The organism is Micromonospora sp. CNZ297, assembly GCF_007827625.1.
Genome location: NZ_VISU01000011.1, coordinates 1 through 197,883, shown reverse-complemented (window position 1 = coordinate 197,883; position 197,883 = coordinate 1). Strand labels below are relative to the sequence as shown.

Here is a 197,883-nt window from a genome sequence, read left to right as displayed (position 1 = left end):
TTGGTCGATTGCTGTCTTACCGGGAGCCTCGTCCTACCTGGACACCGGCCTCCCACACCGCCCGTGACCTGCGCCGTCACGATGAAAATGGCTCATTTCGTTAGGAGCTCTAAGAGACGGAGCGGCGCGACGGGCGTCGGCGGGAGCAGAGCGAGGTGCAGTGGAAGACATCAGCTGGGGGTGGATCGCCACGGCGGTCATCGTCAACCTCACCGGGCTGGCTGGCCTGTGGATCCGCGCTCGGTGGCGTGCCCGCGCCGAGAAAGCCCGCGGTGACTCTCTCATCGCGATCGCCGAGGCACTGCCCGGCGGCGGCCGGCTGCGCGACCAGCGTGCCGACGGGTCGTGCACCACACTGACGGTGCCCGTTGCCGCTGGCCAGGGAGCCCGTCGTGGATGAACGAACTGCCGACCAGGCGAACCGCCCAGAAGCCAAGCAGCTCCTCGGGATCGTGAATCAGTTCAGGGGTCTCAACAGCGACGTTCCCCCGGCGCTCACCGAAGCGGTAGCGGTCGTCGACCGGCGCCAGATCGTCGAGGAGTTCAGCGCCTTCTACCGCGACTATGCAACCCGCCTGGCGGCCTTCCTGATCAGCATCGGCGTGCCCCAGTCCGACGCTCTGGACATCATGCAGGAGACGATGCACAAGGCGTACCAGCGTTGGTGCAGGATCGAGCACCCGAAGGCATGGGTGAAAGCGACCGCGTCCAAGGCCTATGCCGAGCGCCTCGCCAAGCTGGACCCGGTGCCAGTCGAGGACATCGCCGATCGGCTGCCAGCCGTCCCAAGCGGCGCCGACGTCGCCGACACCAAACACGCCATCCTCACGGCGCTGCGGCAGCTGCCGATGCGGCAGCGGCAGGTGCTCGCCTGGTCGTTCGAGGGCCACACGCCAGCAGAGATCGCCGACCAGTTGCGCATGACCGCCGAGGCGGTCCGCAGCAGTCTCTACAAGGGCCGCAAAAAGCTCGACGAGCTTCTGGGCGGCGACCAGTGAGCGAGGGGGCGATCATGAACGACAACGCCACGGAGGCCCTGGACCAGCTCACTGCGGCTGCTCGCGCCGAGCTGGACGACATTCAGCGCCGGATCAAGGCGACATGGGACGTTGAGGCGGGTCTCCGGGAAATCCTTCTTGATGAGCACTACCACCGATTCACCGAACAGCCCGTGAGCGGATTCGACGTTGAGACTGGCTTGGCCGCCGTGCTCGCCGGCGACGCCCACCACGACACCCCGGATAATGTCGACAGCACCCCCTTTGTTCGGCACGATGCTCTGATCAATCAGCTCTTCGCCCACGCCCACGCTGATGTCCTGAGGCCTCCGCAGGAGACCACCTTCGACCGGGTACGCCGCATCGGGCACGAGGTGAAGCAAACCGCAGCGATCCTCGTCCTGCAGGCGATCGAGGGGCTCCTACCCGACGACGACGGTCTCAAGGGACAGCTGGCACAGGCGATGATTCATGGAAACTTGCTCACCGCGCTGGCCGACGACCTCGCGGACGGGCTGGTAGGACTGAAGGACGCCCTCCAGGTGGTAACCGAGGCGGCCGACGTGCTGATGGCGACCTACGAGACTCTGATTGACCTGCGGACCACGCGCAGGACGAAGGGCGGGGGCGCAGTTCAGCCACCGGCGACCAGAGCCAAGGTCCTTGATCTGGCGATCGCCGTGAGCAGGCTGCAGCAGCCGATCAGGCGCCTGTTCGATCCGTCGGAGGAAACGGTGGGTTCGCTGCTCTGACCGGCCGGAGCGGGAAGGCATGCCCCGCTCCGGCCGATCCCGGCTACCCGACCTCGAAGCCCTTGCTGGCGTCCCTGTCAGGGGCGCTACATAGGTGTCGCCGTCCTCCCAATCGGCGGCCCAGTCGTCCATGCTGCTGGTGTGGTCCTGCACCGCCTCCAGGGCGCTCCGCGTCCTCGACGAGTGCTGTGCTCGATCGAGCCATTCGAAGAGCTCACCGAAAAGCGCGGTGCCTCTTGATTCTCCGTGGCCCAGCGAGAACCATGACCTACTCGGGCTCCGGCGGCGGCGGGTCGGCGAGGTCAGGGGAATCCATGGCGCGCCCACGGGATCCGGGCTGTCCGACGAGAACTGGCCCATACCACACAGAGCAGCTGCTAGTTCCTGCTTGAGGGCTTGTCGCCGGCGGTACCGCCGGTCTGCCGGGCACCAGGCTTGCCCGGGACGGGCGGTGTGGTCGCGGGTGAACGCAGCGGCGACCGAGAGCACCTTCCTGCCGGTGGCGGGGTCGATGCGGGCTTCTCGCTCCTGCCGCGCCCGTGCGGCGCGGGCGACCAACTGCTGGTGCTCGTCGCGCGGCAGTAGCAGTTCGGAATCGTGGCGGCGGCCACGCAGGCGCTTGACCTCAGCGCGCTGGGCGAGGGTTTAGCGAGCGGCATGGCCGGCCGATAAGGCCCCGCCCGTCTGGTTGCGGCATGGCCTGCCGGGGCCCGCCAGGCACCTGGACACGTCAGAGCCCGGACCTGCTCGATGGTGACCCTCACGTCCGGGGTATAGCGCCCTCGCCACTCGGTCGGCTTGGCCTTGCGCACCCCGCCCCGGTTCGCCCCGGCGCCGCCGGCCGCGCCACCCGAGCCCCCCGGCTTCGGTACCTTCCCGCCGGCCGGGATACCCAGCACCTCGCGCCACACCGCAACGGTCCCGCCGCGGCTCGCCGCCCGCTGCTTCTTCCCCTTGCTCACCCCGCGCAGCGTACGGCTCGACCAGCCCGTGACGGTGCTACGACGCGTCAGCCGCGCACCTGCAGCGTGCCGGGCTTCCATCGGCGGCAGCAAAGGTTGCGGAACCGTGCATCCAGCCCCACTCGGATGGCCTGACCGGCAGAGTTCTAGCCTGCCGGAGTGGTGGACGAGGAGGCGCGACCGGAGTTCAGGCAGTGGTACGACCGGGTGCTCGACGTTGGCCTGGCCGGCAACCAGGCATTCTTCGGCCGTGACGTGCTGGCAGGCCTGGTGCAGGGAATCCGGGACTTCCGGGAACACCGCCAGCAGCGGTGGCAGCAGTACCGCGGGCACGGGACCACGCTGCTGGGCTGCGCGATGTGGATGGACGACCCAGAGCTGCTCGACGAGCTCGATGCGTTGGAGGCGGCCTGCGTGGTGGTCAGCAAGCAGTCCCGTGACAAGCACGTGCAGCCGCCGGACCTGCCGTACAAGCTGCGCCGCCTGGACGACCTCAACGCCCGCACGCCCGGCCTCCCGGTCTGTTACTTCCCTCCGCTGGAGCAGCTGACCTCCCTGGTGGACGGCAAGGCCCCGGTGATCGGGCCCGGGTGGTCACTGCCGGACCGGGATGAGGTGATCCCCACCGTACGGACGATCGGCTTCCGCAAGGGCGCGGGCACCAACGGCTCGATGCCGCCGATCCTGCACGCCAAGCTCGCGCTGCTCGGCCGCCTCTGGGAGCACGACGAGGACGACTTCGGGCCGGCCGACGTCACCGCGTTCACGCCGAAGCGGCTGTGGATCGGATCGGCAAACTTCACTGCATCGTCACGGCGCAGCCTCGAGTTCGGCTTCTGGACCGAGGACCCGGTGCTGCTGCGCGGCGCCGAGGAGTTCCTGCTGGACCTGATCGGCAACTCCGAGGGCATCGACCCGGACGCCGACGTGCACATGCCAGAGCGGGTGCTGCCAGACTACGACGACGCGGCCATGGCGGAGGCGGCGGCCGAGCTACGGTTCGCCGACCTCGACGACGACTGACGGATCCGCGCACGACGGGCCTCAAGCGGGGCACGAGCCCGGGAGCCACCCAGGACCAGCATCGTCCTGGCCATACCAGAGCCGGCGCGTTGGGCCGGAACAGAGGGACGAGGACGAGATCCCACCAGCGGCGCGTCTGGTCGAACAGCCCGTCGAGGTCGTCGTGGCGGGCGGGTAAGAGCTGCTGCATCTCGCGGATCACGTCCCCGGAGATCCGGTCGAATCCGCCGGTAGCCTCGTCGAGCCGTCGACGGGCAGCGGCGATCTTGTCGACGGCGCCGTCCTTGTAGCCCGTGTCAGCCGGCCGCGGTCGGCTGACACCCGGACGTCCGACCGCCGGCGGCAGAGCACGCTGCTCCTGCCGGGCGGCGGCAACCGCGCCCTTCGCCTGGCTGACGGCGACGCGGCCGTGCAGATCGGCGGCCTCGGAGTCGCGGGTTGTGACCAGCGCGTCGAGGTCCGGCCGGGTCGTGGTGACAGAGGGCCACACGACCCCGTCGTCACCGATCCCGGTGTCGGCTGGTTGGACGTGCTCAGCTTCGTACAGCCCGAACGAGCTCAAGTCAGGCGGAGAGGCATGGGTGGACCGCTGCACAGGTATCGGCCTTACTTCGGTCGATTCCGTCCTCCCTCAGGCACGGCCCTGACCCCAGGGCACACAGGTCGCTCACATCGACCCGCATAAGGCTGTGTGGTGGCACATGGGTCGCTGCGCTTTCGATCTCTGGTGCCCGCCGCTGGAAATCATCTGCCTTCTGCAACGTCGTCGAACTCGTCTCGCCGGCCGAGCGTACTGAGATCTGAGATTGAGCGTTCTGCAAGTCGCGAGGACGCCTGCGGCTCGAAATCACTTTCGGCCATGTCGATTCGTTCCGCCAAGTATCGTTCTGCGTCGTCGAGCAACGAACCAATCCGCGGGTCGCCCGAAAACTCCCGCCTGTAGGCGGCGATTGCGTCCTTGGCTTTTGAGTACCGGTGTTCTGGTTCGACATCATCCGAGTAACCGTCGCCCGACATGTCAATTTCGTATTCAAGGTTTGGCAGGACCTCGTCACGAATGCGTTCAAGCAGATCTTCACGCTCAGTGTCGGTGAAAAGCCGACAGACCGGCTCTTTCACCCACCCACTGTCGAGCATATCGAGGGCCAGCTCCTCAAGTCGCTCGACCGCCTTCCTGCGGACCGATTCAGGTAGCGCCCCTGCCTCCTGCATCCGGCCAAGGACCCGTGGCTCCCAGTGGGCGTCGATATATCCACCGAATCGCGTCAGGTGATCGAGATCCTGCTCGTGCTGTGCTGCCCACGCGCGCAAGAAGGCCGGTGAGCACCTGTTCAACAAGAACTCAGCAAATGGGTTAGTGAAGGACACTGTAGTTGCAGCCGGGACAGTCACTCGAGGGATAACACGCGCGTACAGGCTGGCGGGCACACGGACGAGCGTGCCCCGTGTGGGTGCGCCGCCGCAGTCGACCTGCTGCAACAACTCGTCGTTATCAAGGCCATCAAGAAATACGCTTACGGCGTTAACATCTTCGGCGATGACAGCGGCGAACCCCTCACGGATTGTCGGGTGACGAAATCGCCAGACCGGGTCGCCGTGCGTGTCGGCAGCCTGTCGTAGGAACGTGGTGTCCAGTGTTGGGAAAGCGCGCAAGACGTCGTGTTCAGTTGCGCCGAGCCGAGTCACGGCCTCCGCAAGCGCTGGTGTGAAGTGGACCGGCGCTGGGAGTTGGTTACCTGAGAGGTAGACGCACGCGAGTGCCGCACGGGGGCCGGGCTCCAGCTGGCGGAGGACATCACTCAGGAACGCAACCGGACGCTCGACGTACCGGACAAGGTCGTCTTCGGTGGTCAGACGTATACGGCGGGTGAAGGCACGCCACGCGAGGCGGCGGGCGACTTCTGGCTGGAACCGCGCGACCGCTGCGGCGCGACGCAAATGAGGACGCCACTGTTCGAGGATCTGCCGGGGTTGGTCACCCGCACGAAGGTGGTTATAGAGAATCTGCCGTTTCTCCGCGGCCGTAAGGTCCGTGACGTCGATGACCACCTTGCGTTCCCGAAGCCGTGGGTAAGAGTACTCCTTTAGGTAGGGTCGAGCGTCGCGATAGATGTAGTCGCGGCTGGTCAGAATCACGCGAGCACCCTGACCCACGGCCGTCATCACCTGATCCATCCGGCGCGACCAACCGTCGGTGAGGGCCGCATCGTGGCGAATGCCACCGAAGGCGTCATCGACCCAGAACAGTTGGCGAGGTTCGTCCGGATCCCACGCGGCGACAAGTTCATCCGCTGAGTCGACCCGGCGGACGCTGCACCCCCAGTTGTCAAGAGCGGCCATCGCAAGCGTCGCCGCGATTGTCGACTTGCCGCACGCCGGCTCGCCCAGTAATAGAACAAACCCGTGTTCGGCCACCGCGTCTGCGGCACGTCGGTACGCCTCCGTCGGCACGAATGTCGCGAGGTCCGCCTCCAGCCGACTCAATAAGGCGCGAGCTTGGCGCAGGCGCCGGTCGTCCAGGATCTTGCCGAGATCGCCCAGCCCATAAACGCGCGGCACATACCGTCGAAGGTCTGGACGCTGACTGATTTGCTGGCAAACCCATCGACCGTCGAGGACAAGGCACTGCTGCACACCATAGGTGTGGAGTTGTTCCTTCAGCCATGCCTCTGTCTGCCCCGTAACCGCGAGGTTAGTAAGGAGTAGATAGGCGTCACACAGGCCCCGTGCTCGCAGCTTCCTGACCTTGGCGATCTCGTCTTTGAGCATCGACGGCGTGAGCGTCCCGGAACCGTGAACGCTGAACTTGCACTGCGCGACTGTCGCGGTGCTCGCGCCGATCCCCGACAGCCCGATCGTCGCCTGAGTTGCCCAATGACCATGGAAAGCGCCGTCACGGCCGGCATCGTTGCTATCGGCGAATGTGTGGAATGTCTGCCCGAGAACGTGCTGCAAGATCACCGCACACAGATCCTGGAAGGCGCGCCAACCCAGCTTGTGCAAGTCGTAGTCGAGGAGGGCCACGTCGCCATCATCCCGTACCGGCTTGCGTCGCACCGCTTCGCGTAGCCATGCGCCCGCAGCGTCACCAGCATCGGCCGCGCCAGGCCCGGTCGAGACCTGTGGGCGAAGTCTGTGGAACTCCCGGCCGTGGTTGAGTCCCGGCGCTCGTCGATGCGCGACGTTGGGGCACGTTCGGTGTCGTCGCACCCACCTGCGCACGCCGATCTGAGCACGACAGCCAGCGCGATGCCGTCGACCTCGCTCATCGTCTGCAGTATGAGAAGGCGGTGGGCTCAACCGCGGTGGGACCCAGCCTTACGGACGGACTGAGCCCCACCCACCCAAAGATCAGCTCAAAGGATGGGGCTCGTTGGTAAGCGCCGACAGAGCCGTGGCAATCTCCTGCAATGTCGCTCGCACGTAGGTAGCCGTAGTACCAGCATCACCGCCACCTTCCGAATGACCGGCGTAGGCTCGTGCGATAGCATAGCCGAAGTTTCTTTCGACCCACGTCAACGTTGTGTGACGCAACCAGTGCGTGCTGATCTGTTGCACATAAACCCAGGGCAGATGCTCGCCGATGCGTACCCATAGATAGTCGTATCGCCGGTACGTGATGCGCTGGCCATTCCGGTAGCGCAGCAGCTGCCCTGTCTGTGTCGCCCCCCGCTCCTCAGCATGCCGCTGCAGATAACGCATTAGTGTCGGCGAAACTGGCTGCCAACGCATTGTGTCCGCCTTCTCCCGAAGCAAGATCAAGCATTGGTCGGGGTCCAGATCAGCTGGACGAAGCGCCAGCGCCCCACCGCGCCGACACGCTGTCTCGGTGTGCAGCCGCAAGAGCAAGGTGTCGAGCGCCGGATCGTCGCCTGTGCTGGCTGCGACCTCGTTGATCTCGGCCAGGCGCGTATCCGCCACCGCCCGTCGTGTACTCGGGAGGCGCCGTGGCTTTGCCACTTTCGACGCAGGGTTGTCCGCAGCGGCGATCAACCCATCGGCGACCGCTCTCTTATACAGGCAGCGCAAGGCGGCAATCAGGTGCTCCGCCGCGCTCCGACCTCCACGGGCATTCCGTCGAGATACGACATGCGCCTTGACGTACTCCGCTAACTGCTCGATCTCCGACGGCGTGGGCTCATCGAGCCTTCGCTGCCCCCAGTGCTCCACCACGCGCTTCCAGTAAGAGCCGTAGGCACGCCGAGTACCTGCCGTAACCGCTGCAGCCACCACGGGGACGTACTCTGCGAAGGTCGGCGCCGGAGGCCGAGCCACGGCAGCTTCCAAGAGATCAGCAGGCGATATACCCATCCGAGCAAGAAGCAGCCGAGCAGCGTCCACCTCAGCACGATTCGCTGCGCCATCACTCATGACCGCTCCCGAACGCCGCGCCATGGGCCTGCGTGATCATCTCGTCGAGCTTCGCTGGCGGGTGTACAACCAATCGACGGTAAGCCGGCTCAGCCACGATAAGAACCCGGTCGCCGGCGGCAAGGCCACACCACTGGCGAACCACTGCGGGCAACCGAAGGTGTCCTTCTTTTGTGACACTGAAGACGCCCTGCTCATCAGCTGACACGACGATCAGCCCATGGCGCTCCCGGATACTCACTCGTAGCCCGGGAGCCCAATCGAGAACCTTCATCGTGGCCTGATCGGCGATCCGACCCCGCGAATTGAGGGTCACGAGGCCATAGACGTCTGCACGGCTGCGTGCGACGGCAAGAGTCGGAAGTGGCAGCGGAGGCCGCCTCATGGCCGCTGCGGGAGAGTCAGGCGTGCTGCGTACGCGAGCCGCTTGGCCGGGCATCACAACGGCGGGGATCACTAACGAGGTACGGCGCGTCGCCGTACCTCGCGACCCGTCACTGGGAGTAACGCCGGAGGCGGCGTAGGAGGGATTTGACAGGTGGTCAAGCATGCTTGACCACCGCTACGTTGTTGTGCCACACATGACACGTACTGGTGTCCGAGGGGGGAGCTGAACACTCCTATGTAGCATCCGTTATACAAACGGGTGCTCATGCGTTAAGTCTAGCACTTCACGATGCGTAACACTACAGGCGTGAGCTGCCCGCGAGCACGCCAGGGCGCAACTAATGCAATCAATTCTGCTGCCTGCGCTGGCACCAATACGGCCGAAGAATCCGGAGTTCTTGAAATTGCCGTTCGGCGCGATGCGGAGCCATTCCCCAGCACGCCGCCCGGGTGGGTCACATAGGCTAATCAGGGCAGGGTGTCTGTCGCCGGGCCGTTCGGGGTCTCGCTCGTTTTTGCGAATGGGTGTGGCTGTCCGGTCATCGCCGACAGCGCGTCGGCCACGTCGTGGAGATCGGCTTTGATGTAGGTAATGGTGGACGATGCTGGGCTGTCGGTGTGACCCGCGTAGGCGCGGGCTACCCCGTAGCCGAAGTGGCGTTCCACCCAGGTGAGCGTGGTGTGCCGCAGCCAGTGGGTGGAGATGCCGTGCACGACGACCCAGGGCAGGCGTTCCCCGATGCGTTTCCACAGGTGGTCGTAGCGGCGGCTGCTGATCGGCAGGCCGTTGCGGTAGCGCAACAGTTGGTCGGTGGGCAGAACTGCGCCGCGGACGCGGGCGTGTTCGTGCAGGTGCTCGGCGAGGCCGAGGCTGATCGGCTGCCACCGTACGGTGCCGCTCTTCTCGTTCAGGCGCACGAGGCCGTTGGAGCGGTCCAGATCAACAAGCCGCAGGGCGAGGGCGCCGCCGCGCCGGCAGGCGCTTTCGGTGTGCAGGCGTAGCAGGAGGGCGTCGAGGATGACGTCATTGCCGCTGGTCCGTGCCACCGCATTGATCTCCTCCAACTCGTAGGACGTCAGGGCACGGCGGGTGCTAGGGAGGCGGCGGGGTTTGGCGACACGATGGGCGGGACTGGCCGACGCGTCGATCAGACCATCAGCAACAGCCCGGGAGTAGAAAGCGCGAGCGGCGGCGATGACATGCTCGCCCGCGTGCCGGCCGTTGCGGCTGTTACGCCGCGACCGGGCAGTGATGGTCATCTGCTGTCATGGCCTCGACGTCGCTGGCCGCGACGGCGTCCAGCGGTCGGTCGCGCCAGACGGCGGCCATGCGCTGCCAGTAGGTGCCGTAGGTGCGTTGGGCGCCGGGGCCTGCTGCGGCGATGACGCGGGGTAGGTACTCGGCGATCGTCGGCAGGGGGGCTGGGCCGTCGGTGTGGGATTGGAGGTCGGTCAGGGTAACGCCGAGGTGAGCCAAGACCTGCCGCGCTGCGGCGTCGGCGGTGGCGTCAGCGGGCATGTCCAGCTCCCGCAAGTCGAGTGTGTAGGTCGGCGAGGACGCCGATGACGGTGCTGGCGGGGTGCACGACGAGCAGGTCGTGGATGACGAGAGCAGCGAGCAGCACCGGCCAGCCGGGCTCGATCCCGCACATCCGCCGCGCAGGTGCCGGTAGAGGCAGCTCACCGCGGCTGCCTATCTGGTGCCGTCCGTCGTGGGCCGAGCCGACGACGAGCATCCCCTGAGGTGGCTGGATGTCGAGGCGGCGGCCCGGCTCCCAGCCCAACGGGTGCAGGAGCTGTTGTGCGGTCACCCGGCCGCAGCTCGACGGGACAGCCATCCCCAGCAGCACGTCCTGCGCGGCGGCGAACACCCGCGGAGGAACGTGAACGGGCAGTGCCGGCATCGGCCTCGGGCACGGGCGGGGCCAGGTGGGCATGGCGGCAGGAACGAGCGGCCGGACGAGCTGTTCGCCGTACAGGCGGGAAGCTTGTGTCATGCCGGCGACAACGGCAGATGCGGTCCCGCGTCGACGTGCTCGACGAGCTTGACGGCAGCGGGCTCTGGAGGCCGGACCAAGCCTCGCGTGTGGCCGCCCGGCATCAAACGGGGGCGGGCATACTGCTGGCATGCGTGACGGCCTGCACGGACCGAACGTCATCACCGCCGGGGAGGCCGTGCTGCTTCTCGTGGCGGTCGCCGGCGGTGAGGCCGTGCACCTCGCGCGCCGGCAGGGGCCGTTGGAGCAGGGCCGCAGCGCCGTACCCGACCACTACCTCACGGGCGGGGACAGTGAGCGTGAGGCAGTCCAGCGGCGTTATGACGTCGAGGCGCTGCGGGAGCCGATCTGGGAGCACACGACGATGTGCGGGCGGGTCTGGGCGCTGATGGTCGGCGGTGACGGCGGGACGCTGAGCAGGTACCGGGAGCCGGCGTTCGCGCCGACGTGCCGACGGTGTCTGACGCTGATGGACCGCCTGTTCCCCGCGCCGGCGGTCGACCGCAGAGTCCCGGTCGTCGCGCAGGTGGTCTGCGACGTGGTGCGTGAGCACGGGCACGCGGAGGTCCGGCAGGTCCCCGGTGACCAGCTTGCCGTCCTTCGGAAGGAGATTCGGTCGCTGATCAGGCAGCAGACGGGCCACCACGCCCAGACACTCGTTCACGGCGATCTCCTGCTGGTGGTGTGTGATCCGCTGCGGGACGCGGAGGCGGAGATGCAGGCAGCCGCCGAGGCGGTAGGAGCAGTTCTCTTCGGGGATCAGCCGCTTCCGGCCGCGCGACCCGGGCGGCCATGGGTCGTCACGTGGACCGCGTGGGACCTGGGGTAGACGTCGGGCTGTCGTTGTGTCGGCCTTCTGCACGCTCGCCATCTGCCGGTGCTTGAGCTGAATCTGGCCCTGGCACGGCAGCCACGCGGGTTCCTGGACGCGGTAAGTCCGGCTGGTTGCGGTACTCGCCGCTGTCGGTCCTGGCCTCCCCCACGGTGCGCATGCTGATGGCGGCGAGGAGGCATGCGGTGCTGACGGCGGCGAGTAAGAGGTGGTAGCCGCCGTGCGGTAGGAGCGTGGCGGCAAGCAGGGGTGCGGCGGCTTTGGCGGTGGTGACGGGGGCGGCGAGTCGTCCCGCGATGGTGGCGTAGGCGGTGGTGCCGTAGCGGTCGACGAGGAGTGCTGGGGTGGCGAGGCTGGCGATGCCGAAGCCGAGCCCGAATCCGGTGACGGTGACGATGGCTCCGACGCGGGTTCCGGCGGCGAGGGGCATAGCGAGGACGGCGACTGCTTGGATGGCGAAGACGCCAGCGACGATGGTGGTGACGGGGAGTCGGCGTCGGGCGGCGGTGAGGACGAGTCTTCCGGTGACGGACAGGACGCCGAGGAGGCCGGCGGCGGTGGCGGCGTAAGTAGCCGGGTGGCCGCGGCTGGTCAGGTAGCTGACCAGGTGGACGCCGATGGTGCTGGTGGCGGCGCCGTGGGCGATGAGGGCGGCGGCGAGGATCCAGAACCGGGGATCGCGCATCGCGGCGCGCGCCGCCGTCCGCCGCGAGGCGTGGGCCGTTCGCAGCGTGGGGTTGGACGCTGTGACGTGCGGCGGTTTGCGAACGGTGAGGGCGTGCAGCGGCACGGTCACTACGCCGTGGACGGCGGCGAGCGTGAGGAGCGCGCCGCGCCAGCCGAGGTGGGCGACCAGGTAGCCGGTGAGTGGCATGAAGATCGTGCTGGCGAACCCGGCGACGACGGTGACCGCAAGCAGGGCGGTGGGGCGTCGGTCGGGGGTGAACCAGGAGACGATGACGGCGAAGGCGGGTTCGTAGAGGACCATCGCGCCGGTGATCCCGACACCGATCATGACGGCGTAGAGCTGCCCGATGGTCTGGACCTGGGACCAGGCGATCAGCAGCGCGGTGGCGGTGATCGAGCCGAGGGTCATGAGGGCCCGTCCGCCGTGCCGGTCGAGCCACCTGCCGACCGCGATGGCCATCAACGCGCCGGCGAGGACGCTGACGGTCAGCGCCCCGGTGACGGCGGTGATCGAGGCGCCGAGGCTGGTCGCCATCGGGCCGAGCAGCACGGCGTAGGCGTAGTAGATGGTGCCGTAGCCGACGGTCGAGGTGATCGCGAGGGCGGCGACGATGCGCCACCGGTGGTGCCCGCCGACGGTGGGGTCGGCGGGCGCCATCGTGGTGGTGGTCATCAGCTGGCGCAGCAGCCGCCGGTCTGGCCGCTGGTCGAGGTGTCGAGGCTGATGAGGCTCAGCGGGGCGGACAGCAGCCCACCGGCGATGCCCGTGGCAAGCCCCTTCCCGGCCGGCTGCGGGGCGGGGCCGCAGCTGCTGTCGGTGCCGGTCGCCTCGGCGGGGTTGCTGTTGCAGACGCCGGTTTCGGGCAGGTCGAGCTGGACGTCCCGGGCCGCCTGCCAGTCGCCGGCGAGGGCGGCGACGACGGAGCGGACCTGCTCGTAGCCGGTGGCCATGAGGAACGTCGGCGCGCGCCCGTAGCTCTTCATGCCGACGGCGTAGTAGCCGGACTCCGGGTGTCCGAGCTCGTGGACGCCGTGCGGGGGGACGGTGCCGCAGGAGTGCTCGTTCGGATCGATCAGCGGGGCGAGAGCCCGGGTGGCGCCCATGACCGGGTCCAGGTCCAGGCGCAGTTCGGCGGCGATCGAGTGGTCCGGGCGGAAGCCGGTCGCGGCAACGATCCGGTCGACGATCACCTCCTCCTCGCTACCGTCGGCGTGCCGGACAACGACGGCGACCCGGCCGTCGGCCGGGGTGAGCGCGTGCACGCAGAAGCCGGTGAGCAGCCGGATCCGGCCGGCGTCCACGTGTTCGCGCAGCCGGGAGCCGAGCGCGCCGCGGGCGGGCAGCGCGTCGGCGTCGCCGCCGCCGTAGGTGCGGGCGGGGCTGGCCGAGCGGATCGCCCAGGTCACCTCCGTGCCCGGCTCGGCGGCGGCCAGCTCGGCCAGGGAGAGCAGCGTGTTCGCGGCGGAGTGGCCGGCGCCGACGACCAGGGTGTGCCGGCCGGCGAACCGGTCCCGGTCGGCGCCGAGTACGTCGGGCAGGGCGTGCTCCAGGTACGCGGCCACGTCCTTCTCTCCACGGGCGGGCAGGCCGGAGGCGCCGAGGACGTTGGGGGTGCCCCAGGTGCCGGAGGCGTCAATGACCGCGCGGGCCAGCAGTTCGTCACCGTCGGCGAGGCGGATCAGGAACGGCGTCTGCTCGCGGCCGGCGGTGCGCAGCCGGTCCAGGCCGAGGCGGCTGATCGCCTCCACCCGCGCGCCGTAGCGCAGGTGCGGCTTGAGCTGCGGCAGCTCCGCGAGGGGCTGGAGGTAGTCGGCGACCAGCTCCGCGCCGGTGGGCAGCGCGTCCTCGGCCGGGGCGACCCAGCCGGCGTCGTCGAGCAGGCGGCGGGCGGCCGGGTCGACGTTGTACCGCCACGGGGAGAACACCCGCACGTGCCCCCACTGCCGCACCGCCGCGCCGGCGGTGTCACCGGCCTCCAGAACAAGGAAGGGCAGGCCACGCTCGTGCAGGTGGGCGGCGGCGGCCAGACCCACCGGGCCCGCGCCGATCACCACGACGGGCAGCTCGTTCGGGATGCTCATCGGAAAACTCCTCTGTGTTGAAAACTGTCGAATCAAGAAGGTGCAGTTGTGCTGGGGCGGGCGGAGCCGAAGGGGTTCAGATGACGGGGCTGCGCCGCTCGAGCAGGACGACGTCGCGCCACCGGCCGTGGTGCCGGCCGACCCGCTCGCGGGTGCCGATGACGCGGAAGCCGGCCCGCTGGTGCAGGGTGAGACTGGCGGTGTTCTCGGGGAAGATTCCGGACTGGATGGTCCAGATGCCGGCGGCCTCGGTGGAGGCGATCAGCGCGTCCAGCAGCAGCCGGGCTACGCCACGGCCTTGGGCGGCGGGGTCGACGTAGACGGAGTGCTCGACCACCCCGGCGTAGACCGCGCGGCTCGATGTCGGCGAGACCGCCACCCACCCGAGGACGGTGTCGTCCGCGTCGACGGCCACGAGGCGGTGGTCCGGCAGCTTGGCCGCGTCGAATGCTGTCCAGGTCGGGGCGGTGGTCTCGAAGCTGGCGTTGCCGGCGTCGAGGCCAGCCTGGTAGATGGCGAGGACACGATCGGCGTCGTCCGAGGTCATCGGGCGGACGGTGATGTCGGCCATCAGCAGGCTCCTTTCACGGTGGGGGCGGGTCGGCCCATGACGACGTCGGCGGCGGAGGGGAAGCAGCCGACGCATGCGTCGTTGATGCGGTAGTGGCGGGCGGTGCCGACCGGCTCGACGAGCACGAACCGCACCTCGGTCAGGATCTTCAGGTGTTGGGAGACGGTGGACTGGGCGAGCCCGACAGCTGCGACGATCTCCCCCACGCTCATCGGCCGGGCATGCCGGGCCAGGTACTCCACGATCTGCACCCGGGTCGGGTCCGCCAGGGCCCGGAACCACGAGGCGTAGGTCTGCGCGGTATCCCGGTCGAGGAGTTCGCCCACCACCACTCCCTCTATCGTTTATCGCCGATTGGCGATGAAAGCCTAGCAGGCGCCGTCCCGGTGAGGTGGGCGGTTGCGACGACGAGGCGGGCGATCGCGGCCAGGGTGGCCGGGTCGACCTTGTCAGGGGTGTCGGCGGGGCTGTGGTAGCCGCCCATCCCGGCACCGATGCCGACCGCGGCGAGGCCTGCTGCGCCGTAGCGGCGGTTGTCCGAGGCCATCGGCCCCGCAGCGAGTGGGACGCCGGTGTGCCGGCCGGCCTGGTCCAGCAGCGCCAGGAGGCGGTGGGCGGGCCCGCCGGCCTCGACCGCCGCCGCCCCATCCAGGCGGCCGGCTCCGTCGACGTTGACCACCAGGGGCGCGGCGCCCTGGTCGCGCAGCTGCGCGGCGTGGTGGGCCGAGCCGAGCGCGCCAACCTCCTCACCGTCGAGCAGCGCGACGCAGAGCCCGACGCCGTCGGGAAGTCCGCGGCCGAGGACGCGGGCGGCTTCGAGGACCACCGCGACGCCGGTGGCGTTGTCCGACGCTCCGGGCTGGCGGAGCCCGGGGTGGTCGCCGACGCCGTCGTAGTGGGCGGTCAGGAGCAGCTCCGCCCCGCCGGGGACGGTCTGCCGGAGTCGGGCGTGGATGTTGGTGCCGGTGACGTCGTCGCGGCGAACCGGCGTGGCGCCGGCGAACCAGCTGGCGCTGTCGGTTGCCGCAGCGAGGACGGTGCGGTGGGTGTCCGGGTCGAGGGTCAGGACGGGCAGCGGTCCCGGGTCCGGTCCGGCGAGGGTGGTGAACTGCCAGCCGTCGGCGTCGACGGCTCGGCGGATCAGCAGCCCGGCCGCGCCGCGGGTGTCCCGGTAGGCGTCGAACAGGCTCATCTCCGCCGGCACCACGAGCCACCGCCCGGCCGGGTCGTCGGCACCGGCGACGCCGAGCGGGCCGCGGCGGGTCTCGGCGGCGTCGGCGGAGGCGGAATGGATCGCGACCTGGCGACCGAATACCAGCGGCATGGGGCTGCTCCCGCCGCCCCAGGTGACCGTCGGCGCCTCGTGCACCTGCGGCACCGCCCGGACCGGGAACTCCTCAGTCCGGACCGTGGCGCCGAGAGCGGTGAGCTCGTCGACGAGCCACGCCCGGGCTGCCGCGCCGCCGGGTGATCCGACTCGCCGTCCTGCCATGCGGTCGGAGGCGAGGGTGGCGACGGTCGCGGACATCCGGTCGGCGCTGACTACCCGGAGCAGGCCCGCGAGGTCGTCTGGGGTGGTCATCCGCAGCACCCCTGTCCCGCGGCCACCGCGTCGGCCTTGGCCTGCGTGCCGCAGCACGAGCCGGCCGCTTGCGCGGCTTCCTGGGTGCCGCAGCACGGGCCGGCGCTCGCGGCCTCGCCGATTGGCGGCAGGATGGACCCCACGGCCTGGGCGGGGCTGCCGCAGCAGGCGCCGGAGCCGGTGACCTGCAGGGCGGCGGCCGGGTCGCCCGCGAAACCGCCGGTGGTCTGGGTGTTGTCGCTCATGACAGGTCCTCTCGTCAGCGGGGGCTGATCAGCGTGTAGACGGTGGTGCGGGCACGGTCGTAGCGGCGCTGCGCACGCTGGTCGGCGGTGGACACCTGAGCGCAGGAGTCGCAGAACCGGACTCCAGCGCGAAGAGCGGATGAGCGGCGGGTGGAGCCGAACATGGTGGGTCCCCTTCCTCCAGACGCCTGTCTTGACGTCCGTCTAAGCAGAGAGTTGCACGTTGATTAGAGAGATGTCAACCTAGAGACATGTCAAAGCAACAGGCGCCCCTCGCCGTCATCGATCTCAACGCCGACACGCCGTGCTGCCCCCCGCTGGCGCAGCGTCGGATTCCGGCCGAGACGGCCGCGGTGCTCGCTCCCGCGTTCAAGGCCCTCGGCGACCCGGTGCGGCTGCAGCTGATGTCGATGATCGCCTCCGCCGAGGGCGGGGAGGCGTGCGTGTGCGACCTGACGCCGGCGTTCGACCTGACCGGGCCAACGATCTCGCACCACCTCAAGACGCTGCGCGAAGCGGGCCTGGTGGATGCCGAACGGCGGGGCACGTGGGTCTACTACCGCGCCCGCCCGGGAATCCTGCGCCAGCTCGCCGCCCTGCTGTCGGTCGAGCCCGCCCCCTCGTCGCAGGCGTAAGCCGCGGGCAAACCCGTACCTACCAGCGCCGACCGCGCAACGCGATCAGCGTTGAGCGCCGGATCCCGTGTGCGAGGCGACGTCCGCTGTCCGCTGCCGGCCTTGCCGTCCGGACACGTGAGCGGCGAGGGCAGTCATGACGTGCGCGGCGTCGGGACCGACGCCACGCAGGGTGTTCGAGGCGAAGGATCGCTGGAACTCCAACCCGAGATAGATCAGCCCTGGATGGGTGGTGGAGATCCCGCCCACGTGCCGGGGCGCGCCATGGTCGAGGGCGCCCAGGGGCTTGAGGTACGCGAGGTCCGGGCGGTAGCCGGTGGCGAAGATGACCGCGTCGACCGGCTCGGGCGTGCCGTCGGCCCAGATGACGCCCTCAGGGGTGAAGGCGGTGAACATGTCCCGCCGGGAGAGCAGCCCGGAGGCGAGAGCGTCGCGGTATACGCCGGTGTCGAGCACGGTGGCGTGTCGGACAAGTCGGGTGAGGACGCGGCGTGGCAGGCGGTCCGCGCCGGTGACCCGCAGCCAGTGGTGGAGGTCCCGCCCGCCGAGGCGTTGGGGCAGGAAGCGCACGGGTTCCCGGGTGGCGAGCGTGACCCGGGCGTGGCCGGCGATCTCGTAGGCGACCTGGACGGCGGAGTTGCCGGCACCCACGACGATGACCCGCTTGCCCGCGTACACCTCCGGCCGGCGGTAGTGAGCGACGTGCCGGAGATCGCCGGCGTAGTCGTCCTGGCCGGGCAGCGTCGGCAGGTACGGGTTGCCGAACGATCCGCTGGCGGCGACGACGCCGACCGCAGCCATCTCGTCCCCGGTGTCAGTGCGGACGAGGTACCCCCCGTCGCGGCGAGGGTGCACGGCCGTGACGCGGGTGCGGGTGCGGATGTCGACGTCCACGGTCTGCGCGTACCGGCGCAGGTACGCCGTGACCTCGTCGCGCCGGGGGTAGCGGTCCGGGTCGCCGTCGAAGCGCATGCCAGGCAGGGCGCTGTAAAGGGCGGGCGAGAAGAGGGTGAGGCTGTCGTAGTAGTCAGGCCAGGAGCCAACCGGCTCGCTGCCCGCCTGCAGGACAACGGGCCGCAGGCCCGCGGTCAGGGCGGCTCGGGCGGCGGCCAGGCCTGACTGGCCGCCGCCGACGATGATCACTGGCTGGGATGGGGTGGTCATGTCACATCATATCGTCGTTTTGTTGAATGACAATATGACGATGGTGGGGAAAGGTAGGGCCATGAGCGACGCCACCGGACAGCCCGCAGGGGCATCCCCGCCCGCGCGCGCGGCCGGAGTCCCGGAGGGCCTGGCGCCGCAGACGCAGGAGTTCCTCAAGGCCTTGGGCAGCCCCACCAGGCAGCGGATCATGATGCTGTTCGCGCAGGGCGCCGAGCTGTCGGTGGGCGAGGTGGCCGAGCGGACGGGCATCAGCCAGGCCACGGCGTCGCAGCAGTTGACCCTGCTGCGACGCGGACGGGTGGTCACCTCCCGTCGCGACGGGAAGACCGTGTACTACCGGGCCGATCGGGACGGCGCGCTCGCCGCCCTCGCGGAGTTGCAGTCTTACCTGGCGACCTGCTGCTGACCAGGTCGCCCACCGGCGACCCGGCGGTCTCCAGCACCCTCCGCCCGGACGCCGCGCACCCCCTCCGACATGCATGCCGCACCTGCAGGCATGACAGGTTAGGTGTGGAGTGTGATGGTTCCGGCTGTTCCGTCGACGGTTACGAGCTGCCCGGGGCGCAGTCGTTGGGTGGCGTCGCCGGTGCCGACGACGGCGGGGATGCCGTACTCACGGGCCACCAGGGAGGCGTGTGCGGCTAGGGTGCCGCCGTCGGTGACCACTGCGGCGGCGCGGGAGAACAGCGGTGTCCATGCCGGGGCGGTGGCCTTCGCGACGAGCACTTGACCATCGGCGAAGCCGTCGAAGTCCTCAGGTCCGTGCACGATGGCGACTTCGCCGGTGGCCCGGCCGGCCGAGGCGGGATGCCCGACGAGGGCGCCCTCGGCGGTCTCCGTGGTGCCGCGGGCCTGTTGAACCGCGTGTTCGATGACGTCGCCGATCAGTCGCGCGGGACGGCCCAGGGTCAACGGCGCGGTCAGGCGGCGTTGGCGCTGCCAGAGGGCGCGCCGCTCGGCAACCCTGGCGCTCAGCTGTCCGGGGTCGCCTTCGATCCCGCTGTTCACTTCATCCCGCGTGCAGAAGTAGATGTCTCCGGGCTGCTCGATAGCTCCCAGGTTGACCAGGTGCCGCCCGAGGCGGGCGGTGCAGGCCCGCAGGACCGGCCAGGCGAGGGTGAACTCCCGCGCCTGCTCCTCCCGGATGACGGCGTAGCGCTGGTTGACCTTCAGCAGCCGGTCGAAGTCAGCCAGCAACCGCGGGCGGTCGGCCAGCGTCGCTCGGCAGCGTTGTTCGGCAACCATCCGCTGTTCGGCAAGCGAGCGGTAGCGGTCCCCGGCTCGGGGTGGTCGGCCCGTTGCCAGTTCTCCGGCGACCGGGTGATACCAGTCGACGCTCTGTACGGCGTGCGCGCCGGCCACCGGCTGGGCGCCGGGGAGCCCGCGCAACAGCACCTGCGCACCGCCCTCATCGTCGGGGAGCACGTCGATGAGATGCCGGCGGACGAAGCGAGTCAGGCAGGCTTCCATCTTCCACGCCGACCCGCCGACGATCGCCAGATACCAGAGGTAGATCCCGGCTTCCCGCCCGAGTGCGTCGACGAGCTCGGCCAATCGCCGAGGCGATGCCGTGTCGACCTCCGCCTCCGCGGCGGCCACGAGGCGTCGATAGCCGGGCAGTTGTTGTTCACGCCAGGCCCGCTCCAGTTCGGACAGGACGGCGCGGTCGGCGGCATCCGGGTCATGGCTGACCCGGATCAACGCGTTGAAGAGGATCTTCGCGGCCCGCCAGCGTCCCTGCCACAGCACCCCAGCGAGGAGTTTTGGTGACGGGATTGGTGTGGCGTTGTAGTACCAGCCGTTGACCAGCGCGTACCGGAACGGCACTCGCACCCCGACGCTGCCGTACATCCCATCGAGATACCCGTCTTCGAGCACCGGCAGCAGCCAGCTGGCGAACAGCGGAGTGACGGCCTCGGGGAGCCATTCCCCGAGCCGGAAGTTGCGCATCCACAACCCCGGTCCCGGCGCCGTCCACGACACCGGCTCCGGCACCGCAGTCATCGGCCGGGCCTGCAGCAGCCACAGACGGCCCGCCCGGTCGATGGCCCACTCCACGTCCTGCGGGCGGCCGTCGTACCGGTCGGCGATCCGACGCGACAGCTCCGCGACCGCGTCGGCCTGGACGTCGGTGAGGACCCGTCCACCGCCGGGGCCGGACCGGGTCATCGCGGTGCGACTCGCGGTGACCGTCCACTCTTCGCCGGTCGTCACACCCGACACCAGCGGATCACCCAACCCCGCGACGGCGGCCACCAACGTCTGATCGCGGTCGCCGGTGACCGGATGCGCGGTGAACGCCACCCCGGCCACAATCGGGTCGACCATCACCTGCACCAGCACCGCCATCGCCGCCGTCGCCCCGCCACGCCGCTGGTGGTAGGCGGTGACCCGCTCGCTGGCCGCCGCGGCGAAGCATCGCCGCACCGCCGCACCCAGCCCGTCGGCGGGCACGTTCAGGTACGTCTCGTACAGGCCTGCGTACGAGGCATCCGGTAGATCCTCGGCCGCTCCCGACGAACGCACCGCGAACCGCTCCCCGCCCAGGCCCTCGACACTGGCCGCGAGCCGTCGGTCAAGCTGCGGATCATCGAGGACGCCGGTGGTGACCACAATCCCGGGCGGCACCGAGAACCGGGCTGCGGTCAGGTCCGCCAGCACGGCCGCCTTTCCACCGATCAGCGCCCGGTCGACCGCGCTCGCCTCGGCCAGGTCCACCACCGTGAGGTTGGAGCTCATCACCCACCACCATGTGTAGCACCGCAAAGTATTGTGACGCTACAGTAGAACCGCTGGGCCGCCATCAGCAAGAACGAGGAGCCACAGGTGTTGCCGATGCGACCGGAACTGCTCAAAGGCCATCTCGATGCGTTGCTGCTCGCGGTCCTGGAACCCGGGCCACAGCACGGCTACGCCGTCATCGAAGCCCTGCGAGACAGCAGCGGCGGGGCACTGGACCTGCCGACCGGCACCGTCTACCCGGCGCTGCACCGCCTCGAACGCGCAGGCCTGATCGCCAGTGACTGGCAGACCGTCGGCGGCCGCCGCCGCCGCGCCTACCACCTCACCCCGGCCGGACAGGCCGCGCTCGGTGAGCAGCGGGCAGTCTGGGACCACTTCTCCACCGCCGTCACTGCAGTTCTGGGCGGGCGGGCATGGCCAACGACCGCCTGACCAGCCGAGCAGGCGAAGCACCTCTCGACGCCTACCTGGGCGACCTCGCCGCACGACTGCGTGGACCACGGCGGCGTCGGGAGCAGATCCTCGCCGAACTACGCGACGGACTCCACCACGCCGTCGCCGACCGCACCGCCGCCGGCCTACCCCAAGGTGAGGCGGTCGCCGCCGCGATCGCCCAGTTCGGCACCCCGCAAGCGGTCGCCGAGGCCTTCGCCGGGGAGCTGGCCACCGCCTACGCCCGGCGCACCATCGCCTGGTACATCGCCACCGGACCTGTCGTGGGCATCTGGTGGCTGCTGCTCCTGCAGCCCCACCCCTGGCGCACCGGCCTGGTCGCCCTATTGGCCGCGATCCCCGTCATCCCACTGATCATCATCGCGATCGCCACCGCCGCTGGGACGGTGGCCACGACCGGTCGCCTCATGCGCTGGCTACCCGAAGCAAGCCCACAACACGCACTCGCCGCGACCATCACCATCGCCGCCCTTGCGCTCGCCGGGGATCTCACGGTGATCGCGAGCCACCTCCGGTCAGAGATTCCGGCGAAGTCACTGGCCACGTTCGCCGTCGCCGCTAGCCTCACTCGGATCGTCTGCAGCCTGGTCACGATGCGCCACGCCACCGCGATGCGCACCTCGCCGCCCTCCTGATCATCGAACCCGCCCGTCGACTGAGCGCCGCCAAGCCCCCGACGGGCTTATCCCTCACTCCCATTTGACGAACGACAGATCACTCAGCGATAGTTGACTCAATGAACGCTGAGCTTGCTTCCCTGGCCGGGCGCGCACGGGTCCACGCCGCACTCGGCGACCCTGCGCGCCTGGCGATCGTGGACGCGCTCAGCCAGGGCGACGCCTCGCCCGGGGAGATCGCCCACACCCTCGAGATGCCGACCAATCTCGTCGCCCACCACGTCAAGGTGCTCACCGAAGCCGGCCTCGTCCAGCGCGGCCGGTCCGAGGGCGACCGGCGGCGCACCTACCTGCGACTTCAGCCGGCAGCCTTGGCCGCCCTCACCCCTCCCCCGCTGGCCGATGTGGGACGGGTGGTCTTTGTCTGCACCCACAACTCCGCCCGCTCCCAGCTGGCCGCGGCGCTGTGGAAGCGGCGCACCCATGGGGAAGCCGCCTCGGCCGGCACCAAGCCTGCGACCCGAGTGCATCCCCGCGCGCTTGCCGTGGCCCACCGCCACGCCCTCGACCTCGATGCAACCGGCACCGCCCACGTCAAGGACGTCGTCCGCGACGACGACCTGGTCATCGCCGTCTGCGACAACGCCCACGAAGAGCTCACCGGACCGGTCCGCCCCCGCCTGCACTGGTCCGTGCCGGACCCGGTCCGCATCGACACCGACGAAGCGTTCGAGGCGGCCTACGCCGACCTCGCCGACCGCGTCGACCGCCTCGCCCCCACCACCATGTTGAGAGGCACCCGATGACCGACATCAGCGCCCGCATTCAACAGGAGATCACTCTCGACCAGCAGCTCGCCCTGCACACCGCAGCAACCCGGCTGGCCGCCGAGTTCGACGGCATCTACGGCACCGAGACCATCAAGCGGTTCCTGCACAGCAGCTACGACCAGTTCGCCACCGCCGCCAGCATCCCGAACTACCTGCCCCTGCTCGCCGAGCGCTTCGCCCGCCAGCGGTTGCGGGCCCTGGCACGGGTCGAGGGACACCACCGCGACGGCCGTCCCGTCGTGCTGTTCCTGTGCACCCACAACGCCGGCCGCTCCCAGATGGCCCTGGGCTTCTTCGTCCACCTCGCCGGCGACCACGCCGTCGCCTGGTCCGGCGGTAGCGAACCCGGCATCGAGATCAACCCCTCGGCGATCGCCGCGATGGCCGAACGCGGCATCGACATCTCCGAGGAGTTCCCCAAGCCCTGGACCGACGAAGTGGTCCGCGCCGCCGACGTGGTCGTCACGATGGGGTGCGGCGACGCGTGCCCAGTCTTCCCCGGTACCCGTTACGAGAACTGGGACATCGACGACCCAGCGGGCCTCAGCGTCGCCGATGTGCGGCCGATCCGGGACGAGATCGAGCGCCGGGTCCGGCGGCTCCTCGACGAACTGGACGTTCCCGCCACCCGATAACCCGCTGTGCCCCGATTGTCGGGGACAGTCAGATCATGGGAGAGAAAACACTGATGACCATCGCACTCCGGCGGCGTCTGCTGGCCGAGTTCATCGGCACTGCCCTGCTCGTCACCGCCGTCGTGGGCTCCGGCATCATGGCCGCCACGCTCTCTCCCGGCGACGTCGGGCTCCAGTTGCTGGAGAACTCGGTCGCCACCGCTCTTGCCCTCGGCGCGCTGATCCTGATCTTCGGTCCGGTCTCCGGCGCCCACTTCAACCCCGTGGTGTCCGCCGCCGACTGGTTCCTCGGCCGCCGCGTCGGAACCGGACTGACCCTGCGCGAACTCGGCGGGTATGTCATCGCCCAGGTCCTCGGGGCGATCGGCGGGTCGATCCTGGCGAACCTGATGTTCGACCTGTCCGCCGTGGCCTGGTCGAGCAAGGACCGGGCCGCCGGGCATCTCTGGCTCGGGGAGGTCGTCGCCACCACCGGCCTGATCCTGCTGATCTTCGCCCTCGCCCGCTCCGGCCGCGCGCCGGTCGCTCCCGCCGCCGTCGGCGCCTACATCGGGGCGGCGTACTGGTTCACCTCGTCGACCTCGTTCGCCAACCCTGCGGTGACGATCGGCCGTGCGTTCACCGACACGTTCGCCGGCATCGCCCCCGCTTCCGTCCCAGGGTTCGTCGTCGCCCAACTGGTCGGGCTGGCGGTCGGCGTCGGCCTACTCGCCGCGCTCTACCCCGACGCCGGGCGGGCCGCCGACCAGGTCGTCGTCCCTGCCGAGGAACGCGACCCGGCACTGGACCACCGCCGATGACCAACCACGACCCGGAGCACGGCGAGGCAGAGGTGCGTTACCGCCGCCTGCTCAACCCGCCGCGTCCCGCCGGCCGCTACCGCCTGCTCGACCGCAGCAGCGCCCCAGACCGGTCCCTGCCTGCACCCCGCGCCGAGACGCCCGTGAATCGGCCCTATGACCACGTGTACTCCAAGGAAGGCATCTGATGTCCAAGCCCAGCGTCCTGTTCGTCTGCGTGCACAACGCCGGCCGTTCCCAGATGGCCGCCGGCTGGCTGCGCCACCTCGGCGGCGACGCCGTCGAGGTCCGCTCCGCCGGCTCCGAGCCCGCCGACCAGATCAACCCGGTGGCCGTCGAGGCGATGCGGGAGGTCGGCATCGACATCACCGCCAACAAGCCGAAGATCCTCGACTACGCCACCGCCGAAGCCTCCGACGTGATCATCACGATGGGCTGCGGCGACGTCTGCCCGGCCTTCCCCGGCAAGCGGTACGAGGACTGGAAGCTCGAGGACCCGGCCGGCCAGGGCCTGGACATGGTCCGTCGCGTCCGTGACGAGATCCGCACCCGGGTGGAGGACCTCCTCGCCGACCTCACCCCCACCACCTGACGAGTCCACCCCACCGCCCGCCGCCCCTACAGGGGTGGCGGGCGGACCGATCGAGGAGCCCCTCGTGCCCGACCCCCACCGTTTGATCATCATCGGTTCCGGACCCGCCGGATATACCGCCGCCCTCTACGCCGCCCGCGCCAACCTCGCCCCCCTGGTCATTGAGGGCGTCCAGTCCGGCGGCGCGCTGATGACCACCACCGAGGTGGAGAACTTCCCCGGCTTCCCCGACGGCATCATGGGCCCCGAGTTGATGGACAATCTTCGCAAGCAGGCCGACCGCTTCGGCGCCCAGTTCATCACCGACGACGTCACCCGCGTCGAACTCACCGGCCCTGGCCTGAAGACCGTGTACGTGGGCGAGCAGGCCTATCGAGCCGACGCTGTCATCCTCGCCACCGGGTCCGCCTGGCGACCCCTCGGCGTCCCCGGCGAACAGGAACTCCTCGGGCATGGCGTCTCCTCCTGCGCCACCTGCGACGGGTTCTTCTTCCGCGACCAGGACATCGCGGTCATCGGCGGCGGCGACTCGGCCATGGAAGAAGCCACCTTCCTCACCCGCTTCGCCCGCAGCGTCACCATCGTGCACCGCCGCGACACCTTCCGCGCCAGCAGCATCATGGCCGAACGCGCCCTCACCAACGACAAGGTCCGCATCGTGTGGAACAGCGTCGTCGAGGAGATCATCGGCAACGACGGTGTCGTCGTCGGAGCGCGCCTGCGCAACGTCCACACCGGCGAGATCACGGTCCTTGACGTCACCGGCGTGTTCGTGGCCATCGGCCACGACCCTCGCAGCGAACTGTTCCGAGGCCAGGTCGACCTGGACGACGAGGGATACGTCCGCGTGCAGTCCCCCGGCACCCGCACCAACATTCCCGGCGTCTTCGCCGCCGGGGACCTCGTCGACCACACCTACCGGCAAGCCATCACCGCCGCTGGCACCGGCTGCGCCGCCGCCCTCGACGCCGAGCGGTACCTCGCCGCCACGTCCTGAACTCGGTCAGTCCTGCCGGTCGGATGTCCGGCAGGACTGACCCGGCAGAGTCAACCCCCAGCGCCCCCGACCCGCTGGCTGCTGTTGGGCAGCGTGGCCAAGCAGGCAACCTAAGCGGTGAGATGCCCGTCCAGGGCCGCCGATGGGAGAGGCATCATGACCCACATTCTGATCATCGGTGGCAGCGATGCCGGCGTCAGCGCCGGGCTACGCGCCCGACATGTCGACCCGTCCGTCGAGACCACTGTGGTCGCCGCCGACGCCTTCCCCAACTACTCGATCTGCGGCATCCCGTACCACATCTCCGGCGACGTGCCCGACTGGCGGAACCTTGCCCACCGCACACGCGACGACCTCGAACACGCCGGATTGCGACTACTCCTGGACACCCGCGCCCGGCACATCGATCCCACGTCCCGCACCGTCACGGTCAGTGGGCCAGGCGGGCGTGACGAAGAGCTCCGCTACGACCGGCTCATCATCGGAACCGGCGCCGTCCCGGTCCGCCCGCCGATCGCCGGCCTGCACGAGCTCACACCGGCCGACGGGGTGCATCTGCTGCACACCATGGACGACACCCTCTCCCTTGCCGAGACGCTGCAGCGGGGCCCGGAATCCGCGCTGATCGTGGGAGCGGGCTACATCGGGCTGGAGATGGCCGAAGCCCTGCACGCCCGAGGCCTGCAGGTCACCGTGGTCGAGCAGATCCCGCAGGTGCTGGGAACCGTCGACCCGCAGCTGGCGACGCTGGTCGCCGACGAACTGACACGCCACGGCGTGCGCGTCGTCACCGACACCACCGTCACTGAGGTGGCACGCGAGGGCGGCCGGCTGAAGGTCACCGGCCATTCCACCAACCAGCTCGGCGATAGCGGCAGCTTCAGCCAGATCACCGACGTGGTGCTTGTCGTCGTCGGAGTCCGGCCCGACACCGCGCTCGCGCAGACCGCCGGCGTCCGGCTCCGAGTGCGCGGGGCGATTGCGGTGGACCGGCACATGCGCACGGGGGTGCCGGACGTCTACGCCGCCGGGGACTGCGTGCACACCTACCACCGGCTCCTGGACACGAACACGTACCTGCCGCTCGGCAGCACCTCGCACAAGCAGGGCCGCGTGGCGGGAGAAAATGCCACCGGCGGCGACCGGCAGTTCGCCGGCTCGCTGGGCACCCAGGCGGTCAAAGTCTTCGACCTCGTAGCCGCCCGGACCGGTCTGCGCGACGCCGATGCCCGAGAGCACGGATTCGATCCCGCCACGCACGTGGCCCGCGTCGACGATCACAAGGCCTACTACCCGCGCGCCAAACCGGTCACGATCGCGATCACCGGCGACCAGCGCAGCGGACAGCTGCTCGGCGCCCAGCTCGTCGGCCACCGCGACACCGCAGTCGCCACCCGCGTGGACATCTACGCCGGCGCCCTGCACCACCGCATGACTGTCGACGCCCTCACTGACCTCGACCTGTCCTACACCCCGCCGCTGGGCAGCCCCTGGGACGCCGTGCAAACGGCCGCGCAGCGATGGGTCAGCGCCCGCACCGCCGACCTCCCCTGACGGCTGCAGGCCCTCGTCTGGTTCCGCGTCGCCGTCGTTGTCGCTCGCCTGCACTCCCGCTTGCCGCGTCGCCACCTCGGCCGGCGGGCAGCCGACCTGTCAAGAGGCACGCTAAGCTGCGCGCAGTCGAGTGGCGATGTCGGCGACCGTCGCTTTCGCTGTGCGGCCGGCACCCACCAGCGTGGCTGACGCCGGCCCCGTCCAATCGCCGTAGCCAAGCAGGTAAAGGCGGGCCTCGTCCATTGACCGGGTGCCCTCGACCGCCACCTTCCCCTGCCGCCATCCGGGCAGCAGCGGCGCGAGGTGGGCGAGGTCGGGCTGGAAACCTGTACACCAGATGACGGCCTCGCAGGGCTGCTCTGCGCCATCCGCCCAACGCACGCCGCGGTCGGTGAGCCGCACGAACATCGGACGGGAGTGCAGGACCGCGCGCTCCCGCGCGTCGCGGATGCTGGGCACCATCACGATGTCCCCAAGGTCGCTGACGCCGCCACCGGCACCACCGGCGGCCTTACGGGTGGCCACACCGAACAGCACCCGACCATCGACGGTGTCCGGCATGAACCGCGCCGGCCGCAAGGTGACCCAGGTGGTTTCAGCGACCCGGGACACCTCCGCCAGGATCTGCGCCGCGGAGTTACCTCCGCCGACGATCACGACCCGCTGCCCCCGGAACTCCTCCGGCGAGGCGTAGTTCACCGTGTGCAGCTGCCGGCCGGCGAACTCCTCACGGCCCGGGATGTCGGGCACGTACGGGCACTCCCACGTACCGGTGGCGGAGATGACGTACCGGGCCAGCCATCTCCCAGCGTCGGTCTCCACCGCCAGGCGCTCCCCGGCTCGCCGCACCTCATGTGCCCGGACCGGCCGGCGCACCCGCAGGTCGTACCGCTGCTCGTACGCCCGCAGATAGTCCACGACGTGCCCGGCGGTCGGGAAGTCTTCGCCCTCCTGCCGAGGCATCCCCCACCCCGGCAGCGGGCTGTACTCGGCCGGCGAGAACAACCGCAACGAGTCCCAGCCATGCCCCCACGCGCCACCCGGCTGAGACTGGGCGTCGAGGATGACGTAATCCAGACCGGCACGGCGCAGGTAGTAGCCCGCCGCCAGGCCACCCTGCCCGCCCCCGACGACCACCACGTCACACGATCCGGGCACGCCCGGCACCTCCTTCGTCCGCGGATCATCATGCCGAGTGGCCCAAGTTCCACGTCACGCTGGGCCGACGCCGGCACCGCCCATCCGGCCCCTGACACGGCCGGGACGAGCCGACAGGGCTCCCTACCCGCAACCTGACGGTGACCGGGTCCTGGTTCCAGCGGCCTATCGATGGTGTTGGTGCAACGATGGAAGACGTGCCAACTGCGAAAACAGCTACGCCTGCCGTCTCGCCGCTTGCCGGCGAGCCGATCAAGCGTGCCGATGCCGAGCGGCTCGCGGGAGTGCTGAAGGCATTCGCCGACCCGGCCCGGCTGCGACTGCTCAGTCTGATCCAGTCCGCTCCCGACGGCGAGGCGTCCGTGAGTGACCTCACCGCGCCGCTTGGTCTGTCCCAGCCGGCCGTGAGTCATCACCTGCGGATCCTCACCGAGGCCGGCCTGATCGAGCGCGAGAAGCGCGGCGTCTGGGCGTACTACCGACTGGTGCCGTCCGCGATCGCGGCGATCGCCGACCTGCTGACGCCGCCCCGCAAGCGGACGACGAAGAAGGCCCGCTGACCGGCACCCTCGAAGGCCGGCTTTCGCTCCTGCGGGTGCCGACAATGGCGTCCGTTCTGGTCACGGCCGCGTCGACCACGCCGACAAGGCCTTGCCTCATCAAATGATGCCCGGGCTGATCGGATCTGTGGCGACACCGTGGTCGAGGAGCAGGGACACTGGTATGCACCCGTGGGCGCCCAGCCGGCGTCGCTGCCCGGTAAGCCGCTTCTCAACCGTGGCAATTGCCGACCCAATGGTCATCGTTGGTTGGCCGTGTCCGACGGCCTGCCGGCAGCCTGGTCCTTCTCCTGAACCAGGGCTTGCATCTGATACCTAGGTACAGGCTTACCGTCGTTGCATGAGCGACCAACATGTCACGACGGATGACTCCTGGGTGCCAGATGCCTGCACCCTGCCGACCGCCGAACGGCCGCTGCGGCTCGCCGAGTTCGATCAGTTCTTCCGGGACGCGGTGCGGGGTGCCGAGCGGTTGTCGGCACAGCATCTGCGGTTGCACCTCGACGGCGCGGAGCAGGTCGAAAAGACGGCGCGGGATCTGGCAGCCCGTGAATCGTCTTGCTGCTCGTTCTTCACGTTCGACATCGCGCGACCCGACTTGAACTCACTGACGCTGGACGTTCGAGTACCGGCAGCACACGTCGACGTGCTTGATGCCCTAGCCCAGCGGGCTGTCCGGGTTCAGCGATGAGCGGATCAGGGCTGCGCAGCGGCCAGCTGGCCGACGCGGCCGGGGTCAACCTGCAAACCCTGCGCTACTACGAGCGCCGAGGGCTGCTCGCCTCCCCGCAGCGGTCGCCCGGCGGGCATCGGCTCTACCCGTCCGACACGGTCACCCTGCTGCGGATCATCAAGACCGCGCAACGCCTAGGCTTCACCCTCAACGAGGTCGCCGACCTCCTCGCCGCCGGCCAACACCAGCACAACGGTCGACCCGACACCGGCCTCCAGGCACGAGCCAAGGACAAGCTCGCCGAGGTGGAACAGAAGTTGGCCGACCTATCCGTCATCCGCGACACCCTGCGCGCCGCCATCTCGGCCGGCTGCGACGACCTGGTCGCCTGCGCCGGCAGCGCCTGCTGCCCCCTGCCGTTTGCTGAACTCGCCGAAAGGAACGACCGTGCCGACACCTGCTAACCGGCTGCGCCGCCTGCTCCCCTCCGGCATGACCGGACTCGCGGGAGCCGCCTGCGCCGCCTGCTGCGTGCTGCCGCCACTGCTGGCCGCCGGAATCCTCGGTGGTGCCGGCTGGGCCGCGGCCAACCGTTTCCTGCCCGGCGTCGCCCTCGCCCTGGCCGTGCTCGCCGGCCTGTCCTGGTGGTGGGCCAGCAAACGCCGCCACACCACCGGCTGCGCCGGCCGCAACTGCTCCTGCGGGCAGAGTGACCAGCGCGAGCGCGAGGTAGTCACGCTACGGTCGGACGCGTGACGGTAGCCCGCTCGATCCTGCTGTTCCTGCTCGCCGCGCTCGCCGAGATCGGCGGCGCCTGGCTGGTGTGGCAGGGCTGGCGGGAAAACCGGGGCCTGCTCTCGGTCGCGGCCGGCGTCATCGCACTCGGGGTCTACGGCTTCGTCGCCACCTTCCAACCCGACGCGAACTTCGGCCGCATCCTGGCCGCCTACGGCGGCATCTTCGTCGCCGGCTCTCTCGCCTGGGGCATGGTCGTCGACAAGTTCCACCCCGACCGCTACGACATCATCGGCGCAGCCATCTGCCTTGTCGGAGTCGCCGTCATCATGTACGCCCCACGGGCCAGCTAGCCGCCTGGCCGGAGCTTCTGCCCACCTGGTCACTCAGCTCGGTGCGACAGGATGGCCGCCAAGTCATCTGGCACCCGCATCAGCTGGGTGAGGGGGACGCGGGCCCGTCCCGTGTTGCCTTCCGGGTAGCGGCCGACGGCTGATCCTGGGCCGGCCACCGCGAGCCGGACCGCCTGGCCCACCGCTTCGACCACGTCGCGCTCGCGTGGTGCTCGTTTGAGCATCACGGCGTGGGTGACGGTGTGCCGCCACGGCCAGGGCTGGGACAGGATGTGAGCGCGTTCGGCTGCGCGCCAGGCGGCAGCGGAATCGGTCGCGGTGCGCGCGGTGAACAGCTCGGCGTCGAACACGACGCCTACCGGTTCGGGCATGCGCTGGAAGATCACTTGGCCTCGCTCGTGCAGCAGGCACAGCCGGGCTTGCACCCGCAGGCGCCGGCGCCCTCAGCCTGGAAAGTAAGCGAGTTCGCTCCGCTGACCGGCACCGCACAGCAGGCGTCCCCACGTCATGCCTCTCGCCCCTCCTTGATCGCAACGGCGGCGATGACCAGCGCGGCCAGGGGATCAGCCCATGACCAGCCGAACAGGCTGTTGAAGCCCAGGCCGACGAGCAGTACCGCCGACAGGTAGGTACAGAGCAGGGTCTGCTTGGAGTCGGCCACCGCCGACCGGGAACCCAACTCGCGCCCGGCCCGCCGCTGCGCATGAGACAGCACGGGCATGATGAGCAGCGACAGGCCGGCCAGGACCAAACCCACGGTGGAGTGCTCGGCTTCCCCGCCACCGGCGAGCGCGCGCACCGACTCGACCGTGACGTAGGCGGCCAGCGCGAAGAACGACACGGCTGTCGATGCCGGGGATCCGCGAAAGATCCATGCCAGCATCACGTGGATACGATGTGATCGCGATCGCGCGATGCCAACCCGAATAATGCGCTAGCATCGCCGCATGGCGATGAGACAACAGGTGGAGCGAGAGACTCTCGCCCCCGCTGCGGCACTGTTCCGCGGGCTTGCGGATCCGACCCGCCTGGCGATCGTTCGCCGGCTGGCCGACGGTGAGGCGCGGGTGGTGGATCTCGTCCGGGAGCTGGGTTGGGCGCAGTCAACGGTGTCGGCGCATCTGGCCTGCCTGCGTGACTGCGGCCTGGTGGACTATCGGGCGGTCGGTCGCCAGTCCTTCTACTTCCTGACGCGCGTGGAGCTGATGGCCGTACTGTCGGCCGCCGAGTCGCTGCTGGCCGCGACCGGGGAGACGGTGGCGCTGTGCCCCACCTACGGCGACGGCGCCCAGTGACCGCTGTGCAGGCCCCGCCGCAGCGGGTGGCGTGGCTGGCAGGGGCAGCGATGACCGCGCTGGCGGTGGACGTGGCGTCCAAGAGCGCGGCCGCGGCGTGGCTGCCGGGCCGCAGCGTCGATCTGTTCGCCGGGTTGGCGCTGCGGCTGACCCGCAACCCGGGCGCGGCGTTCTCGGTCGGTACCGGTATCACTCCGGTCTTCACCGTCGTCACGGTGGCCGTCATCGCGGGCATCGCCTGGTATGGGCGCAGAGTTACCCACCGTGGGTGGGCGGTGGCGCTCGGCCTGGTGGCAGGCGGAGCGGCCGGGAATCTGGTCGACCGGCTGTTCCGGTCTCCGGGTCTGGGCCGAGGACATGTGGTCGATTTCCTGTACCTGGACTGGTGGCCGACGTTCAACCTGGCCGACACCTTCCTGATCTGCGGCGTTGCGGTCGCGGTGTGGCTAAGCCTGCGCAACGTGCCCGTCACTGTCCGGGCAGCCGACGACATCCAGGGCTCGAGGATCGCCGGGGGGAGCGGTGAGCGCTGAGATCGAAATGACCGTCAGCGGACGGGGCGCCGCCGCCCGTATCGGGATCGCCCTGGCCGTCGCCGCCCCGGCGGTGGTTGTGCGGCTGGCCGGCGTGCAATTGGCGCCGGTGGCGGCAATGGTGGTGTTCGGCGCGGCGGTGCTGGCCGCGGTGGCGCTGCTGATGTGGGCGTCGGAGGCCGCCCGGGTGGACATCTCCGGCAGCCTCGCGCTGGCCATCCTGGCGCTGGTGGCGATCCTGCCCGAGTACGCGGTGGACATCTTCTTCGCCTACACCGCCGGCCACGACCCCGCCTACGCCGCCTACGCCACGGCGAACATGACCGGGGCGAACCGGCTGCTGATCGGGGTGGCGTGGCCGCTGCTGGTCGCCTTCGCGATCTTCGCGGTGCGCCGCCGCCGGGTGCGCGGCGAGCGCGACAGGGTCACCTTGGCGCCGCATCGGCGCACCGAGATCGTGTTCCTCGCCGCCGCCACCGTCTACGCCCTGGTCATTCCGCTGACCGGCCGGCTGGCCTGGTACGACACCCTGGTGCTCGGTGGCCTGTTCGCCGCCTACCTGTGGCGCATCCGCGGCAACGAGGAAGGCGTGGAGGAACTCGCCGGTGTCGCGGCCACCGTCGCGGCGCAGCCTGCCGCCCGCCGCCGTGGCCTGGTCGCCGCGCTGTTCGTCGCCGCCGGCGCGATCATCCTCGCCGCGGCGGAGCCGTTCGGTGACTCGCTGGTCGCCGCCGGCGCCGATTTGGGCATCGACGAGTTCCTGCTGGTGCAGTGGCTGGCCCCGATCGCCTCCGAAGCGCCGGAGGTCATCGTCGCGATCACGTTCGCGCTGCGCGGCCGGGCCGACGACGGCATGGGCGCCCTGCTGGCCGCCAAGCTCAACCAGTGGACCCTCCTGATCGCCTGCCTTCCCATCGCGTATTACCTGGGTGGCGGCGAGTTCGCCGGGCTTCCGCTGGACGCCCGGCAGACCGAGGAGCTGGTGCTCACCACCGCCCAGACCCTGCTCGGCGTGGCCGTGCTGGCCGACCTGCGGCTGACCCGCGGTGAGGCGCTGCTGTTGTTCGGCCTGTTCGCCGTGCAGTTCGTGCTGCCCGCACCCAACATCCGCTACGTGATCGCCGCCGTCTACACCGTGCTGGCCGTCGCGCTGCTGATCCGGCAGCGCCGGCACGTCCCCGCCCTCATCAAATCCCTGTAACCCCAGTTCAGAGAGGACCCGTGACCATGACTGCCACCCCTCGACCCGGCAGCGCCCCTGCCGCCGTCGCACGACGAGCAGGTGCCCGATGAGCGACGCGTGCGGCTGCGGCGACGACAAGCCCACCGGCGCAGGCGAAGCCGAGGAGCGGGAACCGGAACGGCTGTGGGACGTCTCCGAGATCCGCGCGGCCGCCGTAGCCGGGGTCCTGCTGCTGGCCGGCTACGGCGCCGGGTGGACCGGCGCGCCGCGGCCGGTGGAGATCGGCCTGCAGGCCCTGGCTCTCGCCGTCGGCGCGTGGACGTTCGTGCCGTCCACGCTGCGCCGCCTGGCCAAGGGCAAGATCGGCGTCGGCACGCTGATGACCATCGCCGCCGTCGGCGCCGTCATCCTCGGTGAGGTCGGCGAAGCCGCCATGCTGGCGTTCCTGTACTCCATCAGCGAAGGGCTGGAGGAGTACTCGCTGGCCCGCACCCGCCGCGGTCTGCGCGCCCTGCTCGCCCTCGTGCCCGCCCAGGCCACCGTCCGTCGCGACAGCATCGAACAGGCCATCTCCCCGGCCGAGCTGCGCGTCGGCGACCTGATGATCGTGCGGCCCGGCGAGCGCATCGCCACCGACGGCATCATCCGCACCGGCCGCAGCGCCCTCGACGTCTCCGCCATCACCGGCGAATCCGTACCGGTCGAAGCCACCACCGGCAGCGACGTGTACGCCGGGTCCATCAACGGCACCGGCGTGCTCGAGGTCGAGGTCACCACCACCGCCGAGGACAACTCCCTCGCCAAGATCGTGCGGATCGTCGAGGCCGAACAGGCCCGCAAGGGCGCCAGCCAGCGCCTCGCTGACCGCATCGCCAAACCCCTCGTTCCCGGGGTGATGATCGCCGCCGCGCTCATCGCGGTCGTCGGAAGCCTGCTCGGTGACCCCGCCACCTGGATCGAACGGGCCCTCGTCGTGCTCGTCGCCGCGTCGCCGTGCGCGCTGGCGATCTCCGTGCCGGTCACCGTGGTCGCCGCCGTCGGCGCGGCCAGCAAACTCGGCGTACTGGTCAAGGGCGGCGCCGCCCTCGAAGCGCTCGGCGCCGTGCGGGGTGTGGCGTTGGACAAGACCGGCACGCTGACCCGCAACCGGCCGACGGTCATCGACGTCGCCGCCACCGGTGCCGCCACCCGCGAGCAGGTCCTCGACCTGGCCGCCGCGTTGGAGGCCCGCAGCGAACATCCCCTCGCCCGGGCGATCCTCGCCGCCGTCGACACCCCCCGACCGGCCACCGACGTCGAAGCCATCACCGGCGCCGGCCTCACCGGCGTCGTCGACGGCCGGACCGTCCGGCTCGGCCGACCCGGCTGGCTAAACCCGGGAGAGCTCGCCGACACCATCACCGGCATGCAGCAGGCCGGCGCCACCGCCGTCCTCGTCGAGGACGGCGGCCGACTGATCGGCGCGATCGCCGTGCGCGACGAGCTTCGACCGGAAGCCGTCGAGGTGATTGACCGGCTACGCCGCAGCGGCTACCACGTCTCCATGCTCACCGGCGACAACCACGCCACCGCCACCGCCCTCGCGGAACAGGCCGGCATCACCGAGGTGCACGCCGACCTGCGCCCAGAAGACAAGGCCCGCATCGTGGCGCAACTCCGCGATCAGCGGCCCACGGCGATGGTCGGTGACGGTGTCAATGACGCGCCCGCCCTGGCCACCGCCGACCTCGGCGTCGCGATGGGCGCCATGGGCACCGACGTGGCCATCGAAACGGCCGATGTCGCGCTCATGGGCGAGGACCTGCGCCACCTGCCCCAGGCCCTCGACCACGCCCGCCGGGCACGGTCGATCATGCTGCAGAACGTCGGCCTGTCCCTCGCCGTCGTCGTCGGCCTGATGCCCTTGGCCCTGCTCGGGGTGCTCGGCTTGGCCGCCGTCGTCCTCGTGCACGAGATCGCCGAGGTGATCATCATCGCCAACGGTGTCCGCGCCGGCCGCGCCCGCCCGCTCCCACCCCTCACCACCACCACCGACGCCGACACCACCCCAGCCCCTGAGACGGTGAGCGTCGGATGACCGGCCGGGAGGAGGCGCTGCGCCGACGGGGGCAGCGCCTCGCCTGGCTCATCGTCGTCTGGGACATCATCGAAGGAGCCATCGCCGTCACCGCCGGCCTGGCCGCCGGCTCCATCGCACTCCTCGGCTTCGGCATCGACTCGGTCATCGAGGTCTTCGCCGCCGCCGTCGTCATCTGGCAGCTACGCGCCGGACCCCGCGCCCGACAACGACCGGCGCTGCAGCTGATCGCCGTCAGCTTCCTCGCCCTGGCCGGATACGTCACCTACAAGTCCATCTCTGACCTGATCGGAGCCGAACGCCCCGACACGTCGCTGGTCGGCATCGGACTCAACGTCGTCGCCCTCGCCGTCATGATCCCCGTCGCGGTCGCCCAGCGCCGCGCCGTCCTACCGGGACGCGCGGCCGCAGAGGGGCGCCGTCCGTGCCTTCCGTCGCAAACGCGACGGAAGGCACGGACGTCGGGGAAGCAGGAGCTGGGCGGTCGGACGGTTCCGAGCAGCGCCATGTGTTGGTTGCCGCTCCCGGTAGGTCCGCCAAGGCTCAGGACCGGCTGGTTCAGCGGACGTGGACGAAGACCGGGTTCGAGTAGAACCACAGGTCTTCCCACGGGCTCTCGAGCCCGTCGGCGAGCGGCTCGGCCTCGTCGGTGTTGGTGCCGCGGACGCGGGCGTACATGTCACCGTCCACGTTGCGCAGCGTGTGCTTGACGACGTAGTCGTTGCCCTGCTTGCGCCAGTCGCGGGGACCGAACCGGGCCACGACCTTGGTGGTGGGGTTGGTGTCGGCGTCGAGGTTGGCGGACGGGCCGGTGATCTGCCCGACGATCAGGTCGACCCGCCGGACCTCGGGCCGGTCGCCGTTGTGGTTCTGGCCGTTAAGCGGCCGGAACTTGATCTCGATCTCGACGTCGGTGCGGTCGCGGCGGGTCACGGTGACGGTCTCACCCATCGCCGCGTCCTTGCCCTGGCTCCTCGCGGTGAGGTCGAGGCTGGTGATCAGGTCGCCGGTGGTGACCCAGATCCGGCCGTTACGCAGGCCGTCCATGATGTCGCCGTAGTCCTGCCGCGCCAGCACGTACGTCTTGCTGTACTCGCCCGGCCAGAAGTCGGAACCACCGCGGGTCCAGTGCACGTGCGAGTCCGACGTCGCGGTGATCCACCAGCGCCGCCCTTCACCGAGCAGCGAGTCCCACAGCCCACCAACCCGAGCGGTCATCTGATCGTAGCCGCCGTGGGTCGGGTGGTTGCCGTAGCCGCCCCGGGCGCCGCCGTTGAGCGGGCCCGCCTGGTGGCCGGGAGCGCCCTCGAAGCCGACATAGATGTCCGGCGCGGCGTTGTTGCCGTTGCGGAACTCGTGCGGCGTGTCCTGCCCCCACACGCCCCAACCGGGAGCCGACCGGGAAGCGTGGTGCGCGATGACCAACGGCTTCTGCCGCAGGGTCTTGGCGTATTTAAGAAACTCGACCATCTTGGCCTCGGTGTCCCCGCCCGGGACGGCGGGGAACGGGTCGCGTTTGGCGAACTTGCTCTCCAGGTCGAAGAGCATCTGCGCCTCGTCGTCGTGGCGTGGGATCATCAGGGTGTGGTGGTCCATCGCCGGGGCGTCGAACTCCATGCCCCAGAACTGCAGCACGTCGGGCACGAGCTTGCGGGACAGCAACAGGTCGGGGTAGGCCTGTTCCAGGTTGACCTTCGAGTGGGTCGGCCCGCCGTGGTCGGTGACCATCGCCCAGGTCAGGCCGAAGTTCTTCGCCATGATCGCGTTGGTGACGATCGGGTACACCGCGTCGGCGCCCTTGTGGAACGTCGGCGGGTTCGTCGAGGTGTCGAACTCGCCGCTGTACTCCGAGTGGATGTGGTGGTCGCCGGCCCGCCACACCCGGTTACGGGACTCCCCGCCCTTGTCGCGCTTGTCGTCCTCGCGGTCGTCGTTGGCCCAGGCCGCACCGCCACCCACCAGCGGGCTCGCCGCCGCCAGGGTCGCCCCGACACCGGCGTACTTCACCAATTGACGGCGCGAAAGCTGCGAACGCTCGGCGCCTTCGAGATCCTTGTCCTTCAAGACGGAACCTCTCCTCGTCCAGCTATTTGCCGTGTCAGTCAAGGAGCCTTGAAGAAGCCGATGAACGATGACTGCCTGGGACGCGGGCAGGGGGCTAACAGCGAGGCCCGACCTGATAAAGGCAGCCTGTGTGACGCGCAGCTGCCGCTGTTCGTATGACTCCTCGCCGTGACGTATCAGGCCGGGCTACGGGTGCTGGTGCTCCTGCCTGCCGTCCGTTGCGGCAGGGATCAGATGAGCGTTGTCCAGTAGTCCCAGAAGCGGGCCAGGATCGCAGCCAGGATCAGCGCGTACCAGGCCGTGAGGATGAGACTGTGGTAGCCGGCAGCGGCGATCCCGGCCGCCCGCACAGGCCCCGGGAGCGGGCCGGAGAAGTCGTGCAGGTTGCGCAGGGTGGTGTAGAGGAAGATCGGAATGGTGACGGCCCAGACGAGCATGCAGTAGGGGCACAGGGCGCCGATGACGTAGAGGCTCTGGTAGATGAGCCAGTGCACGAAGACCACGCCGAAGGTGGCGCCGGCGTGCAGGCCGAGCCAGAACCAGCGGGGCAGGCATGCGCCGGCGAGCAGGGCGACGCCGATGGTGGTGACGGCGGTGAAGCCGGCGATGCCGATCAGTGGGTTCGGGATGCCGAACGCCTCGGCCTGGGGTGTGGTCATGACCGAGCCGCAGGACAGGATCGGGTTGATGCTGCAGCTGGGCACGTAGCCGGGCCGGGCGAGCAGGTTGATCTTTTCGACGGTGAGGATGGTTGCGGCCAGCATGCCGATGCCGCCGCCAACGGCGCAGATCCACGCCGTGGCCCGAGCGAGGAACCGCCCGCGCGAGGAGTCCTGCTCGCTTCGCCGTTCGACGGTGGCGGTGCTCATTCGGCCAGGGCGGCGTCGATGGCCGCGACGAGGTCGTCCTGCGTGCGCAGGTCGGTCAGCTGGCGGCCATTGAGGAAGAACGTCGGGGTGCCCTGCACGCCAACGGCTTCGCCGTCGGTCTTGTCCTTGGCCACCCGGGCGGCGGTGGCGGGGTCGTCGAGGTCGCGCTGGAACCGCTGCATGTCCAGTCCGAGGGTGCGGGCGTAGCCGAGGAACAGATCGGTTTGCGGCTGCTCCTTGTGTCCCCAGCGGGTCTGGTTGTCGAACAGCTGCGTGTACATGTCGTGGAAGCGGCCCTGGTTCGCGGCGGCCTGCGCGGTGCGGGCGGCCAGTTCGGCGTTGGGGTGGCTGGGGATCGGGAAGTACCGGACCACGAAGGTGATGCGGTCGGAGTAGGTGGCCAGGACCTGCTTGACCGCCGGGTAGGCGGCGGCGCAGGACTCGCACTCGAAGTCGAGGAACTCCACCAGGGTCACCTTGCCGTCGGCGGCGGTGGACAGCCGGTGGCTGTCCTCGCGCACCAGCAAAGCCGGGTCGATGGCGCCGGCGGCCGTGGTAGCGGCGCGCGGCTCGTCGGTGCGGTTGACGGCCAGCAACCCGCTGACCACAAGCACCACTGCCGCGATCAGCGCCAAGGTCAGGCGGGTGTTCTTGGTCATTCCACGTCCTTGTTCATCAGCCAACGACATGACGTCCCACGGTCTGGTGGGACATCGCGCGGACCATACGGGGGGCGCTGTACCGACTTGCTGTCAGCTTCCTGGGAACGGCCCACATGACTACCCAGGGGGCCGTTCACCGGTTAGTACAGCGAAGAGTGTACTGTCGTGCCCGTGGAGACATTGACGTACGGGCAGGTGCTGGCCCGGTTCGGCCACGCCCTGTCGGATCCGACCCGGGCTCGGCTGCTGCTGGCGCTGCGCGACGGGCCCGGCTATCCGGCGGAGCTGGCCGAGCTGCTGGGCACGACCCGGCAAAACCTGTCGAACCATCTCACCTGTCTGCGAGGGTGCGGCCTGGTGGTGACGGTGCCGCAGGGCCGGCGCACCCGATACGAACTGGCCGACGCGCGGCTGGCGCACGCCCTGGGTGACCTGCTCGGCCTGGTCCTGGCGGTGGACCCCGCGGCGTGCCCAGACACCGACGACAAGGGGTGCTGCTGATGAGCCTGCCGTTGATCCAGGCGCCGGCCGAGCCGTCCCCGGCCCGGCGGGCCGTGCTCGCCCGGCGGGTCAGGCTGCTGGTCGCCGCGACCATCACCTACAACCTGATCGAGGCGGTCGTGGCGATCAGCGCCGGCACGATCGCCTCGTCGACCGCCCTGGTCGGCTTCGGTCTCGACTCGATCATCGAGGTGTCGTCGGCGGCGGCGGTCGCGTGGCAGTTCGCCGGCCGCGACCCCGAGGCGCGGGAGAAGACCGCGCTGCGGATCATCGCCGTGTCGTTCTTCGCCCTGGCCGCCTACGTCACCGTCGAGTCGGCCCGTGCCCTGCTCGGCGGCGCCGACGCCGAGCACTCCCCGGTCGGCATCGTCCTCGCCGTGGTGTCGCTGGCGGTCATGCCGGGTCTGTCGTACGCGCAGCGCCGCGCCGGTCGGGAACTCGGCTCCCGCTCGGCGGTCGCCGACTCCAAGCAGACCCTGCTGTGCACCTACCTATCCGCGGTCCTGCTGGTGGGCCTCGGCCTCAACAGCCTGTTCGGCTGGTCCTGGGCCGACCCGATCGCCGCACTGGTCATCGCCGCCGTCGCCGTCAAGGAAGGCCGCGAGGCGTGGCGCGGCGACGCCTGCTGCACCGTGCCCCTGACCACCCCATCAGCCGCCGGCCCCGACACGGATGGGTGCGGATGCCGGCCTGGTTGTACCTGCTGCCCGTCAGACGCCGCGTGATGTTCCAGAAGATGCCGGCGACCGTCCGCGCGGTCTTCGACGCCGAACTCGCCACCGCCCGCCACACGTCCGACCCTGCGGCGGCGTGGCGGGCGGCCGAGCGGGCCCACATCCTGTCCCAGCCGTGGCCCTGGCCACACACCGTCGTGCACGCCGTCATGCTGCGGCGCGCCCTGCGCGAGCGCGACGTCATCGAGGCGGTAGGGCAGGTAATCCGCCTGGCGGTTGCGGGCCCGGGCTCAGCTACCGGCCGCTACCCGCAGGGGAACACCGGCCGGGCGCGGGTGCCGCTGACCCAGCCGATGCCCGTGCCGGAGGAACTCGCCGTGCTGCTGGCCGGCAGCCGGTAGGCCGGTCCGCGGCGCCTGCGCGGGTCGCCGGGCCGCGGCCACGGCGAGCTGGACGGGAGGACGGCGGCCGGGTCCTTCTGGTAGTGGCGTCCGAACCATCTGGCGTGCGTACACGAACCGCGATCCGGCGCGGGTTGATGTTGGCCGTTCTCGCCGTGCCGCTGGCGCCAGCCAGTCCCTGCGCCGCGCATGCCGCCCTGGTCGCCACGTCGCCCGTGCGCGACGAGGTCATCGGGTACGCGCCGCGGGAGGTGGTGCTGGCCTTCAGCGAACCGGGGTTTCCGGTCGCCGGGCGCGTGCAGGTCCTCGGCCCGGACGGCAAGATGATCAACAACGGTGAGCCGGTGCTCGACGGCGCGACGATGCGGATCCCGGTGCGGGTGCCGGACAAGCCGCTGGGCACCTACCTGGTGAGCTACCGGGTGGCCTCCGCCGACAGCCACCCGATCGCGGGCAGCTTCGCCTACTCGGCAGGAGCGCCATCGGCGACAGCGCCGCAGGGTGCCGGCGGCGCCGACCGGCCCGGGCGGGTGCTCGTGCCGGCGGCCAAGTACGCCAGCTACCTGGGCCTGGTCCTGGCGGTCGGACCGGTGTTGCTGGTGGCCACGATGTGGCCCCGGCGGCTGTCCCGCCGCGGGGCGACCGTCATGGCGTTCACCAGGGGCTGGTCGCCGCGGCCCCGGCCGGCACCTGGGTGGGACAGGCCGCGGACATGGTCGGGGCGAGGATCGGCGAGCTGACGGTCGGGGACCTGGAGGCGGTCGGCGCCAGCGGTGGTCGGGGCGGTGCTCGCCGCGCGGCTGGCGCTGCTCGGCGCCGCGGCGACGCTGCTACCGGCCGTCCTGCGCGGCGCCGCGGGCCGCTGGCACACCGCCGGGCTGGCGCTGGTGGGACTGGCCGCGCTGGCCACCTGGCCCTTGGCGGGCCACCCGGTGGCCTCGCCCCTGCGGCCGGTGAGCGTCGCGGTGGGCACCGCCCATCTCGCCGGGGTGACCATCTGGCTTGGCAGTCTGTTCACCCTGGCCGTGTTCCTGCCGCGCCGCACCCACGAGCGGGTTCTCGCGCGGATCCTGCCGGCCTGGTCACGGTGGGCGACCCTCGCGGTCTGCTGGCTCGTCGCCGCCGGCGTCGCCCAGGCCGCGCTCGAACTGGGCCGCCCTCGGCGCTGCTCGACACCGCGTACGGGCGGCCGCTTTGCGGCAAGGCCGCACGGCTGGCCGGGGTCCTCGCTGTCGCCGCCGGGCAGCGGCGGAGGGTGCGCCGCCGCGCCGCGGCGACCCGCCCCCGCCGGCTCGCCGGGGCCGCTGGCTCGAACTCGCGGCCACGGCGGTGGTCCTCGCGCTCACCGCGGTGCTGGTGCAGACGACCTCACCAGGACGGGTCGCCGGCACCGACGCCGCCCGGGTTGCGCGCAACAGCGTCGCGCAGACCCTCACCACCGGCCTCTACATGCTGTGGTTCGATGTCTACCCCGGCGGGCGGATGTGGCCAACAGCCTGCACATCTACGTCTACACCCCGCAGGCCAGGGCCCTGCCCGTCGCGGAATGGGCCATCAGCCTCGCTCTGCCCGCCGCCGGCGTCGAGCCGATCACGGTGCCGGTCGACACGCCGGAACCCCACCACGCCAGCGCCGAGGTTCGCTTCCCCGCCGCGGGTGAGTGGACGCTGAAGGTCACCGCGCGCGCCAGCGACGTCGACCAGACCACCGTCACCGTCACCGTCCGCCGCCACCTGACCGGCGTCCCCCATCGGTGCGTGAGCCCGTTTTCCACCAATAGTTCTCGTTTGCACCATCTAGCGTGCGGGTATGGGTGGCGAGGCAGCAGCGGGTGGCACGGCATCCGCCGGCAGGGTGTACGGCACGCGGCGCAGGTCGGCGCAGCGGGTCGCGGCGACAATCGCGCTGGCGCTGGCAGGGGTGGCAGCGTTGACCGGCGCGGGCATAGTCGGTGCCGCACTGAGGGGATCCTCCGCCTCATCCCCACCTCCCCAGCCACCGCCGGCCGTCGCGCCCGCGACCATCACGCCGCATGCGCCCCATGCCTCATCCGAGCCAAGCGCCGCGGCGGAGCACAGAGGCCTGGCCCGATCGGCGCCGACCCGCATCACCATCGACCGCGTCGGCGTGCGGGCGGACATCCTCGCCCTCGGCGTCAACGGGGACGGCACCGTGCAGGTGCCGCCGCTGGAGCAGGCGATGGATGCCGGTTGGTACAAGTTGGGCGCCAGTCCCGGAGAGGTCGGCAACGCCGTCATCATGGGTCACGTCGACTCGGCGAAGATCGGTCCGGCAGTGTTCTTCCGCCTCGGTGAGCTCCTGCCCGGCGACATGATCCAGGTGGTCCGGGTTGACCGGACCGAGGTGACCTTCCGGGTCGACGGGGTGAAGTCGTATCCTAAGGACGCCTTCCCCACCGATCTGGTGTACGGCCCGTCGGACACGGCGAGCCTGCGGGTGATCACCTGCGGCGGGACCTTCGACGAGCAGAAACGCAGCTACACCGACAATGTCATCGTCTTCGCCACCCTGGTCTCGTCGCGGCAGGCCTGAGGTGATGGCGGATACCAAGGTGGACCGCACCCGTCGGCCCAGTTCCATCGTTTCGAACGCTCATGGCAGGCGGAGTGGTCGCTGCGGGCGTGGCCCGGTACCGCTGGATCGCGCGCCGCGGGTACGGCAAAGGACCGGCCCACCGGGTGGCGGACCGGTCCTGTAGGCCCGGATCAGCCGCCGGAGAGGGACGGCGCCGGTGCGGGTGATCCGCCGGCTACGGCGCCCGGGTTGGCCGGGCTGACCTGCGCCGGCTGGAGCCCGGCCGGTACGGGCAGGGCGCTGCCCTTGACGAAGTCGTCCCAGCTGACGTTCCAGGCCGTCCACCCGTTGCCCGGCTGCAGCTGCACCTCGGTGCCCTTGAACGTGACCAGGTCACCGACCTGGGTGATGCCCATCAGCCAGTCCGCGGCGGCCGCTGAGACGTTGGTGCAACCGTGCGAGACGTTGGTGTAGCCCTGGTCGCCCTCCGACCACGGCGCCCCGTGGATGAACTCGCCGCCCCAGGTGAGCCGCTGGGCGTCCTCGACGTCGACCACGTAGCCGCCGTTCGGCTCGCCGCGGGTGTCGAACGTCGTCTGCTGGTGCTTCTCCATGATCACCATTTTGCCGCTGGAGGTCGGCGTGCTCGGCTTGCCGAGGCTGACCGGGATCTTGCGGATCAGCTTCCCGTCCTGGTAGACCGACATCTTCTTGGTGGCGTTGTCGACATCCAACGCCACCTGCCGGCCGATCTTGGAGGTGGCGGTCCGGTCCGCATCGCCGATCCGGTCCTTGCCGATCGGCAGGCCCTGCAGCCCGGCCCGGACGCTGATCGTTGTGCCGGGCCGCCAGAAATCGGGCGCCCGGTAATAGACCTGACTGCCGTCCTCCAGCCACGACCAGGCCCCCGGCTGCGGCGGATCCGTCTTCACGAACAACCGGCGCTGCACATCCGGTCTGGCCTCTTTGGCAATGGGCGGGTCGAACGCGACGGTTACCGGCATCGCCGTGCCGTACGTCTGGTTTCCGGCGAAATACAACGTGCTGGTGACCGCCGGTTTTGACGATTTCGGCATCGTGGTGAAGGTGGTTTTCCGGGTAGTGCTCTTCCCGGCGTCGCCGGTGGCGGCGACCTCGGCGGTGTAGGTGCGCATCGGCTGCAACGGGGCGCTCGGCACCCACGCCGACCCGTCCTCACGCGGCTCCACCTTGACCTGTATCCCCCTGTCGTCGGTGATCCGCACAGCCGTGATCCGCCCGCCCTTGACGGCGGTACCCACCTCGACGGTGATGGGCAGATCCCGCGTCTGGTCGGCGGGTGTCACGGTCAACTCCGGCGCCCGCCCGTCCGCGGGTCGTGCGCCGGGCGTGCGGTCGGCGGTGCACCCCGCCAGGACCAGTGGCGTGGCCACGATGGTCGCGGCCATCAGCGTCAATCGCCGCCTCAACTGCATACTGCGTCCCCCCGTTCATGGCTTCCCTTCGCCACATTCTCGCCGCGCCGCACCGATGTGAGCGCAATTTCGGCTGATTCGGGAACCAGTTACGGGAGGCATTTCCGGCCGAATGGCAGGCGGTGGGTGGGTCGCGCAGATCTGCGCCTTTCCGGGTCAGCCGTCGCGGATGGGGCGCGGGTTCCATTCCGGCGGGACGCTGCGCCGTTGCAGGCGGGTCGGCAACTCGTTGCGGGTGGTGCCGTCGGGCCCGACTTCGAGATCCCGGTCTCCGCGCACCCCTCTGGCGGTCCGCGCGGCGTGACCGCGTGTCAGACCGCGGCCCGGGCCGTTGCGGTAGGTCCCCGCACATGGCGCGCCCGCCCCGCGCCAACATCGGCACCCTGGTCTCCTTTCGGCAGACCTGAGGTGGTGGATACGACGATGGGGCTGGCCCTTGTCGGGCCGGCCCCATCGTTGTTCACGCTCAGGTCAGGCGGAGTAGCCGCGGGAGGCGATCCAGTTGGCCAGCTTGTCGGTGCTGATCCAGTACTGGCCCTCGTCGGACCAGGAGTCACCGATCTTCACGGTGTTCCCGCCGTCGCGGTAGCCGACCACGGCGATGTAGTGCCCACCCTCGTAGGAGTGAGCGTGGCCGTCGGTGTCGACCGAGGTGCCCTTGATGTTGGCCACCATCGGCCGCTTGCCGTCGATGTTGCGCACGACGTCGTTGCGCAGCCGGTCGGTCTCGGCCTTGCTGGCCTTCTGGCCGGGGATCTCGACGGTGCGGTAGTCCTTACCGGTGACCTCCTTGAGCACCCGGGTGGTCTCGATGGCGGAGTTGGTGCCCGCCTCGGTGGTGGCCAGCTTCTTGGCCAGCTCGTCCTGGCTCAGGTCCTTACCGAGCGCGGACAGCGCCATCTTGGTCGCCGCCGGCGCGCAGTAGAAGTAGGTCTCCTGGAACTTGTACGTGAAGTCCAGCTCCTTGCCGCCGTCACGCTCCTGCGCCACGGTGGCCGGCTTGCCGGCCGACACCGGCGCGGCGTGCGCCACGGTCGCGGGACCGGCGATCGCGCCACCGGCGAACGCGAGCCCGGCGACACCGAGCGCGGCCTTACGAACAACCGAAGTCTGAGTGATGGCCGGGAGCCAACGAGTAACAGTAGTCATTGATGCTCACCTTTCACCTGGGGGAAAGGACGGCCAGCAGATCGGGGTGCGGGCCGCCCAAAGAGATACGCCCGGGCGGGGGTGCTCGGGCGTACGGGAGTCATAACCACGGCCGCCCGGCCGGCATTCCGGGCGGGCCGGCCCGCCCGGGATCCCGGTAACCGGACGAAACCGGACACCGGGACAGGTGGGCAGGTCCGGATGTTCGCGGGCGACGGGTCCCGGCACCCCTGAGGTCTCCGGCTCGGTACGTCCTTGATGTCGGGATCAGGCGCCCGGAGGAGAGTGCCAGTGGGCCGTCCGGGAGTCGCCGTAGAGGTAGGCGACGGCGATTACATGCGGCGCTACGAGACGGTGAGGCTCGTGGTGTGACCCATAGGCCTGACGGGCTCGCTGCGGGGTCCGGGCCGGCCGGGCTTCAGGCAAACCCTGTCCGCCGTCACCGCGACCGACTCTCGTGCTGTCAGTGCCCTGATCTCATCGCAACAGCCGCAGCGCGTTGGCGACAACGGCCAGGGTGCTGCCTTCGTGGACCACGATGGCGGCGCCGATACCGGCGATCCCAAGGACGGCGGCGGGTAGCAGGACCGCGATGACGCACAGGGCGACGGCGAGGTTCTGGCGGATGACCCGCCGGGAGCGTCGGCCGAGCCCCACGGCGGCGGGAAGTTTGCTCAGGTCGTCGGCCATGAGGGCGACATCGGCGGTTTCGAGGGCGATGTCCGTTCCTGCGGTGCCCATGGCGATGCCGATGGTGGAGCGGGCAAGCGCGGGAGCGTCGTTGACGCCGTCGCCGACCATGGCCACCACACGATGCTGGCGGGTCAGGCCGGCGATGGCGTCGACCTTGTCTTCCGGCAGCAACCCGGCACGGTAGTCGGTGAGGCTCAGGCTGCGGGCGACATCCGCGGCGACGTGAGGGTTGTCGCCGGTGAGCAGGACCAGCGACGTGACACCGAGACGCCGTAGCTGCTGCAGCATGGGTTTGGCGCCGTCTCGGGGCTGGTCCGCCAGCCCGAGCACGCCGAGGAGGTGCCCGTCGGCGTCGACGGCGATGACCGTCCTGCCGGCGGCCTCCAGTTCGGCGACCGCACCGCGGATCTCGTCAGGCGGGTCCGACGGGAGGACATACCCGGGGCGGCCGACCCGGACCTGCCGGCCGTCCACGGCCGCCGTGATCCCTTTCCCGGCGGCGATGGTGACCTCGCCTGCCCGGCCCAGTGGCAGGCCCTGCGCCGCCGCCACGACAGCCCGGGCCAGGGGGTGGGTGGACCGGCTCTCCACGGTGGCGGCCGTGCTGAGCAGGGCCGCGGGGTCGACGCCGGCGGCGGGGCGGACATCGGTGACAACGGGGTGCCCGCTGGTGAGCGTTCCGGTCTTGTCGAAGGCCATCGCGTCGACCCGGCCCAGGTTCTCCAGGTGCACGCCGCCCTTGACCAGCACACCCGTTCGGGCGGCGCGAGCGATCCCCGACAGCACGGCCGCCGGCGTGCCGATGGCCAGCGCGCACGGCGACGCGGCCACCAGGACCGCCATGCCGCGCAGGAACGCCACCTGCCAGGTCAGCCAGCCCAGCAGCGGCGGCACCGCGATGACCGCCGCGGCCAGCAGCAGCACGGCGGGTACGAACACCGCGGTGAAGCGCTCGGTGAGCCGTTGGGTGGGGGACTTCTGGGTCTGGGCCTCCTGCACCATGGTGACCACCCGGGCCAGGGTGGACTCCCCGGCCAGCCGGGTCACCTCGACCTCCAGGACGCCGTCGTGGTTGACCGTGCCGGCGAACACCGCAGCGCCGGGCGCCTTGTCGACCGGAGTGCTCTCGCCGGTGATCGGGCTCTGGTCGACCGTCGACCGCCCGCCCCGCACGCTGCCGTCGACCGGTACGCGTTCGCCGGGCCGGACGATGACCACGTCGCCGCGCAGCACCTCCCGCACGTCGAGTTCGGTCTCAGTGCCCTCGCGGCGAACCCTGGCGGTGTGCGGGGTGATCGTCCCGAGTGCCTCGATCGCGTGGCGGGCCCGGCCCATCGCCCGGTGCTCGAGCGCGTGGCCGAGGCTGAACAGGAACAGCAGCAGCGCGCCCTCGGCCCAGGCCCCGACGACCGCAGCGCCGACGGCCGCGACGACCATCAGCGCGTCGATCTGCAGCCGTAGCCGCACCGCGGCGGCCGCCGCGTGCCGTGCCGCGGTGAATCCGCCGGTCAGATAGGCCAGCCCGTACGCGACCACGACAACCGTGGCGGGCCAGTCGAGGAACGTCTCACCGGCGAAGCCCATCGCGAGCAGTACGCCGGCGGCCAGCGCCAACAGCAGCTCCGCGCGGGTGCGCACCCACCCTCGCCGGCGCGGGACCTCCACGCCGTAGCCCATGGCGCGCACCAGACGGACCAGGTCGTCCAACGACACGACGTCGCTGTCGAACTCCACCCGCAGCCGCTCCGCGGCGTAACTAACCGAGGCGGCCAGCACCCCGTTCTGGCGGGTGAGGACGTGCTCGATGCTCGCAGAGCAGTCACCGCAGTCCATCCCGGTCACCCGGAGCCACGCATGCCGGTAGCGGTCGCTGACCTGCGCGCCGGTCTGAGACACCACCCGACGCAGCCGGTCCAGCGGCAGCACGACGGGGTCGTAGTGCACGCACACCACTGCCTGCCCGTCGCGGTCGTGCACGTGCGCGTCGCGCAGCCCCCGTGTCCCGGACAGCCGCTCCCGCAGCCGCTGCACGCACTGATCCCGCTCGTCCTGCGCGGCCGGCAGCACCGCTGAAAGCTGGACTTCCAGGGTGCTCTCCGAGCCGGCCGCCCGGCCGCCGGCACCTGCCACCGCGCCTCCCTCACCTTTGCCACCGAGCGGTGGTCGACTGGCAGCGCCACCGCGACCGTGGTCAGCGGAAGGTCGAGCAGCGCGGCGGGCTCAGGGGGTGCGGCGGGGACAGGCTCATCGATCACTGCCGTCCGACCAGAAGACTGTTATTCAGGCTAGATCCTCCGGTTGCGGCGAAGGGAGGAATCCAGGATCGCCGCCACGACCTGCGCGGCCGCCACCACGACGGAGGGTGCTGTGCATCTGACGGCCACGGGCGCGCGACACCGGCCGCGTCCGGGCGCGCCGCAACAGCCGACCCGCGCGGCGGGCCGGTCGGCGTCCCCTGCGGGGCAAGCCGTCCCAGTGCGCGGACGGCACACCCCATACTACGAAAGGTAGTAGCGGCGTGAGACGATGACCGTTGCGCAGCCAGCGCGACCTGAGGGAGGACACATGCCGCGACTGGTGGAACCGGACTCCGTGGCGCGCACGTCGGCCGGAGCCGGCTGACATGGGCGAGCAGTTCGCGGCCATCGCCGCGACCGGGCCCCTCCTGGCCGCGATGGCCGTCGCCGCCGCGGCGGGACTGGTGAGTTTCCTATCCCCCTGCGTCCTGCCATTGGTGCCGGGCTACCTGTCCTACGTCACCGGCCTAGCCGGTACCGACCTCGACGCCGCGGCGCAGCCCACCCCGCCCCCGGCGGCCGGCGCTGTCGCCGTGGCGACCCGGCGGCGGGCGCGGGCGCGGGTCGTGGCCGGCACGCTCGGGTTCATCGCCGGGTTCGCCGTCGTGTTCGTCACCGTGGCCGTGGCGTTCAACGCCGCCGGCCGCGCCCTGGTGACCAACGCGCGCACCATCGAGATCGCCGCCGGGACGCTGACCGTGCTCCTCGGCGCTGGCTACCTCGGGGCGTTCCCGCTGCTGCAACGGCAGGTCCGCGCCACCCGGCTCCCGTCCGCCGGGATCGCCAGCGCACCCGTGCTCGGCGCGACGTTCGGCCTGTCCTGGACGCCGTGCGTGTCCCCCACCCTCGGCGCAGTGCTGGGCCTGGCGGCGGTGGAATCCACCACCGGTAGGGCCACCGTCCTCGCCCTGGCCTACTGCACCGGCCTGGGCCTGCCGTTCCTGCTCGTCGGCCTCGGGTTGCGGCGCACGCTGACCCTCACCCGCTTCGTGCGCCGCCACCACCGGTGGGTCACCCGCCTCGGCGGTGCGCTGCTCGTCGCGATCGGGCTCGCGCTGCTCACCGGAGCGTGGACCGACCTGATGATCTGGCTACGGGCCACGGTCGGGCCGGGCCAGATCAGCATCTGACCGGGCCACACCACGGCGGGCCGGTCCCGGGGACCCCGCTCGGTCAGCGCTGGCGCGAGCCGACCAGCGAGGCGAAGGCGATGGTGTTGTCGGCGTAGCCGACGCTTCCGCCGATCCACGCGCCGCCGCAGGTGATCAGGCGGAGCCCGGGCCCGCCGTCGCCGCCGTAGACCCGGTCTGCGGGCAGGCGGTTCTTGTCGAACCGTTCGACCGAGGTGACCGCGAACACCGCGACCGAACGGTGAGCCCGAGTGATCTCGACGCGGGAGCCCTTACGCAGGTCGCCCAGCCGGTGTCGTCGGCCCGTTACAGCGGGGGCACGGCGATGGACCCGTCGGCCGCCACGCCGACCGGCCCCACCGCCGCGTTCACCTTGATCGCGTCAATGCTGATCCGCACCGGCCGGCTCGGACCCAACGCCTCCGCGCTGCCCCGCTGACCGACGAAAGGCAACCAGCCCAACAGGCCGCTGCCGCTGCCGTTGCTGCCGAGCCCGGCGCCGGTAGCGAACACCCCGGCAAGGATCAGCACGACGGCCAGCGCAACGTGCGGTCGCCGGGCCCGCTCGACGCGGCGCCCAGGCGCCGTCCGCACCCGCGCGCTGGCCATACCCGCTCCCTCCCCCTGCGCGCCAACCCGTCGCGGCGGCCGGGCACGCTGACCAGGACTCCGCCGTTGGAATCGGTCGGACCGCCGGCCACGTCCTGACGGTACGTCGACCACGCCGAGGCGGGCCGGCGGTCAGCGGTTCATCACCATGCCGCCCAAGCGGGCGTTTCGCGCACGGATCAGTGCCGCGCGCCGGCGGTATCCGGCGGCCAGCAGGACAGCCAACGCCCCGCCAGCCATGGCCCACTTTGATGCGGGACCGAGCCAGGTGGCCAGGGTGCGGGCGGAGGCGAGGCGCGTACCCGCCGGCGGCCTGGGCGGCGGGGCCGAGCGACGCGTCAGTTGGTGGACGCATCGGTGGAGGCGGTGGAGTGCAGCCGGTCCAGCAGCTTCTGCAAAGCGGTGATCTCGGCCTGCTGGCCGGCGCGCATCCGCGCCGCCAGGTCGCGGACTTCCGGGCGGGGCTCTGCGGCCAGGATCGCCTCGACCATGGCGAGTCCGCCGCGGTGGTGGCGGATCATCAGCTCGGCGAACCTGATGTCCAGGTTCCGGCCGGTGGTCTCGCGCAGCTGGGTGATCTCGGCCTTGGTCGCCATGCCCGGCATGGGTGCGGCGCCGGTCGCGTCTGCACCGCCGTGGTCCATGCCGTTCATGTCGTTCATCCAGGCCATGGCCGGTTGGCTGCCGGTCGGTGGCAGGCCCCACTGGGTCAGCCAGGTCCGCATGATGCCGATCTGCGCCTGTTGGGTGAGTGCGATGTCCATGGCGAGGGTGGCGACCTCGGGATCGTCGGTACGGGCGTGCACGATCATCGACATCTCCACGGCCTGGGCGTGGTGGGTTGCCATGTCCCGGGCGAAGCCGGCGTCGGCGGACGTGTCGCCGGGTGCCCGCACGGCCGGAACGAGCAGTCCCACGGCGACACCGACGGCGAAGACGACGAGGGCCGCGGCCACGAGCGGCCACCAGCGGCGACTCGCCGGCGGGTCCGGCTGGGGTTGCGGGGGTGTTTGCGCGTTGTCCATGGCTGGCCCCTACTGGCCCTGAGGGGCAAGGTCACGGGGCGTCGTGCCGGTGGCGGTGATCCCACCCGAGCACGTCGCGCCCTGCTCGGGTCCGGCGTTGACCCGGGCCGCGCGGATGAACTCGTCGATCCGCTCGTCGTCGGCGGAGGGGACGGTGAGGCGGTAGCCCCACGCCTGTAGCGAGATCGGCGCGTCGAGGTTGTCGTGCGGGCTGAGCAGCATGTAGTCGACGCCGCGGACCCGCCCGGCCAGGCGCTGCACCTCGTCGGCGGGCAGGTCGGACCGGTAGGTGATCCACACCGCGCCGTGTTCCATGCTGTGGGTGGCGTGCTCGGCGGCGATCGGCGCGTCGTAAACGTCGCCGGTGCAGTTCTGCCACGCGCTGTTGTGGCTGCCACCCACCGACGGGGTCACCTCGTAGGTCAGCGGGCCGCTCTTGTGCTCACTAGCCAGCCACGCCGGCTTCTTCGACGCGTAATCCGTCACGCCGGACAGGCCGGTCAGACGCTGCGCCCAGGGCCGGGTGCCCTGCCACGTGGCGACCGCGGCGTAGCCGATGATCGCCACGCCGAGCACGCTCACCGCCGTGACGACGGCGATGACGCCCCACGGCCGGCCGGGGCGCACCGCGACGGCCTTCGCCGGTCGGGTACGGGCAGAGGACTTGGAAGCTCTCATCACGATGCCTCTCACTAGTGGGAGTGGGGGATGCGCCCGATGGGCGGAAGACATGCCGATGTTCCTGGACGGCTCCAGTCGAATGGAGCCGGTGAGCAGCAGGTGGCTGACGCGTACCCATCGCCCTAACCCGCTCAGGAACGCGACGCGGGCAGGGGATGCGGGGGCCGGAAGCACACCCGGCCAGCGCGGGCAGTGCCTGTCCGGGGCGGTCGCCCGCCACGACAGCCATGGCGATACCCGGTTCCCGCTCGCGGCGGCGAGGCAGGCTGCCTGCGCCGCCGAAGCCATGCCACGCGGAGTGGCTCTTACGTGCGGGACACCGCCAACTGTGTCAGGCGAGGACACAGATGGGTCCCCGGGTCATCCTGATGGATCCGCTCGGCGGGCAACGGAGGCAGTCGCCGGCTCGTCAGAGTCAACGGCCGGATGAGTGAGGCCGTGACCGGGGTAGTGCTCGACGACTGGGTGGGGCAGGCCTGCTCAGCATGGCTGGGGCGGTCCTGGGGACAGTCCTGGCCGTGGTGAGCCACGCTGACACCGGCCAGCGGTTGGGTGTGCCTGCGCGCCGCGCTGGCGCCGGTGACCGGGTGGGCGGCGATCAGCGCCACGAGGACAACCAGGAGCAGGCAGACGACGCGGCTGAGGCGTCCGTCGCCTCGCTGCGCCGTGGTCATCTGCCAGCGTCTCATCGCGGAGATCCTATCCGCCCCGCCGCTGCCCTGCCGTTCCGACTGCATGACGGGATGGTCTGCCCTTCAGGCCCTGCGTCGGCGCTGCCAGGCGTACAGGGCCGCGCCGCCGGCGGCGAGGACGGCCACGGCGGCCCCGACCCGGATCCACAGCCCGAGCAGGCGACGCGGGTGGACCCCGACGGCGGCGAGACAGTGGTGGACACGGTCGAGCTGCGCTTCGGTGACCATGTGCGGGTCCGCCCGGGTGTGCGCATCGGCGCCGACGCGGTCGTCGTCGACGGCATCAGCGAGGTGGACCAGGCCACCATCACAGGGGAGCCGCTGCCTGCGGGCAAGTCGGTCGGCGACGAGGTGTTCGCCGGCACCCTCAACGGCACCGGCACGCTCGTCGTACGCGTGCACCGTGAAGCGGGCGAGTCCGTGATCGCCCGCATCGTCGCCCTGGTGGAGCAGGCGTCGGCGACCAAGGCCAAGACGCAGCTGTTCATCGAGAAGGTCGAACAGCGGTACTCGATCGCGGTGGTCGTCGCCACCCTGGCGCTGTTCGCCGTACCCCTGCTCTTCGGCGCCGACCTGCGCTCGACGCTGTTGCGGTCGATGACGTTCATGATCGTGGCATCGCCGTGCGCCGTGGTCCTCGCCACGATGCCGCCGCTACTGTCCGCGATCGCCCTCGCCGGCCGCCACGGCGTCCTGGTCAAGTCCGCCGTGGTGATGGAACACCTCGCCGACCCCGAGCGGGTGGCGTTCGACAAGACCGGCACCCTCACCGAAGGCCATCCCCGCGTCGTCGACATCCACCCCATCGGCGACGCCCGCCCGGAGGAGGTGTTGCGGCTTGCCGCCGGGGCCGAGCACGCCAGGCGAACACCCCGTCGGTGCCGCGGTCCTCGCGGCGGCGCAGGACCACGGGCTGCCGGTGCCGGCGGCGGCCGACTTCACGTCCGTGCCCGGCCGGGGCGTACGCGCGGTGGTCAACGGCCGGCAGGTGGCCGTGGGCAGGCCGGTCCTGCTCGACGAGCTCACGCCCATGGCCGTGGCCCAGGCCCGGGCCGTGGCCGCCGACGCGCAGGCCACCGGCCACACCGCCATGGTGGTGATCGTCGACGGGACGCCCGTCGGGGTGCTTGCCCTGGCCGACCGGATCCGCTCCGACGCCGTCATCGCGCTGACCCGCCTCACCGGGGCCAGGCCAATGCTGCTCACCGGTGACAACGCCGGCGCCGCCGGGCACCTGGCGGCGGAGGCCGGGATCACCGACGTGCACGCCGGGCTGCTGCCGCAGGACAAGGTCGACCAGGTGCGCGCCGTACAGGCCAGCGGCCGGCGGGTGCTGCTCGTCGGCGACGGCGTCAACGACGCACCCGCCCTCGCCGCCGCCAATCTCGGCGTCGCCATGGGCCGCGGCGGCTCCGACCTTGCCCTCCAGCGCCGACGCCGTCCTCGTCCGCGACGACCTGGCCACCCTGCCCAGCGCGACCGCCCTGTCCCGGCGCGCCCGCCGCCTCGTCACGGCGAACCTGATCATCGCCGGCACCCTTCATCACCGTGCTGGTCTGCTGGGACCTGTTCGGCAACCTACCCCTCCCCCTGGGTGTCGCCGGGCACGAAGGCTCCACCGTCATCGTCGGCCTCAACGGCCTACGCCTACTCGCCTCCTCCGCATGGCGACGCGCCCAGACCGAAGGGGCGCCGTGAGCCGCCGCGGCCGGGACGGCGGCGCGACGGCCGGTTGCACCGTCACGGTCTGCCAGGGCTGCTGCTGCGGCACCTCCGCCGGGTTCGACCACGCCGGGCAACTGGCCCAGCTGCAAGCGGCAGTCGCCGACGTCGCTGTGGTACGGGTCAGCGACTGCCTCGACACCTGCGCGCACGCCAACGTCATCGTCGTACAGCCCTCCCCGCCGGCCGCCGCGCCGGCGGGCGACCGGGCTGGCTCGGCCTGATCAACGACACCGACGCGAGCGACGACATCGCCGCCTGGATCCGCGCCGGCGGCCCCGGCCTGGCCGACCCACCCGGCGTGCTCGACCTCTACGCGTTCACCCCGCCCCGCCGCGTCCGGCAACACCTCACCTGAGACGCGGATGAGGAGTAGCCGGCTCGGGTGACGTCAGAAGCCGGCCAGAAACAGCACGCCGGCGGCGATCAGACCAACCCCCACGACGGCGACGAACAGTCGGTCGCTGATCCGCCCCACGGTCTTCTTGCCCACCCAGGCGCCCAGCAGGGTCGCGGGAGTCAGTGCCACCGCAGTCCGAACAGCGCGGTGAACACGGGCAGCAGCAGCACACCGCCGCCGGGGCCGGCCACCGCCGACATCCAGGCCAGCGCGAACGCGGCCAACGACGCCCCGGCGAGGGCGCCGACCAGATCCGTCGCCATGCCCCCACCTCCACCTGTTCCAGACCACCAGCTACGGAACAGTCCATGCTCGCAGACACCACGACGGCAGCGATCACGACCGCCGCGTCATCGAGCGCGCCTCCCGAAGCTGCTCAAAGTCGGTGGGACCGAGCCGCGCTGGTTTGGCCGACCAATCGCCGGGCACGAACACCAGGGTGCCCTGACGGCGCCTCGCGCTCTGGGTCGAGGACAGGAGAGGACGCCTGTGAACGTAGTCGGCACGGCAGCGATCCTGGTGGCCTTTCCCGTCGTGGCCACCGTGACAGGCGCGGTGATCGCTACGTTGAGGACTCCCGGCCCGGCGGTCTCCAGCGGAATCCAGCACTTCGCCGCCGGAGTGGTGTTCGCCGCGCTCGCTGGCGAGCTGCTGCCGGAGTTGCGCCGAGAAGGCCACCTGCTGATCGTGGTGGGCGCGTTCACCGCCGGCGTGGTTCTGCTGTTGGCTCTGGGGGCCTACTCCCGCCGGGTGGAGGCCACCCGCCCCATCGGTGTCCCCGCCGGGCTGCTGGCCGCGGTCGGTGTCGACCTGCTCGTAGACGGCCTGCTCGTCGGCTTGGGCGTCACCCTCGGAAAGAGCCAGGGCGTCATCCTCACGATCGCACTCACCCTGGAGGTCCTGTTCCTCGGCCTGTCGGTGAGCGCCGCACTGGCCAAGCGAGGTGCGGGCCGGGTGCGGGCCGCCATGATTCCGAGTGCGCTCGGTCTGGCGACCGCTGCAGGAGCGATCGGCGGTGCGGCACTGCTCGGCGGCGCCAGCCGTGGGGTCCTGGCCGCTGTGCTGGCCTTCGGTGCTGCTGCCCTGCTGTACCTGGTCACCGAAGAGCTTCTGGTGGAGGCTCACGAACACCCCGAGACCCCGTGGACGGCCGCCCTGTTCTTCGTCGGGTTCCTCGGGCTGTACACCCTCGCCGGGTTGTAGCGCGTACTGGCAAGCGCCAGGTCACCAGCGCCAGTGGCACTGGCGGGCTTGTCTATGCCCGGTGCCGTGGTGAGCGGCTGTCCCCGGCGCTGCTCAGCCGCAGCTGTCCCAGTGCGCACGTAGCTGCTGGTGTCATCGCCACGGGATCAGAGCCGCCGAGAATCACCGCTCAGTCGTGCTCAAGAACACCGCCGCCGAGCAGTTGCAGAAACGCGCCGCTGGTCTACATGCGGTAGGTCGCCTGAGGGCCGCACGGGCGGGCACCTCAGGGTGGGGCTGGCAGGCTCGGCGACGGGAAGTGTGCGGGGCGATTCCGCCGGGCAGGCGCGCGTGACGTGGCCGGGCCGCTCGTCCGGGCAGGGCTGGGCGTGCAGGGCCGTCGAGGACGGGGACGGGTGAGTGACACTCGCCGCGGCCACGTCGAGCGTCCCGTGGGCCGCGATCATCGCGACGACCGCGGCGACGAGGAAGCAGAGCAGCTCGCGCAGACGCAGGCCATCGCGTCGACTGACCGGGTCCCGCCACCGCACCGGCACGGGACGGATCCTATCGGTGGAAGTGTCCACGAAGGGCATCAGCGCCCGAGCCCGACCAGGTCGCCGCACTCAGGGCCGGTGTCGCCGCAACGACACCACGATGCCGGCGGCGGCCAGCAGCGCCAGGACGATCCCGACGACCAGCCACACCCCGCCGTTACCGGCGTCCTGCTGAGTGCTCGCGGCAGGTCCATCGGTGATCGGGGCGTCGGTGGCAGGTGCGACGCTCGGGCTGCTCGCCTCGACGGCGGAGCCGGTCGGGCTGGGGGTCGGGGCGGCGGCGAGTTTCACGGTCGGGGCGGGGTTGGCCGGCTCCGGGTTGGCGGAGCTGGGCACCTCGATCCACCGGTCGATACGTCCGTCGCTGTACTTCTGCAGGATCTTGAACGACACCTGCGCAGTGTTGGGCAGCTGCCGCACGCGTACCTGGTGTTCGGCGTCCTGCCCGACCGGGACGGCCGGTCCGGCGACGGTGTAGCTGTTCGGCGTGGTGGTGGACAGTTTCCAGCCGGGCGGGGCCTTGAGCAGGGTGATGTCTGACGCGGCGATGCCCTCGGGCAGGTAGACCTGCACCGAGGTGGTGCCGGCGGTGCGGGACTCGGCCTCGGCGTCGACGGACAGCACGGCGTTGGCGGCGCCCGCGCGCGCCGGCGTCAGCTTCGCGTCGGTGTGGGCCCACGCGGGGCTGGCCGCCGTGACGGTGGCGGCCGTGACGGCCAGTGCGACGATCGCCCATCGGTGTCTCATCCGAACCAACTTTCTGCCTCGTTCGTGTGCCGTCGTCGACAGGTAGTCGTTGATCGCCCGCTGCCGGTTCCCGGCACCGGCATTCGGCGGGCGGCGGTTCACCGGGGAACCTGCCGGTCTCGTTCGGCGAGTCCGGCGAGCATGCGGTTGTAGGCGGCCAGTTCGTCGTCCTCGCGGCCCTCCGCTTCGGCGCGGTCGGCCGCGCGGTCACGGCGGCGGGCTTCCCGCTCGTCGGCGCGGATCCACTGCAGCATCAGGGCGCCGAGCACGATGACCGTGGGCAGTTCCCCGAAGGACCAGGCGACCCCGCCGGCGTTGCGCTGGTCCTGAAGTGGAGTGGGCCCCCAGGGACGGGCGAGGGCGGTCCACCAGTCGGCGGCGAGAACGCCGCCCGACTGCATGAGCGCCACACCGAGGAAGGCGTGCAGCACCATGCTGATCAGCACCAGGATCGCCTTCAGCGGGTGTGGCACCCGCCGGGGGGCGGGGTCGATGCCGATCACGGTCCAGAAGAACAGGTACCCGACGCCGAGGAAGTGGCCGATCATGGCCAGGTGCGCGGCGTGGGAACGGACCGCCAGCTCGTACAGGCCGGTGAAGTAGAGCACGTACAGGCTCACGACGTACAGGGCCAGCGCGACCACTGGATGGGTCAGCGCGCGGGAGACCCGGGAGTGCAGGGCGGTCTGCAGCCACTCACGGGGGCCGGGCCACCGGGGGTCGGTCGACGGGGGCAGCGCGCGCAGGGCGAGGGTGACCGGCCCGGCGAGCACCAGCAGGATCGGGGCGACCATCATCAGCAGCAGGTGCTGCACCATGTGCACGGCGAACAACACCGGTCCGTAACGGGCCAGGCCGCTGGACGTGGCGATGACGATCACCGCGCAGCCGGCCAGCCACAGCGCGGTGCGGGCGGGCGGCCACGTGTCACCGCGGCGGCGCAGTCGCCACACCCCGGCCAGGTACAGCCCGGCGGCGGCCACCGCGGCGGCGATGATCAGCGGGTCGGGCAGCCACAGCCTCGCCACGGTCTCGATGCTCAACGGTGGCGGCATGGGGAAACCGAGCAGGGCCGCCGTCGAGTCCTCCTCCACCTCACCGAGCGGTGCGGGGGTACGCGACAGCGCCACGGCGGCGCCGAGGGTGGCGGCGAACAGCAGCGTCTCCACCACCGCCACCCGCAGGAACGGACGCCGCCGCCCCGCGCACAGGGCGGGCATCGAACGGCGGCGGTGCAGCAGCCCGGCCACCCCGACCGCGGCGAGCGCCGCGATCTTGACCAGCAGCAGTTGCCCGTAACGGGTGGTCAGCAACTCCGCCGGGGCGGACAGGCGGGTGGCGGCGGACACCAGGCCGGAGGCGCCGACGACGACCAGGCAGGCCAGCGCGAGCGGCGAGAACCGGCGCACCGCGACGGCCAGGTCGGCGGTCGACCCGCGGGCGGTGACGGCCAGGGCGAACAGACCCCCCGCCCACAGGGTGACCGGGATGACGTGTAGCAGCTGCCCGGACACCGCGATCTGGTGGTTGCCGGAACCGGCGGCGTGCCCGGTGAACACCGGCGGGATCGTCGCCGCCACCGCGATACACAACGCCGCCAGGGCACCGCCCGGACGCAGGCTCCTGGCGGCGATCAGCGCCACGAGCAACGCGAGGACGCCGCTGAGGGCCAGCGCCTGCCCGAGCGCCACGCTGAGGGCGAAGTGCAGCACCGCCCGCACGGACAACACCTGGGCGGCGGGCAGCCCGAACAGGTCGACCAGGGTGTAGCAGACCGCCACCGCGGACGCCGCCGCCCAGGCGGCAGCACTGAATGCCGCAGCGCGCAGGCGGCGGTAGCCCAGGGCCGACAGGCGACCTTCGTCGTCGCGGGGCGACAGCATCACCACGGCCAGCAGCAGCCCGACGGTGATGACCGCACCGACCTGCATGCCCAACCGGGCGGCCGGCAGGATCCACGCGGTGGTCGGGCCCGGGTCCGGCAGGCCCGGCACCGTCTGGGGTACCGCGCCGCCACCCCACCACAACAGCGCCGCTCCGACCGCGGCCGCGACGAGGACAGTGCCGACGGGCACCAGCACCGGACGCCGCACGACGCTCTGCATGCTCATCGCCGGGCCGCCCGCTTGCGCCACAGCAGCAGACCCGCCCCGGCCGCCACGAGCGCGAGCAGCACCGCCACCAGCCCGACCCCCATGCTCGGGGCGCCATCAGCGGCGGCGGCCGAGGAAGCGGCAGTGGTCGCCGGCACCGACGGCGGTGTGGTGAGGGCCGACGCCGGCGGTGCGGATGCCGCGAGCGGGGACGCCGACGCGGTGACGGTGAACGTGTAGGAGCTCTGCACCGGATGCCCGTCGACGGACACCACCCGGTACGCCACCGTGTACCTGCCGGCGGGCAGGTCAGACTTGAGCGGCTGGGTGGCGCGGGTACCCGACACGGCCGGCTTGCCGGCGACGGCGGCAACGTCACCCGGGGCGGTGACCGCGATGGTCGTGAACCGCGGATCGAGCCGTTCGACGAAGATCAGCTCGATCTGTTGCGGGGCGGCGGCCAGACGGGCGTTGGCGGCCGGCGTCGAGTCGCGCAGGGCGTTGTGTGCCCACGCCGGCGTGGCCGGCACGAGCAGGGCGGTGGCCACGCAGAGGGCAGCAGCAACACGGACGGGCAGGACGAAACGGTACGTGCGGGTCAAGGCCGGACTCCCAGCTAGCGGGTCATTCCTCAGATAGTCGCGCAGAGGCAGCGGAAAGTTCCCCACAAACCATCACCAACCGCTTGCGTCGCAGACGCCGTCGGCGCCCTGCGGCTCGGCCTGCAGGGTCGCGTGCTCGATGGAGAACCGATCGTGCAACACCTGCCGGGACGCGGCCAGGACCCCCGCCAGGTCACTGTCGCGAGCGAGGATCAGATGCGCCGACGCGACCTCCATCCCCGAGGTCAGGGTCCAGACGTGCAGGTCGTGCACGTCGGCGACGCCGTCGACCGCGGCCAGGGCGTCGCGGACCTGCGCGACGTCCAGGTGCGGCGGGGCGGCCTGCACCAGCACCCGCACCGCGGCCCGGCCCAGCTTGTAGGTGCGGGGCAGGATGAACAGGCCCACCGCCACCGCGATGATCGGGTCGGCGTACCACCAGTCGGTCAGGGCGATGATTCCAGCGGCGACGATGACGCCGACCGAGGTGAACAGGTCGCCGAGCACCTCAAGGTAGGCGCCGCGCACGTTCAGGCTCTCCTCCGAGCCTGAACGCAGCAGGAAGAATGCCGCGATGTTGGCCACCAGGCCGGCCACCGCGACGACCAGCATCGGCCCGGCCAGCACCTCGTGCGGCGCGGAGAAGCGGCGCACCGCTTCCACCAGCACGTAGATGGCGACGCCGAACAGCAGCACCGCGTTGGCCAGCGCGGCGAGGACCTCCATCCGATACAACCCGAATGTGCGCTGCCCGTCGTGAGAGGCCTTGCTGGCTGCGGTGATCGCCGCCAGCGCCATGCCGATGCCGAGCACGTCGGTGAACATGTGCCCGGCATCCGACAGCAGCGCCAGCGAACCGGTCAACCACGCCGCGACCGCCTCGACCAGCATGAAAGCGACCAGCAGGGCGAACGCCGCCCACAACCGGCCCCGGTGCTTCTCACCGGCGCGCATGATCTGCTGCCCGTGGTCGTGTCCCTCGCCCATGCCCGGCTGCCCCTCCTGTCGACCGACCGAGCCAACATATGCTCACATTGCAATAAGTGCAACTCAACTGGAGGTGGATCGATCCCCCGCAGCAGGGGCCGCCCCTTCAACGGCGGGCCCGCCCTCGGCGGGTGGCGCCACGGAACCGGCCCCGTCCGCATCCATGGCCCGGGCGGCGGCGAGCAGGGTTCGCAGACGTCTGACGGCAGCGACGGCGTCCGCGTGGTCGATCACCTGCACGCTCAGCAGCGGCACCACGTCGCCGTTGACCAGATCCAGCGACGCCCACACCGCCTTGCGGTCGAACCGAACCCGCTCCACCACCTGCCACGGCACGGTGACATCACCGAGCAGGTTGCGCACCCGCACCCGCTCGACGTCGGCCTGCACCCGCAGCCGCCACGGCAGCAGGGTCAGCCCGGTGAATAACACCCCGACCCCGATGACTGCCCACCGGTCGGCGGGAAACAGTTTTCCCCCGTTGGAGGTGGTTCCACTCAAGGTGAGCCCCGCGTACACGTTGATCGCCAGGATCACCGCTGCGGCGCCCAGGCTGATCTGCCGTATCCGCCTCGGCCGCACCGTCACGTCCCCGGCCGCCGGATCGTCGTGCCCGGCTGTCGCCGGCGTACTCATGTTCACAGACCCTCCTGGTCCTCGTGGTCAACGTCGGGTGTTCGGCCGCACGGGCCGTCGCTAGCCATGCCGGTCGGCTGGCAAGGCGGGCCGGGCGGAAGCACACCGCAGCGGCGCTCGTCCGCCACCGGTCGAGGACGCCCACGCGTGGGCCGCGACCGACGGTCGAGGCGTGACTTCGACGAGCAGCGGCCGGCAGAACCACGCATGGTCGTCGAGGCGAGGCCCGACGCCAGGAGCTGCCTATCGGGCGCGGCCGCGTCCGCGGGCAGCCGGAGAGCAGCGTGGCGGGAGCCGCCGGCGGGACGCCTCACGGCACTGGAGTGACGACCTTCGCACAGGCGCGGCCGCAGGTGGTTGTCTGCGCAGCGGCGCGGTGGTGGCGGCACGGTGTCGATGCGGACATCTGTCAGCAGGCTCGGCGCCGCGGAGACCGCTGGCGGCATTTGCCTGAGCCGGCAGCCGTCATCGACGCCGGTGCGACGGGACCGTGCCGGCAGCGGCGCGTTCGAGGTGTCGAGGTCTAGCGGTCCTGGAAGCCCGGGTAGTCCGAGACGTGCCGGCGGGGGTCGTCGTTGAGCCACCGCAGCATGTCCTCGTAGGCGGCCACCTGCGGATCCTGGGCGTCGGTCTGCGTCACAGCGGCGGGCGTCATCCGCGCCGGCGCCGCGCCGTCCGGGTCGCTGCGCTCGAAGCGCCAGCTGTGACCCAGCGACGGCACCGCTGCCTGCGGCCTGCCCCCCTGCCGTCGGACGTCGGCGTGGCTCAACCGCTCGCGCACCACCTTGACCCAGAAGAAGACCCCGAAGGCGGCAAAAAGCGGCCACTGCAACGCGTACCCGTAGCTGAGGGTGTTGCCCTGCCGCGCGTGTTGCCACTGCCACCAGCCCAGCCGCAGGAACACCACCGCGACCACACCGACGAGCACGTGGCCAACGAGCCAGCGGGGACGAAGCCAGGGCGACACGCCCCGACGATAGCCGCTCGGGAAGCCAGGCATGTTGTCCGCCCTCTCTCTGCGTGACGTACGGTAGCGGCGTGAAGGTGTTCCCCGTTGCGCTCGACTCCGGCGAGACCGCCAGCCTCCGCTCCGACGACACCACGGTGTGGATCACCCCCGCCGCCACCCGCTGGCGGAGGCTGCTGCACTGGTCCGCCGGAGCGGTGATGCTCGGCCTCGGCCTCGCTGCCATCTCCATCGGTGTCGGCCACGCGATCGGCCCGGCCGTCGGCCTGTGGGCCACCGCCGCGACAGTCGGCCTGATCATCGCCGGCGGCATCGGTGCAGCCGTCGCCGCAGTGCTGCTCTGGCGCGCCGAGCGCCACCCCGGCTCCGCCATCCACGTACGGGACATCAGCGCGGCCCGCAGTGAGCAGGCCAACGGCGGCATCACCGTCACGATCGAACACGTCAACGGGGTGACCCACCGGTTCACGGGCACCGGCATGACCGGCGCCCGCACCGCCCAGCTGTTCGCCCGGCTGCTCTCGGCCGCCGCCGCGCCGCACGACGAGGAGAGCTCCGCGCCGCACGCAGGTGCGACAACCGCCGCGGGCCGCGGCGCAAACCCCGTCAAGTAGCGGCTGACCACGGCTCAGGCCCCCGCGTAGGAGTGCAGACCAGAGATCACCAGGTTCACCGCGAACAGGTTGAACATCATCGTCGCCCAGCCCACCACCGCCACCCACGCCGCGGTGGTGGCCCGCACACTCGCGGTCGCGTTCGCGTGCAGGTAGGCCGCATACACCACCCAGGAGATGAACGCCCACGTCTCCTTCGGGTCCCAGCCCCAGAAGCGGCCCCACGCCGCCTCCGCCCACACCGCTCCGGCCATCACCGCGAAGGTCCACACCAGGAAGCCCGCCCCGTGCATCCGGAACGACAGCCGCCGCCACACCGCCATCGCGGGCAGCCGCGCCGCCAAGGTGTCACGCAGATCCCCCGATCTCGGCGTGCCCCGTCGCTCATAACGCGCCCGTAGCAGCAGGGCCACGGCAGCGACGAACCCGATCAGGAACAACCCGGACGCGATTGCGGCGGCGCTGACGTGCACCGCCAGCCACACCGACTGCAACGCCGGTACCAGCGGACCCGCCGGCGTGTACACGTGCAGGCCCGCCGCGGCGAGCAGCACCAACGCGCACACCGCGACGTACAGGCCCAGTGGCCGCAACGCGGGGCGCCGGACCGCCAGGACCAGCCAGGCGAGCACCCCGACCAGGGTCACCGCCACGATGAACTCGTACATGTTTCCCCACGGCACGCGCCCCGCCGCGGCCGCCCGGGCGACCAGGCTGCCGGCCTGCGCCGCCGCGGCCGCCCCGACCGCGCCCAGGCCGACGACGCGCCCGATGGCAACCCGGCGCGACACGGCAGCCATCGTCGGGACGGCAGCCGCAGGCACCGTCGCAGGAACCGGTACGGCAACCCGCCGCGGTGCCACCTGGGCCGCGGCAAAGGCGATCACGGCCGTGAGGTGGCCGAGGAGAGCAAGAGTGAACAGATTGTCAGATAGAGCAGCCATCGACTCTCCACGAATGAGTCAACCCGCTACCGCACGCCCCGATCAGGAGGCGGCGGGCGGGCCGGAGATCAGAGCGATTCCAGCCGGGACGGATAGCCGGACGCGGCGAGCGCCGCGGTCAGCACGGGAGCGGTGACGACGACCGGGTCGGCGTCCACCACCGCGCGGCCCGCTGCTGCGGACACGTGCGCCCGATGCACCCCCGGCAGATCTTCCAAAATTCGCCGTACTGCGCTCTCCGCACGGTCGCAGCACAACCCGCGCACGGCCAGCATGTAAGTGACGGTGTCGTTCACGGCATCCTCAGACCCGACGAAGGGACAGCCGAGCTTGCTGGCCGACTGGCCAGGACCACGTTTGGCAGACTCGGCAGGAACGAAGGCCCGCGACGGCTACTCAGCCGGCCACGTATCAGGACGCGTGGACCGCCACGGGCTCACAACCGCAAACCGGTTCTACACCCGCGACACGCACAACAGTGACAGCAGCCGGACCGTCACAGGCCGGCTCACCGGCCGGTGACGCAGCCCCCGGCCAACAGGTAGCCGGCGGACCCAGCGCTGGAATGCCGCCAGTACGACAGCGCCGCCGATCACCAGCAACAGCAGGCAGGCCGTCACGGCCACGCTCCCGCCATCTGCCGGCGCATGATGCCCGTCAGTCGCCTCCGGATCGGCGGAGGCGAGGGCATCAGCGAGGCTGTTCAGGGCCGCAGACGCGTCGTAGGAAGCGAGGGAGGTCGTGGAACTGGCAGCCGCCGAAGGTGTCGCAGTGTCCAGACCCCTAGCGCACTGCAGCGCGTGCAGGACCAGAACCGCAGCGACGACGACCGCCACCGCGACAGCGCGGTAGCCGCGCATCGCACCAGCCGGACCGTCCCACGTCACCAGCGCAGACTACGACACTCCACGGCCGCAGCCGTCGTGCGGGTGCGGGTTCCCGTCCTGCCCCGGATGCTTATCTCAAGGTCGGCGAACCACTGCGTCACCACGTCGCGTTCGAAAGTCCCGTGGGCCACTCGTCGGCGCGGCCTGCATCGGGCGGTCGTAGCTGGACCGCCTTGTTCGGGCGGCTACCACCGGCTCCGGCCCGACAGCCCTTCATCCAGCGCAGCGGACTTTTTGTCCGACTCGACCATGAAGATCCTTCGTAGAAATGTTGGCGTGTCGGACCACCAGAGTGACGATCCCGCGGATCCCATGACCCGATGGCTCAACAGCCAGCCGCACGCCGGCGCGCAGCCGCGCGTCCGGCGGCAGGGTGGTCTGCGGTTTGCGTTCTACGGCCGGATGTCGACCATCGAGCATCAAGACCGGGTGACGTCCCGGCACTGGCAGCGGGACTGCGCCAGCGAACTCGTCGCCGGTCACGGGCTGATCGTCGCCGAGTACTTCGATGCCGGCTGCTCGCGCCGCCGCGGCTGGCGGCAGCGTCCGCAGGCCGCCGCGCTGCTGGCCGCGCTCCCCGATCCGCACCGTGGGTTCGACGCGATCGTGGTCGGCGAATACGAACGAGCATTCTCCGCCAACCAGCTGCAGCACCTGGCACCCCTGCTCGAACAGCACGGTGTGCAGTTGTGGCCAGCCACGACGGGACTGCCCGCCGCTACCTGTTCACCGGCCTGCTGCGCTGCGCACCATGCGGCCGAAGACTGGAATCCCACTGGATCAACCAGCGTCCGGGCTACCGATGCCGCCAAGGCCACACCAGCACCCAACAGCCCACCAACGGCCGACGCAAGATGCTCTACCTCAGGGAAGACCACATCATCGCGCGACTGATGGGACATCCCGGCCTCGCCAGCGACGCCCAGAACCCGCATGACCTGGCCGCGCTCCTGCACAGAAACAAGATCAGCATCATCTGCGATCAGGAACGATGTACACCGACCACAGGAGCCTCAGGCAAGTGAGCCCGTTCAACCCATGATCAATATGTGGAGATGTTGTGTCCGAGGGATTCGGACACAAAGTCACGGCACCCATGCTCAGCATGGGTGCTCATGCCGTAATCCTATAGCAGCGAGCGGCACTATGGAGTTTCCCGTGTCGGCGTCATGCCGTTATCGGTGACGCACCAAAGTCCACAGAGGGGCTGGTTCGGATTTCGCGCCGGCGGCCCCGGCCTGGCCAACCCACCCGGCATGCTGGACCTGTACGTGTTCGCCCCTGCCCGCCGCGTCGGGCGGCACCTAACCTGACCGCACAAGATGATCGGCTGAGCCATACCAGAGGGCGCACGACGTGCCGTCCTGCCTGCTACTGGGCGCGAACCGAAAGGCGACGGGCACCGGCTCGAACGAGCCGGTGCCCGAGGGCCGGAGATGGGATCAGGCGGAGTAGCCGCGGGTGGCCATCCAGTTCGCCAGGTCGATGGTGGTCATCCAGTAGGCGGCCATGTTCGGGTCGGCGGAGTCGGCGATCCGCACCGTCCGGCCGTCGTCCTTATATCCGACCACGGCGATGTAGTGGCCGCCGGGGAAGGAGTGCCAGCCGCCGTCTGTATCGGTCGCGGAGCCGACGGTGTTGGCGACCACGGCACGGCCGTCGGTGATGGCGGTGACCACGTCGGCCTGGAGCTGGTCGATCTGCGCCGGCGTCGCGGCCTGGCCCGGGATCATGTGCGTCCGGTACGGGTTGCCCTTGACCATCTGGTTGAGCCCGCGAGTGGTGTCCTCCGCCGAGTTGGTGCCGTTCTCGCCAGCGTTCAGCGGGGCGACCATCGCGTCCTGGGTGGTCTCGACGCCGCTCGCGCTGAGCGCGTTGCGCACAGCGGCCGGGCCGCAGTTCCAGTAGGCAGTCTGCGCCTCGTAGGTGTGGTCGAGGACCTTGGTCGACGGAGGCTTCGGCCTCGCCTTCTTGGTCACGTCCGGGTCGGTCGTGGCCCTGTCCTTCGCTGACGGCGACGGCTCGGCGGCGACGCGAGCCTCGCCGCGGGTGGCGACATCACCGAGCCGCGGAGCCAGCCCGGCGGCGGTGTTCCCCTGGCGGACGGGCGCGTTGTGATCGGTGGCGGCCAGCGCCGTGCCGACGCCGCTGGCGAGCACGAGCGCCGCGGCGGAGCCGGCGATGATCTTGTACGGGCGCTCGGTCACAAGACGCCGCAGCTGACGCTTCATGTGGTGCTTCATGTGTTCCTCCACGGGCTGGAGCGGCACAGGCCGGCCCGACGCGCGGAGGAACTCACGCACGTTGTGACTGGGCGGGGTGCCGCGGGGATGGGGAGCGCCCGGTGGGCCGGGCTGGGGGGCAGTTGCCGGGACTCACAGTCAGGCGAGTGTCGGCACCGCGATGCCGTGGAGGCGTGGGGAGTATCGGGAGGTGTTTCGCACGAGGCTGGCACTCCTTCCGTGGCCGCCTACCGGGTTAGCTGACGGATTCGGGCGGGAAGTACGCCCTACCGCGGGCCGTGGCTCGCGGATTCACCCCGGTGTTGCCTGGGTCCCCGGTTCATGAGATCACGATTAGGCGGGTCGGAGCGGCGTCGCCACTTGCGATCGGAAACCGCACCGGACGCGCCGACATTACCGGTGGGTACGTCGTATGCCAAGGGCTCCCACCTGCATAAGCCTCGAACATCGCTACTCTGATCGGAACCTCCAGTTACTCATGCCACTCAATGGGACGAGCAGTTATAGCGGAACCCTCGGGACGTAACCGGACATCGGAATGCTGTTGGCGCTCAATTGCTTGGCCGATCGCCGCATACTCACCCGAATGGCCGTTTCCTGGGCGGCCGTACGTAGCCCCACACCAATTTCAGTCACAATTCAGCAAACCCGGGCCGGCAGCAGCGGCGGTAGTGGTGGTACGGGCCGAGGCCGCGCGCAGACACAAGTCAGTGCGAGCTCCCCGTTACCGCACAGGCGTTCATGGAGATGAAGTTGGCGGCGCTCGTGACACCCGGCAGTCAGCCCGCGCAGACCGCGGGTAGCTCGACGTTCGAATGTCGACGTGGCTTCGACGAAAATCAACCCAATCCCGGCGGGCGGCGTAAGGCCGGATCGCCGCCCTGCCGACGGTTGGGCGCGCGCCGCGCGAAGCAAGTGGGAACCGCGTACGAGAGCATGATCGTCGCGCTGATCGCGGTGGCCCGCTTCAAAATCCGTCACCGCGGGGCCACAGAGCGACCCGACCACGGCTGACCGGGACCGCGGCAATGCCTCGCACCACTCCCGGCGCAGTCCGTCGCCGTTGCGAGTCGGCGATGCCACCATGCTGGCGCTCTCCCCCAACCTGACTTTCTGGATCGTCGAAGCTGACCCGCCCCTACTAAGGGCGGGTAGTAGTTGACCTAGGATGGCGACCGCACCACGTGGGAGCGATGTGTGGGCACCGGCCCGCGCCTCCTTGGCGGAAGGATCAACAGTGCCTTTCCAGCGGCGTCGCCGGGCGGCCTGACCTTGCTTGCTGCATCGCCGGGTCTCGCATGTCCTCAGTCGCCAGCACGTCGCGCCGCGCGCTGGGCAATTCGGGTGTGGCTGGCGCTGTTTCCCGCCCTCATCGTGGCCCTCGGGTTCGCTTCCCCTGCGGCCGCACATTTCAAGCTGCTCCGGGCCGTTCCGGCCGACGGCGCGCGGATCGACGGCGCCGTCCAGGAGATCCGGCTGACGCTCAGCGCCGCCGGCACGCCCACAGGAGCGGGATTCAAGCTTTCCGACGGCAACGGCATCGGCCTACCGGCCGCCAGCCACACGCCCGACGGAGGCCGAACGTGGCTGGTCCACCCGACCGCTCGCCTGACCACCGGCACGTTCAAGCTGCGATGGAGCGTCGCGGCCCCGGACGCCCACCCCCTGACGGGTGTCATCACGTTTACGGTGGCCTCGCCTCCCCCGACGCCCGGAACGGCCGCTAAACCCCAGGCAACAGCCAGCCCGCACGGACATGCCGGCCATGGTGGGCCAGGTGTGCCCCCGGCTTCGCCGTCGGCACACGCGGGAGGACACGCTGTTGGCCACACCGCCGACGCGGAACAGGCGCCGGTGCGGTTTGTCGGCGCCGTCGGGCGTTGGCTTTCCTACGGGGCGATCCTGCTCGGTGTCGGTGGTCTTGTCTTCGCGTTGACCACACTGGTCGGCACACGCAGTGACATCCGGGTGGTGCAGATCTGGGTGCGGACGGCGGGGCTGGCGGTGGCGGCTGGAGCGGCCTTTGAGCTGGTTGCACTCGCGGCGGTCTTCAGCGAGCAGGGCACCTTCGCCTCGGCGGCCAGCGCCTCGTCGGTGACCGCCCTCAGCCAGACACCGGTGGCCGCCGGCCTGGTCCTGCGACTCACCGGTGCGGCCGGTCTGCTCGTGTCCGGTTCACTCGAAGCGGCGCTGATTCGGGGCCGGCACGCGGTCGGGCGTCACTCCGTTCCGACCGTCGCAGCGATACCCACCGACTCCCGGAACCTGGTGACGGCTGCCGCCGTCAGCGCGGCCGGCGACGGCGTTCAGCGGGTGCGAGCGCGACCGGTGCGGCCTGTGCTCATGGCGGTCACCGTGGCACTGCTGCTGGGTTCCTTTCTGGTCGATGGGCACACCGTCACCGCGGAACCTCGGGCCGTCGTCGTGGCGGCCGATTTCGCCCACACCATTGCCGCCGCGGTGTGGGTCGGCGGAGTTCTTCTCCTGGCTGCCCTGTTGCTGAGCCGCGCCCGCCTCGGCGTACCGACGGGTGCCGCCGAAATGGCGGTGCGATTCTCCATACCGGCCACCGCCGCGGTAGCGCTCACGGGTGTCGCTGGCGTCGCGTTGACCCTGCTGATCCTGGAACGGCCGGGCCATCTCGTGACCACCGACTGGGGGCGGGTGCTTCTCGTCAAGGTCGCCCTGGTGGCGGCTGTTGCCCTCGTCGGGCTGTACAACAGCCGGCGCGTCGTGCCCAGGCTGGATGACCGCGCGATGGACGCCACTTATCAGCTACGCCGCACTGTCCTGGTCGAGGCGTTGCTGATGGTCGCCGTCGTGCTGGTCACCGCGATCCTCGTCAACGCCGAGACGTAGTCGGCAGCAGCGCGTGACAGGAGTCGAGGGCACCTCACCGCCAGGGCCGCCTCGCGTGGGTCGGGCGCTGATCGTATGAATGCGCCGGTGGATCAGTCGGGATCAGACTCATCCACCGGCGTCAGACAGGCGGTTGATGGATTCGGTCAGGCCGCGGGTACTGTCTCGGCCTCGTTAACAGGCTGTCGCTTGGCCGCGCGGAGGGTGAGACCGGCGGTGAGGGCGCCTGCGGCGGCGATGATCCCGGCGCCGACGAAGGCGGCGGAGTATCCGTCGGTGAGGGCGGGCAGATCGCCGAGCCGGTCGGCGCCGGCGGCGGAGGCGACCGCGGTCATCGCGGCCAGGCCGAGCGCGGAGCCGACCTGGTAGCCGGTGTTGACGATGCCGGAGGCGAGTCCGCCCTCCTCGGGGCGGGCGCTGGAGATCGCCGTACCGAGCGACGGGATGAACGCCAGCGACATACCCAGCGCCGCGACCAGCGAGGCCGGCAGCACGTCAACGGTGAAGCTGCCGTCGGGGCGGACCAACGCGAGCCAGCCGAGTCCGACGGCGAGGACCGCGAGGCCGGTGACCACCATGGGCTTCGGGCCGAAGCGGGCGATGGCGCGCGGGGCGAGCGCGATCATGCCGATCATGATGAGGATGGTCATCGGCAGCAGTGCCGCGCCGCTGGGGAAGGCGCTGTAGCCGAGGACCTGCTGCAGGTAGAGGTTGAGGAAGAACCACATCGGGATCCACGCCGCACCGAGCAGAAGTTGGGCGACGTTGGCGGCGGCGAGGTTCGGCGCCCGGAAGATCGACAGCCGCATCAGCGGCTCCCGGCGGGCCGCCTGGATGGCGACGAACGCCGCGAGGGCGACCACGGCTCCGGCGAGCACCAGCCAGGTCTGCCCAGAGGCCCAGCCCACCTCGGGGGCGCGGACGATGCCGTACACCGCGGCGCCGAGACCGATGGTGACCGTGAGGGCGCCGAGCACGTCCAGCGAACCGCGGCGGGTACCGCCGGCGGGCATCAGGGCCGGGGTGGCCAGCAGCGCGAGCGCGGCGATGGGAATGTTGATGTAGAAGACCCACGGCCAGCTGAGGTATTCGGTGATGACGCCGCCGAGGAAGACGCCCGCGGTGCCACCGGCGGGTGCCGCCGCGCCGTAGAGGGCGAGGGCCCGGGTGAGTTCCCTGGGTTCGGCGCCGAAGAGCATCATCAGCAGCGTCAGCGCCGACGGGGCGATCAGCGCCGCACCGGCTCCCTGTACGGCGCGGGCGGCCAGTTCGACCGTGACGCTGCCGGCCAGGCCCGCGGCGGCGGAGCCGATGAGCAGGACACCCCAGCCGGCGGCGAACATCCGCTTGGCGCCGAACAGGTCGGACAGCCGGCCGCCGAGCAGGAGCAGGCCGCCGAACGCGACGACGTAGGCGTTGAAGACCCAGGACAGGCTCTCCGGTGAGAAACCCAGATCCGCCTGTATGCGTGGTAGCGCGACGCCGATGATCGAGGTGTCCATGATGACCATGAACTGGGCGAGGGCGATGAGTCCGAGGGCCCACCAGCGCTTCGATCCGGATGACATCGTGATCACTCCTTTTCTTACCCCTAGGGGGTATGGGTAGCGGCAATTTTGTACCCCCCACCGGTACCTGTCGTCAAGTGATCCGGATGACATGCCAGGGTAAGCACACGGATCGGTCGAGGTCTTGAGGGGCATACCGGGGAGGGGTATATTCAAACGCCTGCGGGCCGGCGCACAGCCGACCGTCGACGGACGGACCTTGCGCACCGTCACGCCATCGTCTGCGACACCGAGGAGATCCCATGTGCGGCAATGAAGCCAGCTGCGGCTGCGGCACCATCACGATCGACAGCGCCCCGGCGGCCCAGGGCACCGGCAGCGGCGCCCGGAGCACCTACCAGGTGTCCGGCATGACCTGCGGCGGCTGCGCCAAGAAGGTGACCGGGCACGTCTCCGAGATCGCCGGCGTGACCGACGTCCAGGCCGACGTGGCCGCGGGCACCATCACCGTTCTCAGCGAGAACCCGTTGGACACCGCCGAGGTCCGCGCGGTCGTGCAGCGGGCCGGCTACCAGCTCGTGGACTGACCCGCGGGGCATCTCGCATCCCTGGGGCACCGGTTGGCGCCCAGGGATGCCGCCTTGCCATCCGTCCCGGCGACGAGGAGACCGAGTTGACCGTCAACGATCGTTCCCGCCCCGATGAGCTCGTCGTGTACGGCACCGGCTGGTGTCCCGACGTGCGACGCAGCCGCGCCCTGCTCGACGCCGCCCGCATCCCGTACGTGTACGTCGACGTCGATGAGGACCAGGCTGCGGCGGACCTGATCCGTGGCCTGCAGCAGGGGCAACGTCGCATTCCCACCCTGGTGTGGCCGGACGGCAAATTCCTGGTCGAGCCCACCGACGACCAACTGCGTGCCCACCTGACCAGCAGCGGCCATGAAACCGGTGGCCTCGCCGGCTGACGCTTCCATCCCACGCGTCAGAGTGCGCGGCGGCCGTCTAGAGACAGGTGAGGACCGCGGCGAGCATGCCGATGCCCACGGGCGCCCCGAGGGCGGCCGCAGCGAACGCGGTCCGGGTCGCAAGATTGCGGCCGTGCGGGGTACGCGACTGAAGCCGCTGCAACCGGACTCCCACTTCTCCCCCGGCCATCGACAGGGCGGACGGCGGATGGGGCGCACCAGCGAAGCTCAAGAGCGCATTGCGCACGGCCGCATGGCCGCACTCCCGGACGGCCGCAGCGTCCGCACGCAGCTCGACTAGCAGACGGACGGCGGCGGGTGCTTCCCGCGTCAGCGGCAGCCAGGGAACGGCCGATGCAAGCCCTTCCACGGCGGATACCAGCAGGTGGTGGCGCTCGCGCAGATGGGCGCGCTCGTGGCTCAGCACCGCGGCGAGCTGATCCGCCGGCAGATCTCGGGTACAGCTGGCGAGCACAGTCAACCCGCCGGCCCCGCCGAGGCTGTACGCCAACGGGGTGGGGTGTGGGATCCACAGCACCGCCCCGTCACCGGGCTCGGCCGCGCCGCCGGAGAGAGCCAGCAGATCCCCGTGCACGCGCCGGGCGCGACCGGCCGTCCGGGCGCGGCGGACGCAGGACGCGGCGAACTTCGTGAATGCCGCGACCATGGCCAGAGCGCCCGCCCCGCCGAGGACCTCGCCGAGGGCCGGGGGACGGCTGGGCCGCGCCCAGTGCCAACACAGTCGGGCGAGGTCATGCAGTGCCCACTCGTGGGCAGCGCCCGGGGCGAGCAACACGGCGACGGCGACGCCGAAGGTGGCCGTCACGGCGACGAGCAGCCCGAGCCAGCCGAGCAGCACGGCGACCGGGTCAGCAACGTGGCGGAAGCAGAATCGCAACGCGACGGGCCCCCACCAGGCGGCGGCCACGACACCGGCGACCAGTGCCAGCGCGATGCTCACGCCCCGGGCTCCCGCTCGTGGAGCACCTGCTTGATGATGTGCAGTTCCCGATCCGAGGCCGACCTGGCGAAATGCAGAAGCACCAGGTCGGGGTCCGTGCTGGTCTCGAGCACCTGACGCAGCGTGCGAGCGGCGATTTCCTCCCGGCTGCCGGCTGGGCGATAACGGTAGGCCTTGCCATCCTTCGCACGCGCCGCCCAACCCTTGCGGTGCAGGTTGTCGAGCACGGTGAGAACCGTCGTGTAGGCCAGAGCGCGGTCGGTGGTCAGTGCGTCGAGGACCTCTCTGACCAGCAGAGGTTGGCCGGCCCGCCACAGGACGTCCATGACCGCCGCCTCGAGTCTGCCCAGCTCTGCCACGTGCGCTCCCTTCGTGCCCGCAAGGGTACGCGGGGCGACCCGCCAGGCCAGCAAGGCGCACCGGGACCGTGAGGGCTGGCGAGCACAGAGGCCCGATACCTCAGGAGCGCGCGGCCCGGCCAGAACGACCTCGACGATGGTCCATATTTGCAGACGGCGGAAAGGTTGCGTTCCGCAAGGTTCCACCCCCGCCAGGGCAGGCGTATGAAGTGACCCGAGTCGATGCCGTACCCACCCTCCACGGCACTCCCAGAGGAGCTGGAATGCGCAATAAACTGCTGGCCGCCGCCGGTGCCGCCGCCCTCGCCCTGCTGGCCTTCCCGTCGCCCGCCCAGGCCAACCACAGCTGGGGCGGCTACCACTGGGCTCGCACCGCCAACCCGTTCAGCCTGAAGCTCGGTGACAACGTCAGCTCGCAGTGGGACTCGGCGCTGTCCGGCGCCTCCGCCGACTGGAGCAAGTCCACCGTCCTGGAACGACCGTCGTGGCCGGCTCGGTCAGCCCGAAGACCTGCAAGGCCACCGCCGGTCGGGTCGAGGTGTGCAACTCCACCTACGGCAACAACGGCTGGCTCGGCATCGCCTCGATCTCGGTCACCGGCGGCACCCACATCACCCAGGGCACCGTGAAGCTGAACGACACCTACTTCAACACCGCCCAGTACAACACCCCGGCGTGGCGCAACCTCGTCACCTGCCAGGAGGTCGGCCACACCTTCGGCCTCGACCACCAGGACGAGAACTTCAACAACGCCAACCTCGGCACCTGCATGGACTACACCAACGACCCGAGCACCAACCAGCACCCCAACCAGCACGACTACGACGAACTGGTCACCATCTACTCGCACGTCGACTCGACCAGCACGGTCGGCTCCGCGCCGGCAGGCGCCTCGGTCGGCAACTCCCCGGAGTGCTGGGGCACGCTGGTCAGCGGCTCCCGCGCCGACCGGCACTCCACCTACGTCCGGCACTTCGCCGACGGCACCATGGTCGTCACCCACGTGATCTGGGCCTGATCGTCGGATCGACCGCGGTGGAGGGGTCCGTCGCCGGATCGCCGAGCCGCACAGTGGCCCCTCGCCAGAACGGCGAGGGGCCCACGGTGCTGGTCAGGCCGAGTAGCCGCGCGAGGCGGACCAGTTCGCCAGGTCCGCAGCCGAGATCCAGTAGGTGCCATCACCGACAGGCTGCCAGGGATCGGCGATCTTGAGACGGCCCCCGTCGCTGTCGTAGCCGACCACGGTGAGGTAGTGCCCCACGGGGAAGGATCGGGTGACGCCTTCGGCACCCACGGCGGCACCGATGACGTTGACCACCGGGATGCGCTGCTCGTCGATGGCCTTGGTGAGGTCGGCCCTGAGCCGGTGCACCTCGTCGGCGCTGGCCGATTCGTTGGGAATCTCCACGGTCTTGTACTCCCGCTCGCCCAGGCTGTCGTTGAGCACTCGGGTGATCTCGAAGGCCGAGGCGGTGCCGGCGAAGGTGGTGCCAAGTTCACTCGCCAGCTTGTCCTGGTCTTCGATCTTTCCTTGCGCGCTCAGCGCGATCCGCGTGGAGGCAGGACCGCAGTAGTAGATGTTGGGCTGCGCCTGGAACGTGTAGTCGTTCACCTGTTTGCCGGAAGCTGCTCTGGCTGTCGCCTCGGCAGCAGCCGGGTTGGCAAAGGCAGCTGTCGCCGGACCTGCGGCGACGATGCCGGCAAGAGCCACTCCCGCCGCGGCCACGCATTTCCTCACCACGGCGGAGTTGTGGGTGTTGCTGACCGAAAACCGTCGGGCAGGGTTGTTCATGTATCGCCTCTCCTCGGGGAGCCGCAGCGATCACGCGGACCACTCGCCGCTCTTCTCGGTTCGGCACGCGCCTGCGAGCCGGGATACGCACACCCCGGAGCGTCCGGCTCCGGCCTGCGGTTAAGGACCAACTGGCGGCCCGGTTCCCGCATTCCGCAGGTGAGGCCCCGGCCACAGGATTCAGGGCGGTCAGCCGGAAAAGGGACCGGCCGGACTCGAACCAGAGTTCGAGCCCGGCCGGACAGGTACGCGCCTACAGGCGGTCGAGGATCTTCTGGAGGGTCCGCACCTCCGCCGCCTGGTCTGCGGCGATCTTGGCGGCGAGAGCCTTGGCGTCCGGGTTGCTGCCGTTGGCCTGTTCGGTCTTGGCCATCTCGATGGCGCCGTTGTGGTGGGCGATCATCATTTGGGCGAACTTCTTGTCGAAGTCAGTGCCCTTGGCGGCCGTGAGGTCAGCCATCTCCTGGTCGGACATCATGCCCGGCATGTCCGAATTCATCCCCGGCATGTCATGCCCGGGCGAGGCCGACATCCCCGGCATGTTGTGGCCGCTGGGCGGAGACGTGGGCTTCCCCCACGCCGTCAGCCAGCCCTTCATGGTGGTGATCTCGGGATCCTGGGCGGCCTTGATCTTGGCGGCCAGATCCTTCAGCTCCGGGTCCTTCGCGCGGCTCGGAGCGAGGCCGGCCATCTCAACGGCCTGCTGGTGGTGCGGAATCATCATCTGGGCAAACATGACGTCTGCGTCGTTAAACGTGCCGTTCGCTGCGGACGAGGCGCCGGTCGACAGGCTGCTGTTGGAATGGTCCATGCCGGCCATGTCGTCGCCCCCGCCGCAGGCGGCAGTGACGAGCAGAGCGGACAGGGCGACACCGGCAAGGGCAGTCCGGCGCAGGATGGTTCGCTTCATCGAGTGAATGGTCCTTGTCGCTAGTGGTTGGCAGACGGTCCTGTGATGGGGGCTTGGCGGCGCGCGAGGGTCTATGTCCGCAGGACCGACACCGCGGTCATCCGCAGTCCGAGGGGAGGTCGGGGCGGAGGGCCACATCCTCGACCCCACGTCCACTGCCTGGCGCGTGCGGATACGGGCAGTTCTCGTCGGCACCGCCGGAGCATCGACAGGGAGGCGAGAACGACCGCCGCGCCGAGCACCGCCAGACATACGGCGAATGCGTCAACGCCGCGACCGTGGCCGTCCGAGCCGCTGAGGCTCTGCTCGCCTGCCGGCACCACGGGTGTGTGCCGCAGGTCCGCCATCGCGCTTTCGACGCCGGAGCCCCTGAGGCTGGGATGGTGGCCGACGGTGTGCATGCCGAGAACACCGAAGGCCAGTGCGACGAGCAGCATCAGCCACAGGGCCGCGCGCTGCTCCGGCCCGCCCGACGCGCCCGCCTTCGCGCTTTTCATGCTGTACCAGGATAGTCGGTGCAAATCCGCCTGCCAGAGATCGAGGTCTGAAGCCGCCGCATCAAGGGGTCAGGTTCGGGATGTCGAACCAGCTGAACGGTGGCCACGGCAGGTTGCGCAACACGGTGCTGTAGAGCAGGAAGGCGGCACCATAGATCCAGTAGACGCGTGGCGACAACCGCAGCGCAGGCAACTCCCGCCCGAACCAGGCGACGCCGGCCCAGCGAATGCCCGCGTAGAGAAGGAAGGGAACGGCGATCAGAGCGGCCAGATGGTGGCGGGCCGCTTCGAGGAGGTCGCCGTGCAGCAGGTAGTAGAACATTCGGGTGCCGCCGCAACCCGGACCGTTGATGCCGGTCATCGCGTGCCAGAGGCAGGGGCCGGTGGGGTCGGCGACCCGGTCGGTCGGATCGAAGCGAAGGACGAACGCCGCCGCCGCGCCGATGGCGCCGGCCAGTGCCAGAGTCGCCGCGCGCTGCGTCGCGCGATGGGGGTAACCCGCCACCTGTCGCATCGCCACCTCCTCGTGTGTCACGAGAGCACACGTGCCGAGATGGGCAGGAACGAGCGATCCCGACACGCGTCTACTAATCACGCATAGTAGATGGCACGCATGGGCACCCTGCCGAGGGGACCCACACCACGAAGACCAGGATGCCGGGCAGGCGCGCGGAACCACCCGGGACACTCCCGTCGCCCTCACCGTGCGCGGTGGCAGCCGCTGCAGACGGGCCCGGCGTAACGGCGGTACCCCTCCCCCACCGCCCCTAAGCTGGGGCAGTACGAACCCTCGCACCACCACCCCGTGCGCACGGAGGTGACCTGTGACCGGCGGTGAGGAATCCGCAGCCGACCGGCCGCCGGGGACGGCCGTGCTGACGGCCCGGGGCCTGCGCAAGTCCTACCGTCGGGGACCGTTCCGGCGGCGTTGCCCGTGCTGCGTGGGGTGGATCTCGACCTGGGGCCAGGTCAGGTGGTCGGGGTGATCGGTGAGAACGGCTCGGGCAAGAGCACCCTGATGAAGATTCTGGTCGGCGCGCTACGCGCAGACGCGGGGACCGTGTCGCACCGCGGACGGATCGGCTACTGCCCGCAGAGCCCGCAGCTGTATCCGCGGCTGACCTGCGACGAGCACTTCGACCTGTTCGGCCACGCCTATGGCATGGCCGAGGAGGAGACGGAGCGGTCCCGGCAGTCGTTGTATGACCAACTGGGCTTCCCCCGGTACGCCCGCACCCGCGCCGAGCGGCTCTCCGGCGGAACCCTCGCCAAGCTCAACCTGGCACTGGCCCTGCTGCCGGACCCGGAACTGATGCTGCTCGACGAGCCCTACGCGAGCTTCGACTGGGACACGTACCAGAAGTTCTGGGACCTGGTCGGCGAGCGCCGGCGGGCCGGCCGCAGCGCACTGGTCATCAGCCACTTCGTGGTGGACGAGGAGCGCTTCGACCGGATCGTGGCCATCACGGACGGCCGGGTGGCATCCCGGTGACCGTCCTGGCGTTCGTGCGGCGGTTCCTGGCCGACTACGCCCGCAACCGGGTGAACCTGCTGCTGCTGGTCGTCGTACCCGTGGTCTTCGTGGCGGTGGTGGCGGGCACCCTGGCCGATGCCGCGCGGATTCTCGGCGGCCGCGGCGGCGCGGCGGTCGAGAACGCCACCGCCGCGTGGTCGGCGGCGTTCCTCGCCGGCATCGGCATGTACTTCCAGAGCGCCGCCACCCGCGACACTGACCAACGGGTGGTGCTGGCCGGGCTGCGGCCGGCACGCATGGTCGCGGCCCGGCTTCTCACCGGGCTGGCGCTGGCCGTGCTGGTCAGCGCGATCGCGTTGGTCACACTCGCGCTCCGGACCGGTATCGACCGCCCGGGGCACGTGGTGGTCGGCACACTCATGGCGGCGGTCATCTACGTCGCCATCGGCACGGCCGTGGGAACGCTAGTGAGCAACCCGGTCAACGGCTCGGTGGTGGTGCTGTTGATCTGGATCCTGGACGTCTTTCTCGGCCCGGCGATGGGGGCCCAGGAGCGGGTGGGCACCCGGATACTGCCGACGCATTTCGTCACCTCGTGGATGGTGGATCTCCCGTCGGGGCACGCCGGCCGGCTCGGCGACGTCGGCTGGGCCCTGGTGTGGACCGTCGCGGCGGTCGCGGTCGCCTGGACCCTCGCGGTGCGGCGTACCCGCCGCGCCGGGCAGCCCCGTCGCCGGCAGCGGCCGGGCGGGTGGCGGGCCCAGCTTGCGGGCGCCGGCCGGGCGGCGTGGCGCGACGCCCGCCGCAATCCGGCCCTGTGGGCGCTCTACGTCGCGGTGCCGGTGATCTTCATCCTGCTGGCGGACGCGATCACTCCCGACCAGCCCATCACGGTGACGGTGCGGGAGCACGGCCGGCGGCTGGCCGGGAGTTACCCGATGCCCGAGGTGCACGGGGCGACGATGGCGCCCATCGCGGTCGCCTCGCTGGCGGCGTTGGCCGGTCTGTTCACGCTGTTGGACAGCCGCGCCGGCGACCGCCGCGCGGCCCTGGCGGGGTTGCGTCCGGCGGCGTTGCTGGCCGGCCGGCTCGGGGTGCTCGCCGCCGCGGCGTTGCTGGCCACGGTGGTGTCGCTGGCCACCACGGCGTCGGTGTTCGACGCGGTCCGCTGGCCGGTGTACGCCGCCGGGAACCTTCTGGTCGCCGGCACGTACGCGCTCGTCGGTGCGCTGCTCGCGCCGGTCTTCGGCCGGGTCGGTGGGGTGTTCATGGCGTTTCTGCTGCCCTTTCTCGACCTCGGCATCAGCCAGAGCCCGATGCTGCGCTCCCAGCCGCCGTCCTGGGCGAAGGCGCTTCCCGGCTACGGCAGCGTCAGGGTTCTCCTCGACGGCGCGCTGACCCGGGGGTTCGACGAACTCGGCGCGCTGGTGCTGGCCTCCGGGTGGATCGTGGTGCTGTCCCTGGCCGTCGCGGTCGCCTACCGGCGGTCCGTGTCGCCGCCCGGATCCCTCGTGACGGCTCTGGCCCGGCCTGCGGCGAGCCGGCCGGGCCAGAGCGGGACGTTCAACGGCGTCCGGGGGTGAGGCGGACCCGTCGGAGCAGTTGTGCGTTGAGCGCCACCACGATGGTGGAGGCGGACATCAGCACCGCGCCGACCGCCGGGCTGAGCGCCACGCCCGCCCACGCCAGCGCGCCGGCCGCGACGGGGATCGCGACCACGTTGTAGCCGGCCGCCCAGGCCAGGTTCTGCACCATCTTGCGGTAGGACGCGCGGGACAGCCGGATCACGCCGGTGACGCCGCGCGGGTCGGAGGAGGCCAGGACGACACCGGCGGATTCGATGGCCACGTCGGTGCCGGCGCCGATCGCGATGCCGACGTCGGCGCGGGCCAGGGCGGGCGCGTCGTTGACCCCGTCGCCGACCATGGCCACCGTCAGGCCCCGCGCCTGCAGGTCGGCGACCGCGCGGTCCTTGTCCGCCGGGAGCACCTCGGCGAACACCTCGTCCACACCGGGGCGGAAGCCCAGGTCGGCGGCGACCGCCTCGGCGACCGGGCGGGCGTCTCCGGTGATCATCACGATCTTCTTGACGCCCTGTTCCCGCAGCTCGGTGATCGCCTCCCGGGCTTCCGGCCGGACCTCGTCCTCCAGCGCGAACGCGCCGATCGTTTCGGGTCGGCCGTCCGCCGGCAGCCGCAGCAGATGCAGGACGGCCGCGCCGCGGGCCGACCACCGGCTGCTGGCGTCCGCCAGGTCGGCGGGCACAGTGGCATCGAGCTCCCGCAACAGCGCCGGACCGCCGACCGCGTAGGAGGTGCCGTCGACCACGGCCTGGACGCCGCGTCCGGTCAGGGAGCGGAAGTCCCGCGCCGTGGCAATCAGACCGTGCCCCTGGGCTGCCCGCACCAGGGCCCGGGCGAGCGGGTGCTCACTGTCGGCCTCCACCGCGCCGGCGACCCGCAGCACCTCGTCCTCGGTGAGCCCTGCGGTGGCGGCGGTGGCGGTAACGGTGTGGGCGCCCTTGGTCAGGGTGCCGGTCTTGTCGAACAGCACCGCGTCCACGCCACGCATGCGTTCGAGCGCCATGCGGTCCTTGACCAGGATGCCCGCCTTCGCCGACACCGCGGTCGACAGGGCGATGACCAGCGGGATGGCCAGCCCGAGGGCGTGCGGGCAGGCAATCACCAGAACCGTCACCGTACGGACCACGGCTTCGTTGACGTCGCCCAGTGCCCACCAGGTGCCGAAGGTGATCAGCGCGGCGGCGGTGGCGAGGTAGAACAGCCAGGCGGCGAACCGGTCGGCGAGCACCTGCGCGCGGCCGGCGGACGCCTGCGCCTGGGCGACGAGCCGGCTGATGCCGGCCAGGGCGGTGTCCTCGCCGACGGCGTCGACGCGGACCCGCAGGGTGGAGTCGGTGGCGACGGTGCCGGCGACCACCTTGTCGCCGACCGTACGGGGCACGGGCCGGGACTCGCCGGTGACCATGGACTCGTCGAGTTCGGCGGCCCCGTCGACGATCCGTCCGTCGGCGGGAACCCGGCCGCCGGAGCGGACCAGGACCAGGTCGCCGACGCGCAGGTCGCCGGCGGGCACCCGGTGCGGCTGCCCGGCGTCGTCGAGGCGTTCGGCGTCGTCGGGCAGCAGGGCGGCGAGGGCCGCCAGGGCGCCCTGGGCCTGCCCGATCGCCTTCATCTCCTGCCAGTGCCCGAGCAACATGATGGTGACCAGCGCGGCGAGTTCCCACCAGAAGTCGAGGCTGAACGCACCCAGGCTCGTGGCCAGCGAGGCGGCGTACGCGACGGTGATCGCCATCGCGATCAGCAGCATCATGCCGGGAGCCCGGTCGCGGACCTCCCGAACGGCGCCGGCCAGGAACGGCCAGCCGCCGTAGGCGAAGACCAGGGACCCCAGGACGGGCCCGACCCAGGTCATGCCGGGGAAGTCGAGGGTGTAGCCGAACCAGTCCATGATCATGTGGCTGGTGGCGACGATCGGCACGGTCAGCGCCAGGCTCAGCCAGAACTTGCGCCGGAACTGCTCCGGGTCGTGCCCGGCGTGCTTGTCGTGTCCGCCGCCGTGTCCCCCGTGGTGGTCGTGGTGCTGGGGCTGATCCGGCGGGCGACGCTCTGGCGTGTGATCTGCGTGCCGCTCGGCGACGTGGCCGTGAGCGGGGTGCGGGTGCTCGGGTGCCGTCGCGAGCGGGGCATGGTGGGTGTCGTGGCGTGTCATGAGGTCCACCTCCGCCTCGAACATATACCCCTAGGGGGTATAGGGCAAGGCTGCTGGTACGTGGTCTTGAGCGCTTCCTGTTACCGCTACCCGGAGGGGGTAGGACCTTCGACCGTACGGCCGGGGCCGGTAGGCGCTGCCGCCCGGCGGAACCCGGGAGCAGGCTCGGTTTGGGAGCTACGAGAAAGGAGACCGGTGATGAGGCGACATCTGCCGTTGTACGTGACCGCCTTGGTGATCCTCATCGCGGGGGCGCTGGCGATCGGCGTGCCGGCACGTTCGGTGGCGTACGGGCTGCTCGCGCTCGCCTGCCCGCTGATGATGCTGTTCATGCACGGCGGCCACGGTGACCACAGCGGTCACTCCGGTGGCAGCGAGCGCCGCGGCCCGTCGGAGACGAATTCGTCGGTCAGGTGAGCCGGCAGCGGCGACGGGTATGCCGGCGACGCCGTCAGGTCCAGGAGAACAGCAGGGTCCGACAGCGGAAAGGACGTGACCCACATGCATGATGGCAACGGTTGGTTCTGGCCGATGGGTCTGATGATGGTCGGCTGGCTGGTCCTGGCCGTGATCATCGTCGCGGCGGTCTGGCTCACGGTCGGCACCGGCCGACGCGCGACGGACCACGGCGACTCCGCCCGGCGGATCCTGGCCGAGCGCTACGCCCGTGGCGAGCTGGACGACGAGGAGTACCGCCGCAGGCTGGACGGGTTGCGCTGACGGGCCTCCCCCACGCGCTTCGTCAGCTGCCTGCGGCGGGCCCTGCGCCGGGCAGGGCGACGGTGAACATCGCGCCCCGGCCGGGGCCCTCACTGGCGGCGGTGATCCTGCCGCCGTGTTGGGTCACGATAGCGCGGGCGACGGCCAACCCGATGCCCGATCCCCCGTGCTCGCGGTCCCGGGCGGCGTCCGCCCGGTAGAAGCGTTCAAAGACGTGCGGCAGGTGCCGCGCGTCGATGCCGTCTCCCGTGTCGGTGACGCTGACGCGCACCTCGTCGGCAGCCCGGGTGGCGTGCACGCTGACGCGCCCGGTCGGTGGGGTGTGGCGCAGGGCGTTGTCGAGGAGGTTGCCCAGCACCTGCCCCATCCGTACCGGGTCGGCGTCGACCACTCCGACGTCCGGTGCCACCTGCTCGTGCAGGGTGAGGCCCTTCGCCGCGTACCGGGGCCGGGCGGCGGCCACGGCAGCGCTGACCAGCTCACCGACGGCGACCGGTCGGGGGCGCAGGTCGAGTTGGTGCTCCTCTGCGCGGGACACCGCGACGACGTCCTCGGCCAGACGGCGCAGCCGGGTGGTCTGCGCCCGCAGCACCGTCCAGGTGTCCTCGCCCTCGACCGCGATCCCGTCCTCGGCCGCGTCCACGTACGCCTCGATGGTGGCCAACGGAGTACGCAGCTCGTGGCCGAGGTCGGCCAGCAGACGGCGGCGGGTCGCCTCCGCGTCGGCCAGCCGGGCGGCCATCGTGTTGAAGGCGGCGGCGACCGTGTCGAACTCCGGACCGAGGCCGGGACCGTTGACCCGTGCCGCGTAGTCGCCCCGGCTGACGTCCGCGGCGGCGGTCGCCAACTGGGTGACCGGTCGGGCAAGGCGGCGAGCCAGGTAGGCGCTGACGGCGAGGGCGGCGAGCAGCGATACGGCGATCGCGACCCCCAGGGCGAGGGCGCTGGCCGAGGCGTACGCCTGCTCGACGTGATGAGCGGTCCCGGGGTCGACCGGACCGGTCACCCGCCTCAGATGGCTCCGGAAGATCGCCGGCCCGACCACGGCCGCCACCAGGCCGAGGGTTCCCGCGCCGACCAGCACCACGAGGGCCTGGGCGGCGAGAAGCCGGCCCGGCAGTCCCAGTTGTCGTCTCATCCCCGCCCCATCCGGTAGCCGATGCCGCGGACGGTGCGGATGAACCGGGGCCCGGCGGGATCGTCGCCGAGCTTGCGGCGCAGGTGGGCGATGTGCACATCGACGAGGTGCTCGTCGCCGACCCAGTCGGCACCCCACACCGCGTCGATGAGCTGCCGGCGGCGCAGCGCCGTGTCCGGCTGCGCGGACAACGCGGCAAGCAGGTCGAACTCCGTCCGGGTGAGTTCCACGGGCTGCTCGTCGACGTACACCTCACGGCCGGCCAGGTCGACCCGCAGCCCGCCGACCGTCCGGGTCGACTGCTCCGCGGCCGGGGCCACGGCGGCGCGGGGACGGCGCAGCATGGCGCGGATCCGGGCGACGAGTTCGCGCGGGCTGAACGGCTTGGTCAGGTAGTCGTCCGCGCCGACGCCGAGGCCGATGAGCTTGTCGACCTCCTCGCTGCGGGCGGTGAGCATGACCACGTAGCAGTCGGTGAACGTGCGGATCTGGCGGCAGACCTCGATGCCGTCCAGGCCCGGCAGGGCGAGGTCCAGCACCACCACGTCGGGCCGGTCCCGCCGGGCGGCCGCGACCGCCGACCGGCCGTCGAAGACGCAGCTCACCTCGTGACCGTCGCGCTCCAGATAGCTGGCGACGACCTTGGCCAGGCTGCGCTCGTCGTCGACCACCAGCACACGTACACCCATGGGCCAATCCTGCCCTGCCGGTCAGGCCGGGCGGACCCAGGTCACCGGCGATCGCTCATGAAGATTCACTGAAGAAAGCCGTGCGACGTGGCCGTCGGCCCGCGGCGAAGGTCAGGCTGCAGACAGGGTTCCTCGCAGCCGAAGGAGCAGCCATGTCCCCCACCCTCACCCGCCGACGACTGCTGGCCGGAATCGCCGGCACGGTCGGTATCGCCGGCACGGCCGGCGCCGCCGCCTGGGCCGGCGGGCTGTTCGACCCCCGTCTCGTGGCTCCGGGCGGGGACCTGGTGGCCCGGACCGAGGCAGCGCGACGGCGGGCCGGCGCCCGCACCGTGTCCGCGAGGCTCAACCCGCGCCCGGTCACCCTCGACCTCGGCGGCCGGCAGGTGCAGACCTGGGGCTACCAGGATTCCGCGCCGGGTCCGCTGCTGCGCGCGCGGGCCGGCGACGTGCTCCGCGTCGAGGTGGCCAACGGTCTGGCCACCGAGACGAGCGTGCACTGGCACGGCGTCGCGCTGCGCAACGACATGGACGGCGTGCCCGGAGTGACCCAGCGGTCGATCGCTGCGGGCGGAACGCACACCTACGAGTTCACCGCCCCTGACCCGGGCACCTACTTCTACCACCCGCACTCGGGAGTCCAGCTCGACCGCGCTCTCTACGGTGTGCTCGTGGTCGACGACCCGCACGAGGCCGGCCGGTACGACCAGGAGTGGATCGTGGTGCTCGACGACTGGGTCGACGGCACCGGCCGCACACCCGACGACGTGTTGGCGTCGCTGCAGTCGATGGGCGGCCACGACGACATGGCCGGCATGAACGGCATGGCCGGCATGGAGCACGGCGGCATGAGCGGCATGTCGATGGGCGGCATGGAGAGCATGACCTCGCCCCTGCTAGGTGGGGCAGGAGACGTGGTCTACCCGCACTATCTGATCAACGGCAGGGCACCGGACGCCCCGGTGACGTTGACCGGTCGACCGCGCCAGCGGGTGCGGATCCGCCTCGTCAACGCCGCCTCCGACACCGCGTTCCGGATCGCCCTCGGCGGCCACCGTCTCACCGTCACCCACACCGACGGCTTCCCCGTCACCCCCACCACCTGCGACGCCCTGGTGCTCGGCATGGGGGAACGGGCGGACGTCACCGTGGACCTCGGCGACGGCGTCTTTCCCCTGGTCGCGGTCGCCGAAGGCAAGAGCGGCCAAGGCGTGGCCGTGGTCCGCACCGGCGCCGGCAGCCCGCCGGCCGCGACTGTCCACCCTGCGGAGCTGGACCTCCGAGTGCTGCTCACCGGCGGCCTGAGCCCTGCCGACGCCGTCAAACTGGAGCGCCGCAAGGCCGATCGGGTGCACCGCCTGGAACTGGGCGGCTCGATGATGCCCTACCGGTGGACCATCAACGGCACCACCACCGACAAGCTCGACCCGCTGCTGGTCGGCCAGGGCGAGCGGGTGCGGCTGGAGTTCGTCAACCAAAGCACGATGTTCCACCCCATGCACGTGCACGGCCACACGTTCGCCGTCACCGACACCGGCGTCCGCAAGGACACGGTGATCGTGGTGCCGAAGCAGACCGTCGCGGTCGAGTTCGACGCGACCAACCCGGGCCAGTGGATGACCCACTGCCACAACATCTACCACGCCGAGACCGGCATGATGATCAACCTGGCGTACCAGGAGTAACAGCCTGACCTATCCCCCGGGGTGACAGGAGGCTCCCGCGGCCTTCGGCCATGGGAGCCTCCTGTCATCGACCGACGGTTCAGGTGACGCGGCGGAAGCCGGCGACCGGCATGTAGGTGATGCTCAGGACGTTGACCGGCTTACCGGCCCGCGGCGCGTGCACCATCAGGCCGTTACCCAGGTACAGCCCCATGTGGTGCAGGTCGCTGAAGAAGAAGATCAGGTCGCCGGGGCGGGCGTCGGCCCGGGACACCGGCCGACCCTCGTTCCACTGCGCGCCGGTGAAGTGAGTGAGCGAGATACCCGCGGCCTTGTAGGCGTACTGGGTGAGCCCAGAACAGTCGAAAGCGTCCGGGCCGTCGGCCCCCCAGACGTACGGGTCGCCGACCTGCTGGCAGGCGACGCGGATCGCCGTCTGCGCGGCGCTGCTGACCACGCCGCTGATAGTGGGGCAGCCCGTTACCTTCACCGTCGTCTTCGGCAGCGACGCGGTCAGGCGTTTGATCTCGGCGTCGATCTGCTTCTTCTTCGCCGCCAACTCGTCCTGCTGCTTGACCTCCGCGGCGATCAGCTCGTCCAGCTTCTTCTTCTGCGCCTGGTACCGGTCGCGGACAGCCAGCACACCGGCGATTTCCTGGTGCTGCTGGGCCGCAAGCCGGTCGAGGATCACCAACTGTTCGGCGAGGGTCCCAGGCTTGGTGCTCACCAGAAGGGCACCCAGTTCCTGCGAGGGGCCCCGCACATAGTACCGGGCGGCGATAGCGCCGACCCGGTTCATCGCCAGCGCGGACTCCAGTTCCAGCGGGGCCATCTTCTTCTCGAGGTCCGCCGCCTTCTTCTGGTTGACCTTCAGCTGGGCCCGCACCTTGTTGAAGCCTTCGATGGTGGGCTCGAGTTGTTCCCACTGCTTGTCGATCTGCGCTTCGATCTCGTCCGCCGAGGGCGCGGCGTGGACCGGTGCCGCCAGGAGCCCGGCGCCGAGCGCAGCGGCCGCGAGCAGGACGAGTGCACGGCGGGCCAGCCCGCCGCGACGGACGGGCGGGTGGCTCGCGGGGGGACGGCGAAGGGGCAGGGATGCCACCAGCACGGACTCCTTCTGGCCTTGGGAAGCGGGCGGGGCTGCGCGGTAGCGGCCCCACCCGCGGCGGGTTCGCCCACATCCTTACCTACTATTGGCCGATAGTTGAAGAGGGGACGGCCCGAGCAGCCAAAGTGTCACCGAGGGCTAGCGGCTGACCACGTACCAGAGCGGTCCGGCCACCAGCCCCAGCGCCAGGCTGACGGCCGACGCGAGGATGGCCGTCCGCGCCGTGACGCGCCGCAGGACGGCCTCGGAGGTCACCGCCGAGTCGCCGGGCTCTCGGTACACGGGAACGATCCAGCGCAGGTAGTAGAAGAGGCTGAGCACACTGTTGACGAACACGACGACGGCGAGCCAGGCGTACTCGCCGTCCCAGGCGGCGGTCGCGGTGGTGAGCTTGCCGACGAACACCGCCGTCGGCGGGGTGCCCACCAGGCCGAGGAGGGCGACCAGCAGGGCCGCGGCGAGCCCCGGCCGCCGGTAGGCCAGGCCCCGGAAGTCGGTGAGGTCGCGGTGCTCCGGAAGGGCGGCGGTGACCGCGAACGCGGCGATGTTCGTCACCGTGTAGCCGGCCAGGTACAGCAGCAGCGACGGCAGTGCCAGGTCGCTTCGTCCAATGGCCACGATGGGCACGAGCAGGAACCCGACCTGGCTGACGGTGGACCAGCCGAGCAGCCGGCGTGGGTCCGATTGCCAGTAGGCGGCCAGGTTTCCCAGGGTCATGCTGACGGCTGCCACGACAGCCACCGCGACCGCCCAGGACACGGAGGTGGGAAGGACGCCGGCGAGTCGGAAGACGGCGATCAGCGCGCCGATCTTCGGAACGGTGGTCAGGAACGTCGCCGCGGTGGCGGAGGTGCCCTGCGCGGCGTCGGGCACCCAGAAATGCGCGGGTACGCCGCCGGCCTTGAACATCAGCCCTGCGAGGAGAGCCACCGCAGCGACCGCGACCGCCCCGCGGGGCATGTCCGGCAGGCGCTGCGAAAGTTCGGGATAGGTGGTGGTGCCGGACAGGCCGGTCAGCACGGTGACGCCCAGCAGGAGCAGGATCCCGAACAAGGCTCCCAACAGGTACGTCTTCAGCGCGGCTTCGGCGCCGGCAGCGGTGTGGGCAAGACCGATCAGCGCGTAGAGCGGGATGCTGGCGAGCAGGAACCCGACGGCGAGGGCGAGCAGGTCGTTCGCCCCGGCCAGCAGCACCGCGCCGGCGGTGGAGAACAGGAGCAGGCTGTAGGTTTCGCTCTCCCGCGCGGTACCGGAGATCTCGTCGGCCGCGATCGCCAGGATGAGCAGGGTGCCGGACGCCGCGAGGATGCGGGCGATCCCGGTGGCCGTGTCGACGGCGAACGAGTTGTCAAAGGCGCTCGTCGCCGGCTCGCCCAACTGGATCGCGGCGACGACGATCGTGGCGACGAGCACGACGGCGGTGAAGATCCGGATGATCCACTGCCGGTGGCGGGGGACGAAGGAACCGCCGATCAGAGCGGCGAGGGCGCCGCCGGCGAGCAGCATCTCGGGGACCAGCAGCAGCGGTCGCATCATCTCCGTTTCCACCGGTCACCGCCCGAGCAGGCCGACGACGGCGTGGGCTGCCGGTTCGATGACGTCGAGCAGCGGGCGCGGCAGCACCCCAATCAGCAGGGACAGCAGCAGCAGCGGCCCGACCGACCAGAGTTCGCGGGCGCGCAGGTCGGTGAACCCGATGGACCTGCCGGTGGTGTCGCCGGTGAAGACGCGTTGCAGCGCGCGGAGGAACAGCGCCGCGGTGATCAGGATGCCGAGCACGGCGACGGCGGTGACCGGTGCCGCGGCGACGCTGCCGGTGAAGATCTGGAACTCGGCGATGAAGCCGGAGAAGGCGGGCAGGCCGAGGGAGGCGAACGCACCCACGGCGAACAGCGCGGCGAAGGTCGGCGCGGGCGCGCCGAGCCCGCCGAAGTCACGCATGTCGTAGGTGCCGGCGCGGTCCCGCAGGACGCCGGCGAGCAGGAACAGCGCCGCGGTGATCAGGCCGTGGCTGACCATCTGGGTGACCGCCCCGACGACCGCCACGCCGCGAGCCTGGGCGGTGTCGGCGGCGACCAGGCCGGCCACGCCGACGGCGAGGACGATGTAGCCCATGTGGTTGACCGACGTGTACGCGATCATGCGTTTGACGTTGGACTGGGCCAGCGCGACGAGCGCCCCGTAGAGCACCGACACGACGCCGACGACGACGACCACCCAGGCCCACGCCCTCCACGCCTGCGGGAGCATCGGCATGGCGATGCGGACGAAGCCGTAGGTGCCCATCTTCAGCAGCACCCCGGCGAGGACCGCCGAGCCGACGGCCGGTGCGTCGGTGTGTGCCGGCGGCAGCCAGGTGTGGAAGGGCACGGTCGGCGTCTTCACCGCCAGACCGAGCAGGATCGCCGCCAGCACCAGCCCACCCGCGACCGGCCGGCCCTGCAACGGCGGCGTGGCGACGAGTTCCGGCATGTCGAACGTGTGCGGGGCGGCAGCGACGTACAGGCCGATGAACCCAACCAGCAACGCGAGGGAGCCGAGGAAGGTGTAGAGGAAGAACTTCAGCGCCGAGTGTGCCCGGTTGCCATGGCCCCAGCCGGCGATGACAAAGTACATGCCGACGATGGACAGATCGAAGAAGACGAAGAACAGGACCAGGTCGGCGGCGACGAACAGACCGAGGCTGACGCTCTGCAGGAACAGAAACAGCGCCGCCTGCCCTCGGGGCCGGTGTCGCTCGTGCAGTGCGTACACCGCGCAGGCCAGGAAGATCACGGCGGTCATCACCACCAGCGGCAGCGAGAGCCCGTCCACACCGATGTGGTAGCTGCTGTTCACGCCGGGAATCCACGCCGCCCGCTCGGCGAAGGCGAGCTCACCGGTCGGCGGGGTGTGGTAACGCCACCAGACGACGGCGATCAACGCGAGATCGACGGCGGTCACGGCGATCCAGGTCCAGCGCGCCGCGGTGTCTCCCAGCCGCGGCAGCGCGACCAGTGCCACCGCTGCGAACAGGGGAAGGAAGACAATCACGCTGAGCACGGGTTCACCCCAACACCACGAGGACGACGACACCGACGAGGAGCACCACGACGGCCTGTAGGTAGTACTGGTAGAGCTGTCCGGTCTGCGGCCGGCGCGCGAACTGCCCGAGCCGGCGCATCCCGGCGGCGAACGCCTCCACCGCCCCGTCGAGCCACCGGTCGTCGGCCCGGCCGGCCCGAGCGGCCATCCGTAGCGTCCGGGCCGAGGCGAATTCGACGCCCCGGTCGAGGACCCGGTCGTCGAACGAGCCGGCCCGGCGGGACAGGCTCAGCACCGTGCGCGCCAGGGCTACCGCGGCCCGGTCCAAGACCCGGTCGTCGAAACGGGCCAACGCCTCGGCGCAGCGCAGCGTCGGTCGGACGACCAGGACTCGTGCTGCGGGCTCCAGCCCGAGCCAGTGCAGCGCCCAGCGCGGCTCGGGGATCGGGCGGCGGGCGACCGCCAGGACGACGACCAGTGCGATCACCGCCGACACCCCAAGCTCCGGCAGCGACACGTGGAACTTCTCCGGCTGCCCGACGGTCCGCGCGACCGTGGCGCCGACCGGTGGCAGAGCCAGCAGGCCAGCGAACCCCGCACCGATCGCGAGCGCGACCAGCGGCGCCTGCTGTAGGACGCCGACCCGCCTGGTGGCCGTCTCCTCCTCGTCCCGGTGGGCGTCGACGTCGGCCTGCTGGTCGGGGGGGACCCGCCGCCAGATGACCACCAGCACCTTCCCCGCGTAGGCGGCGGAGAGCGCCGACGCGGCCAACCCCACCGCGTAGAGCCACGGCGACTGCTCGAGGGCCGCCGCGAGGACCTCGTCCTTGGTCGCCCACAGCGACAGCGGCGCCATCCCCGCGAGCGCGAGCGCACCGACGGTTGCCGTCCACCCGACCCACGGCCACCGAGCGACGACCCCGCGCAGCCCGGCGAGCTGCTTGGTGCCCAGCGCCGTCAGCCAAGCTCCGGCCGCGAGGAAGAGCAAGGCCTTGGTGGCGGCGTGCGCGATCAGGTGCGTCGCGCCGCCCGCGATCCCGCCGGCCCCGGCGGCTAGCACCACGAAACCAAGCTGGGCGGAGGTGGAGGCGGCGAGGAGTTGCTTGAGGTCCCGCTGGGCGACCGCCACCGCCCCCAGCAGGAGCGCCGTCACCGCTCCGGCCCACATGGTGGCCGGGCCCGCCCACCCGGTCGTGGCCAGCAGCGGCTCGACGCGCAGCAGCAGGTAACCGCCCATGGCGACCATGGCCGCGGAGTGCAGCAGCGCGCTGACCGGGCTCGGGCCGGCCATCGCCCGAGAAAGCCAGAACGAGAAGGGCAGTTGCGCGGCCTTGCCCAGCGCGGCGATGAGCATCCCGGCGGCGATGAGGTGCCGCCAGCCGGGGCTGCTGTCGGGCAAATCGCGCAACGCCAGACCGGCGCCGCCCGCGAGGGCCGCGCCGGCGGCGAGGTAGAGGCCCAGGTCGGCGGCGCGCGTGGTGACGAACGCGGTCAGGCCTGCGGACACCCGGTCGGAGTCGCGCCACCAGAACCCAATCAGGGCGTACGAGGCGGCGCCCATGATCTCCCAGGCGAACAGCAGGGTGGGCAGCGTCGCCGCGGTGGCGGTGAGCGCGACGGAGGCGGCGAAGAGCAGCATCAGGCCGTGGAAGCGGGCCCGGGAGCGGCGGATCTCCCCTGCTGCGGCGAGTAGCACGAGCAGGGTGACCACCGTCAACATCGGCAGCACCAGGGCGGCGAGCCCGTCGACGGCGAGCGCGAACTCGGTGCCGGCGAGGAACGGCGCCGCCACCCGCGGCCGGGCCACCCCGACCACCGCCGACAGGGCCACCGACCCGGTGGCAACGGTGAGCGCGACGGGTGCCGCGAGCCGGTCAGCCCGCCGGTCGAACGCGAGCAACGCGCCGACGCCAGCCGGTAGGGCCACCAGTGACCAGAGCGCCGCCTGCGCAAGCCCGTTCATCGGGACAGGTCCGCGGCCATGTCGGTCATGTCGGTGCGGCGTACCCGGTGCAGGTGGGTGGCCACGGCGAAGCCCATCGCCATCTCGACGGTCATCGCCGTGATGATGACCAGCAGCAGGACCTGCCCGGACGGGTGCGGGGCGAGGAACCACCAGAATCCGGCGCCGGCCAGGATGAGACCGTTGAGCATCAGCTCCAGCCCCATCATCACCATGACGACGACCTGCTGGGACAGGGCGCCGTAGAGGCCGACGCTGAACAGCGCGGCCGCGACGAGCAGCACGGTCTGCAGGGTCATCGGCCGACCCCTCCGGGCTGCGGGTCGTCGGCCGGTCGCCGGCGCAGGTCGTCGCCGAACCGGTCGTAGCGGGTCCGGTGGGCGGCGAGGACCACGCCGGCGACGATGGTCACCGCCATGACCGCCCCAACGCCGGTCATGACCAGCATCTTCGGACCCATCAATTCCTCCCCCAACGCCTCGGTGACGTCGACGGGCGGGGCACCGCGCCGCGTGGGCCACGGCACGAGCAGCACCCCGGCGGCCAGCAGGACGAACACGCCGATGGACACCGCCAGGGCGTGCCGGTTGTCGTGGACCATGCTCATCGGCATCAGCGCCGGGTTCATGCCCATGAACATGACCATGTAGACCGCCATGACGGCCATCTCCATGACCATCATCAGGATCGTCACCACCCCGACGTAGTTCTGCTGCATCAGCAGCACCTGCAGACCGACGGCGATGAACGACACGGCGAGCGCGTAGCTGGCGCGGGCCATCGAGTCGACGACGAACACCGCAGCGCCGGCGAGCACGGCGACAACCGCCAGGGCCCAGAACACGACGTGGGTGACCACCTCAGCCCCTCCCTACGGCGACGACCGCGACGACCAGGTCCTGCAGCAGCACCGCGGGCAGCAGCACGATCCACCCGACCTCCATGAACACGTCCGGTCGTACCGCGGGCAGGCGGCGGCGCAGCCACACCAATGCGGCCAGCAGGGCAAGGGTCTTGATCAGCACCCAGGCCCAGTCGGGCAGCAGCGGGCCGGCGCCGCCGCCGAGGAACATCGGCACCGCGAACGCGGCCCCGGCGGCGAGCAGCGCGTACCGGCCACCCTGAAACAGCAGCCGGTCGACGCCGGACAGTTCGGCGGTCACACCGCCGGCCACGTCGGCGCCGAGGGCCGGGGAGAAGGGTCCCCAGACGGCGATCGCGAGGACGCCCAGGCAGAAGACGAGGAAGGCCACCGGCATCCAGACGACGAACCAGAGGCCCTGCTGGGCGGCGGCGATCGTCCCGACGTTCAGGCTCGACGCACCTACTGCGGGTGCCACGAGCGCGAACATCAGCGGCAGTTCGTAGGCCAGGCCGTGGGCGAGGAACCGGTAACCGCCGATCAGGGAGTGGGCCGAGTTGGCACCCCAGCCGGTCAGCCACACGAACGCCCACGCCAGAACGTCCATGGCGTTGAACCAGATCACCCCCACATCGAGGTTGAACAGCGTCCACCGCCCCAGCGGCACCACCGTGATGATCATCAACGCCATGAACAGCAGTCCCGCCCCGCCGATACGCCACAGCAGGCTGTCCCCCGCTACCGTGGTCCGCCGCCGCTGGCGCATCAGCCGGGCCACCTCACCGAACGGCTGACTCAGCCCTGAGGAGCTTGCGCCGGATGCCCATGAGGCCAGGAACCCGTCAAAGGCGGCGGCCGCGGCCGCCAACAGTCCGAGCAGTGCTGCGGCGGCCAGCGCCCAGCCGGCGGGGAGCACGGTGACGTCAGGCATGACTCACCTCGCGGTCCGTGACGAGGGGGTCGAGGTCGAGGCTGGCGACGATGAGGCGGGCGGTGGCGAGGTCCCACCCGCGTACGAGATCAGGGATCGCGTCGACGGGTACGCCGAGCGACGAGCCAGCGGGCCGCTGGCCGCCGATACTGTTCGCCGCGTGATTGAGCATGGCCAGCAGCCGGTCACGCACGTCGCCTGCCATGGTGGCCGGCAGACCCCGGCGGGCGAGGTCGTCCGCATCCAGTGGCCCGATGCGGTGCAGTGAGCGCCGCAGCCACCACGACCGGCCGACCACGCGGCGCAGCCGTTCGAGTTCCCCTGCTGGCCCGTCACGGTCATCGGTGAACAGCAGGGCGTCACGGATACGCCGAGCGCGGGAGGCGGCATCACCCCAGCCGGCGAGGCCCAGGAGGCTGGCGGCGTTGTCGCAGCGTCTGGCGGCGAACCGGCGCAGGTCCTCCGGCGCGTACCGGCGCTCCGGCTCGGCGGCGGGATCGGTCGCGGTGACGAGGCTGGTCTCCGCATCGACGATGACATCACCCTGAAGGGTGCACCGCAGGACGAGGCCCGCCGGCCAGTACGCCAGGACCGGGCCAAGTCGCAGGTGCAGGAAGTCCATCTCCAAGCCGTCGCGGTCCTCACCGCCGGAGGCGAGCGGGATACCGCCGGGGGCCATGTCCATACCCCCGTGCTCCATGCCGCCGTGGGCCATGCCGCCATGCTCCATTCCGCCGTGGCCCTCGTGCGTCATTGCGCCGTGGGAAGACTGCCCCATCCCCTTGTGATGGACGTCTTCAGAATCGGCGTGGGCGGCGTGCCCGGCATGGCTCATGTCGCCGTGGCCCTCAGAGGGCAGGTCCTCGTGCCCGGGGTGCGCCGCACCACCACCATGACCCGCCTGCCCACGGGCCGCCTTCTGGTCGTGGTCGCCATGCTCGGTGTGGCCGTGATCGCCATGCCCCTGGCCGCCGTCGTCGTCGGCGTGCTCACCGCCGCCGCGTGGCGGTTCCTCGTGGCCGACGTGGCCGTGCCCCTCATGCGCCGGCGCTGCGCGGTGTGGACGTTCCTGGCTTCCCGCGGAGTCGGCGCCGTTGCCGTGGTCGGCGTGCGGCTCATGGGCCGCCTCGTCCTGCTGTCCGCCGCCATGGCGGCGCTCCGGGGTGTGGTCGGCGTGCTCCTGTGGCGCGTGCCGTTCGTGGGGCAGCTGGTCGCCGGTGTGGGCATGGCCGATCGCGGTGTGGCCGGATGACCGGTCCTGGCTGTCGGTCCGCTGCCGGTTGAGGTCGAGCAGATCTTCCTGCGCTAGGACGAGGGCGGGCGGGACGGCATGCGGGGATTCGACATCGATGCGAGCCCGCGGGCCGGGCATCTGCTCCCACAGCCGGTGCAGCGGCTCCGCCAGCTGCGAGGGCGGTGGGCCGCAGACGGCCAGGATGTCGGCCTCTGCCGGGGACAAAGCCAGCCGCCAGCCGCGCGCCAGGACGTGGCGCTCGACCGCGGCCCGGGTCACCCAGTGCCCCGGCGCCTCTGCTACAAGCACGTGCGCGTGCCGGACGGCGAGCCGACTCACCGCGTCGCTCAGACCCATCGCAGCGCGCCTTCCCGCCAGGCCCACAGCACCGCAAGGAAGACTCCCCCGAGGAAGACGAACATCTCGACGATCGCTGTGGCCCCGAGCCGGGCGACGACCACCGACCACGGGTACATGAACAGCATCTCCACGTCGAACGCGAGAAAGAGCAGCGTGGCCAGGTACCACCGAACGTGGTAGCGCGACAACGCGTGCTCCTCAGGCTGCCACCCGGACTGGAAGGGCACGCTCCCCAGCGGTGAGGCAGCGATCGCCAAAGCCCGGTGGGCCAGGTACAGACCGCCGACAATGAGCGCGGCCACCAAGGCCATGCTCGCTGCCCCTGCGTACATTCCGCTTCCCTCCGCGCTGCTGACTCCCAAGCTGCTCACCGAGCGCTCGGCCATCCGGGGCCCCGCCGGCCGGTGCTGTCTCCCTTCGCCGCTCGCCGTCAGGCACTGTGCGAGATCTTGGGCCGAAATCAGAGGGTGCCCTGCCTTACCGGACCCTCACCCGGCACGTGACAAGCCCATCGTCGGGTCCGGCGTCTGCCGATCCAGCCGTCTCCTCACCCACTTCTACTATCATGAGGTAGTAGCCGACGCATGTTGTGCCGCGAGCACGCACACGGGTTGGAGCGTGCCCGGAGCACCTCGGTCAGCGTTTCGGGCGGAGGGAATCCACTCGCGCGACGGACTGGTCGATGCGGTCCTCGGTGATGCGCCCGGCCCGGACGAGATTGGTGATCGTGTCGACTGTTTCCTCGACGACTCTCTCGTTGTGTACCTGCTGGTTGGCGAAGACGAGCAGGTCGAGGCCGGCCTGCAACGCCAGGGCGACCGCCTCGGCGGCACCGTACCGGTCGGTGATGGCGACCGCCTGCATGTCGTCGCTGACCACCGGCCCGCGCCAGCCGAGCCGGCCGCGCAGCAGATCGGTCACGGTCGCGGCTGACAGCGACGCCGGGTACGCCGGGTCGAGCTGCTTGTTCAGCACGTGGGCGGCCATGACGGAGTCGGCGAGGCCGGCCTGGATCAGCCGTTGGAACGGTTCGAGTTCCTTTACCTGCCAGGTGTCGCTGACGTCGACGACCTCGAAATCGGTGTTTCCGGCGGCGCTACCCGATCCGGGAAAATGCTTCAGGCAGGTTTTCACACCAGCCGCCCGGTGCGCCTGGATCTCCTCCGTGGCGTTGCTGACGACCACGTCCGGGTCGGCCGAGAAGCTGCGACCCAGCTTGCCGATAGCCCTGCTGTCGGGGTTGATGTTCAGGTCGACGACCGGGGCGTAGTTCAGGTTGACCCCGATCCGCGTCAGCCCCGCCACCAGTCCTCGCGCCCAGTCGCCGGTCGCCGACGTGGAGTTCTCCGCGCCGATCTCGGCCTCCGACCTGGTCGCCGGGAAGCCGTTGCTCGGGTTGAGGCGGGCGGTACGGCCACCTTCCTGGTCGATGGAGACGATGAGCCGGCCGGGCGAGGCGCTTTTCAGGGTATTCACCAGGCCCGTAACCTGCTCGGGCGAGCGGATGTTACGCACCGACTTGCTCTCCAGGTCCTGGTCGAAGAGGATCACACCGCCCAGACCGTCCCGCACCGCCTTGATGATCCAGTTCGGGGCTTGGGCGCCGCGAAAGCCGACCACGAGCAGGCTGGCGATCTTTCGCCGCAGCGCCGCCCCGGCTCCGCGCGATGCGCCGGTCGGCCGTGGGCTGCTCGTTGGCCGGGGCGTCGAGGATGTGGCGCGGTGCGACTCGCAGCCGGCAACGGCTGCCACTGCAGCTGAGCCGAGTCCGGCGAGCAGCAGCCGGCGGGGCAGGTGAACGCTGTCCACCCCCGCACGTTAGGACCCATGCCCGCCCGATGCGTCCTCACCCAGAAGATGTCATCCGCTGGTGGGACGCCTCGACGAAGCGTGGTGAGAGTTGCGTCGGTTGGATCTGGTCTACCCGGGTACTGAGGGCCCTTGCCCGATGCTCACCACGCTGTCCACTCCGGAGGAGCGATGAAGCAGAACTATGTTCGGTTCGGTGTCGTCCTGGCGGTGAGTCTGGTCGTCATGTTCGTCCTGACCCTGTCGCAGATCCGCCGCTTCGGCGACTTCTACCTCAACCTGAGCAACTTCTACATGTCACTGATCATGGTGTCGATCATGGGCGTGATCATGATGGGCGTCATGAGCAGCATGTTCACCAACAAGCGTCTCAACATCATGCTGTACATCGCGTTCGCTGCTGTCTTCATCGGCGGATTCGCTGCCGTGCGCACCGAGCCGTTCGTGGGTAACGAGGGCTTCTTGAAGTCGATGATCCCGCACCACTCCCGGGCCGTGCTGGTCTGCCAGGAATCAGATATCACCGACCCCGAGATCATCGAGCTCTGCGACCAGATCGTGAAGTCACAGGAGGAAGAGATCACACAGATGAAGAAGATCCTCAAGGACCGCTACTGACTGGGTCGGCACTGAGGACGACCGAGGTCCGGTTGGGCCCTCAACCTCCCCCGGACGCGTCCCTACCGCGCCGTGACGGTCAGCGGGGCGACCGTTGCCAGCGCCAGCGACTGACAGGACTGACATGCGTCTTCAGTGGTCCTGTGGTGTGAGGTGCACCCAGCGCAGCGTCTGGGCGTTGAGGGCGACGACGATGGTCGAGGCGGACATGAGCACGGCGGCGGCGGCCGGGCTGAGTGCCACACCGGCCCAAGCGAAGACGCCCGCGGCGACGGGGATGGCCACCACGTTGTAGCCGGCGGCCCAGACGAGGTTCTGGACCATTTTGCGGTAGGACGCCTTGGACAGGCGGGCGGTGGCGGAGATGCCACGCGGGTCGGAGGAGGCGAGGACGACGCCGACGGATTCGATGGCCACGTCGGTGCCGGCGCCGATGGCCAGTCCGACGTCCGCGCGGGCGAGGGCGGGGGCGTCGTTGACGCCGTCGCCGACCATCGCCACCCGGTGGCCGCGCTGTTGCAGGCCGGCGACGATCTCGTCCTTGTCGGCGGGTAGCACCTCGGCGAAGACCTCGTCCTCGCCGGGACGGAAACCGAGATCGGCGGCGACCGCGTCGGCGACCGGGCGGGCGTCACCGGTGATCATCGCGATCTTCCGAATTCCGAGTTGGCGCAGCTCGGCGATGGCCTGTCGGGCCTCCGGGCGTACCTCGTCCTCGAGCGCCAGCGCGCCGAGCAGCTGGGGCGGGCCGTCGAGGCGGGCCAGGTAGAGCACGGCGGCGCCGCGCGCCGACCACGCCTGCTCGGCCTGGCGCAGTTCGGCAGGGACGTCGGCGTGCAGTTCCCGCAGCAGGGCCGGGCCGCCCACCGCGTATGCCGCCCCGGCCACGGTGGCCTGCACCCCGCGGCCGGGCAGCGACCGGAACTCCGAGCCGCTTGCCGGTCCGACTCGTTGGGCGGCGGCGACGATGGCCCGGGCGAGGGGATGCTCGCTGTCGGCCTCAACTCCGGCGGCCAGGCGCAGCACCTCGTCCTCGTTGGTGCCGTCGGCGGCGGCGACGCCGGTGACGGTGTGCTGGCCTTTGGTCAGGGTGCCGGTCTTGTCGATCAGGACCGCGTCGACGGTGCGCATCCGTTCCAGGGCGAGACGGTCCTTGACCAGGATCCCGGAGTTGGCCGCCACGCTGGTCGACAGGGCGATGACCAGTGGGATCGCCAGGCCGAGGGCGTGTGGGCAGGAGATCACCAGCACGGTGATGGTACGGACGACGGCCTGGTCGACCCGGCCGAGCGCGGACCAGACGATCAGGCTGAGCAGCGCGGTGGCGGTGGCGATGTAGAACAGCCACGCGGCGAACCGGTCGGCCAGCGCCTGCGCCCGCCCACCGGCTGCCTGCGCCTGCGCGACCAGCCGTTGGATGCCGGCCAGGGCGGTGTCCTCCCCCACCGCGTCGACCTGGACGCGGATCGCCGAGTCGGTGGCCACGGTGCCGGCGACCACCCGGTCCCCCACCCGACGTGGGACCGGCCGCGACTCGCCGGTGATCATCGATTCGTCCAGCTCGGCGCCGCCCTCGACGACGTGCCCGTCAGCGGGCACGCGTCCACCGGGGCGGACCAGCGCCCTGTCGCCGACCCGCAACTCGGCCGCCGCCACCCGCTCGACGGCTCCGCCCGGGCCGACCCGCTCGGCCTCATCGGGCAGCAGGGCGGCCAGCGCGGCCAGGGCCCCCCGGGCTTGGCCGATGGCTTTCATCTCCTGCCAGTGGCCGAACAGCATGATCGTGACCAGGGCGGCGAGCTCCCACCAGAAGTCCAGGCGGAACAGGCCGACACTCGTCGCCGCGGAGGCGACGTACGCCACGGTGATGGCCATCCCGATCAGCAGCATCATGCCGGGGGCGCGGTCGCGGACCTCGCGGACCGCGCCGACGAGGAACGGCCAACCGCCGTAGAAGAACACCACCGACCCGAGCACCGGACCAACCCACAAAACACCGGGGAAGTCCAGCGAGTAACCCAGCCAGTCCATGATTAGACGGCTGGTGAGGACGACCGGGATGGTCAGCGCCAGACACACCCAGAACCGGCTGCGGAACATCTCGGGGGTGTGGCCGGCGTGCTTGTCGTGCTGCGGGTGCGTCCCGGCGCCGCCGCAGGCATGGCCGGGCTGCCCGCCGCCGTGGTGCACCTGCCTCGCCTCCCGAAACCTGTCTGCGGCCGCCGGGTGCCACGCTCACCGCCCCGGCACATCAGCGGCTGGGGCGGCGCTGCGCCGACGCCCCAGGTCTTCACCATCGCGGGTGCGACGGCGCGCCGGTGGGATCTCAGCGATTCCGCCGCTGGCTGGCCTGGCCACGGATAGGGTCTCGCTGGAAGGTCTGCGGCTCCTGCCGGGCGGGCCTCCTCACCCGAAGGCTCGTGGAGGCGGGTGGTGACTACTTGCGGCGACAGTGGCATCGACGCGCGAGACAGCTGCGGTGCTGACAGGTTTCGCCTGCCCCTCGAACGTCTCGACGCGGTCCTGTTCGACCTGGCAGCGGTGTCGGAGCACAACCCACCGGCCACCTGGGGGCCGCCGACTGCGGTGATGGTCGCGGAGGCGCAGAGCCTGCTCGGGTCGCTGCGCCGGTCGGGGCTGACGTCCGGAGTCATCGGCCGGCCTGGCAACGGATTCGGCATCGACCAGCTGACCGACCTCGTGCTAGACGGCCAGGAGGTTACGGCGCGGCTGCCGGACCCGGCGGTCCTGCTGCAGGCGGCAAGGCTGCTCGGGGTGCATCCGGCGCGAACCGCGGTGGTGCATTGCGCGCCGGCGGGGGTGCAGGCCGCCTGTCGCGGCGGGTTCGGGCTGGTCGTGGGTATCGCGTACGGCGGGGCCTGGGCAGCGGCCGAACTGCGGGCGCACGGCGCGGAACCGGTGCTGCGCGGTCTGGCGTACGTGACGGTCGACGAACAGGCGATGCGACGCCGATGGTGGCAGCCGGCGTCGACGGCCGGCGCCGAGCACGCCGGCTGGCTTCTCGACTACACCGGCGTCGACCTCGCGACGGAGGGGATCCGCGAGACGCTGTGCACGATCGGCAACGGCTACCTGGCCACCCGCGGCGCGGCACCGGAGGCCGATGCCGGCCGCAGCCACTACCCGGGCACCTACGCCGCTGCGATCTTCAACCGGCTGCGGACGCGACTGCATGAGCACGTCCATGAGGACGAGAGCCTGGTCAACCTGCCGAACTGGCTGACGCTGCGCTGGCGACGGCCCGGAGAGCGGTGGGTGAGACCGGACGCGCGCGGCGTCAGCGAGCACCGGCAGACGCTCGACCTGCGAGCCGGGGTGCTGCACCGCCGCTACCGGCATGTCGACGGTTCGGGCCGAGCCACCACCATGGTGTCGCGCATGCTCGTCTCGATGGCGACGCCGCACCTGTCCGCGTTGGAGACCACGCTGGTGCCGGAGAATTGGTCGGGCACGCTGCAGGTGCGCTCGGGCATCGACGGTCGGGTCGCCAACCGGCAGGTCGCCGAGTACGGGCCGCTGGCCGGCCGGCACCTGCGCCCGGACGGGCAGGGACGAGACGGCGACGACGGACTGTGGCTGCGGGTCAGCACGACCCAGTCCCGGGTCGAGGTCGCGACCGCCGTGCGTACCCGGCTGTTCCAAGCCGGCGTCCGCGTGGACGCACAACGGCGCGTGGACATGCTGCCCGGTCGTCCGCAGGAGACCTGGACGGTCGCGGTGCGCGCGGGCCAGCCGCTGCGCGTGGAGAAGATCGCCGCCCACCACACCTCCCAGGACCGGGCGGTCACGGAACCTGCCGCCGCGTCCCGGGACGCGGCGGCCCGGGCCGGCTCCTTCGCCGAACTGCTCGGTGAGCAGGTCCGCGCGTGGCGGCGGCTGTGGGAACGCAGCCACATCGAGCTGCACACGGACCATCCCTGGCCATCGCTGGAGCTCAACCTGCACACCTTCCACCTGCTGGTCGCCACCTCGCCGAACGTCACCGACCTCGACGCCGGCGTCGGTGCGCGCGGCCTGCACGGCGAGGGGTACCGGGGTCACGTCTTCTGGGACGAGGTTTTCGTCCACCGGGTGCTGGCGCTGCACCTGCCCGAGGCCAGCCGCGCGCTGCTGCTCTACCGGTGGCGTCGCCTCGACGCCGCGCGGCGGGCCGCGGCCGCGATCGGCTGCCGGGGGGCGATGTTCCCGTGGCAGTCCGGCAGCGACGGCCGGGAGGAGACGCCGAGGGAGCTGTTCAACACCCGTACCGGCCGGTGGATGCGGGACCGGTCGGCGCGGCAACGGCACGTCGGCCTGGCGGTCGCGTACTCGGTGTGGCAGTACCACCAGGCCACCGGGGACCTGGACTTCCTGCGTACGCATGGCGGGGAGCTGATCCTGGAGACGGCCCGGTTCTTCGCCGACCTGGCGCGGCGCAACCCGCGCACCGGACGGTACGAGATCACCGGCGTGATGGGCCCGGACGAGTTCCACGACGGCTACCCCGACCGCGAGGCACCCGGCCTGGACAACAACGCCTACACCAACGTGATGACGGTGTGGCTGCTACGCCAGGCCCTCGCGGTGGTCGACCTGCTGGCCTGCCGAGACGGCACGAGCCTGCCCGACCGGCTCGGCATCGACGACGGCGAGCTGGCGCGGTGGGCCGAGATCACCACCAGGATGTACGTGCCGTGGCACGACGACCGGATCATCAGCCAGTTCGACGGCTACGCCGACCTCGCGGAACTCGACCTCGACGCCTACCGCCGCCGGTACGGGAACATCGGCCGGCTCGACCTCATCCTCGCCGCCGAAGGGGACTCCCCCAACCGCTACCGCATCGGCAAGCAGGCGGACGTGCTCATGCTGCTCTACCTGCTCTCCGCCGAGGAACTGCGCGAGCTGCTCGCCGGCCTGGGGTACCACTGGCCACCGGAGGCCCTGCCCCGCACCGCCGGCTTCTACCTGCACCGGGCGAGCCACGGATCGACGTTGAGCAGGGTGGTGCACGCCTGGGTGCAGGCCCGCACCAACCGGACCGCCTCCTTCGGAAACTTCACCGACGCGTTGGCCGCCGACATCCGCGACACCCAGGGCGGCACCACCCGGGAGGGCATCCACCTCGGCGCCATGGCCGGAACCCTCGACCTGGCCGAACGCTGCTACCTGGGAATCGAGACCCGGCAGGACGCCCTCTGGTTCAACCCCCGCCTACCGCACGAGATCACCCGGCTGCACACCCTGATCACCTACCGCGGCCACCAGCTGCACGTCACGGCCACCGGCAGCGCCCTCGCCCTCATCGCCTCACCCTGCAACGCGGCACCGGTCACCGTTCACGTGGCGAGACAGCCGCCGCAGACCATCGGCGGAGGCCAGCAGGTGTCGATCTCCCTGACCGGCTGAGGCCGCCGCTGGCACCCTTGCTGGTCAGGGCGGAACCCCTCGACGGACAAGTTGGGCAGGGCGGGAATCTCCCTCACGTGCCGGCCGGCTTACTGGCTGCGAGGCGTTCGATCACACCAGCGGCGAAGCGCTGATGCTGCTCGATGTGCAGACCGGCCGCGGCCACGTCACGGATGGGACGCCGCCGGAAATGCTCACCGGCCGCCGGAACGCTGACCAGTTCGATGAGGCGTTGAATCGCCCGAACGGGACGATTGGCGCCGACCACATGGTCGGCCAGCAGGAGCAGACCGCCGGGGCGCAGGACCCGGATCATCTCCTCGACCGCGCGGTGGTCGTCCGGGATGGCGCAGAGTGAGAGGGTGCAGACGACGGTGTCGAAGGTGGCATCGGGAAAGTCCAAGTCGTGGGCGGTACCGGGCCGCAGGTCGACCTCCCGGCCCAGTTCGGTGGCCCGCCGGCCCGCAATCTCCAACATCCTCGGGCTCAACTCGACCCCGGTGATCCGTACGCTGTCCGGGTAGTAGGGCAGATTTCGCCCCGTGCCGATGGCGACCTCGAGGGTGGCGCCGGTGGCCTGCCGGCAGATCCACTCCCGGGTGTCGCGCAGGAAGCGGCGTTCGATGAAGGCCATCTGCCGGTCGTAGCCGGCGGCGTGCCGGTCCCAGACGCGGCGCTGCTTCTCGTCGTCACTCATGGTGGCGAAGATAGGTGACCTGCACCAACTCTGCCGGCGTACCGACCTGCCGGCCGTCGCCGGACCCTGAGTGCCAGCGAGCACCCGCTGTGGCCACGGTAGCGGCCCGGCGACCTCACTGCGGCACGTACCGGTCGGTCCAGGTGGCGCCCGCGTCGGTGGTGGCGACGACCCGGTCACCGGCGAGCGCGGCGAAGAGCGTGCCCTTGTCGGTGGCGATGCTGTGCGGCTGCCCCGGCACCGCTCCGCGGCGCTGCCACTGCTGCCCGCCATCGGTCGAGGACCAGATCGCTCCGTCCTGGGCCACCCCCCACACGCCGGTGCGGTCCCAGGCGAGTAGGCCGACAGCGGGAGCGCCCGCGACCGTCTGCCAGCTCCGGCCGCCGTCGGTGGAGCGCTGCAGCCCGTCGCGCCCCACCGCGAGGATGCTCTGCGCATCGGTCGGGCTGACCGCGAACTCCCCCATCGCCACCCGGGACCGCTGCTCCCAGGTCCGCTGGTCGACGCTCACCATGAACGCACCATCCGTGGAGTTGTAGCCGTACACCGAGCCGTGGGCGGCCTGCAGCCCGTGGAAGTCCGCCGCGCCGGAAAGCGACTTCGCCCGCCAGGTCACCCCACCGTCGGTCGACTCGATCAGACCTACGTTGGCCGGGCCGTCCTCGGAGTGGCCGGAGGCCAGGAAATGCCCGGGGCCGACCACGGTGAAGCCCATCAGGTCCAGGGCGTCCTTCGATACCCGCACGGCGGTGTGCGCGTCGTCGACGCGGAACAGCCCGACGTGGGTGGCGACGTACAGGGCCCCGCTGCCCGGGTCGGTCGCAACCCCGTGCACGTGCCCGAACCCGTCGTGCCCGGTACCCGCCGCGCCGTGGTCAGCCGAGGAGCCCTGGTCCCGCAGGACGAACACCACCACGGCGGAGAGGACGGCCAGCGCGGCCAGCGCCGTCACGACGATCTTCCGGGTCGGCCCGGACTGCGGCTCGCCGGCTTGCGCCTTACGCGCGGAGCCGGATCTGCTGCTCGGTCGCGTCGGCTGCGACGTCCTGCTCATCGGCTGCGTCCACCTTCTCATCGTTGATCAACTTGCTGGCCGAGGGCCCCTGTCCTGGCAGGGTTCAGGGTGACCTTCCGCCCCCACCAACAATGACGCGAAGTCGGCGGAAGACCCGTCCGAAGACCATGAAGATTCGCTGAAGAACGGGCCCGGGCTTCAGTAGGGGCGGGGCGTCGGTCGCGTGGGAGACGCACCCGACCGCATCCCCGCGTACGTGTGATCGGGCGCACGTCACATGCTTCCCCCGCCTGCGTGCCGGCAACTCAGCGGGCCGGCATTGCGGGCAGGGTGAGGGTGAAGGTGGCACCGGCTCCGATGCCGGCGCTGGCGGCCGAGAGCCGGCCGCTGTGGGCCTGGGCCAGGGCGCGGGCGATGGTCAGCCCGATGCCGCTACCCCCGGTAGTCCGGCTGCGGGCCGGGTCGGCCCGGTAGAACCGATCGAACACGTGTGGCAGGTGCTCGGCGGCGATGCCCTCGCCGGTGTCGGCGACCGCGATGGCCGCCTCTCTGGCGCTGGAGCTGGTGGTGATCGTGACGCTTCCGCCGGTGGGAGTGTGGCGGAGCGCGTTGCCGAGCAGGTTGTCGAGGATCTCGCGCAGCCGGTCGGGGTCGGCGAGCGCCCGCGCCGGCGCGGGACCGGCCCGGTGTTCGAGGACGACGCCCTTGTCTGCGTAACCGGCGGCTGCGGCGCGAACCGCCTCGTCAACGACCACGTCGACGTCCAGCGGCTCGACCCGCAGGTCGGCCCGGCGTTCCTCCGCCCGCGAGAGGCCGTGGATATCATCGGCCAGGCGGTCCAGCCGCCTGGTCTGATCGCGAAGCGTCCGCCACGTATCCGGGATGGCGGGGATGACACCGTCCTCGATGCCCTCGAGGAAGCTGTCGACGGTGGCGATCGGGGTACGCAGCTCGTGTGCGAGGTCGGCGAGCAGCTCCAGCCGGCGCCGTTCGGTGTTCTGCAGCGTGGCGGCCATCCGGTTGAACGCGTCATCCACCGCGGCGAGCTCCGCTCCCAGCCGGCTCGGCGGCATCCGCGCGTCGTAGTCACCGTCGGCGACGCGGGTCGCGACTCCGGAGAGTTCGGACAGCGGACCGGCCAACCGCCGCGTGATGAACCAGCTCACCGCCAACGACGTCACCAGAGCGGCGCCAACCGCCACACCGAGCGCGACGAGCAGCGTGGCGATCAGGGCGGACTCGAGATCCTGGGTCATGCCGGCGGACATGCCCATCATGCGGTGCAGGTGACTGCGGAACAGGGCCGGCGCGACGGCGAACGCCACCAGCACCAGGGTGACCGCCCCGGCAGCCACGATCAGCGACTGCGCGATGAACAGCCGGGTCGAGAGCCGGTCGGTTCGCAGTCCGGGCCGCATCAGCCCGGACCCATCCGGTAGCCGACGCCACGGACGGTGCGGACGTAGCGCGGCTGGGTGGCGTCGTCGTCGAGCTTGCGACGCAGGTTACCGACGTGCACGTCGATGACGTGCTCGTCGCCGTACCAGTCGCCGCCCCAGACATGGTCCAGCAACTGCCGCCGGCTGAACGCCACCCGGGGCTGCGCGCTGAGCGCGTCGAGCAGGTCGAATTCGGTGCGCGTCAGCTCAACATCCTGGCCGCGCACGCGGACCTCCCGCCCGGCCACGTCGATCTCCAGGTCGCCGAATCGGCGGACCTGGGTCTCCGGTACGGCCGAAGGCGTACGCGGGCGGCGAAGCATGGCGCGCACCCGGGCGACCAGCTCCCGGGGTGAGAATGGCTTCGTCAGGTAGTCATCGGCCCCGACCGACAACCCCACCAACTTGTCCACCTCGTCGCTCTTGGCGGTGAGCATGATGATGTACGCGTCGCTGAACGCCCGGACACGCCGGCACACCTCGACGCCGTCGATACCGGGCAGCATCAGGTCCAGCACGATCACGTCCGGCTCGGTGTCGCGGGCCGACTCCACGGCGGCGTTGCCGTCTGCGGCGGTGACCACGTCGAAGCCCTCCCGGGTCAGGTAGCCGGAGACGACCTGCACCAGGGGTGGCTCGTCGTCGACCACCAGCGCGCGGAACCGGGCGCCCCCGGCGCCCGGCTCCACCCCGTCAACCCGCATGGCACCTATTCCTCGCTCATGGTGACGAACGTCCCGTGCCACGTGTGATCCCACACCGCGCCGGTGTACGCGTTCACCGACATCATCCCGACCGGCCTTCCGTCCCGCAGCGTGTGCAGGGTGTAGTACCCGCGGAACTCATCGGCCTCGCCGGCAACCAGTCCCCTCCCCTGCCGGTCGAGCCAGCGCTGGGCGATGGTGGTGGCTTCGGCCGCCGACACCCGCGCCGCCCCGGTCGTCGCGCGGGCGTGCATCCCGTAGCCGGTGTTCCACATCATCGCCGGACCGTACTCGACGCTGACCCCACCACTGCCCGGATCGATCAGCACCTCCGTGGCACCGCGCCCCGCTGCTGTGGTCAGTTCCGCGTAGTAGCCGTTGGCGAACTGCATCGTCTCACCGACGCGCAGACCGAGCCGGTCGGCGAACGCGGCCCCGCGTTGACGGGCCTGGTCCAGCGACTCCACCCGCTGCCCGTCACCGGCCAGGCCGTAGGAACCGCCCATCATGCTTGCGCCGCTCATCATGCCGGGGCCGGAGTGGCCGCCCATCATGTTCCAGTTCGGGGGTGATGGATCGGCCGCCGCCCAGGCTGCCCCGGTGGTCACCGCTGTCACCGCCGCGACGATCGCCGCGGCCAGCGCCGCCCGCTTGTGCCTCATCGTCCTCACCTCCGGGCCGAACGGGCCGCCGCCAGGTCCTCGCGTGCCCGCCGGTACTGCTCGACGTCGATCTCGCCGAGGGCGAACCGACGGTCGAGGATCTCCTCCGGCCGCTCCGGCCGGCCACCCTGCTCCGAACGGCCCCGGGGCAGCAGAACGCCGACGCCCCAGACGATCAGCCCGACAACCACGATCCAGAACAGGGCCATGAAGATCCAACCGCCCATCCCCATACCCCAGCCGTAGCCCATCATCGCCGTCTCCCTACCTCGCTTCCGTGCCTTACGCCATTCATGCTCCGACCGGCGTCTCAACGACCGATGCGGCGTACCGTCAAGATTTCGTCAAGGCCTCCGCTCACCGTGCGGTGACACCGCATAGGCACACATTCATGGGCTACGCACGCAAGGCCGATGGCGGTGTCGATCGGCTTGCCTCCCCGAGAGGTCGGCGAAGACCGCGTCCTCCCCTGGACAAGACCAAGATCGACCGTGACCGGGCATGTGCCACGGGTGATCATAAGGATCTTCAACCACTACGAGATCGACAGAACGCGCCCCACTCGACCGGCGGTTGCCCTACCAGTCGAGCCAACAGGTCTGTGTGCGGGGCCGAGTCCAGCCAACCCCTGCGTCGTTGTCCACCAATATCGAGATGAGTAACTGCAAACCTCAGTGTGGGAGGTCCTGGTGCAGGACTCGGCGAAGCTCGACGCCCCCGACCTGCTCGGCTGGTGGATACGGCAGCCGAACCGGCGACGCCGCCCACGGAAGCGGCGCCCGATAACACCACATCCCCTGGGCATCCGCTTCGCGTTCTACGGCCGGATGTCGACCCGGGAATTCCAGGACCAGCTGTCGTCGGCGCGCTGGCAGCGCGACTTCGCCGAAGACGTGATCGACGGCCGAGGCGTCATCGTGGCCGAATTCTTCGACGTAGGCCATTCCCGGCAGTTGCCCTGGCCGCGCCGCCCGCAAGCCGCGCGACTGCTGGCAGCCCTCGCCGACCCCGACCGCGGATTCGACGCGGTGGTAATAGGAGAGTTCGAACGAGCCTTCTACGGCAACCAGTTCCGCGACCTCGCGCCGCTGTTCAAACTCTACGGCGTCGAGCTGTGGCTGCCCGAGCTCAACGGCCCGGTCGACGCCAGCAACGACCTTCACCTGTCGCTGCTGGCCCTGCTCGGCGTGCATTCCAAACGAGAGGTCCAACGCTCGCGGTTCCGCGCCAAGGCCGCCATGCGGGCCCAGGTCATCGAGCAAGGCCGCCACCTCGGCGGCCGACCACCGTACGGTTACCGACTGGTCGCGGCAGGACCGCACCCGAACCGGGCCCACGCCAAGTGGGGACGCGTGGCCCACCGGCTGGAACCCGACCCTGCCACCGCTCCGCATGTCCAGTGGATGTTCGCCCAGCGCCTCACCGGGCGCAGCGTCGCCGGAATCGCCCGCGACCTCAACGACCGGCACGTGCCCTGCCCGTCCAGCGTCGACCCCGGCCGAAACCGGCACCGCAGCGGCGCCGGATGGACGCTACGCACGGTGGCATCGATCCTGGCCAACCCTCGCTACACCGGCCGGCAGGTCTGGAACCGGCAGCACACCGACCGCGGCCCCCTCGACGCCGCCGATGACCTGCTCGGTCAATCGGAGGTACGCCGCTGGAACCTGATGCAACAGTGGGTCATCTCCCGGGACCTTGCGCATCCGCCGCTGGTCAGCGAACACGATTTCGTCGCCGCACAGCAGACCAACGCCCTGCCGGCACCCGCCGACGGGTCGAGCGGACGCTACCTACTCACCGGACTGATCCGCTGCCAGGAGTGCGGCCGGATCCTCGACTCGCACTGGGTCAACAGCCACGCCGCCTACCGGTGCCGTCACGGTTTCCGCAGCGCGGTCCCGGCCGGCACCACCCGGCCACGCATTGTCTACATCCACGAAGCCAAGGCCATCCGGCAGCTCGCCGAACACCTCGGCATGCCGCACACCGACCCCCACGCAGTGGTTGACGCCCTACTTGAACACGATGCCCTGGTCAGCTGCGCCATCGGCGGCGCGCTGGGCATCCATTCGATCCCAACCCCCACGCCGACTTATCGACCGCAAGCGATACCGCATCAGCGCCGAACAGCGGAAACCCCACCGAACGCCATCGCTGACACCCGTGGGGGTTAACGTGTCCGAGCACCTCCGCGTAGCACCCGAGACACAAAATAGGTGCTCATGCGATTAAGCCTAGCACTTCACGATGCGTAACATTACAGCTTGAGCTGGGCAGGAGCACCTCATCGGGCGGCTACCGCAAACCAATCCTGTTTACCTGTTCCCACGCCAGCGAGGCAGCTAATGCGGCGGAAGGATCGGTCGTAATAGGGACTGCCGAATCCAGGGCAGCGACTGGCTGATTGGGCAGGGTGCCCGCCACGGATCGGCTGGATGCCGAACTTCGACACCGCGTTCCTCGGGCGGCCGGCTGCGCTACTCGGCGAGCGCCTCATGGTATCTCCGGGTCCGGCAACGCTCGGCACGGGGTGGAGGGCTCGGTGGAGATTGCCACCTCATCCGCGGCAGGGCCTGCCGACGGCGCGTCGCGGGCCGTTCGGCCCTGGCCCGGGCGCGCCGGCGGCGGGAGCGTGAGGCTGTGTCGGACACGGTGCTGGTCGTCGAGGACGATCGGGAGTTGCGGGACGTCGTACGCCGCTACCTGGAACGGGCCGGGCACGCCGTGCACACCACCGGATCGGGTGCGGAAGCGCTGAGCCGTCTGGCCGCCGGCGGGGTCGACCTCGTCGTGCTGGATCTGGGCCTGCCGGACGTGGACGGCTTGGAGGTGCTGGCCGCCGCCCACGACGGTCCGCAGGTGCCGGTGGTGGTGCTGACCGCGCGCAGTACGGTCGAGGAGCGCATCGACGGGTTGCGCCGGGGCGCCGATGACTACGTCACCAAGCCGTTCAGCCCAACCGAGTTGGTGTTGCGGGTGGAGGCCGTGCTGCACCGTACCCACGGCACAGCCGGCTCCGTCGCTTCGGCTTGCTTCGGAGGTGGCCGGCTGCGGCTGGACGAGCAGCGCCACGAGGCGGTGCTGGACGGTGATCGGCTGGATCTGACCCCCACCGAGTGGGGACTGCTGACCACGCTGGCCGCCGCCCCGGGCCGGGTGTACTCCCGGTACGAGCTGATCAACCGGGTCCGGGGGTACGAGTTTCCCGGGTACGAGCGCACCATCGACTCGCACGTGAAGAACCTGCGCCGCAAGCTCGGCCCGGACGCCGCCGGCGTGGTGGAGACCGTCCTGGGCGTTGGTTACCGGCTGGGCTGGACCCGTGACCGCTGAGCTGTCGCGGCCGAGCAGCCGGGGGCGGCGGCCCCTGTCCGGCCCGCTGGGCCGGCGGCTGCTGGCCGCGTTCGTGCTGGTCGCGCTCTCCTCGGTGGCGGTGCTCAGCATCGCCGCGCTGGTGGCCACCAACCGCGGGCTCGCCAGCGCCCAGCAGGCCGAGCGGCAGCAGGTCGCGCGAAGGGTGGCGGCGGCGGCCGGTGCCGCGTACGCCCGGGCCGGGAGCTGGACCGGCGCGGAGTTGGCGCAGGCCGCGGCGTTGGCCGACGGCGCGGGCGCCCGCCTGGTGGTGCTGCAACCCGACGGCGGCATGGTGTGGCCCGGCCGCGGCATGGGCCCCATGGACGGCATGCACACCAGCACCGGCACGGTCGTGGAGGCGCCGGTCACCGCCGGCGGGCAGCGGGTCGGCACCGTGCGGCTGGCCTTCACCGCTGCGGCGGCCAGCGGCCGCGGCGTGGCCTGGTCGTGGATCGGCGGTGCCGCGCTGGTCGCACTTGTCGCGGCGCTGCTGGTCAGCGCGTATGTGGTCGGCCGGCTGGCCCGGCCGTTGGTCGCGCTGGCCGCCGCCACCCGTCGCTTCGCGGCCGGTGATCACACCGCCCGGGCGGCGGTGTCCGCGCCGGGCGAGCTGGGCGAGGTGACGCGCGCCTTCGACACGATGGCCGAGGAGGTGGTACGCGCCGAGCGGGTCCGTCGGCAGTTGGCCGCCGACGTGGCCCACGAACTGCGCACCCCGCTGGCCGCCCTGCAGGCCGGCCTGGAGGAACTGCGGGATGGGCTGCGCCCGGCCGACCCGCAACGGCTTGCCGCCCTGCACGACCAGACCCTGCGTCTCGGCCGGGTCGTCGAGGACCTCGCCGACCTGTCCGCCGCCGAAGCCGCCGTGCTGTCCCTGCACCCCGTCGACACCGATCTGGCCGCCGTGGCCCGCGCCGCGCTCGCCGCCCAGCACCCGCGGCTGGATGCCGCCGGCTTGACCGTCATGCCCGATCTCGACCGGCCGGTCCCGGTCCGGGCCGATCCGGACCGGCTGCACCAGGCCGTCACGAACCTGCTGGCCAACGCCGCCCGCTACTGCCGCCCAGGCGACCGGGTCGACCTGTGGGCGCGCGTCGAGACCGGCGAGGCGCTGCTCACCGTGGCGGACACCGGTCCCGGCATCCCGGCAGAGGAACTTCCCCACGCTTTCGAACGGCTCTGGCGCGGCCGGGACGCCCGGCACATCGCCGGCAGCGGCATTGGGCTGGCTGTCGTCCGCGAGCTGATCACCGCGCATGGCGGTGCGGTCGCGCTGGAATCACCCCCGGGCGGCGGGCTCACCGTCACCATCCGCCTGCCGGCCCGGCATCCGGCCGCCGCTGGTTGACCCGGCGATGAGCACCGAGGCCGGCAAGGTGTGTCGGGAAGGCCCTGCGCCCCGGCGGACGGCGGTGCCGGCTTTCGGCCGGCACCGCCGCGGTCGTGGGGTTGGGGTCAGGTCCAGCGGGTGAACGCGGCCAGGTGTCGCTCGGAGGCGGCGAGCAGGTTGGTGTAGACCTGCGTGACATCCGGGGCGGACAGGCCGGTCAGCGCGGCCTTCAGGTCGGCGATGTCGGTCTGCTCGACCTTCTTGCCGACTCCGAGGGCGGCCGTCTGGCTGGCGTTTCCTTCAGCGAGCAGCTTGTCGTACGTGGCCTGCACGGCCGGGTCGCTGAACTTCCCGTCGGTCGTGCCCGCGGTCGGGTCGGCCACGCCGTAGCGCTGCAGCAGGGTCCGCACCGTGGTCAGGTGTTGGGCCTCGGAGTTGGCGATGTGGTCGAAGACCGCCAGGTCGTACGTGGTGCCGAGGGCCCCGTACAGGTCGTGTGCCAGCTTCTCCTCCTGCGCCATCGCGGCCAGGGTGCTCTTCTGCGCGTCGGTGAGCGTGCCCTGCTGGGCGGTGACCGACAACGCGGCGCACCTGCCGCCCCGGGCCATCGCGCCCGAGCCCATCGGGCCGGTGGCGCCGTCGCGGGTGCCATAGCCCATGCCACCGCCCCAGCCTGGACCCGGCGTGGCAGTGGCTGCCGGCCGGTCGAAGGGCCCGGCGCCGGCCAGCGCCGGCGCGGCGATCGCCACCCCACCAAGGCCCAGCGCGCCCGCTGCTACCAGGATCACCGTCCGGCGGGTCGTTGTTCTCATCTCGTCCTCCTTCATCGGTGCCGACACCACCACCGTGGCGCCGCGGGGTGCGGCTGCCGTGGAGACGGTGTGGAGGCGACATGGAGAACGCCAGCGCCGGGGCGGTGAACGGCGAGTGCCCCTGCACATCGAGCCAGGGATGGAAGTGGTCGCTCATCTCGACGAAGTCGAAACCGGCCTCCTCGGCCCGCATGGCCTGGCGGAGCAGTTTCCTCGGGCCTGAACCCCCTCGCCGGACAGCTTGTACCCGAACTGCATGTTTCATCCCGCTCTGGAGGGCTACCTACTCCTTGTCAGGGAATGCGCAACCCGGACGGCGATATCGGAAAGCCGCCCATTTCGTCCGACCGGTCGCCGGGAGGGGAAATCCTCCGTCGCCGCCCTGGCGGTGCCTGGCGTGCGGACCGACGGGCGAACAGCGGCGGGACGACGACGAACGAGGGAGCAACCATGGATCGACCCCCCAGCCCCGTACGACCCCCCGGTGAGTCGACGAGCCTCTGGCACCAGGGCCTGTCGCTCGGGTCGAAGGCGTTGCAGGACACCGCGCCGCTAAAGGGGTTCGACGCGTACGTCGTCGGGTTCCACCCGGCCAAGGACGACCCGTCCATGCAGATGGAGGCGCACCACTACTGTCGGCAGGTCAACGACGACTTCCTGCAGTGCGTGCTTTTCGACGGCAACACCGCCGAGGCGAACCTCATCGGCATCGAGTACATCGTCTCCGGACGCCTGCACGACACCCTGCCCGAGGCGGAACGCCGCTACTGGCACCCGCACAACTACGAGGTGCTCGGCGGGTCACTCATCGCGCCCGGGCTGCCGGAGCCGGCCGAGCGGGCGCTGATGGCCATGCTGATGAACAGTTACGGCAAGACCTGGCACACCTGGCACACCGGCCGCCTCGACGCCCGCCCCGGTGATGCGCTGCCGCTGGGCGACCCGATGCTGATGTGGTCCTTCAACCGGGACGGTCAGTGCGACCCCGCCCTGGAACAGCACCGCAACCAGGCGATGGGGGTGGACCGGACCGACAAACGGCACTCCCGCTCCGGGCTGCTCGACAGCGCCCGTCCGCAGGACGGAGTCGCCCTGCTCGACGGCGCCTTCCCGCAGAGCACACCGGTTCCCGGGGTGGTGGACCGGCGCACCGGGCGATAGCCGCGAGCGGACCGGCGGGACGCTCTTCCGAGCGCCCGGCGGGAGTGGCTACAAAGCTGGCCCGACGTCGGCCCCGAAGGCGCCGTAGTGAAGCACCGGGACAGCCGGTACGAGCCGGGGCGCCGCGGTTGGCGCAAGATCCGCGCCCACCACGCGGGGAAACTGATCGCACCGGCAAAGACAGGCCGTTGCTGGCCGCCCACATCCAGATGCCCTCGGCAGCGAGCACCAGACCGACGACCGCGTTGAGCCCGCGCAACCGCCGGTAGAGGTCCCGCCCCGCCCCCGCTTGGTGTCCAATGGGCGCCACGATAGGTACCTCACCCGGCCGGCTGCCGGGGTTTGGAACAGGTTCCACCACCCACTTCCGAGGGCACGTCGACTGGACGCCCAGCACTCGGTGAAAGCGCTGTTTCCTCGCGACGCAACTGTCGGATGCATTCGAACCCGTCGAGCCCCGGCGGGCAGCACCCGCTGCGGCACGGTCGCGGCGACGAGAATTACCATCGCGCCCCACAACGTGGGCGCGGTCAACAACAGCGACCGCACCCATGGCCGGTCCGACCCCACAACGGTCACGAGAACGCTGACCACGGCTTGGACCGGTACCAGGCGGCGAACGCGTACGGGTCGGAGCCTGCCCGCCCGGCCCGTTCGACACGGCCGGGGGTCCGATACGGGCGGCAGCTTTTGGACCGGCGGCCCCGGGCCAGCAACACCGCGCCCTGGGCGGGCGCTGCTACGTGCCGTACAGCAGATCCGCCGCGCAACGTTCGCCCGGAGTTTCGTCGGGCCACGTGCGCCGCCGCGATGAGCAGCGGCACCAGCACCTCACCAACTCGGCGGCAGGGTTATCAGGTACGGCGACCGATCTTTCCCCGGCCGTCCGCGCGGCGATTGGCTGGTCTTCGTTGTCGTAGCTGTCGTGATGCATCCGGCGGCAGGGGCGTTTGTGCTGGTGAGCCGGCGAAGGCGGTCGTAAGGCACGGAGAGCGGAGTACACCCGCCCGAGCCGGGGCGGGGTGGCGCCGCAACCGACACACTCTGCTAGTAAGGAGTCGTGCCGGAACTCGACTCTCCAGGGATGACGCGAAGCGACGCCGAACGGAACCGCCGGATCCTGCTGAACGCGGCCGCCGAGGCCCTCGCGGAGAATCCCGGAGCCTCGATAGCGCAGGTCGCGCGGACCGCCGGCCTCGCTCGCGCAACGGTCTACCGTCATTTCCGCACCCGACAGGACCTGCTGGAGGCGATGCGCGCCGAAGCGTTGGTCAGCGCCGCCGAGGCGATCGCCGGGTCGCGGCTCGACGAAGGGGATCCCCTCGACGCGCTCCGCCGCGCCGTGGATGCCCTAGCGTCGCACGGCGTACGCTTCCGGGCCCTGCTCGTCGAGGGCGCCGAGCTGGATCCCACCTTTTTGCAGGGGCGTGCCGAGGTGCTCGCCCCCCTGCACGAGGTGGTCCGGCGGGGACAGAAGGCGGGGTTGATCCGCCCCGAACTGCCGGCCCAGTGGGTGGTTACGGCGATGGCCGCGCTGCTGGCCGCGGGCGTCCGCACGCTGGCCAGCGGTACCGATCACCGCACCGTGGCCAATCTGATCTTCGAGACCCTCACCGACGGCGTCGGCACCCACCCCTGAGGGGTGCAAGGAGGGCCTTCGTTATCGCTTCCGGTAGCGCAGGGGGCCACTGTCAACAGCGTCGGGCCGGTGCGCGCTGCCTCCCGTAGGGTGCGGCCGACCGGATACGCGGGCGACGGCCCAGATATGAAGAGGGCCGCTGGTGGGACCGGGTCAAACTCCGGCCAGAGGATAGTTGCTCGCACTGGCCGTCGATCGGTGCTCGGCCACCGGATCCCGGCGGGGTAGGCCAACACCTGTACCGTCTGCGCGGCTCCGGTAAGCGTCATGTCCTGCCACCCGTCGATCTGCTTGAGCGCCTGGAGGACGCCATCGCGGCGTACTCCGGGTCCGTGATCCGCTCGAGTGACACCCGCCCGCGCGCTGTGCCGGTACGCCAGGGTTGTCGCCGCCACCTTTGGCCCGGCGGGCGGGGAGCGGCGTGTCGCGCCTTCGTGCAGGTAGGCGCCCCGGCCGAGTGGCCGTTGCCGCCGTCGCCGTCGTGGCGGTGGTGAGCGCGGTCGGTGCGGCCGTTCAGATCTTGCGAATCGGGCTTGGCGGGTCGGAAGCCGCCTGTTCGGAGGTCCAAACCGGGGGAGATGATCTTCTCTCCAGAAAACTAGACTCCTGTGTCTCACTTAGGCTACGGTTGCCGCCGGCAGTCACCTCCCCGACCACTGCCTGGAGGAAGGAAAAAGTGACTTTCGAACGCGGTATCCCAAACGTCCCGCAGGCCCGTACCCGAATCGTTCTGCAGCATCAGCCGCAGCCGGCGCAGGACGTGGAACCCCAGGTTGACGTCCTGGTCGTCGGCGCCGGTCCGACCGGTCTGACCGCGGCGTCCGAAGCGATCCGACACGGCCTGACTGTCCGGATCATCGAAAGCAAGTCCTACCGCTCCACCTTCTCGAAGGCTCTTGTGGCCCATGCCCGGACGCTCGAGGTGTTCGAGACGATGGGAATCGCCGACGAGATCCTCGCCGAAGGCACCAGGTTCGCGGCCCTGAACACCCACGCCGGGCGCCGGCGCCGCGCCGTCCGCGTCAGCTTGCTCGATCAGCCCTGGGGCGACACCGCCTATCCGTTCTGGCTGTCCATCCCCCAGTACGCGACGGAACGCATCCTTGAAGACCACCTCAACGCGCTCGGCGGCGAAGTCGAGTGGCAGACCACCCTCGATCGCCTCCAGGACCGTGCCGACCACGTCGAAGCGACGCTGACCCGCGCGGACCGCGAAGACGAGGTGGTACGCGCTCGCTGGGTGGTCGGTGCCGATGGCGGACGCAGCCGGGTACGCGAGCAGGTCGGCCTGCGGCTGGACCGCTCGGACGCGGGTGCCACGTTCGTCCTCGCGGACGTCAAGACCAGCGCGAACCTGACCGAGGACGAGGGACACGTCTTTCTCCACCCGGCGGGACTGCTGCTGATCGTGCCGATGCCGGAGCCCCGCCGCTGGCGGATCATCGCCCACGTACCGACTCCCCCGGCGGACGCGCCGCTCACCATCGACGCCGCCTTCCTGGATGAGCTGATCCGGGAACGCTCGGGGATCGAGTTCGGCAGCCACGACGTCGTGTGGGAGTCGCAGTTCAACTTGAGCCACGGCGTTGCCGATCACTACCGCCGTCGGCGGGTGTTCCTCGCCGGCGACGCGGCGCACGTCCACAGCCCCGTCGGCGGGCAGGGCCTCAACACCGGGGTGCAGGACGCGCACAACCTGCTCTGGAAGCTAGGCCTCGCCCGACGGATGGACGCCGAGGCCGCTGAGCGGCTGCTCGACAGCTACGAGGCGGAGCGCCGTCCGATCGGCCACGCGATGGTCCGGGGCACCGCCCAGGTCACCCGAATCCTGACGACCCGAGGGAGTCTGATCCGAACGGTGGTGGGTGCGATGGCGCCAGCGGTCATCCGACGCTCCGCCGTCCAAGCCCGACTCGGCCGCAACGTCGGCATGCTCGACATCGCATACCCCGACAGCCCGATCGTGCCCGCCGCGGCGGTCCCAGCCGGCGCCGGCCGGCGCATGCCGAACCCGGAACTGCGGGCCTGCGGCCGGCTCTACGAGCGACTGGACCGCACCGGCCACACCTGGGTGGTACGAGGAGCCGCCGGCGAAACGACCCCGGACCCGAACCATCCCCGATGGAACGGCCTGCCGCTGGTTCACGTCACGGACGACGCACTGCTCCATCACGTGGACGGTGTGGCGCAAGTAGCGCTCGTCCGCCCCGACCGCTACATCGCCGCAGCCGGGGACACCCCGGAGGGCGTCTGGTCCCAGGTGGACGGCCGGCTGATCCCCGCTCCGGACGTCGCGGCCGGTACGCCAGCCACGAGCGACTGACCGGCACCATTCTCGTCCACACCCATCCACTGGCTTGGCCCTGGCAGAACTCTGACAGCGGCGTGCCCGCGCGTCTGCTACGGCGCCGCCTCGACGCCCTCGAACGCTAGATCGAGCAGGAGTGCCACGTGCGGCGCGACGTCCGCCGCTCGACCCTCGGCCCAGTCACGCATGGCGGCCTCGAAGGTCCGCGCGATGTGCGCGGTGATCAGCGCCGCAGGGATGTCGGTGCGAAGGGCTCCGGCTGCCGCGCCCTCCTCGATCATTCGGTCCACCACCTCGAGGACGGGCGGGCGGGCTCCCTGGCCCAGCAGGGCGGCATGCCGGATGGGAAGGGTGTAGACGAATCTGGCGAGCTGCTCGTTGGTCACCATCCGGGCCGCGGCGCCGATCAGGAGCTCCCGGATCCGAGGCAGCGCTTCGGCGGCTGGTCCCGGCGGCGCGGCCACGGGCTCCCGGCCGAGCAGCCGGGCGAACAGTTCGGCGAGGATCTCTTCGCGCTCGGAGAAGTGCTTGTAGAAGGTGGCGCGGGAGATGCCGGCCGCCTTGGCGATGTCCTCCACCCGTACGCCGACGTAGCCGCGTTCGACGAACAGCCGCAGCGCGGTGTCCAGCAGCTGGTCGCGGGCCCGTTCGCGCAGGTCGGCACCGACAGGGCCGAAGCCGGGCGGGCGTACGGCCATCTGATCCTCCAAGCCAGTCGCGCGGTCCGGAGCACGCCTTGACGGTCAACTGACCACGAATCTACGCCAGCCAAGTCCCTGTTCCGCCGTCGCCCCTTGGCGGGACTACTACTCGAACACGCGTGTATCGTTTGTTTAGACACGTGTCTTGTTTCGGACATCCCTTTCCCGGGGAGTGCGGCGTCTGCCGCACCCCCGTCCCGTTCAGGAGGTTCAGCCTTGCTTGCTGCTCTCGGTAGGTTTTCGGTACGACACCGCTGGCTGGTGGTGGTCACCTGGGCTGTGGTGCTGGCCGGCGCGCTAGCAGGCGGCCACCAGTACGGCGGATCGTTCACGAACGACCTGACGCTTTCGAACACCGACTCGCAGGCGGCGTACGACACGCTGCGGGAGCGGTTCCCCGACATGTCGGGCGACGGCATGCAGGTGGTCATCCACAGCGACGGCGGGGTGACCTCGCCCGAGGTCCAGCGCGCGGTCGACGGCGCGCTGGCGGACGTACGCGCCGACTCCGACGTCGCCGCCGCGCAGTCCCCGTACGGGCCCGGCCAGCGCCTGGTCTCCGACGACGGCCGGACCGCCATCGCCACGGTGCAGTTCACCGAACGCGCCAAGGACATCCCGGAGGGCGCGGTCGAGCAGGCGCAGGCATCGTTCGACCCGCTGCGCGACCAGGGCCTGGAGGTCGAGTACGGCGGCCCGGCCGTCCAGACGGAGTCCGGCCCCTCGGGTAGCGAGGTGTACGGGCTGATTGCCGCGGTCGTCGTCCTGCTGGTCGCGTTCGGGTCGCTGTTCGCCATGGTGGTGCCGATCGTCACGGCCCTGATGGCGCTGGGCCTCGGCCTGGCGGTGATCGAACTGCTCACCAACTGGGTGACGATCGGCACCTCCGGTCCGGTGGTCGCCGCCATGATCGGGCTCGGGGTCGGCATCGACTACGCGCTGCTCGTGGTCACCCGCCACCGAGAAGGACTTGCGCAGGGTCAGGACCCGGCCGAGTCGATCGAGCGGGCGATGAAGACGGCCGGGCGGGCAGTCCTCGTCGCCGGCGCCACCGTCATCGTCGCGATCCTCAGTCTCTACCTGATCGGCATCCCGTTCGTCTCCGCGCTCGGTCTGGCCAGCGCCGTCACCGTCGCGGCCACGCTGCTCGCCGCGGTGACCCTGCTGCCCGCCCTGCTCGGGATCTTCGGCCGCAAGCTGGACCGGCTGCGGGTCCGGCGCATCCGCTTCGACCACGGCAGCGACCGGGAGAGCGGCTGGCACCGCTGGGCCCGCGGAGTGCAACGCCGGCGCTGGCTCGCGGTACCGCTGGCCGCCGCGCTCCTCGTCGTACTCGCCCTTCCGCTGGCCTCGCTGCGGCTCGGCACCGGCGACGGTGGCTCCCAGCCGGCGGAGTCCACCCAGCGCAAGGCGTACGAGCTGGTGGCCGAGGACTTTGGTCCCGGTATGACGGGCCCGCTGCTGGTGACCGTCGACTACCCCTCCGGCACCTCCCCGCAGCAGGTCCAGCAGGCCAGCGCCGAACTGCGCGCCGACCTGATGGCGACCGACGGGGTGACGCAGGTGTCCCCGCCGCGCATCGACCCGGAGGGCCGGACCGCGGTGCTGACCGTGGTACCGACCGGCTCGCCCGACGACGAGTCCACCGAACACCTGGTGCACCAACTACGCAGCGACGTGCTGCCCGGGGCCGCCGACGGCGCCGAAGCCCACGTGGGCGGCGCGACGGCCACCAGCATCGACCTGGCCGACAAACTCGACGAGCGGATGCTCTGGTTCATGCTGCTCGTGGTCGGCCTGGCCTTCCTGGTCCTCCTGGTCGAGTTCCGCTCCCTGCTGGTCCCGCTCGTCGCGGTCGTGATGAACCTGCTCGCCGTCGGCGCCGCGTACGGCCCGGTGGTGGCGGTCTTCCAGTGGGGCTGGTGGCCCGCCGGACTCATCGGCTCCCAACCCGGCCCGGTCGAGTCGTTTGCCCCGGTGATGCTCTTCGCCGTCCTCTTCGGCCTCTCCACCGACTACGCGGTGTTCCTGCTCAGCCGAGTGCACGAGGAGTACAAGCGGACCGGTGACGCACGGCGTTCCATCGTCACCGGCATGGGCGCCACCTCGCGCGTGATCATGGCGGCGGCGTCGGTGATGGTGGTGGTCTTCGCCAGCTTCGTCCTCAACGACCAGCGCACCGTCAACCTGTTCGGGTTCGGGCTGGCGACCGCGATCGCGATGTACGCGCTCGTCGCCATGCTCGTACTGACCCCGGCGCTGCTCGCCATCCTCGGCCGGGCCGCCTGGTGGATGCCGGGCCGGAAGCGTCGGCGATCCGCCGGCGCGCAGGCGGGGTCGCCGGCGGAGCTGGCAGAAACGCGGGGTGAAGCCGATCCTCGGGCACTGCGGGAGGCCGCCAACGGGTCGGGTTCCGCTGCCTGATCCTTCCCGCAACCCCTGTTGGGGCCCGGCCGCGTCGCGGCCGGGCCCCAACAGGTCATCTGGGCACGGGCACCTGTTCCGGGTGGACGGCGAGTTGCGACCAGACCGACTCGACTGAGTCACCGGACCCGGCGACGTACCGGTCGGGCCGGACCAGGACCACCGGCGGCAGCGGCCCCGAGCCGTCAACGAGCGACCCGTCGCCAAGAAACACCACCGGGAGACCGCCCCACGTCGGGGCGGAAGGATGGGGAAATGCCTCGCCGTGCTTCTGCCGCACGACCCACGTGTAGTGGCCGGGGTCCAGCTCTTGATACAGCCGTCCGCCGGTGCGCAGTTCAGGGTTGGGCATGCGACGACCGGCGCGCGCCGAGGCGATGGCCGGATTGGCCAGCGGGCTAACCGGATAGGCGATTTCGAGCATTCCGACCGCCCGTCCGAGCCGCGCCTGCACGGCGGGATGGGAGAGGATCCGGGGGGCGACGGGACCGAGCAGCGCTCGGAGGAGGCCGCTGCGGGCGGTCAGTGCCCCGGTCGCCCGCGCGGTACCCCGAACCATGGCCCGGGCGACCGGACGCCGTTCTGCCTCATAGCTGTCGAGGAGTTCCTCCGTCCGGAGGACTTCCCGGCGCCGCGCGACTCCGAGTTTCCAAAGAAGGTTGTGGGCGTCCTGGACGCCGGTGTTCAGGCCCTGGCCTCCAACCGGACTGTGCACGTGCGCGGCATCGCCGGCGAGGAGCACCCGTCCCCGCCGATAGTGGTCGGCGATGCCGTGACGCAGGTTGAACTGCGACTGCCAGACGACGTCGTGGCTGCCGAACTCGATCCCCGATCGCCGTCTGATCAGCGCGTCGAGGAAGGCGGCGTCAATGGTGATCGGCGTATCCGACGGCGGTGTCGGTACGTGCGCGATGATGCGCCACCGGCGCGGCTCGGGCATCGGAACGATGAGCAGCAGGCCCTCCGGACCAAGAAAAACATGACCTTCGTCTTCGATCACGTCTGCGGTGGTCTTGACGTCGGCCAGGACGAATGTGGCTTTTGCATCTGCCCGGTCGAGGTGGAGGCCGACCTGCTCGCGCACCCGGCTGCGGCCGCCGTCACAGCCAACCACCCACCGCGAGCGCACCACGTCCTCGCCGTCGTCGGCCCGCTTCAGTCGCGCTTCGACGTGATCCCCTTCCTCATGGAGTTCATCGAGCGAGACCTGCCACTCCACCTCCCCGCCCAGCCGGTTGAGGTGCTCTTCGAGAATCCGCTCTGTGGCGTACTGCGGGATGGACAGCCAGTACGGATAGGCGGTGTCACCCCAGGGCAGCTCCATCAGATCGACGCGCACCGTGCGAGGACGACGACCGGCATGGATGTTCAACGCGGCGAATGGTTGCCCTTCGGCCACGGTGGCCTCGGCAACCCCCATGGTCTCGAACACCTCGAGCGTGCGGGCATGGACGACGAGCGCCTTGGAGAAGGTCGAGCGGTACGCCTTACGGTCGACGATCCGGACGCTCAGCCCGTGCCGAATGGCCTCGCAGGCCGCTGTCAGACCGGTGGGGCCGGCGCCGACCACCAGCACGTCGACGTCAACGGCACCTACCCTCTCCTCCGCCCCGGACGGCTCGCCATCGGGGTTGACAGCCACGGGCGTCCGGTGTTCCGGTGCGAACGACAACGCGACCCTCCCAGGTGTCAACAACAGGTGCCACGGCGTGGTGGACCCAGCCCGACGTCCGTCGTCAAGGGTCGTACCCTGGCCAAACGCAGACGTAGCGAGAAATCAGCGTCCGGGTTTGGCAGCTGAGATCTTGTTGGCGCAAGCGCATTTCCCAGGGCCAGGGAGGCAAAACGCAGGGCTCGGAGACTTTCCCTGGGACTCAGGCGCACGGACTGAAATGGGACCTCACCACCGCCCCACCGATCGACCGCCATGGGCCGGGCTGGGACGGAACCGCAGCGGTCCGGGGCGTGCTGCGATACCGCTGGGAGAACGCCGACGACAAGGTCCGACCCCGGCGCCGCGCCTACCCGCCGAGTGCGGGCTCCGGCGACGAGCGGCGACGCCGACATGGTCACCACCCACTCCGGCGGCAGGTCGGACCGGATCAGCCCCGCCTCCTCCTCACGCCGCGGCACCGGGCCGCTTAGGCTCCGCGTCGCTGCAGGACTTCCGGCGGGGGGGTGTCCCTATGGGTTTCGTCAAGCGGGGACGGGTGCCTGATCTCTCGGCCGTGGTTGGTAGGGGATCTTGTCGCGGAGCATGGCGTATAGGACGTCGCAGCGGCGTCGGGCGAGGCAGATGAGGGCGGCGTTGTGACGCTTGCCTTCGGCGCGTTTGCGCTCGTAGTAGGCGCGGCTGACGGGGTCCGCGAGGGCGGCGAACGCGGCGAGGAAGAACGCGCGTTTGAGGTTCTTGTTGCCGCCGCGGGGTGGGTGTTCGCCACGGATGCTGCTGCCGGATCGTCGGGTGACGGGGGCGAGGCCTGCGTAGGCGGCGAGGTGGCCGGGGGTGGCGAAGCTGCTGCCGTCGCCGACTTCGAGCAGGATCCGGGCTGCGGTCCTGACGCCGATGCCGGGCATCGAGGTCAGGACCCCGGCAAGAGGGTGCGCATCAAGCATCCTCTCGACCTGAGTGGCGACCTGGTCGCGTTGTCTCAGGACGTCGCGGAGGCTGTCGGCGAGGCGGGGCAGGATCGTTTCCGCCGCTGTCGTGCCGGGGACGGTGACGGTCTGCTCGTCGAGGGCGGTCATGATCTGCTCGACGAGGCGTTGCCCCATGCGGGGTGCGTGGACGGCGGCGATGGACAGGAGTTTGCGGCGGCCGGCCTTGCGCAGACCGACGGGTCCGCCGCAGCGCGACAGCAACTCCAGGACGGCCTTGTGGTGCAGTTTCGGGCCGAGGACCCGTTCCAGGGCGGGGTGGATCTGGGTGAGCAGTCCTCGGATGCGGTTGGACACGCGGGTGGCTTCGCTGGCGAGGTCGTCGTCGAAACCGACCAGGACTTCCATCTCGGCCAGGGTCTCGTCGCCGGTGTCGACCCGCCGCAGCGTGTGCGGCAGTGTGCGGGCGGCATCAGCGATGACGTGAGCGTCGCGGGCGTCGGTCTTCGCCGAGCCTGGGTGCAGATCAGCGATGCGGCGCATGGCCAGGCCGGGTAGGTAGGCCACCTGATGCCCGCACGCCCGAGCCACCGCGACCGGCAGGGCGCCGATCGACGCCGGCTGGTCGACCACCACCAACAGCCGACCATGACGGGCGAGTTTGTCGAACAGTTGCCGCAGCCGGGCCTCGGTGTTCGGCAGCGCCGCGTCATGCAGCCGCTTGCCGTCCGGAGCCAGCCCGACTGCGTGGTGGTCACCCTTACCGACGTCCAAGCCGAGGTAGACGCCGTATTCGTCGTTCACCAGACCCGCCTCCACGCATCGTCCGTGGCCTCGGCCGCTGGTCCAGGCGTCGGACTGCCGGCAGCCACGTTACGAAGAGACCTACCCCAACACGGGTGGCCGTGTCCCTATCAGCGGTCCGCCGACGCCACCCGACCCGGCGACAACACCCCCCGGATCATCCGTACGACAGGGGCAGGAAGTCATACCGGGCCGGGCGACCGAGGGTCCCCGGCTGGGGACGATCAAAAAGGTAACGGGTTGGGGGGCACGTGTCCCTAATGCGCAGGTCCTGCTCCCGCCAGGGACAACCCCCGCCGCCGATGCCGCTCATCCCTGCGGCTACGGGTTCGGGGACGGCAGCTCACCGGTCAGGTACCGCTGCACGGTCGCTCCGACGGTGCGGATCACGATGTCGGCCGCTGCCGCAGCCAGCGGCTCCAGCTCGACCAGGTAGCGAGTGAACGCAAGGCCGGCCAACTGCGAGGCGACGAACGCCGCCCGTAGGGGCGCCTCGCCCGGATCGAGATCGCATTTGCTCATCACCGCGTCGACCACGTCGGGAAAGATGACCTCCCGGACCAGCCGTGCGATGTGGTCGGCCGTCGCCGCCGTACGCAACAACGCGCTGGCGTTGGCGCCCGCGTCGCCCTCCCACAGTCGGAGGAATTCGGCAACGATCCGCTCCCCCAGCGTGTCGACGCCACCAGCAAGCAATTGTGCGAGGATCCGGTCCGGATCGACCGCGCTGCGCAGGACGGTGAGGAAAAGCTGGTCCTTGGTGCCGAAGTAGTGGTGCACCAGCGCAGGGTCCACGGCGGCGATCGAAGCAATCTGCCGCATCGTGACCCCACCGAAGCCCCGCGCCGCGAAGGCATCCCGCGCGGCGGCGAGAATTTTCTCGCGCGCGCCCGACCCAGCCGGGCGCCTGCCGGTTCGTGCCATCGGTCCTCCCACCGTTCACCGGCCTCGCGTGCCCACAGGCCGGTCTCGTGCTGTCAGAACGTGCCCCCGGGCCCGTGTGATTGCACAGCAGCGCGCGCGACGCCCCCTTGACCACCCCCAGAAGCTAGACAGTCATGTCGCAGTTCGTCTAGAGTCGGGCCGGCGGCCCCACCGGTCCGCCGCTCGCGGCAACGTCTTCGTCGCCGACGACGGGTACCGCTTCGCCGCAATAACGTCGCGGCGACATGGCTGCTCCCTGCTCGTTGGCCGGAAGGGTTGGAGCCTCATGTTCGACACCATTGCCGACCTGCCGATACACCCGTTGGTCGTGCACGCCACGGTGATCGTCGTGCCGGCCGCCGCGCTGGTCGTCGGACTTGCCGGGGTGTGGCCCACGTTCCGCGCCCGAACCGCTCCGCTCGCACTCGCGTTGAGCGCGCTGGCGTTGGTCCTGGTACCGGTGACCGTACAGTCGGGCGACGCCCTGCGCGGGCGTCTCCCCGCGAACGAACTGATCGACCGCCACCGCGATTTCGGCACTGGCCTGCTGCCCTGGGTGATTGCGCTTGTGTTCGCAGCCGCGGCGACCGGCTGGCTGCACCGCTGGGAGACGGCTCGGGCCGGCCCGGCCGGGCCGGACGGCGGGTCGCACAGTTCGGGCGTTCCCGCACCCGCACCGCGGCTGGCAGCCGTCGTGGTGGCCATCTTGGCCGTGATCACCGCCGCAGGCGTTCTCGCATCGGTTGTCCGCATCGGCCACAGTGGCGCGGAGGCCGCGTGGTCTGACGTGGCGACGACGACCGCGGGAAGCACCACCCCGAGCTGAGGAGGCAAAGATGACTTTGGGTGCTAAGGAGCAGCGACGGTGACCGCCGCAGAGGAGACAACCACCAGAGCGAGCACTCCAGGTATCCCATGGCGTCGGCTGTCATGGCACTTCCTGGAAATGGTGGTGGCCATGTTCATCGGGATGGCGGTGCTGGGCATGGCCGCACGACTCGCCCTCGCCCTGCTCGGCCAGGCTGACCTGCTGGATCGGGTTGAGGTGCGGGTCGTTGTCATGATGCTCAGCATGGGTACTGGCATGACGCTCTGGATGTACTACCGCCGCCACCAGTGGGCCGGCATCGTGGAGATGAACGCCGCGATGCTCCTACCGTTCGCGGTACTACTCGTGCCGTTCTGGGGCGGCGCGCTCCCTGAATCGGCGGTGATGATCGCGGGTCACATCCTGATGCTGCCCGCCATGGCCCTGGTACTGCTGCACCGCCGGGCCGAGTACGCGAACACCCACCGGAGTCACTCGAGGCGACGCTAGCAGGTCAGGACAGGGCCAGGAACAGTTTCTCAGTTCCTCTTTAGTCATCTCCGGCTACTCGACACGGCCACGCGCGACCGGGCGGTGCCGCATCTCGACGCGATGATCTTGTAGCCGGTCCGCGCGGCGGCCGCGAGGGCTTCCCCTTCAGGCGCCGCCCGCCGAGCGCTTGGCGGCGGGCAGATCGGCGCGCTACTGTCGGAGCGTCATACCCCCTGGGGTATCCACTCAAAGGAGTAGAGCTATGCGCGAGGTCGACATGGCAACCTTTTCCGCCGCCCACGCCGACGGGGCGACGGTGATCGACGTACGGGAACCCGTCGAGTACGTCGGCGGCCACGTCCCCGGCGCCCGGTGCATCCCCCTGGGCCACCTGCCCACCAGCATCAGGGACCTGCCCCGCCGCGGCACGGTGTATGTCATCTGCGCTAGCGGCAACCGCAGCCAGGTGGGCGCCGAGTTGCTCGAACGGGCCGGGATCGACGCCCGGTCGGTCGCCGGGGGCACGGCGGCGTGGGCCCGCGCGGGTCGCTCCCTGACCCAGGGCAGCCGGGCCTGAACCACTAGGCCAAGACATCAACCAAGAGGCCAGGAGGCCGAGTGCAACAGGGTGGCTTCTTCCGGACGCTGCTCGACGAGCAGATCCCCGTGGCCACAGCCGAGCGGCACTGATCGCCTCGGACGGGTTGCTGATCGACGTACGCGGCCCTGCCGGAATTGGAGGCCGGCCACGCGCCCCGGGCGCGGCACATAGACCGGGCGGCCGGTCGCCCGCAGCTCCGCGACCAGCGCACTGTCGCCGGCGTAAGCCAGCATCGCGACCAGCAGAGCTGCGGAAGACGCGGCGCGTCATGGGGGTGGCACTTCTCCAGCGAGCACCTTCGCGGCCAGCTCGACCCGCTCAGGGTGGAAATCGCCGCGCACGGGATGGCCAGGAACGTTAATGCAGCTCCGGCCGGGCGCGGCATCGCACACCGGGCACGGGGCGAACTGCCCGCCCTGCGGCTCTACCGCGACGCCTTGGGACGCGGCTGCCCTGGCCATCTTGAGGAGCGCCCCGAACAGCTCCTCGTCCCGGTACCGCGTCGCGGCGGCGGCCACCTCCCGCATTCCTTCCATGAACTGTACGGCAGCCTGCTCCCCGGTCATCTTGATGAGCGGCATACGGTCCGTCTCCCCGACCTCGTGTGTGCCAAACCTCGGCTACCGAACCGGGACCGCAAACCGGCAAGCAACACAACTACAAGCGAGAGCACCGCCAAAGCGAATGGCGCGGCGACGAACCAGCGGCGGCCCGTCGTCGCCCGGCCGAGCTGGTACCTCCCCTGGTCCCATGGAAGGCAACATATGTTTCTCGCGGGTGTCCCCCAATGAGTTCGGCAGCCGCAAAATCTGGCCGAGGAACCGGTGCGATTCCCAGAAGGCAAACCAGCGACCCGGGGTTCAGCTACATCACCGTCGTGCAGGTCGGGAACACCGTAACGGGGTCCGGCGTAGCATCGGCCGCCGACTGGGTGCGCAATCTCGCCGAAGGCGTGGGGGCCCGGCTCGGGTAACCGTCGACCATGGCGCCGAATCCTGCGTCAGGGCTGGGATCTCGCCGTCGCCCACGCGGTCCTCCCATCGGGTGTCTGCCCCCGGGCCTTTCGCCGTCCGGCTGCTCCGGTCGGCGGAGACCGGTTAACGTCAGATCGGCACCCTGCCGGTTAACCAACATCACTCGCCTGCGCGATGGGCGTGCCGCTCGGGCCACTCCCGGGCCGGCACGCCGGTGATCGAGCGAGGAGGCGCCATGGGCCCGTGGGGTGTCGGAATAGGTTGGACGTGGCTGTGGTGGCTGCTGCTGCTCGTCGGGGTGGCGGCCATGGTCGCCGGCCTTGCCTTGGCCGCGCGGTCGCCTTCCGGGGAAGCGACTGGCCGGGGCGCGACGGCACGGGAGATCCTCGACGTGCGGTTCGCCCGCGGTGAGATCGGCGAGGAGGAGTACCGGCAGCGACGGCGGGAGCCCGATGAGCACTGAACGTCGCGACGGACGCCGCCGCGGAATGACACGCCGGAAGGCGCTGCTGCTGGCTGGCGCGGGCGCTGTCAGCGCCGGAGTCGGGGCGGCGGGGCTGCTGCGCGGCTGGGGTTCCCCGACGTCGACCGTGAGTGGCTCCCCCGGCGCCGTTCCGACCGGCGACCGGTTCGTCGAGCCGACAGTGATCGCCAGCGAGGGCGGTCGGCTGCACGTCACGCTGAGCGCCGCCGCCGGTCGGGTGACGATCGCCGGTCGCTCAGTGCAGGCCATGTCGTACAACGGCTCGGTGCCCGGTCCGACCCTTCGCCTCAGGCCGGGCGACCGGGTGACGCTGGACTTGGTGAACCGCCTGGGCGCCTCGACGAACCTACACACGCACGGGCTGCACGTGTCGGCTGAGCGGAATGGCGACAATCCGTTCCTGCACATCAGGGACGGCGAAACGTTCCGCTACGAGTACGAGATCCCGCGCGACCACCCGGCCGGAACGTTCTGGTACCACCCGCACCTTCACGGGACGGTCGCTGACCAACTCTTCGCGGGCCTGATGGGGGCGATTGTCGTACAACGGGATGACTCGGTGCCGCTGCCGGCGCAGCGCGAGCGGGTCCTGGTCATCACCGACACCACCCTCAACGGCGACCGCATCGCGCAGGCCAACCAACGCGGCCGGATGCTCGGCCGGGAGGGCGAGCTAGTGCTCGTCAACGGCCGACTGAAGCCGACCATGACCGTCTCCCCCGGCGGCTACGAACACTGGCACATCATCAACGCCTGCACGTCGCGCTTCATGCGACTCCGGCTAGAGGGGGCTGAGCTGCTGCAGGTCGCCGGAGACACCGGTCGCCTTGCCACGCCGACCCAGGTCGACAACATCCTGCTCGCCACCGGCAACCGGGCGGAGCTGCTGGTACGGATACCAGGCCCTGGCCGGCACCAGCTGGTCGCCGAGCCGGTGGACCGGGGCGGCATGGGCATGGGCCTGGGGCGCGGCAACGCGGGCGGCGACACGCCCGCCACGCTGCTGCAGGTGGAGGCGGCGGGCGAGGCGGCGGCCACACCCCAGCTACCCGGCCGACTGGTCGAACCCGAGGACCTCCGGGCAGTCGCCGTGAACGGCCGGCGCACGCTGACCTTCGCCATGGAAATGGGCCGAGGCATGGGCGGCGGCATGAGTTTCACCATCGACGGCAAGGAGTTCGACCCCGACCGGGTCGACGCCGCCGTCCGCCTCGACACCGTCGAGGAGTGGACGGTCCGCAACACCAGCCCGATGAACCACCCGTTCCACCTGCACGTCTGGCCGGTGCAGCTGGTGGCCCGCGACGGCAGTCCGGTGGAGGGTAACCCCCAGTGGTACGACGTGGTCATCCTGCCGGCCCGGTCGAGCGTGACGGTGCGGGTGCGCTTCACCGACTTTCCGGGACGGACCGTCTACCACTGCCACATCCTCGACCACGAGGACCTCGGGATGATGGGAGTGGTCGAGGCGCTACGTTGACGAGGATCGTCTAGCCGTGGGCGATCAGCAACAATTCACGCTAGCGGTCGGCGAGGTGCTCGGGGGCGTCCGGCCAGACCGTCGACGCGTGTCACGGCAGCCCGGGTACTGGCCAGTACCAGCACGGCCGATTCATTGCCGATGGCGATGGCGAGCGACCAACGCAGAGTACCGACGGTCACCACCTTGGGCGAAATGGATTCTTTGCTTAATCTGCCTCGGTATGCCGAGCGGCCGGTCAGCGACTCATTGAGCCCATGTCGGATCCCGTAGGAGATCTACATGTAGGTTCGCCGCCCGGGTCATGGGCCACCGGTCTTCCCGACGATTTCCGTCCAGGCAGCGGCCGCTCCCCCGCGACCGACCCAGACGACCAGAATGGAGGCGCCGATCGCGGCGGCCAGTGACAGTGCCTCGCCGCCCGTACCAGGCAAGGCACTGTCAGTCGAGCCGAGGCGCAGCAGCCGCCGACCATCTTGTCCGCCGCACCCATTCACCGCACCGAAGATGGAGGCGCCGATTCTTTCCGTGGGCCGGAGCCGGTTTCCTCGTCCTTCCAGGCGCTACCTCGCTGCCACGGTTCCACCAGGAATGGCTACTTCTTCCATTCGAACCGGGTGAGCTAAATGCGCAGTGGCCTTTTGATGAACTTGATAGCCTTGAGGGCGGCCTTTGTTGAACTACGCTCCCGTAGGGGGCGTGCTCGCGTGGACAATGGGCACCGTGCATTTTACCTCCTTCCGTTCTCGCGCAGGTAGGCTTCGCCCGCTTCGACGGCTAGAGGGTGGTTTATGCCTGGACCAGGCCGGGAAGGCACCGAGATGGACCGGGTGGAAGAACGCATGACCGAGCAGCAGGCGGCCGACCAGGTGTGGGACGCGCTGATGAAACTTTCCGAGATCGCAGCCAGGTCCCGGCACCAGCAGCGGGAGCTGTACCCCCTCATTCGCCAGATCGTTGACGCGGTGGTGGCCCGAGGGGTGCGTGCACCGGGTACCGGCCTGTTCGTCCCGTGTCCGGTGTGTAATGCGATGGTGGGGCAGAGATGCATCACCATTCCCGGACACATCCTGCACGACAGCATCCACCCGGAGCGCGTCGAGCTGTGCAAGGAAACGATTGGCCGCTAGAGGTTAAGCGCCATCGGGTCGCGGAACGCCTGTCCAGGTTCCACTTGTCCTGGTACCAGCAGCGACATACGGAACGTCGGGCTGCTGGCGCATGTACGCCAGGTTGTCGCGCATGGCCTGCGCCGCCTCGCTGCCGTCGGTGTCGTAGGTTAGCGGTCGACCCCCACTCACCGAGGATCAGCAGCCTCTTGACCTCGGTCCGGCGTGCGTACTGCAGCGGCACCGCTTTGCGCTCGGTCGGGTGCGTTAGGTGCTGTCGCCCGTGTCATAGAGTTCGAATCCGATGGTCTCCACCCCGGCGTAGCTGGCCACAATTCCGACGTCGTCCCAGAAGGCCGCGCAATGGCACTTGGCGTAGTAGTCGGTAAAGATCGGCGTCAGCCGGACCTCGCTGCGGCGTGGGTGGCCGGCGAGCGGGTTGATCAGCGCCTGCCACTCGACCGGTAGGTGGCGGGGTCCGGGCGGCCCAGGTGCCCTGCTCAGGCTCGTGGTCCAGCCCAGATAGAACGGCGTGGTCCAGGCCGCCGGCCGCGAGCTGGAGCAGAGGTGGCCACATCGACCGGCCAGTCCTAGAAGCTGTACAGCAGGGTTGCGGTACGGGGACTTCGTTGAAGACGGCCCCGGTCCACCTCTTGAGCCCGGAGCCCGGCGTCGGGTACAGGCGAATCCCGTGGGATCGCCGTACTTCGCCTTCATGTTCTGGATGTCCGTCGCGCCTCAACGGTGCGGCATCGACGGTTACCGGCCGGGGGCGGTTCCGGCCCGGCGGACCCGCGGCCCTTTGAGCCGTCAACTACCGGCTGGGGTGTCGGCAGGACGGGATGCTCCTGGAGTCTACCCGTTCCGCAGAGGTTGGCGAGGTCGTGGCCGACCACGAGGACTGTCCCGCCTGGGCGCACCGCGTCTCGGCCGTGCGCCAGTACGACTGGGCCAACCACACCGCGGTGCCTCCCTCGCCGGCGGCCACGTCGAACGCCCTGGCCGGACGCAGGCCGGCCCACCTTCTCCACCACGAAGCGGTTCGGTTGGACGGTCCACACCAGCGAGGCGCTCGCGTACCGCTCGCCCCAGTTCCTGCTGTCCATGGCCGCGCTTCTGTCGACGCACGACCGAAGAACGTTCACGGCGTGGCCCTCATCCTCACCAGTTCCGTGGCTGCTAAGCGGCCGGTTCCGGGCCGAGTCCGTCACCCGCCTGCCGTGCGAGCAGCGGCCGGACTGCCCGACGGTAGACGGGCGAGGGGCGTCCGGACCTGCCGGACGCCCCTCGTGGTCGCGCTCAGTGGCGGGGCGAGGATCCGACCGCCGCCGTAGCGATCCGTTCACGCTGCGGCTCGGGCTTCCTCCGGCCACGCAGCACGGTCACCACCACGGCGATCGCGGCGGCAACGCCGACGCCGATCCAGAGCAGCGGGTTGGTGCGCAGCTGGTCGGGCAGCTGCTGGGCGAGGACGAAGACGCCCATCACCACGACGAACCAGCCGAAGGCCTTGCGCAGGGCGGCCTCCGGGATCTTCCCGGCGAGCCGGCCGCCGACGAAGCTGCCGATGATGGCGGCGACGGTGACCGCGGCGGCCAGGCCCCAGTTGATGTGCACGCTGGAGAGGTAGCCGGCCAGGCCGGCGAAGGACTTCATCGCGATGACCACCAGCGAGGTGCCGACCGCGACCGGCATCGGCAGGCCGCCGAGCAGAGCCAGGGCGGGCACCACCAGGAAGCCGCCGCCGGCGCCGACCAGGCCGGTGACGAGCCCGACGACGATGCCGTCGAGGATCACATGGAGCACGGGCAGTTCGTGCGGCACGGGCTTGCCCTCGGCGGAGCGACGGCCGCGGATCATGGCGACGGCGGTGGCCAGCATCATCAGCGCGAACCCAGTGAGCAGGAAGCCAGCCGGGATGAACTCGGCCAGCCGACCGCCGGCGTAGGCGCCGGTCATGCCGGCGAAGCCGAAGATCAGTCCGGTACGCCAGCGGACCCGTCCCGCCCGGGCGTGCGGGAGGACGCCGACGGCGCTGGTGGCGCCGACGACGAGCAGGGAGGTGGCGATGGCCTCCTTGGCCGGCAGGTCGGCCACGTAGACCAGCAGCGGTACGGCGAGGATCGAGCCGCCGCCGCCGAGCAGGCCGAGGCTGACGCCGATGAGGACGGCCAGTCCGATGGTCAGGGCCAGGGTCGCGGTCATGCCCGCCCCCCGGTGCTCTCGCGGAGCTGGCCGACGATGGTGTCCAGGTCGCAGCTGGCACCCCGGTTGTACGGCAGCTTGCCGAGCATCATGCCCATCGCGCAGGTGTTGGTCACGGCAGCGAAGGTCAGGCCGGCGCCGATGAACCCGGCGACCCACTTCAGACCCGGCACGAACACCGAACCGAGGATGCTGAGCAGGACGATGGAGCCCGCGACCAGGCGGACCTGGCGCTCCAGGTCCCAGCGCTGCTTGCCCTGCCGGATCGGCGCGTTGGCCGCCTGCCAGGCGAGCATGCCGCCATTGAGCACCTTGAGGTTCGGCAGTCCGACCCCGGCCAGGGACTGCTCCGCCTGGGCGGCGCGGGCACCGGAGCGGCAGATCAGCACCACGTCCTCGTCCAGGTGGTTGCGCAACTCCTCGCGGTGCTCCTTGAGCAGGTCCAGCGGCACGTTGTAGGCGCCCGGGATGTGGGAGGTCTCGAACTCAGCCGGGGTACGCACGTCGAGCAGACGGGGCGCCCGGCCGGCGTCGATCAGTTCGCGCAGGGTGGCGCCATCGAGCGTGGTGGTCTCGGAAGCAGTCATGTCTCCTCGTTCACAGGATGTCGGGGGCCGGCCGGCGCCCGGTGGCGCCGGCCGGTGGGGCGCTGATCGGTCAGGCGCCGCTGACCATCTCCAGACCGGCATCACCGGCCTGGTCGACCTTGTCGTCGATGACGACGACCTCGCGGCCGGCGTTGGCCAGCAGCGACGCCGCGGCGGTGGCGCGGTAGCCGGAGCCGCAGTGCACCCAGACGGCGCCGGCCGGTACGTCGGCCAGCCGCTTGGGCAGGTCCGGCAGCGGGATGTGCACCGCGCCCTTGATGTGGCTGGTGCGCCACTCGTTGGTCATCCGCACGTCGAGGACCACATCCGGGGCGGGCAGCCCGGCGGGCGTGTTGCCCGCGCGCCCGGCGGCCAGCGCCGGGAAGTCCGAGAGCCGCATCTTCCGCAGCTCCTCCGGCTTGGTCACCCACTTCTCCGGCTGACCGGTGGCCTGCGCGGTGGGCCGGTCAATGCCGATGCGAACCAGCTCGCGCTGGGCGTCGGCGACCTGCTCTGGCGTCTCGGCCAGCAGGGTGATCGGGACACCCCAGTCGATCAGCCAACCCAGCCAGGTCGACATCGGTCCGTCCAGCCCGAGGCTGACCGTGCCGGCGACGTGCGATGAGGCGTACGCCTTGCGGTGCCGCAGGTCGACGACCCACTGCCCGTCGGCGATCCGCTCGCGCAGTTCGGTGGCATCGGCCCGGGTGACCGGCGTCAGGTCGACCGGCGCGGGGCCGGCGAAGTTGGCCACGCCCATGTGGGCGTAGTACGCGGGGTATGCGTCAAGGCCGGCGAGGGTCTCGGTCACGAACTCGTCTGCGGCCAGCTTGAGGGCAGGGTTGGCCGTCTTCTCCCGGCCGATCGTCGATTCGGGTGCGTCGGACTGGCTGGCCGAGCAGAAGCTGCCGAACCCGTGGGTCGGCCACACCTCGGCGCCGTCGGGCAGCAGGTCGGCCAGCCGCTTGGCGGAGGCATGCTGGTGGTGGGCGAGTTCGTGCGCGTGCTCCTTGCCGAGCAGGTCTGTACGCCCGGTGGTGCCGAAGAGCAGCGAGCCGCCGGTGAAGACGCCTACCGGCCACCAACCGCCCTCGGTCGACTCGTCGAGGACGTACGACAGGTGGTGGAAGGTGTGACCCGGCGTCGCGATCACTCGCAGCCGCAGAGAGTCCGAGACCGGAACCTGGTCACCGTCGGATACCGGCATTCGGTCGAACCCGACCTCGTCGGCCGCGGCCACCAGGTAGTGCGCACCGGTCACCCGGGCAAGCTCGAGCCCGCCGGACACGTAGTCGTTGTGGATGTGCGTCTCGACCACATGCGTGATCCGTACGCCCTTCTCACCGGCGAGGTACAGGACCCGGTCGATGTCACGCTGCGGGTCGACCACGATCGCCACCGTGCCGTCCGAAGCCAGGTAGCTCCGGTCGCCGAGGGACGATGTCGCGATAACGGACACCTCAAGTGTCACTGGCCGTACTCCCTTCAAAGACTACATACCCGGGGGGGTATATAGGGGGCAGGGTCCTGCCCGGCTCATGTGAAGCGGTTACCGCCCGCGCCGCCGGTGGCGGCACGGGACAGGTGGCCCGATCAGGCGAGGGCCAGGAAGAGCTTCTCCAGCTCCTCCTCGGACATCTCCGGCACCTCGCCGCGCTCGCGCGCGGCCTCGCAGTACCGCACGCCCGAGGCGATGATCTTGTACCCGGCCCGGTCGATTGCCTTGGACACCGCCGCGAGTTGCGTCAGCGCCTCGCGGCAGTCCTGATCGTTTTCCATCATCTCGATGACCGCGTTCAGCTGTCCCCGCGCCCGCTTGAGCCGGGTCAACGCCTCACTGGTCATTTCAGGTCGGAGATTCATCGCGCCACCTCTCGCGTTCCACTATACCCCCGGGGGTAACGGTTGGCGAAGGGGATACCCCCCCGGGTATGGTTAACCTCGAAGGTCGCCGGAGGATTCCCGCCCCTCCGCGGTGCCCCCGGCGGTCGCCCTTCTCCTACCTGAGAGGTCCCATGACTACCGTCCGGCACCATCATGTGGTCATCGTCGGCGGCGGCACCGCCGGCATCAGCGTGGCCGCGCGGCTACATCGCCAGGGCGTCACCGACATCGCCCTGGTCGAGCCCTCCGAGCACCACTACTACCAGCCCCTATGGACCCTGGTGGGAAGCGGCCTCACCAAGGCGGGCGAAACCGTACGGCCGCAAGGAAAGCTCATCCCCAAGGGCGTGACCTGGATCCGGGACCGGGCAACCAGCGCCGACCCGGACAACCGCACCGTCACGCTCGGCAGCGGCGACACGCTGGCCTACGACCAGCTCGTCATGGCTCCCGGGCTGCAGCTCGACTTCGACGCCGTACCCGGCCTGGCCGAATCGGTCGGGCGCAACGGGGTGTCGAGCAACTACCGGTACGACCTCGCACCACGCACCTGGGAGTTCATCCAGAAGGTGCGAGGCGGCACGGCGATCTTCACCATGCCGGCCGGACCAATCAAGTGCGGCGGCGCGCCACAGAAGATCGCCTACCTGGCGGCCGACTGGTGGCGCCGGCAGGGCCTGCTGGACGGCATCCGGATCATCCTGGTGCTGCCCACGGCGACCATCTTCAGCCAGCCGGACTGGGCGAAAGTGCTCGTCCCGGTCGCCGCGGACTACGGCATCGAAGTGCGCTATGAGTCTCAGCTCGTCGAGGTCGACGGGGACAGCCGGCGGGCGGTCATCCACGACAACGCCTCCGGCACCAAGGAGACCATCGACTACAACCTGCTGCACGCCGTACCGCCGCAGAGCGCGCCGGACTGGCTCAAGGACAGCGCTCTCGCCGATCCCGCCAGCCCGTTCGGCTACCTGGCGGTCGACCAGTACACCCTCCAGAGCACCCGCTGGCCCGAGGTCTTCGCCCTCGGGGACGTGGCGAACCTGCCGACGTCCAAGACCGGAGCCGCCATCCGCAAGCAGGCGCCGGTCGTGGTGGCCAACATGCTCGCCGCGCCCGGGCGCAAGCCGCTGCCGGCCCGCTACGACGGCTACACCTCCTGCCCGCTGGTCACCGCCCACAACCGGATGCTGCTCGCCGAGTTCGACTACCAGCTCAAGCCGAAGCCCAGCTTCCCAGTCATCGACACCATGAAGCCGCGCTACGACATGTGGTTGCTCAAGCGCTACGGGCTTCCGGCCCTGTACTGGCACGGCATGCTACGGGGGCTGGTCTGACTGGCCCGAACGGTTTGCCGAATCACCCACGCCGATCGTTCGCGACCGGCACCATCTCACCTGAAGGAGAGCAGAGCATGAGCTACGCGATGACCACCCGGCTGACCGCCGGATTCACCCCGACCCTCGAGCGGGTCCGGGCCGCGCTGAAGGACCAGGGCTTCGGAGTGCTGACCGAGATCGACATGCGGTCAACGCTGCGCGAGAAGCTCGGGGTCGACATGGAGGAGTACGTCATCCTGGGCGCCTGCAACCCGCCCCTCGCGCACCGCGCCATGGAGGCCGACCGAAACATCGGCCTGCTCCTGCCGTGCAACGTCGTGGTCCGCGCCGACGGTCCGGACGCCACCCTGGTGCAGGCCCTCGATCCGCAGGTGATGGTGCAGCTCAGCGACGCAGCCGAACTGCGGGAGGTCGCCGACGAGGCGACCCGGCGGTTGCGCGCGGCACTGGACGCGCTCACGGGCTGAGAGGTGGCAGGGGAATTCGCGCCCGCACCCCTGGGCGGTCGCACCGACAGCGGCGGGCGGCCTGCCCGGCGGTCTTGGCCCGCACGTCGACCATGTCCAGGTCACCGGAACGAATCGCCCGCTTCAGCGCGCGGACCGGCAGCCCACCGGATCGAGAGCATCGACTCCGAACGCGGCGCACCGGCTGCGGACAGCCTGCAAGCTCGCAACCGGTCGGTGCGCTGTACGCGGTGTCCAGCAAGGCGCGGGCGCGCGGCCTGCGTCAGCGCAGCGAGATCCTCAACCCGGCAAACGCGCCGGAATCCGGCGGTCGCGGACCGGCTAAGCACCGATGCTGACACGAGTTCGTGTGCCTTGAGCGGCCACGGTACTCGAGCAGCCACTTGCCCTGGACCGCACCGCGAAGCGGTGGCCGAGCGATACCTGGCGCAGGGTCTCGCGGGAATGATCGACCGGTCCGGACGTTCGCAGTTCACCCCAACGCACTCCGGCGCCCGCCGAACGCAACGTGCTGCATCTGCGGCGAGGCGACCATGGGATCGGCGCATCCGCTGGCCGGCTCGGGCTGGCCGCGAGGTGTCACGCCGTGCTGTGGCGGGCCGCCGCGAGTAGGACGGCGAAACCAGCCAGGGCCAACAATGTGGCCGCCGTCGCGACGCCGACCACCATCCGACGGTCCGCCACGGCACGACCAGAACCCGCTGCCGCCACCATCAGTCGATAGCGCGGTCGCGCCCAAGCGAGCAGGACAACGCCAGTGAGCAGCCCAAGTCCCCCGGGGATGGCGAGCGCCGGTCCGCGGGACAGGCCGGTGTAGAGCAGCAGCGCGCCGACTCCCGCGAAGGCCAGGGCGGTGCGCTGCCAGGCGAGGTAGGTGCGTTCGCTCTGCAGGCCCACGTCGATGACTTCCGTTGGATGTGCGGGCTCGGGACGTCTCATTCTTGTCCTCGCACCACTTCCATCAGCACGAAGACCAGCGCCAGCACCATAACCACGGACAGCCCGATGCCAACCACCCGTGGAAGCACCGACCGGGGCAGCGGCCCGCCGAGCCGGATCGCCCGCTCGCGGCGCTCCCACCGCGCGTAGCTCGTCGCGGCGATGACGGTGGACATCACGATGAGTATGACCCCGAGCATCGGCCGGGCCCCCGCGAACGCGAAGTCCGGCACGATTTGAACGACCGCCACACCACCGGCCAGCAGCGCCAGCGACGTGCGGATCCAGGCGAGGAACGTACGCTCGTTCGCCAAGCTGAAGCGGTAGTCCGGCGTCTCCCCCACCTCGTGCAGCGGGGGACGATCCGGTCGCGGACGGAACAGCGTCATGGTGACCCACCCCTCCCGCGCCGGTCACTGATCGTGGTGGCCATGTGTGCTCCTCCCATGTAAATGCTGGCCGCTCCGTCCGGCTGTCGGGTGGACCTAGACCCGTACTCCCAAGCCAATCCAGGTAGGCGGCCGCAATTCGACTGCGGTTACCGTTGGCGCAGATGACGTTGACCGCCTCACCGCGACGAATCTCCGCGGCGCACGCCGGCACGTGTCCCAGCAGAACCACGCGTGCATGAGCCGCGTGCCCGATCATGTACTCGTGCGGCTCGCGGACGTCGATAACCACCGCAGCGTCGGAGCGCGCGTGGGAAAACGTCGCAAGGTCTACTTCAATCATCGCAGAACCGTCTCCTACATACCCCCCTGGGTATATGCGGCGATAGTAGCATGCCGCAATTCCATACCCCCCCGGTGTACATTTGGCGCCGGACATGGAGAGGGGCTTGAACATGCAGGTCGACGAAAATGCAGTCGGTGACGTGATCAAACGGCTTCGCCGCGCCGAGGGCCAGATTCGCGGCGTCATCGGCATGCTTGAAGACGGTCGAGACTGCGCCGACGTGGTGACCCAGCTCGCAGCGGTGTCGCGAGCACTGGACCGCGCCGGGTTCAAGATCATCGCTAGCGGGCTGCAGCAGTGCGTCAGCGGTGCCGCGGGCGAGGACCAGAAGGCCAATCTCGAACAGATGGAGAAGCTGTTCCTGTCTCTTGCGTAACCACCATCTGATGGGGGTGCACCCCGTCGAGGCGCGAGTCCCCCACAAGGTTGTCGGCTCCGCCTGATAACTGACCCCATGGTTCCGGGCCGCTGAATTCTGACCCCTTCCGGAAGCATCGGGAGGTGCTGGCCGTGGAGGACCGGGCGGAGATCCGCTGGTTGTACCGGGCCGAGGGTTGGCGATCACGGCCATCCCTCGTCGGCTGGAGGTCTCACGGAACACGGTGCGCAAGGCGCTTGGGAGCCATGAACCGCCCCGCTATCAGCGGGTCACTCGCGGTTCGATCGTGGATGCGGTCGAGCCGCAGATTCGGGCGCTGCTGGCTCGTCGCCAGCGCCGACCACGCCGGATCCAGTGCGTCTCCGACACGCCGCCCCTGCGGTGTGGTCGTCCGCGACTGGTCGGCGAAGTCGCCGAGGCGGATCCGGCGCCGTCGGCTTCCGCGTCAGGACCTGGTGTGACGCAACAGCGGCCTGCCCGAATATTCGGAGGAAGCTGTTGACCGAGCGCACTCACTGAGTATGCTCAGTGAATGAGCGAGGAGTCAAAGTCCGCGCCTACGGGGGTGCGGCAGCAGCGCAAGGAGCAGACCCGGCATGAGCTGCTGGCGGCCGCGCGGCGCGTCATCGAACGGCGCGGGCTCGCGGCGACGACCACCCGCGAGATCGCCGCCGAGGCCGGGGTGGCGGCCGGAACCTTCTTTGTCCATTTCGCGGACATGAACCTGCTCGTCGAGACGCTGCTCGACGAGCGCATCGGGCAGGCGCTGCAACTGGGCATGGACACCGTGCCAGCCAGCGCGGACCTGGTCGGACAGCTGGTCCATGTGGCCGGCTGCCTGTATGAGGGCTATGACGACGAGCCTGACCTGGCCCGGCAGTACTTGGCCGCGACCCTGTTCCGATCCGGTCCACACGGCCCGGCACAGCAGCGCATCCAACAGTTTCAGGACTGGGTCACCGAACGGATCACCGAGGGCGTCGGCGCCGAAGCCATCCCCGACATCGACCCAACTCTGGCCTTCACGGCGTACTTCGGGCTGTATTTCGCCTTCCTCGTGGCCGGCCTACGAGGCGAGTTGGAGCGACCGCAGCAATTGGCCCTGCTCGCAGCATCGCTGCATCGCCTATTCCGCATGGAGGATGGAGCATGAAGACACTCGTTGTCGGCGGTGGCATCGGTGGACTGACCGCCGCCATCGCGCTGGCGAGGACCGGCCACCAGGTCACACTGGCGGAGAAGATGGAGCAGTTTTCGCCAGTCGGCGCGGGCATCATCATGGCACCCAACGCCGCCAAGATCCTCGCCGAGCTCGGCGTCGACCTGTCCCGGCACGGCCACGCTCTACCCTCGCTCGACCTGGTCGGCGCCGGCGGGCAGCTGCTACAACGGCTGGAGACCCAGCGCCTGGCCGGGCAATACGGTCCGATGTGGGCACTGTCGCGGCCCGACCTGCACGCCGCCCTGCTGGAGCAGTTACCCGAACGGGTGCAGCTGATCCTTGGTAGCAGCGCCAACGGAATCCGGCAGGATTCCCGCGGGGTATCTGTCTGGTTCGGCGACGAACCGGATCCACACACCTTCGACGTGGTCGTCGGAGCGGACGGCCTGCACTCGACCGTCCGCAGGCTCAGCTTGGGACAGCAGCCGCTGCTCTACAGCGGTGCCACCTCTTGGCGCGGCCTCACTCGCAACCCCGGCTTCCTTCGGGCGGTGGAGGCCTGGGGCCCGGGCACCCGCATCGGCGTCGTCCCGCTGCGCGGCGGTCAGCTCTACTACTACCTGGTCAGGTCGGCGCCGCGCCGCGCGCCCGAACTCGACTGGCCGGACGGCTTCCGGGCCGCCTTCGCCGCGCATCACTCGGATCTGACCAGGCTGTTCGACATGCTGACCGATCGGCCGCCGCTACACCACGACCTGGAGGAACTGGCCGCGCCGGTGTGGGGCAGCGATCGGGTGTTCCTGCTCGGCGATGCCGCACATGCCATGACCCCCAACCAGGGGCAGGGCGCGGCCATGGCCATCGAGGACGCTTATGGCCTGATGAAGGCGCTGCGGCCGGGTATCGCCGGAGCCCTGCAGCGGTACACGACGTTGCGGCACGAGCGAGTGCGCGCGATACAGCTCACCTCCCGGCGCATTGGGAAGTTCTCGCACTGGACCAATCCGTTGGCCCGCACCGTGCGCAATACGTTCATGCGATCCCTGCCGCCGTCCCTGGTCGAGGCCCAGTACCACAAGCTGGTGCAGCCCGCGCTCGACCTGCTGGCAAAGGCGTAGGGGCCCGGAAGAGCACTCAGGTACCCGCGGCGGCGGACTGTTGCCGTCTTCTTCACGGGGTAGAGCCGCCCGCCGGGGCAGGTGAGCAGAGGCGCCCCTCGCACCGTCCCTCACGCCGCCGGTCCAGCATCTGCACTGCAACTCGCCTCAACCCCAAACTGTCAACGCCAGCTCATGACCAGCACTCCTGGTGCCGCCCCACATCTGTGCCCACACGGCCCGACCGGAGCGGGCGGGACCAGCGACGCCCGGAGCCGCATCTTTGAAGCGCGCTGAACTCTTGGTCGACCTCATTCAGCCATCTGCTACCGCAGACTCCTCAGATGATCATTCTCGCGCGACGCATACCGGTGCGACGGCGCCTCAACCGGTGAACACGGGCGGGCGAACGTATCCCGCCGCCACGCAACCTGATGTTGTGCCCGCCAGCGTCGCCGGGTCAATGAATCGCAGGTACTCATGGTCGCCGAGCAGTTCCAAGCGGCGGCGCAGCACCGGATTCTCGATGGACTGACTGCGGTGGCAGGCGATGGCGGCTGCTTGGAGCCGGCGACGCACGACAAGCGCCGCGTCCAGTTCGGCCGGGTCGCGTCCCATGAAGGTCGTGCCGAGTTCGGCATTCAGCTGCTCCGCGACCCACCTGGGCACCGCCCAGGCCAGCACCGGCAGGCCGGCCACGCCGGCAGCGGCTAGGGCGGCCTGGGTGGCGCGGTGGTGGTCAGGGTGGCGGGTAACCCCGCCGAGGTCGAAGACCATCAGGTGACTGGGGCGTTCCTCACCGATCAGCCGCAGGATGTGACCGGCCAGCTCATCGAGGGGCACCGCGCCGAGGTTGCCGTCCGGGTAGTCGTGCAGCTCGACCCGGGACACGCCGAGTGCGGCACTGGCACCGTGCATCTCCTGCGACCGGGTGACCGCGAACTCTCCAGGGCTGCCGTGCAGGGTGGAGGCTCCGCCGCGGGTGAAACAGAGCACGCTCGCCCGGGCGCCGTGGGTGATCAGCTCCTCCAACACGGCACCAAGGCCAGAGGATTCGTCGTCGGGGTGGGCGACCACGGCGAGCACCCCGGTGACCTGCCAAGGAAGCTTCGGCCAGGTGCCGGTAGTCGGAAGCGTCATGGCTATCACCTCTCCACCAACCACAATACCCCCTAGGGTATATGGTTCGCCCGGTCATCGCCGCGTTCGCCGTGCCGATCGGGGACATGCTGATCACCGAATCGACCACGGCGGGAAAGCTTGCCTCCCGGACCAGCCGTGCGATCTGGTCCGCGGTCGCCCACGGGCCACACCACACTGCGCAAAGCCCACGAACACCCTGAACCCGCCCATACCGCCGCGCGAACGTGCCGGTCCGCCCCGGGCGGCCGGACCCGCCCGTCTCTCCGTGAACGGCGACGTTCCCGGCTAAACGCTTGCGGTCCGCAGGGACCGGCACCGTACCCGCCATTCCCCGACGCCACCGTCTCCGACCAGTCGGACCGGCACGGCGGCGCGGTCGAGCAGGCTCGCCGCGATCGCGGCCCGGTGCCCGTTCGAGCAGATCACCCACACCGGTTCGGTACGGGGGAGTTCCTGCCGGCGCGCCGGGAGGTCGGCGACGAAGACGGTGTGGCTGCCGGGGATGGTGCCCCACTGCCACTCGAGTGGCTGACGGACGTCGAGCACCGCCGGCTGGTGGCCGCGGACGTACGCGTCGCAGAGATCGTCGGCGCTGACGAGGGGGTACGACGACACGTCACCGCCGTGCGAACGCCACCGCTCGACCCCACCCGGCAGGTACCCCTGCACGTTGCTCCAGCCGATCCGGATGAGCTGGGTCATCACCTCCCGCAACGACTCGGGTGCCGGCTCGGGCAGGATCAGCAGCATGGGGGCGTCGAACGGCAGCAGCCACCCGACGTAGCTCGCGAACCCGGAGTTCAGCTCGATGTTGATCGAGCCGGGAACGTGCGCGGCGGCGAATGCGGCCCGATCGCGGGCGTCGACCACCCACAGGCCCGCCCACAGGGCCTCGGTCACGTCGGCCGGGGTGACCTCGGGTGGTTGCGGGACCGTGCCGAGCGCGGGAGCCCCCGCCCTGTTGATCGTCCCCATGTGCGCGTAGTAGCTCGGGTAGGCCATGAGTTCCCCGGACAGCTCCTCGGCGAAGCTGGCGAAATCTGCGGCGAGCAGTAGCGGATTGCGCTGGCGCTCGGTACCGATGAGGCTGGTCGGCGAGGTGGACGGCATAGCCGCCACGCAGAAACTCCCCGCGCCGTGGGTGGGCAGCACCCGCACGTCGTCGGGAAGCGTGGCGAGTCGGGACAGGCTGGCGTACTGGTCCTGGGTCAGGCGGTCGGTGAAATCCGGGCCGAGCAGGTCCGTACGCCCGGCGCTGCCGAGTAGCAGGCTGCCCCCGCTGAACAGGGTCTGCGGCTCCGTTGTTCCTGCCTGGTAGGCGAGCCAGGCGAGGTGCTCCGGGGTGTGGCCCGGCGTGGCCGTGGCGACCAGCCGCAGATCGCCCACGGCGACCTCGTCGCCCTCGTCGACCGGCCGGTGCGGGAACTCGTAACCGCCTCGGGCGGGCAGCACCAGCTCCGCGCCGGTGGCGGCGCGCACCTCGTGCGCACCGGAGACGTAGTCGTTGTGCACGTGCGTCTCCAGCACCGCACGCACCCGTACCCCCAGCGTCTCGGCCGCGGCGAGGAACCGCCACGCGTCCCGCTGGGGATCGACCAGGACCGCCTCGTCGCCCGAGCGCAGCAGATAGCTGTTGTCCCCGAGCCCGGGCGTGGTGAAGACCTCGAAGTCCATGACACACCGCCTCACGTTTTTGGCCAGCAATCAATTGACTAATTGAAGACCCAAGAACTAGCGTCTGTCCATGGCGCTTGGCCCCGGACCGATGCTCGACGAGACCGCCGCACGGTTCGCCCTCCTCGGCGATCCGACGCGGCTGCATCTGGTGAGCCTGCTGTGCGAGCGCGGGGAAACATCCGTCGGCGAGCTGGCGGAGGCCGCCGGGATCTCGGTCGCCAACGCGTCCCAACACCTACGGAAACTGACCCTCGGCGGGGTCCTCGGCCGACGCAAGGTCGGCAACCAGGTCTTCTACCGGGTCGTCGAGAAGACGATCGAGCGGCTCTGCGAGATCGTCTGCGCCAGCGTGCAGCACCGGGCACGCCTACTGGAAACCACGACCACCGACTCCTAGCCGGGAGGGCGCAATGCCACACGAGCCCGCGCCGCCAATCATCGCCCGCTCGATCGGAACGGGGCCACCCAGCCCCGCGTGGGCGAAAGTCATCGACCAGACTAAATGCGTGGGCTGTCATGCCTGCACCACGGCATGCAAGTCGGAGAACGACGTGCCGCTCTCGGTGACCCGCACGTTCGTCAAGAACGTCGACGTCGGTGCATTCCCGCAGGCCCGGCGGGCGTTCCAGGTCACCCGCTGCAACCAATGCACCGACGCACCCTGCGTGGCCGCCTGCCCCACCAGCGCGATGTACGTCCGCGACGACGGCATCGTCGACTTCGACAAGAACGCCTGCATCGGCTGCAAGTTCTGCATGGCGGCCTGTCCCTACGATGCGATCTTCATCAACCCCGAGGACCACTGCGCGGAGAAGTGCAACTTCTGCGCACACCGCCTCGAAGTGGGACTGGAGCCGGCCTGCGTGGTCGTCTGCCCCACCCAAGCGATCATGGTCGGCGACCTGAACGACCCCGACTCCGCCGTGGCGCAGATCGTCAACCGCGAACCGGTGTCGGTCCGCCGGCCCGAAAAGGGCACCAGGCCGAAGCTGTTCTACAAGGGAGCCACGCAGGCCACGCTGGATCCCCTCGCCGCCGGCCGACCGGAGGGGGACACCTACGCCTGGGCCGAGCAACCGACGGGTCCGCACATCGTGCAGGGACCGACCACGGCCCAGTCCAGCAGCGCCGCCGCCATCATCTCGTACGACATCGCGCACCGCGCGCCCTGGGACTGGCGGGTCAGCGCCTACACCTGGACGAAGAGCATCGCGGCCGGGGCGTATCTGGTCCCCCTGCTCCTGGTGCTGCTGGGCAGGCTCGACGCCGCCAGCTCGCTCTGGGTCTGGATCGCTCCGGTCGTCGCCGCCACGTTTCTGGCCCTGACCGCAGCCCTACTGATCTGGGACCTCGAACACCCGGAACGGTTCTATCTGATCCTGACCCGGCCACAGTGGCGCTCCTGGCTGGCCCGCGGCGGGATCATCCTGGGCGGCTTCGCCGCCGTACTGGGGCTGCACCTGCTCGCCGCGATCATCGACGCCCCCGCCCTGCGGACCGGCGCGGCCGTCGCGGGACTGCCGCTGGCCCTGCTCACCGCGGTCTACACCGCGTACCTGTTCGCTCAGGCCAAGGCACGCGACCTGTGGCAGAGCCCGCTGCTCCCACCACACCTGGCGGTGCAGGCGTTCCTCGCCGGCGCGGCGGTGCTGCTCCCGATCCAGGCATGGCGGACCGATGGAGTGACCCACGCCCTGGGCTGGGTGCTCGGCGGCGCCACCCTGGCACACCTGCTGTTCGTGCTCGGCGAGGTCACGCTGCCGCATGTCACCGCCCACGCGAGGCTCGCCACGTACGCGATGACCGGCGGCCGGTACCGCTGGCCCTACCGGGCGAGCCTGGCCCTGGTGGCCCTCGCCCTGCTGGCCGCGGCCGGAGTCGTGTCGGTCGGCCTCGGCGGTGGGCTGGTCGCCGCGGCCGCGGTGGTCGCGCTCGCCGGCCTGGCCCTGCACGAACACGCCTACGTCCAGGCCGGCCAATCGGTCCCCCTCGCCTAGGAGACACCGCAATGACACGAGTTGACGACATCGCCGGCCGGGTCAGCGCGGCCCGGGCCGAGGCCGACGCCCGAGGCGAGACGTTCTACCCGGGGCCGAGCCGGGTCCACCTGGCCGCGTTCCCTCCGAAGGAGCGTTGGGACGACTGGGTGGAGCTGGAGTCCCGGGACTGGCCGAAGCGGACCGAGCGGCACTACCTGCTGGTGCCGACCACCTGCTTCAACTGCGAGTCCGCCTGCGGCCTGCTGGCTTACGTGGACCGGGACACCGCCCAGGTCCGCAAGTTCGAGGGCAACCCCGAGCATCCCGGATCGCGTGGGCGCAACTGCGCCAAGGGCCCGGCCACCATTAACCAGGTCACCGACCCCGACCGGATCCTGCAACCGCTCAAGCGGGTCGGCGCGCGCGGTGAGGGACGGTGGGCGCCGGTCAGCTGGGACGTTGCGCTCGACGACATCGCCTCCCGGATCCGCACCGCCGTCGTGGAGGACCGGCGCAACGAGATCATGTACCACGTCGGACGGCCCGGCGAGGACGGCTTCACCGAGCGGGTGCTGGCCAGCTGGGGCGTGGACGGGCACAACTCGCACACCAACGTCTGCTCCAGTGGCGCGCGGGCCGGATACCACTTCTGGACCGGCATCGACCGGCCCAGCCCGGACCACGCCAACGCCGACGTCATCCTGCTGGTCAGCTCCCACCTGGAGGCGGGACACTACTTCAACCCGCACGCGCAGCGGGTGATGGAGGCGAAGCAACGTGGTGCCAAGCTGATCGTCTTCGACACCCGGTTGTCCAACACCGCCACCCACGCGGACCACTGGCTCTCCCCGTACCCCGGTTCGGAGCCGGCCATCCTGCTGGCCGTCGCGTCGTACCTGCTGCGCAACGGGCTGCATGACCGGGAGTTCATGCGCCGCTGGTGGAACTGGGCCGAGTACCTGGCCGCCGAGCATCCCGAGCGGGCGCCCGTGTTCGAGGAGTTCGAGGAGGTGCTGCGCGAGCTCTACGCGCCGTACACGTTCGAGTTCGCCGCCGCCGAGTCCGGCGTCGACGCCGCGACCATCGAACGAGTGGCCGAGCTGGTCGGCGGCGCCGGTACCCGGCTGTCCACCCACACCTGGCGTTCGGCGAGCGCCGGCAACCTGCACGGATGGCAGGTCTCCCGCACCCTGTTCCTGCTCAACGCGATGCTGGGGGCAGTCGCGACGCCGGGCGGCACCCACCCGAACGCGTGGAACAAGTTCGTGCCGCGGCCCATCCACACCCCGCCGCACCCCGGCACCTGGAACGACCTGACCTGGCCGCTGGAGTACCCCCTCGCCCTCAACGAGCTGTCCTTCCTCCTCCCGCACTTCCTGAAGGAAGGCCGAGGGAAGCTCGACGTCTACTTCACCCGCGTCTACAACCCGGTCTGGACCAACCCGGACGGGCTGAGCTGGATGGAGGTTCTCACCGACGAGTCCAGGGTCGGACTGCACGTCGCGCTCACGCCGACGTGGAGCGAGACGGCTTTCCTCGCCGACTACGTCCTGCCGATGGGGCTCGGCCCCGAACGGCACGACCTGCACTCCTACGAGCAGTACGACGGGCAGTGGATCGGCTTCCGCCAGCCGGTGCTGCGCGCCGCGCGGGAGCGGCTGGGCGAGCAGGTCGGCGACACCCGCGAGGTCAACCCAGGACAGGTGTGGGAGGAGAACGAGTTCTGGATCGAACTCTCCTGGCGCATCGATCCGGACGGCAGCCTGGGCATCCGGCAGTACCACGAGTCGAAGGAGCAGCCGGGTACGAAGCTGTCGGTCGACGAGTACTACGGCTGGATCTTCGAGAACTCGGTACCCGGCCTGCCGGAGAAGGCCGCCGCCGAAGGGCTGACCCCGCTGGCGTACATGCGCCGGTACGGCGCGTTCGAGGTGCGCAAGGGAATCGGCCCGATCTACGAGGAGCCCGTCCCCGACGACCAGCTCGTCGACGTCGGCGAGGACAACTTCGGCCGGGTCTACACCCGCGCCCCGGCGCCGACCTCCCCCAACATCGTGCCGATGGCCGCCCCGGAACCCGACGACCAGGGCCGCCGGCCGGTCGGCGTCCGCATCGACGGCGCGGTCCGCCGCGGCTTCCCCACCCCCAGCGGCAGGCTGGAGTTCTACTCCCGCACCCTCGCCGACTGGGGTTGGCGGGACCAGGCCGTCCCCCGGTACGAGCGCAGTCACGTGCACCCCGAGGCGATGGCACCCGACCAGCTCGTGCTGATCTCCACCTTCCGCCTCCCGACGCAGATCCACACCCGCGGCGGAAACGCCAAGTGGCTCGACGAGCTCGCGCACACCAACCCGCTCTGGATCCACCCGCGCGATGCCACCCGGATCGACGTCGGCAACGGAGACCTGGTGACCGTGGAGACGGAGATCGGCTGCTACGTGGTGAAGGCCTGGGTCACCGAGGGCATCCGGCCCGGGGTCGTGGCCTGCAGCCACCACATGGGCCGGTGGAAGCTCGCCGCGCAGGGTGAGAACAGCCAGCGGCAGATGATGGCGACCGTCGACCTGGCCCGGGACGACGGCCGGTGGCGGATGACGCGGCTGGCCGGGGTGTCGCCGTATCAGTCCAGTGATCCGGACACCGCCCGGATCTGGTGGAGCGACGTCGGCGTGCACCAGAATCTCACCTTCCCGGTGCACCCGGACCCGATCTCCGGGCAGCACTGCTGGCATCAGGCGGTACGGGTGCGCAAGGCCACGCCCGCCGAGGCGTACGGGGACATCGTCGTGGACACTGCCAAGGCCCACGAGGTCTACCGACGGTGGCTGGAGCTGGCCCGGCCGGCCCATCGGCACTCGCCGGACGGCACCCGGCGGCCGTACTGGCTGATGCGGCCGCTGAAGCCGGCCAAGCCCATCTTCAACCTCCCCGCAGAGGATGGCTCCCCGGTCCGAGAGGGGGAAGCGCTCCGATGACCACGCTGCCGCTGGCCGGGTTCGCGCCCGGACGCACCCGGAACCGGGCGGAGCTGTTCCGAGCGCTGGGGGCGCTGGCCGAGGCGCCCGGCGAAGCTCAGCTGCGCCTGGCCGACCTGCTCAGGCTGCCCCGGCCCAGCGGCGAGCAGTGGACCGAGGCATTCGTGGTGCAGTTGGTGCCGCACGCCTCCGTCTACCTCGGCGCGGAAGGCATGCTCGGCGGTGAGGCCGCCGACCGGGTCGCGGGCTTCTGGCGGGCGCTGCGGCTGCCGGTACCGTCCGACGCCGACCACGTCGCCGCCCTGCTCGGGCTCTACGCGGCGCTGGCCGACGCGGAGTGCGACGAGCCGGCCGGCCCGCGGCGGACGATGCGCCGCCAGGCCCGGGTCGCGCTGTTCCACGAACACCTCGCGAGCTGGCTCCCGGCGTACGCGCGTGCGATGGCGGACAGCGGCCCCGCACCGTACGCGCAGTGGGCGCGGTTGCTGCACGACGCCCTGCTGGCGGAGGCCGCCGAGATCGGTCTGCCCGACCGCCCACCGGCGCACCTGCGTGACGTGGCGCCGCTCGGCGACGGCGGCGGCCTTGACGGCCTGCTGACGGGTCTGCTCACGCCGGCCCGCAGCGGCGTCATCATCACCCGCGCCCATCTGGCGACGGTGGCCCGCGGTACCGGCTTGGGCCTGCGGCTGGGTGACCGGCGACGGGTGCTGCGGGCGCTGCTCGAGCAGGATCCCGCTGTGACGCTGGCGGCCCTGGCCGAGCAGGCGCGCGAATGGTGGGCGCGGCACCGTGCCGACGAGCCGGTCGTCGGACCGGCAGCCCGGCACTGGGCAGAACGTGCGGCGATCACGGCGGATGTGCTGACGGCCGCCCAGCGAGAGGCACACATGATCGCAGAGAAGTTCAGTCACGACGATCGCCTGTAACGGCAGGAGATGGAGGAACGAGATGACCTCCGAGCTTCACACACAGGTTCCGGCAGACGCTCCGGATGGGTCCCCGCCGGGAACCAAGTTCGGGCTGACTGAGGAGGATGTCCGCAGCATCGTCCGCGACGAGATCAAGCGGGCGTGGGCAAAGAACCCGGCTTCCCGCCGCGCGGCCCTGGTCGCCTCCAAGGGGACACTTGACTGGGCGTACCCGCCACTCATCCTGAGCACCGCGGCGGCCGCCGCCGGCCTGCAGACGTCGGTGTTCTTCACCTTCTACGGCCTGAACATCATTCACAAGGACGCCGAGCGCAAGCTCCTGGTCGACCCGGTGGGCAACCCCGCCATGCCGATGCCGGTGCCAATGCCTGACGTGCTGACCGCGATGCCGGGCATGAAGGCGCTCTCGACCAGGATGATGAAGTCGAAGTTCGCGAAGAACAACGTGGCGAGCATCCGGACCCTGCTCGACGAGGCACGCGAACTCGGGGTACGGCTCATCGGCTGCCAGATGACCATCGACGTGTTCGGGTACACCCACGACGACTTCGTGGACGGTGTGGAATTCGCCGGCGCGGCCGCGTTCATGTCCGAGGCCCGCAAGTCCCACGTGACCATGTTCATCTAGGAGGAGACGCATGACTATCGACATCCACGTCGACGAGGTCGTCGACGCCCGTGACCTGATGTGTCCGATGCCCGTGCTCGCCGCCACTAAGGCCATGCGGCGGCTGGGCCCGACCCAGGTGATCAAGGTGCTGGCCACGGACAAGGGTGCGTTGTCCGACATTCCGGCCTGGGCTGAGGACAATGGCTACGAGCTGCTCTCCAGTGGCATCGAGGAGGGCATCCTGGTCTTCTTCATTCGCAAAACCGAGGAGTCGTGATCAAAGCCGGACAGGTAAACGCCCTGGCGCCGAAGCATTCCACCCGGCTTGGACCCGGGACGAGCCGAGCAGACCCCCGCCCGGCCCGCCAGCGCCTGCGCGCGCCGTCAAAGTCAAACTGACTTGGCGCAACGGACGGCGGCACGCTCCCCCGCGCCGACGACGAGCCCTTCGGCCTCGGCACCGGGTTGGAAGAGCTGATCACCCATGGCACCGGGCGAGAGTGGCCACCCACGGCGAAGCCCCCACCCTGCACTACAGCGGCCCGCCGGTCCTGGCCTTTGCAGTGCACTGTCGGCGAGGTGCGGCGTAGGCAACTCTGGCCAGCGGCGGTAATTTCCTCCTCGCCCCGCTCTACCTGCTGATCCTCCGCTTGCCGATCAAACGGGCGCTCGCGACCTCGCTGGCGGTCTCCGCCGCCCTGGCGTTGCCCGGCACTGTCACCCACTGGGCACTGGGTCGCGTCGACCGGCGGGTTGTCGCAACATACACCGTGATGGCTGTGCCCGCCGCCTACCTCCGCGCTCGCCTGGCCATCCGCTCCAACCCGGCTGGCTCACCCGCATGTACGGGGTTGCCCCCGCCCGGCTCGCGTCAGGGCTACTTCTCTTCGGCCGCTGATGATTCCTGCCACATGCCGCCAGCAGCCGACGACTACGCGAGGATCACCTTGAGTGACCGGAGCCGTAACGGCAGGGCACAAGGTCCTGTTGTCGGATCCAGGTGGATCTACCAATCGGGCCCGGCGCCGGTGTTGGCTGAACGAGCACCACATCGAGGGGAGCGGTCCGATGGGCCAGCTGAACGTGCAGGCCGTGGGCGGGGATGCCGGGACGGTGGATGTCCGCTTCGTGACTGGGGAATCCTATGAGTTCGCGGTACGGGGACACCGGATGCTGGTGGACCAGCCGCCCGAGGCGGGGGGTGAGGACGAGGCGCCGACGCCCACGGAGTTGTTCGTCGCGTCGCTGGCGACCTGCGTTGCCTTCTACGCCGGCCGGTACCTGACCCGGCACGGCTTGAGCCGCGACGGTCTGGGCGTCGCTGTCAGCTACCGGATGGCCGCTGACCGCCCGGCCCGGGTGGCCGAGGTCCGGCTCTCCCTTCGGGTGCCCGAGGATCTCCCGGAGGCGCGCAGGCCTGCCCTGCTGGCCGTGGCCTCGCACTGCACCGTGCACAACACTCTGACCTCGCCGCCGACGGTCACCATCGACCTGCTCTGACAGCGAGGCGCCTCGCAGGGACAGGAGGGTAGGACGTGGGCGTAACCGGCGATGCGACGGCGGCCAGCCGTAATGATGAGCTGCTGGCGCGGATCCGCGACGGCATCATCGGTGAGGGCGAGGTGCTGGACTGCCCCTACGGGCCCCGGCGGATCACCTACGCCGACTACACCGCGTCGGGCCGGTCGCTCGATTTCATCGAGGACGCCATCAGGGAGTGGGTGCTGCCGCGCTACGCCAACACCCACACCGAGAGTTCCGGCACGGGCCTGGCGACCGGACGGCTACGCGAGGATGCCCGGCAGATCATCCACGACGCCGTGGGCGGGACGGACGAGCACGTGGTGATCTTCTGCGGTTCGGGTGCCACCGCCGCCGTCAACAAGCTGATCGGAATCCTGGAGCTACGGCTGCCCGACGCACCGTCGCGTCGCTACGACCTTCAGCGTCACATTCCGGCTGAGCAGCGGCCGGTGGTGTTCGTCGGTCCGTACGAACACCACTCGAACGAATTGCCGTGGCGGGAGACGTACGCCGACGTGGTGGTCATCGGCGCGGACGCCGACGGGCACATCGACCAGGCGGAGCTCGCCGTGCAGCTGGCCCGTTACGCGGACCGGCCGTTGCGGATCGGCAGCTTCTCGGCGGCCTCCAACGTCACCGGCATCCTGTCCGACGCCGACGCGCTCGCCGCACTGCTGCACGCCCACGGGGCGCTGTCGTTCTGGGACTACGCGGCGGCCGGCCCGTACGTGCCGATCCGGATGGGTGAGTCGAAGCCGGGGGCCGGGGACAGCAAGGACGCCGTGTTCCTGTCCCCGCACAAGTTCGTCGGCGGCCCGCAGACACCCGGCGTCCTGGTGGTGCGCCGGGATCTCATCCGGAACCGGGTACCCACGGCCCCCGGCGGCGGCACGGTGGCCTTCGTCGACCCCGTCAGTCACCGCTATCTCGACGACCCGGTCGCGCGAGAGGAGGGCGGCACCCCGGCGATCGTCGAATCGATCCGAGCCGGACTGGTGTTCGCCCTCAAGCAGGCCGTCAGCACCGATGTCATCCAGGCCCGCGAGGAGCGGTTGTGGTCGAGGGCGCTGCACCGCTGGTCCGACAACCCGGCGATCGAGGTGCTGGGGAACCCCGAGGCCCGTCGCCTGTCCATCGTGTCACTTCGGCTCCGCCACGGAGCCCGCTACCTGCACCACAACTTCGTCGTCGCGCTGCTCAACGACCTGTTCGGTATCCAGACCCGCGGTGGCTGCTCCTGCGCGGGACCGTACGGACATCGTCTCCTGGCAATCGACACTGAGCGCTCGCACGCCTTCCGTGACGAGATCGGCCTCGGCTGCGAGGGGATCAAGCCCGGCTGGACCCGGATCAACTTCAACTACTTCATCTCGGACACGGTTGCCGACTACCTCATCGACGCAGTCGACCTCGTCGCCCGGTACGGGCACCGGCTGCTGAGCGACTACCGCTTCGACCCCCGCACCGGGCTGTGGCGCCACTACGAAGGTCCTCCTCGACCGCCGCTGCGCCTAGCCGACCTGAACTACCTGTTCGGCGGCGGGCCGACGCGCCCGGGCCGGATAGAGAGGGCCGGCGAGGACGCCCTGACCGGCTACCTGCGCGAGGCACGGGACATCTTCCGCACCCGCAAAGATAGTCTTGATGAGGGAGTGACCGGCCTACCGGACGACTTCGAGGCGCTGCGCTGGTTCCACCTGCCCCCGGCATGTCTCGGGCCGGTCGACCGGGTCCGGGCGAACAGCGGCCGACCGTAACGACCGGCCCGGCCGACCACGCCGCACCCTGTGAACGCCGCGCGCGGCGACGATCTGCAGGTTCGCGGACCGAGGCGATGTCCCGTCCGACGTGCTTGGCGGCGGAGCAACTGATCGATGTCTCTCAACCTCTGTGAGTTGCCTAACCGAGATCCCCTATGTCGGCCCGCCCCGGCTACGGTTGGAACATACCCCCGGGGGTATCCGACAGGAGGTTTTCCGAATGATCAAGAAGATGATGGTTCTGCTGGCTGCGACCCTGGTGGCGCTCGCGGTGGGTGTGGCGCGCCCAAGTGTCGCATCGGCAGCCCCGGCCGGCACAGATGTGGTCGTCTACGTGGGCCAGCTCGGAGCGAGCACGTACGAGCAGACCCTCAACGGCGTCCTCTACACGGAGGACCAGATCGGCAGCATGGCCGATCGAATTCTCTGGACCGAAGAGCAGATCGGCATCATGGCCGACCGCATCGTCTACGTGACCGAGGTGTCGCAGGACAACACCGTCAAGGTGATCTACATGGTCACGGCCCTGTGGGCCACCGGCACCCAGGATGGCGGCTACCTCTACCAGGTCGCCCTGATGCCGGTCGCCATGCTGCCCGCCGGCTGGTGAACCCAGTTCGTCGCCGACCTGTGAAGGCCGGGACCGTCGTCGGCACGGGCGTACCAGCTCGACGCTGGCGCCGGCTCCCGGCCTTTTGAGCGACCTGCCTGGTCCGCATCCGCGGTAGGCAAGCCGGAGGTTGAGTGCCCGCGCACCTGCGGTTGCAGGGTGTGAAAAGTGCCGGGACGGGTATCTCGCCGGCCGATCTCAGCCCGATGGACGGGGGATGACGTGGCCACTGCCTCGCCCGACGAACTGCGCACGCAGCTGGTCGATGCGGTGCGCGAACTGTTCACAGCCGGGGTGATGTCCCACTCCGGCCACGCCAACGTCAGTGCGCGAGCCGACGTCGACACGATGGTCATCAGCAACACGGGACGCGTCCGCCAGCTGGGGGCCGACCAGTTCGCCATCGTCCGGCTTGACGGCGAGGTGGTCGAGGGCGACATCACGCCCGAGAACATGGAGATCGTGTCCATGCACACGCGGGTCTACCAGACCCGTGGTGACATCGGAGCGATCATCCATACGCACTCCCCGGCGGTCACCGGCTTCGCGCTGGCCAGCCGACCCCTGCCGTGCCGATACGAAGCCCTGCTCAGATTCGGGCAGGCCGAGGACGTCCCGGTCGTCCCCTGGGCTCCCCGGGGCACCGCCGAATCGGTGGAAGGCATCGTGCGGACCCTGCAGTCGCACCCCCTTACCTCGGCAGTGATCCTCGCCAACCACGGCCTGCTCGCCTTCGGCGTCCGTCCGATGGACGCCGCCCATCTCGTCGAGGCGCTGGAAGAGGCGGCCCGCGCCGAACTCGAGGCCACCGAGCTCGGCGGTGCGGTGGACTTCCCCGAAGGCGCGCTCGACGCCGTCCGCGCCGGTATTCGACGGGCCCTCTGACCCGTCCGGGCGAGGCCCGGCCCGCACGACCGGTATCGAGGCTGACCGGGTCTATGGGGTGACGACCGGCGGTCGGACGTGTCCGGATTCCCTGCCCCGTGTCGTGGGCGTCCGTCCCGACGGGTGGATCGATCGCAGGTACTCACGGTCGCCGAGCAGTTCCAACCGTCGGCGGAGCACGGGATTGTCGGCCGACTGGCTGCGGTGGCGGGCGATGGCGACCGCCTGGAGCTCACGGCTAACGAAGAGCGTCGCGTCCAGTTCGGCCGGGTCGCGTCCGACAAAGGCCGTACCGAGTTCGGCGTTGAGCTGCTCCGTGGTCGATCGGGGCAGGGCCCAGGCCAGCACCGGCAGTCCGGCCGTGCCAGCGGCGAGCAGGGCGGCCCGGGTGGCGTGGTGGTGGTCAGGGTGGCCGGTAACCCCGCCGAGGTCGAATGCCAGCAGGTGGCTGGGGCGCTCCTCGCCGATGAGTCGCAGGACGTGCGCGGCCAGCTCATCGACGGGTACGCCGGCCAGGTTGCCGTCGGGGTAGTCGTGCAGCTCGACCCGGGACAGGCCGAGTGCCGCCCCCGCTTCCGTCAGCTCCTGGGACCGGACCACTGCCAGCTCCCCTGGGCGGCCGTGCAGGGTGGAGGCCTCGCCGTGGGTGAAGCAGAGGACGCTCGCCCGGGCGCCCTGGGAGATCAGCTCCGCCAATACGGCACCGAGGCCGAAGGACTCGTCGTCGGGGTGGGCGACCACAGCCAACACGCCGGTGACCTGCCACGGGAGTGTCGGCTGGGTATGGGTGATCGGGAGAGTCATAGCAGTCACTTCCTCACGGACTACTATACCCCCCCCAGGTATGCGACATATGCCCTCGCCGCTTCCCCCGCAGCTGTCGTCAGGAGCGTTCGGCGACCACCACCGTGTCCAGCGCGTCGACGGTCCGGCCCTGCACAGTCACCGGTCGGTGAGCGGTCTGGGCCCGGCGGATCCGCAGCCCTTGCAGCTCTTTCGCCACCGACTCACGGGTGAGCAGGACGTCGGGGTCCTGCGGCCCGCCCGTGCCGCCGGAGAGGTTGGCGAGGTCGTGGCCGACCACGAGGACAATGCCGCCGGCTCGCACGGCGTCCCGGGCATGGGACAGCACGACTGCGATCTCGGCGGCGGGCAGGTGCAGGTATGCGATCAGCACCAGATCGAAACCGTCGGCCGGCGGCGTGTACGTGGTGACGTCGGCGACGTGCCAGTCGACGGTGACGTTTCGCTGGCGGGCCAGTTCCCGGCCCCGCTCGATGGCCACCGGGGAAAAGTCGACCGCCGTGACCTCCCAACCCTGCTGGGCCAGCCACACCGCGTTGCGTCCCTCGCCGGCGGCGAGGTCGATGGCTCTGCCGGGGGACAGACCGGCGACCTCCTCCACGACGAAGCGGTTCGGTTCGGCGGTCCACACGAGTTCCGGGGCGCTCGCGTACCGCTCGTCCCAGGCTCTGCTGTCCACGGTCGTGCTCCTCTCCACAGGATGCGAACGATGGTTCCCGGCGCCCTCATCCTCGCGCCGGTTCCCGGCTGGTGGGGGTCGGTTGGGCTCGGATTCGTCACCCGCCGGCCGGACGGGCGGCGGCCGGACCCGCTGCCGAAGGTGGGGAACCAGCGGAGCAGCTGGCACCCTGGACGAGCAGGCCCGCGGATGCCACCGCGACGGCGGGTGGTCCGGTCATGAGCAGTCCGATGGCGCTGACGGCGACGAGGCGATGCAGGATGCGGGGTCGGGCCGGTGGTGCGAGCATCCGGCGTACCCGGTCGACGGCGCCTGCCGCGGCGCCGAGAGCGTGCTGGGGAGTGCGGTCGGCGAGCCGGACGATGGCGGTGGCGACAGCCTGCCGCCCGTGGCGCTTGCTGGCCCGGTCGTCGGCCAGGTGCTCCACCAGCCGTCTGATCTCCGTCTCGGCCGCGGCGGCCATGGGCAGTCCGGGCAGAGCGCGGTGGAACGCGACGGCGAGGGCGACGAGGAGGTGGTGCCGGCCTCGGAGGTGTGCCCGCTCGTGCCCCAGTACGGCTGCGAGCTCGTCGGCGGTGAGGGTGTCGATCGCGGCGCTGGTGACGATGACATTGCCCGGGCGGCCGGGCAGGCAGTAGACCGCGGCGGTGGCATGGTCCACGAGGGTCCACTCGTCGCCGGCGTCCTGCCGGGCCAGCGGCAGCAGCGCGGCGAGGTGGCGACGACGCCAGCGGCGCGCACGGATGAACGTCACGATCAGACTGATCAGGAGGCGGGCGACGAGGGCCGCAGTGGCCAGCAGTCCGATGACGGCGAGAGTCTCGTTCGGGGCTCCCAGGCCCGCCAACGCACGGGTGCACGCCGCCACGATGCCCTCCAGACCAGCGGCGAGGGCAGCCGGCGGTACGGCGACGAGCAGCCCGGCGGTGAGGACGGCGACGGTGACGGACAGTTCCGCGCCGAGCCACAGCCCAACCGTGAGCCGCGGCAGGGAGGTCGTCCATCGTCCGGTCAGGGCAGGACGGGCGAGGACCGCCACCGCGGCCGCCCAGGCCAGCAGTACCAGGCTGGTCACGGGCTCGACTTTCCGCGCTGGTCCAGTAGCTCGCGCAGCGCCGCCGCCTCCTCGGGAGCCATGGCGTCGACGAACCGGGCCAGTGCCGCATGCTGGTCGGCGGCCGAGGAGAGCGCCTCGGCCATGAGCTGTCCGACGTGCTCCTCCCGGCTGGCCTTCGGGCGGTACCGGTACGCCCGGCCGGCGAGGTCGCGCTCCGCCCAGCCCTTGCGATGCAGGTTGTCCAGGACCGTCATCACCGTGGTGTAGGCGAGGTCGCGGTCCGCCATCGCGTCGACCATCTGCCGCACCGTGAGCGGCCCGGCCGCTTCCCACAACGCGTTCATCACCGCGGATTCCAGCGGACCCAGCGGGCGGTCGTTGCCGGGGTCCTTCCTTCGGAGTCGGCTCACCGGTGGACCGTACCGTCGGCGGTGAGCGGTTCCGACGCGGCCGGAGCCGGACAGGCCCGTTCGCCGGCGAGCCGACGCCGCAGTGCCCAGGCGAGCAGGACGATCGAGCCCGCGGCGAGTACGGGCTGCGCCGGAGCGAACCAGCTCATCGCGCCGCTGTAGCCGAGCGCGATCAGGACGATCTTGTTGCAGACGGGGCAACCGACGGCGAACAGGGACAGGGTCGCCCCGGTCACGCCGGTCCGCGACTCGCTGCGGCCCGCCGCCTTGTCGCCGGTTCCGGCGACGGGCGCGACGTAGGTCGCCAGGAGCAGTCCGGACAGCGCCGCGGTCACCACCAGCACCGGCCACGCCCACCAGGTGACGGCCATGTCGCGGCTGAAGTAGGGGGTGTCGATCAGGTCGGTGGGAACCGCGATCACCACCGTGGTTCCCACGGCGCCGGCGACCGCCGCCATCCACCGCCGAGCCGGCCACTCCGAGGGGCCGGTCGTGAGGTTCACTCCGGCCACGTCCGTGGCGGACGGCAGCGGGGCGCCAGCCGTTTCCGGGGTCGCGGAACGACGCCAGCGCAGCACCAGGACGGTGACCGCGGCCAACCCCGCGACGAGGAGGACCAGTTCGTCCGGTACGTCGCCAAGCGTTCCCGTCACCCACTCCTGCGCGGCGCCCTCGACGTCGGTCAGGCCGAAGCCGCCGGCTAGGCCTGCCGTGCCGTCGAAGACCAGGAAGAGCACGCCTAGGGCGACGAAGAGCAGGCCGGAGACGGTTGACGTGGTGTGCAGGTGCAGCCGACCCACAGAGAACTGTCGGCCCCGCAGCCACCGACGCTCGCCGATGCGCCACCGGTCCCAGACCAGGGCGAGCAGCAGCAGGGGCACCGTCATGCCCAGGGCGTAGACAGCCAGCAGGGCACCACCGGCCGCCGGCTGCTCGGAGGTCGCGGCGACCGTCAGGATCCCGCCCAGGATCGGACCGGAGCAGAAGCCGGCCAGCCCGTAGACCGCGCCGAGGGCGAACACCGATAGCGGGGAGTCCCCGGTGATCCGCCCCATCAACCGTTGCGCCGGCCCGAAGGCGAACCCCTTGCCGGCCAGCTGCATGACGCCCAGCGCGATGATCGACCAGCCCGCGACCAGGATCAGCGTGTCGCGGTGCTGAAAGAATGCACCGGCCACGACCGAGGACCCGGCACCGAGCGGTACCAGGACGGCGGCGAGGCCGAGGTAGAAGACGGCAGTGCGGGCAAGCAACTGGCGCGGGTTCTGGAAGGCATACGCGAAGAAGGCGGGCAGCAACATCGCGCTGCACGGGCTGAGCAGGGCGAGAACCCCCCCGAGCAGGGCGGCGAGGTAGCCGATCTCACTCACTTCGCATCCAGCTGCTTGTCGATGGCCTGCTTGAACGCCTTGTACGGCTGCGCGCCGATGATCGGCGTGTCTCCCACCAGGAACGCCGGGGTGCCGGTGATGCCCATCGAGGTCGCCTCCTGCTGATCGCGCAGGACGGCCGCCTCAGTAGCGGCGGAGGCGCGGTCGGTGTCGAACCTGGCGAGGTCCAGCCCGATGCTCTTGGCGATGTCGCGCAGCGCGCCCTCGTCCAGGGAACCGCTGTTCACCCGGCGCTCCTTCGCGTACACGGCGTTGTGGAACTCCCAAAACTTCCCCTGAGCGGCGGCGGCCCGCCCCGCGGCCGCCGCGTCGTCCGACTCGGCACCGAGGTAGGGCAGATCACGCCATTCGATGCGAACCAGCCCCTTGTCGACGTACTCCTGGACCAGCTTCGGCTCGGTCTCACGGGCGTGCCGCCCGCAGAAGGGACACTGGAAATCGGCGTACTCGATGATCACGACAGGCGCCTCGGGCTTCCCGAGCGCGAGCGGGTCGTTGGCCGCCCGCCGGGCCAGGCTGGCAAAGGGATTCTCTGTCTGGCCACCGGCCGCTCCTCCAGCGGCGGTCCCGGCGGCCGGCTCCGCCGGCTTGTCGGCGGGCCGGGCGAGGATCGCCAGGACGGCGACGATCGCGATAACGACAACCGGGCCCAGCCAGCCAGCCGCCCGACGGATCGGGGGCGTACGCCTGGCGCTCTTGCGCGTCGGCTTCGTCGGGCGTTGCATGTCTCCTCCAGCTGTCATCGGATCTACTATCTGCCTTAGTACTATCCACCTTAGTACTAGGTCTGCTAGTAGAGCAGGCGAGGGGCGCCCGGATCTACCGGGCGCCCCTCGTGTGCCAGGAGCTCAGTGGCAAGACGAGGACCCGATCGGCTCCCGGCCGACCGGCTCGCTCTGTACCGGCATCGGCAGGCCGCCGAGCAGCGCCAACGCCGGCACCACCAGGAAGCCGCCGCCCGCGCCGACCAGACCGGTGACGAGCCCGACGACGATGCCGTCGATGATCACCCGGAACACTGGCAGCTCGTGCGGCACCGGCTTCCCCTCGGCGTTCCGGCGGCCACGGATCATCGCGATCGCGGTGGCCAGCATCATGATGGCCAGCCCGGTGAGCAGGAACCCGGCCGGGATGAACTCGGCCAGCCCGGCAGGGGTGCGGGATCTGCCCGCACCCCTGCGCCGGTCGCGTCAGCGGCCGGCCGTGCTCCCGGCCAGCTTCGCCCGTACCTCGTCCATGTCGAGGTCGCGGACGCCCTGGATCACCTGCTCCAGGGCGGCGGCCGGCAGCGCGCCGGGCTGGGAGAAGACCAGGATGCCGTCGCGGAAGGCCATCAGCGTCGGGATGGACCGGATCTGAGCCGCGGCGGCCAGCGCCTGCTCCGCTTCGGTGTCGACCTTGCCGAACACGATGTCCGGGTGCGTCTCGCTGCCCTTCTCGAAGATCGGCGCGAAACTGCGGCAGGGGCCGCACCAGCTGGCCCAGAAGTCGACCAGAACGATGCCGTCGCGGGTGACGGCCTGCTCGAAGTTGGTCGCGGTCAGCGCCACGCTCGCCATGTTCCACCTCCGTGTGTTGACGGTCCACCCCCGCAACAACATACCCGTGGGGGTATCTGTTCCCGGTGGTTCCCCCACCCCGCCCGCCCTGGGGAATACGGACGTGCCTGCGGCAGGTGAGGGTCGACGTCCATACCCCCCGGGGTATGACGGAGCCTGAGGAGGAGAGATGCGAGAGGTGAATTTGGCGGACTTCGCCGCCGCGCACGCCGATGGTGCCGCGGTGGTCGATGTCCGGGAGCCGTTCGAGTACGTCGAGGGCCACGTGCCCGGCGCGCGTCTGGTGCCGCTGGCTCAACTGCCCACGGTGCTGGGGGACCTTCCCCGTAACCGCCCGGTGTACGTCATCTGCGCCAGCGGTAACCGCAGCCTCGCCGCCGCGCAGTTCCTGGCCCGCGCCGGCGTCGACGCCCGCTCGGTCAGCGGCGGCACCGGCGGGTGGGCCCGCAGCGGTCGTCCCGTCGTGACGGGGCCGGACGCATGACGCTCGGCGGGATGCTGAAGAAGATCTTCGGAAAACCGTATGCCTCCGTCGGGCCCGAACAGGCGGCCGCCCTGGTGGCTGGCGGAGGGTTGCTGCTGGACGTGCGGGAGCCGGCCGAATGGCGGGCCGGTCACGCGCCCCGGGCGCGGCACATCCCGCTCGGCCAGTTGGCGGAGCGGATCGGTGAGTTGCCGGCGGACCGGCCGGTGGTCACGGTGTGCCGCTCGGGAGCACGTTCGCGGCAGGCCGCCGCGCTGCTGGCCCGCGAGCGGGACCAGGTCCACAACCTGGCCGGCGGCATGCGTGCCTGGGTCGACGCCGGGTTGGCGCTGCAGGCGAAGGGCGGCCGGCCGGGTCGGTTGATCTGACCCGGCCATGACCCCTGCCGAGGGTCACCGGAGGACGGGACCTTCGGCCCGGAATATACCCCCGGGGGTATACGCTATCGTGGGTACATCGCTGGTCATCACTGCGAAGGAGTTCAGCACGATGTTGTTCACCCAGTACTACCTGGACTGCCTGTCCCAGGCCTCGTACCTCGTCGCCGACGAGGCCACCGGACGGGCGGTGCTCGTCGACCCGCGCCGCGACATCGACGAGTATCTTACCGACGCGCAGGCCCACGGCCTGACCATCGAAGGGGTGATCAACACCCACTTCCACGCCGACTTCCTCGCCGGTCACCTCGAGGTGGCCGCGGCGACCGGCGCGTGGATCGGCTACGGCCACCGCGCCGAGACCGAGTACCCGAGCCGCAAGCTCCACGACGGGGAGCGGATCAGCCTCGGTGACGTGACCCTGGAGATCATGGAGACGCCGGGCCACACCCCGGAATCCATCAGCATCCTGGTCTACGAGCACGCCGACGACGCGGTGCCGTACGGGGTGATGACCGGCGACGCCCTCTTCATCGGTGACGTGGGCCGCCCCGACCTGCTCGCCTCGCTCGGCGTCACGGCCGACGATCTGGGCCAGATGCTCTACGACAGCGTGCAGCGCAAGCTCATGGGTCTGCCCGACGAGGTCCGGGTCTTCCCCGCCCACGGCGCCGGCTCGGCCTGCGGCAAGAACCTCTCCACCGAGCGGCAGTCCACCATCGGTGAGCAGCGCCGCACCAACTACGCCTGCGCCCCGATGAGCCAGGAGCAGTTCGTCGCCCTGGTCACCGGCGGCCAGCCGTCGGCGCCCGGCTACTTCGCCTTCGACGCCGTGCTCAACCGCAAGGCCCGCGAGCTGTTCGACCACAGCAAGGCGCCGCGCCCGCTGGACGTCGCCGAGTTCGCCCAGGCCCGTACCGAGGGCGCGGTCGTGATCGACGCCCGCGACCCACAGGAGTTCGCCGCCGGTCACCTGCTGGGTGCGATCAACATCCCCGCCGACGGCCGGTTCGCCGAGACCGCCGGCAGCGTGGTCGCCCCAGACCGCAAGGTGCTCGTGGTGGCCCCGCAGGACCGGGAGGAGGAGATCGTCGTACGCCTCGCCCGGATCGGCTTCGACCAGGTGGTCGGGTACCTGCGCGAGCCGGAAGGGGCCTTCCTGGAGATGGTCGCCGACATGACCCGGGCCAGCCGGGTCACCGCCACCGAACTGCGCGAGGCGCTGAACGGGGCCGAGGTGCCGCTGGTGCTGGACGTCCGCAACGCCGGTGAGCGCGAGCAGGGCGCCGTCGACGGCTCGCTGCACATCCCGCTCGCCGAGCTGACCCGGCGCCTCGACGAGGTGCCGACCGACCGGCCGGTCGTCGTGCACTGCGCCGGCGGGTACCGCTCCTCCGTCGCGGCCAGCCTGCTCCGCAACGCCGGACGGCCGGACGTCTCCGACCTGCTCGGCGGGTACGGCGCCTGGCAGACCATACTCGACCCCGCCGCCGCCTGAGACAAGCGGCGGGAATCGCCGCGGCGGGTGACCACGGGCTCGGGCCCGGCGGTCACCCGCCCCGCGGCGCCTGACCGGCCTCCGCTTCCGGACCCTGCCGGGACTGCTGACAACCGAGGGGGTGGCTTCGCCGTCGGGGGCAGCAGCCCAAAGGCGCTCGCCGAAGCGCTCCTACTACCTGCCGCCGCTGGACGAAGGAAGCCTCGAGGAGAGGAGCTCACATGACCACCGACAAGGACCTGCTGGACGGGCAACTGGAGCACTGGCAGCGCACCTTCGTCGCCAACCCGGAGATGTACGGCCCGGATCCCAGCGAGCCTGGTGCCTACGCGAGGGACCTCTTCAGGCGCGAAGGAATGACCGACGTGCTCGAACTCGGCGCGGGGCAGGGACGAGACACCCTCGCCTTCCTGCGGGCTGGACTCAACGTCACCGCGCTGGACTACGCCTCCGACGCCCTGGCCGGATTGGAGCGCGCCGCGAAGGCGTCGGGTCACCGGGCGCAGCTGACGGCCGTCGCGCACGACGTCCACCAGCCGTTGCCGTTGCCGGACGCCAGCGTTGACGGGGTCTACAGTCACATGCTGTTCAACATGGCGCTGACCATGTCAGAGCTCGATCACCTCGCCGCCGAGGTGGCGCGCGTGCTGCGCCCCGGCGGGCTGCACGTGTACACCGTCCGGCACACCGGCGACGCGCACTATGGTGCCGGGACCGCCCACGGTGACGACATGCACGAGAACGGCGGCTTCATCGTTCACTTTTTCGATCGCGCCCTGGTCGACCGTCTCACTCCGGGCTGCACCCTGCTCGATGTGACCGAGTTCGAGGAGGGTGGCCTGCCCCGCCGCCTGTGGAGGATCACCCTGCGCCGCAGCGAAGCCCCGCAGTGAGGCGAGCCTTCAGGGATCACCCAGACAACCCATGGTTCGCGGCCTGATGTTTTCGGGGTGGACTGCTCGGCTCGAACGCACCGTCCCACCCCTGCTCGCCGAGCAGGAATTCCGCCTCGCCGGAATGGAACAGCCATTCGCTACGGCGCCGCCTCGACGCCCTGAACGCCAAGTCGAGCAGGAGCGTCAGGTGCGACCGACCTCCGCCGCCCGGCCCTCGGCCCAATCGCGCATGGCGGCCTCCAAGGTCCGCGCGATGTGGCGGTGATCAGCGCCGGCGGGATGTCGGTGCGGACGGCCCGGGCCGCCACACCCTCCTCGATCATGCGTTCCACCACGTCCAGGACGGGCGGGCGGGCTGACGTGCTCGCCGGCGTGGCGGCGCCCTGCCGACCGGTGCGTCGGGTGCGGGCGGTGGCGGTGACCTGCCGCATGAGGGCTTCGATGTCGCTGGCGGTCACCTCGTCCAGCCGCAGATGGCCGAGCGTGGCCGCCATGCGGTTCCAGTAGGTGCCGTAGGTGCCGTAGGTGCGGCGGGTGCCCGGACTGGCCGCGGCCGCGACGCGCTGGAGGTAGTCAGCGAGCTTCGGTATGCGCCGCGACGGGTCGGGGTGGGCGGCGAGGTCGGCCGAGGTGGGCCAGGAGCAGGCCGCGTCGATAGATCAGGGCGAAGCAGGTATACGCGTCGCCGGGGCGGCGGAGGTCTCGCGGGTCACCGCGAGTGGGTGCGGCTGTCCGGTCATCGCCGACAGCGCGGCGGCCACATCGTTGAGGTCGGCTTTGATGTAGGTGGTGGTGGAGGATCCGGGGCTGTCGGTGTGGCCGGCGTAGGCACGCGCGATGCCGTAGCCGAAGTGGCGTTCCACCCAGGTGAGGGTGGTGTGCCGCAGCCAGTGGGTGGAGATGCCCTGGGCGGCGACCCAGGGCATGCGCTCGCCGATGCGTTTCCACAGGTGGTCGTAGCGGCGGCTGCTGATGGGCTGCCCGTTGCGGTAGCGCAGCAGCCGGTCGGTGGGCTGCACAGCGCCGCGCGTGTTGGCGTGTTCGTAGAGGTGTTCGGCGAGGTCGAGGGTGATCGGCTGCCACCGTACGGTGCCGTTCTTCTCGGTCAGGCGCACGAGCCCGTTGGTGCGATCCAGGTCGACGAGGCGTAGGGCGAGAGCGCCGCCGCGCCGGCAGGCGGTCTCGGTGTGCAGGCGTAGCAGGAGGGCATCGAGAAAGACGTCGTTGCCGCTCGTGCGCGCCACCGCGTTGATCTCCTCCAACCCCTGCGGGGTCAGGGCGCGGCGTGTGCTGGGGAGGCGGCGGGGTTTGGCGACGCGGTGAGCGGGACTGGCCGAGACGTCGATCAGGCCGTCGGCGATGGCCCGGGAGTAGAAGGCGCGGGCCGCGGCGATCACGTGCTCGCCGGCGTGTCGGCCGTTGCGGCTGTTGCGCCGCGACCGAGCCGTGGCGGTCATCTGTTGCTTCATGGCCTCGACGTCGGTGGCGGCGACCGCGTTCAACGGCCGGTCGCCCCAGGCTGCGGCCATGCGCTGCCAGTAGGTGCCGTAGGTGCGTCGGGCGCCGGGGCCGGCTGCGGCGATGACGCGGGGCAGGTACTCGGCGACGGTCGGCAGTGTGGCTGGGCCGCTGGTGTGGGATTGGAGGTCGGTCAGGGTGACGCCGAGGTGAGCCAGTACCTGCCGGGCGGCGGCGATCGCGGTCGGGTCAGCGGACACGGCCGCCTCCCGCCAACTGGGTGTGTAGATCGGCGACGAGCCGGGCGACCGTGCTGACGGGATGAACGACGAGCAGGCCCTGGGCAATGAGCGCGGCGAGCAGCACCGGCTCACCGGGCTCGATGCCGCACATTCGCCGCGCCGACGACGGTAGGGGCAGCGCGCCTCGACTACCCACCCTGTACCGGCCGTTCTCAGCCATGCCGATGACGAGCATCCGCTGATGCGGTTGGATGTCGAGACCGTGTCCCGGCTGCCAACCCAATGCGTGCAGAATCTGCTGGTCTGTAATGCGGCCGCACGGGGACGGGAGAGCCATTCCCAACAGCAGATCAGGAGCGTTGAGGGACGCCGGAAGTGAGGGCCGGGCGGGCAGTACTGGCATCGGTGCCGGACAGGGGCGTGGGCAAGCCGGCAGGGTTCTGGGAACGAGCGGACGGACGAGCTGTTCGCCGTTCGATCGAGAAGGTGTCATGACCGTGCAACCGCGCCGCGCCCCTCGCAAGCGCCCGGACCACGACACCTCCCGCCAAAGCCAGTCAGGCCACGAGGCGACGGCCAGCAGGAAGCGCTGCCGCCGCCTGTGATGGGTCGCGGTCTCATCGCGTCGACGCTGGCGCTTCAGCCGACAGAGCGAGGTCCTGCGGAGCTGGCAGCGGCCGACGATCACTACCTGGTAGTGACCGCACCGCACCTAATCGGCGAAGAAGTCACGCACGCCGAGGCGATACTGAACAGGGGCAGACCATGAACCGCGACGACGCAATCGAAGCCGCAAAGCAGCCAATCGACTGGACCGACGCAACCGTCGACACCACCGCCAGGAAGGCCACGATGGTGTACTCCACCCGCCTGCCTGACGACCTCGCCACCTGGCTTGAGGACGAAGCACCCCCCGCGGCATCAACCCGTCAGCAGCCCTGCGCGAGCTTGTCGCCGACGCCAAGCGCACCGCCGAACAAGACAAGACCGTCACCGTACGGCTGTCAGAGCTCCATCAGGTGATCAACCAAATCGCGGACCGAGCCGCCTGACGTGCGTATTCACGACGTCGAGAGCTGACGCGCAACCTGCTCGGCGGCCTGCTGACTGAGTTTCTGTCTCGGCGGTCGGTGCTGCTGGTCAACGTTCCGGTCGGCGTGGTGACGACGGCGCTGGTCGCGGGGCTCTCCCGGCAGCGGCCGGGCGTCACCTCGGCCTGCCGCGAAACAGGCCGGGGCCGGATCGGGCTCGCCGCGCTGACCGCGTTCGACCGCCCCAGGGACAGGTAAGCCGACAGGCCCTGCCGACGGGTACGGCCGCGCGTTCCTCGACAGCGGTGTGCTCCTCTGGGGGCGACCAGCACGCGTCCGTCAGGCAGCGGAGCGACCGCGATGAGCGCCCTGGCCCACGACGCCGTCCGGCTGCTCACCGCCCACGGCCGCCGGGCACGACGCGCCACCGACGGCGTCCTGGATTGGCGCGCGGCCGGCCTGCCCGTCCAGGCCAGGGCCGCCTGAACCCGACCACCTGTTCGGCACGCTCGCCACGACGGGCGCCGACATGCCGACCGACACAGCCGCGACCGCGGAACTCCACCCGCTCCCAACGGGCCGGTGAAAGACCTGCATTAGGGGCCCTTTGCCCTATTCCGTCCAACACCAGCGATGTCTACTTACGGCCATGAAGGTACTGCTCATCATCAACGGCTCGGCCTACGGCTCCGACGAGACATTCAACGCGATAAGGCTCGCCAAAGCCCTGGCAAAGCGCCAAGACACCGAGCCCCGCATCTTCCTCATGGGTGACGCGGTCACCTGTGCCATCGCTGACAGAAAACCCCGGACGGCTACTACGCCCTGGACCGTATGCTGAAATCCTTCACCCGCCACGGCGGACGCATCGCCTGCTGCGGAACCTGCCTCGACGCCCGCGGCCTGACCAAGGAGCACCTCATCCCCGAGGCACCCCGCTCCTCGATGGATGAACTCGCCGCCTGGACCGTCGAGGCCGACCAGGTCCTCACCTTCTGACAGACCCAACGAAGCCACGTCCAGTGGCGACCCTTGTCGCGGCGCTGCCGACCTCCGACATCTTGCAGGCTTGTCGGCTCCTTCGCGGACCCGTCGCCACCATGCTGGTCGCTCGCCTGGCCGCCGCCGTGTTCCTCGGGCTGGGCATCGCCGCGGTATACCCACCCTGCTGACCGCCGTCGGCGACGGCGTTCATCCGGCCTGACGCGCCCGCGCGCGCTCGGCGTCTACCGCATGTAACGGGATAGCGGCTTCGCCGCCGGTCTCCAGTCTTCGGAGCCGTCGCCAACCTCGCCGGTATCCGCGCCGCCATCGAGTCGTCGCCGCCTTAACGCCGCCTCCGGCCGCTACGCCGCCCTGCGCATGGACGAGACACATCAGGTGTCATCACCTGGCGGCCCGTCGACACGCTTGTCGGGGGCCGGTTCAAGACATCGGGTGGGCGGCTTCGGCTGCGGTTGCGCATCGGCGAGGGCGTGGGGCTGGCCGGTCATGGCGGCGAGGGCGGTGGCGACGGCGTGGAGGTCGGCTTTGATGTAGGTGGTGGTGGCGGGTCCGCGGCGGTCGGTGTGGCCGGCGTAGGCGCGGGCTACTCCGTAGCCGAAGTGGCGCTCGACCCAGGTGAGGGTGGTGTGCCGCAGCCAGTGAGTGGAGATGCCTTGGGCGGCGACCCAGGGTAGGCGTTCGCCGATGCGTCTCCAGAGGTGGTCGTAGCGGCGGCTGCTGATCGGCTGGCCGTTGCGGTAGCGCAGCAGCCGGTCGGTGGGCAGGACCCCGCCCCTTGCCTGGGCGTGCTCGAGGAGGCGTTCGGCGAGGGTGGGGGTGATGGGTTGCCAGCGCAGGGTGCCGCCCTTCTCGGTGAGGCGGACCAGGGCGTGGGCGGTGTCGAGGTCGACCAGTCGGAGGGCGAGGGCGCCGCCGCGGCGGCAGGCGGTTTCGGTGTGTAGGCGCAGGAGAAGGGCGTCGAGGATGACGTCGTTGCCGCTGGTACGTGCGACCACGTTGATGTCCTGCAGTTCCTCGGGCCTGAGGGCGCGGCGGGGGTTGGGCAGCCGGCGTGGTTTGGCGACCCGGTGGGCTGGGCTGTCCCCAGGGGTGAGGTAGCCGTCGGCGATGGCCCGGCGGTATACGGCGCGGGCGGCCGCGATGACGTGCTCCCCGGCATGACGGCCCTGCCGGCCGGTGCGTCGGGACCGGGCGGTGGCGGTGACCTGCCGCATGAGGGCTTCGATGTCGCTGGCGGTCACCTCGTCCAGCCGCAGATGGCCTAGGACGGCGGCCATGCGGTTCCAGTAGGTGCCGTAGGTGCGGCGGGTGCCCGGACTCGCCGCGGCCGCGACGAGGGGTAGGTACTCGGCGAGCGTCGGTATGCGGCAGGACGGATCAGGGTGGGCGATGAGGTCAGCCGGGGTGAGGCCGAGGTGGGCCAGCATCTGCCGGGCGGTGACGATGCGTGACGGATCAGTGGGCATGAGAAGCCCCTCGGAGGACGGCGGCGTGCAGATTCGAGAGGAGCCGCGTGATGGTGTTCGAGGGGTGCACGACGAGCAGATCGCGCGCCGGAACTGCCGCCAGCAGCACCACCTGGTGCGGGCCGATGCCGCACATCTGCTGGGCCGCGACCGGCAGAGGTAGTGCCCCGCGGGCGCCGACGGTGTGCCTACCGTCAGGTCTCGCGGTGACCAGGAGAAGGCGGTCGGTGACGTTGACGTGGAGGCGGTGACCGGACGGCCAGCGCAGCGCCCGTAGCAACGCCCCGGCGGCCACCCGGCCGTCGGCGTCCGGGCGGGCCACGTCGAAGACGATGTCGTCGACCGGTTCCCGCGCAGCTGGGAGGGCTGCGGGCAGCTGCGGCATTGGAGCCGGTGGCTGTGCCGGGCGAGGAAGCGGGGTGGGGATGACCGCGCCGATGAGCTGCTCGTCGAGGGTTCGGCGGGGCGGTTGCCGGGCGGTCGTCATGGTGACCGCCGCAGCCGTTCGCGCGGCCTCAGCGTGTGGCGCTGAGAGCCCTGATCGTCGATGGGTGCACGGGTGCTACGGGGTGTCCTCATCGGGAGCCACCGGGGTGGTGAGCTCCCGTGATCCCACACGAAGACTGGTGTCCGAGGGGGGATCGGACACTCGCGGGTAGCACCCATATACAAAATGGGTGCTCATGCGACTAAGGATAGCTCAATGCAGAGCGTAAACGCTACAGGCGCAAGCCGGCCACAGGCACCGTCGCGCAACCAACGAAATAGATTTCATGCGCCTCTCCAATGCCCAGCGTCTTTGCCGCGATGGAGGAAGCCACCTTCCTCACCCGCTTCGCCCGCAGCGTCACCATCATCCATCGCCGGGACACCTTCCGCGCCAGCCGGATCATGTCCGAGCGGGCGCTGAGCAACGACAAGATCCACGTGGCGTGGAACAGCGTGGTCGAGGAGATCCTCGGCAGCGACGGCGCCGTCGCCGGAGCTCGGCTACGGGACGTCCACACCGGCGGGACCCGGGTCTTGGACGTCACCGGCGTGTTCGTCGCCATCGGCCACGACCCGCGCAGCGACCTGTTCCGCGGCTACGTCCCCCTCGACGACGACGGCTAGTCACCGTCGACTCCCCCCGGCACCCGCACCAACCTGCCCGGCGTGTTCGCCGCCGGTGACCTCGTCGACCACACCTACCGCCAGGCCATCACCGCCGCCGGCACCGGCTGCTCCGCCGCCCTCGACGCCGAGCGGTACCTGGTCGCCCTGTCCTAACCGGCGCCGCCCGAGGTCCGGCCGGCTCGGCCGGACCTCGGGCTGACGGCTATCCGCGCATGCGGGAGGCGATGTCGGCGACCGTCGCTTTCGCGGTACGGCCGGCACCCACCAGCGTGGCTGACGCCAGCCCCGTCCAATCGCCGTAGCCGAGCAGGTAGAGGCGGGCCTCGTCCACCGACCGGGTGCCCTCGGTGGCCACCTCCCCCTGCCGCCATCCGGGCAGCAGCGGCGCGAGGTGGGTGAGGTTGGCCTAAAAACCCGTACACCAGATGGCGGCCTCGCAGTACTGCTCGGCGCCGTCCGCCCAACGCACGCCGCGGTCGGCACGAACATCGGGCGGGGGTGCAGAACCCCGCGATCCCGCGCTTCGCGGACGCTGAGCAGCATCACGATGTCCCCAAGGTCGCTGACACCACCACCGGCACCGCCGGCGGCCTTGCGGGTGGCCACACCGAACAGCACCCGGCCGTCGACGTCGTCCGGCATGAACCGCGCCGGGCGCAGGGTGACCCAGGTGGCCTCGGCGACCCGGGACACCTCCGCCAGGATCTGCGCCGCCGAGTTACCTCCGCCGACGATCACGACCCGCTGCCCCTGGAACTCCTCCGGCGAGGTGTAGTTCACCAGCGCCGTTCTCGCGAAAAGAATTCTGCGTCAGGACGTCGCGTAGGTCGGTGCCAAGGGCGGAGAAACGGCTGACGATGTGCTCAACCCTGATGCGCTCTGCGGCGCCCGCGCCGGCCGCAGCACTCAAGATGGCCTTCACATCGTCGATTCTCCGGGCGTAGTCCCAGTACTTCGGGCGGTTGTCGAGCCACGTCTCGAAGATGTCGAGGCAGGCCGGAGCGTGCTGAGTGGCGTTGCTGCTCATTCGTTGCAGAGCCCGGAAACTCGGATGGAATTCCGGGTCGCTGACCATGATGTTGCGCAGCTGGGCAAGGGACCAATCCTCGTCGAAGGCGCCGCTGAGGTACCAGTCGTCAAACGTCTGCAGCTCGCGGTGCCCCGAACTCGGGTTGGCCGTCGCGAGCCGGTATTCCCAGAGCTTCATGAGGCGGTCGCGGTGGGCTGGGTCGAGCGGAACAGCGGCGGCGAGCGAATTTCCCGACATCTCCACGATGACGGCCGCAGCTTGGACCGGCGCTTGTTGATAGAACCTGTGCAGCAGTTGGTCCGGGTCATCCAGGCCGATGTCGCCGAACCAGTAACGCCGACCGAGGTGGCTGGCGAGCCGGCTGGCTCGCATCACCGCCCAATCGTCGTCGCCGTCCGAAGACAGCTCGCGAACAGCGCGCTCGTAGTGGGGCAGCAAAAGATCCCAGAGCTGATCTGACGGGGCCGGGTTGTCGAGGAAGCCATCCCAGGCGGCCGTCCAGGTGTCGTTAAGGCTGCTGTCTTCGGGCAGGATCTGATCGAGGTGCTCGCGTGTCCAGGAAGGATCGATGAAGTGCAGCACCGGCAGGTTACGGCCAAGGGTTTCAGAGACCGCTGCTGACCCATCGAGTCCGCTGAGGTGCTGCTCGATGAGGGCTAGGACCTCTGCCGGCGGCTGGGAGTCTGCCCGGCGCTTCCACAAGCCGAGCTGGATAGCGGTGTGCAGCGCGGCCGGACGGACGGCGTCGAGCGCGGATGAGGCGGGATCGGGCTCGTACTGGGGATCGGGATCAGCGATGGCGGAGCGGACGATCGCCCAGATCCGGGGCTCACATCCCGCCGGAATCGGGCTGTCGGTGTAGCTCAGCGCGGTCCCGAGGATGTGCAGGACGTTGTAGCGCGCCCGCCGCCACTGCCGGACGGCGCGCGTCGTCGCCATGGCCGCAAGCTCCGCCGCGGCTTGATCGTCAACCCAGCCGAAGAATTCGATCAGCGCGGCCCAATCGAGCTCGCGGCGATCACGCGCGGCAACGGCGAAGCCTTCGAGGATCGCGCTGGCGTGCGCAGGATCGACTCCGGCGAACGCGCCGGCATCGTGGGACCGCTGCTCGGCGGCGGCAGCGATCGACGCGCTCAGGGCATTGCAGATCGCCGAGCGGTCGAGGCCGCGCCAATCCTGAGGGGGCTGCCAGCGTGCCAAGAACTCAACGAGCTCCGCTGCCGGAAGTGCCTGGAGCTCGCCGGCGTCAACCAGGGATTCCTGGGTCCAGGAGCTGGTGAAGCGCACGGGCACGACGGATAGATCCGAAGCCGGCCCGCATTGGGTCACGAGCTGTTGGTATCGGTCTCGAGCGACCGAATCGAGGACTGGTTCGAGGGGTGCGAGGCGGTCACGTATCCACATGCCAGCGAGTTGCTGCACCATCGCGTCCGGATCCGGATGGTCGTGGGCGTCGGAGAAGCGGTCCCGCCACCGGCCGGTGTCTGGGCCAGCCAGGATCGCATCGACAAGCTGCTGCACCTCGTGCGGCTCCAGCAAGGCATGGACATCGCGCAGGAACAGCTGAAACTCGTACTCGGCACCGCGGTCAGCCAGCAGGTCTCGCTCGAACAGGTAGCGACGGACCAGGCTCAGGTCGTCCCGACCGTGTTCTCGTACCAGGTGCAGCGCAAGCCGACGAAAGATCAACGCGTGGTGCTGCTCCAGAACATCGAGAGCGTGCTGCAAGGTCGTTTGACCGGACGAAACCAGCTTCTCGGCAATGGAACGCACGGCGTCCACGAGGGCGTCTCGCGCATCCGGGCCGGACGAATTGTCCTCGTCGGCGAGCAGCGACGGCCGCCAGAACCGCGAGTTGTCCTCGCCGTCCGCCTTGAAGGTCTCGACCGCGGCATCGAGCAGGCCTGCGGCGAAGGCCAGCATCGGAAGGCCAACGACGGACGCAACGGCTGGCAGCGAGGTTCGAATGATGCTGACGTAGTCGTAGATCGCGACTGCCTCCTGGCCGCGTTTGGGCACGTCTCTCAGCACACCGCGGATGAGGTCGTCGGCGGCCTCGGCATATCCTGCCTCCGCCAGCCGAACAGCGAGCTCTCCAACCTCGTCGGCCGCGATCACGCCGAAGGGGCCGGGCATCGAGGCGACGATCGTCGGCACCAGTCCCACTCCGTGAGCTGGCGAGAGGGTCAGGGCGATCTTCACCAGGTCCCAGATCACGTAGCTGTTGTCCGTCGCCGGGATCTCAAGCGCCGCCTCGATCGTCGCCTGTGGGCTGTCGGTGGCTACCCGAACGAGGTATTCCGACTCCGGCCACCGGCGCAGGACGGCTGACTCGTTGCCGGGCAGGATAGGGGGTGGAGGGTTGGTGAAAAAGCCGTACTCGCGCAGAACGCCTAGCCAAGCGGCTGATGCTCGATTGAAAAAGTAACGTCGAGCCGTCTCGTTCGCGGGAAACTTCTGCGCAAGGCACTCAGCGTGCTCGGCTACCGGGTTCTGCTCCGCTAGAAGCAAGTCGAGGCTATCGAATACTGCGCTGTAACGCAGCTCGAAGCGCTCGAGGACGAGATCGAACAGTGCCTCCATCTGGGAGAAGAACTCTCGAAAGCCGGCATCCATGGGCCGGGGATACTCAAGCCCGTTGCGGTGCGCACGCTTGTGCAGTCCGATTGGCACTTCGGGGTTTTGGTCGAGCCAGAACTCCCTCAGCGGGTGCGACTCCGGTATCTGAAGATCCGCGCAGATCGCAGAGATCTTCAGGCTTCCGGACTTCTTAGCCTTGCCGGCCGCTCGGATCTCGGCCGGGCCGACCTGTGCCATCGCGCGCTCCTCCAAGACGGCACGCAGCGCACTATCGACCTCGCGAAGCGCGTGGCCGACCATGTGGGTGGTCACTGGGCGCGCGGGCGACTCAACCATCCGGTCGCAGGCTTCCTTCCAGAACTCCGCCGCCCCAGGCCCTACCAGGCGCAGGAGACCGCGATAGATATCTGCTTGCCGCGCAGTCAGCGAGAGCTGCGCGACACCGTTGCCCTGAGTCATTGCCGCCCTCATCGCCGATGTTTGTGCTCGCCGATGGTAGAGCAACAGCGCGTGCTGGCTCTGGTGGATTTCGTGCTACCGCATCGAGGCACCGACGATCGGATGAAGTTCAGCTCTCGCTTGTCCGGATACCTCAGTCAAACCCTGCAGATGACGTCTCGGGACCGGCTCGCCCCAGCCACGCGAGCTCCTGCCCATCCTCGGCGGCACGGGATGAGCCGCCGGGATATCGGGTGGACATGCGGCTTCCTGGCGTGTCACTCTCGGCGGCTCGGCGAACACCGGGCGCGGTGTGGGCACCGTCTCGGATCAGCGGCGAGGTCATTGTGGAGATCAAGTCTCTGGAACAACTGCGAGAAGCCGACGAGCGCACGCAGCGGTTCACCCCGGGCGGGCTCAGCCTTGACAGGATCCTTACTCCGGAGTCAGCTGCGCAGTTCCAGCAGGAACTCGTCGCGGGCCTCGACCTTGCCCCTGAAGTCGCGGCCGGAACGCGGCAGAGCTTTGATCAACTGCGCACGATCTACGCGTACGGAGTGCTCTGCTACGACATCTTCACCATCGTCGACGGCCACGCCCTGCTGGTCATCGAGCACGCCCTGCGAGACCGGTTCCTCGAGTTTCACGCCGGCACCGTCACGTTCGTCCGGCCTAGCGACCAGCGAGAGTTCCGCGTGGACGCCACCTCCTACGAGCCGATCATGGACTTCCTCAGAACGTCTACGGGCAAGAAGTCGCGGCTACGGGTGGGCGCGGGACCGACCACTGTGCGATTCAATGGGATGCTCGACGGACTCCACCAGTGGGCCCGGGCAGCGGGACTGCTGCGCGGGCAACGCAACCGCGGCCACGAGCGCGTGTCGATGCAGCTGCGAAACTTCGTAGCGCACCCGACCTCAGCTCATCTGCTCACGCCTGTCGATTGCGTTCGCACGTTGAGGGATCTGGCGGAATTCATCAATGAGCTGTGGGGCCATCCGACCCCTGGCGGCCGCCTGTACTCGGCACCGAGCGAACGCAACATAGTCGTGGTCGCCTGGGACGAACAGGGCGGCACGCAGACGTTCCTCGCCGAACATCTCGGTGGCGGTCCCCAAGAAGGCGACGACAAGCTGTGCTGCGTCATCCTGCGAGGCCGCTTCCACCCGGGCATCCACGAGATGGACCCCGGCCTCGCCCATTTCGATAGCCGATTCGAGAACACCCTCTTTCCCACCGACTACCTGTGGGGTCCCGGCACCCTGGCCGACGCCAGCGATTGGTACGCCAGACACCAACCGCAGCCGGACGAAGTCGACCATCTCGACCGAGTCTTCGCCATCCGCTACGACGGCGGGCAGCTCTACCGGCCGATGCGCACTGATATCGCGGCCGGCCTCGAACCCGAGGACCGAGCTGGCCTGTGGCACCTTGTTCGCGCCGACCACCCCGACGACGCGCTCGGTCACGCGCGCAACCTGATAACCGGCGACCTCGGTTGCACCAGCGAGGGCGAATGCCGCATCTGCTACGCCTCTGGGCTCGCCGCCGGCCCGTGGCATGATCTCATCGATCCCGGATCGGTTAGCCCCGCAGCGCGTCACCAACTTTCCGTTGACCTGCGCCTGTCGAACGTCTATGCCCGATCCAAGCCAGTTACGCCCGTCTGAAATCCGGTGACCACGGCTCGGATGATCGCCGGTATCCTGCGCCGATGGCGGGAAGTCCGCTACGCGAGTTCGACGACGGTGCCGGGTTCTGGGCAACCCGGCGCGGCTGGCCAGTAAGCCTGCTCGGTGCTTTCTACCGCGACCGGTGGGCGACCAGGTCGTGCCTCTCGACCTGCGCGGCTCGTAAGACGTGGCGGGCTACCTGTCGAGCGCCCGGGAGCACATCCCCACCGGCCTACTTGAACAGCACCGCGATCAGGATCCCGATCGTGATCACTGCGGCGATGGCGACGCCGAGGCCAGTTCAAAAGATGTTAGAGCGTCTTGAGTGGCGTCGATGGACTCGCCGACGACAGCTACCCGCCGACGGCAGGCGCCCGGTCATGGGACGGCTGAGCGCGGTGGCCTACACGGACACCGCCGCACTGCCACCACCGAAGTGATGCGGCCGGCCGCCAGCGTCCGCCACCCGTGACGGAAGGCAGTGTGCCGCTTGCCCACTCCCGCTCTTAATTTCGGGTCAAACCCGAACAAAGCGTGTTCGTTCCTCAAGCACCCTTGCAGCACCGGTGGTGTCGGCGAGCCTCGTGGCAAGGGTCGCCGTCGCGAGCCGCGGCGGCAACGCAGCGCTGAACTTGAGTCCCTCCATCGCCTTCTCGTTCACGTCAGGCAGACAGATACGCTGCTCCGCGTCCGCGGTCAGCTCTCGCCATGCGGCAGGCGTGAGATCCTCTCGCAGGCGGATCTGGCAGTCGTCGAAGCGCTGGATTGGGTCGACCACCTCGCTGAGGGTGGCCGCCAGGGTGGCGTTGGCGCGGAACCCGGCCCAGGTCCACCAGCGCAGGTCACCGCCTTCGTCCCGGCTGATGACGTTGCCACCGGGGTGGACCAGGGACGATCGCTCGTCGCGCTCGATGGCCAGCCTGTCGGTCGCGCGTTTGGTTAGCCGTACGGGTGGGTCGCTGCCCAGCAGCACATCCCGCATGGCATGGGTCAGCTCGAAGCCAAGGCCTGCCCAGCCGCGGTTCGTCCAGCGGGCCTTGCCGCCGCCGTCGGCCGGTTCCACATAGCAGCGCCGGCGCCGCCAGTCGACGTACACCACGCGCCAGCTCCGCGCACCCAGGAGCACCCGGCGATCACCGTGTACCTCCTCGGTCAGCAGGCTCGAATCGATCCGGCCGACGTCCCTGCGGCCGTACAGGACGGTGAATTCCGGTGGACTGGTGAAGACGGTCGTCATCTCCATGAAGTGCCGGTGGCCGAACCGCTTCTCCGCCTCGGGGCCGATGAACAGCATTTCACCGTCGACGTCCAGGAATCCGTGCTCCACCAGGAACGGCACTATCGGCTCGGCGCTGCGGTCAAACGGGGACAGCCCGTTCCACCACTGCTGCCACACGCGGTCGCCGACCCGGCCCTGTTGAAGGCAGAGCGCGAGGATCTGCTGGGCGACGATGTGGCGTGGCTCGGGGGGTGCTGTCACCGGCTCCACCCAGCCGCGCCCCCACAGCAGCAGCACCGCAGCGGCGACCACCAGTGAATCGCCGTCGCGGGCGAGCACGAGACAGTTGCGGACACTGCCGGGTCGACGCCCGGTGCGGCCGAGCCGCTGAAGGAAGGACGCGACTGTCGACGGGGCGTCGATCTGTATGACGCGGTCTAGGTCGCCCACGTCGATGCCGAGTTCGAGGGTGCTGGTGGAGACGATGACGCAGTCGCGCGCCTCGGCGAACGCTTGCTCTGATCGGCGTCGCTCGTCGGTGGACAGGGAGGCATGCGACAGAAAGGTGGTGATCCCTCTGGCACGCAGGAGCTGCCCCAGTTCCTCGACCGTCTGCCGAGACTCGCAAAAGACCAGGCGTTTCTCCCCCGCGTGCAGGGACGCGATGACGGTCGCGGCGTTGGCGAGCGAGCCAACGTAGTCCAGCTCGATATCTCCCGGCGGTGGCCCGGCCACAGCGTTCGAGTGGATGCCCGGACCCTCCGGCGAGATGACGCGCCCGGGGCGGGTGCCCTTCCCGGAGCCCTGCAGCCATCCGAGCAGCTCCTCCGGGTTGCCAACCGTCGCGGAAAGTCCGATTCGCTGCACCGGCGTGCCGATGACGCGGATCAGCCGCTCTAGAACGGCCAGCAGGTGCCAACCCCGGTCGTCGCCTGCGAATGCATGTACCTCGTCGACGACGACGGCGCGGAGGCCTGAGAAGAACGCCCGGTGGTCCACGTTGGGGCTGACCAGCATGGATTCCAGCGACTCAGGGGTGGTCAGGAGGATGTCGGGCCGGCTGGCCAGGATCGCCCGGCGCCGCGGCGCGGGCACGTCCCCGTGCCAGAGGGCGGTTCGCCGGCCCAGCCACTCGGCGTACCGCTCGAGTCGGGGCAGCAGGTTGTTCAGCAGCGCCTTGAGCGGGCACAGATACACCACGGATGCGCCGGACCAGCCCTCGGTGGCCATCCGGGATAGCAGGGGAAAGACAGCTGCCTCGGTCTTGCCACCGGCCGTAGGTGCGAGTAATAGTGCGTCGTCGCCGGCGAGCAGCGGGGCGATGGCCGCCTGCTGCATCGGCCGCAGGTCGGGCCAGCCGAGGGAGTTGACGATGTGGTGGACGACAGCTGGGTGGAGTTCGTCGACGGTCACGGCAAGTCCAGCGACACGTCATCGGCGCTGGCCGCGTTTCGCTCCACCTCGGTCATCTCGGTGGTGGACAGAGTCAGTGCGTAGTCGGATCTGGGATCGAAGTCGGGGAACTGGTCAACGCGGTCGAGCACGTCACCGATCAGTTTCTTGAGGAACAACCGGGGCGCCACGCCGACCTTGCCGCCGAGTCGACCGGTCAATGCAGCGCCGAGGTCGGCGACGTACGTGTCGTCGACGAGCCGGGCGATCCGGTCCGGTTCGGCGACGTTGGCCGCGAAGATGTCCCGTACCCGCACGCCTAGCTCGCGCAGCGTTTCGGGGGTGAAGCCGGGCAACCGCAGCTGCACGGCGCGGGGGTTGTCGAAGCGAGCGTCGGCGGTGAAGTCGGTGGCCAGCCGTTGGGCCAGCGGCGCTAGCCGCTGCACCCCCTGCGGCCCTTCGAAGAAGGCGGGAGTTCCGGTAATTAGCAAATACAGCCCGGGGAAGCGGCCAGAGTCGACCTCGTCGATCAGCTGGCGCAGCGCGTTCAGGGCCTTGTCGCGCACATCGGACCGGGCCCGCTGAAGGGTCTCCACCTCGTCCAGCACCACCAACAGCCCGGGGTGTCCGCTGTCGCGCAGCACGGTGAGCAGGCCCTGGAGGAAGCCGAACGCGCCGAAATGGTCGAGCTCTCCGCGTACACCGGCGGCCCGGCGGACAGCTGCCGCAACCTGTGGTTGGCCGCCCAGCCAGGCGACCAGCCCCTCGGCCGTCGCAGGATCATTGCGGTGCAGCGCCGCGCGGTAGCCGCGCAGGGCGGCGGCAAAGGCGGGCGTGGTACGGGAGACCTCGGCCAGCCGGCGTTCCAGCACGGCCTCGGCCGCGTCGCCGGCTTCCTGGTCGAGCAGGAACAGCCAGGCGTCCAGCACCGCCCGCAGCGCCGAGGCGGGGAACTCGGAGGTCTGCAGCGATTCGCAGATCCGTCGATAGACGGTCTCCAACCGGTGCAGCGGCGTCTCCGTCTCGGAGATCTGCACCTCGGCCACGGCCATGCCCTGGCGCTTGGCCCGCTCGGCGAGCCAGCGGGCGAAGAAGGTCTTGCCCGAGCCATACTCTCCCCGGACCGCCTTGAAACCGCCACCGCCAGCTGCCACCCCCGCAAGCTCGGCGTCCACCGCAGGCGTGAAGCGATCGAGGCCGACCGCGAGCACGTCGAGCCCGTTTTGCGGTACGGTGCCGCGACGCAAGGCATTGATCACTTCCTGGCGCCGCCGGGTGCTGAGCTGCACGGTCACAGCATGACCCCGAACTGGTCCCTAAGGAGGGTGGTGTCGAGTACGACCCTGCCGTCGGCGTCGCGGCTGAGCACTGGGTACTGCTCGACGTTGAGCAGCCGCTGGGCTTGGGACAGCGCCCCGGTGAGCTGGACCGTGGCTACGCCGAGTGCCGCTGCGGCGGACTCGGGGTCAAGCCGGTACGCCGAGGTGGCGAGCAGGGCGGACAACAGCCGGGCCACCTGATCGTCCGTGATCGCTGCCCGGGCGGCGCGCTTGCGCTGGTCGCGGTAGGTGGGCGAGGCGAGGACAGCCGCGGCCACATCCGGCTGCTCGTCGAACAGGGTTGGTGCCTGCGAGGTGCGTGGGGCACGCGTGCCGGCCTTCGTCGACGCAGCCGGTGCCGCCGCGGGCGCCGTGCCGCCGTTCACTGGGCCGCGCCACCAGGACGGGGATTGCGGTGGTGCGAGCCGCCATCCGTCCGGCGCCTCACCGGGGGCCAGGACGCTGATCGGCACCACGGCCTCGGCCGGGGCAGCGCCACCGTGGTAGCCGGCCTTCAGCGGCCCGTACCGCAGCCGTTCGGAGACCGCGAGGATGGCATCGCCGCCGTGCAGCAGCACTCTGCGGCCACGTGCTCGGATCTCGCCCTCACCGGCCGGTTTCGTCGGGTCGACTGGCCGGGATCGGTTGCTGGATACGCTTGTGGCGGGGAGAGACTTCCCCTGCCGTCGCTCGATGACGTGGCCGTGGTCGGAGGTGAGAACCACCAGCCGGCCCGCGGTGCGGGCGCGTTCCAGCAGCGGGCGCAGATGCTTGACCGTGTCCGCGGTCCACGCGGTGCCCCCTGGGTCCGATCTGTCGAGCGCGTCGTCGATGGTGTTGAGCACGCAGGCGACCAGGGCTGTGCCCGCGGTGTCGTCGATCGTGGCGGCCACGTCATGGGCGAGGGCGTAACCGGCGGCGCTAGAGTCCAGGGATACCTTGTGGAACAGGCGCGCAGTCAGTCCGTGCGCCTTGGCCAGCGTGCCCAGGCCGGAGATCTCGGCCGGCTGCTCGCCGGTGGCGAGCATCCCGCTGAACAGGCTCGTCCGGCACACGGTTGTGAGTGAGGGCAGTGGGGCGAGGGCGGCGATCCGCCGGTCCCGGTCACCGGGCAGGCACTCCAACCAGCTGTCGTAGCGGCGGATAACGTCGTCGATGACTTCCGTGGCGATGGCCTGACTCATCCCGTCGGCAACCACCAGCAGCACCGGCCGCTGCCGCGCCAGCGGCAGCACGACCTTGGGCAGGAGGTCTTCAAGGTGGACAAGCCCGGCCGGGGCCTGGGCATCCTGCTCGGCGTGTGCCGCCAGCGCACGGCCGAACGCCTCGTCATGGGCGTCCCGCCGCAGCCGGACCGCCTCGAGCACGGCGCGCAGGCCCTGCGCGAGGGTTTCATCGTCCACCCCGGTCCACGCCTCGGCGGCAGCCCGGTCGGCCCAGGCGTCCTCGTCCCTCTGCCGGGCTGCCAGCCCACCCAGATCGCCAGCGATCGGTGCCGGTCGGCTCAGCCAGCGGGCCAGCCGAACGCCGGCGATCGCCCGGGGCACCCGTACCTCGTCGGGATGGCCGGCCAGCGCGTGGGCTTCCACTTGGCTGCGGGCCTCCTCGACTGCGGGCAGCGCGGCCGGGTCGACGAGCGGGCCGTCCGGGCCGCCGGCGGCTGCCCGGGCAGCGGCCCGTTCGGCACCGCGCCGTAGCGATTCCCCGAGGACTGCGAGACGGGCGGTGAGGCCACGCCGGATGATTGCCGACTCGCCGGCGAAGGAGCCAGCTTCGACCCGATCGAGGAGGGTCTCCGCCCGCGCCAGCACCCGCGCGGCAGCGTCCGGCTCGGTCAAGATCACCTCCCGGGTCACCAGCTCCGCCTGCTCCGCCCACACCCTGAGAACGTGCTCTGAGAGCTGCCCGCCCACCTCCCGGCCGAGTAGGGCGCGCGGCCCGGAGCCGGCCGGCGCCGCGAGTACCACCCGGGCCACCAGACCCATTGGCACGGTGTCGGCGGCACGGCCGTCCCGAAGGAGCGGGAGTACGACGGGGGCGCAGGTGGCGCACCGGTCGGCGGCCCAGGCGAGTAGCGCGTCGACGAGCGCGTCCCCGGCGATGACCCGCAGGTCGGCAACAGCGGTTGCGGATTCGGCGCGGGTGCTCCAGCGCAACACCACTGGTAGGTCAACCGGCTCGCCCACCTGTCCGAGGCCCAGCCGCAGCGCGGCCACGGCCCCGAAGGCGTGGTCGGCGGTGAGTAGGCCGACCCGGGCCGGTGGCCAGCCGTCCGGTGGAGCTGCGGCCAGCAGCCCGGTGGCGATGGCTTGGGCGGACGCGGCGGTGACCAGGCCGTGGTCGACGCGGGTGGCCGCGAACTTGTCCTGCACGGCGGCCCACGGGTCCGGCCGGCGCAGCCTTTGCCAGGCTAGGTGGGCGGTGATCCCGAGGCCTAGCTCGGTCTCGTCCCGGTCGGTGAGCACGACCAGCCATCGGTCGGCGCCGCGGTCGAGCAGCGCCTCCCGCACCGCCAACGCGGACTGGCAGCGCACAACGCGGACCGGTACGCCGTTGTGGTCGAACTCGTCCGGGCCGGCCCACTCCGGCTTGGCCTGCACGCCGAGCACGCCCCCGGCGTAGCGCTTGCGGGCGGCTTCGTCGAGCAGGGCGGTGATGACCGGCAGGGTCGCTGCGGCGAGGGTCACTCCTCGGCCCGCCATTCCACTGTGAACGGGCGCCCGGCCCGCTCGGCCGCGAATGCCTTCAGCTGTGTCACCGTCTCGTTCAGGTCCTCCTGGCTGGCCACGGTACGGGCTCCGCGGGCCGGCCGCCGCTTGCCGTCGTCCCCACCACCAGGGCGCGGCTTGTCGCCGCCGCTCGTCGCCCCTAGCGCCCACCGGAACGCGTCGTCCTCGGCGCGCTTCAGCGCGACCAGCAAGGACTGCGCCAGCTCGTCGGCGGCAACCGCGTCGCGCAGCCGGTCGACGATGCCGAGTGCGGCGACGCCGCGCTCGCCCGTGTCACTGGCAGCGGCCTCCTGTATGGGTCGTAGCCGCTCCCACGGAAAGCTGGCAAGCCCCGAAACAAGAGTCTGCGCAGATGCCAGCGACTTCGCGGTGGCCTGCGCCGTACCGGCAAGCTCGTGGCGGGCAAGGGCCTCCACCAGCGCCACCCGGTCCCGGGCTCCGGTCAGCGCGGCCACGAGTCCATGCGCCGACCTGGCCGTGGCCAGCCGGCCGGCCGTCGCACCGGCGTCGATTCCAAACCGCTGGTAGACCCGCTCCAGATCGGTGACGAGCTGCGCGGCAGCCGCCTTGGCGGCCGCCGCCCGCTCACTGACCGCCTGGGTCAGCTCGGTCACCGCCTGGCCGGTCAGGTACGGGTTGGCGACCGTGCCGAACAGCACCCCCGCACGCGCCACGGCAGCTTCCCAGTCACCGGCAGCCGGCAGTGGCTCGGGACGTAGCTCCATGTCCGGCGCGAGCGACCCGGGCGCCGGGGCCGGCACCACCGGCGCGTTGTACCGGTACCAGGCGCGGGTATGCAGCACCGCCCAGGCACAGATGATCAAGTCGGTGACCTCGGGACGCAGGCCCGCAGGCGGCGAGACCGCGTTGATCCAGTCGCGCAGCCGCCGGACTGCGACCGGGTCTGCGGGCGACATGCCGTCGCGGCCCATCGCGGTGGACAGCAGCATGTCCCAGCGGAACCGGTCGGAGCCGAAGAGGAAGTGTGTCTCGCCCATGTGGCCGACACCGAGCGGGTTGGCGACCCGGCGTACCGCCTCACGCTTACCCGGCTCGATGAAGGCTCGGCCGTCGGGATCCTGCCCGGCGGCCTCAACGGCAGCCAGCACAGCGGCCAGGTCGGCCCGGGTCACCTCCCGCTCCTCCGGCTCGAACCGCGGATGCCCGGGGAAGGTCGCGGCGAACGCCTGCTCTACCAGGTTGGCAAATGCGGCGGCCAGGTCATGTCCGACCGGGGCCGCCGGGTCGAACTCCCGGTGCAAGCTGAACAGCACCCGGTCGTGGCCGTCCAGCCGCTCCAGCGTGCCGGGCGTGGCCGTGGCCGCCCCGTACGCCTCCTGAACCGCGCGGCGCAGCCGCTGCCGCAACGAGTCCCGCTGCGTCTCCAGGATGATGCGGGCCTGCACCCGGTCCGCCTCGGCGAGGTGGTCCGAGTGGGCGGTCCAACGCTCCCCCGAGCCGCCCAGCAGCCAGTCCAGGATGACCAGCCGGCCCAACTCGCGCCGCCGCTCGGTACTGAGGAAGTGCGGAACCCACACGACGGTACGGGTGGGCTTGGCCGCGGCCCTCAAAGTCTCGACCCGGTTCAGGTCCTCCAACGAGCTGCGGCCGTCCTCGTCGAACGGGTAGTCGATCACGAACCGCCACGTGTCCGGGCCCGCCTCGAACGCCCCGTCGGTCAGCCAGTTCTGGTCCCGAACGTTGCCGAACACGACCTCGATCTCGCGCCGCGACCCCCGCCAGATCCGCGTCTGCCGGGAAACGCCGAACGCGTCGCCGTCGATGTCCTTCAGCTCCAGCTCATCCCAGATGAGCCGCTTAAGCGTCTCGCGCCGCCGGCCGTCGTTGTCCTCGCCCTTGGCGCGCTCGACGACGCTCTCATAGTCAACTTCGGCGATGCGCACCCGAACGACGGGGTTACGGGTGTCTCCCGTGATCTGGATCTCGGGCACGGCCGACTGCCAGCGGCGCAGCTTCGTCAGGGCCAGCTCGCCCTCCCGTCCACGGAACGCCGGGGCGGTGATCGACCCGTGGTTGAGTGCGGCCAGCCGGGACGGCGTCAGCTCCTTCAGCGCCGGCACCTCCGGCGCGACAGCGGACAGCACGAGCGTCTTGACCAGCCGATCGTCGGCCCAGAAAGGATGCTCACGGGGAAGGCCGGCGAGGTCGGTCGCGGCCAGCTTGTGTTCGCGCAGCAGCTCGGGGCGCAGCTTGTCCTGGTAGAGAGTACGGGCGTTCTTGAACCGGCCGGCCATCTCCGGGGTCAGCGCCTGATTGCCATCAACCACCAGCTCGAAGACGTCGCCGACTGGCACCACATCATCGATGGTCAGGTAGTCCCGCTGGTTCACCAGCAGCTGCTGCATCACCTTCAGCGCGGTGCGGTCACGCTGCATGGCCGAGGCGAGCGTACGCAACGTCGAGACCAAGGCCGGGGAGAACGGGTACGTACGCCGGAACGCCAACTGGTCGGAGCCACGGTGACTGTCATCCGTGTTGACTCCGTCCAGCAGCACATCCCACACCTCTGGCCGGCGGTCGAGCTGCTGGAACGCCTCGTCGAGGGTCGCCCTCGCGGCATCGTCCTTCGGCTGCAGCAGCCGCTTCTCCGCCACGTACGGCAGGTTGTCGTCACCGAGCACGATGGGCAGGAATCGCCCCTCCTGGTGTCGGAACGCCTTGTCCAACGCGTCCTGCTCGGCACCTGCACCGCCGCCCATGTCAACGAAGTAGCGACGTAGGTCAAGCTGCCGCGCCACGAAGGACGCGATCGGGATGGCTCGTTCGCCCAGTCCTGACTCGACCAGCTTGGTAATCTTCTGGGCTTCCCGGCCGAAGAACTCCCGGTCGCGCACGGCGAACGACAGCCACAACACCAGCTCGTCGAGGAACATGACGATGGCGTCGTAGCCCAGCCCCTTGGCGTGCCGGGACATCGCCGCCAGGCCCTCGTCCAGCGTGACAAACTCACCGGTCTGGGTGAACGAGGTGAAGTAGGTGCGGACCAGCGCCGAGACCAGCCTCTGCCGGGCCTCGCTGCCCGAAGCCGCCGCCCGCGCGGCGTCATAGGACTCCGCCGTCCATGGCTCGTCTCCCTCGAGCACACCGGACCACTCGTCGGCTAGTCCCACGTGCTCGTTAAGCCCAGCGAGGAACGCATCGTCCCCGAGGCGGTTGCGCATCCGCTCACCATCGGCCAGCACGGCATCGCTGCGATGCACCGCCGGCAGGTCGCATCCCGGGTGCAGCGCCAGGATTTGGGCCACGTACCCGCCGAGAACCGTCTCCTCGATGCTGCGCGCCTCGAGGAAGTGAAACGCCAGTCGCAGGATCTTCCTGTTTGCCAGCACCGGATCGTGCCGCGCGACCGCGGGCTGCAGCTCCGGGATCGCCCTGGCGGCCGATTCCCCGCCGAGCAGCGCGTGCAGGACCGCCATGAAGTGGCTCTTGCCGGAACCGAACGAGCCGGACAGGAACGCCGCCCGGCTCTGGTCGTCCTGGATCGCAGACGCGACCAGCCCGAGCGCGGAGTCGAACGCCTCGGCCAGCGCATCGGTGACCACGTATTCCTTGATGGTCCGAGCCAGCCGGTTCTTGCCGACCCCCTCTGTCAGCCGCAGCACATAGTCGTCGGCACCGGCCGTCTCCGGGATCTCGATGATGTCCCGCAGCAGGATGCTCATACTGTCTTCGCCTTTCGTCCACGACCACGGCGGGGGGGATCTGGGCGCCAAGCGGCCAGCTGCTCGCGGGTGCGCTCCACCTGCCGGCTACGCAGGTCAAGCTGCTCCCGGAAGAAGTCCGCAGCAGACACGCCCCCATAGAACGCGTCCCGTTCGGTGTGCCACTGCTCCACCCAGGGCAGCAGCTCTGCCATGCCGGCCACCAGCGGGATCAGCTTCTCGTCGGACGCGCCCTCGGCCTCCCGCCACCGGAGCAACTGGTCGAGTGCGAAAGCTTGCTGCGAGTGATCCCAACCGGCCGAGCCGAGCACGGGGGTGGGATCGTTGTCCCGGCCCGCCTCAGGGTAAAGGATGAACCGCTCCTTGGGCACGTCCAGCTTGCCGCGATGCGCCCAGTACTCCTTACGAGCAAAGTCGGCCGGAGCGTACTTCGGTGGGACCGGGATCGGCGGGTTGTCCGGACCGGTACCGAACTTCTCGCCGTTATCCTCGCGGCGCTGCAACGCCCAGGTGCACTCCCACGCCTCCCGGTTGCGCAGCCCGCTCTCCGTGTAGCGATAGGCGGCCAGGTAGGGCACGGCCTCGTCAGCCAGCAGCCGCTGCAGGCTAACCACCACCGAGACGTCGGGGCGGCCCTCCCACAAGGCCAGCACCGACACCAGTTCGCCGACGCGGGACACGTCATCTGCGAGCTGCGCGACGCTGCGCGGGGTTGGAGCACCGGCCCGATCGAACCAGAACGACTGATCTTCAAGCCGATCCAGGAGCCAATCGCGGAGAGCCCGCTCCTCCCGCTTCTCCCACGATTTCTCCCAAGGCTCGGAACCCCAGCGCCGCTTGTGCTCCGGTCGCTCCAACAGCTTCAGGTACGGATGCGACTCGACCAGCTCGATCCGCCGCCGCACGAGGTCACGGTACGCCGCAGGCCAACGCCCTGGGATTTCAGTGGCCGGAGTGGAGCCATGCCGTTCGAACCAGGCCGTCTGCTCCTCACCCTTCTCAACCCGCCGGGCAAGCACCATCTCGAAGGCCCGCTGCCCAAGCTCTAGCCCGGGCAGGTCGTCGCCGGGATAGGTCAGCTCCTCGTCGATCAGGCCGTAAAGCCGGTAGACCGCCCAGTCGAGTTCCTCCTGCCACGCGATCATCTCGGCACGCAAGGTTTCTGAGGCACGCCGTGCGCCGTCCAGCGACTCTCGAGAAGGGGTACGTACAGCCACCGTCGCCGCCGGCGTCAGCTCCGCCAGCCGCCCGGCGAGCTGATCAATTCTCCGTCCACGTTCGGAAGGCAATATGGGGGGCAAGGGGTACTCTTCCACGTTCGATGCGTTGAACTGGTACGTCCTTTGCCAAGCTTGATCTGCGGCGCCGCCTTTTGGCTTCGTTCTATCGCGGAGCCAGAAACATGCAGTTGACGAGTTTAGGATCGCTAGGAGACCCAGGTGATCTTCCTCGGTAGATCCTTCCGGAAGTTTAATCACGGGCGCCGTCTGCTTGAAAACCTTGCCGCCTCGATCCAGCACGAAGTGGTTATGCGTCGCCACCTCTGCAAACGAAATTGACAAGGGTGTGCGGTACGCGCTTGACGTGTGCTGCATGAACTCCCACCACGCGTAACCAGCATCCGCCATTACGCCCTGAAATGTCGAGCGCGCCGCGAGCAGAGTCCTGTAGGCCCAGAGCTCTCTGCTGATGCCCTTGTCTACCGCCTTCGCTGTTCCGTACTGGTACGGGTACCAGATAAGATCCCCAGGCGCACAGACCCAGTCCCTGACCCCGTCGCCCACGACAAGCTCACGTGCATCGTTCTCGGGAAGTGACCCTGACGTAGACAGCAGGCGGGGCCTGGTGAATGCTTCGTCCGAGCCCACCCTGACGGATCGGCCAATAGGCTTCTCTATCAGCTTGCCGAGCACGGAGGTCGCGTTCTTACCTATCGCGGCCATCAGTTCTGCTGCACCGCCCCCGGAAAGAGACCAGGGGTGGGTCGAAAGCAGTTTTCGGTCAAGCTCGGTGATGGTTACCCAATCGTTTTCAAACCGCAGTTCGTCCAGGTGCTCAGTTATTGATGTCCAATATGGGCCTTCACCCTCGTCGCCACTCGAACGTGTCTCCCGCAACCCTTTACTCAAGACGGACCGCACGATGTCCGTCAGCGGGCGCCGATTTATTCCGATCAGAATAACCGTCGGGGTGCCGTCGGTGTTGTGGCCCGGGATCCACGCACCCTCAGAGTCGATGACGAACCGCAGGTCCTTGGTTGGGAGAAACCTCTCGACGAGCGGGGCGCCGAACTCGCGCTTCATGAAAGAGTTGCTGGTGATCTGGCCGACCCAGCCCGCCCGCTCTCCGGTCTTTGCTAGGTCGAAAAGCCGCTCCATGAACGGCACAGTAAGAGCGTAGGTCCCCTTGCAGTAGTGGTACCGCCGCCTGTATTCCCGGTTGAGCGACTTGTCCTTCACCTGAATATAGGGAGGGTTTCCCACTACCACGTCATACCGGCCACTGGTCAGGATCTTCTGCAGGGCCGCCAAGTTCTCTGTGGGGTAGGCGTACGTGGCCGCAGTACGGTCGGCGCTGTACTCGGCCCCGTACTCGATCTCAAGCTGGTCGAGGCCGTGGAGCAATGAATCGCCGACGGCAAGGTGGTAGTTGAAGGCCGGCGCGTTCTCCAACATCGCATCGCCGGACGCCTGCATAGCGGCGATGGTGAGCCTGAACCGGGCAATCGCCACCGCAAACGGATTCAGGTCCACTCCGTGGATCGCGTCGAGCGCCTTCTGCACGCGGGCCCTTCGCTCCATTCCCGGCGCATGTCGTTCCCAGCGCTCACGCAGGCGCGCGAATGCCCCTAGCAGGAAGTGTCCTGAGCCGCAGGTCGGGTCGATCAGCTTGAAGCCGTCGAGCGGCCGCTCGCTCAGCGCCGGCTCCAGGGTGCGGTCAAGAATGAACCGCTCGACGAACACTGGTGTCTGCTTGAGGGCGTACTTCTCCTGCGCCGAAAGCGATAGCTCCTGATAAAGGTCACCGAGGAATCGGGTGTTCAGCGACTCGTCGGTCAGGTTGCGCAGCAGCTCGCCGTCCTCGTCCCGTTCGCGCCAGAAGGCCAGCAGCCGGGACGCCGCGTCACCGGACGGGGTGACCAACCACAGCGGCGATGTCTCGTCCACCAGCTCCCGGGTGGCTGGCATCCCCGCAAAGTACCGGATGGCACGCAGCAGCCACTCACGGTCGGTGACGTCCGGGTTGGTGCGCGCCTCATAGCGCAGGAATTCGGCCTGGGCAGTCAGCGCCTCCTGCCGGCGCTCCTTCGGTCCGGAGATCCACACCTGCTTGACGAGCTTGTTGTCCTCGGCGAACCGGATGAACACGGTGGTCAGGATCCAGGCGACGGCCGCCTGGGTGACACGGTCGTCGGACCACTCTTGCCAGGACGCCGCGGTGCGCCCGCATTGCAGGGCCTCCTGGTGTTGGTCGCGCCATGCCCGATCCACCGTCGGCTGAATAGCGACCCGGCGGCGCAGGTCGTCCTCCAACGCCTTCAACTCGGCGCGTAGCTCGCCGGTCAGGCGCTCCTCCGCCGTCATGCCTTCTCCTTTTCCACCGTCGGTGCGCGCAGCCAATCGTCGTCGAGTCGCAGGAACTGCCCGCCGTGGCCCAGCCGCAGCGGCATGCCGTCCAACGCCGCACCGGTCCCAGGGATCTCGGGCAGTAGCAGCCATACCGCCTGCCGGCGGCGCGTCGTCGGATCGGCCAGCCGGGTTAGCACCTCGGCGTGCCCATACCGGGCCAGCGGCGCGGCGTCGGTGACCAGTACTGGTCGGGTGCCCTCGGCCGCGCCGTCGGCGGCCTCGGCGATCGCGACCTCGACTGCGGGGATCACGGTACGGACCAGAGCCGCGAGGCCCTGTGCCGGCCGGCTGCCCGCCTCGGCAGCATCGGCCGCGCGTACCGCGTCCCAGGAGACGCCGCGGCGGCCGGCCTCTTCGCGCAGGGCGGCGAGCAGGATCGACGTCACGTCGACCACCCGCGCGTGGTGCCGCTCGGCCAGAGTTCGGGCAGCGGCATCGAGCCGCTGTGGGGCGACGCCGAGGGCCAGGAACGCGCGGCTGCGTACGCTGTCGACGAGCCTCGCGTCCTCCTCGGTGGCGGCGGTTCTGGCGGTGGTGGTGACTTCGATGGCCACCACCGATGCGCGGCTGGCCAGCGTGGTGTCGCTGCGGCGGGACGGCACGGCGTAGTGCTCGCCGTCCCAGCGCAGCGGCAGCCCAGCGTCGCTGACCACCCGGTCCAGCCGCGGTCTGGTGGGCAGCGCCGGCAGGTCGGGGAATCGGGCACGGACCCGGTCGGCCAGGTCCTGCACTGTCAGCTGCTCCGAGGGGGCCAGTCCGCCGAGGGCGATCCGTACGGCGGCGGCTGGGTCGAGGTCGCGATCATGTAGCTCGCCCCGGCGCGATGCGGCAGCCCGAGCAGACAGCCGCGCCGCAATCCGAACCAGCCGGACGTCGTCCGGTGCGGCCGATCCGGAGGGCCAAGCCGAACGCAGTCGTGCCGCCGCCCGACCCACCGGCACGATGTCTTCGCCAGAGTCCACAGCCCGAGTGACTAGGTCGTTGGCGCGCCCGCCTAGCGCGTCGGCGATGTCGAGCAGAGCCGGCTCGGTGGCCACAAGATGCCCTCGGCCGCCCCCGCGCCGGCGTCGCACGATCGGCGGCGCATCACCGCCGCCCCGCTCCACGATCTCGGCGCGGTCGAGGGCCAGGCGCAGCAGCCCGGCGACAATCCGGACCGACCGCAGTTCCTCCGGCTCTGGTGCCAGCGCTGCGGCGACTTCATCGGCGAGTGCGAGGCCGCCGAGGCCTGCGAGGACTTCGTAGGCCCGGCCCAGGATTGCGTCCAGCCGGGTCCGGGCGTCGGCGTGGGCGGCCCAGGTCTCCTGCAGGTCGGCCAGCACCCGCGACACCTGCGGCTGCCCGCCCAGGCCGAGAACGGGGGCGAGGTCGGTCACTGAGGCGAACGCGTCGGTCGCGGACGCGTCATCGTCCAGGCCCAGCAGCCGCCCCACGTACCGCTGACGGGTGGGGGTACGGGCCGCCCGCAGCAGCAGGTCGGCTGCGCTGGATGGGTCGGCGATCGGATCCGCGGCGGCTCGGTCCGGCATCGGCACGCGGCCAGTGGTCGGGCCGAACCGCTCCCGCCACTGCTTGGCTCGGCTGCGGACCTCCCGGCGTGTGGGGTCGGCCACGCCGCGCAGGCGCGACAGCAGCCCGGGGTCGACGGCGGCGAGGTCGCCGACGGTGTTCAGCCGCAGTGGCTCCAGCGCCGACAGGGCCCGAGCCGACAGGCCGGACGCCGCCAGCGGGGTCGAGGGCCGGGCCGCCGCGGCGACATCGTCGGCGTCCTTGGGAACTGTGGTGGCCGGATGGGTGAAGACGGCACGCCACGCGCCCAGCATTTCCGTCGCGGTGTGGAAGCGTTCGCGGGCGTCCCGTCGCAGTGCGCGGCGGAAGAAGTCGACCAGCGCGCTGGCCACGCTCGGGTCGAACAGGCCGGGATCGATCGTGGCCTCGTCGGGAATCACGGCCGGGTTGGAGCGGCCGTCGCCATAGCGGGGTGCTTGGCCGGTGGCCATCTCGAAGAGGGTTACTGCGGCCGCGTACCGTTCGGCGGCTGAATCCCAGGTGGGCCGGGCTGCAGTGCCGAGGAACGGGTCGAGGTACGGCGGGGTGCCGGCCTCGATTGCCGAGGCGCCGGCCCGCGACAGCGAAAAGTCGAACAGCACAAGGTGCTTGGCCCGGTCGCTGCGTTGCTCGCGTACCCCCAGGTTGGCCGGTTTGATGTCGCGGTGGTCGACGCCGGCCTTGTCGAGCGCCACCACCGCTTCCAGCACGTCGGTGCCGTAACGCTCCAGCAGGTCTAGCGACAGTCGAGGCCGCTCCCGCAGGACCCCCGCGAGCGTGGTTTCACCCGCGCTCTCCAGCAACAAGGCGGTGCGGTTGCCCACCCGCAGCGGCTCCGGCTCCACTAGGCGGATCAGCCGCGCATGGTTGACCTTCGCCAGCGCCGTCAGCACCTCGGCCTCGCCACGCAGACGGGCCGCAGCGGTGTCGTCGAGCGCTACCTTGAGCACGCGGCGCTCGCCACCGGCCGCCCGGTCAGCCACCAGCATCCCGACCGCGGTTGAGCCCGAGCCCAGCCGGCCCACCAGCTCGAACCGCTGGCCAAGCAGCATGCCAGGGGCCGCCTCCAGCGGGTCTGTCACCACCCCGGCGGCGCTCGCTTGGGTCTCTCGGTCTACCTGATCGAGCTGGGCGAGGAATGCCTGTACATCGCTGAGCCGCTCGCCGACCACCGGCCGGGTTGCATTCAGCACGAGCTGCCGCAGGCTCGCAGGCACTTCGGGCACATCGGCCACCAGGTCCAGACCGCCGTCGCGGGTCAGTCGGTCCCGCAGGTCGAGGGCGCTACCGGCCGGTGGACGCCCGGCCACGATGTGATAAGCCAACGCGCCGAGGGCGAACACATCCAGCCGGATCCGGTCAGCGTCGCGGTTCCAGCGCCCCTCCGGGGCAAGGTAGGCGTGCGCCCGCTGCTGTTCCGGGTCCGCAGCCGCACGCCCCTCGAGTGCCGCGAATAGGCGGGTGGCCACTTCCCCGGAGACGGGGCTGCCGCCCGGGGTGCGGCTGGCCCCGGCTTTGTCGGCCCCGGCGACCTGCCAGTCACCCAGCCGTACCTCAATCTCGTCACCGCTTCGGTGCACCAGAACCGCGGCCGGCGTCAGCCCGCGGTGTACCACGTGGTGGCGGTGGGCGTAGGCCAGCGCTTCTGAGAGCTGTCGGATCATCAGCACCCTGTTGACCAGAGTCAGTGCGTCGCCGTGGTCGTCGAGCCACAGGTCCAGCCTGCGAAACTCGTCGTCACGGGGATAGACCAGCCCCACACCCAGCTCGTCCTCGACCAGGTCACGCGGGCACAGCACCCAGTCGTGGTGCAGTCGGCTGGTCAGCGCGTACTCGCGCTCGGCGAGCTGGTGGATGCCTCGCCGTTCGGCCTCCGAGGCACCCGGCCGGCTGACGAAGAAGCGGATCCGGGCCTGATCGCGGCGGGCCAGCCGGTGCTCGGCCGGCCAGTCCTGCCAGCCGTCCCCCTCGGCCAGCGGCGGGCCGACCAGCCGCCAAGAGCCCACCTCCCGCTCCCGCCGCAGCGCGAAGCCGATCCGCTCGAACAGGGCCACCAGCAAATCGTCCTGGTCGATCAGTCCGGCCCGCTCGCCGGGCAGCGGCGGCTCCAGCAGCCGCTGGGCGATGCTGGGCAGGCCACTGCGCGCCTGCTGGTCATCCCGGCCGAACAGGTCAGTGGCCTCGCTGGGCGGCAGCGCACACCGACCATCAGGCGCGTGTAGAAACACGCTGTGCTGGATGTACGGGACATGCCGCGAGTCCAGGTTCGGCTGCAGCTGGCGCAACGCGTCGGTGATCACGCCCTTCAGCCGCTGGGCCTTACGCCGCGCCAGCAGCAGCGGCGAATCCTCGCTCCGCCCGCCGCGCTGCCACCGATACGCGTTTCCGGTGATCGTGCCCTGGTAGTGCTTCAGCTCCACCAGGTGCAGCCGGCGTTCTCCGAGCACCAGGGCATCGACTTCATACCACTTGCCGTCTCGGTCACGAAATTCGAAATTCGTCCAGGCGTGGAACGGGCTCCGGTCGGGCAGCAACTCGCGCACGTGGGCCAGGCCTTCCCGCTCGTGCGGGAACTCGGACGGCGTGACCTCGTGCCACCGCCGGCTGTTCTCCCGCACGTCACACCACCCCTGCTCTTTTCTCCGGCTCGCGCTCGTCGCCGACAATCACGCTGGCCCATCCTGCCAAAGGCGGTCCATCCTCCCAGAGACGGTCCGAGCCGCGCACCGCCGCCACACCGTGTCCCTCAACCGACCCAAAGCCGGCTGGTGGGCTCTTCTGGCGAATAGTGGCTTTTGGTACCTCTTAGAGAGACGCCTGCCTGAGTGTCGCGACGCGTTCGTCGAGCATGGGTAGACAAGCCGCACAGCACGTGGCGCCTCGCCCTGGATCGCCTGCCTGCCGGTTAGGCCAGCCACCCACCAGGGCAAGCCGACGAGGTCGGCATCCACGCCGACGTACGGCATCTGACTCCAAACGCATTGAGCCATTTTCATCGTGACGGCGCAGGTCACGGGCGGTGTGGGAGGCCGGTGTCCAGGTAGGACGAGGCTCCCGGTAAGACAGCAATCGACCAA

At 70.3% G+C, this 197,883-nt stretch carries 182 protein-coding genes, 7 pseudogenes and 1 riboswitch; of the genes and pseudogenes, 89 read left to right on the top strand and 100 right to left on the bottom strand.

The features are described 5' to 3' along the window. Positions 1–160 precede the first annotated feature (160 nt). From FB454_RS20680 to FB454_RS20665, 4 genes are all read left to right on the top strand, one after another. On the top strand, positions 161–400 hold the full coding sequence (locus tag FB454_RS20680) for a hypothetical protein (RefSeq protein WP_041799071.1): 240 nt from the start codon (positions 161–163) through the stop codon (positions 398–400). Next, complete coding sequence (locus FB454_RS20675) at positions 393–998, top strand: sigma-70 family RNA polymerase sigma factor (RefSeq protein WP_013287278.1); 606 nt, start codon at positions 393–395, stop codon at positions 996–998. Before FB454_RS20680 ends, FB454_RS20675 begins: the two co-directional genes overlap by 8 nt. A 14-nt stretch (positions 999–1,012) precedes the next feature. Then, positions 1,013–1,750, top strand: coding sequence for a hypothetical protein (locus FB454_RS20670; protein WP_013287279.1), 738 nt, complete (start codon positions 1,013–1,015; stop codon positions 1,748–1,750). A 1,121-nt stretch (positions 1,751–2,871) separates the two neighbouring features. Further along, positions 2,872–3,735, top strand: coding sequence for a hypothetical protein (locus FB454_RS20665; RefSeq protein WP_013287280.1), 864 nt, complete (start codon positions 2,872–2,874; stop codon positions 3,733–3,735). A gap of 744 nt (positions 3,736–4,479) precedes the next feature. Here FB454_RS20665 and FB454_RS20660 read toward each other — a convergent pair. Next, the gene (locus tag FB454_RS20660) at positions 4,480–6,759 is read right to left on the bottom strand and encodes an nSTAND3 domain-containing NTPase (protein ID WP_486485435.1); all 2,280 of its coding nucleotides are present in this window, start codon (positions 6,757–6,759) and stop codon (positions 4,480–4,482) included. Positions 6,760–7,086: 327 nt separating this feature from the next. Then, positions 7,087–7,656: a site-specific integrase gene (locus FB454_RS35495; RefSeq protein ID WP_244879640.1), complete on the bottom strand. Its 570-nt coding sequence runs from the start codon at positions 7,654–7,656 to the stop codon at positions 7,087–7,089. A gap of 448 nt (positions 7,657–8,104) precedes the next feature. On the opposite strand from FB454_RS35495, the gene FB454_RS34950 reads away from it, so the two are divergent. Then, on the top strand, positions 8,105–8,311 hold the full coding sequence (locus FB454_RS34950) for a hypothetical protein (RefSeq protein WP_157547418.1): 207 nt from the start codon (positions 8,105–8,107) through the stop codon (positions 8,309–8,311). A gap of 650 nt (positions 8,312–8,961) precedes the next feature. Here FB454_RS34950 and FB454_RS20645 read toward each other — a convergent pair. Genes FB454_RS20645 through FB454_RS20635 form a run of 3 tightly spaced genes read right to left on the bottom strand, consistent with a single transcriptional unit; the run spans position 8,962 to position 10,304 of the window. After that, on the bottom strand, positions 8,962–9,753 hold the full coding sequence (locus FB454_RS20645) for a tyrosine-type recombinase/integrase (RefSeq protein ID WP_091331295.1): 792 nt from the start codon (positions 9,751–9,753) through the stop codon (positions 8,962–8,964). Next, a complete protein-coding gene (locus tag FB454_RS35490; RefSeq protein WP_053065512.1) occupies positions 9,725–10,012 on the bottom strand; it encodes a hypothetical protein in 288 nt (95 codons plus the stop codon). The genes FB454_RS20645 and FB454_RS35490 overlap by 29 nt, the downstream gene beginning before the upstream one ends. Beyond that, a complete protein-coding gene (locus tag FB454_RS20635; protein ID WP_143025381.1) occupies positions 10,002–10,304 on the bottom strand; it encodes a hypothetical protein in 303 nt (100 codons plus the stop codon). Before FB454_RS20635 ends, FB454_RS35490 begins: the two co-directional genes overlap by 11 nt. A gap of 316 nt (positions 10,305–10,620) precedes the next feature. Here FB454_RS20635 and FB454_RS20630 point away from each other — a divergent pair, with 316 nt between their 5' ends. Then, positions 10,621–11,319, top strand: coding sequence for a hypothetical protein (locus FB454_RS20630; protein ID WP_047893942.1), 699 nt, complete (start codon positions 10,621–10,623; stop codon positions 11,317–11,319). Here FB454_RS20630 and FB454_RS20625 read toward each other — a convergent pair. The 7 genes from FB454_RS20625 to FB454_RS34945 all read right to left on the bottom strand — a co-directional run bounded on the left by FB454_RS20625 (position 11,291) and on the right by FB454_RS34945 (position 16,653). Continuing rightward, positions 11,291–12,682, bottom strand: a complete 1,392-nt coding sequence (locus tag FB454_RS20625) for an MFS transporter (protein ID WP_082171418.1) — start codon at positions 12,680–12,682, stop codon at positions 11,291–11,293. The genes FB454_RS20630 and FB454_RS20625 overlap by 29 nt on opposite strands. Continuing rightward, complete coding sequence (locus tag FB454_RS20620; RefSeq protein WP_030274749.1) at positions 12,682–14,091, bottom strand: FAD-dependent oxidoreductase; 1,410 nt, start codon at positions 14,089–14,091, stop codon at positions 12,682–12,684. The genes FB454_RS20625 and FB454_RS20620 overlap by 1 nt, the downstream gene beginning before the upstream one ends. A gap of 76 nt (positions 14,092–14,167) precedes the next feature. Next, positions 14,168–14,662, bottom strand: coding sequence for a GNAT family N-acetyltransferase (locus tag FB454_RS20615; protein ID WP_030274750.1), 495 nt, complete (start codon positions 14,660–14,662; stop codon positions 14,168–14,170). Next, positions 14,662–14,988 (bottom strand): ArsR/SmtB family transcription factor, encoded by a 327-nt coding sequence (locus FB454_RS20610; RefSeq protein ID WP_030274753.1) that lies wholly within the window; start codon positions 14,986–14,988, stop codon positions 14,662–14,664. The genes FB454_RS20615 and FB454_RS20610 overlap by 1 nt, the downstream gene beginning before the upstream one ends. 11 nt (positions 14,989–14,999) lie before the next feature. Further along, positions 15,000–16,244, bottom strand: coding sequence for a M28 family metallopeptidase (locus FB454_RS20605; RefSeq protein WP_030274755.1), 1,245 nt, complete (start codon positions 16,242–16,244; stop codon positions 15,000–15,002). Then, complete coding sequence (locus FB454_RS20600; RefSeq protein ID WP_030274757.1) at positions 16,241–16,489, bottom strand: hypothetical protein; 249 nt, start codon at positions 16,487–16,489, stop codon at positions 16,241–16,243. The genes FB454_RS20605 and FB454_RS20600 overlap by 4 nt, the downstream gene beginning before the upstream one ends. A 14-nt stretch (positions 16,490–16,503) precedes the next feature. After that, positions 16,504–16,653: a hypothetical protein gene (locus tag FB454_RS34945; protein WP_157551546.1), complete on the bottom strand. Its 150-nt coding sequence runs from the start codon at positions 16,651–16,653 to the stop codon at positions 16,504–16,506. 87 nt (positions 16,654–16,740) lie between these two features. On the opposite strand from FB454_RS34945, the gene FB454_RS20595 reads away from it, so the two are divergent. After that, entirely contained in the window at positions 16,741–17,124 is a 384-nt protein-coding gene (locus FB454_RS20595; protein ID WP_030274759.1) for an ArsR/SmtB family transcription factor, read from the top strand. A gap of 45 nt (positions 17,125–17,169) precedes the next feature. On the opposite strand, the gene FB454_RS20590 is transcribed toward FB454_RS20595, so the two are convergent. Next, positions 17,170–18,288 (bottom strand): flavin-containing monooxygenase, encoded by a 1,119-nt coding sequence (locus FB454_RS20590; RefSeq protein ID WP_047893943.1) that lies wholly within the window; start codon positions 18,286–18,288, stop codon positions 17,170–17,172. A 61-nt stretch (positions 18,289–18,349) separates the two neighbouring features. On the opposite strand from FB454_RS20590, the gene FB454_RS20585 reads away from it, so the two are divergent. Further along, positions 18,350–18,697: an ArsR/SmtB family transcription factor gene (locus tag FB454_RS20585; protein ID WP_082171419.1), complete on the top strand. Its 348-nt coding sequence runs from the start codon at positions 18,350–18,352 to the stop codon at positions 18,695–18,697. A 98-nt stretch (positions 18,698–18,795) separates the two neighbouring features. Here FB454_RS20585 and FB454_RS20580 read toward each other — a convergent pair whose 3' ends face one another. Then, complete coding sequence (locus tag FB454_RS20580) at positions 18,796–21,030, bottom strand: PEP/pyruvate-binding domain-containing protein (RefSeq protein WP_030274765.1); 2,235 nt, start codon at positions 21,028–21,030, stop codon at positions 18,796–18,798. A 96-nt stretch (positions 21,031–21,126) separates the two neighbouring features. Here FB454_RS20580 and FB454_RS20575 point away from each other — a divergent pair, with 96 nt between their 5' ends. From FB454_RS20575 to FB454_RS20535, 9 genes are all read left to right on the top strand, one after another. Continuing rightward, positions 21,127–21,465 (top strand): PadR family transcriptional regulator, encoded by a 339-nt coding sequence (locus FB454_RS20575; protein ID WP_030274767.1) that lies wholly within the window; start codon positions 21,127–21,129, stop codon positions 21,463–21,465. Then, positions 21,447–22,121 carry a permease prefix domain 1-containing protein gene (locus tag FB454_RS20570; RefSeq protein ID WP_030274768.1) on the top strand — a complete coding sequence of 225 codons (675 nt, stop codon included), beginning with the start codon at positions 21,447–21,449 and terminating at the stop codon, positions 22,119–22,121. The genes FB454_RS20575 and FB454_RS20570 overlap by 19 nt, the downstream gene beginning before the upstream one ends. A gap of 101 nt (positions 22,122–22,222) precedes the next feature. Beyond that, positions 22,223–22,909 carry an arsenate reductase/protein-tyrosine-phosphatase family protein gene (locus tag FB454_RS20565; RefSeq protein ID WP_030274770.1) on the top strand — a complete coding sequence of 229 codons (687 nt, stop codon included), beginning with the start codon at positions 22,223–22,225 and terminating at the stop codon, positions 22,907–22,909. Next, positions 22,906–23,568 (top strand): arsenate reductase ArsC, encoded by a 663-nt coding sequence (locus FB454_RS20560; protein ID WP_030274772.1) that lies wholly within the window; start codon positions 22,906–22,908, stop codon positions 23,566–23,568. Before FB454_RS20565 ends, FB454_RS20560 begins: the two co-directional genes overlap by 4 nt. Before the next feature lie 53 nt (positions 23,569–23,621). Continuing rightward, positions 23,622–24,368 carry an aquaporin gene (locus tag FB454_RS20555; protein ID WP_036311740.1) on the top strand — a complete coding sequence of 249 codons (747 nt, stop codon included), beginning with the start codon at positions 23,622–23,624 and terminating at the stop codon, positions 24,366–24,368. Next, positions 24,365–24,556 (top strand): hypothetical protein, encoded by a 192-nt coding sequence (locus tag FB454_RS20550; protein WP_030274776.1) that lies wholly within the window; start codon positions 24,365–24,367, stop codon positions 24,554–24,556. Before FB454_RS20555 ends, FB454_RS20550 begins: the two co-directional genes overlap by 4 nt. Next, the gene (locus FB454_RS20545) at positions 24,553–24,960 is read left to right on the top strand and encodes an arsenate reductase ArsC (RefSeq protein WP_030274778.1); all 408 of its coding nucleotides are present in this window, start codon (positions 24,553–24,555) and stop codon (positions 24,958–24,960) included. Before FB454_RS20550 ends, FB454_RS20545 begins: the two co-directional genes overlap by 4 nt. A 64-nt stretch (positions 24,961–25,024) precedes the next feature. Continuing rightward, positions 25,025–25,957: a thioredoxin-disulfide reductase gene (gene trxB / locus FB454_RS20540; protein ID WP_030274780.1), complete on the top strand. Its 933-nt coding sequence runs from the start codon at positions 25,025–25,027 to the stop codon at positions 25,955–25,957. Positions 25,958–26,113: 156 nt separating this feature from the next. Continuing rightward, complete coding sequence (locus tag FB454_RS20535) at positions 26,114–27,511, top strand: FAD-dependent oxidoreductase (protein ID WP_030274782.1); 1,398 nt, start codon at positions 26,114–26,116, stop codon at positions 27,509–27,511. Positions 27,512–27,622: 111 nt separating this feature from the next. Here FB454_RS20535 and FB454_RS20530 read toward each other — a convergent pair whose 3' ends face one another. Then, positions 27,623–28,669 (bottom strand): ArsO family NAD(P)H-dependent flavin-containing monooxygenase, encoded by a 1,047-nt coding sequence (locus FB454_RS20530; RefSeq protein WP_123111594.1) that lies wholly within the window; start codon positions 28,667–28,669, stop codon positions 27,623–27,625. Positions 28,670–28,857: 188 nt separating this feature from the next. On the opposite strand from FB454_RS20530, the gene FB454_RS20525 reads away from it, so the two are divergent. From FB454_RS20525 to FB454_RS20505, 5 genes are all read left to right on the top strand, one after another. Further along, complete coding sequence (locus FB454_RS20525) at positions 28,858–29,229, top strand: ArsR/SmtB family transcription factor (protein WP_030274786.1); 372 nt, start codon at positions 28,858–28,860, stop codon at positions 29,227–29,229. Positions 29,230–29,569: 340 nt separating this feature from the next. Beyond that, the gene (locus tag FB454_RS20520; RefSeq protein WP_030271613.1) at positions 29,570–29,920 is read left to right on the top strand and encodes a hypothetical protein; all 351 of its coding nucleotides are present in this window, start codon (positions 29,570–29,572) and stop codon (positions 29,918–29,920) included. After that, positions 29,917–30,366, top strand: coding sequence for a MerR family transcriptional regulator (locus FB454_RS20515; RefSeq protein ID WP_030271612.1), 450 nt, complete (start codon positions 29,917–29,919; stop codon positions 30,364–30,366). Before FB454_RS20520 ends, FB454_RS20515 begins: the two co-directional genes overlap by 4 nt. Beyond that, entirely contained in the window at positions 30,350–30,658 is a 309-nt protein-coding gene (locus FB454_RS20510; protein WP_135241031.1) for a hypothetical protein, read from the top strand. Before FB454_RS20515 ends, FB454_RS20510 begins: the two co-directional genes overlap by 17 nt. Continuing rightward, positions 30,655–30,990, top strand: coding sequence for a YnfA family protein (locus tag FB454_RS20505; RefSeq protein ID WP_030271608.1), 336 nt, complete (start codon positions 30,655–30,657; stop codon positions 30,988–30,990). The genes FB454_RS20510 and FB454_RS20505 overlap by 4 nt, the downstream gene beginning before the upstream one ends. A gap of 29 nt (positions 30,991–31,019) precedes the next feature. Here the strand turns inward: FB454_RS20505 and FB454_RS20500 are convergent, their stop codons facing one another. Both FB454_RS20500 and FB454_RS20495 read right to left on the bottom strand, forming a co-directional pair. After that, on the bottom strand, positions 31,020–31,376 hold the full coding sequence (locus FB454_RS20500; RefSeq protein ID WP_198039664.1) for a DUF3703 domain-containing protein: 357 nt from the start codon (positions 31,374–31,376) through the stop codon (positions 31,020–31,022). Further along, a pseudogene (locus tag FB454_RS20495) lies at positions 31,373–31,870 on the bottom strand (cation efflux transmembrane domain-containing protein); the annotation flags it as partial. The gene FB454_RS20500 and the pseudogene FB454_RS20495, both read right to left, overlap by 4 nt. Positions 31,871–31,937: 67 nt before the next feature. On the opposite strand from FB454_RS20495, the gene FB454_RS20490 reads away from it, so the two are divergent. The 4 genes from FB454_RS20490 (at position 31,938) to FB454_RS20475 (ending at position 36,078) form a co-directional block, all read left to right on the top strand. Continuing rightward, positions 31,938–32,285, top strand: coding sequence for an ArsR/SmtB family transcription factor (locus tag FB454_RS20490; protein WP_030271602.1), 348 nt, complete (start codon positions 31,938–31,940; stop codon positions 32,283–32,285). A 50-nt stretch (positions 32,286–32,335) separates the two neighbouring features. Then, entirely contained in the window at positions 32,336–32,818 is a 483-nt protein-coding gene (locus tag FB454_RS20485; RefSeq protein WP_135241032.1) for a signal peptidase II, read from the top strand. After that, on the top strand, positions 32,808–34,019 hold the full coding sequence (locus FB454_RS20480; protein ID WP_091331294.1) for a sodium:proton exchanger: 1,212 nt from the start codon (positions 32,808–32,810) through the stop codon (positions 34,017–34,019). The genes FB454_RS20485 and FB454_RS20480 overlap by 11 nt, the downstream gene beginning before the upstream one ends. Positions 34,020–34,107: 88 nt before the next feature. Beyond that, entirely contained in the window at positions 34,108–36,078 is a 1,971-nt protein-coding gene (locus FB454_RS20475) for a heavy metal translocating P-type ATPase (protein ID WP_123111741.1), read from the top strand. 558 nt (positions 36,079–36,636) lie between these two features. Here the strand turns inward: FB454_RS20475 and FB454_RS20465 are convergent. The 3 genes from FB454_RS20465 to FB454_RS20455 all read right to left on the bottom strand — a co-directional run bounded on the left by FB454_RS20465 (position 36,637) and on the right by FB454_RS20455 (position 39,670). Beyond that, positions 36,637–38,142 carry a CehA/McbA family metallohydrolase domain-containing protein gene (locus FB454_RS20465; RefSeq protein WP_030271593.1) on the bottom strand — a complete coding sequence of 502 codons (1,506 nt, stop codon included), beginning with the start codon at positions 38,140–38,142 and terminating at the stop codon, positions 36,637–36,639. 230 nt (positions 38,143–38,372) lie between these two features. Then, entirely contained in the window at positions 38,373–39,011 is a 639-nt protein-coding gene (locus FB454_RS20460) for a vitamin K epoxide reductase family protein (protein WP_030271592.1), read from the bottom strand. Then, positions 39,008–39,670: a DsbA family protein gene (locus tag FB454_RS20455; RefSeq protein ID WP_030271590.1), complete on the bottom strand. Its 663-nt coding sequence runs from the start codon at positions 39,668–39,670 to the stop codon at positions 39,008–39,010. Before FB454_RS20455 ends, FB454_RS20460 begins: the two co-directional genes overlap by 4 nt. 168 nt (positions 39,671–39,838) lie before the next feature. On the opposite strand from FB454_RS20455, the gene FB454_RS20450 reads away from it, so the two are divergent. The 4 genes from FB454_RS20450 (at position 39,839) to FB454_RS20435 (ending at position 41,989) form a co-directional block, all read left to right on the top strand. Further along, the gene (locus FB454_RS20450) at positions 39,839–40,174 is read left to right on the top strand and encodes an ArsR/SmtB family transcription factor (protein WP_030271588.1); all 336 of its coding nucleotides are present in this window, start codon (positions 39,839–39,841) and stop codon (positions 40,172–40,174) included. Then, the gene (locus FB454_RS20445) at positions 40,174–40,899 is read left to right on the top strand and encodes a cation efflux transmembrane domain-containing protein (RefSeq protein ID WP_030271586.1); all 726 of its coding nucleotides are present in this window, start codon (positions 40,174–40,176) and stop codon (positions 40,897–40,899) included. Before FB454_RS20450 ends, FB454_RS20445 begins: the two co-directional genes overlap by 1 nt. Then, positions 40,899–41,249 carry a DUF3703 domain-containing protein gene (locus FB454_RS20440; RefSeq protein ID WP_198039662.1) on the top strand — a complete coding sequence of 117 codons (351 nt, stop codon included), beginning with the start codon at positions 40,899–40,901 and terminating at the stop codon, positions 41,247–41,249. The genes FB454_RS20445 and FB454_RS20440 overlap by 1 nt, the downstream gene beginning before the upstream one ends. 104 nt (positions 41,250–41,353) lie before the next feature. After that, entirely contained in the window at positions 41,354–41,989 is a 636-nt protein-coding gene (locus tag FB454_RS20435; RefSeq protein ID WP_135241033.1) for a copper resistance CopC family protein, read from the top strand. Between the two features lie 770 nt (positions 41,990–42,759). Here FB454_RS20435 and FB454_RS20430 read toward each other — a convergent pair. Continuing rightward, positions 42,760–42,969 carry a hypothetical protein gene (locus tag FB454_RS20430; RefSeq protein ID WP_052166179.1) on the bottom strand — a complete coding sequence of 70 codons (210 nt, stop codon included), beginning with the start codon at positions 42,967–42,969 and terminating at the stop codon, positions 42,760–42,762. A gap of 89 nt (positions 42,970–43,058) precedes the next feature. Here FB454_RS20430 and FB454_RS20425 point away from each other — a divergent pair, with 89 nt between their 5' ends. Beyond that, on the top strand, positions 43,059–43,802 hold the full coding sequence (locus tag FB454_RS20425; protein ID WP_082171190.1) for a class F sortase: 744 nt from the start codon (positions 43,059–43,061) through the stop codon (positions 43,800–43,802). A gap of 173 nt (positions 43,803–43,975) precedes the next feature. Here FB454_RS20425 and FB454_RS20420 read toward each other — a convergent pair whose 3' ends face one another. The 3 genes from FB454_RS20420 to FB454_RS20410 all read right to left on the bottom strand — a co-directional run bounded on the left by FB454_RS20420 (position 43,976) and on the right by FB454_RS20410 (position 49,210). Then, positions 43,976–45,238 carry a L,D-transpeptidase gene (locus tag FB454_RS20420; RefSeq protein WP_030271581.1) on the bottom strand — a complete coding sequence of 421 codons (1,263 nt, stop codon included), beginning with the start codon at positions 45,236–45,238 and terminating at the stop codon, positions 43,976–43,978. 471 nt (positions 45,239–45,709) lie between these two features. Next, positions 45,710–46,387 carry a C39 family peptidase gene (locus tag FB454_RS20415; protein ID WP_047890781.1) on the bottom strand — a complete coding sequence of 226 codons (678 nt, stop codon included), beginning with the start codon at positions 46,385–46,387 and terminating at the stop codon, positions 45,710–45,712. Between the two features lie 477 nt (positions 46,388–46,864). Next, the gene (locus tag FB454_RS20410; protein WP_052166178.1) at positions 46,865–49,210 is read right to left on the bottom strand and encodes a heavy metal translocating P-type ATPase; all 2,346 of its coding nucleotides are present in this window, start codon (positions 49,208–49,210) and stop codon (positions 46,865–46,867) included. Between the two features lie 493 nt (positions 49,211–49,703). Between FB454_RS20410 and FB454_RS20405 the strand changes: the two genes are divergently transcribed. Further along, positions 49,704–50,507: a cytochrome c biogenesis CcdA family protein gene (locus FB454_RS20405; RefSeq protein ID WP_030271575.1), complete on the top strand. Its 804-nt coding sequence runs from the start codon at positions 49,704–49,706 to the stop codon at positions 50,505–50,507. Between the two features lie 43 nt (positions 50,508–50,550). Here the strand turns inward: FB454_RS20405 and FB454_RS20400 are convergent. The 3 genes and pseudogenes from FB454_RS20400 to FB454_RS20390 form a co-directional block, all read right to left on the bottom strand. Then, positions 50,551–51,116: pseudogene (locus FB454_RS20400) on the bottom strand (class F sortase). Positions 51,117–51,454: 338 nt separating this feature from the next. Further along, positions 51,455–52,141 (bottom strand): DUF305 domain-containing protein, encoded by a 687-nt coding sequence (locus FB454_RS20395; protein WP_047890780.1) that lies wholly within the window; start codon positions 52,139–52,141, stop codon positions 51,455–51,457. Positions 52,142–52,150: 9 nt separating this feature from the next. Continuing rightward, positions 52,151–52,819 (bottom strand): thioredoxin-like domain-containing protein, encoded by a 669-nt coding sequence (locus FB454_RS20390; protein ID WP_082171189.1) that lies wholly within the window; start codon positions 52,817–52,819, stop codon positions 52,151–52,153. A 488-nt stretch (positions 52,820–53,307) separates the two neighbouring features. Here FB454_RS20390 and FB454_RS35485 point away from each other — a divergent pair. From FB454_RS35485 to FB454_RS20380, 3 genes and pseudogenes are all read left to right on the top strand, one after another. Then, positions 53,308–54,327: pseudogene (locus tag FB454_RS35485) on the top strand (HAD-IC family P-type ATPase); the annotation flags it as partial. A gap of 106 nt (positions 54,328–54,433) precedes the next feature. Beyond that, positions 54,434–54,883: pseudogene (locus FB454_RS35480) on the top strand (HAD-IC family P-type ATPase); the annotation flags it as partial. Between the two features lie 325 nt (positions 54,884–55,208). Next, the gene (locus tag FB454_RS20380; protein ID WP_225319877.1) at positions 55,209–55,460 is read left to right on the top strand and encodes a hypothetical protein; all 252 of its coding nucleotides are present in this window, start codon (positions 55,209–55,211) and stop codon (positions 55,458–55,460) included. Positions 55,461–55,755: 295 nt separating this feature from the next. Here FB454_RS20380 and FB454_RS34940 read toward each other — a convergent pair whose 3' ends face one another. Then, positions 55,756–55,899, bottom strand: coding sequence for a hypothetical protein (locus FB454_RS34940; protein ID WP_157551500.1), 144 nt, complete (start codon positions 55,897–55,899; stop codon positions 55,756–55,758). 226 nt (positions 55,900–56,125) lie between these two features. On the opposite strand from FB454_RS34940, the gene FB454_RS20370 reads away from it, so the two are divergent. Continuing rightward, the gene (locus FB454_RS20370; protein ID WP_030271561.1) at positions 56,126–56,839 is read left to right on the top strand and encodes a ZIP family metal transporter; all 714 of its coding nucleotides are present in this window, start codon (positions 56,126–56,128) and stop codon (positions 56,837–56,839) included. Positions 56,840–57,444: 605 nt separating this feature from the next. Here the strand turns inward: FB454_RS20370 and FB454_RS20365 are convergent. From FB454_RS20365 to FB454_RS20340, 6 genes are all read right to left on the bottom strand, one after another. Then, positions 57,445–58,122, bottom strand: a complete 678-nt coding sequence (locus tag FB454_RS20365) for a DUF1775 domain-containing protein (RefSeq protein ID WP_030271559.1) — start codon at positions 58,120–58,122, stop codon at positions 57,445–57,447. 98 nt (positions 58,123–58,220) lie between these two features. Continuing rightward, positions 58,221–60,233 (bottom strand): bifunctional copper resistance protein CopD/cytochrome c oxidase assembly protein, encoded by a 2,013-nt coding sequence (locus FB454_RS20360; RefSeq protein ID WP_030271556.1) that lies wholly within the window; start codon positions 60,231–60,233, stop codon positions 58,221–58,223. Then, positions 60,230–60,817, bottom strand: coding sequence for a copper resistance CopC family protein (locus tag FB454_RS20355; RefSeq protein WP_063778292.1), 588 nt, complete (start codon positions 60,815–60,817; stop codon positions 60,230–60,232). The genes FB454_RS20360 and FB454_RS20355 overlap by 4 nt, the downstream gene beginning before the upstream one ends. 72 nt (positions 60,818–60,889) lie before the next feature. Further along, positions 60,890–61,804, bottom strand: a complete 915-nt coding sequence (locus FB454_RS20350; RefSeq protein WP_030271552.1) for a cation diffusion facilitator family transporter — start codon at positions 61,802–61,804, stop codon at positions 60,890–60,892. A 63-nt stretch (positions 61,805–61,867) separates the two neighbouring features. Further along, on the bottom strand, positions 61,868–62,341 hold the full coding sequence (locus FB454_RS20345; RefSeq protein WP_167796919.1) for a PH domain-containing protein: 474 nt from the start codon (positions 62,339–62,341) through the stop codon (positions 61,868–61,870). A gap of 622 nt (positions 62,342–62,963) precedes the next feature. Next, positions 62,964–63,407: a hypothetical protein gene (locus tag FB454_RS20340; RefSeq protein WP_030271549.1), complete on the bottom strand. Its 444-nt coding sequence runs from the start codon at positions 63,405–63,407 to the stop codon at positions 62,964–62,966. Positions 63,408–63,478: 71 nt separating this feature from the next. On the opposite strand from FB454_RS20340, the gene FB454_RS20335 reads away from it, so the two are divergent. Continuing rightward, a complete protein-coding gene (locus FB454_RS20335) occupies positions 63,479–64,021 on the top strand; it encodes a hypothetical protein (RefSeq protein WP_123111663.1) in 543 nt (180 codons plus the stop codon). A gap of 14 nt (positions 64,022–64,035) precedes the next feature. On the opposite strand, the gene ccsB is transcribed toward FB454_RS20335, so the two are convergent. From ccsB to FB454_RS35475, 4 genes are all read right to left on the bottom strand, one after another. Next, on the bottom strand, positions 64,036–64,965 hold the full coding sequence (gene ccsB / locus FB454_RS20330; protein WP_030271546.1) for a c-type cytochrome biogenesis protein CcsB: 930 nt from the start codon (positions 64,963–64,965) through the stop codon (positions 64,036–64,038). Between the two features lie 68 nt (positions 64,966–65,033). Next, a complete protein-coding gene (locus FB454_RS20325) occupies positions 65,034–65,261 on the bottom strand; it encodes a cation transporter (RefSeq protein ID WP_082171188.1) in 228 nt (75 codons plus the stop codon). A 159-nt stretch (positions 65,262–65,420) separates the two neighbouring features. Continuing rightward, positions 65,421–65,852, bottom strand: a complete 432-nt coding sequence (locus FB454_RS20320; RefSeq protein WP_141722619.1) for a hypothetical protein — start codon at positions 65,850–65,852, stop codon at positions 65,421–65,423. A 213-nt stretch (positions 65,853–66,065) separates the two neighbouring features. Then, a complete protein-coding gene (locus FB454_RS35475) occupies positions 66,066–66,530 on the bottom strand; it encodes a hypothetical protein (protein WP_225319833.1) in 465 nt (154 codons plus the stop codon). Positions 66,531–66,541: 11 nt separating this feature from the next. On the opposite strand from FB454_RS35475, the gene FB454_RS35470 reads away from it, so the two are divergent. Beyond that, on the top strand, positions 66,542–66,877 hold the full coding sequence (locus FB454_RS35470; RefSeq protein ID WP_230650663.1) for a recombinase zinc ribbon domain-containing protein: 336 nt from the start codon (positions 66,542–66,544) through the stop codon (positions 66,875–66,877). A 417-nt stretch (positions 66,878–67,294) separates the two neighbouring features. Here FB454_RS35470 and FB454_RS20305 read toward each other — a convergent pair whose 3' ends face one another. Further along, positions 67,295–68,095 (bottom strand): C39 family peptidase, encoded by an 801-nt coding sequence (locus FB454_RS20305; RefSeq protein WP_036310744.1) that lies wholly within the window; start codon positions 68,093–68,095, stop codon positions 67,295–67,297. A 209-nt stretch (positions 68,096–68,304) separates the two neighbouring features. Further along, positions 68,305–68,445, bottom strand: a riboswitch (cyclic di-AMP (ydaO/yuaA leader). A 391-nt stretch (positions 68,446–68,836) separates the two neighbouring features. Between FB454_RS20305 and FB454_RS20300 the strand changes: the two genes are divergently transcribed. Together FB454_RS20300 and FB454_RS20295 are read left to right on the top strand one after the other, a co-directional pair. Then, a complete protein-coding gene (locus FB454_RS20300; RefSeq protein ID WP_135241034.1) occupies positions 68,837–69,109 on the top strand; it encodes a hypothetical protein in 273 nt (90 codons plus the stop codon). Between the two features lie 330 nt (positions 69,110–69,439). Further along, on the top strand, positions 69,440–70,954 hold the full coding sequence (locus FB454_RS20295; RefSeq protein ID WP_030271539.1) for a copper resistance CopC/CopD family protein: 1,515 nt from the start codon (positions 69,440–69,442) through the stop codon (positions 70,952–70,954). 146 nt (positions 70,955–71,100) lie between these two features. On the opposite strand, the gene FB454_RS20290 is transcribed toward FB454_RS20295, so the two are convergent. After that, complete coding sequence (locus FB454_RS20290; RefSeq protein WP_030271537.1) at positions 71,101–72,522, bottom strand: MFS transporter; 1,422 nt, start codon at positions 72,520–72,522, stop codon at positions 71,101–71,103. Positions 72,523–72,764: 242 nt separating this feature from the next. Between FB454_RS20290 and FB454_RS20285 the strand changes: the two genes are divergently transcribed. Together FB454_RS20285 and FB454_RS20280 are read left to right on the top strand one after the other, a co-directional pair. Beyond that, positions 72,765–73,049, top strand: coding sequence for a heavy-metal-associated domain-containing protein (locus FB454_RS20285; RefSeq protein WP_036310742.1), 285 nt, complete (start codon positions 72,765–72,767; stop codon positions 73,047–73,049). Positions 73,050–73,135: 86 nt separating this feature from the next. Beyond that, positions 73,136–73,429, top strand: a complete 294-nt coding sequence (locus FB454_RS20280) for a glutaredoxin family protein (protein WP_047890777.1) — start codon at positions 73,136–73,138, stop codon at positions 73,427–73,429. A 37-nt stretch (positions 73,430–73,466) separates the two neighbouring features. Here FB454_RS20280 and FB454_RS20275 read toward each other — a convergent pair whose 3' ends face one another. Together FB454_RS20275 and FB454_RS20270 are read right to left on the bottom strand one after the other, a co-directional pair. After that, positions 73,467–74,390 (bottom strand): M56 family metallopeptidase, encoded by a 924-nt coding sequence (locus FB454_RS20275; protein WP_047890776.1) that lies wholly within the window; start codon positions 74,388–74,390, stop codon positions 73,467–73,469. Further along, on the bottom strand, positions 74,387–74,749 hold the full coding sequence (locus FB454_RS20270; protein WP_082171187.1) for a BlaI/MecI/CopY family transcriptional regulator: 363 nt from the start codon (positions 74,747–74,749) through the stop codon (positions 74,387–74,389). The genes FB454_RS20275 and FB454_RS20270 overlap by 4 nt, the downstream gene beginning before the upstream one ends. 484 nt (positions 74,750–75,233) lie before the next feature. On the opposite strand from FB454_RS20270, the gene FB454_RS20265 reads away from it, so the two are divergent. Continuing rightward, positions 75,234–75,767: a zinc metalloprotease gene (locus FB454_RS20265; RefSeq protein WP_052166171.1), complete on the top strand. Its 534-nt coding sequence runs from the start codon at positions 75,234–75,236 to the stop codon at positions 75,765–75,767. A 93-nt stretch (positions 75,768–75,860) separates the two neighbouring features. Here the strand turns inward: FB454_RS20265 and FB454_RS20260 are convergent, their stop codons facing one another. The 4 genes from FB454_RS20260 to FB454_RS20245 form a co-directional block, all read right to left on the bottom strand. After that, positions 75,861–76,541: a C39 family peptidase gene (locus tag FB454_RS20260; RefSeq protein ID WP_052166170.1), complete on the bottom strand. Its 681-nt coding sequence runs from the start codon at positions 76,539–76,541 to the stop codon at positions 75,861–75,863. Between the two features lie 253 nt (positions 76,542–76,794). Continuing rightward, entirely contained in the window at positions 76,795–77,451 is a 657-nt protein-coding gene (locus tag FB454_RS20255; RefSeq protein ID WP_030271527.1) for a DUF305 domain-containing protein, read from the bottom strand. Positions 77,452–77,522: 71 nt separating this feature from the next. After that, the gene (locus FB454_RS20250) at positions 77,523–77,948 is read right to left on the bottom strand and encodes a hypothetical protein (RefSeq protein WP_071098622.1); all 426 of its coding nucleotides are present in this window, start codon (positions 77,946–77,948) and stop codon (positions 77,523–77,525) included. Positions 77,949–78,009: 61 nt separating this feature from the next. After that, positions 78,010–78,462: a DUF2752 domain-containing protein gene (locus FB454_RS20245; protein ID WP_030271525.1), complete on the bottom strand. Its 453-nt coding sequence runs from the start codon at positions 78,460–78,462 to the stop codon at positions 78,010–78,012. A 468-nt stretch (positions 78,463–78,930) separates the two neighbouring features. Here FB454_RS20245 and FB454_RS20240 point away from each other — a divergent pair, with 468 nt between their 5' ends. Then, complete coding sequence (locus FB454_RS20240; RefSeq protein ID WP_230650666.1) at positions 78,931–79,440, top strand: ATP-binding cassette domain-containing protein; 510 nt, start codon at positions 78,931–78,933, stop codon at positions 79,438–79,440. Continuing rightward, the gene (locus FB454_RS20235) at positions 79,437–81,005 is read left to right on the top strand and encodes an ABC transporter permease (protein ID WP_063778291.1); all 1,569 of its coding nucleotides are present in this window, start codon (positions 79,437–79,439) and stop codon (positions 81,003–81,005) included. Before FB454_RS20240 ends, FB454_RS20235 begins: the two co-directional genes overlap by 4 nt. On the opposite strand, the gene FB454_RS20230 is transcribed toward FB454_RS20235, so the two are convergent. Then, the gene (locus FB454_RS20230) at positions 80,986–83,154 is read right to left on the bottom strand and encodes a heavy metal translocating P-type ATPase (RefSeq protein ID WP_225319487.1); all 2,169 of its coding nucleotides are present in this window, start codon (positions 83,152–83,154) and stop codon (positions 80,986–80,988) included. The two genes, FB454_RS20235 and FB454_RS20230, sit on opposite strands and share 20 nt — an antisense overlap. Positions 83,155–83,352: 198 nt before the next feature. On the opposite strand from FB454_RS20230, the gene FB454_RS20225 reads away from it, so the two are divergent. Continuing rightward, a complete protein-coding gene (locus FB454_RS20225; protein ID WP_013476072.1) occupies positions 83,353–83,571 on the top strand; it encodes a DUF2933 domain-containing protein in 219 nt (72 codons plus the stop codon). An 84-nt stretch (positions 83,572–83,655) separates the two neighbouring features. Then, on the top strand, positions 83,656–83,874 hold the full coding sequence (locus FB454_RS20220; protein ID WP_013476071.1) for an SHOCT domain-containing protein: 219 nt from the start codon (positions 83,656–83,658) through the stop codon (positions 83,872–83,874). 22 nt (positions 83,875–83,896) lie between these two features. Here the strand turns inward: FB454_RS20220 and FB454_RS20215 are convergent, their stop codons facing one another. Further along, on the bottom strand, positions 83,897–85,012 hold the full coding sequence (locus FB454_RS20215; protein ID WP_013476070.1) for a sensor histidine kinase: 1,116 nt from the start codon (positions 85,010–85,012) through the stop codon (positions 83,897–83,899). Next, the gene (locus tag FB454_RS20210; RefSeq protein WP_013476069.1) at positions 85,009–85,701 is read right to left on the bottom strand and encodes a response regulator transcription factor; all 693 of its coding nucleotides are present in this window, start codon (positions 85,699–85,701) and stop codon (positions 85,009–85,011) included. The genes FB454_RS20215 and FB454_RS20210 overlap by 4 nt, the downstream gene beginning before the upstream one ends. A gap of 152 nt (positions 85,702–85,853) precedes the next feature. On the opposite strand from FB454_RS20210, the gene FB454_RS20205 reads away from it, so the two are divergent. Beyond that, the gene (locus tag FB454_RS20205; protein WP_013476068.1) at positions 85,854–87,386 is read left to right on the top strand and encodes a multicopper oxidase family protein; all 1,533 of its coding nucleotides are present in this window, start codon (positions 85,854–85,856) and stop codon (positions 87,384–87,386) included. Positions 87,387–87,465: 79 nt separating this feature from the next. On the opposite strand, the gene FB454_RS20200 is transcribed toward FB454_RS20205, so the two are convergent. The 10 genes from FB454_RS20200 to FB454_RS20155 form a co-directional block, all read right to left on the bottom strand. Continuing rightward, complete coding sequence (locus tag FB454_RS20200) at positions 87,466–88,467, bottom strand: C40 family peptidase (RefSeq protein ID WP_013476067.1); 1,002 nt, start codon at positions 88,465–88,467, stop codon at positions 87,466–87,468. Positions 88,468–88,611: 144 nt separating this feature from the next. Then, the gene (locus FB454_RS20195; RefSeq protein WP_030271518.1) at positions 88,612–90,021 is read right to left on the bottom strand and encodes an NADH-quinone oxidoreductase subunit N; all 1,410 of its coding nucleotides are present in this window, start codon (positions 90,019–90,021) and stop codon (positions 88,612–88,614) included. 3 nt (positions 90,022–90,024) lie between these two features. Beyond that, a complete protein-coding gene (locus tag FB454_RS20190) occupies positions 90,025–91,515 on the bottom strand; it encodes a complex I subunit 4 family protein (RefSeq protein ID WP_013476065.1) in 1,491 nt (496 codons plus the stop codon). A 4-nt stretch (positions 91,516–91,519) separates the two neighbouring features. After that, positions 91,520–93,460: a proton-conducting transporter transmembrane domain-containing protein gene (locus FB454_RS20185; protein ID WP_013476064.1), complete on the bottom strand. Its 1,941-nt coding sequence runs from the start codon at positions 93,458–93,460 to the stop codon at positions 91,520–91,522. After that, positions 93,457–93,759 (bottom strand): NADH-quinone oxidoreductase subunit NuoK, encoded by a 303-nt coding sequence (locus FB454_RS20180; protein ID WP_013476063.1) that lies wholly within the window; start codon positions 93,757–93,759, stop codon positions 93,457–93,459. Before FB454_RS20180 ends, FB454_RS20185 begins: the two co-directional genes overlap by 4 nt. Beyond that, the gene (locus FB454_RS20175; protein ID WP_013476062.1) at positions 93,756–94,319 is read right to left on the bottom strand and encodes an NADH-quinone oxidoreductase subunit J; all 564 of its coding nucleotides are present in this window, start codon (positions 94,317–94,319) and stop codon (positions 93,756–93,758) included. Before FB454_RS20175 ends, FB454_RS20180 begins: the two co-directional genes overlap by 4 nt. A gap of 1 nt (position 94,320) precedes the next feature. Beyond that, positions 94,321–95,253: a complex I subunit 1 family protein gene (locus FB454_RS20170; RefSeq protein ID WP_013476061.1), complete on the bottom strand. Its 933-nt coding sequence runs from the start codon at positions 95,251–95,253 to the stop codon at positions 94,321–94,323. Continuing rightward, positions 95,246–96,844 (bottom strand): hypothetical protein, encoded by a 1,599-nt coding sequence (locus FB454_RS20165; RefSeq protein ID WP_013476060.1) that lies wholly within the window; start codon positions 96,842–96,844, stop codon positions 95,246–95,248. The genes FB454_RS20170 and FB454_RS20165 overlap by 8 nt, the downstream gene beginning before the upstream one ends. Continuing rightward, positions 96,835–97,158, bottom strand: a complete 324-nt coding sequence (locus tag FB454_RS20160) for an NADH-quinone oxidoreductase subunit A (RefSeq protein WP_176739798.1) — start codon at positions 97,156–97,158, stop codon at positions 96,835–96,837. The genes FB454_RS20165 and FB454_RS20160 overlap by 10 nt, the downstream gene beginning before the upstream one ends. Positions 97,159–97,483: 325 nt before the next feature. After that, positions 97,484–98,656, bottom strand: coding sequence for a glycoside hydrolase family 3 N-terminal domain-containing protein (locus FB454_RS20155; RefSeq protein WP_225319486.1), 1,173 nt, complete (start codon positions 98,654–98,656; stop codon positions 97,484–97,486). Positions 98,657–98,827: 171 nt separating this feature from the next. Here FB454_RS20155 and FB454_RS20150 point away from each other — a divergent pair, with 171 nt between their 5' ends. Then, positions 98,828–99,274 (top strand): DUF305 domain-containing protein, encoded by a 447-nt coding sequence (locus FB454_RS20150; RefSeq protein ID WP_013476057.1) that lies wholly within the window; start codon positions 98,828–98,830, stop codon positions 99,272–99,274. 132 nt (positions 99,275–99,406) lie between these two features. On the opposite strand, the gene FB454_RS20145 is transcribed toward FB454_RS20150, so the two are convergent. Then, positions 99,407–101,464, bottom strand: a complete 2,058-nt coding sequence (locus FB454_RS20145; RefSeq protein WP_013476056.1) for a heavy metal translocating P-type ATPase — start codon at positions 101,462–101,464, stop codon at positions 99,407–99,409. 243 nt (positions 101,465–101,707) lie between these two features. On the opposite strand from FB454_RS20145, the gene FB454_RS20140 reads away from it, so the two are divergent. Further along, entirely contained in the window at positions 101,708–104,683 is a 2,976-nt protein-coding gene (locus FB454_RS20140) for a glycosyl hydrolase family 65 domain-containing protein (protein ID WP_145823294.1), read from the top strand. Positions 104,684–104,756: 73 nt separating this feature from the next. Here FB454_RS20140 and FB454_RS20135 read toward each other — a convergent pair whose 3' ends face one another. From FB454_RS20135 to FB454_RS20110, 6 genes are all read right to left on the bottom strand, one after another. Beyond that, entirely contained in the window at positions 104,757–105,380 is a 624-nt protein-coding gene (locus FB454_RS20135) for a class I SAM-dependent methyltransferase (RefSeq protein WP_030271507.1), read from the bottom strand. Between the two features lie 115 nt (positions 105,381–105,495). Beyond that, positions 105,496–106,434 (bottom strand): F510_1955 family glycosylhydrolase, encoded by a 939-nt coding sequence (locus FB454_RS20130; protein ID WP_030271505.1) that lies wholly within the window; start codon positions 106,432–106,434, stop codon positions 105,496–105,498. A gap of 266 nt (positions 106,435–106,700) precedes the next feature. Continuing rightward, complete coding sequence (locus tag FB454_RS20125; RefSeq protein ID WP_036310736.1) at positions 106,701–107,813, bottom strand: sensor histidine kinase; 1,113 nt, start codon at positions 107,811–107,813, stop codon at positions 106,701–106,703. Continuing rightward, entirely contained in the window at positions 107,813–108,538 is a 726-nt protein-coding gene (locus FB454_RS20120; protein WP_047890774.1) for a response regulator transcription factor, read from the bottom strand. The genes FB454_RS20125 and FB454_RS20120 overlap by 1 nt, the downstream gene beginning before the upstream one ends. Before the next feature lie 5 nt (positions 108,539–108,543). Continuing rightward, positions 108,544–109,200 (bottom strand): hypothetical protein, encoded by a 657-nt coding sequence (locus FB454_RS20115; protein WP_218105468.1) that lies wholly within the window; start codon positions 109,198–109,200, stop codon positions 108,544–108,546. Positions 109,201–109,205: 5 nt separating this feature from the next. Next, entirely contained in the window at positions 109,206–109,454 is a 249-nt protein-coding gene (locus tag FB454_RS20110) for an SHOCT domain-containing protein (protein WP_030271497.1), read from the bottom strand. Positions 109,455–109,889: 435 nt separating this feature from the next. Here FB454_RS20110 and FB454_RS20105 point away from each other — a divergent pair, with 435 nt between their 5' ends. From FB454_RS20105 to FB454_RS20095, 3 genes are all read left to right on the top strand, one after another. Then, positions 109,890–111,377: a recombinase family protein gene (locus FB454_RS20105; protein WP_083395384.1), complete on the top strand. Its 1,488-nt coding sequence runs from the start codon at positions 109,890–109,892 to the stop codon at positions 111,375–111,377. 466 nt (positions 111,378–111,843) lie between these two features. Further along, the gene (locus FB454_RS20100; RefSeq protein WP_162881566.1) at positions 111,844–112,536 is read left to right on the top strand and encodes a response regulator transcription factor; all 693 of its coding nucleotides are present in this window, start codon (positions 111,844–111,846) and stop codon (positions 112,534–112,536) included. After that, complete coding sequence (locus tag FB454_RS20095; protein ID WP_225319523.1) at positions 112,526–113,905, top strand: HAMP domain-containing sensor histidine kinase; 1,380 nt, start codon at positions 112,526–112,528, stop codon at positions 113,903–113,905. The genes FB454_RS20100 and FB454_RS20095 overlap by 11 nt, the downstream gene beginning before the upstream one ends. Positions 113,906–114,012: 107 nt before the next feature. On the opposite strand, the gene FB454_RS20090 is transcribed toward FB454_RS20095, so the two are convergent. After that, positions 114,013–114,699, bottom strand: coding sequence for a ferritin-like domain-containing protein (locus tag FB454_RS20090; protein ID WP_091332239.1), 687 nt, complete (start codon positions 114,697–114,699; stop codon positions 114,013–114,015). 450 nt (positions 114,700–115,149) lie between these two features. Here FB454_RS20090 and FB454_RS20080 point away from each other — a divergent pair, with 450 nt between their 5' ends. The 3 genes from FB454_RS20080 (at position 115,150) to FB454_RS20070 (ending at position 119,822) form a co-directional block, all read left to right on the top strand. Beyond that, positions 115,150–115,860 (top strand): OBAP family protein, encoded by a 711-nt coding sequence (locus FB454_RS20080; protein WP_091331291.1) that lies wholly within the window; start codon positions 115,150–115,152, stop codon positions 115,858–115,860. 1,060 nt (positions 115,861–116,920) lie between these two features. Beyond that, complete coding sequence (locus FB454_RS20075; RefSeq protein WP_141722618.1) at positions 116,921–117,499, top strand: TetR/AcrR family transcriptional regulator; 579 nt, start codon at positions 116,921–116,923, stop codon at positions 117,497–117,499. Positions 117,500–118,127: 628 nt separating this feature from the next. Then, positions 118,128–119,822, top strand: a complete 1,695-nt coding sequence (locus FB454_RS20070) for an FAD-dependent monooxygenase (protein ID WP_176739797.1) — start codon at positions 118,128–118,130, stop codon at positions 119,820–119,822. 77 nt (positions 119,823–119,899) lie between these two features. On the opposite strand, the gene FB454_RS20065 is transcribed toward FB454_RS20070, so the two are convergent. Further along, positions 119,900–120,505 (bottom strand): TetR/AcrR family transcriptional regulator, encoded by a 606-nt coding sequence (locus FB454_RS20065; protein WP_091331287.1) that lies wholly within the window; start codon positions 120,503–120,505, stop codon positions 119,900–119,902. Between the two features lie 219 nt (positions 120,506–120,724). Here FB454_RS20065 and FB454_RS20060 point away from each other — a divergent pair, with 219 nt between their 5' ends. Then, positions 120,725–122,932, top strand: a complete 2,208-nt coding sequence (locus FB454_RS20060; RefSeq protein ID WP_145752124.1) for an MMPL family transporter — start codon at positions 120,725–120,727, stop codon at positions 122,930–122,932. A 55-nt stretch (positions 122,933–122,987) separates the two neighbouring features. Here the strand turns inward: FB454_RS20060 and FB454_RS20055 are convergent, their stop codons facing one another. The 3 genes from FB454_RS20055 to FB454_RS20045 form a co-directional block, all read right to left on the bottom strand. After that, a complete protein-coding gene (locus tag FB454_RS20055; protein WP_162881568.1) occupies positions 122,988–124,604 on the bottom strand; it encodes an FAD-dependent monooxygenase in 1,617 nt (538 codons plus the stop codon). A gap of 524 nt (positions 124,605–125,128) precedes the next feature. Continuing rightward, positions 125,129–126,334 carry an IS110 family RNA-guided transposase gene (locus FB454_RS20050; protein WP_145823293.1) on the bottom strand — a complete coding sequence of 402 codons (1,206 nt, stop codon included), beginning with the start codon at positions 126,332–126,334 and terminating at the stop codon, positions 125,129–125,131. A gap of 321 nt (positions 126,335–126,655) precedes the next feature. Continuing rightward, positions 126,656–127,258 (bottom strand): TetR/AcrR family transcriptional regulator, encoded by a 603-nt coding sequence (locus FB454_RS20045; RefSeq protein ID WP_091331284.1) that lies wholly within the window; start codon positions 127,256–127,258, stop codon positions 126,656–126,658. Between the two features lie 286 nt (positions 127,259–127,544). On the opposite strand from FB454_RS20045, the gene FB454_RS20040 reads away from it, so the two are divergent. From FB454_RS20040 to FB454_RS20030, 3 genes are all read left to right on the top strand, one after another. Further along, entirely contained in the window at positions 127,545–128,084 is a 540-nt protein-coding gene (locus FB454_RS20040) for a DUF2231 domain-containing protein (RefSeq protein WP_091331283.1), read from the top strand. Between the two features lie 39 nt (positions 128,085–128,123). After that, entirely contained in the window at positions 128,124–128,576 is a 453-nt protein-coding gene (locus FB454_RS20035) for a hypothetical protein (protein WP_141722616.1), read from the top strand. A gap of 244 nt (positions 128,577–128,820) precedes the next feature. Then, positions 128,821–129,135, top strand: coding sequence for a rhodanese-like domain-containing protein (locus tag FB454_RS20030; protein ID WP_091331281.1), 315 nt, complete (start codon positions 128,821–128,823; stop codon positions 129,133–129,135). 290 nt (positions 129,136–129,425) lie between these two features. On the opposite strand, the gene FB454_RS20025 is transcribed toward FB454_RS20030, so the two are convergent. Beyond that, on the bottom strand, positions 129,426–129,740 hold the full coding sequence (locus tag FB454_RS20025) for a zinc finger domain-containing protein (protein ID WP_145752121.1): 315 nt from the start codon (positions 129,738–129,740) through the stop codon (positions 129,426–129,428). A gap of 628 nt (positions 129,741–130,368) precedes the next feature. Here FB454_RS20025 and FB454_RS20020 point away from each other — a divergent pair. From FB454_RS20020 to FB454_RS20010, 3 genes are all read left to right on the top strand, one after another. Then, entirely contained in the window at positions 130,369–130,596 is a 228-nt protein-coding gene (locus FB454_RS20020; protein WP_145752118.1) for an SHOCT domain-containing protein, read from the top strand. Next, entirely contained in the window at positions 130,586–132,097 is a 1,512-nt protein-coding gene (locus FB454_RS20015) for a multicopper oxidase family protein (protein WP_221488047.1), read from the top strand. The genes FB454_RS20020 and FB454_RS20015 overlap by 11 nt, the downstream gene beginning before the upstream one ends. A gap of 842 nt (positions 132,098–132,939) precedes the next feature. After that, positions 132,940–133,227, top strand: a complete 288-nt coding sequence (locus FB454_RS20010; RefSeq protein WP_145752114.1) for a zinc finger domain-containing protein — start codon at positions 132,940–132,942, stop codon at positions 133,225–133,227. Positions 133,228–134,505: 1,278 nt separating this feature from the next. On the opposite strand, the gene FB454_RS20005 is transcribed toward FB454_RS20010, so the two are convergent. The 4 genes from FB454_RS20005 to FB454_RS19990 form a co-directional block, all read right to left on the bottom strand. Continuing rightward, the gene (locus FB454_RS20005) at positions 134,506–135,411 is read right to left on the bottom strand and encodes a sulfite exporter TauE/SafE family protein (RefSeq protein ID WP_145752112.1); all 906 of its coding nucleotides are present in this window, start codon (positions 135,409–135,411) and stop codon (positions 134,506–134,508) included. Beyond that, positions 135,408–135,998 carry a rhodanese-like domain-containing protein gene (locus FB454_RS20000; protein ID WP_145752110.1) on the bottom strand — a complete coding sequence of 197 codons (591 nt, stop codon included), beginning with the start codon at positions 135,996–135,998 and terminating at the stop codon, positions 135,408–135,410. Before FB454_RS20000 ends, FB454_RS20005 begins: the two co-directional genes overlap by 4 nt. Positions 135,999–136,068: 70 nt before the next feature. Next, positions 136,069–137,469: an MBL fold metallo-hydrolase gene (locus FB454_RS19995; protein WP_145752107.1), complete on the bottom strand. Its 1,401-nt coding sequence runs from the start codon at positions 137,467–137,469 to the stop codon at positions 136,069–136,071. A 122-nt stretch (positions 137,470–137,591) separates the two neighbouring features. Then, positions 137,592–137,861 carry a metal-sensitive transcriptional regulator gene (locus tag FB454_RS19990; RefSeq protein ID WP_145752105.1) on the bottom strand — a complete coding sequence of 90 codons (270 nt, stop codon included), beginning with the start codon at positions 137,859–137,861 and terminating at the stop codon, positions 137,592–137,594. A 152-nt stretch (positions 137,862–138,013) separates the two neighbouring features. Between FB454_RS19990 and FB454_RS19985 the strand changes: the two genes are divergently transcribed. Continuing rightward, entirely contained in the window at positions 138,014–139,216 is a 1,203-nt protein-coding gene (locus tag FB454_RS19985) for an NAD(P)/FAD-dependent oxidoreductase (RefSeq protein WP_145752102.1), read from the top strand. A gap of 77 nt (positions 139,217–139,293) precedes the next feature. Beyond that, entirely contained in the window at positions 139,294–139,686 is a 393-nt protein-coding gene (locus tag FB454_RS19980) for a DUF302 domain-containing protein (protein WP_145752100.1), read from the top strand. Between the two features lie 579 nt (positions 139,687–140,265). Here FB454_RS19980 and FB454_RS19975 read toward each other — a convergent pair. Both FB454_RS19975 and FB454_RS19970 read right to left on the bottom strand, forming a co-directional pair. Next, positions 140,266–140,625, bottom strand: coding sequence for a DUF202 domain-containing protein (locus tag FB454_RS19975; protein ID WP_145752097.1), 360 nt, complete (start codon positions 140,623–140,625; stop codon positions 140,266–140,268). Beyond that, a complete protein-coding gene (locus FB454_RS19970; RefSeq protein WP_145752095.1) occupies positions 140,622–141,014 on the bottom strand; it encodes a YidH family protein in 393 nt (130 codons plus the stop codon). The genes FB454_RS19975 and FB454_RS19970 overlap by 4 nt, the downstream gene beginning before the upstream one ends. A gap of 455 nt (positions 141,015–141,469) precedes the next feature. On the opposite strand from FB454_RS19970, the gene FB454_RS19965 reads away from it, so the two are divergent. The 3 genes from FB454_RS19965 (at position 141,470) to FB454_RS19950 (ending at position 144,019) form a co-directional block, all read left to right on the top strand. Further along, positions 141,470–141,736, top strand: a complete 267-nt coding sequence (locus FB454_RS19965; RefSeq protein WP_145752166.1) for a metal-sensitive transcriptional regulator — start codon at positions 141,470–141,472, stop codon at positions 141,734–141,736. Positions 141,737–142,271: 535 nt separating this feature from the next. After that, on the top strand, positions 142,272–142,892 hold the full coding sequence (locus FB454_RS19955) for a TetR/AcrR family transcriptional regulator (protein WP_145752092.1): 621 nt from the start codon (positions 142,272–142,274) through the stop codon (positions 142,890–142,892). Further along, entirely contained in the window at positions 142,889–144,019 is a 1,131-nt protein-coding gene (locus FB454_RS19950; RefSeq protein WP_145752090.1) for an FAD-dependent monooxygenase, read from the top strand. Before FB454_RS19955 ends, FB454_RS19950 begins: the two co-directional genes overlap by 4 nt. Positions 144,020–144,382: 363 nt before the next feature. Here FB454_RS19950 and FB454_RS19945 read toward each other — a convergent pair whose 3' ends face one another. Both FB454_RS19945 and FB454_RS19940 read right to left on the bottom strand, forming a co-directional pair. After that, positions 144,383–145,138, bottom strand: coding sequence for a PIG-L deacetylase family protein (locus tag FB454_RS19945; protein ID WP_145752088.1), 756 nt, complete (start codon positions 145,136–145,138; stop codon positions 144,383–144,385). Between the two features lie 288 nt (positions 145,139–145,426). Then, positions 145,427–146,815, bottom strand: coding sequence for an MBL fold metallo-hydrolase (locus FB454_RS19940; protein ID WP_145752086.1), 1,389 nt, complete (start codon positions 146,813–146,815; stop codon positions 145,427–145,429). Between the two features lie 70 nt (positions 146,816–146,885). Between FB454_RS19940 and FB454_RS19935 the strand changes: the two genes are divergently transcribed. The 11 genes from FB454_RS19935 (at position 146,886) to FB454_RS19885 (ending at position 158,093) form a co-directional block, all read left to right on the top strand. Next, positions 146,886–147,215 (top strand): ArsR/SmtB family transcription factor, encoded by a 330-nt coding sequence (locus FB454_RS19935; RefSeq protein ID WP_145752084.1) that lies wholly within the window; start codon positions 146,886–146,888, stop codon positions 147,213–147,215. Positions 147,216–147,228: 13 nt separating this feature from the next. Next, the gene (locus FB454_RS19930; RefSeq protein ID WP_145752083.1) at positions 147,229–148,815 is read left to right on the top strand and encodes a 4Fe-4S dicluster domain-containing protein; all 1,587 of its coding nucleotides are present in this window, start codon (positions 147,229–147,231) and stop codon (positions 148,813–148,815) included. A gap of 11 nt (positions 148,816–148,826) precedes the next feature. After that, a complete protein-coding gene (locus tag FB454_RS19925) occupies positions 148,827–151,772 on the top strand; it encodes a molybdopterin dinucleotide binding domain-containing protein (RefSeq protein ID WP_145823292.1) in 2,946 nt (981 codons plus the stop codon). Beyond that, positions 151,769–152,701: a molecular chaperone TorD family protein gene (locus FB454_RS19920; RefSeq protein WP_145752078.1), complete on the top strand. Its 933-nt coding sequence runs from the start codon at positions 151,769–151,771 to the stop codon at positions 152,699–152,701. Before FB454_RS19925 ends, FB454_RS19920 begins: the two co-directional genes overlap by 4 nt. Before the next feature lie 22 nt (positions 152,702–152,723). Next, the gene (locus FB454_RS19915; RefSeq protein WP_145752076.1) at positions 152,724–153,332 is read left to right on the top strand and encodes a DsrE/DsrF/DrsH-like family protein; all 609 of its coding nucleotides are present in this window, start codon (positions 152,724–152,726) and stop codon (positions 153,330–153,332) included. 10 nt (positions 153,333–153,342) lie between these two features. Continuing rightward, positions 153,343–153,591 carry a sulfurtransferase TusA family protein gene (locus FB454_RS19910; protein WP_221488044.1) on the top strand — a complete coding sequence of 83 codons (249 nt, stop codon included), beginning with the start codon at positions 153,343–153,345 and terminating at the stop codon, positions 153,589–153,591. A gap of 319 nt (positions 153,592–153,910) precedes the next feature. Continuing rightward, a complete protein-coding gene (locus FB454_RS19905) occupies positions 153,911–154,462 on the top strand; it encodes a sulfite exporter TauE/SafE family protein (RefSeq protein ID WP_145752161.1) in 552 nt (183 codons plus the stop codon). Next, positions 154,443–154,814 (top strand): OsmC family protein, encoded by a 372-nt coding sequence (locus FB454_RS19900; protein WP_225319522.1) that lies wholly within the window; start codon positions 154,443–154,445, stop codon positions 154,812–154,814. Before FB454_RS19905 ends, FB454_RS19900 begins: the two co-directional genes overlap by 20 nt. Positions 154,815–154,849: 35 nt before the next feature. Next, positions 154,850–156,595, top strand: a complete 1,746-nt coding sequence (locus FB454_RS19895) for an aminotransferase class V-fold PLP-dependent enzyme (protein ID WP_145752072.1) — start codon at positions 154,850–154,852, stop codon at positions 156,593–156,595. Between the two features lie 223 nt (positions 156,596–156,818). After that, on the top strand, positions 156,819–157,208 hold the full coding sequence (locus tag FB454_RS19890; protein WP_145752069.1) for a hypothetical protein: 390 nt from the start codon (positions 156,819–156,821) through the stop codon (positions 157,206–157,208). A 222-nt stretch (positions 157,209–157,430) separates the two neighbouring features. Further along, positions 157,431–158,093, top strand: a complete 663-nt coding sequence (locus tag FB454_RS19885) for a class II aldolase/adducin family protein (RefSeq protein WP_221488043.1) — start codon at positions 157,431–157,433, stop codon at positions 158,091–158,093. A gap of 51 nt (positions 158,094–158,144) precedes the next feature. Here FB454_RS19885 and FB454_RS19880 read toward each other — a convergent pair whose 3' ends face one another. From FB454_RS19880 to trxA, 8 genes and pseudogenes are all read right to left on the bottom strand, one after another. Next, positions 158,145–158,897 (bottom strand): PIG-L deacetylase family protein, encoded by a 753-nt coding sequence (locus FB454_RS19880; protein WP_145752067.1) that lies wholly within the window; start codon positions 158,895–158,897, stop codon positions 158,145–158,147. A 79-nt stretch (positions 158,898–158,976) separates the two neighbouring features. Continuing rightward, positions 158,977–159,576 carry a class I SAM-dependent methyltransferase gene (locus FB454_RS19875; RefSeq protein WP_145752065.1) on the bottom strand — a complete coding sequence of 200 codons (600 nt, stop codon included), beginning with the start codon at positions 159,574–159,576 and terminating at the stop codon, positions 158,977–158,979. Between the two features lie 97 nt (positions 159,577–159,673). After that, a complete protein-coding gene (locus FB454_RS19870; RefSeq protein WP_145752063.1) occupies positions 159,674–160,651 on the bottom strand; it encodes a M56 family metallopeptidase in 978 nt (325 codons plus the stop codon). After that, entirely contained in the window at positions 160,648–161,043 is a 396-nt protein-coding gene (locus tag FB454_RS19865) for a BlaI/MecI/CopY family transcriptional regulator (protein WP_145752061.1), read from the bottom strand. The genes FB454_RS19870 and FB454_RS19865 overlap by 4 nt, the downstream gene beginning before the upstream one ends. Then, positions 161,040–162,413 carry a cytochrome c biogenesis CcdA family protein gene (locus tag FB454_RS34935; RefSeq protein ID WP_184975730.1) on the bottom strand — a complete coding sequence of 458 codons (1,374 nt, stop codon included), beginning with the start codon at positions 162,411–162,413 and terminating at the stop codon, positions 161,040–161,042. Before FB454_RS34935 ends, FB454_RS19865 begins: the two co-directional genes overlap by 4 nt. Then, positions 162,410–163,159 carry a DsbA family protein gene (locus FB454_RS19855; protein WP_145752059.1) on the bottom strand — a complete coding sequence of 250 codons (750 nt, stop codon included), beginning with the start codon at positions 163,157–163,159 and terminating at the stop codon, positions 162,410–162,412. The genes FB454_RS34935 and FB454_RS19855 overlap by 4 nt, the downstream gene beginning before the upstream one ends. Positions 163,160–163,333: 174 nt before the next feature. Beyond that, positions 163,334–163,579 (bottom strand): annotated as a pseudogene (locus FB454_RS19850) (TSUP family transporter); the annotation flags it as partial. Between the two features lie 45 nt (positions 163,580–163,624). Next, positions 163,625–163,993 carry a thioredoxin gene (gene trxA / locus FB454_RS19845; RefSeq protein WP_145752058.1) on the bottom strand — a complete coding sequence of 123 codons (369 nt, stop codon included), beginning with the start codon at positions 163,991–163,993 and terminating at the stop codon, positions 163,625–163,627. A gap of 169 nt (positions 163,994–164,162) precedes the next feature. Here trxA and FB454_RS19840 point away from each other — a divergent pair, with 169 nt between their 5' ends. From FB454_RS19840 to FB454_RS19825, 4 genes are all read left to right on the top strand, one after another. Next, positions 164,163–164,477 (top strand): rhodanese-like domain-containing protein, encoded by a 315-nt coding sequence (locus tag FB454_RS19840; protein ID WP_145752056.1) that lies wholly within the window; start codon positions 164,163–164,165, stop codon positions 164,475–164,477. Continuing rightward, positions 164,474–164,845 carry a rhodanese-like domain-containing protein gene (locus FB454_RS19835; RefSeq protein ID WP_184975727.1) on the top strand — a complete coding sequence of 124 codons (372 nt, stop codon included), beginning with the start codon at positions 164,474–164,476 and terminating at the stop codon, positions 164,843–164,845. Before FB454_RS19840 ends, FB454_RS19835 begins: the two co-directional genes overlap by 4 nt. 121 nt (positions 164,846–164,966) lie before the next feature. Continuing rightward, positions 164,967–166,352, top strand: coding sequence for an MBL fold metallo-hydrolase (locus FB454_RS19830; RefSeq protein ID WP_145752054.1), 1,386 nt, complete (start codon positions 164,967–164,969; stop codon positions 166,350–166,352). 221 nt (positions 166,353–166,573) lie between these two features. After that, positions 166,574–167,245, top strand: a complete 672-nt coding sequence (locus tag FB454_RS19825; RefSeq protein WP_145752052.1) for a class I SAM-dependent methyltransferase — start codon at positions 166,574–166,576, stop codon at positions 167,243–167,245. Positions 167,246–167,385: 140 nt separating this feature from the next. On the opposite strand, the gene FB454_RS19820 is transcribed toward FB454_RS19825, so the two are convergent. From FB454_RS19820 to FB454_RS19810, 3 genes are all read right to left on the bottom strand, one after another. Further along, on the bottom strand, positions 167,386–167,742 hold the full coding sequence (locus tag FB454_RS19820) for a hypothetical protein (protein ID WP_145752050.1): 357 nt from the start codon (positions 167,740–167,742) through the stop codon (positions 167,386–167,388). Positions 167,743–167,907: 165 nt separating this feature from the next. Further along, positions 167,908–168,966 carry a tyrosine-type recombinase/integrase gene (locus tag FB454_RS19815; RefSeq protein WP_145752048.1) on the bottom strand — a complete coding sequence of 353 codons (1,059 nt, stop codon included), beginning with the start codon at positions 168,964–168,966 and terminating at the stop codon, positions 167,908–167,910. Next, complete coding sequence (locus FB454_RS19810; protein WP_145752046.1) at positions 168,956–169,285, bottom strand: AbrB/MazE/SpoVT family DNA-binding domain-containing protein; 330 nt, start codon at positions 169,283–169,285, stop codon at positions 168,956–168,958. The genes FB454_RS19815 and FB454_RS19810 overlap by 11 nt, the downstream gene beginning before the upstream one ends. Before the next feature lie 428 nt (positions 169,286–169,713). Here FB454_RS19810 and FB454_RS19805 point away from each other — a divergent pair, with 428 nt between their 5' ends. The 4 genes and pseudogenes from FB454_RS19805 to FB454_RS35460 all read left to right on the top strand — a co-directional run bounded on the left by FB454_RS19805 (position 169,714) and on the right by FB454_RS35460 (position 170,978). Further along, a complete protein-coding gene (locus FB454_RS19805; RefSeq protein ID WP_145752043.1) occupies positions 169,714–169,971 on the top strand; it encodes a hypothetical protein in 258 nt (85 codons plus the stop codon). Between the two features lie 107 nt (positions 169,972–170,078). Further along, positions 170,079–170,237: a hypothetical protein gene (locus FB454_RS34930; protein ID WP_184975721.1), complete on the top strand. Its 159-nt coding sequence runs from the start codon at positions 170,079–170,081 to the stop codon at positions 170,235–170,237. Positions 170,238–170,339: 102 nt separating this feature from the next. After that, positions 170,340–170,465, top strand: a complete 126-nt coding sequence (locus FB454_RS35465; RefSeq protein ID WP_263643355.1) for a hypothetical protein — start codon at positions 170,340–170,342, stop codon at positions 170,463–170,465. A gap of 163 nt (positions 170,466–170,628) precedes the next feature. After that, a pseudogene (locus tag FB454_RS35460) lies at positions 170,629–170,978 on the top strand (DsrE/DsrF/TusD sulfur relay family protein). Between the two features lie 377 nt (positions 170,979–171,355). On the opposite strand, the gene FB454_RS19790 reads toward FB454_RS35460, so the two are convergent. Both FB454_RS19790 and FB454_RS19785 read right to left on the bottom strand, forming a co-directional pair. Further along, the gene (locus tag FB454_RS19790) at positions 171,356–172,450 is read right to left on the bottom strand and encodes a tyrosine-type recombinase/integrase (protein ID WP_145752042.1); all 1,095 of its coding nucleotides are present in this window, start codon (positions 172,448–172,450) and stop codon (positions 171,356–171,358) included. Continuing rightward, a complete protein-coding gene (locus FB454_RS19785) occupies positions 172,440–172,937 on the bottom strand; it encodes a hypothetical protein (protein WP_145752039.1) in 498 nt (165 codons plus the stop codon). Before FB454_RS19785 ends, FB454_RS19790 begins: the two co-directional genes overlap by 11 nt. Before the next feature lie 314 nt (positions 172,938–173,251). Between FB454_RS19785 and FB454_RS19780 the strand changes: the two are divergent. Beyond that, positions 173,252–173,719 (top strand): annotated as a pseudogene (locus tag FB454_RS19780) (NAD(P)/FAD-dependent oxidoreductase); the annotation flags it as partial. A gap of 49 nt (positions 173,720–173,768) precedes the next feature. Here FB454_RS19780 and FB454_RS35180 read toward each other — a convergent pair. Continuing rightward, the gene (locus FB454_RS35180; protein WP_222433933.1) at positions 173,769–173,921 is read right to left on the bottom strand and encodes a hypothetical protein; all 153 of its coding nucleotides are present in this window, start codon (positions 173,919–173,921) and stop codon (positions 173,769–173,771) included. Positions 173,922–177,868: 3,947 nt separating this feature from the next. Between FB454_RS35180 and FB454_RS19765 the strand changes: the two genes are divergently transcribed. After that, complete coding sequence (locus tag FB454_RS19765) at positions 177,869–179,284, top strand: hypothetical protein (RefSeq protein ID WP_145823290.1); 1,416 nt, start codon at positions 177,869–177,871, stop codon at positions 179,282–179,284. Between the two features lie 520 nt (positions 179,285–179,804). Here the strand turns inward: FB454_RS19765 and FB454_RS19760 are convergent. Genes FB454_RS19760 through pglW form a run of 6 tightly spaced genes read right to left on the bottom strand, consistent with a single transcriptional unit; the run spans position 179,805 to position 197,424 of the window. Next, the gene (locus tag FB454_RS19760) at positions 179,805–181,919 is read right to left on the bottom strand and encodes a DEAD/DEAH box helicase (protein WP_357155523.1); all 2,115 of its coding nucleotides are present in this window, start codon (positions 181,917–181,919) and stop codon (positions 179,805–179,807) included. Continuing rightward, positions 181,916–183,187, bottom strand: a complete 1,272-nt coding sequence (gene brxD, locus FB454_RS19755) for a BREX system ATP-binding protein BrxD (RefSeq protein ID WP_357155522.1) — start codon at positions 183,185–183,187, stop codon at positions 181,916–181,918. Before brxD ends, FB454_RS19760 begins: the two co-directional genes overlap by 4 nt. A 2-nt stretch (positions 183,188–183,189) precedes the next feature. Next, positions 183,190–185,904 (bottom strand): BREX-2 system phosphatase PglZ, encoded by a 2,715-nt coding sequence (pglZ, locus tag FB454_RS19750; protein ID WP_186461627.1) that lies wholly within the window; start codon positions 185,902–185,904, stop codon positions 183,190–183,192. Then, on the bottom strand, positions 185,901–189,629 hold the full coding sequence (locus tag FB454_RS19745) for a BREX-2 system ATPase PglY family protein (protein ID WP_145823287.1): 3,729 nt from the start codon (positions 189,627–189,629) through the stop codon (positions 185,901–185,903). Before FB454_RS19745 ends, pglZ begins: the two co-directional genes overlap by 4 nt. Then, positions 189,626–193,213: a BREX-2 system adenine-specific DNA-methyltransferase PglX gene (gene pglX / locus FB454_RS19740; protein WP_145823286.1), complete on the bottom strand. Its 3,588-nt coding sequence runs from the start codon at positions 193,211–193,213 to the stop codon at positions 189,626–189,628. Before pglX ends, FB454_RS19745 begins: the two co-directional genes overlap by 4 nt. Continuing rightward, a complete protein-coding gene (gene pglW, locus FB454_RS19735; protein WP_186461626.1) occupies positions 193,210–197,424 on the bottom strand; it encodes a BREX system serine/threonine kinase PglW in 4,215 nt (1,404 codons plus the stop codon). The genes pglX and pglW overlap by 4 nt, the downstream gene beginning before the upstream one ends. Positions 197,425–197,883: the final 459 nt, after the last annotated feature.

What these genes read in the sequence shown, in the direction of transcription:
- FB454_RS20670 (WP_013287279.1), top strand. Translation starts at nt 1,013, where the DNA reads ATGAACGACAACGCCACGGAGGCCCTGGACCAGCTCACTGCGGCTGCT.
- FB454_RS34950 (WP_157547418.1), top strand. Translation starts at nt 8,105, where the DNA reads ATGACCGCTCCCGAACGCCGCGCCATGGGCCTGCGTGATCATCTCGTC.
- FB454_RS20645 (WP_091331295.1), bottom strand. Translation starts at nt 9,753, where the DNA reads ATGACCATCACTGCCCGGTCGCGGCGTAACAGCCGCAACGGCCGGCAC.
- FB454_RS35490 (WP_053065512.1), bottom strand. Translation starts at nt 10,012, where the DNA reads ATGCCCGCTGACGCCACCGCCGACGCCGCAGCGCGGCAGGTCTTGGCT.
- FB454_RS20630 (WP_047893942.1), top strand. Translation starts at nt 10,621, where the DNA reads ATGCGTGACGGCCTGCACGGACCGAACGTCATCACCGCCGGGGAGGCC.
- FB454_RS20625 (WP_082171418.1), bottom strand. Translation starts at nt 12,682, where the DNA reads ATGACCACCACCACGATGGCGCCCGCCGACCCCACCGTCGGCGGGCAC.
- FB454_RS20620 (WP_030274749.1), bottom strand. Translation starts at nt 14,091, where the DNA reads ATGAGCATCCCGAACGAGCTGCCCGTCGTGGTGATCGGCGCGGGCCCG.
- FB454_RS20615 (WP_030274750.1), bottom strand. Translation starts at nt 14,662, where the DNA reads ATGGCCGACATCACCGTCCGCCCGATGACCTCGGACGACGCCGATCGT.
- FB454_RS20605 (WP_030274755.1), bottom strand. Translation starts at nt 16,244, where the DNA reads ATGACCACCCCAGACGACCTCGCGGGCCTGCTCCGGGTAGTCAGCGCC.
- FB454_RS20600 (WP_030274757.1), bottom strand. Translation starts at nt 16,489, where the DNA reads ATGAGCGACAACACCCAGACCACCGGCGGTTTCGCGGGCGACCCGGCC.
- FB454_RS34945 (WP_157551546.1), bottom strand. Translation starts at nt 16,653, where the DNA reads ATGTTCGGCTCCACCCGCCGCTCATCCGCTCTTCGCGCTGGAGTCCGG.
- FB454_RS20595 (WP_030274759.1), top strand. Translation starts at nt 16,741, where the DNA reads ATGTCAAAGCAACAGGCGCCCCTCGCCGTCATCGATCTCAACGCCGAC.
- FB454_RS20590 (WP_047893943.1), bottom strand. Translation starts at nt 18,288, where the DNA reads ATGACCACCCCATCCCAGCCAGTGATCATCGTCGGCGGCGGCCAGTCA.
- FB454_RS20585 (WP_082171419.1), top strand. Translation starts at nt 18,350, where the DNA reads ATGAGCGACGCCACCGGACAGCCCGCAGGGGCATCCCCGCCCGCGCGC.
- FB454_RS20580 (WP_030274765.1), bottom strand. Translation starts at nt 21,030, where the DNA reads ATGAGCTCCAACCTCACGGTGGTGGACCTGGCCGAGGCGAGCGCGGTC.
- FB454_RS20575 (WP_030274767.1), top strand. Translation starts at nt 21,127, where the DNA reads ATGCGACCGGAACTGCTCAAAGGCCATCTCGATGCGTTGCTGCTCGCG.
- FB454_RS20570 (WP_030274768.1), top strand. Translation starts at nt 21,447, where the DNA reads ATGGCCAACGACCGCCTGACCAGCCGAGCAGGCGAAGCACCTCTCGAC.
- FB454_RS20565 (WP_030274770.1), top strand. Translation starts at nt 22,223, where the DNA reads ATGAACGCTGAGCTTGCTTCCCTGGCCGGGCGCGCACGGGTCCACGCC.
- FB454_RS20560 (WP_030274772.1), top strand. Translation starts at nt 22,906, where the DNA reads ATGACCGACATCAGCGCCCGCATTCAACAGGAGATCACTCTCGACCAG.
- FB454_RS20555 (WP_036311740.1), top strand. Translation starts at nt 23,622, where the DNA reads ATGACCATCGCACTCCGGCGGCGTCTGCTGGCCGAGTTCATCGGCACT.
- FB454_RS20550 (WP_030274776.1), top strand. Translation starts at nt 24,365, where the DNA reads ATGACCAACCACGACCCGGAGCACGGCGAGGCAGAGGTGCGTTACCGC.
- FB454_RS20535 (WP_030274782.1), top strand. Translation starts at nt 26,114, where the DNA reads ATGACCCACATTCTGATCATCGGTGGCAGCGATGCCGGCGTCAGCGCC.
- FB454_RS20525 (WP_030274786.1), top strand. Translation starts at nt 28,858, where the DNA reads ATGGAAGACGTGCCAACTGCGAAAACAGCTACGCCTGCCGTCTCGCCG.
- FB454_RS20520 (WP_030271613.1), top strand. Translation starts at nt 29,570, where the DNA reads ATGAGCGACCAACATGTCACGACGGATGACTCCTGGGTGCCAGATGCC.
- FB454_RS20515 (WP_030271612.1), top strand. Translation starts at nt 29,917, where the DNA reads ATGAGCGGATCAGGGCTGCGCAGCGGCCAGCTGGCCGACGCGGCCGGG.
- FB454_RS20490 (WP_030271602.1), top strand. Translation starts at nt 31,938, where the DNA reads ATGGCGATGAGACAACAGGTGGAGCGAGAGACTCTCGCCCCCGCTGCG.
- FB454_RS20485 (WP_135241032.1), top strand. Translation starts at nt 32,336, where the DNA reads ATGACCGCGCTGGCGGTGGACGTGGCGTCCAAGAGCGCGGCCGCGGCG.
- FB454_RS20475 (WP_123111741.1), top strand. Translation starts at nt 34,108, where the DNA reads ATGAGCGACGCGTGCGGCTGCGGCGACGACAAGCCCACCGGCGCAGGC.
- FB454_RS20460 (WP_030271592.1), bottom strand. Translation starts at nt 39,011, where the DNA reads ATGAGCACCGCCACCGTCGAACGGCGAAGCGAGCAGGACTCCTCGCGC.
- FB454_RS20455 (WP_030271590.1), bottom strand. Translation starts at nt 39,670, where the DNA reads ATGACCAAGAACACCCGCCTGACCTTGGCGCTGATCGCGGCAGTGGTG.
- FB454_RS20445 (WP_030271586.1), top strand. Translation starts at nt 40,174, where the DNA reads ATGAGCCTGCCGTTGATCCAGGCGCCGGCCGAGCCGTCCCCGGCCCGG.
- FB454_RS20440 (WP_198039662.1), top strand. Translation starts at nt 40,899, where the DNA reads ATGTTCCAGAAGATGCCGGCGACCGTCCGCGCGGTCTTCGACGCCGAA.
- FB454_RS20425 (WP_082171190.1), top strand. Translation starts at nt 43,059, where the DNA reads ATGGGTGGCGAGGCAGCAGCGGGTGGCACGGCATCCGCCGGCAGGGTG.
- FB454_RS20420 (WP_030271581.1), bottom strand. Translation starts at nt 45,238, where the DNA reads ATGCAGTTGAGGCGGCGATTGACGCTGATGGCCGCGACCATCGTGGCC.
- FB454_RS20415 (WP_047890781.1), bottom strand. Translation starts at nt 46,387, where the DNA reads ATGACTACTGTTACTCGTTGGCTCCCGGCCATCACTCAGACTTCGGTT.
- FB454_RS20405 (WP_030271575.1), top strand. Translation starts at nt 49,704, where the DNA reads ATGGGCGAGCAGTTCGCGGCCATCGCCGCGACCGGGCCCCTCCTGGCC.
- FB454_RS20395 (WP_047890780.1), bottom strand. Translation starts at nt 52,141, where the DNA reads ATGGACAACGCGCAAACACCCCCGCAACCCCAGCCGGACCCGCCGGCG.
- FB454_RS20390 (WP_082171189.1), bottom strand. Translation starts at nt 52,819, where the DNA reads ATGAGAGCTTCCAAGTCCTCTGCCCGTACCCGACCGGCGAAGGCCGTC.
- FB454_RS34940 (WP_157551500.1), bottom strand. Translation starts at nt 55,899, where the DNA reads ATGGCGACGGATCTGGTCGGCGCCCTCGCCGGGGCGTCGTTGGCCGCG.
- FB454_RS20365 (WP_030271559.1), bottom strand. Translation starts at nt 58,122, where the DNA reads ATGAGACACCGATGGGCGATCGTCGCACTGGCCGTCACGGCCGCCACC.
- FB454_RS20360 (WP_030271556.1), bottom strand. Translation starts at nt 60,233, where the DNA reads ATGAGCATGCAGAGCGTCGTGCGGCGTCCGGTGCTGGTGCCCGTCGGC.
- FB454_RS20350 (WP_030271552.1), bottom strand. Translation starts at nt 61,804, where the DNA reads ATGGGCGAGGGACACGACCACGGGCAGCAGATCATGCGCGCCGGTGAG.
- ccsB (WP_030271546.1), bottom strand. Translation starts at nt 64,965, where the DNA reads ATGGCTGCTCTATCTGACAATCTGTTCACTCTTGCTCTCCTCGGCCAC.
- FB454_RS20305 (WP_036310744.1), bottom strand. Translation starts at nt 68,095, where the DNA reads ATGAAGCACCACATGAAGCGTCAGCTGCGGCGTCTTGTGACCGAGCGC.
- FB454_RS20300 (WP_135241034.1), top strand. Translation starts at nt 68,837, where the DNA reads ATGGAGATGAAGTTGGCGGCGCTCGTGACACCCGGCAGTCAGCCCGCG.
- FB454_RS20290 (WP_030271537.1), bottom strand. Translation starts at nt 72,522, where the DNA reads ATGTCATCCGGATCGAAGCGCTGGTGGGCCCTCGGACTCATCGCCCTC.
- FB454_RS20285 (WP_036310742.1), top strand. Translation starts at nt 72,765, where the DNA reads ATGTGCGGCAATGAAGCCAGCTGCGGCTGCGGCACCATCACGATCGAC.
- FB454_RS20260 (WP_052166170.1), bottom strand. Translation starts at nt 76,541, where the DNA reads ATGAACAACCCTGCCCGACGGTTTTCGGTCAGCAACACCCACAACTCC.
- FB454_RS20255 (WP_030271527.1), bottom strand. Translation starts at nt 77,451, where the DNA reads ATGAAGCGAACCATCCTGCGCCGGACTGCCCTTGCCGGTGTCGCCCTG.
- FB454_RS20250 (WP_071098622.1), bottom strand. Translation starts at nt 77,948, where the DNA reads ATGAAAAGCGCGAAGGCGGGCGCGTCGGGCGGGCCGGAGCAGCGCGCG.
- FB454_RS20245 (WP_030271525.1), bottom strand. Translation starts at nt 78,462, where the DNA reads ATGCGACAGGTGGCGGGTTACCCCCATCGCGCGACGCAGCGCGCGGCG.
- FB454_RS20230 (WP_225319487.1), bottom strand. Translation starts at nt 83,154, where the DNA reads ATGACACGCCACGACACCCACCATGCCCCGCTCGCGACGGCACCCGAG.
- FB454_RS20225 (WP_013476072.1), top strand. Translation starts at nt 83,353, where the DNA reads ATGAGGCGACATCTGCCGTTGTACGTGACCGCCTTGGTGATCCTCATC.
- FB454_RS20220 (WP_013476071.1), top strand. Translation starts at nt 83,656, where the DNA reads ATGCATGATGGCAACGGTTGGTTCTGGCCGATGGGTCTGATGATGGTC.
- FB454_RS20215 (WP_013476070.1), bottom strand. Translation starts at nt 85,012, where the DNA reads ATGAGACGACAACTGGGACTGCCGGGCCGGCTTCTCGCCGCCCAGGCC.
- FB454_RS20210 (WP_013476069.1), bottom strand. Translation starts at nt 85,701, where the DNA reads ATGGGTGTACGTGTGCTGGTGGTCGACGACGAGCGCAGCCTGGCCAAG.
- FB454_RS20205 (WP_013476068.1), top strand. Translation starts at nt 85,854, where the DNA reads ATGTCCCCCACCCTCACCCGCCGACGACTGCTGGCCGGAATCGCCGGC.
- FB454_RS20185 (WP_013476064.1), bottom strand. Translation starts at nt 93,460, where the DNA reads ATGAACGGGCTTGCGCAGGCGGCGCTCTGGTCACTGGTGGCCCTACCG.
- FB454_RS20180 (WP_013476063.1), bottom strand. Translation starts at nt 93,759, where the DNA reads ATGACCCTGCAGACCGTGCTGCTCGTCGCGGCCGCGCTGTTCAGCGTC.
- FB454_RS20170 (WP_013476061.1), bottom strand. Translation starts at nt 95,253, where the DNA reads ATGCCTGACGTCACCGTGCTCCCCGCCGGCTGGGCGCTGGCCGCCGCA.
- FB454_RS20165 (WP_013476060.1), bottom strand. Translation starts at nt 96,844, where the DNA reads ATGGGTCTGAGCGACGCGGTGAGTCGGCTCGCCGTCCGGCACGCGCAC.
- FB454_RS20160 (WP_176739798.1), bottom strand. Translation starts at nt 97,158, where the DNA reads ATGGCCTTGGTGGCCGCGCTCATTGTCGGCGGTCTGTACCTGGCCCAC.
- FB454_RS20150 (WP_013476057.1), top strand. Translation starts at nt 98,828, where the DNA reads ATGAAGCAGAACTATGTTCGGTTCGGTGTCGTCCTGGCGGTGAGTCTG.
- FB454_RS20135 (WP_030271507.1), bottom strand. Translation starts at nt 105,380, where the DNA reads ATGAGTGACGACGAGAAGCAGCGCCGCGTCTGGGACCGGCACGCCGCC.
- FB454_RS20130 (WP_030271505.1), bottom strand. Translation starts at nt 106,434, where the DNA reads ATGAGCAGGACGTCGCAGCCGACGCGACCGAGCAGCAGATCCGGCTCC.
- FB454_RS20125 (WP_036310736.1), bottom strand. Translation starts at nt 107,813, where the DNA reads ATGCGGCCCGGACTGCGAACCGACCGGCTCTCGACCCGGCTGTTCATC.
- FB454_RS20120 (WP_047890774.1), bottom strand. Translation starts at nt 108,538, where the DNA reads ATGCGGGTTGACGGGGTGGAGCCGGGCGCCGGGGGCGCCCGGTTCCGC.
- FB454_RS20115 (WP_218105468.1), bottom strand. Translation starts at nt 109,200, where the DNA reads ATGAGGCACAAGCGGGCGGCGCTGGCCGCGGCGATCGTCGCGGCGGTG.
- FB454_RS20110 (WP_030271497.1), bottom strand. Translation starts at nt 109,454, where the DNA reads ATGATGGGCTACGGCTGGGGTATGGGGATGGGCGGTTGGATCTTCATG.
- FB454_RS20090 (WP_091332239.1), bottom strand. Translation starts at nt 114,699, where the DNA reads ATGAGAACAACGACCCGCCGGACGGTGATCCTGGTAGCAGCGGGCGCG.
- FB454_RS20080 (WP_091331291.1), top strand. Translation starts at nt 115,150, where the DNA reads ATGGATCGACCCCCCAGCCCCGTACGACCCCCCGGTGAGTCGACGAGC.
- FB454_RS20065 (WP_091331287.1), bottom strand. Translation starts at nt 120,505, where the DNA reads ATGGCCGTACGCCCGCCCGGCTTCGGCCCTGTCGGTGCCGACCTGCGC.
- FB454_RS20045 (WP_091331284.1), bottom strand. Translation starts at nt 127,258, where the DNA reads ATGGCACGAACCGGCAGGCGCCCGGCTGGGTCGGGCGCGCGCGAGAAA.
- FB454_RS20040 (WP_091331283.1), top strand. Translation starts at nt 127,545, where the DNA reads ATGTTCGACACCATTGCCGACCTGCCGATACACCCGTTGGTCGTGCAC.
- FB454_RS20030 (WP_091331281.1), top strand. Translation starts at nt 128,821, where the DNA reads ATGCGCGAGGTCGACATGGCAACCTTTTCCGCCGCCCACGCCGACGGG.
- FB454_RS20025 (WP_145752121.1), bottom strand. Translation starts at nt 129,740, where the DNA reads ATGCCGCTCATCAAGATGACCGGGGAGCAGGCTGCCGTACAGTTCATG.
- FB454_RS20020 (WP_145752118.1), top strand. Translation starts at nt 130,369, where the DNA reads ATGGGCCCGTGGGGTGTCGGAATAGGTTGGACGTGGCTGTGGTGGCTG.
- FB454_RS20015 (WP_221488047.1), top strand. Translation starts at nt 130,586, where the DNA reads ATGAGCACTGAACGTCGCGACGGACGCCGCCGCGGAATGACACGCCGG.
- FB454_RS20010 (WP_145752114.1), top strand. Translation starts at nt 132,940, where the DNA reads ATGACCGAGCAGCAGGCGGCCGACCAGGTGTGGGACGCGCTGATGAAA.
- FB454_RS20005 (WP_145752112.1), bottom strand. Translation starts at nt 135,411, where the DNA reads ATGACCGCGACCCTGGCCCTGACCATCGGACTGGCCGTCCTCATCGGC.
- FB454_RS20000 (WP_145752110.1), bottom strand. Translation starts at nt 135,998, where the DNA reads ATGACTGCTTCCGAGACCACCACGCTCGATGGCGCCACCCTGCGCGAA.
- FB454_RS19990 (WP_145752105.1), bottom strand. Translation starts at nt 137,861, where the DNA reads ATGAATCTCCGACCTGAAATGACCAGTGAGGCGTTGACCCGGCTCAAG.
- FB454_RS19985 (WP_145752102.1), top strand. Translation starts at nt 138,014, where the DNA reads ATGACTACCGTCCGGCACCATCATGTGGTCATCGTCGGCGGCGGCACC.
- FB454_RS19980 (WP_145752100.1), top strand. Translation starts at nt 139,294, where the DNA reads ATGAGCTACGCGATGACCACCCGGCTGACCGCCGGATTCACCCCGACC.
- FB454_RS19975 (WP_145752097.1), bottom strand. Translation starts at nt 140,625, where the DNA reads ATGAGACGTCCCGAGCCCGCACATCCAACGGAAGTCATCGACGTGGGC.
- FB454_RS19970 (WP_145752095.1), bottom strand. Translation starts at nt 141,014, where the DNA reads ATGACGCTGTTCCGTCCGCGACCGGATCGTCCCCCGCTGCACGAGGTG.
- FB454_RS19965 (WP_145752166.1), top strand. Translation starts at nt 141,470, where the DNA reads ATGCAGGTCGACGAAAATGCAGTCGGTGACGTGATCAAACGGCTTCGC.
- FB454_RS19955 (WP_145752092.1), top strand. Translation starts at nt 142,272, where the DNA reads ATGAGCGAGGAGTCAAAGTCCGCGCCTACGGGGGTGCGGCAGCAGCGC.
- FB454_RS19950 (WP_145752090.1), top strand. Translation starts at nt 142,889, where the DNA reads ATGAAGACACTCGTTGTCGGCGGTGGCATCGGTGGACTGACCGCCGCC.
- FB454_RS19945 (WP_145752088.1), bottom strand. Translation starts at nt 145,138, where the DNA reads ATGACGCTTCCGACTACCGGCACCTGGCCGAAGCTTCCTTGGCAGGTC.
- FB454_RS19940 (WP_145752086.1), bottom strand. Translation starts at nt 146,815, where the DNA reads ATGGACTTCGAGGTCTTCACCACGCCCGGGCTCGGGGACAACAGCTAT.
- FB454_RS19935 (WP_145752084.1), top strand. Translation starts at nt 146,886, where the DNA reads ATGGCGCTTGGCCCCGGACCGATGCTCGACGAGACCGCCGCACGGTTC.
- FB454_RS19930 (WP_145752083.1), top strand. Translation starts at nt 147,229, where the DNA reads ATGCCACACGAGCCCGCGCCGCCAATCATCGCCCGCTCGATCGGAACG.
- FB454_RS19925 (WP_145823292.1), top strand. Translation starts at nt 148,827, where the DNA reads ATGACACGAGTTGACGACATCGCCGGCCGGGTCAGCGCGGCCCGGGCC.
- FB454_RS19920 (WP_145752078.1), top strand. Translation starts at nt 151,769, where the DNA reads ATGACCACGCTGCCGCTGGCCGGGTTCGCGCCCGGACGCACCCGGAAC.
- FB454_RS19915 (WP_145752076.1), top strand. Translation starts at nt 152,724, where the DNA reads ATGACCTCCGAGCTTCACACACAGGTTCCGGCAGACGCTCCGGATGGG.
- FB454_RS19910 (WP_221488044.1), top strand. Translation starts at nt 153,343, where the DNA reads ATGACTATCGACATCCACGTCGACGAGGTCGTCGACGCCCGTGACCTG.
- FB454_RS19890 (WP_145752069.1), top strand. Translation starts at nt 156,819, where the DNA reads ATGATCAAGAAGATGATGGTTCTGCTGGCTGCGACCCTGGTGGCGCTC.
- FB454_RS19880 (WP_145752067.1), bottom strand. Translation starts at nt 158,897, where the DNA reads ATGACTCTCCCGATCACCCATACCCAGCCGACACTCCCGTGGCAGGTC.
- FB454_RS19855 (WP_145752059.1), bottom strand. Translation starts at nt 163,159, where the DNA reads ATGCAACGCCCGACGAAGCCGACGCGCAAGAGCGCCAGGCGTACGCCC.
- trxA (WP_145752058.1), bottom strand. Translation starts at nt 163,993, where the DNA reads ATGGCGAGCGTGGCGCTGACCGCGACCAACTTCGAGCAGGCCGTCACC.
- FB454_RS19840 (WP_145752056.1), top strand. Translation starts at nt 164,163, where the DNA reads ATGCGAGAGGTGAATTTGGCGGACTTCGCCGCCGCGCACGCCGATGGT.
- FB454_RS19835 (WP_184975727.1), top strand. Translation starts at nt 164,474, where the DNA reads ATGACGCTCGGCGGGATGCTGAAGAAGATCTTCGGAAAACCGTATGCC.
- FB454_RS19830 (WP_145752054.1), top strand. Translation starts at nt 164,967, where the DNA reads ATGTTGTTCACCCAGTACTACCTGGACTGCCTGTCCCAGGCCTCGTAC.
- FB454_RS19825 (WP_145752052.1), top strand. Translation starts at nt 166,574, where the DNA reads ATGACCACCGACAAGGACCTGCTGGACGGGCAACTGGAGCACTGGCAG.
- FB454_RS19820 (WP_145752050.1), bottom strand. Translation starts at nt 167,742, where the DNA reads ATGGCGGCCACGCTCGGCCATCTGCGGCTGGACGAGGTGACCGCCAGC.
- FB454_RS19810 (WP_145752046.1), bottom strand. Translation starts at nt 169,285, where the DNA reads ATGGCTCTCCCGTCCCCGTGCGGCCGCATTACAGACCAGCAGATTCTG.
- FB454_RS19805 (WP_145752043.1), top strand. Translation starts at nt 169,714, where the DNA reads ATGAACCGCGACGACGCAATCGAAGCCGCAAAGCAGCCAATCGACTGG.
- FB454_RS35465 (WP_263643355.1), top strand. Translation starts at nt 170,340, where the DNA reads ATGAGCGCCCTGGCCCACGACGCCGTCCGGCTGCTCACCGCCCACGGC.
- FB454_RS19790 (WP_145752042.1), bottom strand. Translation starts at nt 172,450, where the DNA reads ATGCCCACTGATCCGTCACGCATCGTCACCGCCCGGCAGATGCTGGCC.
- FB454_RS19785 (WP_145752039.1), bottom strand. Translation starts at nt 172,937, where the DNA reads ATGACGACCGCCCGGCAACCGCCCCGCCGAACCCTCGACGAGCAGCTC.
- FB454_RS19745 (WP_145823287.1), bottom strand. Translation starts at nt 189,629, where the DNA reads ATGAGCATCCTGCTGCGGGACATCATCGAGATCCCGGAGACGGCCGGT.
- pglX (WP_145823286.1), bottom strand. Translation starts at nt 193,213, where the DNA reads ATGACGGCGGAGGAGCGCCTGACCGGCGAGCTACGCGCCGAGTTGAAG.